Origin of the sequence: Caballeronia concitans, from assembly GCF_001544615.1 — a bacterium.
GTDB classification, from domain to species: Bacteria; Pseudomonadota; Gammaproteobacteria; order Burkholderiales; family Burkholderiaceae; genus Caballeronia; species Caballeronia concitans.
The window spans coordinates 335,346-563,046 of the sequence record NZ_FCNV02000003.1 but is presented as its reverse complement, the minus strand read 5'-3'; the positions used below and the strand labels follow the sequence as shown (position 1 = coordinate 563,046).

The following is a 227,701-nucleotide window of genomic DNA, read 5'->3' as shown; positions in this document are numbered from 1 at the left end:
CTTCGCGAGCGACATCCAGAGCGGCGCGCTGCGGCTCGGGCGTTTTCATGAGCGGCCGGTCGGGCCGCATCCGCAGTGGTCGTTTCAGTTGGCGTTCGAAAGCGAGCGTCTCACGCCGATGCTCGAATGGCTGGCCGTCCATCACCGCGCGCTGGACGTTTTCATGCATCCCAACACGGGCGACGACTTGCGCGATCATCGCGATTCGGCCGTGTGGATCGGCCGTTCGCATGAGCTCGTGCTGACGGTTTTTCAAAAGTAGGGCGGACCGCCGTCCGCCCGGCGATTTACTTCTTGGCGCCCGCAGCCTTCGTCGATACGACGCGCACCGCAGGCGGCGTGGCCGCGCTCGCGGCGCTGGCGGCGTCGCCCTGCGCGGCTTCGACCACCTGACGCGCCGCCGTGCGCGCGGCTTCATACGCGGAGTTCGCGGATTGCGTGGCTGCATCGATGGCGGATTTCCACGCCGATACGACCGCGTCGCTGCCCGGCGCACCGCTCGCGATGCTATCGACGAACGCCTGAACGTTGCGTTGCGACTTCTCGATCTGATCCTGCGCCGCCTCCAGGTACACGCCGCGCACGCCCGTCGCCAATTCGATGACTTGCTGCCAGTAGGCCTGCGTGCGCTGCGCGCTCGCCTGAAGCTGGGCGTTCTGGAGCGCGAAGAATTGCTGCGGATCGCGCACGGAGAAACTCTTGGTCACGTAATCCTGATGCTCGGCGAGCGCTGTCCGGACGGTGCGCACGTTCAAATCGACTAATTTTTCGAAGCCCTCGACCACGCGCGACGCAAGACCAAAGGTGACATCCAGCCCCGCCTTTTGCGATGCAAGTAGATTTTCCGGCGCAAGACTGCTCGTGATCGATTCCATTTGTAGTGCCTCTCAATTAACAAGCGGTGGATTTTTGCAGCGCAGCGAGGAATTGATTCTTAGAGAAAGTCGGGCGTGTGTCAATCCGCGTTTTCTTGTCGCTGCTTTTGTTCCGAAGTTAATCCGCGATGAATCACGCGGCTTTACGGAAAACCGGAAGTCGAAGCTTGAAGACGAATGAAACAAACTGAACGATCATTCATTTTGCCGATACAACAACTCACGTGCCTCAAACGAACGTTCGCTTAAGTGGTTGTCGCAGAAGGATTTTACGTTTGCAGCGGGTAAACGCTTAGGCCGGATAGGGTCCCATACGGCCTTTCCCCAGTTGCGCTCAGGCACGTATCTTGAAAAAATCTCGCACTGCAACAAGCGAAAGAGAATCGACTGGGCCGGAAGGTTGTCACTGCCTCGTCATTACCGACCCGTACGATTCCATCGCGCCAATTCAAGCCGGCGTTGAACGGCAAATATACAAATCGAGAGAGTTGAAGCAGATGGGCCGATATACACAAACCATTGGACACCTTGAACGTAGTCACGATGACAACTCCCTGCGGCGCGCCATGGCCGCACGGCTAGACCGGGCGATGCAGCGCGCGAACGTCAGTTCCGCCAAAGCGGCCAAGTGGGTCGACGTCAGCGAGCACGATGTGCAGTTCTGGCGGCGCGGCATCACGGTGCCGCCGCTTCATGCGTTCAACCGTATCGCGAAGGCGCTCGACGTCGATGTGCACTGGCTCTGCACGGGTCAGGCGCAAGCTCAGGCGGCGCAGGCATCGCGCTAAAACCTTTCTCGGCAGGATCACGCCCCGACCGGCTTGCGGCCGTGCATCAACACGGTGCCGATGCCGCTTGCCGCGATCACGCACATGCCGATGGTCATCCACTGGTCCGGCGCCTGTCCGAACAGCAGCCAGCTGAAGCACGACGCGAACGCGAGCTGCGCGTAAGAGAAGGGCGTCAGCACGGACAGCGGCGCGCGCCGTAATGCCTGAAGCATCATCAACTGGCCGCCTGTGGCCATCGTCGCCATGAACGCGACGAGCATCCAGCTTCCGGCGCTCACGCGCGCAAGCTCGGGCAACAGTTGCGCCTGGTCCGCCCACACGAGCACGCACAGCACGGCCGTCGCGACGAGCGCGGTGAGGAAGTTCGTCGTGATCGCATCGTCGACGCGCGACAGGTGACTCGACACCACCTGAAAGCACGCGAACGTGGTCGCGGAGGCAATCGGAAAGATCACGGTCCATGTGAAGCCGCTGCCGCCGGGCCGCACCACCAGAATCATGCCGATGAAACCCAGCACGACCATCGCCCATTTACTGCGTGGCACGTGATCCTTGAGCACGAGCGCGGCGAGCAGCGTCGAAATGAGCGGCGCGAGCATGGCAAGCGATGTGGTGACGGGTAGCGGCAGATAGCGCAGTGCGGCGAACGTGCAGGCGGAATTCGTCAGCAGGAGCAGCGCGCGGACGATTTGCAGCTTTACGCTGCCGGTCTTGAAGAGCCCGAGCGCGCCGCGCCGTGCCTGCCAGACGCCGAGCACGATCATCTGGAAGAGGTAGCGCACCCACAGCAACGCGACGATCGGCACCGCCGCGCCGATGAGCTTCACGGTGGAATCGCTGGCGGCGAAGGCGGCGGTGGTCACAATCATGATCGCGATTCCGGCGCCGGTGTTATCGGTACCAACGTGAAATCGCGCCTTGCCGTCTAAGGTTGCCATCGAGTGCCCGCCCGTTCGCTTCCATGAATGAATTAACGGCTGTTTTAAGCCGTTGCTTGCATTCTGCGGACATCGGCGGCGACTGGCAAGGCGGCAGTAAGTTCTTTTCAACGCTGTTGCGCGTGGGTCACGATGCAGAAAATGTACTAGACGGTTCGTTCAAAACCGCTCGCACGCGTGAAGACGAACGATCGTGAAGCGCTGGTGATAAGGTGAACGTGCGAGTCGATTATGCGCATGTCGTGCTTTGCCAACGGCCATTTGCCGCCTAGACTTAAAGTAGTTTCTCAACCGCTACCGCCGGGAGGCGATGATGCGAACGAGACCACGTGAAGTCGTTCGGCTACTGGCGGCGTGGCGGCACGCCGCGCAATGCCGTGCCTTGCGCGCGGCGTCGACGCAGGAAGCAATGCAGCGCGCGAAAGAAGAAGCCGACGAAGCGCCGGAATGCGAACAAGCCGATACGGACGAATCCGCCGCGAACGATGCTTCGTGCGTCGAGCGTGCGCATCGGCGGATGCATTGAAGGCGGCGATGCGTCGACCGCCATCTATATTCGCGCGGTGTTCCTGAACGGCGAGAAGCGCCAATGGCCCGCCGGATCTTTCACGGCTATCGCGCCGTGTTCGTGCAGCATGTCGCCGATCGCGCCGGGCTTGATATCGTCGGTGATCCTGATGACGAGCAGCGTCCGCTGTCTGACGGCGTCGTCGTGTTGGACCGGCGTAACCGGGCGCTGCGGCTGCGGATCGCGCGCGACGAAACGGTTATGCGCGCCGATCACGCCCTGATGTTCGCCATGCGCCACATACTCGGCTTCGTCTTCTTCGTGCGAAGGCAGCGGGAAAGCGTCGAAGTCGATATTGCCGGGCGCGGTCCGGTAAAGGTGTGCATCGTCGCGGGAAAGTCCCGCGAGTTGCAATGCGCGCAACGCTTCGTGTCCATCTCGATAGGACGCGAATACGCCCACTATCACCTGATTGGTCGCCTGATTCATGGTCGCCTCCGATCCGCGTTTCATGCGCTATCGTCGCATGCGGGCATCGCGTCGCGTTGAGATCGAACGGCGCGGCACTCGCAGCACGTGCGCGGTGTGGGATTAGTAAGAAGAGAAAGCAACGGCCATTCCCGCACGCGCGGTTTGAAAGGAAACGCGGGAATTTGTCCGGGTTGCGACCCTAGGAGCAATCGCCTAAAGTGGGTGGGCTATTTTCAGACTACGGCGCGTTCCGCTCCGGCGCGCGCTTCGCGAGGCTCGAATGACGGCGAAAGCGTACGCGTGGATGTTGCTGCTCGGACTGGCAGGCGCGAATGCGGCACGGGCTGCGCCGTGCTACAGCGACGGCGATATCGTCATGCTCGAAGGCAAGGTCGTGCGTCAGGCTGCGCGCCAGGCCGACGCGGCTGCGAAGCCTGCCTGGGTGCTGTCGCTGTCGAGTCCCATCTGCATCGCGGGGGCGACGGCGGGAACGCAGTCGAACGTATCGGCGGTGCAGATCGTCGATGCCGAACCTCCGGACGACGCGCGCGTCCAGCTCACCGGCAAACTCGTCACCGGCAACGTGAGCGCTTATTACGCCGTGCCGACGGCCATCTGGGTACTGAAACAGCGCGTGCTGTCAGGTCGCTGACACGAAACGCGGGGCCGCGAATCAGGCGGCTTTGGCGCGTGCACGGCAGTACTGAGCGACGACCCATTGCAGCGGCTGTTCGTCGAGCTTGCGCTCTTCGGCGAATCGCATGATGGCGTCGAGTTGTTGGCCGCTGCAGCGGAACCCCTGGCGGCGCGGCATCGAAAGAGTGGTCTTGTGCTTGGTCATGGCAATCCCTTGTGCTTGGTTCTCAATGGACCGTGGGACCTTCCCCGTAGGGCAGGACGGCCGAACGGTGACCCGCTCGTGCGCCTGCTGCTCCTGCCATTAAGCCGGATCGGTGAAATCTGGACCGGCTGCTAGCGCACATAGTCACCAGAACATCGATCACAGCGCAAAGCGTGGGCCTGATGCCCGCGCGCCCGTTTTATAGTTGCGATGAAAGGCGCGGGGCGCTAGCAGGGCGACCGTTATCCCGTCTGTTCGACCGGCGTCACTTCAATATCCAGCATCTGCGATCCGCGCAGCACCGCGACCTTCACCGCGCGATCGATCCGCGACGCATCGAGCGCGCGCTGCAGGCCATCGACGGTATCGACATCGACGCCGTCCACCGCCACGATCCGGTCGCCCGCGCGCAGTCCACCTGCCGCAGCGGGACTTCCCTTGACGACTTCCATCACGTGCACCGCGCTCGATACCGCGAGTCCGAAGAAACGCTGCACGCGCCGCGAGACCGGCGCGGTCGTGCCCGCCACGCCGATATACGCGCGCCGCACGCGGCCGTAAGCGAAGATCTGCATGATGACCCACTTCGCCGTATCGATCGCGGTGGCGAAGGAAATGGCCTGCGCGCCCGAGATGATCGCCGTGTTGACGCCGATCACCTGTCCCGCCGAATTGATGAGCGGGCCGCCCGAGTTGCCGGGATTGAGCGCGGCATCGGTCTGAATGACGTCGTAGATCATGCGGCCCGAGTTGGATCGCAGCGAGCGGCCGAGCGCCGACACGACGCCCGTCGTGACCGTCTGCGCGAGCCCGAGCGGATTGCCGACCGCGATCGCGATCTGGCCGACGCGCAGGCTGCCCGAATCGCCCAGTTCGACGTGCGGCAGCGGCTCCGGCGATCCGATGCGCAGCACCGCGAGATCGCTGCCGGGATCGTCGCCGACGAGATCGGCGTGAAAGCGCGCGCCATCCGCGAGCGTCACGGTGATGCGCGTCGCGCCGTGAACCACGTGGCTATTGGTCAGCAGATAGCCGTCGGGCGTGAAGATGAAGCCCGAGCCGGTGCCGCCGGACGGGCACCGCGCACCGCGCGCATCGGCGAGTTCGCGTTCCACCGAGATGAACACGACCGCTTGCTGCACGCGTTCCAGCGCGCCGATCACGGTGCGCGAATAGGCATCGAGCAGGGCGGTGTCATCGAGCGGCTGCGGCTGCGGCTCGGATGACGCGGCGTCTTGCGAGCCGCGCGCAAGATCGTCGATGAATCGAGGACGGCTTCCCATGTCGGACTCCGAATGTGTGAGAGCCGACATGCGGGCCGCCGCAGGGCTTTTCAAGATGGCCGCCGGCCCGCCCGCACGACGTCTCAGGCCGGGCGCGATGCGCGTGCGAGCAGCGTCATCGGCCCGAGCGTTTCGGCGATGCGGCGCTGCGCGTCGTCGCGCACGAAGAGCGATCCCGCGAAACCGAGCGCATTGATCGCGACGCCTTCCACGTCGGACGCGGTGCGCGGCACGGCGAGCATCCACCGGCGGGTGACGAGCAGGTTGTACGGCGCGGACTGATGCGCGGCCCCGGCGACATCGAACGGTTCGATACCGATTGCGTCCAGCAGCCGGCGATACGTGCCGAGCGCATCGGCCGCGCCGATCGACGATGTATCGCCGAGCCACGCCGCCGCGTGCGCGAACGTGAACTGCGGCACGCGGAAAGGCGCGGCGTCGCGGGCGGCTTCGATGAGCGGCTCGATCGGCAACGGATGGCCGTCGAGCGGCAGCGGCACCATCTGCAGATGTTTATGCGGCTGGCTCGATCCCGCGACGCTTCCGCCGTTGTAGAAGCCGAGGCCGTCGATCTCGCGCAGGCAGGCGAGGAGCGCGGCGAAATCGCCGGCATCGAGCAGGGCGGCTTGCGGCTCGAAGTCCGTCGTCACGATGAGCAGGTGATGCGCGAGCACGTTGAACTTGTTGAGCAGCAGAAAGTGCCGCTCGCCGATATCGCCGACGCGCAGCGCTTCCTCGCACGGCGAAAACGGATCGCGCCATTCGCTGGCGGCATCGGCGGCGGATTTGGCCGCGAGCTTCGCGGCTTCTTCCTTGCGCGCGAGATTCGCCGCCTGGCGCACGAGAAAACGCACGCCGTGATCGTCGATGAAATGCGGCACGGTATCGAACGAGCGCAGCGCGCCGCACGCGAGGGCGTGTTCCGTCTGCTCGACGATGCGCTGCCACGAAGGAGCGCGCGGGTGCGAAGGAGAGGTCATGGGCGGTGAGCGAAAGTTGCCGAGAGGCCTCATTTTGCTATCTAAACGCGGACGACGCAGCGCCGGGCTTTGCGTTGAAAGCGCACATTGGAGCGCGCCGCCTATAGTTGCGTTTCGTCACTAATAGTTCAGATTTTTCGGCATGTGCTTTCCAGTTGCCCTTCGATAGACTTCTTTCCGTTCCGTCATTCGGCCAAGTGTCATCGATTAGGATGGCTATGTAACGTTGAATCGGCTGAACGTGTCGATGGCATATTCGCGCCATTGCTACTTTGTTCAATGAAGAGGTTTCACATGCAAAAGATCGATCGCGCCGCTCTGGCTCTTTCGAACGTCGCGGGCGGTTCGGCAAAGGCGTCGAGTTCCTCGTCGTCGACCACGAATGTCAGCATCTCGATCACGTCTAGTGGTGGCGGTGGCGGTGCCGTTCCTCCCCCGTCCTGAGATTCGGGCTGGCAGTACATCGTTCTTGATCCTTTCCTTTGGAGGCACTGAAATGCAAAAAATCGATCGCGCCGCACTCGTTCAGGCAAACATCGCTGGTGGCACCGCCAAGGCGTCGAGCACGTCCACGTCGACCACCAACGTGAGCGTCACCATCACGGCTTAAGCCACGCAGACGCTCGCTTCGAGCGTTCGCATTCCCGTTCGTTACTTCAACCAAGAGGTTTTCAAATGCAAAAGATCGATCGCGCCGCTCTCGTGCAGGCAAACATCGCTGGTGGCACCGCCAAGGCGTCGAGTACGTCTTCGTCGAACACTACGGTGGAAATCAACATTTCCGCCGGCGGTTAAGACCGCCGCTCTCTGAATTGAGAGCGCGACTGACCAGTCAAAGGCCTCCGGTTTTCGGAGGCCTTTGGCTTTCCGAAAGCCTCACGTCCAGTCCGTTTCATCGTCCTTCAGATTGGGCAGCGTCAATCCCGAAGCCGGCAGCGGCAACGCGGTCTTATATCGCACCTGCTTGAGCGCAAAGCTCGAACGGATATTCGATACCCCCGGCATCTTCGTGAGCCGTTCCAGAATGAAACGCTCCAGCGCGGCCACGTCGGGCAGCACGACGCGCAACAGATAGTCGGCATCGCCCGTCATCAGATAGCACTCCATGACCTCCGGACGCTCGCTGATTGCCTGCTCGAAGCGGGCCAGCGCGTCCTCGATCTGCTTTTCCAGACTCACCTGAATGAACACGTTGATGCTCAAGCCCAGCGCTTCCGGGCTCAGCAGCGTCACGTGCTGCCGGAAAAGCCCAGCTTTTTCCAGCGCGCGCACGCGATTGAAACACGGCGTCGGCGACAGATTCACGGCGCGCGCCAGCTCCGCATTCGTGATGCGCGCGTTCTGCTGCAACTGGTTGAGGATGCCGATATCGATGCGATCAAGGCGCTGCCTGGCTTGCGAGCTCATAGTGTAAAGATTCCGGTTTTGGACGTTTTCGCAGAATAAACACACTATCGCAAAGTGCGGCGGCCGACAAATCAGACGCATATTTTGTCGAGAACTGGATATGCTTGAAAGCATTTCAGCCCATATGCGGAGTCGTGCCATGACGGATTTGTCGAGCGGGACCAGCCAGCTTCTTTCTCTCGCGCGAGGCCGTGAGGACACGGACCCCGGCGAAACCGCCGAATGGCTGGAGGCGCTCGACGCGGTCGTCGCGCACGTGGGCAAGGAGCGCGCGCAGTATCTGTTCGACCGGCTCGCGGAGCATGCGCTGTCGGTGGGCGTCGAATCGGCGCGGGCGCGGGCGACGCCTTACGCGAACACCATCGCCGTCGGGAATCAGCCGCCGTATCCCGGCAACCTCGATATCGAAGAGAAACTCGCGGCCGTCCTGCGCTGGAACGCGCTCGCGATGGTCGTGCGCGCCAACCGCGCCTATGGCGAGCTGGGCGGCCATATCGCGAGTTACGCGTCGGCGGCGGACCTGTTCGAAGTCGGCTTCAATCACTTCTTTCGCGCCGCCGGCGACGACCACGGCGGCGATCTCGTCTACTTCCAGCCGCACTCGTCGCCGGGCGTGTATGCGCGCGCGTTTCTCGAAAGCTTTCTCGACGAAGACCACTTGCGCCACTATCGGCGCGAAATCGCGGGGCCGGGGCTGTGCTCCTATCCGCATCCGTGGCTGATGCCGGACTTCTGGCAGTTTCCGACCGGATCGATGGGCATCGGTCCGATCAATTCGATCTATCAAGCGCGCTTCATGCGCTATTTGCAGAATCGCGGGCTGAAGCAGACCGAAGGGCGCAAGGTCTGGGGCTTCTTCGGCGATGGCGAAATGGACGAGCCGGAATCGATCGGCGCGCTCTCGCTGGCGTCGCGGGAGCGGCTCGACAATCTCGTGTTCGTCATCAACTGCAACCTGCAGCGGCTGGACGGCCCGGTGCGCAGCAACGGCCGCATCGTCGATGAACTCGAAGCGCAGTTCACCGGCGCGGGATGGAACGTCATCAAGGTGCTGTGGGGATCGGACTGGGATGCGCTTTTCGCCCGCGATCGCACGGGCGCGCTCCTGCGCGCGTTCGCCCATACCGTCGACGGCCAGTTCCAGACCTTTTCCGCCAACGACGGCCGCTACAACCGCGAGCGCTTCTTCGGCCAGAATCCCGAACTGGCGGCGCTCGTCGCGCATATGTCGGACGAAGACATCGACCGCTTGCGGCGCGGTGGCCACGACGTGCGCAAGCTGCACGCGGCCTACGCGAAGGCGCTGGCGCACAAGGGCCATCCGACCGTGATCCTCGCCAAGACGATGAAGGGCTTCGGCATGGGCACCGTGGGCCAGGGCCGCATGACGACGCATCAGCAAAAGAAGCTCGATCTCGACGACCTGAAAGCCTTCCGCGACCGCTTCCGTTTGCCGCTTTCGGACGCCGACGTCGAGCAACTGAAGTTCTACAAGCCCGCCGACGACGCCCCCGAAATGCGCTATCTGCGCGAACGGCGCGCGGCGCTGGGCGGTTATCTGCCGCGGCGGCGGGCGCGTGCGTCGCAATCGCTCGTGCCGCCTGCGCTCGAAACGTGGGCGCAGTTCGCCATCGACACGGCCGGCAAGGAAATGTCCACGACGATGGCGTTCGTGCGCATGCTCGGCAGCCTCATGAAGGACGCGACGCTCGGGCAGCGCATCGTGCCCGTGGTCGCGGACGAGGCGCGCACGTTCGGCATGGCGAATCTCTTCCGGCAGGTCGGCATCTATTCGCCGCTCGGCCAGCTGTACGAGCCGGAGGACATGGGTTCGATGCTCTACTACCGCGAGGACACGCGCGGGCAGATTCTGGAGGAGGGCATTTCGGAGGCGGGCGCGATTTCATCGTGGATCGCGGCGGCGACGTCGTACAGCGTCCACGACCTGCCGATGCTGCCCTTCTACATCTATTACTCGATGTTCGGCTTCCAGCGCATCGGCGATTTGATTTTCGCGGCGGCGGACCAGCGTTCGCGCGGCTTTCTGATCGGCGCGACGGCGGGGCGCACGACGCTCGGCGGCGAAGGTTTGCAGCATCAGGACGGCACGAGCCACCTGACGGCATCGACCATTCCGAACTGCCGCGCGTATGACCCCGCGTTCGCGTACGAAGTGGCGGCTATCGTCGATGAAGGCATGCAGGCGATGATGCAGCGGCAGGAAGACGTCTTCTACTACATCACCGTCGGCAACGAGAATTACGCGCAGCCGTCCGCGCCCGGCAAGACGCTCGACGCGTCCACGCGCGAAGGCATTCTGCGCGGCATCTATCGCATTCAGGACGATGCCGCCGCGCCCGCCGCGCAAGTGCAATTGCTCGGCTCCGGCGCGATCATGAACGAAGCGATCGCCGCGCGCGCGATGCTGAAAGCCGACTGGAACATCGACGCCGCCGTGTGGAGCGTGACGAGCTACACGGAGCTGCATCGCGATGGCGCGGCGTGCGAGCGGCTCTCGCGCTTAGCCGACGATTCCGGCACGCCGTACGTGACGCAGGCCCTGGAAGGATCGCGCGGACCGGTGATCGCCGCGACCGACTATGTGCGCGCCGTGCCCGAGCTGATTCGCGCGTACGTGCCGCGCCGTTACGTGACGCTCGGCACCGATGGCTTCGGCCGCAGCGACACGCGGCAGTCGTTGCGCGCGTTCTTCGAAGTGGATCGCGTGGCGATCGTGCTGGCGGCGCTGAAGGCGCTCGCGGACGACGGCGCGATCCCGCGCGCGTTGCTCGCCGATGCGCGCGCCAAGTACGCTCGCGATCACGCGGAACGCGACGCGCCCTGGACGCGTTAATGCCGCTGGCTCAGCAGGGCGCGCACTTCGTCGTCGCTCGTCTGGTCGAAGTCGAGATAGAACTGGCCGACGCCCAGGTACTGATACGGCCGCAGCACGCACACGAATTCGTCGACGACGCCCGCCACGCGCGCTTCCGAATCCAGCGGCGCAACCGGCACGGCCGCGACGATCGACGCGGGCGGCGCGTGGGCTCTGCGCAGCGAGATGGCGGCCGCTTTCATCGTGGCGCCGGTCGCCATGCCGTCATCGACGATGATCGCCACTTTGCGTGCAACGTCGAGCGGCGGACGTGATCCGCGATACAGCGTCTCGCGCCGTTGCAGCTCGGCGCGCTCGTTCGCGATGACTTCATCGAGCGCGGTCTTCGACACGCCCGCATAGTCGACGATGCGCTCGTCGAGATAGAACGCGTTGCCGGACGCGATGGCGCCCATCGCCAGTTCCGGCTGCCACGGAACGCCGAGCTTGCGGACCACGAGGACGTCGAGCGCGGCATCGAGCGCGCTCGCGACTTCGAACGCGACCGGCACGCCGCCGCGCGGCAGGCCGAGCACGATGACGTCGTCACGCTCGGCGTAAGCCGAAAGCAGCGCGGCGAGTTCGCGGCCCGCGTCGCGCCGGTCGATGAAGGTCGAGGTCATGGGTTGTCCTCGGTATGAGCGATGCCCGCGCGGGCATCGCGCAATCCTCGCCGATCACTTCGTCCATTAATTCGACAACGAAAGATACGGCGAGCTGAACGCTTGCGGCGGGAACAGCGGCTGCACGTTGCCCTGCCGGTTGAAGCTGTATCGCACGTACACCGCCGCCAGCCAATCGCGATACTGATACGCGTTTCCGAACGACGCCGTCGCGCCGAACGTCAACTGCGGCGCGAGCTGATATTCGCCGGTCGCGCTGAGCGAATACGACACGCCGGTCTTGCTCTGGCCCGGATAAGCCAGCGCGCTCGCGTCCGGCACGGCGACGGAGTCGGGCACGCCGGCCGGGAACATCGCCGACGCGTCCTCGCGATAATGCTGCACGCCCACCGATCCCTTTACATCGTAGGTGAAAAGCCCGGCGCGTCCCATGTATTCGACCGGGAAATTGAGGATCACGTACTGCTGCGGGCTGAAGTAGCCGCCTTGCCCGTACGTGAAGTACGACAGGTTCTTGCTGTAGTGCATGAGCGTCGTGTTCGCGCCGACCGTCAGCGTCTGGTCCGCGTCCTTGAGGATGCGCGTGTAGACGCCGCCGCCGCCTTTCTCGGCGGTGTTCGACGCGACATGCCGGCCGTCGAGATACTGGAACGCCGCGTTGACGTAGACGCCGCTCGTGCCGTCGTCCCAGCCGAGGTCCGCGCGGCCGCCGCTCGATGTCACGCCGCCCCATTCGAGGCCCGCGCCGGCATCGCGTGCGCCGGCGTAGGAGAGCAGGCTGTCGGTGACGGCGCGGCGCGCGACGGCGATCGAATACGACACCTTGTCGCTGATCGCGTTCTGATATTGCACGCCGCCGACGACGTTCGTCTCGCGAAAGCCGAGCGGCGTCGTGCCGATATCGCCCTTGAAGTGGCGATTCTCATAGCCGACCGAGAGACCGACGCCCGTCGCGGTCTGCGACCCGTAATTGTTGACGGGCGGCGTCGAGAGCGCGCCGTTGCCCGATCCGAAGCGCAACAAAGTTTGCGGCGTGCTGCTCGCGGTGCCGGCGTCGAGCGTGACGGGCGTCGCGCGCACGATCACGTGTCCGTTGCCCGCCTTGATGCGGCCTTCGATGGGCGCTTCGATATCGGTCAGGTTCGACAGGCCGTCTTCGCCATCGCGACTGCGGAACGTGACGCCGCCCGAGATCGTGCTGGCCTGCTCGCGGTTGATCGCCGCGAGTTCTTCGGCGACGCCCGCAGTCTGCGAGTTCGCGATGCCGCTGGCGGGCGCGGCGGGCGCGGGCATGCCGCCGGCGGTCATCGTGGCGGCGGACGCGGCGCGTTGGGCTTGCGCGGGGTAGTACGGCTGCGCGTATCCGGCGGGCGGCTGCGGGATGTAGGGCTGCTGGGCGTAAGGTCGCTGGGCGTACTGTTGCGGATACGGTTGATAGGGCTGATACGGTTGTTGATACGCCGGCTGCTGGCCGCCGTATGCCGGCGCTGCTGCCGCCTTGCGCGATGCCGCTCGCTTGCCCGTCGAAGGCGTTGCATTGCTTCCCGATTGCGCATCGCGCGCGGCGGGGGACATCGGCCAGGGCGAAGTGGCGTAGGGGTCCGGCTGCGCATACGGCTGATTGCCGTTTGCCGGATAAGCGTCCGCTTCCTGCCCTGGATACGGCTGTAGCGCCGCACCGGATTGCGCGGAGCCGTAGATGTCGGATTCATAACCGCCGCTTGCTGCTGTCGGCATCGCACCCGATTGCGCGGAGCGATAAGCATCCGGTCCAGTAGCACCGCCGCGCATCGCCACCGCACGCGGCCCGCCCGATTGCGCGGACCCATACGAATCCGGCCCGTACCCTCCACTGCCGCCAGCACGAGGCGAAACGGCAGGCGCGGAATAAGGCGCGGAATAGGGCGCGGAAGGCGCAGGCTGTGGAGGCGGCAGATAAGTCGGCACGGGAGTCGAATAAGACGAATTGAAATTGACCTGCGAATTCCCCGACGCCGCCGCCCCGACCGCCGTCTTGCCTTCGAACGGATTGGTCCCGGGAAGCGGCGTCGAGCCGATACGATTCATCGCGGCCTGCCAGTCGCGCGGCACGTTGCCGTTGCGTCCCGCTCCGGCGACCACAGGCGAATTCGCCGCGACGAGCGACCGCTGAAGGAACTGCGCGGCGAGATCGAGCTTGCCTTGTGCGCGATACATCCGTCCGATTGCGGCGAGCAGTCCGGGATCGTTCGGCGATGCGGCCATCGCCTGCTGCGCGAGCGATTCCGCGAGCCGGAAGTCGCGCACGCCCGTCGCCGCCGATATCACCGCGCTTTGCAACGCGGCATCGTCCGGACGACGCGCAAGCGCCGCGCGATAGCACGCGAGCGCGTTGCGGTCATCGCCCGCCGATGCGTACATGCGCCCCAGCGCCGCTTGAAGGTCCGCGCTGTCGGGCATCGCGGCGAGCCACGGCGCGATCACGTCGTAAGCGCCCGCGAGATCGCCGCGCGTGCGCACCGCATCCGCCTGCGCGATCACGATGCCCACGTTCAGATCGTTGAAGTCGGCGCGCTGCTGCGTGGTGAGCGGCATCGACTGAAGGCGGCGCATGACCGCGCCGAGTTCGGCGGTTTGCTGCGTCGACGAGAGAATGCCGGCGTATTGCAGCAGCAGGCCCGTGTCGTTCGGCGCACGGGCGATCGCGCCGCGCACCAGCGCGAGTCCGCGCGACGCATCCCCCGCCTTCACATACGCCGACGCCACCGCGCCCATCAGTTCCGCGTTGCCCGCCGCGACCGGCTCGGCGCGCTGCAGAATTGCTATTGCTTGCGCGCGCTGGCCCGCGCTCGCCGCACGGGTCGCGAGTTCGGCCTGCTGCTGCACCCACAGGCGATGCTGCAACGCCGTCATCGCGGCCGTGCGCTGCGCCGCCGCCACGCGTTCCAGTTGCGCGAGCCCCGCCGACCAGTCCTGCGTTTCGGCGGCGAGCAGCGCGCTCGCGTAGAGCGCATCGGTCATGTCGGGATGCGTCGCGACGAGGCCGTCCATCATGCTGCGCGCGTTGCCGACCGCGCCTTGCCGCACGTAGATGCGCGCGAGATCGAGACGCAGCCACGGATCGTCGGGGATGTTGAGCAGCGCGTCCTCGAAAAGACTGCGCGCCGCGCCGAGATCGCCGCGCGCTTCGGCCGCGCGCGCCTGCGCGGCCTGCGCCTCGCCGCGCAACTTGTCGATGCCGCCCGCTTTCGCCTGCTGCTCCGCGTTCAGTCGGTTCGCGAACGCGAGCGCCTCGTCGCCGCGTCCTTGCGCGGCCAGCGCGCCGACGAGCCCGCGAATCGCATCGGGATTGTCGGCCTGACGGCGCAGCGCCATGCGAAACGCCGCTTCCGCGCCGCGCGCATCGCCATTGCCGAGCAGCATGTCGCCGAGCTGCGTCTGCGCGGTGACATCGGCCGGATTCACGGCGATCGCGCGTTCGAACAGCGCCTTCGCCTTCGCGATTTCGCCGTTGCTGCGCGCGCCGATGGCATCGCTCGTATAGGTCCAGTACGTTGCGCTCGTGAGCGCGTCCTTCCAGCGCGCGGCGTTGCCCGCACGCGATGCGCGTTCCAGATACGTGCGCGCCTCCGCAAACCGCTCCTGCTTCAGCGCGACGACGCCCAGGCCGCCGAGCGCGTCCGCGTCGTTCGGATTCGCCGCGAGCACCGCCGAAAAGCGCGCCTGCGCCGCGACGAGATCGCCGCGATCCAGCGCCGCGAAGCCATCGGCGACGGCGCGGCCGCGCGCATCGACGGCTGCGTCCGCCTGCGCGCGCTCGCGGGCGGTCTTGTCCTGCTGGACCATCGCGTCGAAGCGGGCCTTGACGGCGGCGTCGTCGGGCGCGGTCTGCAAGTACGCCTGAAACAGCGGCGCATCCGATGCCCGCGCGCCCAGCCACAACAGCGCCTGCCGCCAGCTTTTCTTCGCCTGCGCGCCGACGCTGCCGTCGCCCGCGAGCTTCGCGAGACGCGTGATGCCGTCGCGCCGCGTCGTATCGCGATACGTTAAATGCTGCGCGTAGGCGAGCGCGTAGCGCGGATCGTCGGCGTTCTGGCGCGCGAGCTGGTCGGGCCGCGGCGCGCTTCGTCCCAGCCCTGCGGCGTCGCGGCGAGCGCCTGGTAATACTCGAGCTGGAGTTCTGGTGTCGCGGGCTTGCCGTCGATCGCGCGCCGGTATTCCTGCACCGCCGACGCGCTCTGTCCGCTTTGCGCGAGACGGCGCGCGTCGTTGACGGTCTGATCGCGCGGACTCGCTTCGCCGAGCCGCCGCCCGAGTTCGTCGATGCCCGGATAGTTCGGCGCGACCTGCCGCAATTGCGCGAGGTATTGCTGCGCGCCGCTGCCGTCCTTGCGATCCGCGAGCACCATGCCCATGCCGAAGAGCGCATCGGGCTGCTTCGGGTCGATGCGCAGCACTTTCTGCCACGCCTGCTCCGCGAGGTCGCCGCGCTTGTGCGCCTGCCAGTACTTGCCCTGGTCGATGAGCACGTTGAGCGGATCAGCGCTCGCCTGCGCGAGAACGATCGCGGGCGCGGCACAGAGCATCGTCGCGATGATGCGTTGTCGCGTGCGCATCAGCATGCGCTTCTCCAGTTCGGCACGAGGCGGCCGGATTCGTCGAAGCGGTATCGCCCGTCGATGAAGCCGCCGCCGAAAAGTCCGAGCACGCGGTCGTAGTAGACCGGCTCGCGGCGCGCGCCGGGCGGCGCGCCGAGCGCGTCGAGATGCGCGCGTGCGAGGCCGAGCGCGCGCTCGTCGTTCAGCGCCTTGAAGTACGGCGCGAGCGCGCCCCAGTACGACAGCGGGCCTTCGCCGCTTGCCGCGCCGGTCGTCGCGGCGACTTTCTCCGGCGCGAAACCCGTTTGCGCGACGCTCTTCTGCATGCCGGAGAGCGCGTCGATCCACGGCCGCGCGAGCGGATCGGCGCTCGATGCCACGCCGGCCCACAGATAGACGCGGATCGCGTCGTAGCTGCCGGTGTCGCCGGATTTCGGATCGACGACGAACTGGCCGTCGCGGTAAGCGGCCCAGTCGGGCGCATAGCCGCGCGGTGACGTGACCTTGACGAGCCGCGCGGCGTTCTGCGCGAGCTTCGTCCACGGGCCATCGGGCATCTCGTGCGCAAGCGCGCGCAGCACCGGCAACGGCAGATAGCTCGGATTCAGCCGCGTCACGCCGTTCGCGCGAAATCCTTGCGGACCGGGCAGCAGCATCGGCCCCGAGCCCGGCAGATCGACGATCTCCTGCTTCGCGATCTGCGCCGCCAGCGCGCGCCCGAGCCGCGTGTAGGCGGGATCGTTCCATAGCCGCCCGGCTTGCAGCAGGTCGTAGGCGAACCACAAATCGGCGTCGGATGCCGGGTTCGCGTCCATCACGCCGAACGAGCCGTCCGGCTTGCGGCCCCATTGCCAGGCGGGCAGCCGCGCGTCGTTGGCATCGAACTGATTGGCGGCGAGATTCGCGCGCGTCCAGCCGAGCATGCGATCGAAACTCGCGCGGTCGTTCGCGACGAGCGCGAAGAACATGCCGTAGGACTGGCCTTCCGATGTGGTCTGCTGCGCGTCGGTGGAACGGTCGATCACGCGGCCATCGGCCTGAACCGCGCGCTCGATGAACTGGCGATACGCCGGCCAGTCGCAGGACGGCGCGGCCTGTGCGGCGAGCGCGGGAAGCCCGAGGACCGCGACGGCCACGAGTTTGTCGATAAGCTCACGCATGTCAATCCTTCAGACGCCGCGCCGCGAGCGAGCGCAGCGCACGGTAGAACAGGGCGGCGATGATCAGCGCGGCGATCACCGCGGAAAACACGAGCAACAGCGGATGCGCCGACAGCGCCCAGCGCATGTAATGCATCGGCGAAAGATGGCCGACGTAGTACGCCTCGCCGTTCGATGTCACCGTGACCGTGCGGCCGTGGATCACGGCCATTGCGCCCTGGATGGACGGCAACAGGTCGTTGTCGAGCAGCGCGGCGGACAAGTCCGCGTCCGATTGCCCCGCCGCGCTGATGAGCGCCACCGCGCTGCGCCCGCTCTTGAGCGGCGATTCGAAGCCGGTCAGGAGCGCATCGCCGTTCGCGCTCACGAGCGACAAATCCGCGCGCGCGGGCGAGCGCTCCGGCCCTTGCTCGCCGTGCCACCAGTCGACGACCCTGAACGCCACGTCGCTTAGCTGGAAGGTACGCGCGTCGCCGTCGCCGGAAAACGGCATGTGCTTGGCGAAGCGCTGCAAAAGCGGCTGACGGCCCGGCGCGCCGAGAATCAAGAGATCCTTGTCGGCGAAGCGGTCGACATCGTTTGCGCTCGTCACGGTCACGCCCATCACCGGATAACCCGTCGATGCGCCCATGCGGCCCATCTCCAGCAAATACAGGCTGTAGTCGGCGGAATTCGGATCGTTCGGCAGCACGACCGCCGTCTGCGACAGGTCCGCCATGCGCGTGAACGGAAAGCCGCCGTTGGCGAACGCGGCCAGATCGGGCAGCGCCATGTAATGCGGGAAACCGGAGAGGTCGATGGTCGAATTCGGATCGATCGCGCCGACGACGTTATCGAGCACACGGCCCTGACATTCGCCGGTCTTCGGGATGTCGTAATAAAAGTGCAGGCGCAATTGCGCGCGCGGCGTGATCAGAAGCGGCGGCAGATAGATATCGTGGCGCGCGGCGGCGGTTCCGTCCGGCAGCACGCGGCTGAAGTAATGCGCGAGATCGAACGTGGACGCGGATGCCGCCGGAATGCGCAGCGATTGCACGAAGCCGTTGTTCACGCTGATGTTGAGCGACGAGCGATCCGGCGCGGGCCGCACCGTGTAGCGATACGCGAGATCGATCGGCACGCCCATCGTCTGCCACATGAAGAGATCGGGCGGCACGCGCAGGTTCACGCGCACGGCGTCGGCGTCGTAGCCGTTCGCGGTCAAATCGCGCGCTTCGGCCAGCTCGCCGAAGCGCACGGGGCGGTCGGTGCGCAGCCAGTTCGGCGCGTCGTACGGGCGGCGCGGCTGAAGTTCGCTGAACTGCGTGATGGTCGCGCTCGCGCCCGACAGCGTGTTCTGCCCGATGCCGAGCGCCTTCGCAGCGATCTTCAGCTCGTTGTCGTCGCGTCCCAGCACGAGGAGCAGGCGGCCGCGCGCGGCGGCGCCGCGTTCGACGACCGCGATCGTCGGACCGGACACGGGCGGAATCTCGACGCCCGCGAGCTTCGCATCGGAGAGCGCGAACACGACCGCGTTGCCCGCGAGCGGCACGGCGTCCGTCTGCGCCGGAAAGAGCGCGCCGCGATAACCCGCGAGCGAGCCGAAATACGACGCCACCATGCCCGCCGCCTCCAGTTCGCCCGGGCTCGGCTTGCCCGCGAACACGAACGGCAGTTCGAGACGGCGCACGTCGCGGCGATCGAAAAACGGCTGCGGCAGCGCGGCGAGATCGGGCTTGCTCGCAATCGACGCATACGTGAGATCGAGCGAACTCGCGTTGCTGACGGTCGCCCAGAGCGTCGAATTCGACGGGTCTTCGCACTGCTGCGTGTAATGGCCGATCAACTGCACGTTCAGGTGATTGAACTCGGTGATGAAGCGCGGATCGATGGCCACGTCGCGCGCCACGAGCGTGCCCGCCTGCTCGCGCGGCACCGGCAGCGTCGCGGCCACTTCGCCGTTGACGAGCACCTTCAGTTGCGAGATGGACGGCAAGAGCGACGGTGAATAGCTGTAGATCAGATGCAGCACCGCGCCGGTCACGACTTCGTCGCCGCGCACCGAAAACGCGATGCCGTTCTGGCCGTCCGTGCCGCGCAGTTGCAGCGGATCGAGCGCGCCGTAGTCGGCGAACGTCAGCGTCTGCCGCCGTCCGCCGGGCACGAGCGTGCCGGGATCGGCGGTGGTCGGCATGCGCGAGGTGAGCGGCGTCGCAGGCTTGCCGGAGAACGCGGGAACCGGCACGGCGAGCGCGGGCTGCGCAATCGTGCCCGGGTTATAGACGACGGCGGGACTCACTGGCGTATCGGCCTTCGCCGTTGCCATCGACGCGAGCGGCGCGGCCAGCGCGATCGATAACATCAACGCGCCGAAACGCCGCGCGCGCTTTCCCTCGCCGCGAGAGCGCGGCCTCGATGATCCTTTGCCCATCATTGATCTTTGGTTGTCAGCTTGTTTGCATCGACGGGGCTTTTGCTCATCCCGCTCCGAAGGTCGCTGTACAGATGCTCGAAAAGCCCGGCGATGCCGCGCGTGCCGACCAGCAGCACATGCGACAGGCCGCGCAGCGGCGTATCCGCGAGACGGCCCTCGGACCAGCCTGTCCAGGCATCCGCGCGCGCGAACGTCGTCTTGACAAAGTCGTATTCCTGCTCGCGCGTGAGTTGCAGAAAGCGCAAGCCGACGCGCCCCGGCTCGCTGAAACCGACGGTCGCGGGAAACGCGTATTCCTCGTCGCCGCGAAACAGCGACACGGTGACGCGCTCGTGCATCGGCACCTGAATGCCGTTCGGCAGCTTCACGCCGACGCCGCCTTCCGAATAGTCGATGGTCTCGCACGCGAGCGTGCGCCCCGTCGGAAACTTGAGCATGACGGGCATCGTCATGCTCACGCGATGCGTCGTGCGGACCTGCCGGCGCTCGCTCGCCGCCGCCACCGACGCGCCCAGGATCAGCATGTTGTAGACGGTCCAGCACAGGTTGAGCGCGGTCGTCTGCACTTCGCTGCGCACGTGCCAGTTCATGCCGATATGCACCACGCCCGCGATGAACCCGAGCAGATTCAGCAACAGCAGGAAGAGATACGGCCGCGAGATGGACCAGTCGAAGTAGTCCTTCGCAATCTGTCCGCCCTTGGCCGTCACGTTGAACTTGCCGAGCTTCGGGTTGATGACGGCGAGCAGCGTCGGCGCGGTGATGTACGACGCCAGCACCGACTCATACACTTCGGCCCAGAACGAGTGGCGGAAGCTGCGCTGCATTCGCGAATTGGTGATGCTCGCGTGCATCATGTGCGGCAGCGCGAAAATGGCGATGGTGCTCGCCGCCGCTTCGATCACGTGCGCGCCGAAGAACAGATAAGAGAGCGGCGCGGTGAGAAACACGAGACGCGGCACGCCATAGAAGAAGTGCAGCATGCCGTTCAGGTAACACAGCCTTTGCCCGAGCTTCAGGCCCTTGCCGTGAGCGGATTGTCGATGCGAAAGATCTGCGTCATGCCGCGCGCCCATCGAATGCGCTGTCCGATGTGACCGGAGAGGCTTTCCGTCGCGAGTCCGGCGGCTTGCGGTATCGCGAGATACGCGGTCGTATAGCCGAGCCGATGCAGCTTGAGCGCCGTATGCGCGTCCTCCGTGACCGTTTCCACCGCGATTCCGCCGATCTCCTCGACCATCGAACGCCGCAGCACCGCGCACGAGCCGCAGAAGAACGTCGCGTTCCAGAGATCGTTGCCGTCCTGCACGAGTCCGTAGAACAGCTCGCCTTCGTTCGGCACCTTGCGGAACGTGCCGAGATTGCGTTCGAACGGATCGGGCGAGAAGAAATGATGCGGCGTTTGCAGCATCGAAAGCAGCTTGTCGCGCAGAAACCAGCCGAGGCAGATTTGCAGGAAGGAGCGCGTCGGGATGTGATCGCAATCGAAAATGGCGAGGTATTCGCCTTTCGTGATCTTCAGCGCCTCGTTGATGTTGCCCGCCTTCGCGTGGCGATTGTGCGTGCGGATCGTCCAGTTGACGCCGACTTCCTCGCAAAACGTCTTGAAGTCGGGACGGCGGCCGTCGTCGAGGACGTGGATGGCGAGCTTGTCCTTCGGATAATCGAGCGCGAGCGCCGCGTAGATCGTCGGCTTCACGACGGAGAGCGGCTCGTTGTACGTCGGAATGAAGACGTCGACGGTCGGCCACGCGTTGCGGTCGGCAGGCAAGGGCAGCGGCTTGCGCTTGAGCGGCCACGCGGTCTGGAAGTAGCCGAGCATCAGCACGAGCGTCGCATAGACTTCGGCGGCGACGAGCAGCAGGCCCCACGCGGCGTCGAGCGGACGCTCCCAGTACGTCGTTTCCGTGAGCCGCCAGAACATGTAGCGGCCCGAGGCCGTCACCGAAAGCATGATCATCACGAGCGTCACGTACTGGCCTTGCAGGCGACGAAAGCCGAGCGCGCAGACGAAGCAGAGGGTCGCGAACGCGAGCTGCTGACCGAACGCGAGCGGCACCGTGACGACGAAGTACAGCGCGAACGCGGCGAACAGCGTCATGAGCGCCACGACGATCCGGCTGCTCCAAATACGCGCATCGACGATGCGTTCCAGCCGCGACGTCGCGACGCTCACCTCCGTTTCCTGCGATGGAATCTTCGCCGAACTCATGCGACGTTCCTCGAAGCGGCGATCGAATCGATGGCGGCGAGCAGCCAGTCGCCGCACGCGCGCAAATCGGCGGTGGCTTGCGAGAGCGGATCGTAGTGGATGAGCGTCGTGTCGCACGCGAGCGCTTCCGCGATGCCTTCGTCCTGATGGATCACGCCCGGAAAGAGCTTCGCGCCGAGCATGTCGCGCAGCACTTTCAGCACGTCCTTGCTCAACTGGCGCGACTGATCGACCTGATTCACGACATAGCCCTGACCGGCGAAGTCCTTGCGCGGCGCGGCGTAGGCATCGACCATGCGCTCCATGCCGGGAATCGCGGCGTAGGACGCGGCGTCCGCGAGCACGACGTTGAGCGCGAAGTTCGCCGCCGACAGCGCGGTGCGCGTGTAGACGGAGGAGCCGGGCGGCGTATCGACGATGACGATGTCGTTCGCGTCGAGCGCGAGCGAATGCAGCGATTGCGCGAGCCACGCGGGATCGCGATCCACGAGCGTTTCGAAGCGCCGCCGGTCGTCCTCGACGAGCGCGCCGTAGGGCAGCACGGTGACGCCATCGACACCGTCGAACATCACGGTTTGCCACGGATCGTGGCTCAACGTGGCGCGCGAGATGCCGTCGATGCTGTCGAGCGGAATGCCGAAGTGCAGGCGCAGCGCGTTCTGCGGATCGAGATCGAGCACGATCACGCGACGATTGCGCGCGGCGAGCACCGAGGCGAGATTGGCGGCAAGCGTCGTCTTCCCGACGCCGCCTTTCGCGGAAACGACCGTGATGACTTTCATGAGCGTGGGCCGCCGTTGCGCAAGCGGTGGAATAGCGCGGGAAGGGAATCGTCCGATGCGCGCGGTGCGGCGGGCGCCGGCTGGAAGAGCTTGCCGAGGATCGACGGCGCGGGATCGACGCGAGGCGCTTCGGGCTTCGTTTGCTGCGACTGCGGCGCGGGCGCGGGCGCGCGCGGCGCGGCATCCGCCTGCGACGAGAATCGCGCGGCGCTCAGCGAATCGAGCGCGGCAAGCGCATTCACGGGCGCATTGACGGGCGGAACGGTCCGGCGATGCGAGCGCGCAAAGAGCGGCGGCTTGCCGCGATGAATCGGCGTGGGCGTCGCCTGCTGCGTGACGTGCGGCGCGGGCGCGGGCGCATCGGCGCGCGCATCGTGGCGCTTCGCGATCTCCGGAATGGCCGGTTGCGCGAAGTCGAGCGTCGCGAGCAGCGGCCAGCGCGTGCGGGCGCTCCTGGCCTCGTTCTCACGCCCGATTTCCTGATATTCCCCTGCATTGCCGCCGAAATGATCGAACAGCTTTTCGATGTCGCGCGAAGTATTCATGAATGCCGCATCCTCGTGATGCCCTGCTTGAACCGTGGCCGGTGCTGCGTGCTTTTTTCGCCGTCCGATCCTGAACGGTCGATGCCGCTTCTTCCGATGCGGCCCATACCCTGAAACGATGCGCTAGGCCGCGCCGCGCGCGAGCCGGAATTCGATGGCGGCGCCATCGTCGAATTCGCCGGACGCGTTCGCTTGGCCGTGTTGCCGCACGGCAAGCCCGTTCGCGCCCAGCGCGGCGAGCCAGTGCTGATAGGCGCCTTCGAGAAACGCGGGCGTCCACGCGAGCGCGCTTTGGCCGAACGCCCGAAGCGGCGCGCAATAGTGGACGATGCTCAGATGGTCGCGCTCGTCGGACAGTTCGACGAAGCCCCAGTCGGCTTCCTGCCAGCGCGCGTTGAGCGCATCGGCGAGTTCGGCCGTCGATGCGCACGGCGGCAACGGCGATGCATCGGCGAAACGGCTGCCGACGCGGTGCATCAACTGCCGCAGTTCCGCGCCGCCGATCTGCGCCTCGAACTCATCCGCGAGCGCGGACAGCAGGCCACGCCATTGCCTGGAAGTGTGCCGGTCGAGCAGGTAATCGAAAGGTGCAGCCATTATTGTTGTTTCGGAAGCACGCGCCGCGGCGCGCGAGTTAATCGGTTATTTTTACCTTCTTTCGCTAACGCATGACGCGAATTCGAGCGCTCGATTCACATCCATCACCATGCCGCGATTCGTTCCAAGTTAGTTCAGGCCAGTTTATTTCGCCAGAAGAAACCATCTAAAGGAGAATCGATCGCAAATACTGGGAAATTAATTGCCTGGCGGCGGTCGTTCTAACTATTGGACGTCGTGATGCTGGACGAACGGTAGACAACGTGGACGCCATATGTGGCGCGGGTCCGCGCTCACGGACGGCGAAGTGTACCATCGCGTTAATTCGGTGCGGCGAGCAATATTGCGGGTTTTATACCGCTTGACTTTCACGCTCCACAGCGAGTAAGGGCGATTATTCATCAGTCAATTATTTATCCTTATTCATATGATATTTCGCTGCCGCCGGCCATCATGAAGGCGGTATGAATTGCCGATCGGACGCTGAATTAAGCATGGGCAGAATTACGTGCGGCGTTATATCGCGGCGTTTGAAGCGCGAAAAAAAAGCGCCCCGAGTGGGGCGCTGCACGTGTAGGGGATTCGAACGCTCAGGGATTCGCGCGTACCGCGTCTCTGACGGCGTCCATGACGATGCCGTAATTGAGCGGGATGTCCAGCGAATCGACATGGTCGGCTTCATCGGCCGATTCAGCCGGCGCGGCGCCGACCGGAATCGGCTCGAAGGCGGTTTCGCCTGCCGGATTGTCGCGTCCTTCGATGGCACCCTGCAATTGCGGATTCTTCACGATTAACTCCTTCCGGTAATGGAGCGGCGAGGACCTGCAAGATAAACCAGTGTCATGACAAATTGACGACTTCCATTGGAACCCTTTGCGAAACGGGCTGCGTCCGGCGCGCCGGGAATCGCCGTTATGACGCGTTTCGAAAGAGTGCGGGGCCTCTAGTTTAATGTCGGCGGACTCGCATCATGGTGTGGTTTGGATTATGGCCGGGCGCACCCGTTATTGGCGGACGCGCTTAAAACCGGCTCGGAAATTGCGGCAATGCGAATCGGCGGTCGAAATTCGACTATGGAGGCGACGCCGCAATGTTTCTCATCGCTGGCGCCAGATGAAAATGGAAACGGTTTAATCGACGCGGCACGGCTGCATTTTTTCTTCGATCGCGTATGAATGACCGACGCGACGAGCGCCGCGCTTCACGCTGCGAACGAAAGGAGAACGAGCATGAGCAAGATCGCGATTGTCGGCGCGACCGGCAATGTCGGCAGCCGATTGGCGGAAGAAGCGTTGCGCCGTCGACACACCGTGACGGCGCTCGCCCGCGACACGTCCGCGCTCGCCCCGCGCGACGGCGTGACCGCGCGCAACGTCGATGCGCTCGACACCGCCGCGCTCGCCGACGCGATCGCCGGCCACGACGCCGTGTTCAGCGCGACGCGCTTTCAATCGGTGCCGGCCGGCGCGATCGTCGGTGCGGTCAAGCGGGCGGGCGTGCCGCGCCTCATGGTCGTCGGTGGCGCCGGGAGTTTGTATGTCGCGCCAGGGCAGCGCGTGCTCGATTCGCCCGACTTCCCGGAGGCCTATCGCGCGGAAGCGACGGCGGGCGCGGCTTTTCTCGATGCGCTGCGGCGCGAACGGGACGTGAACTGGACCTACGTGTCGCCGTCGGCGGAATTCGTGAGCGGTCCGCGCACGCGCCGATTCCGGCTGGGCGTGGACGAACTGCTCGTCGACGCCAGCGGCCGAAGCTGGATTTCCTTCGACGACTTCGCCATCGCCTTTCTCGACGCGTTCGAGCGCGGCGAGCCGGTCCGCCAGCGCTTCACGGTCGGCTACTGAGCGCGAAGCGAAGGCGGCAGTTAGCCGTGGACGTCGGCTTCGACTTCCTCGTTCTTCGGCATGGCGGCGGCGAGAATCATCGCTGCTGCGTTCTGCGGCTTCGGATCGCGCTGCGACGGGCGATAAACCTGATCGCCGCGATGGATCGGCATCCCCGACAACGAACAGACGCCCTCGGCGTTCGCCGTGGTCGCGCGCCAGCCCTGATAGCCGTAATGGCAGTTACCGGGATCGGACCAGTAGACGAGCGCGGTGGCGCTGCTCGGCCGCTCGATCACGCGTACGATGGCTTGTGGAAACGGCAGCCGGTCGTTGGACGGCTGCGGGTGCGCGCGATGCCAGTCGCGCGTCAGGCGTTCGACGAATGCGCTTTCGGCGCGTGCGGTTTTCTGCGATGGGGCGATGCGGCCGGTGTCGGCGGGAATCGTTTCGAGCTGGTGAACCGTTTGTGACCACGGGTCGGCTCGTTTCGAAAGTGCTGTCATGGCATGGTTCCAGGCTTTGACTCGACCTAGACCGTACGCCATTAAGCATATTCCGATAAATACGACATCGGTGAAAACACTGTCCCGTTGGCACGAATAATCGCGGCGAGCGGGCAGCGATTCACGCTGAGCCTTTGCTGGCAAGGGTTTGCGGCTTGCTGCGTGTGATGTCGATCAAGCCGCGCCGGGACGTTTTTTTGTTCGAGTAAGTAATTCGAAAAGCAGAAGAAGGCTTTTAGCAATGCGCTTAGGCCGTCTGCAGGGCCCGCTTACGCCACCGCCCGCGCCGCCGCGCGCCCGCGCAACCACTCCAGCGCCAGCAGCAGGCTCGTCGAGAACACGATCAGGATGGTCGCCAGCGCGGCGATCGTCGGACTGATGTTCTCGCGGATGCCGGTGAACATCTGCCGCGGCAGCGTCGTCTGGTCCGCGCCGGCAAGAAACAGCGTGACGACCACTTCGTCGAACGATGTCGCGAACGCGAACAGCGCGCCCGAAATGACGCCCGGCGCGATCACCGGAAGCGTCACGCGGAAGAACGTGGTCAGCGGATTCGCGCCGAGTGACTGGCTCGCGCGCACGAGGTTCGTGTTGAAGTTCTGCAGCGTCGCGCCGACGGTCGTCACCACGAACGGCACGCCGAGCGCCGCGTGCGCGAGAATCAGCCCGAAATACGTGTTCGCCATGCCGAGCGGCGCGAAAAACAGATACATGCCGACGCCGACGACGATCACCGGCACGATCATCGGCGAGATCAGCACGGCCATCAGCAGGCTCTTGCCCGCGAAGTTCGCTTTTGTCAGGCCGACCGCCGCGAGCGTGCCGAGGATCGTCGCGACGATCGTGGCCGAGGGCGCCACGATGAAACTGTTCTTCGCCGCCATGCGCCACTCGTCGGACATGACGAGGTTGTGATACCAGCGCATCGACCAGCCCGGAATCGGATAGACGAGGAACGTGCTCGACGAAAACGACAGCGGCACGATAGCCAGCACCGGAAGGATCAGATAGAGCAGCGTCAGCACGCAAATGATGCGCAACGCGAAGTACCAGATGCGCTCGACGACGGACGTATGCGGCGCGAACATCGGTTTGGCGAGTTTCATCTTTCGTTACCCCAGACTCACGTTGGAGCGCGTGAAGCGTCCGTAGACCACGTAGAGCAGCAGTGTCGCGGCGAGCAGCAGCGCGCCGAGCGCGCACGCCATGCCCCAGTTGATCGTCACGTTCGTGAAATAGGCGATGTAATAGCTCACCATCTGATCGTTCGGTCCGCCGAGCAGCGCGGGTGTGATGTAGTAACCGATTGCCAGAATGAAGACGAGCAGCACGCCCGCGCCGATGCCCGGATACGTCTGCGGCACATACACGCGCCAGAACGCGGCGAACGGATGGCTGCCGAGCGAGACCGCCGCGCGCTGATACGTCGGCGGCACGGATTTCATCACGCTGTACAGCGGCAGGATCATGAAGGGCAGCAGGATGTGAGTCATCGAAATGTAGACGCCCACGCGGTTGAAAAGCAGCGCGAGCGGCGAGCCGATCAGCCCGCTGGCCAACAGCGCCTTGTTCACGAGCCCTTCGCTTTGCAGCAGCACGATCCACGCGGCGACGCGCACGAGCACCGACGTCCAGAACGGAATCAGCACCAGCACCATGACGAGATTCGCGCGGCGCGCGGGCAGCGTCGAAATCCAGTACGCGAGCGGATAGCCGAGCAGCAGCGCGAAGAACGTCACCGCGAAGCCGATGACGAACGTGCGCCCGAAGACGTTGAGGTAAATGGACTGGTCCGGGTCCGCATGCACGATGCTGCCGAAGCCGTCCTGCTTGTGATCGAGCGACGCCAGCAGATAGAACGGCGAAAGCCGCCCCGCATTCTTCGCGATGGCTTGCCAGTAGGCCGGATCGTTCCATCGTTCGTCGATTTCGATGATCTTCGCGCGCACCTGCGGCGGCGGGAGCGGCTGGCCGTCGTCCCCGGTGAGCGGCATCGCGCGGGCGGTTTTCGCCACGAGCGAGCGATAGCCGGGAATCTCGGTGTTGAGGCGACGGGCGAGGGCGCCCATCGAATCGCCGTCCTGGATGGCGGTCAGGTCTTGCGCGAGCGCGGCATACGCGGCGTCCGGCGGCGCGGCCTTGCGATCCCAGCCGGAAAGCGCCGCGCCGGTATGCGGCAGCGCGTTGGCGACTTCTGGATTCTGTATGGCGCGCGTGAGCAGCGCACCGATCGGCACGACAAAAATCAGGAACAGAAAGATGGCGAGCGGCGCGATGAGCGCGAGCGCCATCGCGCGCTTCTTCGCGTCGGCGATTTTCAGCTCGTGCTTCAGGCGCGCGGTGGATTCGCGTGAATCGTCTGCGGCGATCGTGATGGTGTTCACGCTGGTGTCTCCATGCTTGTCGGTAGCGAGGCCGCGCTTCGTGAAAAGCGCGGCCTTCGAACCGCCGTCAATCGCTTACTTGGTTGCCCACGCCGTGAAGCGCTGCTCCAGTTCGTCGCCGTGATCGGTCCAGAACGCCATGTCCTGCAACACCGCGTTCTTCGCGTTCGCCGGCGAATTCGGCATGTCGGCCTGGGTCTTCGCGTCGAGCGCGGAGATCGCGGCCTTGTTCACCGGACCATACGCGATGTTCTGCGCATACACCTGCTGCGGCTTCTGCGACACCGAATACGCGATGTACTGCGTCGCCACGTCCTTGTTCGGCGAGCCCTTCGGAATCGCCCAGTAATCCAGGTCGTAGATGCTGCCGTTCCACACGACCTTCAGGTTCTTGCCTTCCTTGCGCGCCGCGTCGATACGGCCGTTATACGCCGTGGACATCACGACATCGCCCGCGACGAGAAACTGCGGCGGCTGCGCGCCCGCTTCCCACCACTGGATATTCGGCTTCAGCTCGTCCAGCTTCTTGAACGCGCGATCCGCGCCCGCCTTCGTGCCGAGCACCTTGTAGACGTCCTTGGGCGCGACGCCGTCGGCCATCAGCGCGAATTCGAGGTTGTAGCGCGCGCCCTTGCGCATGCCGCGCTTGCCGGGGAATTTCTTCGTGTCCCAGAAGTCCGCCCAGCTGGCCGGCGCGCTCTTGAGCTTGTCGGCGTTGTAGGCGAGCGCCGTCGACCAGACGAAGAAGCCGGCGCCGCACGTTTGCGGCGACTCGGGCACGAGTTCCGATTTCTTCGCGATCTTGGACCAGTCGAGCTTCTCGTAGAGACCTTCGTCGCAGCCGCGGCCGAGATCGCCCGATTCGACTTCCACCACGTCCCAGTTGACGTGCTTCGCTTCGACCATCGCCTTGACCTTGGCCTGCTCGCCGTTGTATTCCACGGCCGTGACCTTGTTGTTCGTCGACTTCTCGAACGGCTGATTGAACGCGACCTTCTGCGCGTCGCCATTCGCCCCGCCGAAATTGACGACCGTGATTTCCGCCGCAAACGCGACCGATGCGCCCGACGCGCACACGAGTGCGGCCGCCGCCGCCATGGAACACAGTGCGAACTTCCTCATGATGGTTTCCTCTGTCTGCTTGGTTTTATCGATGGACTGCGGGATGAACGGCCTGCTCGCGCACATGCCGGTAACGCGTTACGCGAACACGCGCAAATGCTCGGGCGCGAATTCGAGGGCGATGGGCGCGCCGGGCGTGAAGCCTTCGAGCGCCTGCGTGCCGAGCGGCACCTTGACGAAACATTCGTCCTGTTCGCGCACGCCACAGCGCATGCGAACGTGATCGCCGAAATAGATGAGGCTCTTCGCTTCGCCCGCGAGCGCGTTGGTGTGGCCGTTGGCGCCGCTGATGCCGTTCAGGCCATCGGCGCGGGCCGCGAGCTTCATGCGCTCCGGACGGATGCACGCCACGGCGGACGCGCCCGCGTTCGCCCGCGCGACGTTCAGGCCGGAGAGCCGCGTGCCGTCCGCGAGGCGGATTTCGCAGTAGTCGCCGTGTGCATGCTCGATGGTGCCGCGCAGCCGGTTGCTATCGCCGATGAAGTTCGCGACGAACTCGTTGCAGGGCGCTTCGTAGAGGTGATCGACGGTATCGAGCTGCTGCACGATGCCTTTGTCGAAGACAGCGACGCGATCGCTCATGGTGAGCGCCTCGCCCTGATCGTGCGTGACGTAGACGAACGTGACGCCGAGCTTCTCGTGCAGCGACTTCAGTTCGTATTGCATGTGCTCGCGCAGTTGCTTGTCGAGCGCGCCGAGCGGTTCGTCCATCAGCACGAGTTTGGGTTCGAACACGAGCGCGCGAGCCAGCGCGATGCGCTGCTGTTGCCCGCCCGACAGCTGCGCCGGATAACGCTTCGCGAAACTCTCCATGCGCACCATCTTCAATGCATTGTTCACGCGATGCGCGCGCTCCTCGGCGGACATCTTGCGCACCGTGAGCGGATATTCCACGTTCTGCTGCACGGACAGATGCGGAAAGAGCGCGTAGTTCTGGAACACCATGCCGATGTCGCGCTTATGCGGCGGCACCTTGTTGAGCAGCTTGCCGTCGAGCCAGATCTCGCCGCCGGTCGGGAATTCGAAGCCCGCGAGCATCATCAGGCAGGTGGTCTTGCCCGACCCCGACGGGCCGAGCAGCGTGAGGAACTCGCCCTGATAGATGTCGAGGTCCAGAGACTTAACGACGAGCGTTTCGCCGTCATAGGTCTTGCGGACGCCGCGAAAGCTGACGATCACCTGATCGGATTTCATCTTCCGTGTCTCCTTCGGAAAGCCGAATGCGTGTGCCCGGGTGCGCGGCGGCCGCAGGGAACCTTTGAAACGGTGCGCGGCCCCGGAAATTTTTTCCACTGCCTCTGCTAACTATAGCTCGCGACGGTTCTACAATGGGGAGCCATTTCAATATTCATCTGGGAGCCACTTCCGGCCATTGCGCGCGCGGCTCCGGCTTCGGGGGAAAGGCCTTGGACACCATCATCCTTGCGGACTGGTTGAGCACGCGGCTCGACCGGACGCTCGCCGAGCCGGTCTACCGGCAATTGCTCGATTTGATGCAGCAGGCCATTTTGACCGGCCAACTCGCCTCCGGCACCAAGCTGCCGAGTTCGCGCACGCTTGCCGGGGATCTCGGCATCGCGCGCAACACGGTGCTCCACGTTTACGACCAGCTGACGGCCGAGGGTTACGTGACATCGACGACCGGCAGCGGCACCTACGTCGCCGATACCGCCCCGAGCGACGGCGCCGCGTCGCGCAAGAAGCAGGAGCCAGTCGACGAACCGCCGCGTAAGCCGTGCATTATCTCGAAGCGCGGCGAACGGCTGATTGCGCAGGCGGGCGTCTCGCCGAAACAGTGGGGCGCGTTCATGCCGGGCGTGCCGGATGTCGCCGAGTTTCCGTCGCGCACATGGAGCCGCCTGCAGTCGCGGCTCTGGAAGCGCGCGAGTCCCGAACTGCTGACGTATGCGCCGGGCGGCGGTTATCGGCCGCTGCGGCGTGCGCTGTCGGACTATTTACGTGTCGCGCGCTCGGTGAAATGCACGCCGGATCAGATCATCATCACGACGGGCATTCATCAGTCGATCGATCTCTCCGTGCGTCTACTGACCGATACCGGCGACCGCGCGTGGGTCGAAGAGCCGTGCTACTGGGGCGTGCGCAGCGTGCTGCAATCGTCGGGGCTCACGCTCGTGCCGGTGCCCGTCGATGACGAGGGCCTCAATCCCACCGCGCGCGACATGACCGCGCCGCCGCGCATCGCGCTCGTCACGCCGTCGCATCAATATCCGCTTGGCATGGTGATGAGTCTCGCGAGGCGTCGTGCGCTGCTCGAATTCGCGCGGCAGCATGGCGTGTGGATCATCGAGGACGATTATGACAGTGAGTTTCGCTACGGCAGCCGGCCGCTGTCATCGCTGCAGGGACTCGACGACTCGGGACAGACCATCTATGTCGGCAGTCTCGGCAAGATGCTTTTTCCCGGCTTGCGCATGGGTTATATGGTCGTGCCGGACAATCTCGTCGATACATTCCGCACCGGCATTGCCGAGCTTTATCGCGAAGGGCAACTCATGCAGCAAGCGGTGCTGACGGAGTTCATTCTCGATGGCCATCTCACTTCGCATGTGAGGCGCATGCGCGGGCTGTATGGCGAACGGCGCGAATTGCTCATCAATGCGATCAACGCGCGTTTCGGCGATACGCTTGCCGTGCGCGGCGACGAAGCGGGGCTGCATTTCGTACTGGAATTGCCGCGTGGCGCGAACGATGTCGCCATCGCCGACGATGCGCTCGCGAATGGCGTCGTCACGCGGCCGCTCGTGAATTACTACGTGAATCGCGACGCCGCGCTCAGAGGCTTGATGCTCGGCTATGCATGCGTGCCGAATCATGAAATCGCGCCCGCCTTCGGAAAACTCGCGGGCGTGATAGAACGCGCTTTGACGGCCGTGGAAGTGACTTCTTAAAGGCTTTCGCGATGCTCGTTGCCGACGTCTTCGTGGGCATCGGTTTGCGCATGCTCCACGAACGGTCGCCACACGGGCGTAAAGGAAGAGAAGTCATCGAGCAGAGAGAATTGCTCGAGTGCGGTGTCGATATCGAACATGCTTTTGGCTCGGTTTGATTGATTAGAACGCCGAACGAATCAGCGCGATGTCAGATTCGTTTGCACCGCCGAGCCGTTCGCATAATCGACGATCGCGCGATTGCGTGCTTCGGATTGCGCGGCGACGGCGTCTCCCCACATGCTGCGCGCGGGATACGTGTTGCGGTTGAGCGCCGGCAAAGAGCCATCCGAATAAGCCGCTGCGAGTTCGGCGCGTACTTGCGCGCGGGTCTTGGGCGCTTCGTTTGTGCTCGCAGTCGTTTGCGTGGGCGTGAGGTACGTCCCCGCTCGGCCGATTCCCTGACCGCCTTCCGCGAAAGCGGTGCTTGAAATCACGGCGGACACTGCGGCGAGCGAGAGGCTCGTAACCAGATAGCGTTTCATGTGCGACTCCTTTCGATCCTGGGATACGGCGCATCCGGTGTTGATCGCGATGCGCCGTGGCAGGACGAAATGTAGTCGCGTCGTCGCGTTGGATAAATGTCCGATCCGCGAATAGATTTATCGATATCGACGAATAATCGTCAAACCACTACGTCCGCCGTGCCCGCGACTTCAGGTGTGCCGTGACGTACGACCATCGGCGATGCGGTGCTCGTCGGCAGGCAGCGCTCTTCCGCTTCCTTCTGGCCTTGCAGGAGCGGGCAGCGCTCGAACAGCTCCGCCACCCAGTCGACGAACACGCGCACTTTCGGCGACAAATGGCGATTGTGCGGATACACCGCGGAAATAGGCATCGGCAGCGGACTCCATTGCGGCAGCAATTCGACGAGTTCGCCCGAACGCAGATAGGGCAGCGCCATGAAGCGCGGCACCTGCACGATGCCCACGCCCTTGAGCCCGCAGCTCAAATACGCTTCGGCATCGTTCACCGCGATCATGCCGCGCATCTTCACTTCGATGGTCTCGCCGTCCACGACAAAATCCATGTCCATGATGCGTCCCGTGCGGCTCGAAAAATAATTCACAGCCGTATGGTTCTGCAAATCGTCGAGTGTGTCGGGCGTACCGTTGCGTTCGAGATATTGCGGGCTCGCCACCGTCACGCCCTGAAATACGCCGATGCGCCGCGCGACGAGACTCGAATCCTGCAGCGTGCCCACGCGAATCACGCAATCGACGCCTTCCTGAATGAGATCCACCGGCTTGTCGCCGAAGCCCATCATCAGTTCGATATCCGGGTAGCGCGTGTGGAAATCGCATAGCTGCGGCATCACGATGAGCCGCCCGATCGCGCCCGGCATATCCACGCGCAACTTGCCATGCGGCCCTTTGCCGTTGTTCGAGAACGTACTCTCGGCTTCCTCGATGTCCGCGAGGATGCGCACGCAGCGCTCGTAATACGCGGCGCCGTCGGGTGTGAGATTGAGCCTGCGCGTGGTGCGCTGAAGCAGCCGCACGTTGAGAAAGGCTTCGAGGTTTTGAATGATCGTCGTCACCGATGCACGCGGCAGGTTCAGCGTATCCGCTGCGCGCGAGAAGCTGTTGGTGTCGACGACGCGGGTAAAGACCTGCATTGCTTGGAGCCGATCCATGTTCGTCCCTTCGGTATTGAAGTGAGGCAGAGAGTTTTAAGCGGGTGGCTAAGAAACTCGCCGCATGGCTTAAGCGATTGATTGTTCGGGGTCACCGAATTGTGTTGCCGGATTATAGGCATTTATTAAAAAAGGCGTGGACTCCAGAATTCGCACCATCGCAACTTACGCGTCACGGCCCGACATTCAAGGCCGTGCACGGAAATAACCATGGCATCACTGCTGGATTTGGAGCAAGGCCCGAGACTGTGCATCGAAGAGGTGCGCATTGCGGGGCATGTGCAGCCTATCGTGCTGCGCAGCTATCGCCCCGCGTCGGACGGCACCGTCTTGCCCATCGTCCTCTATTTTCACGGCGGCGGCTTCACGCACGGCACGCTCGACGACGCCGACATCGCCGCCGCCACTATCGCACGCGATACGCCTGCGTGGGTCGTGTCCGTCGGCTATTCGCTCGCACCGCACTTTCCGTTTCCCGCCGCGCCCGAAGACGGTTATCGCGCGGCGCAATGGGCCGTGGCGCATGCACGCGGACAACGCGCCGACCCGCAGCGCATAGGCGTTGCCGGCCATGACGCGGGCGGCAATCTTGCGACGTGCGTCGCGGCCATCGCACGAGATCGCGGCGATATTCGCATGTCCGCGCAAGTGCTGCTCGCGCCGCTGCTCGATCCGAGCATGACGCGCGTCGCCGATGAACGCAAGGTGTTGTGTCCCGATCTGGAACTAAGCGAATGCGCGCGCTGCTATCGGGCTTATTTGCCGAATCCTTCGCAACGTCTGCATCCGTATGCGGCGCCGCTGGAATCGCGTCGTCTGCATGGCCTGCCTCCTGCATTGATTGCCAGCGCGGAGCATGACCTGCTGCATATCGAAGCCGAGAAATACGCAGCCGAACTCATTTCGGCGGGCGTGCCGACCGAAGTCACTCGGCATTGCAAGGCATCGCATCACGCGCTCGCCGCGCATCCCGATGCCCTCGCCGATGTCGTCGCCTTTTTCAGAAAGCGGCTGGCGCGCACCAAATAAGCGCCAAGGCCACGCACCATAAAAAAACAATCTCAACGCAACCGGAGCTTCCATCATGTTCTTCACTCGCAAACGCATCTACGCCGCGCTAGGCGCTGCGCTGGTCATCGCCGGCGCGGGCGGCTATACCGCCTGGCGCGGCCACGGCGACGCGGCGATCAACGAGGCCAAGGCCGCCGCGCACAGCCCGACCGCCACCGAAGTGGATGTCGCGACCGTCATTTCGAAGACCATCACCGACTGGCAAAGCTACTCCGGCAGGCTCGAAGCGGTCGATCACGTGGACATTCGCCCGCTCGTGCCGGGCACCATCGTCGCGGTGCATTTCAAGGATGGCGCGCTCGTGAAGAAGGGCGATGCGCTCTTCACCATCGATCCGCGTCCGTACGAAGCCGAAGTCGATCGCGCACAGGCTCAACTCGCGGCGGCGCAGGCGCGCAACGGTTACACATCGACGGATGCCGCGCGCGCCGAACGTCTGCTTGCGGATAACGCCATCGCCAAGCGCGATTACGACGAGAAGCAGAACGCCGCGCGCGAGGCCGTCGCCAACCTGAAGGCCGCGCAGGCCGCGCTCGAAGCCGCGAAGATCAATCTCGCCTACACGCATATCACGGCGCCCGTGTCGGGGCGCGTGTCGCGTGCGGAACTCACCGTCGGCAACATCGTGTCGACGGGTGCGAACGCGCCTTTGCTGACCACGCTCGTTTCGGTATCGCCGATCTATGCATCGTTCGATGTCGACGAACAAACTTACTTGCGCTATCTCGGCCGCGATGCGGGCAACACGGTGCCGGTGTCGCTCGGGCTTGCGAACGAAGACGGTTATTCGCGCGATGGCGTCGTCGATTCCGTCGATAACCGCCTCGATACGACGTCCGGCACCATTCGCGTGCGGGCACGCTTCAACAATCCCGATGGCTCGCTCGTGCCGGGTCTCTATGCGCGCATCAAGGTCGGCGGCGGCACGCCGCATCCGGCGGTGCTCATCGACGATGCCGCTATCGGCACCGATCAGGACAAGAAGTACGTGATGGTCGTCGATAAAGACAACCGCGTGCAGTACCGCGAAGTCACGCTCGGGCAAACGCATGACGGCCTGCGTGTGATTGCGAAGGGACTTGCCTCGGGCGAGCGCATCGTCGTGAACGGCCTGCAGCGCGTGCGCCCGAACGATGTCGTGAAGGTCAATGGCGTCGCGATGAACAACAGCGGTGACGCGCCTGTCGTGAAGACGGCGTCGGCGCAGTAACGCGCGTGATCCGCAACGGAAAGAACTCGTCATGAACATATCCAAATTCTTCATCGACCGCCCGATCTTCGCGGGCGTGCTATCGGTGGTCGTGCTGCTGGCGGGCATCATCGCGATGTTCAAGCTGCCTATTTCCGAGTATCCGGAAGTGGTGCCGCCATCGGTCGTCGTGCATGCGCAATATCCCGGCGCGAACCCGAAGGTGATTGCAGAGACCGTGGCTTCGCCGCTCGAAGAGCAGATCAACGGCGTGGAGGACATGCTGTACATGCAGTCGCAGGCGAATAGCGACGGCAACCTCACCACGACGGTCACGTTCAAGCTCGGCACGGACCCGGACAAGAACACGCAGCTCGTGCAGAACCGCGTGAATCAGGCATTGCCGCGCTTGCCGCAGGACGTGCAGCGTCTCGGTGTGACGACGATCAAGTCATCGCCGACGCTCACCATGGTCGTGCACTTGAACTCGCCCAACGGCCGCTATGACATGACGTATCTGCGCAACTACGCGCTCATCAACGTCAAGGATCGGCTGGAACGTATTGCGGGCGTGGGTGAAGTGCAGTTGTGGGGATCGGGCGACTATTCGATGCGCGTATGGCTCGACCCGCAGAAGGTCGCGCAGCGCGGCATGACGGCGACCGATGTGGTCAACGCCATTCGCGAGCAGAACGTGCAGGTCGCGGCGGGTGTGATCGGCGGATCGCCCACGCTGCCCAACGTGCCGCTGCAATTGAACGTGAATGCGCGCGGCCGCTTGCAGAACGAGTCGGAGTTCCGCGATATCGTGCTGAAGACTTCGCCCGATGGCGCCGTCACGCATCTCAGCGATGTCGCGCGTGTCGAACTCGCGGCATCCGAATACGGCCTGCGTTCGTTGCTCGACAACAAGTCGGCTGTCGCGATCGCGATCAATCAGCAGCCGGGCGCGAACTCACTGCAGATTTCCGATGAAGTGCGCAAGACGATGAAGGAATTGCAGGCCGACATGCCCGCGGGCCTCGAATATCAGATCGTCTATGACCCGACGCAATTCGTGCGTTCGAGTATCGAGGCAGTGATTCATACGCTCGCTGAAGCGATTGCGCTCGTCGTGCTCGTGGTGATCGTGTTCCTGCAGACGTGGCGCGCCTCGATCATTCCGCTGCTTGCAGTGCCGGTGTCGATTGTCGGGACGTTCTCGCTCTTGCTGGCATTCGGCTTCTCGATCAACGCGCTCTCGCTATTCGGCATGGTGCTCGCCATCGGTATCGTGGTCGACGATGCGATCGTCGTCGTCGAGAACGTGGAGCGCAACATCGAGGCGGGCTTATCGGCGAGAGATGCCACGTATCAGGCCATGCGCGAAGTGAGCGGACCTATTATCGCGATTGCGCTCACGCTCGTTGCCGTGTTCGTGCCGCTCGCGTTCATGTCCGGTCTGACGGGTCAGTTCTACAAGCAGTTCGCGATGACCATCGCCATCTCGACGGTGATCTCCGCGTTCAACTCACTCACGCTTTCGCCTGCGCTCGCGGCGCTGCTTCTCAAGGGCCACGACGAACCGAAGGACTGGCTCACGCGTGGCATGGACCGCGTGTTCGGGGGTTTCTTCCGCGGCTTCAACAAGGTCTTTCATCGCGGATCGGATGCATACGGCAAGGGCGTGACGAGCGTCATCAACCGCAAGGCGATCATGATGGTCATCTATGCGGTGTTGCTCGGCGGTGCGGTGTTGATGGGCAAGATCGTGCCGGGTGGCTTCGTGCCCGCGCAGGACAAGGAGTATCTGATCAGTTTCGCGCAATTGCCGAATGGCGCATCGCTCGATCGCACGGAAGGCGTGATTCGCCAGATGAGCGATATCGCGCTGAAGCAACCGGGCGTGGAAAGCGCGGTGGAGTTTCCGGGCTTGTCGGTGAACGGCTTCACGAATTCATCGAGCGCGGGCATTGTGTTCGTCACGCTCAAGCCTTTCAAGGATCGCGTGAAGGACAAGGCGCTTTCGGCCAATGCCATCGCAGGCGCGTTGAACCAGAAGTACGCGGGCATCAAGGGCTCGTTCATCGCGGTGTTCCCGCCGCCGCCGGTGCTTGGCCTCGGGACGCTTGGCGGCTTCAAGATGCAGCTCGAAGATCGCGGTGCGCTAGGCTACGCCGCACTCGCCGATGCAACGCAAGCCTTCATCAAGCGCGCATCGCAAACGCCTGAACTGGGACCGACGTTTTCGAGCTATCAGATCAACGTGCCGCAGTTGAATGTGGATCTGGATCGCGTGAAGGCGAAGCAACTGGGCGTCTCCGTGACCGACGTGTTCGACACGATGCAGGTCTATCTCGGCTCGCTCTATGTGAACGACTTCAACCGCTTCGGACGCGTGTATCAGGTGCGCGTGCAGGCGGATGCGCCGTTCCGCGCGAATCCCGAGGACATTGGCCTGTTGAAGACGCGCAACGCGAACGGCGACATGGTGCCGCTTTCCTCGCTCGTGAAGGTGACGCCGACATATGGCCCGGAAATGGTCGTGCGCTACAACGGCTATACGGCAGCCGATATCAACGGCGGTCCTGCGCCCGGTTATTCGTCGGGTCAGGCCCAGGCGGCGGCGGAACGCATCGCGGCTGAAGTGCTGCCGCGCGGGATCAAGTTCGAATGGACCGACCTCACGTATCAGCAGATTCTCGCGGGCAACGCTGCGCTGTGGGTGTTCCCGATCAGCGTGCTGCTCGTGTTCCTCGTGCTCGCTGCGTTGTATGAAAGCCTGACGTTGCCGCTCGCGGTGATCCTCATCGTGCCGATGAGTATTTTGTCGGCGCTGCTCGGCGTATGGCTCACGGATGGCGACAACAACATCTTCACGCAGATCGGCTTGATGGTGCTGGTGGGCTTGTCCGCGAAGAACGCCATTCTGATCGTGGAGTTCGCACGCGAGCTGGAAATGCAGGGCCGGTCCATCGTGCAGGCTGCGATCGAAGCAAGCCGTCTGCGTCTGCGTCCGATTCTGATGACGTCCATCGCATTCATCATGGGCGTGGTGCCGCTCGTGTTGTCGTCGGGTGCGGGCTCGGAAATGCGTCATGCGATGGGCGTCGCGGTGTTCTTCGGCATGTTGGGCGTGACGCTGTTCGGTTTGATGCTGACGCCGGTCTTCTACGTGATCCTGCGCAAGCTGAGCCGCGCGGAGCATGTGACGGACAAGCACGGCACGCATCCGCAGATGCGCGGTATCGGTGCTTCATACGAAGCGCAATGAGGTCGATGATGAAGAAGCTGCTAATGAAACGATGGTTGGGCTTGCCCGCCTTGATGGCGTCGCTGCTGGTGATCGCGGGTTGCTCGCTTGCGCCGACATATGAAAAGCCCGATGTAAATGCACCGGCTGCCTATAAGGAAACGCCTTCGCTGTCTCAATCGGAAGCGGGCACGTGGAAGACCGCGCAGCCTTCGGAAGAGATGCTGCGCGGCGAATGGTGGACGATCTTCGATGACGCCGCGCTCAACGATCTCGAACGCCAGGCGCAAGAAGCCAATCAGAACCTGAAGGCTGCGGCGGCGCGCGTGAAGGAAGCGCGTGCGATCAACCAGACGGCGCGCGCGGGTCTCTTCCCGACACTCGATGCGGGCTTCGGTCCGACGCGCGAGAAGTTGTCGCCGGCCTCGCAATTCCAGCCGCCCGACGCGAACATTCCCGCGCAGACGTTGTGGCGTGCGCAGGCGAGCGTGTCGTATGAAGTGGATTTGTTCGGGCGCGTGTCGAATAGCGTGCAAGCCGCCAACGCGGACACGCAGCAAAGCGAGGCGCTGTTCCGATCGGTGCAGCTCGCATTGCAGGCGGACGTCGCGCAAAACTACTTCAACTTGCGCGAGCTCGATGCAGAAGCCGATGTGTTCACGCGCACCGTGTCGTTGCGCGAGGAAGCACTCAAGCTCGTGCAGCGTCGCTTTGCAGAAGGCGACATCAGCGAGCTCGACGTGGCGCGCGCGAAGTCCGAACTCGCGACGGCACGGTCGGACGCGATGACGGTTCAACGCCTGCGCGCCGCATCCGAGCATAGTCTCGCGGTGCTGCTCGGCAAGACGCCCGCACAATTCAACATGGCTTCGAACCCGCTGAAGCCGGTGACGGTGCGCGTGCCGCCGGGCTTGCCTTCTTCGTTGCTGGAGCGTCGCCCGGATATCGCGGCAGCGGAGCGATCGATGGCGGCGGCCAATGCGCGAATCGGCGTGGCCAAGGCGGCGTTCTTTCCTTCGTTGACGTTGACCGGCTCGGGCGGCTTCGAATCGGCGACGCTCGGCGATCTCTTCAACTGGTCGAGCCGTACGTTCCTGCTCGGTCCGTTCGCGGGCACCATGCTCAATCTGCCGATCTTCGATGGTGGGCGTCGCAAGGGCAACCTCGCGAATGCGCGGGCGGTGTATGAAGAGGACGTGGCGAATTATCGTCAGCAAGTGCTCGTTGCGTTCCGAGAAGTGGAAGACAATCTGTCGGACTTGCGTATTCTCGAAACGCAAACATTAACGCAAGCGGATGCGGTGAATGCATCGGTGCGCGCCGCGCAGCTTTCACGCACGCAATACACGGAAGGCGCAGTGAATTATCTCGATGTCATCGACGCGGAACGTACGGTGCTGCAATCGCAGCGCGCGGCGGTTCAGCTTGCGGGGACGCAGGCGGTATCGACGGTGAATCTGATACGCGCGCTCGGCGGCGGATGGGGCGATGCCATGCCGGCCCCCGTGCCCGAACCGAGCCTCGCGAAGAACTGATGCACTTCATGGCCCCGCTCGATGCGGGGCTTTTTTCTTTCACTACCGATTGTTCGCGTCAAGGAACATATGTCTTCATGTGCGGGCCATTTATCCCGATCCCTTGAATCCATAGAATTTCAATCATGGGAACGGGAGCCGCCAATGAAAGCCTTGATCGCTAGACAGTTCTATCAACCAGCCGTGGTCTTGCCGCTGCTGTTGTTGATGCGCCTGATGGTCACCCTGGACTTCAATCTCGCGCAAGTCATGTTCGTGATGCTGTTCAAAGGGTCGCAGCACGCTTATCAATTCGTCGCACGCCAGGCGGTGTCACGTCAGCGCGAGCAGGCCATCGAACGTATCGCCTGCCATCACTGCTGCCAGGGCGGTTAATAAATCTCCGGCACGTACATTTCCTGCGGCACCGGCTGGCGCAAATAGTCGGGATTGAACACGCGCTCAGGCAGTTCGATGGAGGAATGCTCGATCTCGTGATAAGGCACCTGACTCAACAGGTGATGAATACAGTTAAGACGAGCGCGCTTCTTGTCGACGGCCTGCACCACCCACCACGGCGCTTCGGGAATATGCGAGCGTTGCAGCATGACTTCCTTCGCCGCCGTATAGGCTTCCCATCTGCGACGGCTCTCTAGATCCATCGGACTCAGCTTCCACTGTTTGAGCGGATCTTCGATGCGCGCCTGAAAGCGCACTTCCTGTTCGTCGTCGGTAATCGAAAACCAGTACTTGATGATCTGAATGCCGCTGCGCACGAGCATCTTTTCGAACTCGGGCACTGAGCGAAAGAACTCTTCGTATTCATCGTCAGTGCAGAAATGCATGACGCGCTCGACGCCCGCGCGGTTATACCAGCTTCGATCGAACAGTACGATTTCACCGCCCGCCGGCAAATGCGATACATAGCGCTGGAAATACCATTGCGTGCGTTCGCGATTGTTCGGCGCGGGCAGGGCAGCCACGCGACACACACGCGGATTGAGCCGCTGCGTGATGCGCTTGATCGCGCCGCCTTTGCCGGCAGCATCCCGTCCTTCGAATATCACGACGAGCCTGTGCCCCGTATGCACGACCCAGTCCTGCAATTTGACGAGCTCGCCTTGCAGACGAAACAACTCGCGAAAATAGGTCTTGCGAAGCTCGCGCTCTTCGTCGGAAAACGCCGCTTCGCCGTCCAGCAGACGGTCGTCGATCTCCATCTCGAACTCTTCGTCGTAGCTGTCGATCACGTCGGCGTGAAAGCGGCGCTGCTTGTCCGTCATGTTCATGTCCGGCTCCGGAATGCAGTTGAAATCGCGCGATTTTGGTTGAGCGTTTATTGGCGTTCGTTTGAGCGGCGCGAATGGCCGATTATGACGGTTTCGCATGGCAGCCGCATGACGCCGCGTTCAAGCGTCCATTGTAGAAAGGCTCGCGCTTTATGACACGCGTTTCGCCGCCGTTAGAATAGTCCCGCGCATACATTCAATAAGGGAGCCGATCCGCGATGACCGACACATTCGATGCGGCGCAAACCGCGCGCCTTCTTCCGTATGACCGTCTCGTCGATACGCTCGCCGCGACCATGCTCGATTACGCAGCGGGCCGCATTGCCAGTCCCGAGCGCCTGGTCGTGCCGCTTCCGCACGGCGGCGTGATGTTGTCGATGCCCGCGACCGCCGCCGATATCGCAATCCATAAGCTCGTGAACGTTTGCCCCGGCAACGGCGCACTCGGCTTGCCGACGATACACGGTCAAGTGAGTGCGTTCGATGCATCGACGGGCGCGCTGCAATTCATGCTCGATGGTCCCACGGTAACGGGCAGGCGAACCGCAGCGGTATCGATGCTCGCCATCCGCACGCTCGCTGCGAAGCCGCCGCGCGCAGTGCTCGTCATCGGCACGGGCAAGCAGGCCGCGCATCACGTCGAAGCACTCGCGGCGCTGTATCCCGATGCCCGCATCCATGTGCTCGGCTCGCGTGCCGGCCGTGCAGGTGTGTTCTTCGAGGAAAACGCGGGCTTATCGCCCAACATCGAACCGCTGGACAATGCGGCTATTCCGGATTCGATCGACGTAGTGATCGCCGCCACCACGAGCAAGTCGCCGGTCTATACGATGCCCGCGCAGGCGGATCGGCTTGTGATCGGCGTGGGCGCATTCACGGCGGATGCCGCTGAGATCGCACCATCGACCGTTCATGCAAGCGAGCTGTATGTGGACGATCCCGCAGGCGCGCGGCACGAGGCGGGAGATTTCATTCTCGCGGGCGTCGAGTGGGCCAACGTGATTCCGCTTGCGACGGCGCTTGTGTCCAAAGAGCCGTCGGGACGCCCAATGGTCTTCAAATCGGTTGGCTGTGCAGCCTGGGATCTGGCTGCATGCCGCGTCGCCAAGGCTGTTTTGTCAGATGAAAGCGCAAGCGTCTGACATGAGTTGGAACGGTCCTTGCTGAAGTTTCAATCAGATGACGATGCGCGCGAGAGCGCAGAGCACTTCAGCGATGATCAGACCAATGACCAGTCGAAACGACACAGAATGGACGACGCGTCCTGCGCGCCGCATGGCGTTCGATGGCCACCGCGACGGCGAAACGAACACCGCCGACGGTGGACATTGTAGTCCGGCAGGGCGGGCTACGCCTCCTGCCGCCTACTTTATCTCGGTGCTCGAGCTTGCAACGGGTGAGAAGCTCGGCAATGAGGAGCGTGTGCGCGCGGTCGCCATGCTCGAGTCGCAGTTCGGCGAGGGGCGGCCGCGCACGCTGAACGAAGCCGTGCGCATTTGCGCCGCCGCGATCGATTCCTCGACGCTGCAACGCATGGCACGCGGCGCGAAGGCCTAGCTTCTCAAACAGTCGATTAGCGCGCTTTTTTCATAGGTGTGTAAAACGCGCGTGTTACTTGACCGTCTGAATGACTTCGAAGCCTTCGAATTCCGGATGTCCCAGATAAAGCTGGCGCGTTTCGCCGCCCGCACTGCGATGAGCGTTTCGAAACGCGTCCGAACGCGTCCAGTCATCGAAAGCCGCCCGATTCGCCCAGATCGTATGGCTCGAATAGAGCACGTGGTCGTCTTTCGCCGGGCCTTTGAGCAGATGAAATTCGACGAAGCCGGGGACGCCCTTCAGATAAGTGTCGCGGCTCGTCCATAGACGTTCGAAGTCAGCCTCGGCGCCTGGTACGATCTTGAAGCGATTCATGGCGATAAACATGTCGATGTCGTTCCTTTTATAAAGAGATTCGCTCAGGCGCGTCCGAGTTCGACCAGCGTCCTGAATCCGCCGAAGAACATGCGCTTCGCGTCGAACGGCGGCTCCCCTTTTTCCATCATGGCCTTCAGACGGGGGTCATTCATGACTTTCTCGTTCACCGCGTCGCGTTGCTCGCGCGAATCGTAAAGTATCCACGAGAACGCAACGGTCTCGCCTTCCTTCATTTGCACGCTCTGCGGAAACGAAGTGAGTTCGCCTGGTTTGACGTCATCGGCGATGCACTCGACGAATTGCAGCGCGCCATGTTCCAGCCAGATTTTGCCGGCTTCCTCGGCCATGATCCGGTAGGCGTCGATCTTTTCGATCGGCACGGGTACGACGAAACCGTCAACGTAATGCGCCATGAGAGTCTCCTTGAGGGATGCGGCAGCATCAGGTGCTGTCGATGCGTTTGAGCCTGTCGCGTGAATCGAAGTTTCGTTCCGACCATGCGCCGCGCGATGCATCGTACTCGAGCCATATCGCGGACAAAGGAGCGAGATCGATCTTAGCGAGCGATGCGAGCGGTTCCGCGCGTACATGCGCGAGCGCCGCTTTCACGACGATGGCATGCGTGACCACGAGGCAGCGTTCATGCGATGCATCGGCCGCCATGCGCTGAAGCGCTTCGCCGACGCGTTCGGCCAGCATCGCGATGCTTTCGCCGCCATGCGGACGCGCATGCATATCCGCGAGCCATGCGGCAACGCCTTCGGGGTCCTGTTGTGCGATCGTGCGAATCTCATGGCCGCGCCAACGGCCATAGTCGATGTCGTCGAACGCGGGATCGATGTCGAACTCACTCGTCAGCCAGCCAGCCGTCTCGCGCGCCGCTGCGGCAGCGCTTGAAATGACGGCATAGTTTTGCGCAGCGAAACGATCAGCAAGTGCGGCGCGTTCATCGTGCGCGGCGGGTTCGGTGCCGTTCGGAAAGCGCGCGGCTTTCATTGCATGCGTGGCGGCGTGGCAGAGCAGAATGACGTTCAATTGAATCGGCGGCTATGAATATCGTTGCTTTACTTTGCCGGCAATCGTCATAGAATGGCAAGCTTGCAATGCGAGGAAGCCGGTGAAAACCCGGCACGGTCGCGCCACTGTATGCGAGTTCGTTGTTAAAGCCACTCGCGAGTCAGACCCCGCTGCATGCTCTTCGTCTATCGGGACGCGCTTTTCCCTTGGAGAACTTTCAATGAACGCTTCCAACGCGCCGGCCTATTCCGCCGCTTCCTCTTTGCCTGCAATCGATGCGCCTGTCCCCATTCCGGTGCGCGAAGTGCTGCCTTGGGCCGTGTTTATCGGCCTCATTCTGCTAATCGCCATTTACTTCGTCGGCGCGGAGCAAGGCGCGACTTCCGTTATTTCGGGCACGTACGTCCACGAATTTGTTCACGATGGCCGGCATCTGCTCGGCTTTCCGTGCCACTGAGGACGCGCCATGATTCGCAGTTTGTTGATACGCGGCATGATCGCGGGACTTGTCGCGGGCCTGCTCGGCTTCGCGTTTGCAAAGATCGTCGGTGAGTCGTCGGTCGAGCGCGCCATTGCATTCGAAGAACGGCACGAGCATGCGCATACGCATATGCATCACGAAGGCGCTGCGCAGTCACATGAACATGAAGGCGACGAGGAAATCGTTAGCCGCGATACTCAAGCGGGCCTGGGTCTGCTCACGGGCGTCGCGGTATTCGGCACTGCGCTGGGCGGCATTTTCTCGCTTGTCTTCGCGTTTGCTTATGGACGGCTCGGCGCATTGCGCGCGCGGGGTGCATCGGCATTGCTTGCCATGTTGGGATTCGTGAGCGTGGCGATCGTGCCGTTTCTCAAGTACCCGCCGAATCCGCCCGCTGTCGGCAATCCCGAAACCATTGGACCGCGCACCGCATTGTTCTTCGGCATGATGGCGACGTCGATTGCGGCGGCCGTCTTCGCCGTATGGCTGCAAAGGCGCATGCATGCGCGTCAAGGCAACTGGCGCGCGACGGTCATCGCGGGCATAGCTTATATCGCGCTGATGCTGCTTGCGCAGTTCGTGTTGCCGCGCGTCGATGAAGTGCCCGCGGATTTCTCCGCATCGCTTCTCTGGAATTTCCGCGTGGCCGCTATCGGCATACAAGCGATCATCTGGACCACGCTTGGTCTCTTGTTCGGCGCGCTTGCCGCGCGGGAACTGGAGCGTCCAGCATTACGGACGATGGCGGCGATTTGAGCGCGAGTTATGGCGCGGGTGATGGCGCGGGTGATGGCGCAATGGTCGATCGTCTCGCGAGTAGTTGATCGAGCAGCGTCAGCTTTGCGATATCGTCCATTGATCTAAAGCCCTTTATCTCCTCGCGGCTTCTAAAGCATCCCGCGCACAGTCCGTGCGCGGGATCGAGCTTGCATACGCCCGTACACGGCGAACCGATTGGCTCTTGATTCTTTGCGCGTTCGATGGTGAAAGCCAGGTCTGTCGTCGTCATAGTGTGGTGCCGCGAAAAAGCGCAGCGGCTGCGGCGGGATTCGACGGCCAGTACGCGTGCATATAAGTGGCCGTCACGCGGCCGTGTCGATAAAGGGCTTCGCCCGCAGCGCCCGTCGTTGCATGTGTCGCGTTGAGATGCGGCTGCATCGGCGTGTCGAGCGTGGAGTAATGAAACGTGTGGCCGGTAAGCGCGCCATGTGCGGTGTCGATGCGCTGCATCGCGAGGCGGGCAAGACGCCGCTGCATGAATGCATTGCCGGGCAGCACGCCGAGCATGGCGTGTCTTGTGCCTTCGAGGTCGGTCAGCGTGTCGAGCAAATAGAGCATGCCGCCACACTCCGCCAGAACCGCGCGATCACGCGCAACATGTTCGCGAATGGATGCCCGCGTGCGCGCATTCGATGCAAGCGTCGCCGCATGCAGCTCGGGATAGCCGCCGGGAAGATAGAGCGCATCGGCATCGGCAGGCACGGGTTCGTCGGCGAGCGGAGAGAACGGGGCGATGGTTGCGCCCATCGCTTTCAGCAAGTCGATATTCGCCGGATAGATGAAAGAGAACGCTGCATCGCGCGCTATGGCGATCCGCAGACCAGCGAGCAGACGCGGCGGCGCTTCAGGCATCGCGTCTTCGAAGTCCACATGCGGCGGCAATTCAGCAAGCGCGGTTGCTGCGATGGCATCGGCGGCACGGTCGAGGCGTGCATCGAGGCTCGCGATTTCCTGCGCTTGCGTGAGGCCGAGGTGACGCTCGGACAATGCGATATTGTCCGTATTCGACACATGCCCGCAATAGCGCAGCCCTTCGGGGATGGCTTCGGACAGCATTTGCGCATGACGCGCCGATGCAACGCGGTTCGCGAGCACGCCGTAGAACGGCACATCCGGCCGATAGCGCGCAAGCCCGAACGCGACCGCACCGAAGGTCTGCGCCATGCCATGCGCGCCGATCACCGCGAGCACGGGCACGTTGAAGGCGGCGGCGAGATCGGCGCTGCTCGGCGTGCCATCGAATAAACCCATTACGCCTTCGATCAGAATGAGATCCGCTTCGCGCGCCGCTTGTGCGAGCAAGGCGCGGCATGCATCGAGTCCGACCATCGATAAATGCAGCGAATAGACGGGCGATCCGCACGCGCGTTCGAGAATCATCGGATCGAGGAAATCCGGCCCCGTCTTGAAGACGCGCACGCGCCGGCCGAGCCGCGCATGATGGCGCGCAATCGCGGCGGTCACCGTGGTCTTGCCTTGATGCGATGCGCTCGCGCCGACAAAGAGTGCAGGGCAGCGCAGCATCAGAATTCGACGCCGCGTTGTGCTTTCACGCCTTGCTCGCGATACGGATGCTTCACGAGCCGCATTTCGGTGACGAGATCCGCAATATCGACGAGCGCATCGGGCGCATGACGGCCTGTCACGACCACATGCAGCATCGCGGGCCGCGCCTTGAGTACATCCAGCACTTCATCCAGCGGCAGATACTCGTACTTGAGCACGGTGTTGAGTTCGTCGAGCACGACCATTTGATAATCGCCGCTTTCGATCATGCGCCGCGCCTCATTCCACCCCTTGCGCGCGGTCGCCATGTCGGCTTCGCGGTTCTGCGTGTTCCATGTGTAGCCGTCGCCCATCGTGACGAAATCGCAGTTCGCCACTGCGCTCAGGAAGTCACGCTCCGATGTATGCAAAGCGCCCTTGATGAACTGCACGACACCGAGCTTCATGCCGTGGCCGAGTACACGCACTGCCATGCCGAATGCGGCCGTTGTCTTGCCCTTGCCGTTGCCCGTGTTGACGATCAATAAACCTTTCTCATGATCGGCGGCGGCCTGCTTCTTTTCGTGCCCTTCCTTGCGACGCTGCGTCATGCGCAGATGCGATTCGGTATCGGTTTTCATGAGGTTTTCGTGCTCGACAGAGTCTGATTCCTTGCAATGGCGACGGTCACGCCGCCCACGATAGTCTTGCCCACCAGAAGACGCCCGCCGCCGCTCGCAAGCAGCGCGCAAGGCTCGCACACGCCATCCACATTCATGTGCTCGTCGGCGTGACGCGAATAACTGCTGGGCACGCGAGCAATGTCTTCCGCTGTGAAAAAGCGCAAGGGCAATTCATGGCGCGCGCAAAACGCCAGCAAACCGGCTTCGTTTTCTTTAGCGTCGATGCTGGCCACCAAAGAAATGTCCTCAAAAAGAAGGCTCGATTCGTTCAGCGCGGCACGCACGGCGGTTTCAATAGCGTCGGCGCTTGCGCCTCGCCTGCAACCGATGCCGACTGCAAGACCGCGCTCATTGGCGCAAGTAGACTTCATCGAAAAGAATGGGCGGTGCGAGCGGCGCATGCGTCCCTCGCGGATGCGCGGCGTTTGGCAAAGCGCATCGCCATGCATAAGCGATGCGCTTCGTCCCCTGCGCTGGCCGGTATCCGGGCTTGCGACCTCATCGCGCGGCCTTCCCGCCGCGAGCGGCAGTGGCGTGTTCGCACGATGTGCGGCATTGCACGCATGCAATGCCGCCGGTCGCGTACCGTTGCGGGGACAGCACAGGCTGGCACGCTTCGTTCGATCATAGAACTCACGGCTTCCTGTTTCCCGTTTAACTGCGCGTTGCGTTCGAACGCGCGAGCACCAGTCGCGGGCCAAAGATACCATATGCGCCTGTTAATAGCGCGTGTTTCCTTGACGCTCTCTCGCGCTCAGCCTAGACTTTCACGCAGTTTTGGTGCTCGTGCGCGAGCTTCTTTCGCGCACAGTTAAACGGGAAGCAGGAAGCGCCCGGCTTTTTTCTAAGGAAAGCACGCGCCAACCTGCGCTGCCCCCGCAACGGTAAGCGACTGGCGGCATCGGCAATATCGATTCCGCGCATTGCGCTAAAGGCCACTGTCATAAGCATGGCAGGAAGGCCGCGCAATGAAGCCGCAAGCCCGGATACCGGCCAGACTTTCGCGAGGACCGACGCCGCGGGGATGCGGCTCGACCCATGATCCACGAAGCCGTGCGCTTTCCCGTTTGACACCGCATTCGACGCCGCCATCGGCACGATGCGCGGCGCACGCACACACGAGCCACGGAGCAACGATGCAAACCCGCAAGATTCCCGTCACCGTCGTGACCGGCTTTCTCGGCAGCGGCAAGACCACTTTGATGCGCCACATCATGTCCCATGCGCAGGGCTTGCGCCTGGCCGTGATCGTCAATGAGTTCGGCGAGTTGGGCATCGACGGGGAAATTCTAAAGGGCTGCGGTATCGGCTGCGATGACGAGGCGGCTTCAGCAGACCGCAATCTCTATGAGCTTGCGAACGGCTGCTTGTGCTGCACCGTGCAGGAAGAGTTTTATCCGGTGATGGAGCAATTGCTCGAGCGGCGAGAGCGCATCGATCACGTGCTGATCGAAACGTCGGGCCTCGCATTGCCCAAGCCGCTCGTGCAAGCGTTCAACTGGCCGTCGATCAAGAATGCCTTTACGGTCGATGCGGTCATTACCGTCGTCGATGGTCCTGCTGCCGCAAGCGGACAGTTCGCGGCCAATCCCGATGCAGTCGATGCGCAACGCAAGGCCGACCCGAATCTGGATCATGAATCGCCGCTGCATGAATTGTTCGAGGATCAGTTGTCGTCTGCCGATCTCGTGATCGTCAACAAGACCGACCTCATGGACGCCGATGCGCTTGCAAAAGTCGAAGCACTCGTGCGGCCGGAGATTCCGCCCGAAGTAAAGATCGTGCCCGCGCAGATGGGCAAGCTCGATCTGCATGCGTTGCTCGGCTTGCAGGCGGCATCCGAAGAGACGATTCACTTGCGGCACGATCATCATGGTTCCGTGGACGATGAAGGCCACGCGGATCATCATCACGACGACTTCGATTCGGTCGTCGTCAACGCGCATATCGAATCGCGCGATCAGGCCATCGCGGCCTTGCAGACCCTCGTTGAGCAACACACGATCTATCGCGTGAAGGGCTTCGCCGCGCTGCCCGGCGCTGCGATGCGTCTCGTCGTGCAAGGCGTGGGACGCCGTTTCGACAGCTATTTCGACCGTCGCTGGTCCGAAGGCGAAGCCGCGAGCCGCTTCGTGCTGATTGGTGAAGACCTCGATCAGCCGGCGCTTCAGCGGGCATTCGACGCCGCGCTCGCCAACGCGCTCGTGCAGGCCTAGCACGATGCATTTGCTACGCACGACCCCGGGAGGATTCGTCGATGATGCCGCAGGCGTCATGCGTATCGAGCAGACGCGCGCGCCCATTGTCGTGCTCAGTTCCGCCGACACCACGCTTGCGTTGCTTGCAAGCGTCTTTCCGCGCCTCGAAGCCGGGTTTCCCGAAGTGCGGCTGGCGAATCAATCGTTCTTGCGCCAGCCGGCGTCAGTGGACTTTTATGTCGATGACGTATTGCGTCATGCGAAGGTCGTCGTCGTCGATCATCTCGGCGGTGAATCGTATTGGCCTTATGGCATCGAGCGGCTCGTGTCGCTTGCGAAGAGCGAGAGGCAAGTGCTTGCGATGTTCTCCGGCGATCTCACTGAAGACCCGAACCTGATTGCGAAGAGCACCGCCGATGCCGCGTTTTGCCGCGAGTTATCGCGCTATCTGCGCGAAGGCGGCGCGCGCAATGCCGAGGAATTCTTGCGCGCAATCGCTCATCGCTCGTTCGGTTTCGGTCGCGAGCCGCAGCCGCCGAGTACGTTGCCCGCCGTTGCCATTTATCACCCCGAGCGCGATGTCGCCCTGATCGACGACTGGCGCGCGCGATGGACCGAAGGCGCGCCTGTCGTCGCGATTCTTTTTTATCGCGCGCATTTGCAGTCGGGAAACACGGCGGTATTCGATTCACTCATCGAAGCGCTCGAGAAAGAAGGCCTCAATCCACTGCCCATTGCCATTGCGTCGCTCAAGGAAAGCGTCAGCCGCGAAGTCGTGGAACGCTTGTGCGCGGAGCATCGCGCCTCGCTCGTATTGAATACGACGGCATTTGCAGCGGGCGTTATCGGCGAAAGCGAAGCATTCGAAGTCGCAGGCGATGCGCCCGTGCTGCAAGTCATTCTGAGCGGCGGCAATCGCGAGGATTGGGAGAAGGACAATCACGGCCTGAATTCGCGCGATGTCGCGATGCATATTGCATTGCCCGAAGTCGATGGCCGCATCATCACGCGTGCAGTGAGTTTCAAAGGACTTGCTTATCACTGTCCGCATACGCAAGTGGATGTCGTGCGTTATCAGGCCGATGCCGAACGCGTTCGCTTCGTCGCGGAACTGAGCCGACGCTGGTGCGCGCTGCGGCATACGCCGAATGCGAAGAAACGCATTGCGCTCGTGCTCGCGAACTATCCGGCAAGCGAGGGGCGAATCGGCAATGGCGTGGGTCTGGATACGCCGGCATCGGCGGTCGGCATTCTGTCGATGCTTGCGCGTGAGGGCTATCGCGTGGGCGATATCCCCGAACATGGCGATGCGCTCATCGCTGCTCTGACGCAAGGCGTGACGAACGATCCCGTCGTGCGTGATCTGCGTCCCGCGCTGCAAAGTCTTTCGCTCGAAGAGTATCTCGATGCCTACAATGCGCTGCCCGCCGATGCACGCGCCGCGCTCGAGAAAACGTGGGGCGCGCCCGAGCATGATCCGACGATCAGGCGCGGCCGCTTCATGATCGCGGGCTTTCGCTGCGGTGAAATCTTCGTCGGCATTCAGCCGTCGCGTTCGCGCGAGCGCAATGATTATGCGAGCTATCACGATGCCGAACTCGTGCCGCCGCATTCTTATCTCGCGTTTTATTTCTGGCTGCGCATGCGTTTCGATGCCGATGCGCTCGTGCATGTCGGCAAGCACGGCAATCTCGAATGGCTTCCCGGCAAGAGCGTGGCATTATCGGCATCATGCTGGCCCGATCTGATTCTCGGGCCGATGCCGCATCTTTATCCGTTCATCGTCAACGATCCGGGCGAGGGCAGTCAGGCGAAGCGTCGTGCGCAGGCGGTCATCATCGATCATCTGATGCCGCCGCTCACGCGCGCTGAAAACTACGGACCGTTGCAGGATCTCGAGCGGCAGGTCGACGAATACTACGAAGCATTGATGGTCGATACTCGCCGCGCAAAGCTCTTGCGCAAGTCGATACTCGAGAACATCGTCGAGCATAGGTTGCATGAAGAACTCGGGCTCGATGCGCCGCGTGACATTGCGGGCGAAGATGCGTTGCTCACGCGCGCCGATGCCTATCTCTGCGAACTGAAGGAAGCGCAGATACGTGACGGCTTGCATGTGTTCGGCGTATCGCCGCAAGGCACGCAACGCCGCGATACGCTGCTCGCGCTCGGGCGCTTTCCGATTGGTGACGGTCAAGGCGCGAACGCGAGCCTCATCACCGCGCTCGCACGCGACCTGCAATTGGGCGATGCGTTCAATCCGCTCGATGCCGACTGGTCCGCGTCATGGACCGGCCCGCGCCCCGAAGCATTGCAAGCCGTAAGCGATGCGCCGTGGCGTCATCATGGCGACACGCGCGAGCGGCTCGAATGTCTTGCCATGCAGCTGTTGCAGGACGATGCACACGCACTCACACCCGCACCGGGGCCGCACACCGCGCTCGTGCTGCAACGCTTGAAATGCGATGTGCTCGCGCGTCTCGATGCATGCGGGCCGCAAGAACTCATGCAGCTCAAGCGCGGTCTGGAAGGACGCTTCGTGCCGCCGGGACCGAGTGGATCGCCATCGCGCGGCAGGCCCGATGTCTTGCCCACGGGCCGCAACTTCTATTCGGTCGATACGCGCGCCTTGCCGACGCAAGTGGCTTGGTCGCTCGGGCTCAAGTCCGCGAACATGCTCGTCGAACGGCATGTGCAGGATCACGGCGATTATCCGCGCGCAATCGGTCTTTCAGTGTGGGGCACGGCGACGATGCGAACCGGCGGCGACGATATCGCGCAGGCGTTCGCGCTCATCGGCGTGCGGCCCAAGTGGGCGGCGGGCAGTCATCGCGTGACGGACTTCGAGATTCTGCCGATCTCCATCTTCAATCGTCCGCGCATCGACGTGACCTTGCGCGTATCGGGCTTCTTTCGCGATGCATTCGCGAACCTCATGCATTTGTTCGATGCAGCAGTGCAAGCCGTTGCCGAACTCGATGACGAACCCGAGGACGTGAACCCTATCCGCGCGCGGATTCTTCGTGAGCGCGATGAACTCATCGGCCGTGGCGTCGATGCGAAAGAAGCGCGACGGCGCGCGGGATGGCGCGTGTTCAGCACGAAACCCGGCGCATATGGCGCGGGCTTGCAGGAACTGATCGACGCGCGTCAATGGGAAACGGATGCGGACCTCGCCGCTGCGTATCAAAGCACGGGCGGTTACGCTTACTCGCAGGGCGGCGATGGTGTCGAAGCACGCGCGAGCTTCGGCACGCGGCTTTCGTCGCTCGATGTGGTCCTGCAAAACCAGGACAACCGCGAACACGACATACTCGATTCGAACGACTATCACCAGTTTCAGGGCGGCATGATTGCAGCGGCGCGTTACTTGTCCGGCCTGCAGCCGCAAGCGTATAACGCGGACCACAGCAATCCCGCCGCGCCCCGCGTGCGCACGCTCGACGAAGAAATCGCGCGCGTGGTGCGTGCGCGCGTCGTGAATCCGAAATGGATCGATGGTGTGAAGCGCCACGGCTATAAGGGCGCATCGGAACTGGCCGCGACGGTCGACTATCTCTTCGGCTACGACGCCACTGCGCGCGTCGTGTCGGATCATCAATATGCGCTCGTCACCGATGCTTATGTGAACGATGCCGGCACGCGCGACTTCATCGCGCAGCACAATCCGCATGCGCTGCACGCTATCTGCGAGCGTTTGCTCGAAGCGATGGAGCGCGGCTTGTGGCAAGAGCCGGGCGCGTATCGCGATGCGGTGACGCGGCATCTGCTCGATGTCGAGCAGCAACTCGAAGGCCGACAGATTTGAACGAAACCTCTTTATTTCCAGTGTTTCCTTTCACCGCGCTCGTCGGACAGGCGCCGTTGCAGCAGGCGTTGCTGCTCGCGGCTGTGGATCCGTCGCTTGGCGGTGTGCTCGTCAGCGGACCGCGCGGCACGGCCAAATCGACGGCGGCGCGCGCGCTTGCCGAGCTTCTTCCGGAAGGACGGCTCGTGACGTTGCCGCTCGGCGCAAGCGAGGAGCAATTGATCGGCACGCTCGACATTCAAAGCGCGCTACGCGACGGCGGCGTGAAGTTCTCGCCGGGTTTGCTGGCAAAGGCGCATCGCGGCGTGCTGTATGTCGACGAAGTGAATCTGCTGCCGAATCCGCTCGTCGATCAATTGCTCGACGTTGCGGCAAGCGGCGTGAATATCATCGAGCGTGACGGCATTTCGCATCGGCATGATGCGCGCTTCGTGTTGATCGGCACGATGAATCCGGAGGAAGGCGAGTTGCGTCCGCAACTGCTGGATCGCTTTGGGCTCGCGGTGGAACTGAATAACTGCTTCGATGCGAGCGTGCGGCAGCGGATCGTGAAGTCGCGTCTTGCATTCGATACGGACCCCGAAGCATTTCGTGCGCTTCATGAAGAGAATCAGGCGGCGCTCGGCGAACGCATCGATGCGGCCCGCGCCGCGCTGAACGACTTCGATTTCGACGATGCCGTTCATGCGCGCGTCAGCGAGCTTTGCATCGCCGCACAAGTGGATGGTCTGCGCGCGGACCTCGTGATGTTGCGCGCGGCGCGTGCGCTCGCGGCGCTCGAAGGCGCGGATTACGTGGAAACCAAGCACGTCGAATGCGTGGCCGAAGCTGTCTTGCGTCACCGGCGTCGCGAGACTGAAGCGCCGCCGCGCGAGACGCCGCCTCGTCAGGCAAACGGTGCAAGCGAGCAGGACGGCGAGTGGGGCTATGTGCCGCCCGAGCCGGCAGGCACGGCCAAGGTCAAGCAAGTCAGGCCGCTCGCCGCAAAAAAAGCCTGAGCCATCGAAGGCTCGACGCCGATGCGCAAGCGCATCGTCTTCGATGGCAGAACGCGCGTTCACAAGGCCGCTTCGCTGCACGCGAGGGCGTGAAGAGCGCTCGCATCGACTGGATGGCGACATTGCGAGCCAAGCGCGCCGCGCCGTTCAATGCGCAGCACGTGCGCTTTCGCCGTACCGATGCCGATGCGAGCGCGCTGCATTGTTTCCTGCTCGATTGCTCCGGCTCGATGCTCGGCGGCGCGCGCCTTGCACGCGCCAAGGGCATGCTCATCGCGCTATTCGACCGCGCTTATCGCGAGCGTGCTGAAGTGGCGCTCGTATGCTTCGGCGGCGGACATGCCGAAGTGCGTCGGCAACCGGGCGCGGCGCACTGGTTCAATGAACGATGGATCGCGCCGATCGGTGGCGGAGGCGGCACGCCGCTCACGCTCGGCATATCGAGCGCGGCGACGGTGCTCGTGCGCGTGTCACGTCGCCGGCCTCATCAACGCCGCTGGCTATGGGTACTGACCGATGGCCGCGTGAACGATCGCCCGGTCGCGCCTGCGGGTGCGGATCGCATTATCGTGGTGGACTTCGAGGATGGGCCCTTGCGTGTGGGTGGTGCCGAAGTATTGGCCGCGTCGTGGCAAGCGCACTATGTGCCGGCGGATGCGCTGCTTCAATACCAGCGCGGCGTATAGACCCATTCGCCGATCGTGCGCGTTCGCGATGAACCGACGATCACCATCGTCCGCATATCGACGAGTCCGCCATGCAGTTCGCCGAGCGTGACCGTGCGCATGGTTTCCGCGCGACGTCCCACGTCCCGGCCGAGCACCACGGGCGTTGCTGCATCGCGATGTTCCCGCACGATGTCCATCGCGCGATCGAACTGCCACGGCCGCGCTTTCGACAGCGGGTTATAGAACGCCATCACGAGATCCGCTTCGCAAGCGTGACGGATGCGTTTCTCGATCACGTCCCACGGCTTCAAGTTATCCGATAGCGATAGCACGCAAAAGTCATGGCCCAACGGTGCGCCCGCGCGTGCAGCCGTTGCGAGCGATGCGGACACGCCCGGCAAGATCGAGAGCTTGACCGCGTGCCATTCGGGATGCATCGCGTGGCCTTCGTCCAATGCTTCGAGCACGGCAGCGGCCATCGCGAAGACGCCGGGATCGCCCGATGAGACCACCACGACGTTGCGTCCTTCGCTCGCGAGTTCGAATGCGTGGCGCGCGCGCTGCAATTCCTCGCGGTTGTCCGTCATGTGCACACGCTGGTCCGCGCGATACGGCCCCGCCATGCGCAAATACGTTTCGTAGCCGAGCACGTCCTGTGCAGCGACGAGCGCGGCTTTCGATGCGGGCGTCATGAAGTCGACGTTGCCGGGACCGAGGCCGATGACCGTCAACGTCCCGCGCGCGCGGCCGATGGTTTGCGCATCGACGGGTTCGTTCGCGACGGTGATGACAATGTCGTGCGAAGGCACGTCGTCGCTGAAACGCAGCGGTACGTGCAGCGCTCGCGCGGCATCGGCGAGGGCGTCGCAAGTCATGGCGTGCATCGGCGCGACGAGTGCGGCGAGCGCAAGCGGAGATAGTCGATGCTCACGCAACGCATCGCGCACGCGTTCCGTGACGGACTCGTTTACTTTGCGAACCCACGCAACCGCGCAACGCGGATGAATGACGAGACTGTCGTTGTCGTCATCGATATGCGGTGTGACGCGCACCGCGAGACGCGCGTCATCGTCACGAGGAAGGTCGGCGTGATCGAGCCAGGGCGCATGGCCTTCGATGCGCGTCGCTTCGCCCGCGAGCAGATCGGACACGAAGCGCTTTCCGCGTTCGATATCCGCGAGCGCATAACCTTCAGGCGGCGCAAGCAGACACGTGCCGAAGCGCAATTCCCCGCTCGTGGTGATCGCGGGCGCAACGCCTAGCGTCGCGGCAATCTCACGCGCCAGCACGTTGACGCCGCTCATGCCGCCGACGAGCGGCACCACCGCGCTTCCATCTTGCGCGACGGCTAGCACGGGCGGTTCGGCTTGTTTATCGGCAAGACACGGCGCAAGCGCGCGTATCACGATGCCCGCCGAACACAACGCGACGATCGGCGTGCCAGCCGCATACAGCGCGCGCACGTGCGCACCGAAATCGTCATAAGCGATGTCGGCGTTAACGCGGCTTGCAAGACCATGCACGCGCGATTCGGCGAAACGCGCTTGTATGCGCCGCGCGGTCTGCATCGCGCTGCCGCCGAGCACGACGATTGCAAGCGTCGAAAACGTCTTCATGCCTGCCATTTTTCACCCGGCACGACGAGCAGCGAGAAATAGGGCGATGCCATCGGATCGACTTCATCCAGCGGCACGATGCGTTGATTCGCCATTGTCGCGCGCTCGACGTAAAGCGCGCGCTTGTCGAGGCCGAGTTCGCGCAGCACGCGGCGCACTTTCTCGAAGTTGCGGCCGAGCTTCATCACGACGGCGGCATCCGAAGATTCGAGCTTGTGTTTGAGTTCATCCTCGGACAGCACGCCCGACAGCACGCTAAGGCTCTGATTGCGATACACGAGCGGCGCGCCCAGCACCGACACACCGCCCAGCATCGAGCACACGCCGGGCACGACATGCGCATCGAACCGTCCGGCGAGACGATCGTGGAGATACATGTATGAGCCGTAAAAGAAGGGGTCGCCTTCGCAGATCACGGCGACATCGCGCCCGGCTTCGAGATGATCTGCAATGGCGAGCGCGGCTTCATCGTAGAACGCGCTGATGATCGTCTCGTAGCACAGCGGCGGTTCGAGCGCTTCGGTCGTGACCGGATACACAAGCGGCAGGCGCGTTTGCGCATCGTCGAGATGCGCTTCGATAATGCCGAACGCATTGCCTTTCTTTCCCTTCGCGACGAAATACGCCACCACCGGCGCGGACTTCAATAGCCGCAGCGCTTTCACGGTGATGAGTTCGGGGTCTCCCGGGCCGACGCCCAGGCCGTAGAGCCTTCCGCTCATCATTCGTTCTCCGAAGCAAGTGCGTTCACGGCCGCGGCAGCCATCGCGCTGCCGCCGCGCCGTCCGAGCAGCGCGACGAACGGCACGCCGCGACTATCGGCGGCAAGCAGCGCTTTCGATTCCGCCGCGCCGATGAAGCCGACGGGAAAGCCGAGAATGAGCGCGGGCTTGGGTGCGCCGGCATCGATCATGTCGAGCAGATGAAAGAGCGCAGTCGGCGCATTGCCGATAGCGACGATCGCGCCTTCGAGTTCCGGCCGCCACAATTCGAGCGCGGCGGCCGAGCGCGTGTTGTTCATCGCGCGGGCGCGCTCGGGCACGGACGGGTCGCCCAGCGTGCAGATCACGCGGTTATCGGCGGGAAGGCGCGCGCGCGTGATGCCTTCGGCGACCATGCGCGCATCGCAGAGAATCGGTGCGCCGGCGGCGAGCGCGGCGCGCCCCGCATCGCCCGCGCCTTTAGAAAACCGCAGATCGTCGACGATATCGACCATGCCGCATGCATGAATCAGACGCACGGCGAGCTTTTCGATGTCGCAGGGAAGGGCGCTCAGGTCGGCTTCGGCGCGGATCGTCGCAAACGACTGACGATAGATCTCCGCGCCGTCGCGGATGTAATCAAGCATCGGCATGGCTCCGGGCGAGCCACGCGGCCGCCTCTTCGATGGAAAGGTTCTGTGCGACGCGGCGCGCATGCAGGTGCAGGTCATAGTGTCCGGGTTCGACGGCGAACAGCGTCACGGCGACGGGATGCGCCGCCGCGCACGAACGATCGCAGCCGCTCAAATGCGCTTCGATATGCGCGGGCAGCAACGGCGCGATGCGGTATGCGTCGGCTTTGGTGTCGGCGTGACTCTTCGCGCAACCCGTTGATCCCGTGCACGCGATCACGCGCGCAAGCGGATCACGCGGGTCCGTGACGAGGCCGAGCGCCTGCAATCGATCGATCACGTATTGCGTCGACTGCAACGCAACGCCCGGCAGCAACACGCTTTGCCACGGCGTCATGATGATCCGGCCTTGCGCGTGCGATGTCGCAAGATCAGCAAGCGCATCGAGCGTCGATGCATCGAGACGGCCGAGCGGCGGTTGCGCGCCGACGTACCACGCGTCGCCCTGTGGGTTCGCATGTGCGCCGAGACGCAGCGATGCATCGGACGGCACGCGGCGCCATGCATCGCATGCGGCGTCGAATGTCAGCGAATCGAGAAAGCGCGCGATGCCGATGCGCTTGAGCACATCACGCATGCGATGCTCTTCAGGCGATGCATGCGCAAGAAACGCATGCAGCACCGCGATGACGAACGCCACGACACCATCGCGTGCAATGCTGCCGAGCGCGGGCATGTCGTTTGCGCGATGCGGCATCGAGCCTGCGAGACCGAACGCGAAACGCGCGCCGTCTTCGAGCGCGGACAGCCACACGTCATGCGGATGATCGAGCATGGCAAGCGGTTCCCCGCCATCGAGCTGCAACGCGAACTTCGGCGATAACGCATGCAGCGCGGCATCGCGTTGCATCGCGGCGATGATGTCAGCGGCGAGCGTGCGCGTGCCGTCGTTCGAGAGCGGGCTTAGCATGACGTTGCGGATATCGTCGCCGCCTTCGGCTTGCGGACCGAGGCCGGCTTCAAGCGCGATGCCGATGAGTTCCGCGTGTGCATCGTCGCGAATGCCCCGCAGTTGCAGGTTCGCGCGGTTCGTGATGTCGATGACGCCCGAGCCGCAGCGAATCGCAGCGCGCGCGACGGCGTGCGCCGCATGCGCGTTCAGTTCGCCGCCCGCGAGACGCAGACGCGCCAGACCGCCATCGCGTGCCTGCACGATGCGCATGAGGCCCGGACAGGCCGAGGGCCGCGGTGTGGACAAGAATGCGTTCAAAAGCGTGGCCGGTGCGGTATCGCGTATGAAGAGACCGGTACACCCCGCCCGGTCGGCGTCGCGCGAAATAAGCGTTGATGATTGCGTCGGCAGGTCTCTTGGCTGGCAGGTCGCCATCCGCGCCGGCCTTCCCGGTATAAACCAGTGGCAGTGGAGCGCGGACTCGCTGCGTACAATTGCGGGGGCAGCCACAGTTTCTCTGTGTTCCCTGTTAGGCCTTCAGGGTTTCACCCCATCAGGCACCGACGGACGTTATTATGCCCGCTTTTATCGACCATCAGACCGCTTCGCGCATGCTGTTTTCTCGCATTGCGCGCGGCGAACCGCAACGAGGAGACGGCGCATGTCGACCTGGCTGACCGTGGTAGGCATCGGCGAGGACGGCTGGCATGGCTTGAGCCGCGAGGCGCGTTGCGCGCTCGTCGAAGCCGGTTCGATCCATGGCGGCGAGCGTCATCTCGCGCTCTTGCCCGCACGCATCGCGGCGCGGCGCGTGCCGTGGCCCAAGCCCTTTTCCATCGATGCCGTCCTCGCCGAACGCAAGAGCGGCGCGCGTGTATGCGTGCTCGCGAGCGGCGATCCGATGCACTATGGTGTCGGCGCGACGCTCGCACGCGAGCTTTCTCACGACGAAATGCGCGTGATTCCCGCGCCTTCGTCGCTGTCGCTCGCGGCGTCGCGGCTGCATTGGGCGCTGCAGGATGCGCAGTGCGTATCGCTCGTCGGGCGGCCTGTCGCCGAGCTGCTCGCGCATACGTTTCGCGGCGCGCGCCTCCTCGTATTGAGCGCCGATGGCGCGACGCCCGCTGCGATCGCATCGATGCTGACCGCGCACGGTTTCGGCGCAAGCCGCATGACGGTGTTCGAGCATCTGGGCGGCATGAACGAGCGACGCATCGACGAACGTGCAGACGACTGGCGCGAGCCCGAAGTGGCCGCGCTCAATCTCGTGGCTATCGAATGCAGGACGCACGCGGGGCACGCGGGACCGCCGCTGACACCCGGTTTGCCCGATGACGCTTACCGTCACGATGGCCAGCTCACCAAGCGCGACGTGCGCGCGATCACGCTCGCGCATCTCGCGCCGCAGCCGGGCGAGCTGCTATGGGACGTGGGCGCGGGCTGCGGTTCCATCGGCATCGAATGGATGCGTGCGCATCCCGCTTGCCGCGCGATTGCAATCGAAGCGAATGAAGGCCGGCAGCGTCTCATCGAACATAACCGCGATGCGCTCGGCGTGCCCGCGCTCGAGCTCGTGAAAGGCGAAGCGCCCGCCGCGCTCGCGGGCCTCGCCGCGCCGGATGCGGTGTTCGTCGGCGGAGGCGCCACCGTGCCGGGCGTGCTCGATACGTGCTGGGCGAAGCTGCGTCAGGGCGGGCGGCTCATTGTCAACGCGGTGACGTTGCAGAGCGAAGCGGCGCTCATCGACTGGCGTGCGCGATATGGCGGCGAACTGACGCGCATCGGCATCGCGCAGTCGGAACCGCTCGGCAGTTTCGATACGTGGCGGCAAGCATTGCCGATCACCGTGCTGCACGTTAAAAAGTCGTGAGCGATCCTAATTAATGGATCGAACGAGCCGCATGCGCGACGAAACGCCCGAAACCCCCGCGCCGCTCAGAAGCGGCTATACCACCGGAAGCTGCGCGACCGTGACGAGTCTCGCGGCCGCGCGCCTTCTGTTGACGGGCGATGCAAGCGAGCGCGCCGAGATCGTGTTGCCGAAGGGCCAGCACGTCACGATGAAACTCGAGTTCTGCCGCGTGATAAGCGACACGCGTAATGCAGCCGAAGCGGGCGTCATCAAGGACGCGGGCGACGATCCCGATGTCACGCATGGCGCGCTGGTCTTCGCGCGCGTGCAGTTGTCGGCGGATGCGGGCGTGCGCTTTCACGCGGGACCGGGCGTCGGCACCGTGACGCGTGCGGGACTTGCGCTCGCGATCGGCGAACCGGCCATCAATCCCGTGCCGCGCAAGATGATGACCGAGCACCTCGAACGGCTCGCGGCGCTCTCGAACTATGCAGGCGGTTTCGATGTGACGATCGGCGTCGAGGACGGCGAAGCGCTCGCGCTCAAAACGATGAACCCACGGCTCGGCATCGTCGGCGGGCTGTCGATATTGGGAACGACGGGCATCGTCAGGCCGTTCTCCTGTTCGGCGTATATCGCGTCGATTCATCAGGGCATCGATGTCGCGCGGGCCAACGGCGTGCGGCATATCGCGGCGTGCACGGGCAATCAGAGCGAAGACGCGATGCGCGCGCTTTACGGCATGCCGGATATCGCGCTGATCGAAATGGGCGATTTCGCGGGCGCGGTGCTCAAGCACTTGCGGCGCGCGCCCGTCGACAAGCTGAGTTTGTGCGGCGGCTTCGGCAAGCTGAGCAAGCTCGCGGCGGGGCACATGGATCTGCATAGCCGCAATTCGAGCATCGACCTTCCGCTGCTTGCCGTGTGGGCCGCGGATGCCGGCGCGAGCAATGCCCTTCAATCAGCCATTCGCGCGGCCAACACGAGCCAGGAAGCGTTGAAGCTGGCGCGCGGCGAGGGCATTCAACTAGGCGATGTCGTGTGCGCGCGGGCGCGTGATGTCGCGCGCGATGTCGTGCCGCACGGCGTCGTCGTGGAGACATTCGCCATCGACAGGCAAGGGGTGATCGTGGGAAGGGCAACATGAAGCGCGCGTTGTTACTCGGCGGCACCGGCGATGCGCTGATCATCGCGCGCGGCATGACGAAGCCGCATATCTACAGCATTGCGGGCCTCGCGCGCGTGCCGACCGATCTCGCGTGCGACGTGCGCGTCGGCGGATTCGGCGGCGTGCCGGGGCTTATCGACTATATGAGCGCGAATGAGATCGCGCTCGTCGTCGATGCGACGCATCCGTATGCCGCGCAAATGAGCCGGCACGCGCGCGAAGCATGCACGCGCGCGGACGTTCCGCTGTGGGCGGTGAGGCGTCCCGCATGGCAGCCGCAGCCCGGCGACGACTGGCGCGAGGCGGCGGACTGGAACGGTATCGTGGAACGCATCGCGCGGTTTCATCGGCCGCTCTTCACGCTCGGACGCGAGCCGCTTGCGCATCTCAGCGAGATCCCCGCGTCGCAGCGCTGGACCGTTCGCTGTCTCGATCCGCATGAAGGCAATGCGCGCGCCGATATCGTCGATGCACGCGGACCTTTCGATATCGCCGGCGAACGCGCGCTTTTCGATTCCGCGCGTATCGATGTGGTCGTCAGCAAGAACAGCGGCGGCAAGGCGACGGAAGCCAAACTGACTGTTGCGCGGGAACGCGGCCTGCCTGTTGTAATGCTCGCGCGGCCCGCGCTGCCCCCAGCCGATCGCGAATTCGACGACCCTGCGAGCGCGCGCGATGCGTTGCTCGCCTACGACTTCAACCTGCAATGACCGTCTATTTCATCGGCGCCGGACCCGGCGATCCCGAACTCATCACCGTCAAAGGGCAAAGGCTCATTCGTTCGTGTCCGGTGATTCTCTATGCAGGTTCGCTCGTGCCCGAAGGCGTGCTGGCGGGCCATCGCGCGACGCGTGTGATCAACACGGCCGAGCTCGATCTCGATGCCATCGTCGCACTGCTGCAGCAGGCGCATGCGAACGGCGAGGATGTCGCGCGCGTGCATTCGGGCGATCCATCGCTTTACGGCGCGATCGGCGAGCAGATTCGCCGTATCGAAAAGATATGGATTCCTTATGAAATCGTGCCGGGCGTGACGGCGGCGGCGGCATCGGCGGCGGCGCTCAAATGCGAGCTGACCTTGCCCGGCATTTCGCAGACGGTCATTCTCACGCGCTATGCCGCGAAGACGTCGATGCCGCCGGGCGAATCGCTTGCCGATCTGGCACGCCATCGCGCGACGCTCGCCATTCATCTCGGCGTGCGTCATATCGAGCGTATCGTCGCCGATCTCGTGCCGCATTACGGCGAGGATTGCCCGGTCGCGGTCGTGTTCCGCGCGAGCTGGCCGGACGAAGCGCGCGTGGAAGGCACGCTCGCGGATATCGCGCAGAAAGTGCGCGCGGCGGGCGTGGAGCGCACGGCGATGATCATCGTCGGACGCGTGCTGGACGCCCACGGTTTCGCCGATTCCACGCTCTACGCGAAGGACTGATCCGCATGCGCGACCTCGATGCCGTGTTCGAAGCTCTCGTGAAATCGGCGTTTCGCCGGCGATTTGCGTTGGACGTGCGAGAAGGGCGCTATCTGCGGGAACGTGGAATCGAAACGGTGCTGTTGCAGGCGCATGACTTGATCGCGAAGCGTCTTGCGCCGCAAGCCCCGCTGAACGACGGCAAGCAGACGCCGTTTCGCGGTCATCCTGTTTTCATCGCTCAACACGCGACCGCGACGTGCTGCAGGACGTGTCTTGCGAAGTGGCATGGCATCGCGGCAGGCAAGGCGCTCGACGAAGCGGAGCGCCAGCACGTTGTCGATGCCATCGCGCGATGGCTGCGCGCGCAGCCGTTGCCGTCATCGTCGGAACCGGCCGCGAACGATAACCCGCAGCGCGAATTGCCGTTCTAGGTCACGTCATCCGCGTTCGATGCTGCTTTTCTCACGGCGCTTGTTGTTCGCCCTGCGCGCCAGCATGTTGAGGCCCTCGACCAGCGCGGAGAACGCCATCGCCGCGTAGATGTAGCCCTTCGGCACGTGCGATCCGAAGCCTTCGGCGATCAGCGTCATCCCAATGACCAGCAGGAAGCCGAGCGCGAGCATCACGATGGTCGGATTGCGCTCGATGAAGCGCGACAGCGGCCCGGCCGCGAACAGCATCACCGTGACCGCCGCGATCACCGCGACGAACATGATCGGAATGTGTTCGGTCATGCCGACCGCCGTCACGATGCTGTCGATGGAAAACACGAGATCGAGCACCAGAATCTGGCCGATGGCCGACAACGGCGTGAGGCCGCCGCTCGTCGCGGGGCCGGCGTGGTCGTCGTCGTGCGAAACGTGATGGTGGATTTCGGTCGTCGCCTTCCAGACGAGAAACGCGCCGCCCGCGATCAGAATCAGGTCGCGCCACGAAAAGCCGTGGCCGAACGCCTCGAAGATCGGCGTGGTGAGCCGCACGATGAGCGCGACGGTGCCGAGCAGGCCGAGCCGCATCACGAGCGCGAGCCCGATTCCGATGCGTTGCGTGCGCGTCCGGTGCGCGGCGGGCAGCTTGTTCGTGAGAATCGAGATGAAGATCAGGTTGTCGATGCCGAGCACGACTTCCATCACGACGAGGGTCGCCAGGGCGGCCCAGGCGGCGGGATCGGTGACGAGGGCGGCAAAATAGTCCATGCGAGCGTGCCAGTCGTTTGGGGAGAGGGCGTGATCTTAGCCTGATCGATCCCGAAAATGAAAGCAAAGTGAAAACTTTTCGGGATATCGGGCGGTCAGAACTGCTTCGGGAAGTCCGGAAAGCCACAAATAACGGATTTGAAACGGAAAACTGCGTCTGTTCCGATGATGCACCGCCGCATTTAAGGGTAAACTCCTACGCTTCGATGCCGCGTCCGCGCGGTCGCCGCCTAAACCTCCTGCGCGCCGCAGAAAACCACCATACGCCGCATGTCCGGAAAATCGCAACGCCTCGTCGAGCTGGACTTCTTCCGGGGACTCGTCCTGCTGATCATCGTCGTCGATCATATCGGCGGGAGCATGTTGTCGCGCTTCACGCTGCACGCGTTCGCGCTCAACGACGCCGCCGAAGTCTTCGTGTTTCTCGGCGGCTTCGCAACCGCGACCGCGTACGCGTCGCTCGCCGAACGCCGCTCGGAAAGCGCCGCGCGCATGCGCTTCGTCAAGCGCGCGTTCGAAATCTATCGCGCGTTTCTGGTCACGGCCGTGCTGATGCTGGTCGCGACCTTCCTGCTGCGCCCGTTCTACGGTCACGCGCCGAATCTCGTGCTGCACGATCTGGACAGCGTGACCTCGGCGCCGCTGGCTTCGCTCGCGCAAATCCTGACGTTCGAGCGCCAGCCGTATCTCGCAGCCGTCCTGCCGATGTACGCGCTCTTCGCGCTGTCGGTGCCGCTCGCGCTGCCGCTCGCGCGCAGCAAGCCGTGGCTGCTGCTGGGCTTAAGCCTCGCGCTGTGGGCGTGCGCGCCGCAGATCGGCGAATACATGCCGTCCGCCGACGACACGCTCTGGGACTTCAACCCCGCCGCCTGGCAACTGATGTTCATGCTCGGCGTGCTCGCGCGCTGCCAGCCGGTGTATCAGCGGATCACGTCGCACCGCTCGGGCTGGACGATCAGCGCGGCGGCGCTCGCGCTCATCATCGGCATGGCGTATTACAAGCTGCTCGTGCTGCCGCCCGTGCTCGACAGCGCGTTCAAGCGCGATCTCGCGGGCGCGCGCGTCGTCAATTTCCTGGCGATCGCGTGGATCGCGACGAATCTCGCCCGCTATGGCGTGGTGAAGGAAGTCGCGCGGCGCTTGCCGTGGATCGGCGCGGTGGGGCGTGACGGCATGGTGTGCTTCGTCGCGGGAACGGTGATTTCGCTCGTCGTCGATTCGATTCTTTTCACGCTGACCGACGGCCTCATCAACGTGCCCGCCGGTCTAGCCGCCGATGCCATTGCGATTTCCGCGCTGCTTTCGGTGCCGCAAGTGCATCAGCCGATTGCGAACTGGCTGCGCACGCGGCAAGGCGCGCCCGCTCCGGCGACGGTTGCGGCCACCACGGACAATCGCGCGGGCGGCGTGCGTTGATTTCGAGAAGAGCAGCGGCTTGTGGCGCTGCTCTTTTAAACTGGAAGAGGCAACTAACTGTCCATCCAATCCACGTCCACAGAATAAAGTGGCACATCGCTTGCAAGGAGCACGGCATCCGATAACAACAAAGGACGCTGTCATGCTCAAACTCGCCATTCTCTTCGCGGTCATCTCCGTTATCGCCGGCTTCTTCGGCTTCGGGCGCGTGTCGTCCGGGGCGGCGGGCATCGCGAAAATCTGCTTCTTCATCTTCCTCGTGCTGTTCGTGATCTTCCTAATCGTCGCGATTTCGGCGGGATCGCTCGTGCTCTGACGGCGCCCGTCAAGGGCGGCTGAAGCGGGCAGTCATAGGCGCTTCCTCGCATCGACCCACGCGCCGGGACAATGTTAAATTCCGTGAAGGAGACATTCGACCGGCGGCGCGGGCCCATTGGCCACGCGCGCGATGGATCGACGAGGAGGAGCCCATGCATGCCATCGGCGCGGCTTTGCGGCCGGCGCATCGCGACGTCGTGCAGCAGGACGTCATCCGCCACGCTCACGAGCGCTCGGCCACGTTCGGCCTGATCGCCACGATGCGTCCCGAGTATGCCGTGCTGAGTGCGTCTCAACTGGCCGCGAGCCTCGAGGAGAGCCGCACGCTGTGCGCTCACGCGCTGCCGGTCATGGAGACGCTCTACGCGCAGATCGCGAACACGCACAGCATGATCGCGCTGACGGATGCGAGCGGTCTCATCCTCCATTCGCTCGGCGACGACGATTTCCTCGCCCGCGCGCAGAAAGTCGCGCTGCGGGCGGGCGCGGTCTGGAGCGAGGCGCAGCAGGGCACGAACGCGATCGGCACGACCATCGCGGAGCGCGATGCCGTCACCGTTCACGGCGATCAGCACTATCTGCGCGCGAATCATTTCCTCACCTGTTCGAGCGTGCCGATCCTCGATCCGCTCGGCAACCTGAGCGGTGTGCTCGACGTGACCGGCGACCGGCGCGGCTACCATCAGCACACGATGGCGCTCGTCAAGATGTCCGGGCAGATGATCGAGAACCGGCTGATCGCGAGCGCGTTCCGCGAAGGCTTGCGCATCCATTTTCATAGCCGCCCGGAGTTCATCGGCACGTTGATGGAAGGCATCGCCGTATTCGATCTCGACGGCCGCCTGCTCAGCGCGAACCGGAGCGCGCAGTTTCAGCTCGGCATCGAACTCGGGCGGCTGCGGGCGCAGACGCTTGCGTCGCTGTTCGGCGCGAGCGCAGACGTTTTGATCGCGCGCGCGGGCGAGACGTGCCGGCTCGAATTGCACAACGGCGTCGGCGTGTTCGCGAGCGTGCGATTCGATGCGCGCCGCGCCTTCACGACGCCCAGCCGGAATGCGCAGCCCGCGTCGTCGCCATCGAAGCTGCTCGAACTCTGCACCGGCGATCCGCACATGCGCGATATCGTCGAACGCGTGCGCAAGGTCATCGGCAAGCCGATCCCGATTCTCATCGGCGGGGAAACCGGCGCGGGCAAGGAAATGCTCGCACGCGCGATTCATGCCGATTCGCCGCGTCGCGCGGGACCGTTCGTCGCGGTCAATTGCGCGTCGCTGCCGGAAACGCTGATCGAGTCGGAACTCTTCGGCTACGCGCAAGGCGCGTTCACCGGCGCGGCGAAGCGCGGCGCCACCGGCAAGATCGTGCAGGCGAACGGCGGCACGCTCTTTCTCGATGAAATCGGCGACATGCCGCTCGCGCTGCAAAGCCGCCTGTTGCGCGTGCTTCAGGAACGCGTGGTCGAGCCGCTCGGCGCGGCGCGCGCAACGCCGGTCGATTTCATGCTGATCTGCGCGAGCAATCGCAAGCTCCGCGAACAGGTCGCGGCGGGCACGTTCCGCGAAGACCTGTATTACCGCGTCAACGGGCTGTCCGTGACGCTGCCGCCGCTTCGCGCGCGCAGCGATCTGCGCGCGGTCGTGCATCGGCTGCTCGCCGTCGATGGCTGCGCGGGGCGTGCAATCGGCATCGACGAAAGCGTGCTCGCGCTGTTCGAGCGGCATCGCTGGCCGGGCAACTTGCGGCAGTTGAGCAACGTGCTGCGCACGGCTTCGGCCATGCTCGACGATCACGACACATGCATTCGCATGGAGCATCTTCCGCGCGACTTTCTCGAAGAATTCGACGATGCGCCGCCGGAGCAAGCGCCGTCGCCGTCCGCGAGCGATGCGCGCCTCGCCGATATCGCCGTCAGCGCGGTGGCGGCGGCGCTCGAAAAACATGGCGGCAACGTATCGGCGACGGCGCGGGCGCTCGGCGTATCGCGCACGACGGTGTATCGCAAGTTGCGGAGTTAGGCGCTTCCTTCGATTTTCCCCACGTTCGATGGCGAGGCCAGCGCGCCGCTGTGATCCTTCAGCGCCACGCCGGTGAGCTTCAGCCGCCGCGCTTCGTTCAGCAGCCAGTGCAGCTTGAACGCGGCGGCGTCGTAGCCGAGTCCCTCGGGCCGCACGTTCGATATGCAGTTGCGCTCCGCATCGCTGCGCCCCGCGCACGGCGCGTACGTCACGTAGAGGCCGAGGCTGTCGGGCGAACTCAGGCCCGGCCGCTCGCCGATCATCATCACGACGATCCGCGCCCGTAAAAGCTCACCGATACCGTCGCCCAACGCAACGCGCGCCTGCGTCGCGATCACGACGGGACCGGTCGCCCAGCCGTCGAGCATCGGACGCAGCTTCGCGAGCAGCGGCGCGGCGTGGCGCTGCGTCGCTACGGCCGAGAGGCCATCGGCGGCGACGAACACGATATCGTTCTCCGATGCGTGCGCGGCGAGGCGCGCGGCGCTGGCATCGTCGAGCGTGCGGCCCAGGTCCGGGCGACGCAGATAACAGTCGCGATCCGGCGCGGCGCTCGCGGCTTCGAGCGTGTCGAAACCGGCGGCGCGGATGGCATCGGCGAGCGCGGCCGTATCCAAAGGATGATGTACCGCATCGCGCGCCTGCGCGTGCGCGAGCTGGAACGCGAGCAACGGCGCGGTCGGCAGGCTGCTGCCCGCGCGCCCGAGCGCGATACGCGCGTTCGTGAAGCGCCGCAGCGCCTCCCACGGATTCGGTTCGATCGTCATTCGTCGATCCAGTCGAGCAGCGGTTGAGTTTGCGCTTGCGTGTGCGCGGAAAGCAGCGCGCCGTGCGTATCCGTGACGCGCATTTTCGCGAGCCACGCCTCGAATTCCGGCGCGCGTTTCAGGTCCAGCACACGGCGGATGTACAGCGCGTCGTGGAACGAGGTGCTTTGGTAGTTCAGCATGACGTCGTCGGCGCCGGGCACGCCCATGATGAAGTTCACGCCCGCGACGCCGAGCAGCGTCAGAAGCGTGTCCATGTCGTCCTGGTCCGCCTGCGCGTGATTCGTGTAGCAGATGTCGCAGCCCATCGGCACGCCGAGCAGCTTGCCGCAGAAGTGATCCTCCAGCCCCGCGCGGATGATCTGGCGTCCATCGTAGAGATATTCCGGACCAATGAAGCCGACCACTGTGTTCGTCAAAAGCGGATCGAACCGGCGTGCGACCGCGTAGGCGCGTGCCTCGCACGTCTGCTGATCGACGTTGTGATGCGCGTTCGCCGACAACGCGCTGCCCTGGCCCGTTTCGAAGTACATCACGTTATCGCCGACGGTCCCGCGCGCCAGCGATTGCGCCGCGTCGCGCGCCTCCTGCAACAGCGCGAGCGATACGCCGAAGCCCGCGTTCGCGCGCTCCGTCCCGGCGACCGACTGGAACACGAGATCGACGGGCGCGCCGCGCTCGATGGCGGCGATCGTGTTGGTGACGTGCGTGAGGACGCACGATTGCATCGGCACGTCGTAGCGCTGGCGGAAGTCGTCCATCATCGTGAGCAGCGCGGCGATGGCGGCGGGCGAGTCCGATGCCGGATTGATGCCGATGACGGCATCGCCGCAGCCGTAAAAGAGGCCGTCGAGCATGGACGCGGCGATGCCCTTCGGATCGTCGGTCGGATGATTCGGCTGAATACGCACCGAGAGCCGGCCCGGCAGGCCGATGGTCGTGCGAAAGCGCGTGACGACGGGGCGCTTTTTCGCGGCGACGATCAGATCCTGATTGCGCATCAGTTTCGACACGGCCGCGGCCATTTCCGGCGTCACGCCCATCTTGATGCGCTCGAGCGCGACGGTATCGGCGGCGTCCGACAGCAGCCACTCGCGGAACTCGCCGACGGTCAGATGCGCGATCGGCGCGAAAGCGTCGGCGTCGTGGGTATCGACGATCAGGCGCGTGACTTCGTCGTCTTCATAGGGGATGAGCGGCTCGTCGAGGAACGCGCGCAGCGGCACCTGCGCGAGCGCCATTTTCGCGGCGACGCGCTCTTCCTCCGACGCCGCCGCGACGCCCGCGAGTTCGTCGCCGGAGCGCTGCGGACTCGCGCGGGCGAGCAGCGTCTTCAGGTCGTCGAAGCGGTAGCGGCGCGCGCCGATCGTCTCGTGGTAGCTCATCGCTTTTTCCCGGACCGGTGTTCCTGTCACTTTAACCGTAACGCGTTCCGTCGCAAAAATCGGGCGCTGAAGCGAAAAGCCGAGCCGTGCGATAATTTCAGGCTTCGCCGCCGCCTCGTTCCCGTTGATTTTCAAGTGAAAAACCTGCTCGTTCCTATCGATCGCCTCGGCGATTTCGAAGATATCGTCGATGTCCGCACGCCGCTCGAATTCGCCGAGGACCACATTCCGGGCGCCATCAACGCGCCGGTGCTGGACAATGAGGAGCGCGTGATCGTCGGCACGATGTACAAGCAGGTCTCGCCGTTCGAGGCGACGCGCGTGGGCGCGGCGATGGTCGCGCGCAATATCGCGCGTCATCTGGACACGCTTTTCGCCGACCGGCCGCGCAACTGGCGGCCGCTCGTCTATTGCTGGCGCGGCGGCAAGCGCTCCGGCGCCATGACGACGTGGCTCAACATGATCGGCTGGCAGGCGCGTCAGCTCGACGGCGGCTACAAGAGTTACCGGCGCGACGTGCTCGACCGGCTGACGACGCTGCCCGGCCAATATCGCTATGTCGCGCTGATCGGCCACACGGGCAGTGGCAAGACGCGGCTGCTGCAGGCGCTCGGGCAGGCGGGCGCGCAGGTGCTGGACCTGGAAGGGATGGCGTCGCATCGCGGTTCGCTGCTCGGCGCGCTGCCGGGGCGCGATCAGCCGTCGCAGAAAGCGTTCGATTCGGCGCTCGTCGCGACGCTGCGCGGCTTCGATCCGGCGCGGCCCGTTTTCATCGAGGCGGAAGGGCGGCGCATCGGCGCGATCACGATGCCCGATTCCCTGCTCGACAGCCTGCACGCCGCTGCGTGCGTCGAAGTCGAAGCGCGCCGCGAGGACCGCATCGCGTTTCTTTTGCAGGACTACGCGCATCTCTTCGACGATCCCGCGCATTTCAAGACGCAATTGGCGAAGCTCGTCGCGCTGCATAGCCGCGAGCGCGTGGCGCACTGGCATCGCCTGATCGATGAAGGCGCGCGCGCCGAGCTTTTCGCGGAGCTGATCGACCGGCACTATGATCCGGCCTACGGCCGCAGCAGCCGCGCGCTTTACACGCAGTTGCCTCAGGCGGCGCACATGCTGTTCCGTCCGAACGACGCGGACAGCCTCGATCAGGCGAAGGCGCTGCTTGCACAATTGTCCGAGACGGCTCCCGCGCTCGGCTAAGTTTCTTGTTCCACTCGACGAAATAAAGATGATGACCACGTTCCGACAACCTCGCGTCGCGCTCGGCTGGATGGTGTTCCTGCTGATCGCGGTCGTAGGCCTTTTCCATGTCAAATGGTTTCCGTACTACAACCGCGCGTTCGTCGCGGCGAGCCAGCATTCGATCGGCAAGTCGATCCTGATGGGCACGGCCGCGAGCGCGCCCGAGCCGTCGTGGCAGGCTGCACTCGATTACGCGATGGCGTACGGCAAGGCCATTTGGCAGGCGATGGTGCTTGGCCTTTTGCTCGGATCGGCGGTGCAGGCGTTGATTCCGCCGCGCTGGGTGGCGCGCGCGCTCGGCGAGCATGACTTCGGGAGCGTGGTGAACGGCGGCCTGATGTCCTTGCCGGGGATGATGTGCACGTGCTGCGCGGCGCCGGTCGTCGCGGGCTTGCGGGCGCGGCAGGCGGCGCCGGGCGCGGCCATCGCGTTCTGGCTGGGCAACACGGTGCTGAATCCGGCGGCGCTGGTGTTCATGGGCTTCGTGCTGGGCTGGCAATGGACGGGCTTGCGCCTAGTGCTTGGCGTGCTGATGGTGTTCGGCCTTGGCTATGCGGTGAATCGCATGGTGACGCCGGCGCAGGCGGCGGCATCCCGCGAGGCGTTGTCGAAGTTGATCGACGAGGACGATCCCGGCACGGCATTCACGCGCTGGCTGAAGATTCTTGGCCGGATGACGTTGCGGCTGGTGCCGGAGTACATCGTGCTGGTTTTGCTGCTGGGCGCGGCGCGCGCGTGGCTGTTCCCGCACATTGGGCCGGATATCGGCAATGGCGCGTTGTGGATCGTGGCGTTCGCGGTCGCGGGGATGCTGTTCGTGATTCCGACGGCGGGCGAGGTGCCGATTATCCAGGCGATGCTGTCGCTTGGCATGGCGGCCGGTCCGGCGGGCGCGTTGTTGATGACGTTGCCGCCGGTGAGCGTGCCGTCGCTGGCGATGCTGGGGCGATCGTTCCCGAGGAAGGTGCTGGCGTTTGTTGCGGCGGCGGTGGTGATATTCGGAATCGTCGGCGGCGCGATTGCGGCGTGGTGGTTCTGAGTGCGAAAAAAGCGCTTGGAAAAACGCAAGATCGGTTTTAGCCGAGCCAGGGGGCTCGGCTGACGTTGCGCTCAGTGGGCGTGGAAGGTGATTCAGGGCTGTGTCAAGCTGAGTGCCACCGATTGTCTGCGAAGTGACCAGCGGATTGATGCTTAGGGCGGTTCGAAAAAAAGCTGCTTTCTTTGGTTACTTTCTTTGCAGCAGCAAAGAAAGTGACCCCTCCGCCGGGGAGGCGGCTACTGAAAGAGCCGCCCGTTGCCGCAAAAAGGAACGCAGCCTCAAAACCCCGCCGAAGTGCCCCACCTGATCAACAACTTGAACGGCAGTGCGAGCAGCATGGCTCCGCCGACCCCGGCGACCCACAACGCGACGAACCAAAATACTTTGCGAAACCGCATCGTCCAGAAAGAACGGGACCGCTCAGTGATAGTGATGTTCGCCATGACGCACCTTCCCTCTGAATACCCAATAACCCAAAGTCGTATAAGCGACGATAACCGGCAGAATGACCGCCGCGCCGACGATGGTAAATAGCTGGCTGGACCGCGGCGACGCCGCATCCCAGATCGATACGCCAGGAAAAATATCGTGCGGCGAGATGCTCGCCACGAGCCCCGCATAGCCGAGCAGCACGAAGCCCAGCGCCACGGCGAACGGCCGCTTCTCATGCCGCGATTCGATCGACCGGCGCATCGCCCACGCGCACGCCGCGACGAGCACCGGCGCGGGCAGCATCCGATAGAACAGCGGCGAATCGAACCAGCGGGACGCGATGCCCGCATCGAGCAACGGCGTCCATACGCTGACGACGGCGATCGTCGCGAGTTGCAGAAGCGTCAGCGGCCACACGACGCGATACATCCGCCGCTGCAGATCGCCTTCCGTCTTCGCGATCAGCCAGCATGCGCCCAGCAGCGCATAAGTGACGACGAGCGCGCCGCCCGTGAAGATCGCAAACGGCGTGAACCAGCCGAAGGCATCGCCGGAAAAGCGCCCGTCCGCGACGGGAATGCCTTCGAGAAACGCGCCTAGCGCCACGCCCTGAAAGAACGTCGCACCCGCCGATCCGCCGATGAACGCGAGATCCCACATATGCTTCGTGCGCGTGGCCTTCGCGCGAATCTCGAACGACACGCCGCGAAAAATCAGGCACACGAGCATCAGCACGAGCGGCAGATAAAGCGCCGAAAGCACGGTGGAATAAACCATCGGGAACGCGGCGAAGAGGCCCGCGCCGCCGAGCACGAGCCACGTTTCATTGCCGTCCCAGACGGGCGCGACGGTGTTCATCATCACGTCGCGGTCGTGCTGCTCAGGGAAGAACGGAAAGAGAATGCCGATGCCGAGGTCGAAGCCGTCGAGCACCACGTACATCAAGAGGCCGAGCGCGATGATTGCGGCCCACGCGAGTGTCAGGTCCATGTTCTCATGCTCCTTCGATGGACTGGTTGGGCAAGGAAAGCGGCCGGCGCGCGGTGCCTTCGGGTGACGGTTCGTGCGGCGTCTGTCCCGGCAGCGCGGGGCCCTGACGCAGCAGCTTGAGCAGGTAGTAGATGCCGGTGCCGAACACGATCGTGTAGACGATCACGAACGCCATGAGCGACACGCCGACCTGCTGCGCGGTGACGGGCGAGACGGCATCGGCGGTGCGCATCACGCCATAGACGACCCACGGCTGACGGCCCGCTTCCGTCGTGACCCAGCCCGCGAGCAGCGTGACGAAACCGCTCGGGCCCATCAGCAACACGAAGCGATGAAACCAGCGCGCTTCGAACAGCTTGCGCTTGCGATGCAGCAGCCACGACGCCACCGACATCGCGATCATCAGCACGCCGAGACCCGCCATCACACGGAAGCTCCAGAAGACGATCGTAGAATTGGGACGCTCGTCCTTCGGAAAGGATTTCAGGCCGCGGATTTCGCCGTCCCAGCTATGCGTGAGGATCAGGCTGCCGAGATGCGGAATCTTCACCGCGTACTTGGTCGTTTCCGCCTCCATGTCGGGGATGCCGAACACGTTCAGCGCCGTGCCGCCTTTCTCCGTGTCCCACAAGCCTTCGATCGCCGCGATCTTCGCCGGCTGATGCTCGCGCGTGTTGATGCCGTGCGCATCGCCGACGATCGCCTGAATCGGCGTCAGTGCGAGCAGCAGCCAGAGCGCCATAGAGAAGGTCTTCTTGATCGCGGGGTCGCGCCGTCCTTTCAGCAGATGCCACGCGCCCGTCGCGGCCACGACCAGCGCGGCCACGATGAACGCCGCGATCGCCATGTGCGCGAGCCGGTAGGGAAACGACGGATTGAAGATGATCGCGAACCAGTCGACAGGCACGACGTGATCGCCTTCGATGCGGAATCCTTGCGGCGTCTGCATCCAGCTATTCGACGCGAGAATCCAGAAGGTCGAGATGAGCGTGCCGATGGCGACCATCAGCGTCGCGCCGAAGTGCGCCTTCGGGCCGACCTTGTTCCAGCCGAACAGCATGATGCCGAGGAAGCCCGCTTCGAGGAAGAACGCGGTCATCACTTCGTAGGTCAGCAGCGGGCCGGTGACGGGGCCGGCGAAGCTGGAGAAGCCGCCCCAGTTGGTGCCGAACTCGTATGCCATGACGACGCCCGAGACTACGCCCATGCCGAACGCCACGGCGAATATTTTCGACCAGAAAAGGCACAGCTCCTTGTAGACGGGCTTGCCGGTTTTGAGCCACGCGCCTTCGAGCACGGCGATGAAGCTCGCGAGCCCGATGCTCAGGGCAGGGAAGATGATGTGGAACGATACGGTGAACGCGAACTGGATCCGCGCCAGATCGATTGCTTCGGGAGTCGAGTGCATGATGACGTGTGCTTTGAAATTCACGCGCCCGTGTTGGAAGGCCGGGCCGGTCCTGTGCTTCGACAAATGCGTCAGTTGACGGGCCGGAGCTTAGCGCCGAATTTCGCCGAGTGTTGCGCTGCGTCAGTTATGTCGATTGCGCGGAAATGCCGCAGTTTCAAGGGCTTATCGTCGCTAGCGGCTTGATATTTATCGTTTTTCAAGATGACCGCATGTGATGCGGTGTCAGGCGCGGCGCGTGCTCTTCGCGACAATCGACCGCACTGCATCACGCGTTTTCATCGGCATTCGGCAATGCGTTGCGGACGAAATCGGCCAACGAAGTTTGACTTGCGGACCGCAAGGAAAGCCCACGGCGCGCAGGTACGATATTGGCTTTTAAGAAGCGCGCGACGCGCGAACACAACGGAGAATCAACATGCGCCTCGATGATGAAGCGGAAAGTCAGAACGTCGAAGACCGGCGCGGCTCGGGCGGCATCGGCATCGGCGGGGGAACGATAGGCATCGGCACGATCATCGTGGCGCTGGCTGCGTCGTACTTTTTCGGCATCAATCCGATGACGATCATCAACGGCGCGCAGGTTTTACACGGTAACGCGCCGCAGCAGCAGGCCGCCCCACGCAACGCCGAACCCGCGCACGATGCCGGCGCGGTGTTCGTGCGCCGCGTGCTCGGCAACACCGAGCGCACATGGCAGCACATCTTTCGCACGGAGTTCAACCAGGACTATCCGGCGCCGAAGCTCGTGATGTTCACGGGCGGCACGCAGACCGGTTGCGGCATGGGCCAGTCCGCGATGGGACCGTTCTATTGCCCGGCGGACCGCAACGTTTATATCGACCTGTCCTTTTATCGCGAGCTGCGCGATCGATTCGGCGCGAGCGGCGACTTCGCGCAGGCGTACGTGATCGCGCACGAAGTCGGGCATCACGTGCAGAACGTGCTCGGCATCTCGGACAAGGTGGATCGGGCGCGCGCGCGGATGTCGCGCGAGCAGGCGAACGCGTTGTCGGTGCGGGTCGAGTTGCAGGCGGACTGCTTCGCGGGCGTCTGGGCGGCGGTGGCACAGCAGCAGAACGCGAAGCTGATCGAGCCGGGCGACTTCGAGCAGGGGCTGAACGCGGCGGGCGCCATCGGCGATGACCGGCTGCAGCAGCAGACGCAAGGGCGCGTCGTGCCGGAGGCGTTCACGCACGGGACGAGCGCGCAGCGCCAGCGGTGGTTGCGACGTGGATTGACCAGCGGCGACATACGCCAATGCGACACCTATTCAGCGCAAAGTCTTTAATTTTTATTGTTAGACGCCGATGTTTATGCGCATAAAAACGGTATGAATAACCGATGTTGAGCGATGTTGGCTCTGCGACGTAACGGTTACCGAAAAACGCTTGACGAAAACGCCGTCAATCGGGACGATTCTGAAAAAACCTAAGAATCTTCTTACTATTCCGAACCAATGCTCGCAGAACCCGTCCTTGAGAAACGACCGGCTCTCGTTCGCCTCAACCCAGCCGATATTCCCCTGAACGCGCCGCTCGAATGGCCGATCCTGTCGCCCGAAGGCGCGGTCCTGTTCGAAAGCGGCACCATCGTCCCCGACGAAACCGCGCGCGCGTTCCTCTGCGTTCAGCTTCAGCCGCATCGTTCTTCGCAAGAGGCGGCGCGGCGTACCATCTCTACTGATTCCCCAGGCGATGGCCCGCCGACGCTCGAAGACATGAACCTTGCCATTGGCGGGCGCGTCGGATTGAGGGGAAGCGGCGTATCCGGCTCCCTGATGTACGCAAGCCGGGTCATCGGCTTCTCGAATCCGCGGCGCAATGGCGAGCGCTCGCTTTTCATCACGCAGCCGGTCATGAGCGGCTTTGCGCCGCTCGAACTGACGCGCGGCGAGCAGGTCGATCTGATCGCGCTGACCGGGCGTGGCGTGTTCCGCTTTGCATGCACCGTCGATGCGACGAGTCGCGAGCCGTTCAACTACGTGGTGTTATCGGCGCCGGGCCTGATTCGCCGTCTGCGCGCCCGCAAGTTCGCGCGCATGCCGACCCGGCTCGGCGCGCGATTCACGATGGAAACCGCGACGAGCGCCGTGCCGCAACTCGGCCGCGTGGCGGACATCAGCCCGTACGGCATGTCGTTGTCGGTGCCCGCCGCGACGGCGGCCGCCGGCGATCGGCTGAATCTGTCGTTTCGCTTCAGCACGGATGGCGTCGATGTGCAGATCGATACCATTGCGATCGTGCGGCACGTGGGGCCGGCCGAATCGGGTGCGCCGGGCGCGGCGTACGGGCTCGAATTCGAGGCGCTCGAGCCGTCGCAGCGTATCGCGCTGAAGTCGTTCATGGCGGAGCACAGCTAGCAGGCGCTGCGCTCGTCGAGGTCAGCTACCGGGAAAGCCGTCCGGAAAGAGCCGTTCAATGGCGGCTTCGTAGTGTTGAATTGGCGCGGCGCCGCGCAGCGCGATGGGCGGCGGCGGTTCCTGGCCCGGCGCGGGTTCGCGCGAGAGCACGGCGAACGGCACGCCGCTCACGCCGAGCTTCTTCGCGAACTCTTCGTCCTCGATGACGAGGTCGGTGTACGTGCCGTCGTCGAGCGATTCTTCCAGCAGTTCGGGATCGATGCCGCAGGTCGCGGCAATGTCGAGGAGGGCATCCGTATCGCCGATGTCGATGCCTTCCTCGAAATACGCCTTGAAGATGGCGCGATGCACGACGTCGTAGCGGCCCGACTCGCGCGCGAACAGCGCCGTTTCGAATGCCTTGCGGCTGCGCGGCGCGACCGGCGGCATACGCATGAGCAGACCGCGCTCGTCGGCGAGCGGACGCACCGATTTTTCCCACGCATCGACGATGCGCTCGCTGTTCGGATCGAGCAGCGGCGCCGGTTCGGGGCGCAGTTCGAACGCGTGCCAGCGAATTTCGACGGCGTCCCCGTACGCGTTGCGCAACTGATCGAGCACCGGCGTTTCCAGGTAGCAGAAGGGACAGACGAAATCCGACCAGACGTCGACGTACAGAAGAGGGCTTGTCATATAAGGCTTCGGCGGATGCCGTTCAAAATTCGTTCAAAACATCGTCCGAAATTTTAGCCGACTTTCGTCTTGACCTCAGTCCACTCACGACCCCGCGCAGCCATGTCGGCCGGCGTGCGCCATTGCGATTCCGGCAGCGCTTGCTACTGGTACTCGTCTAGCTCGATCGTGCCGCCGAGCGCTCCCATCATCGCCCGGATGTCGTCCGGCACGTCTGGAGCGCCGTGTCCTGGCTCGTTGAACCAGTAGCACCACAAAGCCACTGTCGCGCCCTGCGCCGCCGCGAGGTCGCGCAGATCGCCGCGCGGTAACGCCAGGTAGCTCTTAAGGTAACGAAGATGGGGAGCGAGTTGGTCGCTATGAATGATCGATTTGCTTCCGATACCCCACAGACCAAGCGTTGCCGGCCGCTGGCTCAGCTTTCCCGAAGGCAAGACGAAGCGCTGCCCCTTGATGCTTTCCCGGCTCGGGCGCACGCCGAAATAGGCCGTCCACACATCGGGAATGACATCGGTTCCGGAGATGATAAAGGTTGCGTGAGCGATAGCCCGGACGTTGTTTGTCGTCATGATCTCAGGGCGCATAGTTATGGATGTTGTCGTCCAGCATACGACCTTTGAAAGCCACACTTCCGTCGTCGTAGAACGTCAGATTGTCGGATGGTCTCAGGCCATTCTGTGGCTTGATTGCATGGATCATGTCGCTGAAAGTGGTGTCGTCGTAGCCAAGCATCTTGGCCGCGTAGCGTGGGTTGTTCGTGCTGGCGGCAACGTCAATGGCACCGTCGCTCAGCTCGTCCGGCACATAATCGAACGGCGCTGCATCGCTCAACGCTGTGGCGATCCTTCCATCCGGCAGCACGTCGCCCGGTTCTGCCGCCACGATTGCGAAGAAATCATTGGCGGGCAGTCTCGGCAGCGTCGGAGGCGTGAACGCACGAACGGCCGCCGCGACACTCGCCCCGCGAGCGAACAATTGTGACGGCGTGAACGTGAACGTGAACGTGAACGTGAACGAGCGCGGCCTCGGCACATCGTCGCCGCGACTGCAGCGCAGGCCACTGCTCGGCCGATCCGGGACCGTCACCAACTCGCCCGATTCGATTGCGCGCCGCACCCTCCATCGAGCGTTCTGTGCGTCGTCCTCGTCGAGTTCGAGTAGCGCGCACACGCGAGAAATGAATGCGTGATCGTGTTCCCATCTGAACGAGTCGGCCAGGAAAGCGCGTGCCGCTTGCGATGCCCTTTCTCGGTCCTTCGGGCGCGCGAACACTGCATCACGTCGCCGATAAAGCGCGAGCGAGCGACTTCCGATCCGTATCGAGTTTTGCAAGTTCGCCTCTGGCAGTACTGTCGAAGGAGCCCAGGTGAGAGGCGAGCCCACGCCTGCGCGATGAGCCAGCGATGCAGGTAGCGCGGCGTGAACGCATCATGATGCGTACCACGGCATCACGAGCGAAAGGCGAATTCTCCGAAATGCCGAGGAACCTGAGGTACGCAAAGAGCCGACACTTTCTCCTGAGCGATGGCGTCCGCCGCGCCGCCGTTGGAAACCCCTGTCGACTCGACTCTAACCATCGGCGCACGGCGGGTGCGCCACGAATCCCGTTCCGCTACGATGAACGCGATGACGTCGTCACGTCGTCACGTCAGCGGCACCGGGCACGGTGCGTGCGCTTGGTCGGCGCTGCGAAAGGCAGTAGTCAGGCCGGTTCTGCCGGTCATCGCAATCCCATTTTTTGGAGAACTCTCGTGCAAAAGACTGCATCGGCAAAATGGAGCGGCGGCATCAAGGATGGCAAGGGGTTCATTTCGACGCAAACCGGCGTGCTCAACGAAGCGCCGTACGGATTCAAGTCGCGTTTCGAGGATGGCCCGGGCACCAATCCCGAAGAACTGATCGGCGCGGCGCACGCGGGCTGCTTCACGATGGCGCTCTCGCTGCAACTCGAACAGGCCGGCATGAAGGCCGAAAGCCTCGAAACGAAATCGACGGTCACGCTCGAAAAGGACGGCGAAGGCTTCTCGATTACCTCGTGCCAGCTCGACCTGAAGGCTAAGATTCCGGGCGCCGACAAGGCCGCATTCGACAAGGCCGCGCAGGCCGCCAAGGAAGGCTGCCCGGTTTCGAAGCTGTTCGCCGGCAACGCGAAGATCACGCTGAACGCGCAACTCGAATCCTGACATTCGTAGCGTTCGCAACGCCGGCCTGCGCGCATCCATGCCGCAGGCCTTTTTTTCTTGCGCAATCTCGTGCGTCTAGGTATTGCTGTCGCTTGGCCGCAGGCGATCGAGTGCGCGGGCCGTTTCCGCTTTTCACATCTGTACCAATCGTCCGGATTGCACCGTCAAGACGTAAGCCGTGCGTGCGTCCGCCGCCTTGCCACGGGGCTATCATGCCGATGGCATGTGGCCCTTTGCCGCGGCGCTTTCATCGCACGCTTGCTGCGCGGGGCGGTCGGACCACTTCGCCGCCTCGCCACGAGCCGGCGCCTATCCACCGACCCACCCGGAACGCCGATGAAATCAAAGCTCGACTGGACCGTCCTTAGCCCGATTGCCGCGATCGTCGTGCTCGCCGCCGCCGCGTTCATCCACGGCGCATGGCTGACCGGCCTTTCGGCGGTCGCGCTGGCGCTCGCGGTGTTCGCGGCGGTGCATCACGCGGAAGTGGTTGCGCATCGCGTCGGGGAGCCGTTCGGCACGCTGGTGCTGGCCGTCGCAGTTACGGTGATCGAAGTCGCGCTGATCGTCTCCGTGATGCTGTCCGGCGGCCCGGAAAAAGCCGGCCTGCCGCGCGACACCGTGTTCGCCGCGATCATGATTTGCAGCAGCGGGATCGTGGGCTTGTGCCTGCTCGTCGGCGGTTTGCGGCATCACGTGCAGGACTTTCAGTTGCAAGGCGCGAGCGCGGCGCTCGCCATTCTCTGCGCGCTGGCCGTCATGACGCTCGTGCTGCCGAACTTCACGAGCACGGTCGAGGGGCCGGCATTGTCCACGTCGCAGCTGGTTTTCGTCGGCATCATCTCGCTCGTGCTGTATGTGACGTTCGTGTTCGTGCAGACGATACGTCATCGCGATTATTTCCTGCCGACTGCCGCGAAGCAGACCGCCGCCGAAGCCGACGCGCCGCACGCGCCGCCGCCGACCAACGGCGAGGCATGGTTCGCACTCGCGCTGCTGATGGTTTCGCTCGTGGCGGTGGTCGGGCTCGCGAAGCTGCTTTCGCCGGCGGTCGAGGCGGGCGTCGCGGCGGCGGGCGCGCCCGAGGCGGTGGTCGGCGTGGTGATCGCCGCGCTCGTGCTGCTGCCCGAAGGACTCGCGGCGCTGCGGGCGGCGCGGCTCGACCGCCTCCAGACGAGCCTCAATCTCGCGCTCGGCTCGGCGCTCGCGAGCATCGGCCTGACGATACCGACGGTCGCCGTCGTGTCGATCGCGATGGGTCAGCCGATCTCGCTCGGCCTCGCGCCCAAGGAAATCACGATGCTCGCGCTCACGCTGCTCGTGTCCGTCATCACGCTCGGCACGGGACGCTCGACGGTGCTGCAGGGCGTCGTGCATCTCGTCATCTTCGCGGCGTTCCTGTTTCTCTCGGTCGTGCCGTGACCGCTGTGCCGTTTTGTTACCATTCAGGGTTTTCCCGCAAGGGATTCATCGCGCGCCGTGCTCGGGCTCCATGACGGCATCGCGCGCCAGCATTTATCGCAAGTCTCGAAGGATTGGAATGTCGCACAAGAAGTTCGCCAGCAAGACCGCATCGTTCGCCCTGCGCGCGATGCTCGCCGCACTCGCGGCCACGTCGTTCGCCGCGCACGCGAAGGAAATCACGCAGATCCGCTTCGCCGTGGATCCGTCGTATCCGCCGTTCGAATCGAAACAGGCCGACGGCAAGCTCGTCGGTTTCGATATCGACTTGGGCAATGCGCTTTGCGCGCAGATGAAGGTCAAATGCGTGTGGGTCGAAAACAATTTCGACGGCATGATTCCCGGCCTCAAGGCCCGCAAGTTCGACGCCGTGCTGTCCGACATGGGCATCACCGAAGAGCGTCTGAAGCAGATCGACTTCACGAACCCGCTTTACGACACGCACGCGCAACTCGTCGCGCGCGCGGGATCGGGCATTCTGCCGACGGCGCAGGCGCTGAAGGGCAAGCGCGTGGGCGTGGAGCAGGGCACCGTGCAGGAACGGTATGCGAAGGCGAAGTGGGAGCCGCAAGGCGTGCAGATCGTGGCTTATGGCGATGAAGAGCAGGTCGAGTCGGATCTTGTCGCGGGCCGTATCGACGCGATGTTCACCGACGCCGCGCAAGCCGCCATCGGCTTTCTGAAGAAGCCGCAGGGCAAGCCGTTCGCGCTCGTGGGGCCGATCGTCGAAGACAAGGCGATCATCGGTCCGGGCACGGCCATCGGCTTGCGCAAGGGCGACGCCGATCTGCAGAAAGGCCTGAACGACGCGTTCGCCGAACTGAAAAAGAACGGCACGTTCAAGCGCATCATGGCGAAGTACTTCGAGACCGACGTCTCGATTCAGTAATCGCCAATCGGCGCTTATGAGCGCAGTCATGGAAAGGCATCGCTTGCGGTGCCTTTCTTTTTTTCGCGTGATTTTTAAAAGGACTTCCGCCGATGCAGGTTTGCAGCCATCCGCTCGCCGGCGCGTCGCTCGGTACGCAGCGGACGATCACGAGCTATCGCTTCGGCCCCGACGATGACGCGGCGCCGAAGCTGTATATCCAGGCATCGCTGCACGCGGACGAATTGCCGGGCGCCGTCGTCGCGTGGATGCTCAAGCGGCGGTTCGCGGAACTGGAGGCGGCGGGCCGGCTTCGCGCGCGCATCGTGCTCGTGCCGCTCGCGAATCCGGCGGGGCTCAACCAGCACTGGTTCGGCGCGCACATGGGCCGCTTCGACATGCGATCAGGGCACGACTACAACCGGCGCTTTTCCGATCCCGGCCCCGCGCTGGCGACGCAACTCGACGGCCATTTGACCGACGACGCCGCGCACAACGCGCGTCTGATCCGCGCGGCGCTGCGCGAGCATTTCGCGGCGCAAACGGGCGCGACGGAACTGGATTCGCAGCGGATCGCGCTGACGCGCCTTGCGTGCGACGCGGACCTCGTGATCGACCTGCATTGCGACTGGGAAGCCGTCCCGCATCTCTACACGACGCCCGACGCGTGGCCGGGCATCGAGCCGCTCGCGCGGTTTCTCGGCAGCGAGGCGCAGTTGGTCGCGGATGTGTCGGGCGGCGAGCCGTTCGACGAAACATGCGGCTCGGCGTGGCGTTATCTGCGCGGCGCGTGCGGCGCGCGCTTCCCGATCCCGATGGGCGTCGCGCCGGTCACGCTGGAACTGCGCGGCGTGCGCGACGTGTCGCAGCAGATGGCCGCGCGCGATGCCCAGGCGATCGTCGATTACCTGACGCACGCAGGCCTGATCGCGGGCGACGCGCCCGAGCCGCCCGCGCTGCGTCATCCCGCGACGCCGCTCGCCGGTTGCGATTACGTGCATTCACCCGTATCCGGCGTGATCCTGCATTCGCGCGATTTAGGCGATCACGTCCGCGCGGGCGATACGGTCGCCGAAATCCTCGATCCGCTCGACGACCGGCTCGTGCCGCTCATTGCGCAGACGGACGGCGTGCTGTACGCGCGGCACTGGACGCGCTTCGCGACGGCGGGAATGCTCGTCGCGCGGATCGCGGGCGAGGGCGCGGCGCGTCACGGCGACTTGCTGGTGCCGTGAGCGCGTTCCCGGAGCGATGAAGCGGCAAAACTGACCGTCGCTTTTCAGCAAACGCTGCAATCTTTTGTGAAATTAGGTTGCAATGCAGCATGATCGGCGTATAGTTAGGGTTATCCCCTAGCTAGTTACCCTGAGAGACGCTCATGAAGACCAATGCTCAACAATCAGTGCTCGTTTCGTTTGGTTCCTGGGCACGCGCAGCGAAGGCTGCGGTGCGTCGCGAATGGAATCGCGCGCTGCAGTTGCATCTGCAGAATTGCGAAATCCTCGTCGAATCGTATCGCCGCAAGTAAGTCGCCTCGCGCCCGGTCAAAAGCAGCAGGCAGTATCGAAAGCAGTATTGGACAAAGCCCCCGGAAGCACATGCTTTCGGGGGCTTTGTCGTTTTCGGGCCGGTAGGTACGACTCGTCGTCAAATCGCCCATCCGCCCAAATAGAACACCGCCAGCACCACCGCGATCGCCACCGTCCCCACATTCAGCTTGCGAAACTCGCCCGCGACCACGCGCCCGATCACGAGCGTGCAGAATCCCAGCATGATCCCCGTCACGATATTCGCCGTCAGCACGATGAACACCGCGCACACGAGGCCGGACATCGTATCGACGGTATCGTCCATATGCAGCTTCGAGACGTTGCCGAGCATCAGCAGGCCGACGTACATCAGCGCGGGCGCCGTCGCGTAAGAGGGCACGAGGCCCGCCAGCGGCGAGAGGAACATCACCGCGAGAAAGAGCGCGCCGACGACGCTCGCAGCCAGCCCCGTCTTCGCGCCCGCCGCCACGCCCACCGACGATTCGATATACGCCGCCGCCGGCGCACCGCCGAAGCACGCCGAGAAAATCGAGCTGAGCGAATCCGCGGTCAGCGCGCGGCCGCCGTTCACGATGCGCCCGTTCGCGTCGATTTGCCCCGCCTGGCCCGCGACTGCCCGAATGGTGCCGGTGGCGTCGAACACGGCGGTCATGACCAGCGCGAGCACGCTCGGCAGCACGGCCATCGAGAGCGCGCCCTTGATGTCCATCGCGCCGATCAGCGAAGCATGGCCCGGCGCGGACAGCGACGGCAACGCGAAGATGCCGTGAAAGCGCACCGAGGGATCGAAGATCAGCCCGATTGCCGACAAGCCGACCACCACAAGCAAAATGCCCCCCGGCACGCGCCGGCGCTCCAGGCCGAAGATCGCGGCAAGCCCGAGCACGGACATCAGCACCGGAAATGCCGTGATGTGCCCGAGCGAAACGGGCATGCCGGGCGCGGGATTTTTCACGATCAGCCCGACATCGTTCGATGCGATCAAGAGCAGGAACAAGCCGATGCCGATGCCCGTTCCGTGCGCAACGCCCGTCGGCAGATTGCGCAGGATCCACGAGCGCACGCCGGTCACGGAGATCGCCGTGAACACGATGCCCATCAGGAACACCGCGCCCAGCGCGACCGCGGGCGACAGCCCCTTGCCGAGCACGAGGCCGAACGCGGTGAACGCGGTCAGCGAGATCGCGCAGCCGATCGCGATGGGCAGCCGCGCCCACACGCCCATCAGGAGCGAGCCGAACGCGGTCGTCAGGCACACGGCGACGAACACCGCGCTCGTGTCGAAGCCCGCCTTGCCGAGCATGCCCGGCACGACGAACACGGAATAGACCATCGCGAGGAACGTCGTCACGCCCGCGATCACTTCGCGTTTCTGCGTGCTGCCGGCTTTGGAAATGCCGAAATAGCGGTCGATGAAGCCGCCGCGCGCCGACTGCACGTCGTCGGCGACGTCAGCGGAAGGGATGTCGCCAAGCTGCTGGGCGGGAGATTCCAACATGATGAGCTGCTCCTTTATCAGCACGCTGAAACGGATGCCCGCGCGCGCACGGCGGCTCCGTCGTCAGGGTCGTCTCGTATGATTTTGTCGATGTCGCCGCGTGCATCGCATAGCAGGCTGCACTCGGTCACGCAAAGACTAGGTCAATGGGATACGAGGTCCAATCCCGTGAAAAACATTCCGCTCATGCGAACATTCTTATATTTCTGAGCGGTCAAGCGGGAAGGGCGTTGCAGCGAGGGGAGAGAAGACCGGACTAGGGCAAACGCCTAGTCCGGTTCGAAGCGTTTATTGAATCACGCGCGATACGCCGCGTCCGCGCGGGTCGGACATCGGCTGGGGCGTGGTGTCGTCGATGCGGATGGCCTGGATATCGCCATTGAAGCCTTGCATCGAGAACTTGTAGCCCTTGTCTTCGAGCTGCTTCACGACATCCGGGTCGAGCTGATGGAACGGCTCCTGGAAGATCGTGTTCGGCGGCAGCAACTGATGATGGAAGCGCGTGGCGCCCACCGCTTCCGCCAGCGGCATCTGGAAGTCGTACACGTTCGACAGCACCTGGAAGATCGACGTGAAGATGCGCGATCCGCCCGGCGTGCCGATGACCATCGCGACCTTGTCGTCCTTCGTGAGGATGGTCGGCGTCATCGACGAAAGCGGACGCTTGCGCGGCGCGATGGCGTTGGCATCGCTGCCGACCACGCCGAACATGTTCGCGACGCCCGGCTTCGCGGAGAAATCGTCCATCTCGTCGTTCAGCACGACGCCCGTGCCTTCCGCGATCACGCCCGAGCCGAAGTAGCCGTTGATCGTGTACGTGTTCGACACCGCGTTGCCCCACTTGTCGACAACCGAGAAGTGCGTCGTCTCGGCCTTCTCGGGCATCGACGTGCCGAGGCCCGGCTGCACGCTCTTCGTGTCCGAAGGCGTTTCCGGATTGACCTCCTGCGCGCGCTTCAGGATGTAGTCATCGTCGATCAGTTGCGCGACCGGCACCTTGTAGAAGTCCGGATCGCCGAGATATTGCGCGCGATCGGCGAACACGCGCTTCTCGATTTCCGCGACGAGATGGATGTATTGCGCCGAATCGAGCGGCACGCCGTCGAACTTGTCCTTCAGGTCGGCCTTCATCTTGAGCAACTGCACGAGGCCGATGCCGCCCGAGCTCGGCGGCGGCGCGGTAATCACTCGATAGCCGTTCCAGCTCGCCACCACCGGCTGCCGCCACACGGCCTTGTACTCCTTCAGATCGCGCGCGGTGATGAGGCCGTGGCCCGTCATCGACGTGGCGATCAGATCGGCTGTCTTGCCCTGATAGAAGCCCTTCGCGCCCTTGTCGGAGATGCGCTGGAGCGTATCGGCGAGATCCGGCTGCTTGAACGTCTGGCCGGCTTTCATGCTGCCGAAGTACAGATCGAAATTCGTCTTGCCGGCGAAGTCTTTCGCGGCGCGGTCACGCCGCTCGATCAGCTGATCGTCGACGACGAAGCCGTTCTCCGCATATTTGATGGCGGGCGCGAGCACCTGTTTCCACTTCAGCTTGCCGAAGCGCTTCTGCGCCTCCCACATGCCGTCGACAGTGCCCGGCACGCCCACCGCGCGATGCCCGTACAGGCTCATGCCCTTGATGACTTCGCCTTTGTCATCGAGATACATGTTGCGCGTGGCGGACATCGGCGCGCGTTCGCGATAGTCGAGGAAGTACGGCCGATGGTCCACGTAAAGCGTCATGAACCCGCCGCCGCCGATGTTGCCCGCTTCCGGGTACGTGACCGCCAGCGTGAATGCAATGGCGACGGCGGCATCGACGGCATTGCCGCCTTGCCTGAAGATCTGCTCGGCGGTGTCAGCGGCGTATTTGTCGGCGACGGCGACCGCCGAGGCGGTCAGCGCTTGCGGCTGCGTGTCCGACGTCTTCGCATAGGCGGGCGTGCTTTCGACGAAGCCAACCACGCTGAACGCGGCGGCGGCAACGGCCGTCAGCGCGAGGGATCGAAAGCGATGTTCCTGTTTCAACGGCATCTCCTGCGTTCTCCTTCCTCGACATGAAGTTACGGCTTATACCACGATCACGGCATCAGTTGGCCGCCGTTGACGTCGATGATCTGCCCCGTCACGTAGCGCGACATCGCCTCCGACGCGAGATACAGGAACGCGCCGCTGCAATCGTCCGGCTCGCCGACGAAGCCCATCGGAATGGCCTTGCGAAACGCGTCGAGTTGCTCGGGCGTCGTGAAGCGTTCGTGGAACGGCGTTTCGATCACGCCCGGCGCGACGGCGTTCACGCGGATGCGGTCGGCCACCAGTTCCTTCGCCATGCCCTTCGTGATCGTGCTGACAAAGCCCTTCGACGCCGCGTACAAGAGCGCGCCCGGGCCGCCGCCGTTGCGCGCCGCGACCGATGTCACATTGATGATCGAGCCGCCGCCGCCTTCGCGCAGCGACGGCAGCGCCGCACGCGTGAACGCGACGACCGAGCGCGCGTTGATGTGCATGATCTCGTCGAAGAGCTCGTCGGTGACGGACGCGATCGGCTCGCGCTTCACGAGGGCGCCCGCATTGTTGATGAGCACGTCGATCTTGCCGAACGCTTCGATGGTCTGCGCGACGGCGGCATCGATCGCTTTCGAATTGCGCACGTCCGCGCCGACCGTGATCGCCGATATGCCGAGCGCGCGCACGTCCTTCGCGACTTCTTCGGCCTTGTCCTTCGAGCTGTTGTAGTGAACCGCGACATTCGCGCCGTAGCGCCCGAACGCGCGGGCCGCCGCTGCGCCGATGCCCGTGCTTGCGCCTGTGATGAGAACCGACTTTCCTTTCAAATCATGCATGTCTGCTCCGATGTGTACGCTCGATGAAGGGATGTAAACGGATGCTGCATTCGGCAGTATGAAGCCAAATTGCCGCTTTGCCACCTCGCGGCGAAAACGGCACCATGACGATTGCGTCGCGGGGCATCGCCGGCGCGCGCTCAACCTAGCCGAACCAGGAGGCACTCATGAATGCTCAGGTCGATCCCATCCCCGAAGGCCGTCAGGGCGTGATTCCTTACATCGCGGTGGCGGGCGGCGTCGCGGCCATCGACTTTTACAAGAAGGCTTTCGGCGCCACGGAAGTGTTCAGCATGCAGGAGCCGGGCGGGCGCATCGGGCATGCGGAACTGCTGATCGGCGGCCATCCGTTTTATCTCAGCGACGAGTTTCCCGAGATGGACGTGAAGGGGCCGCTCGCGGTCGGCGGAACGCCGGTGATGCTGCATCTGTACGTCGAGGACGTCGATGCTGTCGTGCAACGCGCGGTCGACGAGGGCGCGGTGATTCTTCGGGCGGTCGAAGATCAGTTCTATGGCGACCGCGGCGGCAAGCTGCGCGATCCGTTCGGCCATGTGTGGTGGATCGCGACGCACAAGGAGGACGTTGCGCCCGACGAATTGCGCGCACGCGCCGAGCGGCTGTTCGGCGGCGGCGCCTGAAGAACCGCGTCGTGACGATCGAGGCCAGCGCGAATACCCTGCGCTGACCTTCTCGCCCGACCGGACGAAAATTCGAAACATTTGGTCATGTTGGGCCCGGGCGGGTGGCATCTGTCTTATTGATAAGAAATACTCGCGCCCAGCCGCGAGGCGTTTCAGAGCCGTAAGGAAACTTCCAAAAGGCGTTCGGGAACGGCGCGTCGTTAGGCACGCTAATCGTGTTGCGACGCGGGTTTCGCCTGCCTGCGCGTTTCTTTTCGATGAACGCGACGGCGCACCACAAGCTAGAAAACAAGCATTAGAACGAGACAAAGAAGGAGAAATTCGATGAAGTCATTCGCAGCACTCACGCTCTTCAATCGCACGACACTGGCCGCTGCCGGATCGGCGCTCGCGCTCGCCGCGCTGACGCTGCCGGCCGCGGCATCGGCCGCTGTCGTGCCGCCGGGCGTCACGCTCGCCGCGAAGCAGGAACTCGTGCGCAATAACGGCTCGGAAGTCGAGACGCTCGATCCGGCGCTCGTCGAATCCGTCGGCGCGGCCAATCTCGGGCGCGACTTGTTCGAGGGCCTTACCGTCACGAACGGCGACGGCGTGGTAGTGCCGGGCGTCGCGGAAAAATGGGAGCAGAAAGACTCGACCACGTGGATCTTCCATCTGCGCAAGAACGCGCGCTGGTCGAACGGGCAGAACGTGACGGCGAACGACATCGTCTACGGCTGCCAGCGTTTCATCGATCCGAAAACGGCGTCGTCATACGGAAACGTGTACGGCCCGTTCTTGCTGAACGGCGCGGATATCGTCGCGGGCAAGAAGCCCGCGAGCGCGCTCGGCGTGCGCGCTATCGACGCTTACACGCTCGAAGTCCGCACGTCCGGCCCCGTGCCGTTCCTTCCGGAACTGATGTCGAATCCGAACCTCGGGCCGGTGCATCGCGCGACCGTCGAGAAGTTCGGCAAGGACTGGACGAAGCCCGGCAATATTGTGACCAACGGGCCGTTCCAGTTGAAGGACTGGCAGGTCAACAGCAAGCTCGTGCTGACGAAGAACCCGAACTACTGGGACAAGGATCACGTCCAGTTGACGCAGGTGACGTATTTGCCGGTCGAGGACGAAAACACCGACGTCAAGCTGTTCCAGTCCGGCGACAACGACATGACGTATCAACTCCCCACGGGCAGTTACGCGAAGTATCGCCAGCAATTCCCGAACGACACGCGCAATTCGCTCGTGCTCGGCACGCGCTACTACAGCTTCAATAATCGCGATCCGCTCTTGAAGGACGTGCGCGTGCGCAAGGCGCTCTCGATGGTCATCGACCGTGATCTGCTCGCGCAGCGCGTCACCGCCGACGGCCAGGTGCCGATGTACGGCCTCATGCCGAAGGGCGTGAGCGGCGCGGATGTGTCGAATTACGAATGGGCGTCGTGGCCCATGGAAAAGCGCGTCGCGGAAGCGAAGAAGCTGCTGGAGCAGGCGGGCGTGAAGCCGGGCACGAAGCTGCGTTTCGCGATGAACACGAGCGACTACAACAAGAAGATGGCGATCTTCGCGGCGTCCGAATGGAAGACGAAGCTCGGCCTTGCCACCGACATCGAATCGATGGAATTCAAGGTGCTGCTCAAGAAGCGTCATGACAGCGACTATCAGATTGCGCGCAACGGCTGGGTGGCCGACTACAACGACGCCACGACGTTCCTTCAACTCGTGCAATGCAAATCGACGCAGAATGACAACTTCAACTGCAGTCCGAAGGCCGACGCGCTGATCCAGCAGGCCAGCGAAACGGTCGATCAGGCGAAGCGCAAGCAATTGCTGACCGAAGCGGCGAAACTCGTGATGGAAGACTATCCGATGCTGCCGCTCCTGCAATACGGCCTGCCGCGTCTCGTCAAGAGCTATGTGGGCGGGTATTCGCTGAAGAATCCGATGGATCATTACGGCAGCAAGGATCTCTATATCGTCAAGCACTGACGCACAGGAGCCTTTTCGCATGTGGTCCTATACGCTGCGGCGCGTGTTGCTCACGCTGCCGACACTGCTGATCGTCGTCACGGTCTGCTATCTGCTTCTGCACGCAACGCCGGGCGGCCCGTTCGACGGCGAGCGCAAAGTGTCCGCCGAAGTGCTCGCGAACCTGCAAGCCAAGTATCACCTCGGCGAGCCGTTGTGGAAGCAGTATCTGCTCTATCTCGACGGCCTCGTGCACGGCGATCTCGGCGCGTCGTTCCGTTACGCCGATTGGAGCGTGAACGAACTCGTGCTGCGCGCGCTGCCGGTGTCGCTCGCGATCGGCGGCGTTTCGATGGCGCTGGCGATCGTCATCGGCGTGCTGCTCGGCGTGGCGGCGGCGCTGCGGCGTAACAGCATCGCAGATTACGCACTCATGCTCGTGAGCAACGCGGGCAACGCGTTTCCGTCGTTCGTGATCGGGCCGGTGCTGATCCTCGTGTTCGCCATCTGGTTCAAGTGGCTGCCGGCGGGCGGCTGGAACGCGTTCGAAACGCGTTACATGGTGCTGCCCGTCGCGCTTCTCGTGATGATCAACGTCGCGACGGTGGGACGCGTGACGCGCGCGAGTCTCATCGAAGTGATGAACACGCCGTATATCCGCACCGCGCGCGCGAAGGGCCTGCCGATGCGCACCATCGTGCTGCGCCACGCGATGAAGCCGACGCTCATTCCCGTCGTGTCGGTCATCGGGCCGCTCGCGATTTCGTCGATCACGGCGGCGGTCGTCACCGAATCCGTGTTCTCGCTGCCGGGCATCGGCAAGCTGATCGTGAACGGCGCGGCCAATCGCGATTACACGCTGGTGCTCGGTCTCGTCGTGCTCGTCACAGTCGTGGCCGTGCTGCTCAACTTGCTGGTCGATCTCGCGTACGCGTGGCTCGACCCGAAAATCCGTTACTGAAAAGGCGCGCGATGAAATCAGCTTCTTTGAGCGCCACGCTGGAAAAAGCGGTCGCCGGCCGCAGTCCGTGGCAGGACGCCCGCGCGCGCTTTCTGCGCAACAAGGCGGCGGTGGTCAGCCTCGCGCTGCTCGCGGTCATCACGCTGGCGTGCGTCATCGGACCGTGGCTGTCGCCGAATCAGTTCGATTCCGCCGACTGGAACGCGATGAGCGTGCCGCCCACGTTCGTCAACTGGCATCTCTTCGGCACCGACGAAACCGGCCGCGACCTGCTCGTGCGCTGTCTGATAGGCGGCCGCGTGTCGCTGATGATCGGTGCGCTCGCCACGTTCACGTCGGTCACGCTCGGCATCGTGTGGGGCGCGGTGGCGGGGTTCATCGGCGGGCGCGTCGATAACGCGATGATGCGCTTCGTCGACATGATGTACGCCATTCCGTACCTGCTCATCGCCATCCTCATGGTGACGCTGCTCGGCCGCGAGTTCTATCTGGTCGTGCTGACCATCACCGTGTTCTCGTGGATGGACATGGCGCGCGTCGTGCGCGGCCAGACGCTCGCCATCCGCTCGAAGGAATACGTGGAGGCGGCGCGGGCCATTGGCGTGCCGACGCGGCGCATCATCGTGCGGCATGTGGTGCCGAATCTGCTCGGCATCGTCGCGATCTATACGACCGTCACCGTGCCCGGCGTGATTCTCACGGAATCGGTGCTGTCGTTTCTCGGTCTCGGCGTGCAGGAACCGATGACGAGCTGGGGCGTGCTGATTCAGGACGGCGTCGGCGTGATGGAATCGTCGCCGTGGATTCTGCTGTTCCCGGCGGCGCTGCTCTCGATCACGCTCTATTGCATCAACTTTGTCGGCGACGGGCTGCGCGACGCGCTCGATCCGAAGGACAGGTGAGCCATGCCGCTACTCGAAGTCAACGGCCTTCAAGTCGAATTCAAGACGCACGACGCCGCCGTGCGCGCCGTCAACGGGGTGAGCTTCGCGCTGGAAGAGGGCGAGACGCTCGGCATCGTCGGCGAGTCGGGATCGGGCAAGAGCCAGACCGTGCTCGCGATGCTCGGGCTGCTCGCATCGAACGGACGCGCGAGCGGACAGGCGCTGTATCGCGGCGAGAACCTGCTCGGCATGCCGGCGAAGGCGCTGAACCGCATTCGCGGCAATCGTCTCTCGATCATCTTTCAGGACCCGATGAGCTCGCTCAATCCGTACCTGACCATCGAACGGCAGATGACGGAAGTGCTCGAGCTGCACAAGAACCTCACGCGGCGCGAAGCCAAGAAGCGCGCCATTTCGATGCTCGAAGCCGTGCGCATCCCTGAAGCGGCGCATCGGATCGGGCAGTATCCGCACGAGCTGTCGGGCGGCATGCGCCAGCGCGTGATGATCGCGATGGCGCTGCTCTGCGAACCCGACATCCTCTTCGCCGACGAGCCGACCACCGCGCTCGACGTCACCGTGCAGGCGCAAGTGCTGCAACTGCTGCGCGATTTGCAACGCGACTTCGGCACGTCCATCGTGTTGATCACGCACGATCTGGGCGTCGTCGCCGGGCTGTGCGAGAAGGTCATGGTGATGTACGGCGGCCGCGTGATGGAACAGTGCGATGCGTCCACGTTGTTCGCGAAGCCGTCGCATCCGTACACCATCGGCTTGCTGCGCGCGTTGCCGCGCCTCGACCAAGAGGGCGGCGAGCTTGCGGGCATTCCGGGCAATCCGCCGAACATGGCGCATCCGCCGGCGGGGTGTCCGTTTCACGAGCGTTGCGCCGACGCCACCGCCGAGTGCGGCGAGCGAGCGCCTGCGCTCGAAGCCGTCGGCACGCATGGGCTGCGCGCGTGCCATCGTCCCGCCGATGCACTGATCACCCGCTATCAGGAACAAAGCCATGTCTGACGCGACGATTCTTTCCGTGCGCGACATGCGCGTGCATTTTCAGGTGAAGGCGAAGAGCCGCCTGCCGTGGGCGCCGTCGCGCACGCTCAAGGCGGTCGATGGCGTGAGCTTCGACTTGCGCGCGGGCGAGACGCTCGGCGTCGTCGGCGAATCGGGCTGCGGCAAGTCCACGCTGTCGCGCGCGATCCTCAATCTCATTCCCGCGACGCACGGCGAGATTGTGTGGATGGGCGCGACGCTCACGCAGGCATCGGCGCGCGAGTGGCACGCGGTGCGCGCCGACGTGCAGATGATCTTCCAGGACCCGCTTGCATCGCTCGATCCGCGCATGACGATCGGGCAGATCATCGCGGAGCCGTTGATGGAGCATCGGCCGGGCATGAGCCGCAAGGACATCGACGCCCGCGTGCGCGCGATGATGGCGAAAGTCGGCCTGCGCGAGCAGATGATCAACCGCTATCCGCACGAGTTCTCGGGCGGACAGTGCCAGCGCATCGGCATTGCGCGGGCGCTGATCGTGGAGCCGAAACTCGTCATCTGCGACGAGCCGGTTTCCGCGCTCGACGTGTCCATTCAGGCGCAGATCGTCAACTTGCTGAAGGCGTTGCAGGCGGAGATGAAGCTGTCGCTGATCTTCATCGCGCACGATCTGGCCGTGGTGCGGCACATCTCGGATCGCGTGATGGTCATGTATCTCGGCCGCGTGATGGAGCTGGCGGACAAGCACGCGCTCTACGACACGCCGCGTCATCCGTACACGCGCGCGTTGCTGTCGGCGGTGCCGGTGCCCGCTCCGTCGATCGAGCGCGGCAAGGTCGTGCAGATTCTTTCCGGCGATATCCCGAGTCCCATGAATCCGCCCGCCGGATGCGTGTTTCATACGCGTTGCCCAATGGCAGAGGCGCGGTGTTCGCAGGAAGTGCCCGAACTGCGCGCGCTGGATCAAGGTTCGTCCGCCGCGTGTTTCTTCGCCTGATGCGCGCGTTTCTATCCACCCCAAAAGAGGAAGTGAAGCAGCCCTGAAAGAACGCTAGACGCACGCATCGCCCGTCCCCATCAACGCCCGTGACGCCACGCGCCGCCTCGACTTTTCGTCGCGAGGCGCGGCTCGTTGCAGCCGTTCAGTTTTGAGTTGTCGTTTTTTTGTCGTTAGCAGGTTGAGTCAGCAGCAGGAGATCCATTCAATGAAAAAACAAAAACTTTCGGTCGCGCTTTCGATTTTGTTGTTCAGCGGTGCCATGGCCTCGACCGTGGCCGCATATGGTCAGGAAGCCGATACCGATCCGCCTTCGCGTCACACCGAAGCCGTGCCGAGTTCGCCGCCCAATACCGAAGCCGATGCGCCGGTCAGCAATCAGGCGAAAGCGAAGGGTTTTATCGAGGATTCGCATTTGAATGTGTTGGCGCGGTCTTTCACCGAGCACGATGAATTCAAGGGCGCCGGGAAAAAGGATGCCTGGGTGCTCGGCGCGCAGGCCGTGTTCGAGTCGGGCTATACGCGCGGGCTGATCGGGCTGGGGGCGGATGTATCGCTGTTCGGCGCGTTCAAGCTGAATGGCGGCGAAGGCGCGACCAATCGCGTCCACGTCGGCACCGACGGCGGCGGATCGAATCAGCTTGCGTGGGCGTATCCGGGCGTGTGGGACGTGAAGGCGCGCGCGTCGAACACCGTGCTCAAGTATGGCCAGCAACTCTTCGACAACCCGTTCCTCGTGCCGCACGACAACCGCGCGCTGCCGCCGACGTTCCGCGGCTTCTCGCTCGTGAGCGACGAAGTCAAAAACTTGACGCTCAAGGCAGGGACAGTGGATGGCGTGCTCGCTCGCGGCATGACGACCGTGAGCGGCCTGAAGACGGAATATGGCGGCAAGCCCATCTCGCAGTTCACGTACTTCGGCGGGGACTGGACGCGCGGCGACGACACGGCTGTCACGCTGTACGGCAGCGTGGCGAACAATGTGTGGCAGCAGTACTACCTGAGCGCGACGCAAAGCATCGGCGATGCGAAGGCCGTGCGCTGGACCGGCTCGCTGAACTACTACTACACGGGCGCGATCGGCGACAAACGGCAGGGGCCGATCAACAACAACGCGTATAGCCTGGCGTTTGCCGGCACGCATGGCGCGCACACGCTCCAGTTCGCGTTCCAGCAGATTCTCGGCGACCAGATGTTCGATTACGTGCACGAGACGGGCGGCGATTATCTGTCGAACTCGCTCGACGTGGACTACAACCAGCCGCGCGAAAAATCCGTGAGCCTGTCGTACTCGCTGAACATGAAGGACTACGGCGTGCCGGGTCTGAAGATCACGATGTGGACGGCCTACGGCTGGGGCGCGGACGGCAGCGCGATGGCCAACAGCGGCACCGCGAACGCGGGCAGCTACATGGTCAACGGACAGCCTTTGCACGGCTCGCATTACGAGTTCGGCATCATCCCTGGCTATACGGTGCCGGACGGCAAGTTCAAGAACACGTCGATCAAGTTCTACTACATGCATCATCACGGCAGCGAGTTTTATCCGGACGGCACGAGCAACGTGTATCGCCTGATGGTGAACATGCCGTTCAACGTGTTCTAAAACGCGAAGTCAGACGGCGGCGTAAACCCTACAAAACATCCTCTTTACATTACGTTTAACTTTCATCTATAAAGAGAGGGCGTGCTGCGGATTGCCATGTCTCGCCCACGCTCATCGCCCGGCAGGCTTTGTTCCTGCCGGGTTTTTTTTCGTCTTTCGCCGCGCCGCAGCACGCCTTTCAACGCCTTACGAAAAGCACGGCGCTTAGTGAAAACCCCGCCGTTTCTTTCGCTTGACTTACTTGATATATCACATACTGTGTATATGCGATGACGCGTGGGCGGCATCGTAAGAGGCGTCGCTCGACGTCCAATGACACAAAGGCAGCAGTGCCAAGGAGACAGGCATGGGAACTGACCGGATGAACCGCCAGGACGGGGCGTCGCGCCTAGCGTCGCCGTGGGTGCAGTTGGTGTTCGGCGTGATCTGCATGGCGATGATCGCCAACATGCAGTACGGGTGGACGCTCTTCGTCAATCCGATCGACGAGAAATATCACTGGGGCCGCGCCGCGATTCAAGTGGCGTTCACGATCTTCGTCGTCACGGAAACGTGGCTGGTGCCGGTGGAAGGCTATCTCGTCGACAAGTACGGGCCGCGTCCGGTGGTCGTCGGCGGCGGGCTTTTGTGTGCGATCGCGTGGGCGATGAATTCGGTGGCGTCGTCGCTGCCGCTCCTGTATCTCGCGGCAGCGATCGGCGGCGTCGGTGCGGGCGCGGTGTACGGCACGTGCGTCGGCAACGCGCTGAAGTGGTTCCCCACGCGACGCGGCCTCGCGGCGGGCATCACGGCGGCGGGCTTCGGCATGGGATCGGCGGCGACGGTGGTTCCCATCGCCCACATGATCAAATCGAGCGGCTATGAAGCGACCTTCCTGTGGTTCGGGCTCGGGCAGGGTCTCGTCGTGTTCCTGCTCGGCATGGCGCTTTTCGCGCCGCCCGCGCACGTGCTCGCGGCGGTCAAGAGCACCGTGAAGCGCGCGGTGTATAACGCGAGTCCGAAGCAGGTGCTCGCATCGCCGATCTTCTGGGTGATGTACCTGATGTTCGTGATGATGGCCGCCGGCGGCCTGATGGCGACGGCGCAGCTCGGTCCCATCGCGAAGGACTTCGGCTTACAGGATTCGCCCGTGTCGATTCTCGGCCTCACGCTGCCCGCGCTGACGTTCGCGCTGACCATCGACCGCGTGCTGAACGGGCTGACGCGGCCGTTCTTCGGCTGGGTGTCGGACAGGATCGGTCGCGAGAACACGATGTTCGTCGCGTTCGCGATCGAAGCGGTCGGCATCGTCGCGCTGTCGAAGTTCGGGCACAATCCGGTGGCGTTCGTCGTGCTGACGGGCATCGTGTTCTTCGCCTGGGGCGAGATCTACAGCCTCTTCCCGGCGACATGCGGCGACACGTTCGGCCCGAAGTTCGCGGCCACGAACGCCGGTCTGCTCTACACGGCGAAGGGCACGGCGGCGCTGCTCGTGCCGTTTTCGAGCGTGATCACGAAATCGACGGGAAGCTGGCACGCGGTCTTCATGCTGGCCGCGGGAATGGCCGCGGTCGCGGCGCTGCTCGCGCTCTTCGTTTTGAAGCCGATGCGCAGCGCGCACTCGCAACGGCATGCACGCGATGCGAGCCTGGACATGGCGTATTCGCCGGCCGTCAAGGAGTAGCGCGACAAGACGTGTGAGTTCGGCGCGAGCGGGGACGACTGTGAAAATCGATCCACTCGCGCTTTCCGCGATGCGTTGGCAGCTATGATCCAGACCTTTCGCGTGACGCACGTCGCGCGAAAGCTTCCTGCATCGAGTTGCTTCGCATGTCAAAACTTCTCCTTCTCAGCGTCAGCGCGGGCGCGGGCCACGCGCGCGCCGCCGAAGCGCTCCGCGCCTGCGCCGCGCTTCATCCCGCAGGCGTGGAAGCCGTGCATCTGGACGTCATGGACTTCGTCCCGGCGAGCTTCAGGGCGCTCTACGCGGACTTCTACATCAAGCTCGTCACGCATCAGCCGGCGCTGTGGAGCTATCTCTATCAGAAGACCGACAACGCATCGCCGCGATCCCTCGGCGAGCGCGTGCGACGCGCCGTCGAGCGGCTCAACTGCCGCGCGCTGAAAGCGGAGATCGCGCGCCACAAGGCCGACGCCATCGTCTGCACGCATTTTCTGCCGGCCGAATTGCTGTCGCGCGAGCGTCGAAAGGGCAATCTGCAGACGCCGGTATGGGTGCAGGTGACGGACTTCGATCTGCATCGGCTGTGGGTCGTCCCGCATATGCAGGGCTATTTCGCCGCGAACGATGAAATCGCCTGGCGCATGCGCGAACGCGGCCTGCCGCACGATTCGATTCACGTAAGCGGCATTCCCGTGATGCCCGCGTTCGGCGAGCGCTACGACCGCGCGTCGTGCGCGGCGGAGTTCGGCATCGATCCGACGCGCCGCACGTTTCTGATGATGTCGGGCGGCGCCGGACTCGGCGGGCTGGACGCGCTCGCCGCGCGTTTATTGTCGATGGACGCGGATTTTCAGCTCATCGCGCTCGCGGGCCGCAACGAAGCGCTGCTGCATGCGCTGCGCGAAGTCGCGCGGCGTCATCCGGGACGACTGTTGCCGATGGGTTTCACATCGCAGGTCGAACGCCTGATGGCTTGCGCCGATCTCGTCATCACGAAGCCGGGCGGCCTCACGACATCCGAATGCCTCGCGATGGGCGTGCCGATGATCGTCAATTCGCCGATTCCCGGTCAGGAAGAGCGCAACGCCGATTTCCTGCTGGAACGCGGCGTCGCGCTGAAGGCCATCGATGCCGCCGCGCTCGAATATCGCATCCGCATGCTGCTAGACGAACCCGCGCAACTGGACGCGATGCGCCGACGTATCGCGCCGATTGCGCGTCCCGATGCCGCGCGCGTCGTGCTGGACACGGTGCTCGGGAGCGCGGCATGAGGCAATGCGCATGTAAAGCGGGCCGCTTGATCGCGCTGATCGCGTGGGTCGTGCTCCTCGGCTTCTTTTTCGCCAACGTCGAGATTCAGATTGAAGGCAGCGCGGGCTGGGCCGCGAATCTGCCGACGTGGCGCATCGAACATCACTGGCTGCTCGACATCTTCTGGGGCGGCCGGCCCATGACCGGCTATCACGCGTGGGTGTTTCCGTTCGTCGCGCTCTTCTTTCATCTTCCGGCCGTCTTCTTCGCGCGATGGTCGTGGCGCATGGAAGCGCGCATCGTCGCGTGCATCATGACGTTCTGGCTCGTCGAAGACTTTCTGTGGTTCGTCCTCAATCCGGCGTACGGCGTTGCGCGTTTCGACCCGCAGCACGTGGCGTGGCACAAGCACTGGATCGCGTTCGCGCCCACCGACTACTGGACGATGAGCGCCGCCGCGTGCGTGCTGTTTTCCCTGTCGATGCGGGAAGGATCGCGCCGTGCGTAGAGTCGTGATGGTTGCGTTTTATGGCGCGGCTGCGGCGGCGTTCGCGCTTGTGTCGATGCTGAAGGCCGCGCCGGTCGTCCCGCATCCGAGCGATGCGCCGCGTGCCGTGACCGTCGCCGCGCGGCCGCTGAACTGGGCCGAGCCGATGGTCTTCACGCACGTCGACAATCTGCATCGCATCTCGCCGTCGCTTTACCGGAGCGCGCAGATTACCGCCGACGATCTCCCGCATTTGCGCGCGCTCGGCATCCGCAAGATCATCAGCTTTCGCTCGTTTCATTCGGATGAAGCGCTGCTGGCGGGCAGCGGCATCGCGCTGGAACGCATTCCCATGAATACGTGGGACATTCGCGACGAAGACATGATCGCCGCGCTCAAGGCGCTACGCAACGCGGACCGCGATGGCCCGATCCTCATTCATTGCCAGCACGGCGCGGACCGGACGGGGCTGGTGTCCGCGCTGTATCGCGTGGTCTATCAGGGATGGACGAAGCAGCAGGCGGAAGACGAACTGCTGCATGGCGGCTACGGCTTTCATCCGGTGTGGGGAAACATCGTGCGCTATCTGGAGCGCGTGGATGTCGAACAGCTCCGGCGCGAGGCGGGCGTCGTTTTGGCGACGCACGGCTGACACGCTGCGACGACAGTCAGAAGCGCGTGCCGACGCTGCATCCGCCGAAGCCGGCGCCGTTGGTGGCCCAGCCGGCGCATCCGAAGAGACCGCATCCGCCGAGCAGAAGCGTTGCGACGACGAGCACGGCAGCAGTGCGAACGATGTTCATGGCGATGCGAGCGTTGACCGGATGGCGCGCATTGTCGCCGACGCTTCTCGCGTCGCTGTGAAAATGCGTCGCCGTCGCCATCGCCATCGCCATCGCCGGAGCGCGGAGCGCGAAGGCATCGTCAATGCGGAATCGGCAACTTGATCGGATCGCGCTCTCCGGCGATCGCGAACACGAGCAGCTTTGCCGGCTCCGTGGCGCTCGCATTTTTCGCCACGATGTGATGCGCGCCCGGCGGTTCGTACCACGATTCGCCCGGCCCGTACGTCCTCGCCGCCGATCCTTCGAGCTGCGAGACGACGTGCCCCTTGAGCACATACGCGAAGATCGATCCCGGATGCATATGCGCTTCCGATGCCTGTCCCGGCTTGAACGCGACGGTCGCCATCAGCACGTTCTTGCCGGGCGCTTCGGGCACGGATTGTTTCATCACGGGCGTGACCGTTTCCGAATCGGCACCTTGCGCCCACGTGCCGGACGTTTCTGCCATCGCGACCGCCATCATCGCCGTCAGAAGAAGAATTCGACGGATGCTCATGTGCATCTCCTCACTCCGGCATCTTGCGAAACGCAATCGCGAAACGGTTCCAGCTATTGATCGTCGAGACGAGCAAGGTCAGATCGGCGATTTCCTCGTCGCTGAAATGCGGCTTGACGGATTCCCAGACGGCGTCCGGCACGTGATCGTGCGCGATGAGCGTCAGCGCTTCGGTCCATTCGAGCGCGGCGCGTTCGCGGTCGGTGAAGAACGGCGTTTCGCGCCATGCAACGACCGTCGCGAGACGCCGGTCCGTTTCGCCGCCCTTGCGCGCGTCGGTCGTGTGCATGTCGACGCAAAACGCACAGCCGTTGATCTGCGACGCGCGCAGCCGCACCAGTTCGGCAAGCGACTTTTCAATCGACGACTTGCCGATTCGCTCCTCCACGCCCAAAAGTGCTTTGATCGCGGCGGGACTGGCTTTATAGAAGTCGAGACGGGATTTCATGAGTGGCTCCTTGGCGGGATGGTCGGGGTGCGCGAAGTGACGCGACATCGACAGGATAGGCGCGCGGCTGGCGCGATGAAATGACCGCTTTCGCCGAATTCGAGGTGACCACCGGCAAATGGGGCACGGACGCGCTGGGTTTTGTGCACGTAGTTGCATCACAGCGTTTCGGAATTGTTCTCATCGCATTGAGAGAATTCCTAGATACCACCGGAGGGCAACTGCGTAGCATTCGTTCGTACGTTGAGGTTGGCCCGAGCGAGCGAATGAAGGCATCTTTTCATCGGGAAGTGCAACGTAGAAACATTTTTCCGTTTTCCTAAACATTCATTTTTTCTGGAGTAGCAATGAAGAAACGCATCATTTCCGCCGCTGTCGCCGTCACGGGTCTCGCTGGTCTGTTCTGCATGTCGGCGCACGCCGCCGACGGCACCATCACCATCAACGGCGCGGTGTCGGATACGACGTGCTCGATCAACGGCGTGGCAAGCGGCTCGCCGGCCAACGTCACCGTCACGCTGCCGACGGTCCCGGCAGGTTCGCTCGCCTCCGCAGGCGCGATCGCGGGCACGTCGAATCTCGGCGACATCACGCTCGCGTTGAGCGGCTGTTCCGGCGCGGCCACGAAGGCCATCGCGCATTTCGAAAACGGCCCGACCGTCGATCAGGCGACCGGCTATCTGCTGAATCAGGCATCGGCGTCGCCGGCGACGAACGTCGAAGTGCGCCTGCTCAACTCGGCCATGCAGCCGATCAGCGTGCTGACGAACGCCAACAACGCCATCGGCACGAACGGCGCAACGATCAGCGGCGGCGCGGGCACGCTGAACTATTTCGCGCAGTACTACGCAACCGGCAAGGCGCAGTCCGGCGCGGTGAACACGACAGTGCAGTACACGATGCAGTATCAGTAAGTCACTGTCGCGGGGTGACTTCGCGGTTTTTAGGTCAATCAATCGGAGTAGTGAAATGAAGACGATCAGCACATGGCTCACGGCGCTCGGAATGGCCGCGATGTTCTCGACGACGGGCGCGGATGCAAGCGTCGTGATCGGCGCCACGCGGGTCGTCTATCCGATGGATCAGCGCGAAGTCACCGTCAAGCTGACCAACGACAGCGCGAACCCGTCGCTCGTCCAAGTCTGGATGGACGACGGCAACGCCGACGCCACGCCCGCCGACAGCAAGGCGCCGTTCGTCATCACGCCGCCGATCTTCCGCATGGACGCGGGCAAGTCGCAGACGCTGCGCGTGATGTTCGGCGGCGGTGCGCTGCCGCAGGACCGCGAATCGGTGTTCTGGCTCAACGTGCTCGACGTGCCGCCGAAAGCGGATGCGCAACCGGGCGCGAATACGTTGCAGTTTGCGTATCGCACGCGCATCAAGCTGTTCGCGCGGCCGACCAAACTCCCCGGTTCCCCCGACGACGCGCCGGGTCAGCTCGTCTGGAAGGTCGTGCCCGCGGCTCATGGCGAAGGTCAGGCGCTTGCCGTATCCAATCCGACGCCGTACTACGTGTCGTTCAGCGAAATCAGCGTATCGGCGGACGGACGTCGTTACGTCAACGATCAGGGCGGCATGGTTCCGCCGAAAGGGCAAGGCGTGATCGACATTCCGAAGATGGCCGGCGTGCATGCCGGCAAGGTCCACTTCACCGCGATCAACGACTTCGGCGGCGGCATGGAAGGCGACGCGTCGCTCGCTCCGTAGTCCCGACATCCGACGGCGCGCCGGTCACGCGCCACACCCCGTTTTTTCTTCTCGCCACACGCATCGGATGCGGTCGCGCCGATCTTCCTGCGCCTGTTGCATCGCCCTGAATGAACCCGTCTCGTCAACGTTCACTGCAAAGCGGAATCAGCAACGAACTGCCGTTCAAGGCGTTCTCGATGAATCCCGCCGCCTCGCTCGCGATGTTCGCATTCGCGACGCTCGGCGGCATGCACGTGGGCGCGGTTCGGGCGGCGGACGTGGCGAGCGGCAGCGCGAACGTCGAGTTCGACACGACCTTCCTGCGCCTCGACGCGAAGGAACGCCAGGACGTTTCGCGTTTCTCGCGCGGCAACACGATCAAGCCGGGCACGTACGACGTCGACATCTGGATCAACGACGGCCGGGTGGCCCGCGAGCCGGTGCGCTTCGTCACGCCGCCCGAAGGCGGCAACGCGCGCGCGTGCCTCACGCGCGCGGCGCTGCAGGGCTACGTCGATTTCGCGAAAGTCGCGGCGGATCCTCATGACGAAGGCGACGCGTGCCTCGACGTCAGCGCCGCCATTCCGGGCGCGAGCGCCGATTTCGACTTCGGCGAGCAGAAACTGTCGCTGTCGATTCCGCAGATCTACGTTCGCAACACCGCGCGCGGCTACGTCCCGCCGGAGCAATGGGACGAGGGCGTCAACGCGGGCTTTCTGAGCTACAACGCGAACGCGTACCGCTCGAATAACGGCGGCGTGAGTTCGACGCAGGAATATCTCGGCATCAGCGCGGGCGTCAATATCGGCGGATGGCACTTTCGGCATCAATCGTCGGTGACGGCGGCGACGCGCCAGGCCACGCAATTCGACGACATCGCCACCTACGTCCAGCACGATCTGCCGAAGCTGCGCGCGCAAGTCACGCTCGGCGATGCGCGCACGACCGGCGACGTCTTCGATAGCGTCCAGTTTCGCGGCGCGCAAGTCGCAACCGACGATCGCATGCTGCCCGAATCGCTGCGCGGTTATGCGCCAGTCGTGCGCGGCACGGCGGAATCGAATGCGCGCGTGACGGTGCGGCAGAACGGTCAGGTGATCTACGAAACGAGCGTGCCGCCCGGGCCGTTCGAGCTTCGCGATCTCTACGCGACGGGCTACGGCGGCAATCTAGACGTGACCGTCACGGAAGCCGATGGCCGCATGCGGCAATTTTCCGTTCCGTACGCATCGATTGCGCAGTTGCTGCGTCCGGGCACCACGCGTTTCGCGGTCACGGCGGGGCAGTTGCGCGACGAGGCGCTCGACACGCAACCCGGCTTCGTGCAACTCACGATCCAGCGCGGGCTGACCAATCTCGTCACGCTGTACGGCGGCGCGGTGGCATCGACGGGCTATGTGGCCGCCAACCTTGGCGCGGCGCTGAACACGAAGCTGGGCGCGCTCGCCGCCGACATCACGACCGCCCGCACCGACGTTCCCGACGGGCAGACGCTGAGCGGCCACAGCCTGCATATCGGCTACAGCAAGGTGTTTTCGCCGACGGACACGAATATCTCGCTGGGCGCGTATCGCTTTTCGGATGCGAATTACCTCGGTCTCGCCGATGCCGCGCGCCTTCGCGACGACGCAATGCACGGCGGCATCCTCGCGCAGCCCGACCGCCAGCGCGGACGCTTCCAGCTTACGGTGAATCAGTCGCTCGGCACGCACGGATCGTTCTTTGCAACGGTGTCGTCGCAGAGTTACTGGAATCGTCCGGGACACGACACGTTCTATCAGGCTGGCTATTCGAACAGTTTCAAATACGGCACCTATAGCGTCTCGGCGGGCCGCACGCGCAACGGCGACGGCAAGTTTTCCGATCAGTTCATGGTCAGCACGACGATTCCGCTCGGCCATTCGCAGCACGCGCCGATGCTGTCCGCGAACTTCAATTCGAACGATGGCGCGGCGAGCTTGCAGACGAGCATCGGCGGGACGGCGGGCGATCGCGACCAGTACAGCTACAACGTGTACGGCACGGCCGCGAAGAACGACCACGCCGATGCGAACCTCAACGGCGGCGCGAGCGGCATCTATCGCGGCGCGCACGCGCAGGTGAGCGCGTCGGCGAGCGGCGGGGCGCATTCGTCGCAGATGTCGGCGGGCGTGAGCGGATCGATCGTCGCGCATCCGGGCGGCATCACGCTGGCGCAGACGGTCGGCGATACGTTCGGCATCGTCGAGGCGAAGGGCGCGGAAGGCGCGAGCGTGTCCGGCGCGCAGGGCGTCGAGGTGGACAAGCGCGGCTATGCGGTCGTGCCGTATCTGACGCCGTACGGCATGAATACGGTCGATCTCGATCCGAAGGGCACGTCCGCCGATGTCGAGCTCGAATCGACGTCGGAGCATACCGCGCCGCATCTCGGCTCCATCGTGATGCTCAAGTACAAGACCACGACGGGCCGCGCCGCGCTCATCCGCGCGCCGCTCGACGGCGGCGAGCCGTTGCCGTTCGGCGCGGAAGTGGTCGATGCGAACGGACGCAACGTCGGCGTCGTCGCGCAGGACAGCCGCGTGTTTGCGCGCGGTATCGAAGATAGCGGAACGCTCGTCGCGAAGTGGGGCGATGAGCGAAGCCAGCAATGCGCGATCGCCTACACGCTGCCGAAGAAAGACGCGAGCGGCGATGCAAGTCCGATTTACGCATCGGTCGAATCGCATTGCCGGGTGGCTATCACGACGGCGGGCGACCTACACTGATAATCGAAGGAGGCTTCCTTGACGCACGCAAGCACGATCGCTTCATCCTGCCGGACCGGGCGCAGGCTCCCCGGATTGTTTCTTTTGCTCATGTTCGCGATTGCATGGGCGTGCGCGTTGCCGGGCAACGCCTACGCGGGTATGACGTGCGGCACGGGCAACGTGAACAAGTCGCTTGCGACCGGGGCCATTCCCGTATCGGTCAGCGCCGTGCCGGGCATGACCGTGGCGACCGTTCCGCCCGCTGCCTTCCAACTGAACTGCCATTTCATCAGCACCCTCAACCCGACGACCGTCACGTCGGCTGTGCTATATGCGGATTTCAAAACGAACGCGCCGTTGGTGTCGGGTTATAACGATGTGTACCAGACCAGCGTCGCGGGCCTCGGCGTTCGATTCACCTTCGATTCATCGCAGTGCAGTGCAAGCGGTGTCGTGCTGGCCAATGGCGCCGTTCGGCTGTCCTGTCCGTTCAGCGGACCCTTGGACGGCCCGTACATGGCGGCGAACGTCACGGTCACCGCAACATTGCTCATGACGGGGCCACTTGCGTCCGGCGCGTCCTCGCTGACGTCGGCGCCTGCGGTGACGATCACGTTCTCGCAGTCGGACCAGTCCGGTTCCTGGGGGCAGACGCCGCTCTTCACCGGCGCGGCGTCGGGCGTCGTGACGCACGCGACGTGCTCCGTCAATCAGTCGAGCGTCGCCGTCCTGATGCCGACCGCCGATACGCGCGCGTTCGCCGCCGGCATCGGCGCGGTCGCGGCCCCGCAGCCGTTTTCGCTATCGCTTTCATGCTCGACGGGCGCAACGGTGCTCATCACCCTGACAGACGCTGTCGATGCGAGCAATCGAACGACGACGCTCAAGACGACGGCCGATTCCACCGCGCAGGGCATCGGCGTTCAGATTCTGAACAGCGCGGGCACGCCGGTGGCGTTCGGGCCCGACTCCGCCTTGCCGGGCAACACGAATCAATGGACGGTCGGCAGTTCGCCGAACGGGACGCTTCAAGTGCCGCTGACGGCCCGCTACGTGCGCACGGGCGCGGTCAATGCCGGGACGGTCAGGGCGCTCGCGACGTTCACGATGTCGTACCAGTGACGCCTCATTGACAGCAATCGAAAGTGATTATTCCAACGAACCCGCTGGCCGCCGATCAATAGCATTCCAGGCGATACTCGTCGCCCTAATGACGCAGACGCTGCCCGCCCTGGCCGCCACGATCCTGTTTCCGTCCAGCGGCACCGGCAGTCTCGCGAATCTGGCGTTTCCCGCCTCGATGACCATTTCACGCGATGCGGCAATCGGCACGGTTTTGAATACGGAGGCTGCAAACGTTGGGTTGTCCGCGTCAGGGGTGACGTGCAACGTGCAGAAAACTGTGACGGTCAATGGCACGTCCATTCCCGGCGATGCCCAAACGTTCCAGACCAACGTGCCGGGCATAGGCGTGCGCTTTTACATCACCGATGGCTGGAACGGCGGGTTCGTTCAGGTTCCCATCTCGCAGACCCTGGTATCGCCCACGGGATCGACGGCTCACTATACGAGAGCGGATCTCGTCGTCACCGGACCCGTCGGCGCGGGTTCCCTGACGACACTTCCGAGCATGACCGTCACGTTCACCGGAAGCTGCATCACGACGGTGACCACCACGCAGTCCCTCACGACCGGCTCGGCGGTCACGAGCAACACATGCAGCGTCACGACGCCTGCGATCGTCTTCAATCTCCCCAAGGGGCTGTCGAAGAACTTGCCGACAGTCGGCGCGACCACGGGCGACACGACGCTGCCGATCGGCCTGAACTGTGCCGCCGGCGTGAAGGTCGCCGTGACGATCACCGACGCCACGACACCTTCGAACCGGACTACGACGTTGTCGCTGGCGCAGGGATCATCGGCTTCGGGCGTCGGCATCCAGATATTGAACGGCAGCACGCCCGTCGCGTTCGGACCGGATTCGGCCGTGGCGGGGAACACGAATCAGTGGTCGGCGGGCACGGCATCCGGCGGCGTGATGCAGATTCCGATCACGGCGCGGTACGTGCGCACGTCGGCGACACTCGTGCCCGGCAGCGTCGCGGCCCGCGCCACGTTCACCATGTCGTACCAGTAAAGCTGCATCGGACCAAAAAAACCCGCGCATGAAACGCGGGTTCTCGTTTGCTCACTCAAGCGCCGCGGCCGGCCCGAAGAACTCATAGCGGCTCTGCGATTCCGGCACGCCGAGCGCCTTCAGATGCTTCTTGACCGCCTGCATGAACGACTTCGGCCCGAGGAAATACGCATCGACATCGCGATTCTTCGGGAGCCACTTATCGAGCAGCGCCTCGGTCACGAAGCCGAAGCCGTGCGCTTCGCGATCGCCGTCGCGCCGCTGTTCGTAGCAATAGAAGTGCTTCAATTGCGGATGCTTCGCCGCGAGATCCTCGATGACCGTGCGGAACGCATGCACGCCGCCATGCCGCGCGGCGTGGATGAAGTGGATCGGACGCGTGGTCGCGGCGAGCGCGGCGTGCAGCATCGCGAGCGTCGGGGTGATGCCCACGCCGCCGCTGATCAGCACGAGCGGCTTTTCGCTGTGGTCCAGCTTGAAGTCTCCGGCAGGCGGATACAGCTCGAGCACGTCCTGTTCGCGCACCTGATCGTGCAGGAAATTCGAGACCTTGCCTTCCGGCTCCCGCTTCACGCTGATGCGATATTCGCGTCCGTTCGGCGCCGCCGAAAGCGAGTAGTTGCGGCGCAGTTCTTCGCCGCCGATCATCATGCGCAAGCCGATGTATTGCCCCGGATGGAAGTCGAGCAGCGCGCCCCCGTCTTCGGGCACGAGATAGAACGACGTGATCTCGTCGCTCTCGGCCACCTTGCGCGCGACGACGAAGCGCCGCGTGCCGCGCCATCCGCCGGGCGCTTTCTCGCGCTCGCTGTAGATGCCTTCTTCCAGCCCGATCAGCAGATCGGCGAGTTGTTGATACGCGGCGGCCCATGCCTCGATCACGGCATCGGTGGCGATCTCTTCGCCGAGCACTTCGCGGATCGCGCGCAGCAGGCACGCGCCGACGATCGGATAGTGCTCGGCCTGAATGTTCAGCGCGACGTGCTTGTTGATGATTTGCCCGACGAGGCCGCCGAGCTTTTCGAGTTCGTCGATATGACGCGCGTACATCAGCACGCCGTTGGCGAGCGCGCGCTGCTGCGCGCCGCTGGCCTGATGCGCCTGGTTGAACATCGGGCGCACTTCCGGATACTCGTTGAGCATCATCGCGTAGAAGTGGCGGGTGAGCGCCTCGCCGCCGCTTTCGAGCAGGGGAACGGTGGCTTTGACGATGGCGCGGTGTTCGGCTGACAGCATGGTGTAGTCCTCGTGACAAGGCGAAGCGCGTGCTTCGCAATCGGCCGTTCCTTATACAGATTCCGTGCCAGTGTAGAATTCCAAAGGAATCAATTGCTTGGGAAACGTCATGGTCGATTCAACCCTGGTCAAACGGACTGCTGACGTAGTCGCAATGACTTCGCGCGTTTTGCTCGATGCGCTCGTGCCGCTCATCGAAGACCTGTCGCGCGACATGCCGGAAGCCGAGCGCTACCGGCGTTTGCTGAGCACGCTGCGCGCGCTTTTTCCCGGCGATGCCGCCGCGCTCCTGCGTCTCGACGGCGACACGCTCGTGCCGCTCGCCATCGACGGGCTGTCGAGCGACACGCTCGGCCGGCGCTTTCGCTTGAGCGAACATCCGCGTTTCGCGCGCATTCTGGCTCAACCAGAACCGACGCGTTTTCCCGCCAATTCCAAGCTGCCCGATCCCTACGACGGCCTCGTCAAGCACGCCGGCGCGGATCTCGAAGTGCACGATTGCCTCGGCAGCCCGCTTTTCATCGACGGCCGGCCGTGGGGCCTGCTCACGCTCGATGCGCTCGATCCCGCGCGTTTCGACGGCATCGACATGGCGTCGCTGCAGGCGTTTCTCAGTCTCGCGGCGGCGACCGTGAGCGTCGCGGAGCGCATCGACAGGCTCGCGCAAACGAGCGAAACCGAACGGCAGCGCGCCGAAGTGTATCGGCAGGCGAGCGGGCCGCGTCGACGGGAGATGATCGGCAGCAGCGCGTCGCACAAGCATCTGATGGACGAAATCGCGATCGTCGCGTCGAGCGATCTGACCGTGCTCGTCACCGGCGAGACCGGCGTCGGCAAGGAACTCGTCGCGTGCCAGATTCACGCGCTTTCGCCGCGCGCCGACAAGCCGCTCGTGAGCCTCAATTGCGCGGCGCTGCCCGATACGCTCGTCGAAAGCGAGTTGTTCGGGCATGTGCGCGGGGCGTTCTCGGGCGCGTCGTCGGACCGGCGCGGGAAGTTCGAACTCGCGGATGGCGGCACGCTCTTTCTCGATGAAGTCGGCGAACTGCCGCTCGCCGTGCAGGCCAAGTTGCTGCGCGTGCTGCAGAACGGCCAGTTGCAGCGCATCGGGTCGGATAGCGAGCATCGTGTCGATGTGCGGCTGATTGCCGCCACCAATCGCGATCTCGCCGACGAAGTGCGCGCCGGTCGCTTTCGCGCGGATTTGTATCACCGGCTGTCGGTGTACCCGCTCGTCGTGCCGCCGCTGCGCGAGCGGGGCCGCGACGTGCTGCTGCTCGCGGGCTATTTCCTCGAAGAGAACCGCTCGCGGCTCGGGCTGTTGAGCTTGCGGCTGTCGGCGGATGCGCAGGCCGCGCTGCTCGCGTATCGCTGGCCCGGCAACGTGCGCGAACTCGAGCATCTGATCGGGCGAAGCGCGCTGAAGGCACTGGCGGCGAATCGCGAACGGCCGCGCATCCTCACGCTCACCGCCGCCGATTTCGGTATCGCCGACAACGCGACGCCCGCGTCCCCGAGCGCGCCCGCGACGAGCGCGCCGGCCGCGGATTTCCGCGAAGCCGTGACCGCCTACGAGCGCACGCTCATTCTCGATGCGCTCGCGCGCAACGGCCAGAACTGGGCATCGACGGCGCGGGAGCTGGGCATCGACCGGGCGAATCTGAATCGGCTTGCGCGGCGTCTCGGCCTGAAATGATGCTTATCCCGAAAACATGCGTCATACCAAGACACGCCAATAGCGACGCGCTTGTGACGCAATCGATCGTTCAGTTGCCCATCTCAAAATAATGCGTTTCCTTGTCTAAACGCAAAAAAGTGTGGCGTCTTGTCATGCGTATCGATTGAAGGTATTGAGACAATCTCAGGGCTGGAGAAAACGGGGATCACCTCCTAACATCTGAAAAGTCAGGCTGAACCCGTCATCGGCGAAAGACAGTGCAGTGCCTTGAACAACCGCGTCGGGCGCGCATCGATTGAATACTGTCGATTCGCACGCGGCGAACGAAAAACGGCAACTCGACACGGGGGATACGTGCATAACGTGGGATACGTCGGATACGCGGCTCAGCGTAGCGCCAGGATCGCGCTTTCCGCACTCTCCGCGCTCGTCGCGTTTTTCAGCATGGCGGCGTTCGCCGCGGACGCGCCGCAATCCGCTGCGGGCGCGCCACTTGAACGCGCACCGGACACGATGCAGGCGCGCGTCATGGGATGCGCCGCGTGTCACGGCGCGCACGGCGAGGGCACCGACAACGACTACTTCCCGCGTCTGTCCGGCAAGCCCGCGGGCTATCTCTACAACCAGTTGCTCGCATTCCGCGACGGGCGCCGCAAGTACCCGCCGATGAATTACCTGCTCGCGTATCTGCCCGACGCCTATCTCAAGCAGATCGCCGATTACTTCGCCGCCGAGCGTCCGCCGTTCCCGCCGCCCGCGCCCGTCACCGCCGACGCGAAGACGCTCGATCTCGGCAAGACGCTCGTCACCAAGGGCGACGCATCGCGCAAGATACCGGCGTGCGTGACTTGTCACGGCGCGTCGATGACCGGCATGGAGCCGGCCATTCCCGGCTTGCTCGGGCTGCACGCGGACTACCTCAGCGCGCAACTGGGCGCATGGCGATACGGCACGCGCACGACGTTCGCGCCCGACTGCATGCGCCAGATCTCGCAGCTCTTGAGCGAGCGCGACATCACCGCGATCGCGGCCTATCTCGCTTCGCTGCCCGCGCCGGCCAATCCGTCGCCGGTCGCGGCCGGCTCATTGAAGATGCCGCTCGCGTGCGGCAGCGTTCAACACTAGAGAGGACCCGACGTGCTTCGTTTCCGACAACTTGGGGCGCTTGCCGTGACGGTCTTTCTCGCGGCGTTGGCCGGGCCGGTCCACGACGCGGCGGCGCAAGCGAAGACTTTCGATGCCGCCACCGTGAAGCGCGGCGAGTACCTCGCGCGCGCGGGCGACTGCATCGCGTGCCATACGCTGCCCGCGGGCAAGACGTTCGGCGGCGGCCGCCCGATGGAAACGCCCTTCGGCACGCTCTACACGCCGAACATCTCGTCGGACAAGGAGACGGGCCTCGGTCAATGGACCGCCGACGACTTCTACAACATGATGCACACGGGCCGCTCGCGCGACGGCTCGCTGCTTTATCCGGCGATGCCGTTCACGTCCTATACGAAGGTCACGCGCGCCGACTCCGACGCCATCTACGCGTTCCTGATGTCCACGCCGCCCGTGCATCAGCCGAACCGCCAGCATGAATTGCGCTTTCCGTTCAATCGTCGCGAATTGCTGATCGGCTGGCGCTCGCTCTTCTTCAGGCAGGGCGAGTACGAGCCGGACCCGAAACAGTCCGTCGAATGGAATCGTGGCGCGTATCTCGTCGAAGGACTCGGACATTGCTCGATGTGCCACACCGCGATCAACGCGCTCGGCGGCAACGTGTCGTCGAAGGCGTTCGAAGGCGGGCTGATTCCGATTCAGAACTGGTATGCGCCGTCGCTGACGTCGAACAAGGAAGCGGGCCTGGGCGAGTGGAGCATCGACGAGATCGTGGGGCTGCTGCACGCGGGCGTGTCGAACAAGGGCGCGGTGTACGGGCCGATGGCCGAGGTCGTCTACGACAGCCTGCAACATCTGAACGAAGAAGACGTGCGCGCGATGGCCGTGTATCTGAAGGCGCTGCCCGCGCGCGCCGGCGACAAGTCCGAGCCGCCGAGCCAGGCCGTCACCGAACAGCGCACGAGCCTTTCGCCGCTCGGCAAGAAGATCTACGACGCGCAATGCGCCGAATGCCACGCCACGCAAGGCCAGGGCAAGCCGCCCGACTTCCCGCCGCTCGCGAGCAATCAGTCGATCGTGATGAGCTCGGCGGTCAACCCGATCCGCATGGTGCTGAACGGCGGCTATCCGCCCGGCACGTTCAAAAATCCGAAGCCTTACGGGATGCCGCCGTTCGCGCAATCGCTGTCGGACGTGGAGGTCGCGGCGGTGGTCACCTATATCCGCACGGCGTGGGGCAATCGCGGCGCGCCGGTATCGGTGAAGGAAGTGAACGAGCTGCGCTCCGCACCGCTTTACTGAACCTTGACGACACCATGAACGAAGATCCCAACGAAGACGCGAAGCTCGACGAAATCGTCCGAAGCGGTCCCGGCGGCGCGCTCGCGGTCGCGGGCGTGGCGACGGCCATCGTCATCGGCATCTGGTTCGCCTTTTACTTCGCCGTGTTTCTGCCTCGCGGCGTCATCCAGTGATTCACGCATCGATTCATTAGCGCAGAACTTATGGCCATCCATCCCGATTCACACGAAGTCGCCGAACGCGTCGAGAAACGCTGGGCGATGCTCGTCCTCGCGATCGTCGTCGTGCTCGTCGCGATGGTCGTCTACACCGGCCTGCACTGGGCGATGATGCCGCCCTCGCGCGTCGAAACCGTGCGGCCCGAAACGCTGCACGTGTCGGGCGAATTCATCGAAAGCAATCTGGGCAGCGCGCCCGAAAGCGACGGCTCGGTGACCGTGCGCGTGGTCGCGCAGCAGTACTCGTTCACGCCGCAATGCCTGCTCGTGCCGGCCGGCGTGCCCATCACGTTCCGCGCGACGAGCTCGGACGTGGTGCACGGCTTTCTCATCACGAAGACCAATATCAACTCGATGCTGGAGCCGGGTTATGTCTCGACGTTCAAGACTACGTTCGACGAACCCGGCGATCATCTGATGCCGTGCCACGAGTTCTGCGGCGTGGGGCATCACGGCATGTGGGCGCATGTGAAGGTGATTGACCGAGCGGAGTTCATGCAGATGGCCGAGAAGCTGCCGGCCGATTCGCGGAGACTGTCCTGTGTTAAATAGCAAGCGCCTCATCCTCGCGCACTTCTGGCTCGCGTTCATTGCGTTCGGCGTCGCGCTCCTGCTCGGCGCGTGGCAGATGTTCGCGCGCAGTCCGCTCTTTGCCGGGCTGCAGAATCCCGAGATCTACTATCGATCGGTGACGGCTCACGGTTCCGCGATGGGCTACGTGTTCCCGACGCTCATCGCGATGGGCTTCGGCTACGCGGTCACGGAGCTTGCGCTGAAGCGCGCACTCGTGGGCTTGCGCTGGGCGTGGATCGGCTTCTGGCTCGTCGCGGTCGGCTCCGTCATGGCGATGATCCCCGTCGCCCTGGGCCTCGCCTCGGTGCTCTACACGTTCTATCCGCCGATGATCGGCAACGCGTTCTATTACCTCGGCGTGGTGCTGGTGGTGGTCGGCTCGTGGATTTGGGTCGCGCTAATGTCGGTGAATCTGCACGCATGGAAGCGCGACAACCCCGGCAAGGTCGTGCCGCTACCGATGTTCGCCACGGTCGCGGGCGCATATCTGTGGGGCTGGACGGCAGTGGGCGCGGCCATCGAAGTGCTCTTCATGATCCTGCCGGTGGCGCTCGGCTGGAAGTCCACCATCGATGCCGGTCTTGCGCGCGTGTTCTTCTCGTGGACGCTGCACGCCATCGTCTATTTCTGGCTGATGCCCGCGTATATCGCGTATTACACGATCATCCCGCGCGCCATCGGCGGACGCCTCTATAGCGATGCAATGGCGCGCATCTCGTTCATCCTGTTCCTCGTGGTCTCGATGCCCATCGGCATTCACCACTTGTTCGCCGATCCGCAAGTGGGCTCGGGCTTCAAGTTCATGCACTCGGTGTTCACCGCGCTCGTCGCCGTGCCGACGCTTCTGACCGTGTTCACGATCTGCGCATCGGTGGAAATCGCGGCGCGGCTGCGCGGCGGCAAGGGCGCGTTCGGCTGGATCAAGGCGCTGCCGTGGAGCAATCCGATGATGCTGGCCCTCGCGTTTTCGTTCGTCATGCTGGGCTTCGGCGGCGCGGGCGGCATCATCAACATGAGCTATCAGCTCGATTCCACCGTGCACAACACGCAGTGGGTGACGGGCCATTTCCATCTGATCTTCGCGGGCGCGATCGTCATCATGTACTTCGCGATTGCGTATGACTTGTGGCCACATCTCACGGGGCGCGCGCTGCAAAGCGTGAGGCTCATGCGCTGGCAACTGTGGCTGTGGTTCATCGGCATGATCGTGCTGACGTTTCCGTGGCATTACACCGGCATTCTCGGCATGCCGCGTCGCATGGCCTTTTACGACTATGGCGATCCGCAGATCGCGCATCAGGCGGCGTCGGTCATCATGTCGGTGATCGGCGGCTTCATTCTGGTCGTGTCGGCGGTGCTGTTCTTCGTCGTGCTGATACGCGGGCATCGCGCGCCGCGCGTGAGCGTCGAGCAATTCACGTTCAGCCGCGCGATACACGAGCCGCGTTCGATGCCCATCGCGCTCAACAGCTTCGCGCTGTGGCTCGCGCTGATGATCGGTCTCACGCTCGTCAACTACGGCTATCCGATCGCGCAACTGCTCGCGCGGTCCGATACATCGGTGCCCGCCGTTCCCATCGGAGCGCAGCGATGAGCGAAGAACGCCTCTTCACCTTCCGCAATCGCTGGTTCGCGACCAGCGTGCTGGGGACCATCGGCATCGCGGCTATATCGGCGGTGATCGGCTTCGTGTGGCTGCCGTCCGTTCAGCGCGATGCCTCGTTCACCGGCATCTGGAACGCCATCTGCAGCGCGGCGGGCGCGCCGCGCAACTGGTTCGCGGGCGAGTCGACCGTCGAGCCGAAGAAGAAGCTCACGGCCGTGGAAGTCACGCCGCAACTGCTCGTCAATGCGACATCGAACTCCATCGGACGCGGCGCGACGCTCGCCTTGCGATGCACGATGTGCCACGGCGAACGCGGCATGAGCGAAGCGAATTCGCCGAATCTCGCGGGGCAGTATGCGTCGGTGATCTACAAGCAACTCATCGACTTTCAGACGGGCGCGCGCAATAACGCGGTGATGTCGCCGATGTCCGTCAATCTGAGCGATCAGGACATGCGCGATCTCGCCGCCTACTATGCGAACCTGCCGCGTCCGCCCGCGCAGCGCAAGGTGAGCGATGCGCTCGCGCCGACGATCGTGTCCCACGGTGCGCCGATGCGCAATATCGCGCCGTGCGCGGCGTGTCACGGCGGCATCGACAACAAGGCGGGCAGTCCTTGGATCGATGGCCTTCCGGCCGCTTATACGAAGGCGCAACTGATCGCGTTCGCCAACGGCACGCGCACGAACGACATCAACGAAGTCATGCGCAATGTCGCGCGCAACATGACGCCCGAGGAGATCGATGCCGCCGCGAACTACTACGCGCGCGAGCTGAACCGCTAATGCGCGGGTGAGCGGCGACGCGCGAATCGCCGCTTGGCGGACAGGGGCTTCGTTGCCCTGGCCGTGCGCTTTCTGTATCGTGGACCGATGAATGCTGGCGTCGTATGAAAACATGCGGCTGCCCGCACCAACGGAAACGATCACATGGACGCACACAGCAGCACCATCCGCACCGACGTATTGATCATCGGCGCCGGGCCTGTCGGCCTCTTTGCCGCGTTCGAGGCCGGCGTCATCGGGCTTTCGTGTCATATCGTCGATGCGCTCGGCCGTATCGGCGGGCAATGCATCGAGCTTTATCCCGAGAAGCCCATCTACGACATTCCCGCGATTCCGTCATGCACGGCGCGCGAACTCGTCGATCGTCTCATGACGCAGATTCGCCCCTTCGATGTGCCGATCCATCTTTCGCAGCGCGTGCAGACGGTCACGCAGCGTGAGGATCATCGCTGGACAGTGCATACCGAACAAGGCCTCACGTTCGATGTCGCCGCCATCCTGATCGCGGCGGGCAACGGCGCGTTCGTGCCGCAGCGTTTGCAGTTGCCGCACGCCGATGCGCTCGAAGAACGCCACGTGTTCTACAGCGTGCCGCGTATCGACGATTTCCGCGATCGCGATGTCGTGATCGCCGGTGGCGGCGATTCTGCGCTCGACTGGGCGCTCGCGCTGTGCGGCGTCGCGCGCAAGCTGACGCTCGTGCATCGGCGCAACGGCTTTTCGGCGGCGGCGGCTTCCGTTGCCGCGATGAAAAGCAAGGTGGAAGCGGGCGCGATGGACTTCGTCGTCGGCATGATCGATTCGCTCGATGCCCCCGACGACGCGCTGCGCGCCGTGCGCATCAAGCATATCGACGGCACGACCGACATTCCCGCCGACAAGCTGCTCGTGCTGTACGGACTCGTCGCGGATCTCGGGCCGATCGCAGACTGGAATCTCGATGTGCGCGGCGGGCGCATCGAAGTCGATACGTCGAATTACGAATCGTCGCGGCCCGGCATCTTCGCGGTCGGCGATATCGCGCAGTATCCGAACAAGCAGAAGCTCATTTTGTCGGGCTTTCACGAGGCGTCGCTCGCGCTGCGCAAGGCGTATGCGTATGCGTATCCCGACAAAAAGCGCGTGCATGTGCATTCGAGCTACGACGCGAAACTCGCCGAACGCGTGCAGGCCAGTGCCGCCGAATGAGACGCGGGCCGCGTGATGATCGGGCGAATCATCGGCTGGCTGATGCTGCTTGCGTTCGTCGCGGCGCTGATCTTCGCGTATGGCGTGTGGTCGCGCCGCATTGCCGTACCCGAACAATACGATCCCTTCGCGCCGCTCGACGTGCGCGCGCCGCGCGGCCCGCTCACCGCGTACAAGCTCTGGCGCACGACGCATGATGCGAAGCTCTGTGATGCGGCGCTCGCACAGTCCGGCATCGTCTATCGACCGATGGCTGATACATCCGCACCGGTCGGCTGCGAACTGAAAGACGTGGTGCGCGTGAGCCAAGCGGACGACGTGCGCTTCAGCGCGTCGTTTCTCGCGACGTGTCCGCTCGCCGTCGGCATGGCGTTCTTCGAGCAGCAGTATCTTCAGCCCGCGGCCATGGACGTGTTCGGCGAGCGCGTGACGCGCATCGAGCATGTCGGCAGTTATGCATGCCGCAACGTGAATCATCAGAAAGACGCGGCGCTCAGTCAGCACGCGAGCGCGAACGCTATCGACCTGACGGGTTTCGTTCTCGCCGATGGCCGGCGCATCACGCTCGCGCAATGGGACGATGCGGGCACGCCCGGCGCGGACTTTCTGCGCCGCGTGCACGAAGGCGCGTGCCATTCCTTCGATACGACGCTCGGACCCGACTACAACGCGCTTCACAAGACGCACTTTCATGTCGACATGGGCGCGTATCGAATCTGCCGATGATTCGTCATCGCGCATGCAGGATGGTGCATGGCGTCAGGTTCGCTAGAATCGTCATGAACGCGGCGCGGGGCAAGACCGGCGCTCGCCCTTTATTCAACCCTTACCGAACGGAAGAGCGAATGTCGAAAGAGGCCGCCACGCAAGACCCATACGAACGGCGCGCATTGCTGCTGCATCTCGGCGATGTGCTGGAGACGGTGTTTTGCCTGAGTCAATGCGCCGATGAATACGCGAGCATCGGCGATGCGGTGCGCGGCAACGACGCGCTCGCGAACTTCACGCTGCTCGGCTTCGTCGATCAGACGATGACGCCGCGCGATTTCATCCGGCGCGCATCGGGTGCGTTCTTCATCTGGCCGAAGGCGCTGCTCGATGAGACGCTCAATCGTCCGATGCTCGCGAGCACCGTCAAGTCCGATCTCTTCGACGACAACGCGTCCGGCTGGCGCGCGTATGTCGATGAGCGGCGCGCGGAAGTGTCGTGGTTCGGCGATGACGTGCCCGAGGTCGCCGCGAGCGCGGCGCCGGCGCATGCGGCGGGCGAGGGCAAGGACTCGTCGGAGCGCGCGTCCGCATCGGAAACGAAGCGCGAAAGCGTGGCGCGCAAGGGGAAGGGCAGCGCGAAGGCCGAAGCCGATGCCGGTAAGGAATTAGAAGGCGAACCATCGCGATACGCGACGTGGCCCTGGCCCAACAAATCGAGTTGATCTGATCTGCCGCCGGGAAGCAAGCGGCAGTCAGCCGCTTGCTCATCCCAAGCATCGAACTTTCAAGGCTTCTTTCCCATGCTTCCCGAGTCGCTGTCGAAGCCGATGCCATTCGGTCGTTTCGGCGCAGGCGCCTTTCCCGCCGATGTCTTGCCCGGCTCCTTGTTCAACGCGCCGCTCGCGGCGGTCGCGGCTTGTGCCGGCGGCGTGACGTTGCGCTCCTGATAAGCGGGCGTGCTGTCGTTATCGAGCCGGCTCGGCTTCGGTGAATTCGGCTGCACTTCCGTTTGCCCGGACGGCTTCTTGTTCGGCGTGGCCGTCGGCTGCTGCGCGCTCACGGCCACCGCGATCGTCGCGCCGACCAGCATCGCCGCGAGGCGGCCAAGCGTTCCTGTAGCGGGTCTCATCTCGTCCTCCCAATGTTCTGCGTTTATTGGATTCGCAGCAAACACCGGTCCTGACGCGCGTTGCGTTATCTCCGATCAGCCGAATTTGGCGGAAGAAGCCGGTGCTTCTGGCGTGGCACGATCGGACAGCGCGGTATCCTTGACAGCAGGCCCGGCGCAGGCCCGCGCGCATTCGCCCATCGGCGATTGACAGGCGGACTGCAACGACTAAAAACACCGCATCGGGGAAACGCTCGCCAATGAAACCTTCCACTTACGCGGGATTCGCGCTGCTCGCGGCATCCTGCGCCGCACTCGCCCAGCAGCCGATGACGCTGCCCGGACGCAGCCAAAGCACGGGGCAGCAGGCCATCGATACCGCCGCCTGTTATGGCTACGCCAATCAGACGACGAAGGTCAACATGGCGCGCGAATCGCAGACGCCGCCGAAGCAAGGCGCGGGCGAGACGCGCACGCTGATTTCGCCGCGTCCGGTCGAGCCGCCGCTGCCGCCGGGCGCACAGGGCGCATCGGCTGCGGTGGCGGCGTCCGGCGCATCGGCGACGGTGGCCGCGGGTGCATCGGCGCCGCGTGGCGCGTCAGCGGCGATGCCGGCATCGGACCTGGCGGCAATGCCGGCGTCGGGTGCATCGGATGCCATTCTCGGCGGCGACATGAAAATGCCGCCGCTGCCGCCGCCCGAACCGCCGATGGCCCGCTACTGGCGCGCCTACAGCGAGTGCATGCAGAACAAGGGGTATTTCGTGCGCTGAGCGCGCATCGCCTGACAGGTGGACGAGCCGGGTTATGCTGCGCGGAAGGCAACTTCGGAGCGTCGCATGAACCGGATTCCCGTCCACCAGGGACATTGCGCATGCGGCGCGGTTTGCGTGAGCGTGTTCGCCGAGCCGAAGGACGTCAACCTGTGTCACTGCATGACGTGCCGGCGCATTCACGGTGCGCCGTTCGGCGTCTATGCGATCTTCGAGCGCGATGCCGTCGAGGTTTCCGGCGACACCATCGCGTGGGCAAGCTCCGCGACGGGCCGCCGCCATCATTGTCCGACATGCGGATCGCCGGTCTATCTGGCCTTCGACGACGTGCCGGAAATCGAAGTGCCGACCGGCATCTTCGATGAAACCGGCCTCTATCCGCCCGCCTACGAAATCTGGTGCGGCACCGCCGAGCCGTGGCACGACGCGCAGGGCCGGCCGCGCTATCCGCGTAGCCGCCCTGACTGACGCCGCGTCAGGCGGCCATCCTCAGCATTCGACGATCGCCTTCACGACGCCGGCCTTCGGGTCGAGCAGCGTGGAAAACTGCTGCGGCACGTCGTTGAGTGCGAGGCGGTGCGTGTTGAGCGCATCGGTCGGCACCTTGCCCGCGCGCATCGCGGCGAGCACGGTTTCGAAGTCCTCGGGCGTGGCGTTGCGGCTCGCGAGCAGCGTCGCTTCGCGCTTGTGGAACTCGGGATCGGCGAACGACAGGCGATCCGGCACGATCGACACCAGCACGTACTTCCCGCCATGCGCGATGAATTCGAAGCCGCGTTCCATCGCGCGCGGGTTGCCGGTCGCATCGAAGACGACATCGAAGAATTCGCCGTTCGTGAGCTGCGACAGCTCTTCCTTGTCGCGCTCGCCGATCTGCACGGTCGCATCCACGCTCAATTCGCGACGGCAAAACGCCAGACGGTCTTCACGCGTATCGAGCGCCGTGACGTTCGCGCCGCGCAGCCGCGAGAACGTGATCGCCGCCATGCCGATCGGTCCCGTGCCGACCACCAGCACGCGCTGGCCCGGCTGCACGTCCGCGCGGCGCACGGCGTGCGCGCCGATCGCGAGGAATTCGATCATCGCGGCCTGGTCGAGCGTGACGCCTTCCGCCTTGTGCACGAACTGCGCGGGGAGGTTCAGATACTCGGTGAACGCGCCGTCGCGATGCACGCCGAGCACCTGGATATTCACGCAGCAGTTGGTCTTGCCCTGACGGCACGCGATGCACTTCCCGCACGACAGATACGGCATCACGTAGACGGTGTCGCCCGCCTTGAGACCGCTCGATTCGTCCGCTTCCTCGATCACGCCCGACAACTCGTGGCCCATCACGCGCGGATACGACAGATACGGCTGATTGCCCGTGAAAATGTGCAGATCGGTGCCGCACACGCCGACGCGCTTCACGCGCAGCAGCACTTCATCGGCGCCGCGCTGCGGTTTTTCGCGCTGTTCGGCCTTCAGGGTTCCGGGGGTTTCGCAGATGACGGTCAGCATCGTGAGTCTCGTTCTGATTGAGGGCGGGGAAGCGTATCAATCTATCGGCGCCGCGCGGTTTGGTCAAGCCAGTTATACACCTACGGAAACTGGTAAGGCCACATTCCGGCGCAGATGGCCGCCGAGCGCGCCCGCCGGTTTACCCGTATATTTTCACGATACTTCTGCCCCAAGGACGGTAAGTGCTTTCACTTCATGAATTCGTCGAGCGGCATCCACGGCTCTTCGTGCTGTCGGGCGCGGGCATCAGCACCGAGTCCGGCATTCCGTGTTATCGCGACCGGGAAGGCCAGCGCACCGGCCGCGCGCCGATTCTGCTCAAGGACTTTCTCGAATCCGACTATGCGCGCCGGCGTTACTGGGCGCGCAGCATGATCGGCTGGCCGGTGGTCGCGCATGCCGTGCCGAACGCCGCGCATCACGCGGTGCGGGCGCTCGCGGCGCGTTCGCGGGTGCATCGGCTGGTGACGCAGAACGTGGATGGCCTGCATACGCGCGCCGGCAACCCCGACGTGATCGAGTTGCACGGGAACATCGGCCGGGTGCGGTGCATGTCGTGCGGCGCGCGGCATCATCGTGCGGATGTGCAGCGGCTGCTCGAAGCGGCGAATCCTGATTTCGTGGGCCACACCGCGCCCGCGGTTCCGGACGGCGACGCGCTGATCGAGCACCTCGATTTCGCCGCCTTCGATGTTCCCGGCTGCGCGCATTGCGGCGGCATGCTGAAACCGGACGTGGTGTTCTTCGGCGAGAGCGTGCCGCGCGAACTCGTGCACGACGCCGCGAGCGCGCTGGAAGGCGCGGACGCGATGCTCGTGGTCGGTTCGTCGTTGATGGTGTATTCGGGCTTTCGCTTCTGCGAGTGGGCGGCGAAGAGCGGCAAGCCGATCGCGGCGATCAACATCGGCAAGACGCGCGCCGATTCGCTGCTCGCGCTGAAAGTCGAAGCGCCGTGCTCGGAAGCGCTCAACGCGCTGATCGACCGGCTCGACGCCGCTCAGCGCACCGCTGCTAGCCCGCTTCCCGCGCCAGCACCGTAAGCGCCTCGACGAGCCGTTGCGCGTCCGAGATGCGCGAGAACAGCGCGGGCGTCACGCGCACGACATCGCCCGCATCGGGGCCGGGCCGCGTCACCGTGAACACGCCGAAGCGCTCGCGCAGCGCATCGCACGTGGCTTTCGACGATCGGCCTTTCAGCCGGAACGCGGTGATGCCCGCCGTCATCGACGGACCGTCGGGCGTCATGATCCGCACGCCGGGCAACGCACGCGCGGGCGTCACCCAGGCATCGCGCAGCGCGCGCAGACGCGCTTCCTTCGCATGCGCGCCGATCCGCCGATGCAGTTCCAGCGCGGCCGGCAGCGTCAGCCACGCCGCGAAACTCGGCGATCCGGTGTGCACGCGCGCGCGGATGTCGTCGGCGGGCCAGGTGCGATCGCCGAGATACGGATCGATCTTGCCAAGGTGTCCCTTGCGAATGTAGATCGCCCCGCAGCCGAGCGGCGCGCCGATCCACTTGTGCAGATTGAGCGCGGCGAACGGCGCGTTCAGCGCCGGCACGTCGAACTCCAGCATGCCCCAGGAATGCGCGGCATCGACGATGACGTCCGCGCCTGCATCCTCGGCCATCGCGGAAAGCTCGGCGACGGGCATCACGAGTCCGGTCGCGAAGCACACGTGCGACAGCAGCACGAGGCGCGTGCGCGGATGCGCGCTCAATGCGGCCGCGTAGGTCTCGAGCACGGTGCGATGAAACTCGTCCTGCGACGCGCCCGGCTCGGGCATCGTGATGCGAACGGGCGTCACGCCGCGCCGCTCGCGCAGCCATTCCATCGCGTCCTTGCAGCACGGGTAATCGAGATCGCTGTAGAGCACCGTATCGCCGGGCGAGAGGCGGTTGTAGCCGCTGATCAGCGCGAGCAGCGCTTCCGTGGCGTTGCGCGTGAACTCGATTTCCTCGACGGCGCAGCCCATCGCGGCGGCGGCGCGTTCGCGCAGGCCATCGTGAAGCGCGGACCAGTGCGGGCGCACGAGCGTCGTCGTCTCGAAGTTCACGCGGTCGGTCCAGTAGTGGAACATGGCCTTGACCGGCTCGGCCATCGCGCCCCAGAAGCCGTTTTCGAGATTGATCAGCGCATCCGACTGCCGATACAGCCCGCGCACGGCGTCCCAGTAAGGTTCGTCCGTGGCGATGGCCGGCGCCGATTCGGGCGTCGGCGGAAGCGCGGCGAGCGCGGTTTCGAATTCGGGCGTGCGGATGTCGAGCAGATCGGTCATGGGCGAACGTCGATGGTGAGCGGAAGCTGCTCAGTATCGCCGATCATCGGGCCGGACTCTATTGGACGAATGTCGGACATACGCGAACCAGACCTTAAGAGTCGCAAAAGCGCGCCGTAATAAAACAGCAAGAGTGCCGCGTTCCCGCGCAGCCAAACGTTCGCGCGTGCAGCTTATGCGTGACTTGCGGGAGGGATGACGGCGCCGACTGTTCGACCGTATCCGAGAGAGGGCCCTAAGTGAATCTGCAAAACGTCACAATCAAGAACAAGCTGATTGCCGGCTTCGGCGTGCTCGCCGTGCTGGTGGTGCTGGTCGCGGGTATGTCGCTGCGCGCGCTGTCCGCCGCCACCGATGGCTTCGCGCATTATGTCCACGGCATCAACGCGCGCGCCGACGTGGCCGCCGAGATTCGCGCCGCCGTCGACCGGCGTGCGATTGCCGCGCGCAATCTCGTGCTGGTCACGAAACCCGCCGACATCGAACTGGAGAAGAACGAAGCCTTGCGTGCGCACGCCGATGTATCGGCGCGTCTGAAGCAGTTGAACGACATGATCGCCGCCGCGACCGACACGAGCGAGAAGGCGCGCGGCCTCGTGGCCGACATGATGCGCGTCGAGGCGCTATATGGGCCGGTGGCGACGAACATCCTGAATCTAACGCTCGCGGGCCGTCACGACGAGGCGGTCGTGAAGCTGGACGAAGATTGCCGGCCGCTGCTCGCGCAACTGGTGAAGGCGACGGTTGATTATGCGGCCTACACCAACGCCCGCCGCGATGAGATCGTGCGCGAGTACGAGGCGAGCTACGTGCAGCAGCGCAACCTGCTGATCGCGCTATGCACGATCGGCGCGCTCTTCGCGGTGTTCGCGGGCATCGCGATCACGCGTTCGATCACCGCGCCGATCGGCGTGGCGGTGGGCATCGCGCAGACGGTGGCGCGGGGCGACTTGCGCAGCCGCATCGTCGCGGAGAGAAAGGACGAGACCGGTGACCTGTTGCGTGCGCTTGCGCAGATGAATGCGCGCCTGACCGAGACCGTTGGCCGTGTGCGCGAGAGCAGCGGCGCGGTGGGCGGCGCGGCAAAGGAACTGGCGAGCGGCAACACGAACCTGAGCCAGCGCACGGAGGAGCAGGCGGCGTCGCTGGAAGAGACGGCGGCGAGCATGGAGCAGCTGACATCGACGGTGCGCCAGAATGCCGATAATGCGCAGCAGGCGAGTGCGCTGGCGTCGAATGCGTCGGATGTGGCGAGAAAGGGCAGCGATGTGGTGGAGCGGGTGGTATCGACGATGCAGGGCATCAGTGACAGTTCGACGAAGATTGCCGAGATCACGGGGATGATCGAGGGCATTGCGTTCCAGACGAACATTCTTGCGCTGAACGCGGCGGTGGAGGCAGCGCGCGCGGGCGAACATGGACGTGGCTTTGCGGTGGTGGCGAGTGAGGTGCGCGGCTTGGCGCAGCGTTCATCGACGGCGGCGAAGGAGATACGCGAGCTGATTGCGGAGTCGGTGGACAAGGTGCGAGGCGGATCGGCGCTGGCTGGCGAGGCGGGCACGACGATGGTCGAGGTGACGCGGGCGATTGCGCGCGTGACGGACATCATGGAGGAGATTGCGGCGGCGTCGGAGGAGCAGGGACGCGGCATCGAGCAGATCAACCAGGCGATCACGCAGATGGACGAGGTGACGCAGCAGAACGCGGCGTTGGTGGAGGAGGCGGCGGCGGCATCGCAGGCGCTGGAGGAACAGGGGCGCAGACTGAATGATGCGGTGGCGGTCTTCGCGGTGGAAGATCGGCAGTGAATTCGCGATGAGAGTTGAAGCGTTGAGTGGGTGGGCAACCCAAGGGTGTTAACGAGCCGAGGGGCTCGGAGGACGTGGCGCTCAGTGGGCGCGGAAGGTGATTCAGGGTTGTGTCAAGCTGAGTGCCAACGTGGTTCTACGGAGTGCAACGTAAAAAAACAGCGGGCGAAAAAGCTGCTTTCTTTGGTTACTTTCTTTGCAGCAGCAAAGAAAGTGACCCCCGCCCCGGGGAGGGGCGAGCTAATAGACCGACACGAAAAGAAAAGCACGAACGGTTCAGCGATTGACATCGACGATGACCCGCCCGGCGACTTCCCCACGAAGCAACGCAGCAGCAGCTTCGACCGCGTCTGAAAGCGAAACGACAGAAGCAACGCTTTCGATAGTATCGACAGACACATCCTCGGCGATGGAAGCCCAAGCAGCAACGCGTCGCGCACGCGGCACATAAACGCTATCGACCCCAAGCAACGCGACCCCGCGAAGAATAAAAGGTGCGACGGTAGCCGGCAGATCCATCCCCTGTGCGAGTCCACAAGCGGCCACGGCGCCGCCGTATCGCAGACTTGCGCAGACGTTGGCGAGCGTATGACTTCCGACACAGTCGACAGCCGCAGCAAACCGTTCCTTTTGCAACGGCTTCCCGGGCGCGGACAGCGCCGCCCGATCGATCACTTCCGCAGCCCCCAACTCGCGCAGCCGCGCGGCTTCCTCCGGCCGTCCGGTGGATGCCACCACGCGATACCCGCGCTTTGCGAGAATCGCGACAGCGAAACTGCCGACGCCGCCGTTCGCGCCGGTCACGAGCACATCGCCGTCCGATGCCGCGACGCCGTGCCGCTCGAGCGCCTGCACGCAGAGCATCGCGGTGTAGCCTGCGGTGCCGACGGCCATCGCCTGCCGCGTCGTGATGCCGGTGGGCAGCGGAATCAGATGATCGCCCGCCACGCGCGCCTTCTGCGCGAGCCCGCCCCAATGCGTTTCGCCCGCGCCCCAGCCGTTGAGCACCACGGCGTCGCCCGGCCGATACCCCGCATGCGTGCTTTCCTCGACGATGCCCGCGAAGTCGATGCCCGGCACCATCGGAAACGAGCGGACGACCGGCGCCTTGCCCGTGATCGCGAGCGCATCCTTGTAGTTGAGCGTCGAATAGTCGATGCGCACGAGCACGTCGCCATCCACGAGACGCGATTCGTCGATCGCCTGAATGGACGCGACCGTGCGATCGTCCTGTTTGTCGAGCAGAAGTGCGTTGAACATGAGCTGTTCCGTTGACGGTTGAAGGGCCGCAGCGGCACGCGCGCCGCCGCGCCGGCATTCACGCGTTATGCGCGTATCGCGTCAATGATGTTGGAAGTCCGCGCGCGGGGCGGGCGTCGCCTTCATCTTCGTGTACTGGAATTCCGGCAGCGCCTTGATGGCGTCCTTCGTCGCGCCGGCCAGCACGAGCTTGCCGTTCTTGAAATCGAGTTGCTCGACGGGAATCGCGACATCGTGATGCGACACGCCGAGGAACTGATTGGCCGAGATGATCGCGAAAGAGACCGAACGGTCGGGCGCGACGATGATGTCGTGAATCACGCCGACGCGCGCGCCCTGGTCGTTCACGACGGGCTTGTTGAGGATGGACTTCCTGACGCTCCATCCGTCGATGATCGCGGTCGATACCTGGACGGACACGCCGAGCGGCTGCGCACCCGCGACCTGCGCGAACGCGTGAGTGGAAGCCAGGCCGATAGCCGACGATGCGAGAAGCGATGCCACGAGTTTCAAGTTCATGTCGATTCCTCAAAAGATTTGGCAGACGATTCTTGATGCATGCGCCCAAGCCCGTTCGACAGAACCCGCAGCGCGATAGCTGTTTGACCGGTTATCGACGCTTTTGCAGCAACGGTGCCGCATCGCACCATGCGTGACGGGAAAGCTCAGTGCGAAATGCGCTTGAGCGCGTCGCCCTTGTGCACGGCGCGCTTGCCGCTCTTGTCGCTTTCCACTTCGTAATGCGGATCGTCGTGCGATGCGTTGACCGTGTGGCCATCGACCTTCGTTCGCGCCGATATCACGCGCACGATGCGCCCGGTCGTTTCGCCCTGCGGCGTGTTCCAGCTCACGTGGTCGTGCAGCTTGTAGCTGTGGCTCATGGCGTTTTCCTCCGATGAAGTAACGCGCAAAGCCCGCGCAACGGCCATGCCCATGCGCGGCGGTCAGCGCAGCCGAGAGAGCGTCGCGTCGTCGGGGCGGCCGCCGAAATACCGGCGCAGCGCTTCGTCGAAGATGGCGGGATCGGATGCGGTGCGCGCGAAGAGCGTCATCGACGAATGAAATTTCATGTCGTCCGGATAGCCGAAGATTTCCTCGACGCTGCGCTCGCGCACGCCATTGACCATGCCCGTCAGCTCGACGAGCCGTGCGCCCAGCACCGGATGCGCAAGATAAGCCTCGGCTTCGGCGCGCGACTGTATCGCGTAATGCTGCGCCATCTGGCTGTGCCCGAGCCCCGCGATCTGCGGAAACACGAACCACATCCAGTGCGTGCGTTTGCGCCCGGCGAGCAGTTCAGCGCGCACGTCGTCGATGACGCTGTCTTGCGCCGCGACGAAGCGCTGAAGGTTGAATGGATCGCTCATCGTTCATCTCCTGGCACGCGCGGCCGAGCGCTCAGGCCACGGCTTGCGCGATGCGCTCCCGCAGCTTCGCATCCGGATAGACGCCGATGCCCGCGTGCACGTTGTCGATCATGTATTCGCGCCGTCCCGTGCCGGGAATCACGCACGTGACGGCCGGATGGCCCAGCACGAACTTGAGCAGAAGCTGTGCCCAGCTCGTGCAGCCGAGATCGGCCGCGAAGGGCGGCAGGGGACGTCCGCGCAGACTCGCGAGCAGCGATCCGCCGCCGAACGGCTGATTCACGATGACTGCTACACCGCGTTCCGCCGCGAGCGGCAGGAGGCGCGCTTCGGCATCGCGGTCGTTGGCGGCGTAATTGATCTGCACGAAGTCGACGCGTTCCGTGCGCAGCACCGCTTCGACCTGGGGAAACGCGCTCGACGTGTAATGCGTCACGCCGATATACCGCACGCGCCCCGCGGCTTTCCAGTCGCGCAGCGTGGCGAGCTGCGTGCGCCAGTCGAGAAGATTGTGAATCTGCATCAGGTCGATGCGCTCAGCGGCGAGGCGCTGCATCGATTGACGCATCTGCGCGATGCCTTCGTCGCGGCCTTCGGTCCAGACTTTCGTCGCGATGAAGGCTTTCCCGCGCGCGTTCATTTCCGTGAGAAGCGCTCCGGCGACCGCTTCGGAGGTGCCGTACATCGGCGAGGAATCGATGACCGAGCCGCCCGCCGCGAAAAGCACGCGCAACACGGCGGCGAGTTCCCGGCGGCGCGCGGCGTCGTCGCCGACATCGAAGGTGCGCCAGGTGCCGCATCCGACGATGGGCAACGCCTCGCCCGTCGATGGAATCGGGCGTGTGTGCATCGGCGCAAAAGCGTCTTCAACCGGCGATGCGCTTCCGAGATGCGCGCCAAGCGCCGCGCCGGCTGCGGCGCGCAGGAAATCGCGCCGGTGGAAAGGGCCGCGCGTCATGGCGGTATTTGCCTTCGAGACACGGCTCATGGCGTCGGGCTCCTTCGGCCTGGAGCCACAGAATAGCGCGCCAACGCGACGGCTGCGGGCGCCACCGCTACTTCTTCTTCTTCGCTTCTTCCAGGCACGCGGCGAGCTGCTCGAAATACGCGAGCGCCTTCTTCGTCGGCACGACGGATTTGGTGCGCTGGTCCGCGCCGGTTTCGTCGAGCGTGACGAGCCCTTGCGCCTTGAGGCGCGTGAGCTTGCGATGCACCGTGGCCGGCGCGCCCGCCGTGGAGAGCGCCATGGTTTCCGTGACCGTCAGCGTGCGGCCCGCGTGCCAGGCGGCCGTGAGCGCTTCGAGCAGCCGTTCTTCGGCGGCATCGAGTTTGGGTACCGAGGGCAAGGCCTGAACCGCCTGAGCGAGGTTCAGAAAGCGGAAATAGGCGTCGACGAGATGTTTGTTCGCCATGGTCGTGCGCTTCCTTGGACGCTGCGTGTCATTGCTTCGATGTGCGGGTCATCATACTTGTTCCCGCCTTCGCGCCCGAACACAAAGTAACTTATCAAACTGATAAACAACTGCTATTATGCAGCAATCGGGTTGGCGATGATGACCATCATCGACTACGCGAGGACCTGAGAGAAGATAGGAAGGGTGGGACCGGCGCCGCTCGCATCATGCGAGGCGGCGCTTTTAGTTTTTTGCGCGGCGCGGCATCCGTCGCCCGGCTTGACGCGCGCTCAAGGCTTTTTCAGCACTTGCGCGCGCCGAAACGTCCTGAACCGCTCGCGCTGATGCTCGTCGTCGAAGTGCGCGCGCGCCGGCTTCACCAGATCGCTGCGCGACACGATGCCCACGAGCTTCATCGACGCCATGTCCGACACCACCGGCAAGCGCTCCAGTTCGTGCACGGCGAGGCGCGTCGCGGCGAGGCGGCACGGTTCGCCCGGCAGCGCGACGACGGGCGGCGCATCCGTCTGGCGCGCGAACGCGTCGCCGGCGGTCGCGGCACCCGATGCGGCGACCAGCGCCGCGCGATCCAGCATGCCGACGAGCGCGCCATCGCGCACGACCGGATACGCCCGATGCGCCTGCTGCGGCCCGAAATGCTGCGCGAGCACGTCGGAGAGCGGCGTGGCGGCGTCGATGGTGCGGACATCGCGCGTCATCACTTCATCGACATGATGACGTTCGAGCGGATCGACGCCATATTCCCGATAAATGTGATACCCGCGCCGCGCGATCTTCTCCGTCATGATCGAGCGCCGCATCACGACCGCCGAAAAGCCGTGCGCGACGAGCGTCGCCGCGAGCAGCGGCAGGAGCGCGTTGCTGTCGTGCGTGAGGCCGAACGCGAACACGATGGCCGTCAGCGGCGCGCCCAGCGTGGCGCCGAGCGTCGCGGCCATGCAGACGAGCGGCCACAGCGCGGCGTCGTGGCCGGGCAGCACCGCGCCGAGCGCCGTGCCGAGTCCCGCGCCGAGCATGAGCAGCGGCGCGAGCACGCCGCCCGACGTGCCCGACGCGAGCGCGACGACCCAGATCACCGCCTTCACCGCGAGTATCGCGAGCGCGATCTTAATGGCGATGTGCTGATGCAGCAGGTCGCCGATCACGTCGTAACCGACGCCGAGCGCGCGCGGCTCGATGAATCCGCCGATGCCGACAACCAAACCGCCGATGGCCGGCCACCACATCCAGTGCAGCGGCAGCTTGCCGAAGGCATCCTCGAGCTTGTAGAGCGCCGCCGACAGCCCCGACGCGAGCGCGCCCGACAGCAGTCCCGCGACGAGGCAAGACAGCAGCGAGATCATCTCGGGCGGCTGGGTCTGCATCGGAAAAAGCGCGCCGGTGCCGAACACCAGCGCCCGCGCGAAGCCCGCCACCGCGCACGCCAGCGCGACCGGCAGGAAGCTGCGCGGACGCCATTCGAAGAGCAGCAGTTCGACCGCGAGCAGCACCGCCGCGACCGGCGTGCCGAACACCGCCGTCATGCCGGCCGCCGCGCCCGCGACGAGCAGCGTCTTGCGCTCGGCGGCGGTTACGTCGATGCACTGCGCGATCAGCGAGCCGAGCGCGCCGCCCGTCATGATGATCGGGCCTTCCGCGCCGAACGGCCCGCCGCTGCCGATCACGATGCCCGACGACAGCGGCTTCAACACCGCCACTTTCGGCGACATGCGGCTCTTGCCGAAGAGAATCGCTTCGATCGCTTCGGGAATGCCGTGGCCGCGGATTTTCTCGGAGCCGAAGCGTGCCATCAACCCGACGATCAGCCCGCCGATCACCGGAATGACGATGACCCACGCGCCGAGCGTGTTCAGCGCGGGCGAGCGGTCCTCGATCGAAAACGTTCGGAAGAAAAACAGGTTCGTGAAGAGGTGAATGAGCGCGAGCAGCACGACCGCCGCAAGCGTGCTGATGCCGCCGATGACCGCCGCCAGTCCGCAGATGCGCAGAAGCCGGTCGTTGACGGCGAAGTCGCGTTTGTGATGGTTCATGCGAATGCTCCAGGAATGCTCAGAGGTCGATCTGCGGCACGCGGAACGCGCCTTCCAGCGATTTCAGTTCCGCGCGATGCAGCGCCGCGAGCCGCGCCAGCACTTGCTCGCCGCGCGGTTCGAGATGCACCTGCACCTGCCGCCGGTCCTCCGCGCTCGGTTCGCGCCGCACCAGCCCGAGCGCTTCGCAGCGCGTGACGAGCGCCACGACGCCGTGATGCTGCGACTGCAGCCGTTCGGCCAGCTCGCCGACCGTCGCCCATGCGCGGCCGGGATAGCCCTTGATATGAAGCAGCAGCAGATATTGCAACGGCGTGATGCCTTCTTCCTGCGCGGCGCGCTCGGAGAATCGCTCGAAGCGCCGCATTTGATAGCGGAATTCGGAAAGCTGCTCGAAGTCGGGTTTGGCTAAGGTGCGCGAGGTTTTCATCGGATGGTCAGGCGATCAGGCGATCAGGCAGTCTGGCGTTCGCCGGCAAAGCTCTGGCGATACAGTCCCGAAATGAGGTCGGTTTCCGTGATCATGCCGACCAGCCGCTTTTCCGAATCGACGACCGGAATGTGATGGTGGCCGAAGTCGGCGAACATCGGCACGAGATCGGCGATGGCGGTGCGGGCGTCGATCGTGCACACGTCCGTCGTCATCAGCGAGGCGACGCGCGGCGGCGTGGCGAGCGGCCCGCGCATGATCCGTTCGACCGCGCGCGCGAATGCATCGCGCGGACCGGCGACATGCGCCGGCGCAATGTCCGCGCGCGTGACGATGCCGGTCACGCGCCGCGCGGCATCGGTCACGGGCAGCGCCTTCACGCGATGCTTCTCCAGCAGCGCGAGCGCCTCTTCCGCGCTCGTTTCCGCCGATACCGCGACGACCGTGCGCGACATGATGTCCGCGCACGTGAACTCGGTGAAACGGCGCGCGTAAGCCCGCAATTGCGTTTCGCGCAGCAGCGCTTCGAGATCGTCCGGGTCGATGTCGAGCATTTCGCTGCGATGCGCGAGCACGGCTTCGAGATCGGCGCGCAGGAACGACGCGGCGTCGGGCGCGGCATTCGGCACTTTCGGCGCGGCCTGCGCGACGTGCGGATACCGGTGCCCCGTCAGCGCGTGGAACACGATGGCCGAGCACAGAAGCGCGAACGACTGGATTGCGACTGGCGCGAGCACGAAGCCGTAGCCGAGCGCGTGGATCGACGGGCCGCCGAGCACCGCCGTCAGCGCGACCGCGCCCGACGGCGGGTGCACGCAGCGCAGCGCGAACATCGCGCAGATGGCGAGCGCGACGGCGAGTGCGGCCGCATCGACGGGATCGTGGATCAGCGCGGCGCACGTCACGCCGACGATCGCGGACACGAGATTGCCGCCGATGATCGACCACGGCTGCGCGAGCGGGCTCGCGGGCACGGCGAACAGCAGCACGGCGGAGGCGCCCATCGGCGCGATCAGGAACGGAATGGCCGAAGCGTCGCCGACGACCAGATGCGCAATGCCGCCCGTCAGCGCAATGCCGATGAGCGCGCCCACGCCCGCGCGCAGGCGTTCGGTCCACTTGAGCGTGACCGGAGCGGGAAGAAAGCCATGTAACCAGCGAAGCAGGACGGAGCGCGACACGTTTCTTTAAGCCGTGAGGTCGATGAAGCCGATGAGTGGAAAGGGAGACGGCCGACCGGTGGGCGCGCGCCGAAAGCGTTAAATTATATCGCAACGTGATACAAATTGTCGCGGGGCCGTCGGCTCCTGTACGATGGACGTTCGCTCCGTTTCCATCGTCCGCCGACCATGAAGCGATTCCCGCATGCCCTGGCGTTGCTGCTGATCGCGCTTCCGGCGCTCGGCGCGCGGGCGGCCTCGCAGGAGGGCGACGATCCTTCGAGCATCGTGAGCGACGTGCACGAGTTCGTCGTATCGGACGACGGCTCCGTGACCGAGGACGACGCGACCGTGCTGCGCGCGAACACGGCGGCGGGCATCGACGAGATCGCGCAGCGTTACGTGTGGTACGACCGCAGCGTGTCGAAGGTGGAGATCGTCGAGGCTTATTCGGTCGATGCGAGCGGCGCGCGTCACGATGTTTCGCCCGATCAGATCCGCGACATTCAGGAGCCGCGTTCAGCCGGCGCGCCGACGTTTCAGGACGCGAAACTGCGTGCGGTGATCTTTCCGGCGGTGGGCGTCGGCTCGACGGTGCATCTGCATTTCAGGAAGAGCCAGGCGAGCCCGATCATCCCGGGGCAGTTCGATTACTACGTCGAGCCGGGGCAGCGGCCGGTGCTGGAACAGCGCCTCGTGTTCGATCTCCCCGCCGCCAAGCCGCTTTACGCCGATGCGCGCGGCTTCGTCGCCGAACCGCCCGTCACCGCGGACGGACGCACGCGTTATGCGTTCGACTATCGCCGCGAGAAGATCGCGCGCATCGAAAGCGGGTCGGTCGGCTATGCGCAGTACGGCGATCGGCTGATGGTCTCCACGTTTCCCGATTACGCGAGTTTCGCGGCGAGCTATCGCGCGCCCGCCGTCGACCCCACCGCGAACGATCCAGCGATACGCGCGCTCGCGCAATCGCTCACGCGCAATGACGCCGATACCCGCGCGAAGGCGAAAACGCTCTACGACTGGGTGCGCCGCAATATCCGCTACGTCGCGATGTTCATTGGACAAAGCCCGGCGACGCCGCATCGCGTGACGGACGTGCTCGCGAACCGTTACGGCGATTGCAAGGACCACGTGGCGCTGTACGGCGCATTGCTCGATGCCGTCGGTGTGCGCAACGAGCCTGCGCTGATCGGGCTCGGCTCGGTGTACGCGCTGCCCTCGGTGCCGGGCTATGGATCGGGCGCGATCAATCACGTCATCACGTATCTGCCGGAACTGGAGATGTACGCGGACAGCACGGCGTCGAGCGTCGAATTCGGCTTCTTGCCGCTCGCCGACATGGACCGGCCGACGGTGCTCGTGGAATCCGCCGTGCTGGCGCGCACGCCTCCGACGCAGGCCTTGTCGCGCACGGCGCGCTTGCAGATCGACGTCGCGCCGGAGGGCGTCGCGCGCTTCGCGTACTGGGTCGAGGACGCGGGATGGAGCGCCGAAATCGAGCGGATGAATCTTCGGCTCGCGAGTGCGCAAAGGCGGGATCAGATCGCGGCGGATCGCTTGCGTTATACGAATCTGCGCGGCGCGGCCGCGTTGACCACGAGCGATATCGACGCCACCAGCGGCCCGTTCGAAACCACCTTGCGCGGCACGCTCGATGAAATCGTGTGGCCGACCGGCACGACCGCGTTGCCCGCGTTGACGAGTCTTTCGGGCGGCATCGCGACGCAGACGCGCAACTGGCTTGCCGAACGCACGCGCACGCAGCCTTACTTGTGCGTCGGCGGCGCTTACGACGAGGTCTCGCAGATTGCGCTTCCCAAAGCGATGCAAGTGGTCGAAGTCCCCGACGATCTCACTGTGACGAGTGAGTTTTTCAGCTATCGCGCGCGCTATGTGTTCGATCCGTCGAGCAACGTGATTCAGGTATCGCGCACGCTGAATGCGCGCTTCGGCAAGCAGATGTGTTCACCCGATGATTTCAAAATGGCGCTTCCGTCGCTCAAGAAAATCGAGCGCGATACGCAAGCGCAGATCATCGTCAAGGCGTCCGGGCACTGAGTGGATTCATTGGACATCGCGCGCCACGCGAAAGCCGTTTTGCGATTGACGCACGCTCGCGCTGTATTTGAAGCGCGTCGCCGATTGCATGTACGTCGCGCCTTCGCGCCACGATCCGCCGCGAATCACGCGCACGGAGCAACTTGGATCGTCCCACGCGCGGCCATCGGCGGGGGCGTTCTTGTATGAGCTATGCCAGCAATCGGCGACCCATTCCCATACGCTGCCGTTGACGTCGTAGAGGCCGAAAGGATTCGCTGCGAACGAGCCTGCGGGCGTGGGACTATCCGCACGATACGGCTCGCCGCAGTCCTTGCAATCGGCCGTGCCTTTCTTCATTTGCTCGCCCCACCAGTAAGTGCTTTGCGTCCCGCCGCGCGCTGCATATTCCCACTCGGCTTCTGTCGGCAGACGATAAGGCTTGCCGCCTACTTTGCTTAGCCATTTCACATAGACTTGCGCGTCGTCCCAGCTCACATTGCGCATCGGTGAGTTGGCGACCGGAGCGGCGGCGCTGCTGTCCGGCGCGATGCGCGTGCACGCGCCTGCATCCGCGCATGCGTTCCATTGCTCGACGGTCACTTCGTATTTGCCGATGGCGAATGGCCGTGCAATGTTCACGCGATGCGGCGGCTTTTCGGCGGGATCGTCGTTGTTGCTGCCCATCGTGAAGCTGCCGGGCGAGATCGGTATCAGCAGCGGACACGCCGGGCAATCCTTGATCTCACTCGCCGTGGCTTTGGTCGTGGTGTTCGCGTTGGTGGCGGGTTTGGTTGCAACGGCTGCGGGCGCGGCGGTCTCCTGCCGTGGCTTTTCCGTCGTATTTACGGGCGATGCAGGCTTGACAGGCGCAGGCGCGGAAGCGGCGGGCTTCGCGTTTGCCGATGCACGCAATCGCTCGATGCGCGCCTTGGCAAGCGCCGCAAAGCGTCCGTTGGGATAAGCCTTCAAATACGCTTCGTAATCGCTCGGAAAGGTACTGTCCTTGATCGAATCCCAGAAGGTCAACTCATATTGCTCATTGCTATCTTTAGGGAGAATGCCGCGTGTGCTGAGTGGCGTTTCCGCGATGCTCGCCAATCGATCGGTCGTTTGAAGATTCACTGCATGACGTCCAAGCGCGAAGTCTCCTGCGAGCGTCGATGCGATCCACGGTCGTTGTGCGCCATGCGTTCTTCGTTGCACATCGGACGCAGCGATATCGAATGAAGCGGCCGTTACGTTCGAATGCGCGTTCAACGCCCGCAAGATCGCTGCGGTAAAGAACCCATTGCGTGTGCTTTCGATTGCGAGTGAATCCGGCGACGCTGCATACGCCACCAACGTGCGCGGCGGCAAATTCAACGCGCGTGCAGGCGTGTGGCCGAAGGGATCGTTCAGACACATATCGAGCACGACGATGTTCGTTGCACGCGGTCTGTGATGCGCCAATCGAGTGACGATATCCTTCACCGCGACGCCTTTCTTCAGCAAGCCGAGCGGTGCATTCTCGTGAGCGTCGAGCGGAAGGAGCAGCGCGTCGCCTCCGGCCTGAATGCCGTGGCCCGCGAAATAGATGAGCGCGGTATCGCGTGCGCCGAGACGATCGATGAACGCATCGAGCGCATGCTGCATTGCGTCGGCGTTCAGGTCGGTTTGCCGCGTGACGGTAAAGCCGAGCGATGCAAGCGTGTCGCCGATGTCGTTCGCATCGCGTTGCGCGCTTGCTAAAGGACGCTCCTCATATTCCGCATTGCCGATGACCAGCGCCACGCGATGATCCGCCTCTTTAGCCGCGACCACGGCGGGCGGTGAAGGAGGGCGCGCAGACTGCGCGAGCGTCGCGCCGATCGTAACGAACATGCCCGCGATCAAGAGAATTCGCCACATATTCATATCCTGTCCGTTCGGCTTCGATTAAGCGGCAAGCGCTGCTTGCGCGGCTTTCGATAACACCTCACAACGATAGCACGCTGTCATTGCCGATTAATCCCCTAAAAAGAAGGTATGCGAACGAGGCAATGCGCATCTCTCTCGACGCGCGTATCTTTTCAAAACGTTACGTCCTAATCTAAAAGCGAACGACAGGCGGCATATCGAGCACGGACGTGCGCGTCGTCATACCGACGCGATCGAATGCCGGACTCTTCCTCCGAGCTCCTTGAAGAGGCATCCATAAAATGCTGAGAAGAACCGTGCTGGGCGCATTGGCTTCCCTCGCTGCACTGGCCGCCGATTCGTCGTTCTCTGCCGGGCGTACCCGCACGCCTGCGCCGGCGAATGCAGAGGCGTACATCATCTGGCCGTCCGACGGCGCGGTGATCAGCGGCGGCAAGCTATGGGTGCGCATGGGCTTGCGCAACATGGGCGTATGTCCGAAGGGAATCGACATGCCGAATGTCGGTCATCACCATTTGCTGGTCGATACGGACTTGCCGCCGCTCGATCAGGAGATTCCATCGGATCGAAATCATCTGCATTACGGCGCGGGCGAAACCGATGCGCGCCTCGAATTGCCGCCCGGAAAACATACGCTGCAATTGCTGATGGGCGATTACAACCACGTACCGCACGACCCGCCCGTCTATTCGAAGAAGATCACGATCACGGTGACCTGATCCGCGTCTCGATCGGGTCTCATCACGCGCGCACTCGCCGAGGGCAAACGACATGAATCCACAACTCGCTGGCGCGTTCTCGCGCTCACGATCGATCCTGCTCGCCGCCATGCTGGCGCTCCCGTTTCATGCGGGTTTCGCGGAAGGCGGACCAACGCCCGCGCCTGCGAACGCGTATGCGTATATCGGCTATCCGAACAACGGGCAGACGTTGCCCGCAGGAAAGCCGTTTCGCGTGTGGTTCGGCCTGCGCTTCATGGGCGTTGCGCCGCGCGGGGTGAAATTCCCTAACACGGGTCATCATCATTTGCTGATCGATACGCCTCTGCCGCCGCTCGATCAGGAAATTCCTTCGGACCGCAATCACCTGCATTTCGGTGCGGGCGAAACCGAAGCAATGCTCGAACTGGCACCGGGTAAGCACACGCTTCAACTTCTGATGGGCGATGACCGGCATATCCCGCATAACCCGCCGGTCTATTCGAAGGTCATCACCATTTACGTGAAATGAGCGGTGTCTGTTTGAATCAAACGGTTGGATTGCGAAGTGTCGGTGATGGAACGTCAGTGAGTTGCGGAGTCAGTCGATGCAGTGCGTTTAAAAATTGGCTACAGGGCATGTGCAGCAAGGATGTCGGCGAAATGCGCTCAAAGTGGCACACCTCATGCGTTTAACTGGCCCGAGCAAACAGATTGCTCGAACTCACCAAACGCGCGATGCGCACCCAAGGAGAACCACCATGAAGACGCTGACCATCCAGGACCTTCCCGTTACCGAAGAACTCGATCGCCGTGCGATGTCGGCCGTGCGCGGCGGCAGTTCGTTCTATTTCCCCGGCTACGACGTCTCGAAGTACGACCTGACGTTCAACACGCAGCAACTCATCGATCAGTCGCAAAGCACGGAAAACCATAACGGCGTGAACGTGGCGTTCGCCAACGACATTACGTCGAACGTGAAGCCGAAACAGGAAGCGCACAACACCAGCACCATCAACATCGGCTCGGGCTTCATGGTCCGCTGATCGACAGACGTTCTCAAACCAGCCTACGCCTCGCCAGGAGCCTGAATCATGTCCACACTCGTCATCCGCGATCTCGTCCACCACGCCGAAATGGGCCGCAACGAAATGTCCGCCGTGCGCGGCGGCATGGGCCTGTATTTCCCGAGCTACAACGCTTCGTACAGCCTCGACGCCACGACGCAACAACTCGCCAATCAGGCGCAGAAGACGTTCAACGCCAATGGCGTGAACGACGCGTTCGCGCAGGACATCACGTCGAAGGTCGGCCCGAAACAGAAGGCGAATAACGACAGCAGCATTAACGTGTACGGGCCGTATGCGTTGTAACGATGCCCGATACAAGCCGCGCGGCGACGCGGTAAGGCATTCAGGTAGTTAAGCGGTACAGGCGGAGCACGGGGAGCTCCGCTTTTTCGAGCAGCGCGCTGCGTGACAGGCGGCGCGTTTCCCCGCATCAGTGAGCGCTGGAGTGAATCGTGCGAGCCCTGTTGTCATCGTTGCGCCGGACAGTCGTATGCGCGAGTGCATGCACCGCTGTGCTGCTCGCGGGATGTATCGACGTGAAGGTGCCCGTCTATAAGCGTCCCGATACGCCTGAGAAAACGGCCTTCACCACGTTCGACGCATCCAGAGTCGCCGCCGCCGACACCATTCAGCCCGACTGGTGGAAGCAATTCCGCGATCCCCATCTCGACGCACTGGTGGACACGGCAATTCAAGGCAACTTCGATATCAAGGTGCTGGCCGCGCGCATTCAAGTGGCAGGCGCGCAAATTGGCGAAGCACGCGCGGGCGCGTTGCCGTCGATGGATCTCGGTGCGGGCGCGAGCTTTGAAAAGACGACAGGACAGCCGTTCTCCAAACAATACAACCTTGCTACTCAGGTCAATTGGGATATCGACATATGGGGCGCGGTGGAAAAGGGCGTGCAGGCGCAGAAGGCCGAATATCGCGCGACCGAAGCCGATTGGCGCGCGGGTTATCTTCAACTCGTGGCGAGCGTGTCCACGACGTATTTTCAGATTCTTCAGTTCGATGACCAGATCGGGCAGCAACAGCAGACCATCAAGACGAATCAACAGATCCTGACCATCTTCCAGGGCATGGAGAAAAACGGACTCGTGCCGCACACGCAAGTGCTCACGCAGCGTGCGGAATTGAATCGTCTGACGCGTGACTTACTCGAATTGCGTCGCTCGCGCGATCTTGCGGACAATGCGCTTGCCACGCTCATCGGCGTGCCCGCAGGCGAATTCGAGGTGCCGGATGGTCAACTGGAAAAGCGCGTGCACATTCCGCCCGTACCATCAGGCTTGCCCTCGCAATTGCTTTCACGTCGGCCGGATCTCATCGCCGCCGAATATCGTGTGCTCGAATCCTACGACCTTGTCGGCCAGGCGAAGCTCGCGCAATTGCCCACGATCAGTCTGACCGGACGCGGTGGCACAGCGAGCTTCGCGCTGACGGATTTATTGAAGTCCTTCACGTTCAGCTTCATGCCGAGCATCAATATCCCGATTCTCGATCCGGGCGTGCGCGCTCACGTGAAGACGACGCAAGCGCAAAGCACCGTGGCCGAACAGCAATACCGCAGCACGGTGATGGGCGCGTTCGAAGAAGTGGAAAACGCACTCGTCAATCTGGATTCGCACACTAAGCAGCGCGACGAGCTGCAGCAGGAAGTGGCGCACCTGACTATCGTGGCGGCGCAAATCGACGCGCAACTCAAGGAAGGCGTGATTTCTCAACTGGAAGTATTTGAGACCGAACGTACGCTTCTGGCGGCGCAACTTGCATTGCTCGCGAACCATCAGCAAATGCTTTCCGATACGGTAACCCTATATAAAGCGCTCGGCGGCGGATGGCCGGCAATCGACGTGCGAAGCGCCGCTAATTGACTACGACGATGCGTGACTTAAACTCAGAACAGCCGCTGCATGCGTTTCATTTCAATGGCGGCTCGACCAACCCAGTGACGTGGACATGGCCCCAGGCGATCCGATAGCGGAACAGCAGCCGAGCGTGGGCGAAGCGTTCGACGTCGTCCTCAAGCCCGTATCGCGCGGCGATCTGGATGATCCGCTCAGCGATATCCGCATCGACGAAAACCTCTTTGCGATAGGCCGGGCCGAACCCCCGTTCGACGAAAGCCCGCCCGACGCGGTCGCGCAGCTTTCGCGGCGGCACGCGCGAATTTTCATTGAACACGGCCACGTTTATATCGCGGATCTCGGCAGCAAGAACGGCACTGCGGTAAATGGCACGCCCGTGCGCGATGTTCCCGCACGCGTGCGCGACGGCGACGAAATCTCGTTCGGCAACCGGCTCGCGTATCGCGTGCAGTTCGCGCCGCGCAAGCGCCGTACGATTCCGCCAAAGCCGGTTACGGTGACGCTCGTGCCGCAACACGAGGATCGTGGGCTGTTGCCCATCGACGTCGTGCAATTTCCATTTCTCGTCAGCAAGACCGACGAGACATTCGCGCGTTATCGCGCCGAATATCCGCATCAGGTGAATTACGTATCGCGACGTCACGCGCATGTGTTCGTCAAGGGCGGTGCGCCATTCGTCGAAGATCTCGGCAGCACGAATGGCACGTTCGTGAACGGGCATCGAATCACGGAGCATGCTGTCGAGTTAAAGAATGGCGACACGCTTGCGTTCGGCGGCACGCACTTTGCCTATCGCGTTCAAGTGCATGGCGACGAGAGCGAATCCACGCTCACCCAAATGGCCGCTGCATCGAGCGCCAAAGATCAGATTCACGACGAGCACGACAGCGACAAGACGACGTTCGTCGGCTCCGCGCATTCGTTCCTCGATATCTTTTGCATCGATCAAACCGCGCCGGCCGATGAAGTCAACGAGGACGCCCACGCGGCCGAACATGCGCCTCATGCGGGCGATGGCAAAAAGCGCGGCAAGCTGACGCTTTTCATCGCTGAGTTAGGCAAGGCATTCGCGGCCGATGACCGGCGTGGCGCACGGCGAACGCGCGTCATTGCCGCTTGCGTGCTTGCTGCGTTGGTCGCAGTTGGCGTTGCGCTCTTCTATGGCGGTGCGCCCGAACGTCATGCAAAGTCGCTCATGGCAAGCGGCGATTACACGCGCGCCGCGACATTCACGGACGGCTATTTGAAGACGCACCCGGACGACGCGCGCTTCGTCTCGATGAACACCGAAGCGGTACTCAAGTCGAATGTGCCGCGCTGGTTAGGCGCCTTGCGCAATGGCGACTATAGAAACGCGGAGACCATCCTCGCACAAATGGATTCATTGAGCGAACACAACACGGACGTGCGTTCGTTGCTCGATGAACTGCGCTGGATCGGCAAGCTCGAGCGCTTCGTGATGGGACGCGGCGGTCCCGATGCGCCCATTCGCATGTATGCGGACGAAGCACGCATCGACGAAATCCTGAAGCATTGGGATGCGGATGCATCGGGTCATCAACGCGATCTCGACCGTATCGCGGGTTATGTGCCTGAATTCCGCGAACCTTACGCGCTCGCGCTAAGCCATCTGCGCAAGCTGCAAAGCGACGACTCCGTTTATCTCGCGGCTATCGACCGGCTGAATGCGAGCATCGTCAACAGCCTTGCCTCGGATGACCTCGATAGCGTCGATTCGACGCTCAAGGAGTACGCCGAGAAATATCCGCGGCTGGGAGGACTCGATCGCATTCGCGCGGATGCGGACGCTTATGCGAACGTCAAGCATGCGATGAACGAACCGAGCCTTGCGCCGCTGGCTTTAGCGTTGAAGAAAACCAGTTTCTCGACGCCGCCATTTCAACAACGATTTACGCAGATGAGCGCGAGTCAGTTGCCGCCACCGGACGTGCTCGCGCAATACGCCGCAGTGTCCAATGCATGGGGCAATGGGGATAGCGCGCGCGCCATCGATGGGTTGCATAAGTTTCCGCAAGGAACGTGGTCACCGACCGTACAAAAGGAGATCGCGCACAAGCAGTCTGTTGCCGCCCAGTTCGCGGACCTTCAAAGGGCGCGCGGGTCGAAGCAGTATGAGGATGCGCTTCTCTCCTTTTACGAAACGCTCGATCTTCAAGCCGATGGGTATTTCGCTAAAGCCGTTGCGCCTGAAATGTCTGCGTTAAAGACTAAAGCGGCAGCGCGCGTCCAGGCATTGATGAATCAGGCCCAGGCGCTTTGGACGCAGTATCGGACCAACGGCGGAATTGGCGGATCGCAGCGCCTCGAATCCGGCATATCCGATACGTTCCGCACGCAGGCGCGGCTGTTGTCGGATGCGCAGGAAGCGGCCGCGCGCGGCATGCGTATCTCAAGGCAAGTGAACGCTGACGCAGGCAAATGGACCGCGTTGGTAAGCGAGATCGATAACGAAGTGGACCTGCAAAGACGTTCGTTGCAAGACCTTCGCATGGTGCTCGAACCGGCGTTGCTTCAAAGCAAGCTGGCGTTAATCAAAGGAGCAGGCGGTGAAGCGCGACGCGCCCCTTAAATCTTTCGCCGAAGCGCTGGGCGACCACGGTGCGGAAGGCATCGCCATTCTCACGGCCGAGCCGCTCAAACTGACGCGCGCGCTCGTGTACGTGATGGTGTCGCTCGTGGTGGCTGCACTCGTGTGGTCGTTCGTCGGTCATGCGGATGTCATGGTGACGGCGCAAGGCACGCTCGCGCCGGAATCGGAAGTGAGGCGTTTCTATACGCCGATCGATGGCGAACTTGCGGATCTTTATATCGCGGAAGGGCAGCCGGTACGCAAGGACGATGTCGTGGCACGACTCAATGCCCGCGGCGCAATAGAAGCTGCGACGAATGCGCTCGAAGCCCAACTCAAACTCGATGACGCGGAGCGCGAATGGAAGCAGTTTCCAGAGAAGAAGTTGCTCATGGAGCGCAGAATCGTGGCGCTCAAGAATCAAATGGAAGTGGAAGAGCATCAGCATCAGCAACGCGTGACCGAAGGCACCAGCAAGCTCGCAGAAGGCCAGAAGGCGCAATTGCAGGAACAACGCAGCACGCTCGAAAACGCCCGCCGCGCGCGTGATGCCGCCAAGAATGAACTGGATCGATTCACGCGATTGTTCGCGTTGCCCGGCGGCGGTGGCGTGTCGGAATCGCAGGTGGATGCCAAGCGCAATGTTTATCTCGAAGCGGATGGTGCCTATCGCGTGGAGCAGGCGAAACTCTCCGAACTGGATTTTCGTCTGAGCCACGAATTCACTCAGGCTAAAGCGCAACTCGAAACAAGCGGTCAGGAATCCACGAATCTCAGGCTGCAATACGAAGCCGCCATGCGCGAAGTGGCGAGCACGGAAGACAAGCTCCGCCTGCAATTGCAGACTGCGCGCCTCGTTGCGGACGCGGCCGCGCGCATTCGCTTCGAGAATATCGACAAGGATAACTTTCTGCTGATTCTTGCGCCGGTCTCGGGCGTGGTCACGGATGTGACTTCGACGCAGCCCGGCGACAAGATTCAGGCGAATACGCCGCTTGGCGGTATCGCTCCCACGAATGCACGTCCCGTGCTGAAGATAGAGATTGCCGAGCACGATCGTGCTTTCTTGCGCGAGGGCCAACGCGTGAAGCTCAAGTTCAACGCATTCCCTTATCAACGCTATGGCGTGATCGACGGCACGCTCGCTTTCATTTCGCCCGCAACCAAGCCGAGTGCAGCAACGAAGCAGCCGGTGTACGAAGGACGCGTCACGCTCGATCGCGACTATTACCAGATCGGCGGCACGCGCTATCCGCTGCGCTACGGCATGACCGCGGCTGCGGAAGTCGTCGTGCGCGAGCGGCGGCTGATCGATCTGGGCCTTGATCCATTCCGCAACGTGGCCGGATAAACCGAACGGAGAACGATATGACGGCAATTGTGCGTATCGATGACGAAGTGATCGACGTGAGCGAATTCATCCGGCTGCTCAAGCTCAATGGCCAGTTCGACGGTCTCATCGAGCAACTGGTGCGCGACAAGCTCACCGTGCGCGCCGCCAGAAAAGCGGGTGTCGAATTGTCGGCCGACGAGATCCAGACGCGCGCCGATCAATTCCGGCGCATTCGCGGACTGCATCGGGCGGCCGATATGAACAACTATCTCGATGCACTGCACGTGAGCCTCGACGAATTCGAAGTCTTTATCACCGACACGCTCTATCAGGAAAAAATGCTTGAGCGAGTCGGCACGCAGCCCGAGATTGAAGAGTATTTCCAGCTCAATTCGCCACGGTTCGACAGCATGGAAATCAGTCATATCGTGCTCGACACGGAAGGCAGCGCCAAGGAAATGATTTCGTATCTGCACGACGATCCCGACAGCTTCGCCGACATGGCGCGCGAGCATTCCTTGGCCGATACGCGCGACAACGGTGGCGTGATTGGACGCGTGATGCGTGGGCAACTCAAGCCCGACATCGAGGCCAAGGTCTTCAATGCCGAGCCCGGCGATCTGCTTGGACCATTCATTTCAGCGGATGGCGGCTATGAGATTTTCGCGGTCACCGCCAAGTATCCCGCGACGCTCGATGAAGACGTGACCGGTGAAATTCGCCGGTTGCTGCGCGAACAATGGCTCCTTGCGCGCGCGCAAGAGCATGTGATCGAAGCGCGCTAAAGCGCAGTGCAACGCAAAGCCTTTTGACGAAAATGGACGCACCTGCCAACTTCGATTCGACCGCCGAGTTCCTCGCGGGTGTAGAAATACTTGCATCGTTTTCCCGCGAGGAAATCGAGCAATTGGCTGCGCACGTCGAATCGCGCCGCTATGGTTTCGGCGAAACGGTGTGCAATGCAGGCGATCCGGCCGATGGGCTGTTTGTCGTGAGAGCCGGCTCCGTGCGCATCTTTACGGAAGAGCACGGCAAGGAAATCAGCATGGGGGTGAAGAAAGAGCACGAGACCTTCGCCGATATCGCGATGCTGCGCGAGTATCGGCACGAATCGTCTGTGCGCTCTTCGGGCAAGACTGAATTGCTGTTCATTCCGCGCAAGGCGGTGGAGCCTGTCATATCGCGCAATCCTGCGGCGCTCGCATTCGTCACGAGCTATGTGGCGATCAATTCGGCGGGCGGCTTCGTCGCGAAGCTGTTCGATCTACGGGGCAAGCTGAATAAAGCGGAACTCGAAGAATGCGTGCGCAGTGTCGGCGTCAAGCGCATTGGAGAGGGCAAGGAAATATTGAAGCAGGATTCGCGCGACGACAGACGCCTCTATGTCGTCCGTCAGGGCGAAGTGCGTATCGTGCGTGAAGAGGGCGGTCAACAGCACTTACTCGCGACGCTCGGTCCCGGGGAAATATTCGGCGAAAAGGCTTGCGTGATGCGTCAGGAGCAGATGGCGTCGGCTATTGCGAGTGTCGATACGCGCTTGCTCGTCATCCCTGAGAAAACGGTGCATTTCATCATCGAGCGCAACGTCAAGCTGCGTGAAGTGCTCGAGGAACGCATCCGCTTCATCGAACGTGAACTGCAGCGGCAAAGGAAATTGGCCGAGCGCCGCAAGCTGCCCACGATGCTCGATCTTCAGTCGAAGCCCGAACTTGGCGAGCGCGTCATCAAGCGATTTGCGTGCGTGGAGCAGGCCGAAGAGATGGATTGCGGCGCTGCATGCCTCGCGATGATATGCCGGCATTACGGCATCAGCATGACGCTAGGGAAGCTGCGAGAACTTGCGAATGTGACGACGCAAGGCGCCACGCTCGACAGCCTTGCGCGCGCCGGCGAAGCGCTCGGCTTCACGACGCGTGGCGTGCAATGCACGTATGAATCGTTACGCGGCTTCGAGTTGCCTTTTATCGCACATTGGGAGGGCTACCACTACATCATCGTCTATGGAATCTCCAAAGAGAACGTTTGGGTAGCGGACCCGGCCATCGGCTTTAGAAAGATGACAACGGGGGAGTTCGAACGCGGATGGAGCGGCACGTGTCTGCTTTTCACGCCGGCACAGGACCTCGTGCAGAAGGCCGTGTCGAATTCGCCGTGGATACGTTTCGTGGGCTATCTGAAGCCCTATCGCACGATATTGCTGCACCTCTTTCTGGCTACGTTCGTCATTCAGGTCCTGGGCGTAGTGCCGCCGCTGATCATCCAGAACATACTGGATGGCGTGATCGTGCATCAGAACGTCGGACTGTTGCATGTGCTGATTGCAGGGCTGATTGTCTCCAACGTGTTCTCGCAATTGATGTCCACCATACGCGCCTACCTCGCCAATTTCATGGTGCGCAATATGGACTTCTCTATGATGTCGCAGTTCTTCAAGCACACGTTCTCACTTCCGTTCAGTTTCTTCGCAAAGCGCAAGACGGGCGACATATTCGCGCGCTTTCAGGAAAATCATACGATCCGCGCGTTTCTCACGGAGTCGACAGTCACGACCGTCTTGAACCTTCTGATGATCTTCATCTACTTCACGATCATGTTTCTCTACAACGTGAAGCTCACGCTGCTGCTGATCGCGTTCGTGATTCCATTGATGGCACTGACCGTACTCGCGACACCGCGCGTGAAGCATAACGCGCGCGAAACGTTCAGTTCGAGCACGGATGCACGTTCGTACCTGATGGAAGCCCTCGGCGGCGTCGAGACGGTCAAAGGCATGGGCATCGAACGCGCGGTGCGGCTCAAGTGGGAGAAGAAGTACGCGAAGTCGCTCGAAGTGCAGTACAAGTCCCAGCGGTTCAATATCGCCGTAGGCTTGTGCGGCCAGCTATTGAACGCGGCGACGACCATCGCGGTGCTATGGGTCGGCGCGAATCTCGTGCTTGCGCGCGAGCTGACCATCGGACAGTTGATTGCATTCAACGCATTCATGGGAAGCGTGCTGTCTCCGCTCATGGGGCTGATCGGATTGTGGAGCCTGCTCAACGATGCAGGCGTCGCGATGGAGCGTCTGGGCGACGTACTCGACATCGAGCCCGAGCAAAAGCCTTCAGAGATGCAGCAGCGCGTCATGCTGCCGGACCTTCAAGGGAACATCAGCTTCAATGGCGTGTATTTCCGTTATGGCGATGGCGATACGCCTTACGTGCTCGAAAACATCAGCTTCGATATCAAGCCCGGAGAACTGATTGCGGTGGTGGGGCGCAGCGGTTCGGGAAAAACGACACTGGCAAAATTACTCGTTGGTTTCTATGCGGCAAGCGAGGGAAAGATGACGGTCGATGGCTATGACATCAACGTGATCGACAAAGGCTTCTATCGCGCGCAGATCGGCTATGTCATGCAAAGCAATCTACTGTTCTCGGGAACGATTGCGGACAACATCGCAAGCGGCGACGAGGCGCCGGACCGCCGGCGGATCGAGGAAGTCGCCAAAATGGCCGACGCGCACGCGTTCATCACGCGCATGCCGCTCGGTTACGAGCAAGTGGTGGGCGAGCGAGGCGTGGGACTCTCTGGCGGCCAGATTCAGCGGCTATGCATTGCCCGTGCGCTTTATCACGATCCGCGCCTGCTCGTGTTCGACGAGGCGACGTCCGCGCTCGACACGCAGTCGGAAAGCAATATTCTGGGGAACATGCAGGAGATCTTGAAGGGACGCACGGCGGTCATCATCGCGCACCGGCTTTCGACGATCATGCGGGCCGACAAAATACTCGTCCTGTATGAAGGCGGAATCGTCGAACAGGGCAAGCATGACGAACTCGTCGCGAGAAAGGGCATGTATTACCAACTCGTGCAGAAGCAATTGAGCGCAGCATGAAGATACTCGACCAACCGGAAAGCGATAGCAGCGTCCCTGTATCGGCGATTTCGTATGCGGGACTCATCGAAAAGATCGAGATATTGCGCTCGACCTTGCGATGGACTTCTCGCCTCGAACGTCCGGAAATCGAGAAGCTGCTGCGCCAGGCAAGTGCCTTGCGCGACGAAGTGATGCAGCTTTCGCACAAGGAGCGCTTCGTGCAGGCCGCTGCCTCCGAACCGAAGCGAGAACTATCGGCGGGCGCGCGGCGGCAGGCGTTGATCGAACGCAGCTTCGTATTCGAAGGCACATTCGGTGACAACCCGAAGCTGCTGGAAGCGCTGGAAATAGCGGAGAAAGCCGCGCCAACCGATCTTCCCGTGCTGATCGACGGCGAGAGTGGAACCGGCAAGGAACTGATGGCGAAAGTCATTCACGCCAATGGATCGCGTGCGGATAAACCCTATATCTCAGTGAATTGCGGCGCGATCCCGGACAACCTGCTCGAGTCGGAATTGTTTGGGCATCGCAAGGGGGCTTTTACGGGCGCAACGAACGACCGCAAGGGAAAATTCGAAAGCGCGCATACGGGAACCATCTTCCTCGATGAAATCGGTGAGCTTCCACTTTCGGGCCAGGTGAAATTGCTGCGCGTGCTCGAAGCGCATGAAATACAACGAGTAGGTTCCGACGAGCCGATTGCGGTGGACACGCGCATCGTCGCTGCGACGAATCGTAATCTCAGGCGATTCTGCGATGAAGGGCGTTTTCGCGAAGACCTGTTTTATCGTCTTAGCGTCATTCATGTGACTTTGCCGGCGTTGCGCGAACGTCGTGACGAGATACCGCTGTTGCTTGCATATTTCGGCGATGAAGCCGCAGCCACGCTCAAGCGACGGCCCGTGAAGATGTCGCCTCGGCTGCGCGACTTTCTTCGCAATTACGACTTTCCCGGCAATATCCGGGAGCTGCGCAACATCGTGTACCGGCTCGCCTGTCTTGCGGGCGAGATGGCCGATATCGATCATCTGCCGCTGGATATTCGGCCGAAGTCGTCGCTGTCGGTGGCGATGAGCGGGGCTCCGTCGAGCGGTAATGGCATTGCCACGGCGGTCTCGCTGAGCGAAGCGAAACGCGTGGCAAGCGACGAAGCCGAGCGCGCATTCCTCGAACGCGGTTTGCAGGAAGTGGGCGGCACGGTCGCCGAGCTTGCCCGACGCTATGAAATGAACCGCTCGCACTTGCAAATGCTCTTGAAAAAACACGGACTGCATTCCAAGGACTTTCGGCTTGCCGCACAAAAGGCCAGGGACGCGCACGAATAACAACGCTAGAGCGATGGATTGATCTGCGTCCTGTCCATCGCCTGCACATCTTCTGCATGTGCGACGACAAGGGAGATATTGTCCCGACCTCCACGCTCGAGCGCTATTTCCAGCAGCCGTTGCGCCGCCCATTCGCAATTGCCCGGCGCAAGTTCGCTTGCCATTTCAACTTCGCTGACCTCGTTAGACAAGCCATCGCTGCAAAGAAGGAACGTATCGCCGTCCTTTAGGGCGACCGTGCTCTCGTCCAGTTCGAGTGTGTCGAGCGCGCCCACTGCGCGAGTAATCAAATGCTGCGCAGGATGATGCAGCGCTTCTTCAGCCGTCAATTGGCCGCGCGCCTTGAGTTCTTCCACCTGACTGTGATCGCGTGTCAGTTGCACGAGCCGTCCGTTTCTATAGAGATAAATGCGGCTATCGCCGGCCCATAGATAAGCGCATGCGCCGTTGCGCGCTGCGAGCAACACGACCGTACTGCCGATGCGCGACACGAGCCGCCTTGCCGCTTCGGTACGCAATTGTGCGTTCACGTCGATGAGGCGTTCCCGCGCATCCGCAATCACACCGGCGAGTCCGTTGTCTGCGGACATATACGAAAGGCTCTCGATGACCATGCGGCTCGCCAGATCGCCTACCGCGTGTCCGCCCATGCCATCGGCGACGGCCCATATTCCGCGTTCGGGCGAATCGAGCAGGGCATCCTCATTCACTTGCCGTACGCAGCCGACATCGGAACGAGCAGCGGACGTCCATCGAAACTCAGCGGTGAAGGTCACGACAACCTCCCTTGATCGGGTAGCGAGCGCGCATTCCGCCGATTGTGCGCCAACGGGCGCGATCGAACATCAGCCGCGTCAACTCGCGGTATTCGACGACATGGCATTCGGATTGACGGTGAGATTCGCGCCATTGCCGGTGTTGTGAACATCCACGGACTGGAACTGATTGATCATCTGGTCCGCAGTGAAATTGTTCGTGATGTCGTAGATATTCACGACGCCGCCAAAGCCCTGTTGACGATCGGGCATGTACGGCGTGATCCAGCCGTAAACCCACGGCGCGCCGCCTCCACCGCTGATGGCGGACATGGCCGCTCGATCCAGTTCTCGGTCGTAGTCGAGATCGGTCACGGTAAGGGCGCTCATCTCTAATCTCCGCTTGGCTCTTTGCGATGCCCGAAGCCAATGCAAGTGCCATGCCGACGCACGCTTCGACGTCAAGACTCCGTGCGGCGCGGGTCCGCAGAATCGCGCCAAGTCAAAGAGTTGGTGGCTTGCCGACATCGTTGCCCAAGACGCCGGTTCTCAGGCGACACTTTCTTCCCGCTCAAGGAGACGCTAGAGGCCCAACAGAATGCATCGATTTCAGTTGGTTTGATTGAGACAGAAAGTCTTTAGCCGATTCGGCCCAGCTCGTTTAAATACATGAAAATCAATGAGTTAATAAACTGGCAAGAAAGCTGCAAATGACATCGCAACGAGGGCGCCGCACAAACACCTGGCGCCATCCCGAAGAGGCTAAATCGGAGCCAGCCATGTCCAGCAGCCAAACGTCCGGATCGATCGATGAACAAGCCGCCGCAACCGGCTTTTCTCTCGGCGCCGAACTGGTCACGTGCCGCTCCGGCTATGCGCATCACGGCATTTATTCGGGCAACGGCATGGTGATTCACTATGCCGGCTTCGCGAAGTCACTGCATCGCGGTCCGGTCGAGGAGGTCAGTCTCGCTCAATTCGCGGGCGGTCATGACGTCACCGTGCGTCAGAGTCCGGCCGCCCGCTTCTCCGGCCCGGAAGCGGTGCGCCGCGCACGCAGCAGGCTCGGCGAAGACCGGTATCGCCTGTTGACCAATAACTGCGAGCACTTCGTTTCGTGGTGCCTGTTCGGTGAAGCACGCAGCCACCAGGTGCGCGCGTGCTTCGTTCATCCACGGGTTGCCATTCAGGCGGTCAAGGGGCTCGTTCAAGCCTATGTCGCCGCCGAGCGCCGCCGCCGTGCAAGCGCGCTCGCCAATAACGGATCGGGCACGGCTTTGGCCTTTTGAGGAGACCATCATGCAAAACGCCGAAAATTCGCTGCACTGGGCCGTCGATAAATGGCTTGCGCCAACGCCGGCGCATCCGGCACGCATCGTGCAACTCTGCCGCTCGCATTCCACGGGCATGCGCTTTGTTCGCATCGAGGCATGGCACGCGGGCGGGTTCATCGCGATTATTTTCTTCCGCCACGACGACGGTACCTGGAACGTGTTTCCGCCGGAGGTGAGGCGTCCTTCAATGAGTGCATCGCGGCTTGCCGCGTGAGGCGCCGGTCGGACGGGCTTTGACACGAACGACACGCTGCCGCTACTCTAGTTTACGATGCCGTGGCGCAAGATGCACAAGTCATGGTAGTTTTCGCGACAGTGAACCAATTCGTACAATTAGAGGTATTGCCCCGATGACTCAGCCCGACTCCGCCGACTTTACTGCGTCCGCCAGCCCGGTCTCCGAGACGCAGGCTAGCGACAATCCGCTTGGCATTGCCGGTCTGGAGTTCGTGGAGTTTTCGAGTCCCGATCCGGAAGCGCTCGCCGTGCTGTTCGAGCGGCTGGGCTTTACGCCGGTGGCCGAGCACGTGAGCAAGGCGGTCACGCTTTATCGTCAAGGCAGCATGAATTTTCTGCTCAACGCCGAGCCGGATTCGTTTGCGACACGGTTTGCAGAAACGCATGGCGTCGGCATTGCGGCTATCGGCATTCGCGTGATGGATGCGCAAACGGCGCATGAGCGCGCGGTCGACTACGGCGCGTGGGACTTCGAAGGCGAGAAGATCGGCCCTAATGAACTGGCGATACCGGCCATTCAGGGCATCGGCGATTCGCATATGTATTTCGTCGATCACTGGCCCGGCAAGAATAGCGGCGAAGCATCGATCTATGACATCGATTTCCGCGCCATTCCCGATGCAAACGCGGATTTGAAAGGCGCGGGTCTGCTCGAAGTCGATCACTTCACGCAAACGGTCGGCGCGGGCCGGATTCAGGAGTGGCTCGACTTCTACGACGACGTACTGCATTTCCGCGAGATTCATCAAGTGCATCCGGACTGGCATGTCTCGCAGGATTCGGCTGTGACGGTCTCGCCTTGCGGTTCCATTCGAATCACGGTCTATGAGGAAGGTACTTATCGCACGGACCTCATGCAGCAATATCTGCCGGGGCACGAAGGCGAGGGCGTGCAGCACATTGCTTTGGCATCTGCCGATATCTTCGCATCGGTCGATGCGCTAAGCGCGCGCGGCGTGCGTTTCCTCATGCCGCCGCAGCGCTATTACGACGAGATCGATGCGCGTTTGCCCGGTCACGGTCTCGACATCGACAAGCTGCGCACACGCGGCATTCTCGTCGATGGCGAGATATTGCCGGACGGCACGCCTCAACTCTTCCTGCAAACGTTCATCGAGCGCGAGCCGGGCGACATGTTCTTCGAAATCGTCGAACGGCGCGGACATCATGGCTTCGGCGAAGGCAACCTGGCCGCGATCGCCAAGGCGCGAAGCTGAACAGGCACGCCCTGGCATCGCTCGCTCATTTCACAATGATCGTTCCTGTCATGTGCGGATGCAGCGAACAAAAATACGTGTACGTGCCCGGCTTATCAAATACGTGCGAGAAGCTGTCGCCACTATCCAGCGGATCGGATTTGAACGACTTGCCCCCGTCGACGACGGTATGCAGCATGTCGTCATGATTGATCCACGTCACCTTCGTACCGACCGGAACCGTTAGCGCCGCCTTGCTGAACGAGAAATTGTCGATGGATATGGTAGGCACACTCACTGCCGCCATTTGCTGCGCAGGTTCTTCGGCGCATGCGGAAGGTATTCCGCTCACGAGTCCCCTGACAACGAGTGCGATGGCAAGCTGGCGCGCGCACTGGCCGATAAAGTTCGCGTTCATGCGTGTGCCTCCGCAAGCGATGTATCCACAATGGCCAACTGCTCGCGTCCCGCAACATGGGTGACGGCGCGCAAGCCGAGCATCGAACGCAAACGGTCGGCGCCGACTTTCATCGGCCCGGGTCCAGATGCAGCGCCGGGCGCGGGCTGCGGAAACGCAGTGGACATGGCGGAGTAGAAGCGCATGTCGCCTTCGACTTTCTGTGCGACTTGATGCACGTGGCCATTCAAAACCGTTACCGAGCCGAAGCGCTTGAGTAAGGCGAGCGCCTGCTCGCTGTCGTCGGTGCCCCATCCCCATGCGGGATAAAGTGCCCACAACGGTATATGCGCGAATACGACAATCGGCGTGCTATTGCTCCTGGCCTGCAGGTCCTGCTTGAGCCACGCGAGCTGTTCATCGCCGAGAAAGCCGAGTCCGCCGCCCTTGAGGTCAATCACATTGGTCAGGCCGATGAAATGCACGCCGCCTTCGTCGAAGCTATACCAATGGCGCGTGCTGCCGCGTCCGTATTGATTGGAAAAGCGCGAGAAGAATGGATCGCCATTGTCGACGAGCACATCATGCTCGCCCGGCACGTAATGCACCGGCATGCCCGCGTCGCCGATGATCTGCGTGGCCGTATCGAATTGGGCGGGTTTGGACAGATGCGTGATGTCGCCGGTATGGATCATGAACGCAGGCTGCTGAGGCATCTTGCGAACCTGGCCGATGGCTTCCTGAAGCGTGCTCGTCGGCTCGGTGTTCGGGTCTTTATTGAAGCCGATATGGCTATCGCTGATTTGCACGAAGCTGAATGAATGAGTCGCTTCTTCGGCATAAGCTGAAGAAATCAGGCGCGAACGCGGCACGCCGCCGCTTAGTGTCCATAGCACGCCCGCGCCCGCCCACGCCATGCAGGACAGCGCGGTGCGCCGGCGCTTGCCGTGATCGTCGAGCGGCTCTATAACGGGCGGGTCGTTTAACTTGATATTCATGGCAATTCCCTTAAGAGTGGGTTAGGTGAAGTGAATGCCTTAGCGGTATCCGTTCATCGAACCGGCTCGCGCAGCGCGTTATTCCCGGAAAATTTTCTGGGAGCATAGGAATAAATCGCCCGCGACGGCAGTAATGGAGGATGTGCACGCGTGATTCGAGCGTGCGTTCAACCGTCACCAGGAGACCCGCGCGATGTGGCCGAGCAGGTCGAAACAAGGCAAGTCCCCGCATGCGCGCTTCGAGGCGACGGTGATGCCGCATATCGACGCCGCGTACAACCTCGCGCGCTGGCTCTCGGGTAGCGCGAGCGATGCCGACGATGTCGTGCAGGAAGCGTATTTGCGTGCATTCCGTTTCTTCGACGGCTTCGAAGGTGAAGAAGAAGCGAACGCACGTGCGTGGCTGCTGGCCATCGTGCGGAACACGTGGTTCACCGAATGGCGTCGACGCGTGCAACTGGCGGATGCGACGCCTTACGATGAAGAAATCGCCGGGGACGAAGCATTGCCCGGCTGGTCCGATGAAGCGGGCGTGAATCCCGAGACGCTCGCAGTGCGCAAAGACGAAGTGCATCTCGTGCATCGCGCATTGGAAGCTTTGCCGCTCGTCTTTCGCGAAGTGCTGGTGTTACGTGAAATCGAGGATATGAGTTACAAGGAAGTGGCCGCCATCACGGGCGTGCCGATTGGAACGGTCATGTCGAGGCTCGCACGCGGCCGCAAGATGTTGGCGACTGCCGTGCGCGCCGCGCAAAGCGACAGGCCGAGCGTGCGGCTCGTGCGCAGATTGGGGCCGGGTCATTCCGAGGAGTCGGGCAATGGACAAAAATGAAACCGCCTCGCTCGATACGAGGCTGACCGATGGCTCGCTTTATCAGCACGCGCCGGTTCATTTACGCGCGCAAGTGCTGTCGCGCGTGCGAGAGGAGGCAGCGCGTGAAGAGCGTCATCAGCCGCAAAAGAGCCAGCAACCTCGCTCATGGCGGCTTGCCTTCAGCACGCCTTGGCCTTTCTTCGGTGGCGCATTCACTGGCGCGACGCTTTCAGCTGTCGTGCTTGGCGCAATGCTGTGGTTTCAGTCCGCGCCGCGCTTGAATAACGATGCGCCCATCGCGCAGGAGATCGTGTCCAGCCACGTGCGTGCGTTGATGTCGGACCGTCCGATCGACGTACTGTCCAGCGATAAACACACTGTCAAGCCGTGGTTCAATGGCCGCATCGATTACGCGCCGCCGGTGATCGACCCGGCGGGACCGGGCTTCGCGCTAGTGGGTGGAAGACTCGACTACGTCGGGCATCGTCCGGTGGCGGTGGTCGTTTATCGGTATCTTAAGCATCCCATCGATGTCTATGTGTTTCCGGAAAAGCCGTCGCGCGAAGACGGTAAAGCCATCGTCACGCAGTCCGACGACGGCTATGCGCTTGCGCGCTGGAATCGCGACGGCATGACGTTCTGGGCCGTGACCGATGCATCCAGTTCGGTGTTGCGCCAATTCACTCAAGCGCTCGACGCCGGAACGCCGCGCTAACTTGGTGCATCGCCAGAACTCACTCTTTCGCGTCCCATAGCCCTTGCCGCGTGGGACGCTGTCGATTTCATCCGATGTGCGCTAACGCTCGTGCCGTTCGGGTATGTCCGAATATGGTCTGATCCTTACATTTTTCTAAACTCGATCACCAAGCGCCTAATTAAACGAAAGGTAGAAGAAATCGGGCGGGGCAGGCCTTTAAAAAACGGTTCATGCGACGGAGACACACATGGGAATGCAGATGAAGCTCATCGCGGGCATGCTCGCGTTCGGCGTTTTTTCGTCAGCCTACGCGGCTGATCCGATCAAGATCGGCGTCGACGGCCCGTTCACGGGCGGCTCGTCGTCGATGGGCGTCAGCATGCGCGACGGCGTGCGGCTCGCCACGGCGGAGATCAACAAGTCGGGCGGCGTGCTTGGCCGGCAGATCGTACTCGTCGAACGCGACGACGAAGCGAAGAACGAGCGCGGCGTGCAGATCGCTCAAGAACTCATCAACAAGGAAAAAGTGGTCGCGGTAGTGGGTTATATCAATACCGGTGTGGCGCTCGCGTCGCAGCGCTTCTTTCAGGAAGCGAAGATTCCCGTCTTCAACAATGTGGCGACGGGTTCGGTCGTGACGAAGCAATTCGACGATCAGCCCGACAACTACGTTTTCCGCAATGCCGCGGCAGACCGCATTCAGGCGCCGATGATCGTCGAAGAAGCCGTGACCAAGCGTGGCTTCAAGAAGGTCGCCATTCTCGCCGACTCCACTAACTACGGTCAGCTTGGCCGTGAAGACCTCGAAAAGGCTTTGGCGGCGAAAGGCGTCAAGCCCGTAGCGGTCGAGAAATTCAATATCAAGGACGTCGACATGACCGCTCAATTGCTCAAGGCAAAAGAGGCGGGCGCCGAAGCCGTCCTGACGTATGGCATTGGGCCGGAGCTTGCGCAAATTGCCAACGGCATGGCCAAGCTGGGCTGGAAAGTGCCGCTGATCGGCAGCTGGACGCTCTCGATGGCGAACTATATCGACAACGCGGGCGCGAACGGCGAAGGCGCCCGCATGCCGCAGACCTTCATTCAGGACGCGAATACGCCCAAGCGCAAGGCGTTCATCGAAGCGTATCTCAAGGAATTCAAGCCGAAGAACGACCGCATCGATTCACCGGTGTCGGCGGCGCAAGGCTATGACTCGGTTTATCTGCTTGCAGCGGCGATCAAGCAGGCCGGCTCGACGGACGGTCCGAAGGTCAAGCAAGCGCTTGAGAATCTGAACACGAAAGTCGATGGCGTGGTGATGTCCTACGACAAGCCGTTCACGAAGCAAGATCATGAAGCGATCAGCCCGAACGTGCCGGTCATCGGCGAAGTGAAGGGCGGCCGAGTGATTTACGCCTACGACGCGGACAAGAAAGGCGGTAGCACCCTGCGCGCCAAGCAGACGACGACCGCTTCGAACTGACGCACGAGTTTCATTCCGAGGGTAAAAGCCGCGCCCGCCATGCAAGGCGGGCGCGGCTTGCTGTATGCGCTTCGTGTACCGATTCTAAGGCGTCCATACGATGATTCTCCTCCAGCTCATTTATAGCGGCATCGCGCTCGGCATGATCTACGCGGTGATCGCATTCGGCTACCAGCTCACATTCGCGACGTCGGGCACGCTGAACTTCGGCCAGGGCGATGCGCTCATGCTCGGCGCACTCGTGGGCCTGACGCTCGTGTCGGCAGGCGTCAATTACTGGCTGATGATTCCGCTCGTGTGTCTCTTCGGGCTCGTGCAAGGCTCGTTCGTCGAGCGAATCGGCGTGCGGCCGGCCATCAAGATCAAGTCGGAATTCGGCTGGATCATGTCGACGATCGCGCTCGGCATCATCTTCAAGAATGTCGCGGAAAACGTGTGGGGCCGTGACGATCTGCGCTTTCCGTCGCCGTTGCCCGAAGCGCCGTTGAAGGTCTTCGGCGCGAATGTATTGCCGATGGAATTGCTCGTCGTGGGCGGCGCACTCGTCATGATGCTCGCGGTTGAGTTCTTCAATCGCAAGACGATCTTCGGCAAGGCAGTCGTCGCGACGGCCAACGATCGCGATGCGGCCGCGCTCATGGGCATCAACACGGGGCTCGTCATCACGTTCTCTTATGCGCTTTCGTCGCTGACAGCGGCGTTCGCGGGCGTTCTCATTGCACCGCTTACGCTCACGGGCGCGACGATGGGCGCGGTGCTCGGGCTCAAGGCTTTTGCCGTGGCGATCATCGGCGGCTTGTCGAGCGGCATGGGCATTATCGTCGGCGGCATGATTCTGGGCATCGCCGAAACCACGACCGGCTTCTATATTTCCACCGGCTACAAGGACGTGCCAGGGCTCGTATTGCTATTGATCGTGCTGGCCGTGAAGCCTGCGGGTCTCTTCGGCAAGACGGCGATCAAGAAGGTCTGAGGCAGCCATGATGAAAGCAAAGAACTGGATTGCGGCCTTCGTCGGCCTTGCGGCGCTCGCGATTTTCCCGGTCCTGTCGGGTAATCCGTATTACATCCATCTCGTCGAAACCATCATGATTTACGCGATCCTGTTGTTCGGGCTCGATATCGTGGTGGGTTACACGGGACAGGTGTCGCTCGGACACGCGGGCTTGTTCGGCGTCGGCGCATATACAGCGGGCGTGCTGTTCGCCAAGCTCGGCATGCCTTTCTATGTGACTGCGCCGCTCGCCATCGCGGTAACGGCCGCATTCGGCGCGATACTCGCGTTGCCTGCGCTGCGCGTGTCCGGCCCTTATCTCGCGATGGTCACGCTCGCGTTCGGCACCATCATCCAGATCCTGATCAATGAGATGGATTTTCTGACGAACGGCCCAATGGGACTCAAGATTTCCAAGCCGATGTTCGCCGGTCACAGACTCGACGAAGTGCAGTACTACTGGCTCGTGGCGGCGCTGCTGGTTGCGTCGCTCATTGTCGTGCATCGCGTGTTGAAGTCGCATCTCGGGCGCGCATTCGAAGCCTTGCGCGATAGTCCCATTGCGTCGGACTGCATGGGCGTGTCGGTTTATCGCTATAAGGTTTATGCGTTCGTCATCAGCGCGGGCTTTGCCGGACTGGCGGGGTGTCTCTATTCATACTCCGAGCAATACATTTCGCCCAACACGTATAACTTCGAACTCACTATTCTCTTCTTGCTTGCGATCATCATGGGCGGTCGCAAGACGCGCACGGGCGCGATCATCGGTTCGACGGTGATCGTGATGTTGCCCAAGCTGCTCGACGATATCGCCAACTTCAGAGTCGTCGCGACGGCGCTTGCGGTGCTCGTCGTTGCGGGGGCTGCACTCGCGCTGGCGCGCAAGACGACGACACCGCAACGCGTCGCCATACCGGTCATCGGCACTGCGGGTCTCGCTGCTTTCTCGTTCTGGATCGACGCGCTCACCGACTGGCGCCTGACCATTTTCGGCTTGATGATTCTGCTCGTCGTGTATTACCTGCAGGACGGCATAGTCGGTTTCGTGCGCAAGACGTTGCATATGGGCCGCGTGCGTGTGACCAAGGTCGACACCGAAGCCCTTGCAAGCGATACGCGTGAAGGCGATGCCGTCGCTGCCGTGGCGACCGAAGGCGCCGACGCCATTCTCGATGTGCGAGGCGTGCTGATGCAATTCAGCGGCCTCAAGGCGCTCAACGATGTCAGCCTGACGGTCAAGCGCGGCACGATTCATGGCCTGATCGGTCCGAACGGATCGGGCAAGAGCACGATGATGAATGTACTGACGGGCATCTATGTGCCGACCGCGGGCGTGATCGAATATCAGGGGCAGGCGATTGCGGGGCGCACGTCGTCGAGGATTGCGTTGTCGGGCATTGCGCGCACTTTTCAGAACGTGCAGCTCTTCGGTGAAATGACCGCACTGGAAAACGTCCTCGTCGGCTTGCACCATACGTTTCGCTCGAATTTCGCGGATGTCGGCGTCATGACCGGGCGTTATCGGCGCGAAGAACGTGCAGCGCGCGAGCGTGCGTTCAATATGCTGCGCTTCGTGGGACTCGAGCACGTTGCGGGCGAGGAGGCGCGCAATCTTCCTTACGGCAAGCAGCGTCTGCTGGAAATCGCGCGCGCGCTTGCGCTCGATCCGCAATTGCTTTTGCTCGATGAACCCGCTGCCGGACTCACTGCGCCCGATATTCGCGAACTCGTCGCCATCATTCGCAAGGTGCGCCATCACGGCATCACCGTGGTGCTGATCGAGCATCACATGGACGTAGTCATGAGCGTGTGCGATACCGTGTCCGTGCTGGACTTCGGGCAGAAGATCGCCGAAGGCAAGCCTGCGGAAATTCAGGCTAATGACAAAGTCATCGAAGCCTATCTCGGCGGACAAGCTGCGCAAACGGCCTGAAGACATTCCTTTGAGTGATATCGCGGGGCTATGCAAACGAAGGACCATCGATGCTGACGATAAAAAACCTCCACGCGGGCTACGGCAAGGTCAAAGTGCTGCACGGCATATCGCTCAATGTGCCCAAGGCAAAAGTGGTCACGCTGATCGGCTCGAACGGCGCGGGCAAGACGACCACCATGCGCGCCATATCCGGCATGATCAAGCCGACCGACGGCGAAATAACGATGGGCGTCGGCAATGCGGCGAAGCGCATCGACGCGATGGACTCGCACAAGATCGCACGCCTGGGCCTCGCGCATTCGCCGGAAGGAAGACGCGTCTTCGCGACGATGTCGGTCACGGACAACCTGCTGCTCGGGGCGTTTCCACGCCTGACGTGGGCGCGTCCGAAGGGCGACGTCGCGGCCGATCTCGAACGCGCGATCGAAATTTTTCCGCGTCTGAAGGAACGCCGGCATCAGCTTGCCGGCACGCTTTCGGGCGGCGAACAGCAAATGCTTGCGATGGCACGCGCAATCATGCTGAATCCGGACCTCGTGCTGCTCGATGAACCCTCGATGGGTCTCGCACCCATTCTCGTCGAAGAAGTATTTCGCATCATCGAGCGTCTCAAGCAGGACGGCGTGACGATGCTGCTCGTCGAACAATTCGCCGCTGCCGCGTTGAATGTCGCGGATTACGGATATGTGCTGGAGAATGGCCGAGTCGCAACGCACGGCCCAGCGGAACAACTGCGCAACGATCCTTCCGTCAAGGCGGCCTACCTCGGCGCGAGTCATTGAGGGCGATTTGGTGATACCGTGATGCGAAACATCGTGATGATCGTTAGCACGGGCATCGAATAAAGGGAGACGCCATGACCGCCACGCCTCGCCATCCGTTTCCATCGTCAGCGCGCCTCGTGGAGCGCGGCAAGATCGTGTCCGCACGCGAGGCAGTGAGATTGATTCGCCCAGGCGACACCATTGCGACGAGCGGCTTTGTAGGCGTCGGCTTCGCGGAAGAAGTCGCGATCGCGCTCGAAGCGCGGTATCTCGAAGAGAAAGAGCAAGGCGCCGCCGAAGGTCAGGAGCCGATTGCGAATCTCACGATCGTTTATGCGGCGGGCCAGGGCGACGGCCGCACGAAAGGCCTCAACCATTTCGCGCATGAAGGTCTGATCAAGCGAGTGATTGGCGGACATTGGGGCCTCGTGCCGGGATTGCAAAGAATGGCAATCGAGAACCGCATCGAGGCATATAACCTGCCGCAAGGCGTTATCTCGCAACTCTTTCGCGATATCGCCGCGCATCGGCCCGGGCAACTCTCCAGCGTGGGTTTAGGCACGTTCGTCGATCCACGCAACGGCGGCGGCAAACTCAATGCACGCACGACCGAAGACATCGTGCGGCTCATGCAAATAGACGGCACGGACTTTCTGTACTACAAGGCGTTTCCAATCGATGTCGCTATCGTGAGAGGCACGACTGCGGATCTCAACGGCAATGTCACGATGGAAAAGGAAGCGCTCACCCTTGAAGCGCTCTCTATTGCGATGGCCGCCCGCAATTCAGGCGGCATCGTCATCGCGCAAGTGGAGCGGCTGGCGGAATCCAACACGCTCCATTCGCGGCAAGTGAAGATCCCCGGTGTGATGGTGGATTGCGTCGTCGTCGCGCGGCCTGAGAATCATTGGCAGACCTTCGGCGAGCAATACAGTGCCGCCTTTTCCAGCGAATTGCGCGTGGCTGCGAGTTCCGTGCCGCCCATGCCGCTCAACGAACGCAAGATCATCGCGCGCCGCGCCGCATTCGAGTTGATGGCCAATAGCGTCGTGAATCTCGGCATCGGCATGCCGGAAGGCATAGCCAGTGTCGCGAATGAAGAGCAGGTCATCGATCTGTTCACCATGACGACAGAGCCCGGCGTGATCGGCGGCATTCCCGCTGGCGGCCTCAATTTCGGCGCGGCCACGAATACGCAGGCCATCATCGATCAGCCGTATCAATTCGACTTCTACGATGGCGGCGGTCTGGACATCGCGTTTCTGGGGCTTGCGCAAGCGGATCGCGAAGGCAATCTGAATGTGAGCAAGTTCGGTCCGAAACTCGCAGGCGCGGGTGGCTTCATCAACATCAGTCAGGCGGCGAAGAAGGTCGTGTTCGTCGGCACCTTCAACGCGGGCAAGCTGGACATTGCCATCGACGACGGCAAGCTCGACATTCGCCGCGATGGCGATTGCCGCAAGTTCGTCGATGCGGTGGAACACCGCACATTCAGCGGCCGCTATGCCGTCGAGCGCGGGCAAACCGTGCTCTATGTCACGGAGCGCTGTGTGTTCGAACTGACCAATGAGGGGCTGGTGTTGACGGAGGTCGCGCCGGGCATCGATGTCGAGCGGGATATCGTTGCGCAGATGGGTTTTCGGCCCGTGATCAAGTCGCCGCCGCGACTGATGGATGAGCGCATTTTCCGCGACACGCCGATGGGCCTGCGCAACGCACTACTCGGGCTCGACTTGTCCGAACGCTTCAGCTACGACGCAGAGAAGCATCTTTTCTTTATCAATTTCGAGGGGCACGAAGTTGCCACGTTGCACGACGTGGAAGCCATTCGTCGCGAAGTCGAAAATCAGCTAGCGAATGTGGAAGTCAAGCCGCATGCCATTGTGAATTACGACAATTTCTCGATCCGCCCCGAGATGCTCGACGCGTACTCGGAGATGGTCACGAAGCTCGTCGACGACTTCTATGATGGCGTAACGCGCTACACGACGAGCAGCTTCCTGCGTATGAAATTGGGCGACGCGCTCAAACAGCGCGGCGTCGCGCCTTATATCTATGAAAGCGCGCAGGAAGCGCGCGAACATGGCACGCGACGCGCGGGCTAGCTATCAGTTTCTCGCCGTGTGCGCGGGCGGCGTCTCGCGTGCGTTACGCAATCTGCTATTGCGTATGCCATAGCCGAAGTAAATGACGATGCCAATTGCCATCCAGATGACGAGGCGTATCCATGTATCGGCGGGCAGTCCCGTCATCAGGAATACGGATGAAAGCGCACCGAGCGGGGCCACGATGAATACCGCGGGCGTCTTGAACGCGCGCTTCAAATCGGGCTGAGTGATGCGCAGCACGAGCACGCCGATGCACACGACAGCGAACGCGAATAGCGTGCCGATGCTCACCAGTTCGCCGACCAGACCGATCGGCAGCAAGCCGGCAAGAACCATCACGATGAGTCCGGTCACGATCGTGGTGATATAGGGCGTATGAAAGCGTGGGTGAATCTTCGAAGCAAAAGGCGGAAGCAGGCCGTCTTTTGCCATCGAATAGAAAATGCGCGGCTGACTCAGCAGCAGCACGAGAATGACCGAGGTCAAACCGAAGATCGCACCCAGCTTCACGATAGGCGAGAGCCAGCGCATGCCGATTGCATCGACACCCACGGCGATAGGATCGGCCACATTGAGCTTGTCGTACGAAACGATACCGGTGAGTACATACGAGACCAGCACATAGAGAATCGTGCAAATGGTGAGTGAGCCGAGCAGGCCGATCGGCATGTCGCGCCTCGGGTTGCGCGTTTCCTGCGCGACGCACGACACCGAATCGAAACCGATATACGCGAAGAACACGACGGCCGCACCACGCAAGACGCCGCTCATCCCATAGACGCCTGCCTCGCCTGTATTGGGCGGCAGGAATGCGCCTGTCGGATTCGTCGGGGTGACCCAATGGCTCGTATCGACGTAAGTGATGCCTGCCGCGATGAACGCGAGCACGATCAGCACCTTGATCACGACGATGAAGCTATTGACGCGCGCCGATTCGCGAATGCCGACGACAAGCAGAATAGTGATAAGCCCGACGATCACCATCGCCGGTACGTTGAGGATCGCGCCGGCGTGACTCCAGCCTTTGCCTGGCTCGTAAGCGAAGGGCGCTTGAGAGAGTTGCGCGGGTATATCGATATGCAGCGAATGCAGAAAGCTCACGACGTAGCCCGACCAGCCGATGGCGACCGTCGTCGCACCGACCGCATATTCGAGTATCAGATCCCAGCCGATGAGCCACGCGATGAGTTCGCCCATGGTGGCGTACGCATAGGTATAGGCGCTGCCGGACACCGGCACCGTCGATGCCATTTCCGCGTAACACAGTCCGGCCAGTGCGCAAACGATTGCACCGAGCACGAACGAAATGACGATGGCAGGGCCCGCGTTCGCAGCGGCCGCGTGGCCCGTCAGCACGAAAATCCCCGCGCCGATGATGCAGCCGATGCCGAGCAACACGACATCCAACGCAGACAAGGTTCGCTTCAATGCATGGCCGCCGTGCGTTTCCTGAAGCATCTCCTCCGTTTCTCCGGCCTCGGTTTGCAACGCGGCCACGGTCTTCTTTCGCATGACGGTCACGATCGCCTCCTTTGCGACGGCACTTGGGCCGTCCCAGATTATCGCTCATCCGTGATAGCAGATTTTCCCGGGGATTACGAGTGGCGAAGGATCGTCTGCCTGGAACGTGCGCTCGATTTAGCACTTTCCATGCCTTAAACCATACTCGCGACGCGGGGAAAAGGCCAGGCCAGTCCGCCCGGATGTGGGGCGCACTATAATCGGTTTGTCAGTTGCGCTCATACCCGGAAAGCCGTTTCGCATCGGTATACGAAACGCTCACCGACCAATTTCTAACGTGGAGATCAAATATGTCCATCCGTATTGGTGATGAAGCCCCCGATTTCACCGCAGAAACCACCCAAGGCCAGATCCGTTTTCATGAGTGGATTGGCGACCAGTGGGCCATTCTGTTCTCGCATCCCAAGGACTTCACGCCCGTCTGCACCACGGAACTCGGCTATATGGCGAAGCTCAAGCCCGAGTTCGACAAGCGCAATACGAAGATCATCGGGCTGTCCATCGACCCTGTCGATAACCATTCGAAATGGGCGAAGGACATCGAGGAAACTCAGGGCGCGGCCGTGAACTACCCGATGATCGGCGACGCGGACCTGAACGTGGCGAAGCTCTATGACATGATCCATCCCAACGCGAGCGGCGGTGGCCCGCGTACGGCGGTGGACAACGCAACCATTCGCGCAGTGTTCATCATTGGCCCGGACAAGAAGATCAAGGCCACGTTCACTTATCCGATGAGTGCGGGCCGCAACTTCGACGAAGTGCTGCGCTTGCTGGATGCGCTGCAACTGAACGCGAAGCATACGGTTGCGACGCCCGTGAACTGGAAGCCGGGCGAGGACGTGATCATTCCGACGTCCGTCTCCGACGAGGACGCCAAGAAGAAATATCCGGAAGGCTTCAAGACGCTCAAGCCTTATTTGCGCACCGTGGCGCAGCCGAAGTAAGTTCTTTGTATCTGTGAAAACGCGCTGGCCGTTTCGTACGGGCCAGCGCGTTTTTCTTTAGCTATGCCCGGTTCGTCTTTCCGGCGAAGTATCGACTTCTCCGGGGCGGCGCAGCATCTTGTCCACCTCGCCCGCATGCAGTTCTTCGGTTTGAATCATCTGCCGCGCGTATTCCTCCAGCGCGACCGACCGGTCCTCGACAAGATGGAGCAATTGACGATACAAGTCGAGCGCAACATTTTCCGCTTGCAATGATTCACGCAGAATCGTCGCGATATCGAACGTGTGATTGTCGAGCAGCGGACCGATTGCGAGCGACGGATAGGCGCCGAGCGTCGTGATCCATTCGCCCGCCTGATGCGCATGCATCAACGATTCGTCGGCCTGCGCGCGTAGCCACGACACGATCGGAATGCGGCCGAAGCCGAACACCAGAAACGAATAATGCGTATAGCGCACGACGCCGGCGAGTTCCGATTCGAGAATCCGGTTCAGTACGCCGACGACTTCCTCCTTGTCGAGCTCTGCCATCGTTGCCTCCGGTCATTGCGTTGCGAAGCGCTTCACGGCCACTCAAGGCACTCGACCATTGTAGTCACGGATTGCAATCGGCGTACGCGGGCATATCAGACCGGTTCTTCCACCCACATCGAAGCGGTGCGGCCAAGCACTTGCGACATCGCGAGGCGAGCGCCGTTGCCGTCGGCCGTATCGATCGCACGCACGACGCGGCCATAATCGCTCAGCTGCGATTCGGTCACGCGCGCGAGCGCATTCGGTTGCATGCGCAGTGACGCTTTCAACGCCCTTATGCCGACGCGAACGACGCTTCCCATCTGGCGCAAGACTTCATCGCCGCTGGCATCGACAATAGCGGTAAGCAACGCTTCCTCCGTCGACGACTGCAAGTCCTCTGAAGGCGATGCATGCACGAGCCGCTGAAAAGCTGCATTGATGGCGATACGCTGATGCCGGTTGGCGCGCGTCGCGGCAAGCGCGGCGGCGGGTGGATCGACGAGCGAGCGGAAATGAACCAGCCGGCGCATGCAGTCGGTATCGGGCAGGGCGCGCAACCGCCACTCCGCGACTTCAGAATCGATGATGAGCCATTCGCCTGCAGGCCGGATGCGCGTGCCCGTCTTGGGCCGGACATCGAGCATGCGCCGTGAGATAAGAACGCTTAACGCTTCGCGCATGATGGTCCGGGAAACACCATGCTTCTTTGAAAGGATCACTTGTGGCGGCAGGACATTGTCTTTGTATTCTCCGTTGACGATGCTCGCGACAAGCTGATTGACGACTCGCTTGACGAGCGATGCTTCATATCCATGGTTCATTTTTTGTTCTCGTGAAAACGCCCACGCTTCGGCCATGCGGTGCCCGTTGGTGGGCCGCTGCCGCTTTTTTGTTCTTCCTGATGTTGACGCCTCGGTGCGCCGTGAGTTGGTCTCCCTGTGCCGCGATCGTTATTCCAATACTCATTGCCGATACCGGAACGAGCACGCAGCACAATCCCCATAGCGGTCGGCCGTTGTTGGGCACATACCCGTCGATCCGCTGCAGCAAAGCGTAGCGTCCCACGCCACCGTTTAACAATATGGTTCATAACGAATTCGACTGACTATCGTGCGTCGGCACACAAAGCAAGGGGCGCGTCGCCGCGCGCAAGCGTTTGCCGTTGGTGTCGCATGGCAGGCAGTGCATGGCGGCGTTATGTTATTTTCTCGTCCGTGAATTCAACGAGGAAACCGATATGAAGATCGCCGTAATGGGTGCGGGTGCAGTAGGCTGCTATTACGGCGGCATGCTTGCACGCGCGGGTCATGATGTCGTGCTCATCGCGCGGCCACGGCATGTCGAAGCCATTCAACGCGATGGTCTAAGGCTCGATACAAAGAGCTTCGACGAGTACTTGCGCCTCGACGCAAGCAGCGAAGCCGGCGCGGCAAAAAACGCGGACGTCGTGCTGTTTTGCGTGAAGTCGACGGACACGGATAGCGCCGCTCTCGCGCTCAAACCGTATCTGCATGAACGCACGCTTGTCTTGTCGTTGCAAAACGGCGTCGAGAATGCGGAGCGCTTGCGCGAACTGCTGCCGCAGGAAGTGGCGGCCGCCGTGGTCTATGTCGCGGCTGAAATGGCAGGGCCGGGGCACATCAGGCATCACGGCAGAGGCGAACTGGTGATCGAACCTTCGAGCATGAGTGAAGAGGTTGCTCGCACGCTGGCGGCTGCGTCGGTGCCGACCGAGATATCCGATAACGTGCGCGGCGCGCTATGGGCCAAGCTCGTGCTCAATTGCGCCTACAACGCGCTATCGGCGATCACACAGACACCCTACGGACGTCTGGTTCAAGGCGAGGGCGTGACGCGTGCAATGCGCGATGTAGTCGACGAATGCCTGGCCGTTGCGAAAGCAGATGGCGTGACCATTCCCGGCGACGTCGATGCGGCAGTGCGCGGTATCGCCGAGACGATGCCCAATCAATATTCATCGACGGCTCAGGACATGGCGCGCGGCAAGCGCAGCGAGATCGATCATTTGAACGGCCTGATCGTGCGGCGCGGGGAGGCGTCCGGCATCCCGACGCCTGCTAATCGCATGCTTCATGTCCTCGTCAAACTTTTGGAGAACCAGGCCGGGAAGGGCGAAGAGAAGCGCTAAATGCCGGGCACGGACGATGCTGAAATTCCGTGGCAAGCGCATAAATACATCGCGCTGCTCTACAAACCGGAGGTTCGCCATGAAATCGTTCGTCAAAGCTGTGGCCGCCGCTGCCGTCCTGGCAGCGCCGATACTTTCATTCGCTCAAGCCGATTCGTCCATGACCCGCTCGCAAGTTCAGCAGGACTTGCGGCAGGTGGAAGCTGCGGGCTATAACCCGGGCCAGTCGGACCGCACGACTTACCCCAACGACATCCAGGCTGCCGAAAGCCGTGCATCGCGGCAGAACGGCGTGATGCAGAATCAGAACAGTGAGTACGGTGGCGTGAATAGCGGGACGTCGGCGGCAGGCATGCGGGCGATGCGTCCCATGAACGACGGCAGCAAGCCCGTCTATTTCGGTCATTGAACGTCGCTGAGTCGTTAGTGCATGCAGCGTGATGTCCTTGAATGGCGTCACGCTCAACCAAAAAAAGAGCCCGGCTGAGAGCCGGGCTCAAATGGGATGGTCATCGCCTGCGCTTCATGCGCCGTTGCGTGCGCCGAAAGCGTTGCCCGGTACAACCATCCGCGTGGACGCGTCACGGCCCCATCATGCTTGCCGCAACCGCATGGTCCTTTTTAGTCTTCGATGCTTAAACCATCCTTAAAGCGTGCGGCTCTGGGTCCACGCGCAGTTCGGCAACGCGGCGCAATCGAGACGAATCGAGTGCTTAAGAAATAATTGCCGAATCTGGATGGCAGCGGAGAGACCCCGTCACGGGATAGCAAACTTTTCTTGGTTTGACGCTGCACGTTTGCTAGCATGTATTCGTAAGGACGCCGCGCAAACGATTCCGAGCTTAAGACCACCCGAACAGTCGCGACGTACTTGCACGCGCAACTCGCGCGGAATTCTTATCTTTCATTGTGAGTCTTTGGAAGCGTGACGAGAAGAGCGCGCGGCGATACTGCGCGTCCGCCGCTTTCTTCGTCGAGGCTTCTCGCCCGCACAGCGCACGGTGGGTACCGGTATATCACTTTGATTTCGGAAGGTGAAAGTCTTTGAGCACGGGCCGTCGTTCGCGCGTCGAATGACGTCAAGGGAGCTTTGCGCGTGTAACCCGGAAATCTTGCGGGAGGAAACGTGGAAACCGAATTGAGCCAACGGCTTGCAAAGGCATTGCGACGCTGCGCATCTCATCGGCAATTGCTGACGTATCAGCGTTTTCATTCACTATGTGACAAGGGTGTGCCACTGGTTCAGCGATATGCCGCGCTCGAGTCTGCCGTGCAGACATTAGGCGATCTGCACGATATCGATTACGGCGTACTTCTCGCACTCGATAGCGGCTTGCCCGGCACGGAATTCTTTCAGCGTTATCTGCGCTATCGCCATAACGAGTATGTCATGTCGATGGGAGACCCCAAATATCAGCGACAGACGCTCGCCCGCAAGAAAGCGCTCGTGGCGCGCGAACGCGCGCGCGTTTACGCGCACGCACGCGGCACGGAAGAGAGGCGGGCAAAGACGGTCATGGCCGCGTAGTAAGTTTGCTTAACGCCTCGGCCTAATCGTCGAGGCTGTTTCTTCAGTTGTTTTCTCTATCACTTCGGTTTCGCTTCTCTCCACGTTCGTCACCGCACATACGCGCATAGAAGCGTGCGCGCTCTGAATATTCGCCAAACCGCATAGTAAATAAAGGTGCCGCCTGGACCGCCAATTAATAGTCCAACTGAGCGGAAGTGTGGGAATACGACTTTGCGGAGCGCCTCCGATTCCTATAATTGCAGGGACTAGCCTGCTCGCCGCTTTCATTTCATTGCGGATTCGGCATGGCGAATGGTATCCGCCCATTCGCGATCGCACGAGAAGTCAGGCAGACGGGAGCGGGGAACTCCCTTACTTTGTGCGCCGCCAGACAGAGGACATAAAAAATGAAACCGGTGGTATTCGGAAGCCGCTTCGGATGGCTTCATGCAGGCGCGAGCAACCGAGGCGTCGTGCTCTGCAACACGTACGGTCACGAATATGTTTGGACCTATAGCGGCATGCGCGTCCTCTCGGAAGCGCTCGCTGCACGCGGTATCTGGGTACTGCGTTTCGACTATCGCGGGACGGGGGACTCTTACGGCGAAGACGCCACGCCCGGTCAATACGAGTGCTCGATCGAAGATGTCGGAGCGGCTGTCGACTTTCTCAAAGTTCAAACGGGCGTTGAACATGTGACGCTGTGCGGCTTTCGCGTCGGCACGGCGTTCGCGTTGCAAGCGGCGCTGCGTCGTCCCGTCGATGATCTCGTGCTGCTTGCACCTGTCGTCAGCGGACGCACCTATATGCGCGAACTGAGCGTGACACGCAAGACGTGGCTCGATCAGCTTGCCGCACCGTTGCGCGAAATTCAGCCGCAAGACGGCCCGTTCAACATCCTTGGGCAGGTGTACGGCGAGGATATGAAGCGCGATCTCGAATCGATCGATCTCGCGGCAAGCGTCAAGAGCGCGGGCATTGCACCCGCGCGCCGTGCGTTGCTCATGCACGCACGCGTCGGTTCGAAAGATCCGTTGCGTGATGCGCTCGTTGAAGTGGGCGTGGATGCGCAGTCGCAGCCCTTCGAGGACATTACCGGTTTCATTCAGGAAACCGCTTTCACGGTCATGCCGGATGCGGCATTCGCCAAGGTCGTCGACTGGGTTGCAGGCGATCAACCTCGACAAGCCGTCAAGGCATTCTCCCCGTGGCCTGAAGAAGATCTGCGCATCGAGACGCCGGAAGCTATCGAGCGTCCCGTTTGCATCGGCGAAGAAAGCCTTTTCGGCATCATGTGTGAGCCGCGTTTCGCAGCGTCGCGTGGGCCGGTGTTTCTTCTGGCGAATACGGCGTCCAGTTCGCGAGTGGGCGACAGCAGACTTTCAGTGCGCATTGCAAGAGACCTGGCGCGGCGCGGCATCGCTTCGTTGCGCTTCGATGCACGCGGCCGTGGCGATAGTCCCGCCATGCCGGGCGCGACGCAATCGGACACGCCATATAGCCGCATCTATAACCCGATCGCCACACAGGACACGGCCGCCGCTGCGCGATGGCTGTCGCGTCAGGGCTATAAGTCGATCTTCTCGTTCGGCATTTGTTCAGGCGCATATCACGCTTTAAAGGCCGCGGTCATGGAGACAGCCATCACCGGTGTGATTGCGGTGAATATCCCCACGTTCAAGCAGCCGGAAGACAAGACGGCCCAAGCAATGCGCGAATCGACGCGCAATTCAATGGCCGGCTATGCAGCATCGATGTTCGAGCTCGACAAATGGAAAGCCATTTTTCGCGGCGACAAGAACCTGCTGCGGGTGCTCGGCTTCATCGGCAGCTATGTGACGACGCGCGCGCGATCACGCATCGCCGATGCGTTGCGACTGGACGGGTTGAGTCATATGTCGCCGGAGCAGGCCACGACGCCTCAGGCCGTTTCTCGCGCGCTGGATGCAAAGGGCGTCAAAGCCGTGCTGGTGTATGGCAGCTATGACGCGGGTCTCGATGTGCTCGCTGCGCATTGCGGCAAGCTCGGTGCGCGCCTCGCGCGTTACAAGAGCGTGCGCGTGATGACGTTTCCCGATGTCGATCATTCGCTTTTCAATCCAGTGAGTTCAGCGCACGTTATTGCGTTGTGCGAGAGCGTGACTAAAGAAGGCATCACGCCGGTACAGCAGCCGACGATCGCCGTGCATGCGCCGGGCGTGCCTTTGAGCAAGGCTTGAACAACGTCGGTTGGGGCTCGTCATCTTTTGCGCTCAGGCGCATTTGGTGGCGAGTTTCATCCAACCGGTGTTTGAAGCGGCTAACGAAATGTTGCTAATTTATGTTATGTCAAATAATGAACTGGATCGTCTGAAGTACAACTTCGGCCTCGCGCCCGCCACCGCTTAAGCTTCGAATAAGGCACGGAATGCTCCAATTCGACCACTTACAACCGGAGCCTTTCTCGCCCGCCACTATGAACAAGACCGCCGACACCATCGCTCTCACGCAAGCCTTTCGCCTTGGCGAGCTTGCTTACCAGTCGCGCATCGAGCCGTCGCTAGCCGACAAAGCACCGGCGCGCGCGGTGAATTCCTATGCGCCCGGCACCGATCTGCACAGCGCATGGCGCGCGGGCTATGCGTTCGCACAGGAACATGCCGCGCCGTATTGATGCATTGTCGGTTGATCTATTCGGGCAAGTCCCTGCGATCGGTCGAAGCCGTCGCGCGCGCGTTTCGCAGCAGCCGGCACACCTTTGAGCACTACGTTCGATGCCGGAGCATGCGAAAAAGATCGCGCAGGCGATGCTTACGGATACCTTCGACATCACCATGGAAAACGCCCGCGCGCGCGGCGCACTTGGTGCTGTCAAGCAATGTCGCCGAGACAATGAGAAAGTCTCACTCGATCAAGTCCAAGCCACATGCGTCCGATCCAAGTCCCGATCCAGTTGATACGCCGCGCTGATGAGCGCCAGATGCGTGAGCGCCTGAGGAAAGTTGCCCATAGCCTCGCCACTGGTCGAAACCTCTTCGGAGAACAGCCCGACGTGGTTCGCATAGGCCAGCATCTTCTCGAAGACGAGCCGCCCTTCATCGACGCGACCCGCGCGCGCAAGCGCTTCCGCATACCAGAACGAACACGCGCTAAAGCCGCCTTCCATGCCCGGCAAGCCGTCAAGCGTATCGCCGCGCGTATAGCGAAAAATCAGCGGATCCACGCGTAATTCGCGGCCGATCGCGTCGAGCGTGCCGGTCCAGCGCGGATCTTTCGGACCGATGAAGCGAACGAGCGGCATCATCAAGGCCGATGCATCCAGAGTCGATGATCCCGGCGTCTGCACGAACGCCTGCAAGTCCTCGCTCCAGAATTGCTCGTGAATGTCGCGATGAATATCGTCCCGCGTCTCGAACCATGTCGCCAGCGGCGCGGGCAACGAACGCTTCTGCGCAAGCCGCAATGCGCGATCAACCGTGACCCAGCACATCAGCCGCGAATGCAGCAATGGCCGTGTACCGTTGCGAAATTCCCAGATGCCGTGATCGGCTTCATGCCAATGCTCGACGACATAGTCGACAGTGCGCGTCACATGCCGCCAGCCCTGATAAGAAATGGCCGCACCGTATTTGTTGTAGAGATAAACCGAATCGAGCAGCGCGCCGTAGACATCGAGTTGCGTCTGGTCACGCGCGCCATTGCCGATAAACACTTGCCCCGGCACCGATGTCGCAAGACTCGATAGCTCCGCTTCTTCCATTGCCTGTTCGCCGTCCACCGCATACATCACGCTAAGCGACCCATCCGAACTGCAATCGCGATTGCGCTCGGCGATCCATCGCATGAAGCGCTCCGCTTCGCCGGTATAACCGAGCCGCAACAACGCATAGACGGAAAATGCGGCGTCACGTATCCATGTAAAGCGATAATCCCAGCGGCGCGAACCGTCTTGCGCTTCGGGCAAGCCGAACGTCGGCGCGGCGACAATTGCACCGTACTCATCGGAGCTGAGTAGTTTCAATGTCAGCGCCGATCGCAATACGACTTCACGATACCGCCCGCGATAGGTCGAACGCGACGACCACTCTTTCCAGAAGCCGATGGTCTCGCTCAGCATGCCGTCGAATTTCTCTTTGGAATCGAGCTTCGGCATTTCATCGACGGCGCCCAGCGCGAAGCACGCCGAATCGCCTTCGTTCATCTCGAGCACCGCGCGTGCGCCATCGTCTTCGATAGAAAGCGGCACGCTCGCACGCAATTGCATCGGCGGGAAATCATCGGCGGGCTTGAATTCGACGCCCTTCTCCACGGCATGCGCCGTATGTTTCGCGCGTGCGTAGTTGAAGCGCGGATCGCATTTCACGTCGAGCGTCATGCGTCCATACACCAGCCGCACGATACGCATCACGCAGTTCGGCACGTCGTCGACGCGCGCCTCGGACGACGGCACCGGCATCAGGTCGAGCAGTTCGCACACGCCCTCGCCCGTCATGAAGCGCGTGAGCAGGACGTTCGTCTCCGGCAGATACATTTGCTTGACGTTCGCATCGCTTTCGCGTGGCGCGATGGAAAATGCACCGCCGTGCTCCTTATCGAGCAGCGAAGCAAAAAGCGTGGGGGAATCGATGCGCGGATAGCACATGAAGTCGATCGCGCCGCGTATGGATACGAGGGCGGACGTCTTCATGTTGCCGATCACGCCGCGCGCATCGACGGGCAACTCGGCGTGTGCAATGTGCTGGGACGGGTGGCCCATCGTGACGTGCTCCGGCTTGGCTTTGGCAAGCGTTCAAGCAAGTCATATTCCTGTTTTTTCGCGTGTCTCTTGTAAGTTAGCGCGCTGCGGTCTGTGCGCGTGGGCCGGATGCCGAGTCAGTCGTTGCAGCGCTGAATGCGGCATCGCTTGCAGAGAGATCTTGCGTGGCAATCGCATGGCCGGCCGCTGACGAATCTTGCGCATGGTGCGATGACTTGCCGAAGCTCGCGATATAGAGCGTCACAGCAACCGCGACACCGACCAGCACCGCTACCACTGCCGCCCCTGACGATTTGCGTCTCATGCTTGCTCCTTTCTTGCGAATCGGTGGCACAAGCGTGGGAATCTAACAGCAATTCACTCCATCTTCAGTGGGCGGGTGCGCATTCGAACGTGGGCTGAATAATTCTCTGCTGGTTCAAGCGGATAATGTCCCGGTCCCAGGCTTGTCCACAGCCTTGTTCACTGAAACTGTGGATATCTCGCCCTTGGCCATGAGCCCTTCCCGCTTCCTTCGCCCGCTGCGCGACAGCAGATTCAATGCCTCGACAAAACCTGCAAATCCCATCGCGGCATAGATATAGCCCTTGGGCACGTGCGTGCCGAAGCCTTCGGCGATCAACGTCATCGCGATTACAAGCAGGAAGCTGAGCGCAAGCGTGACAACGGTTGGATTACGTTCGATGAATCGCGACAGCGGTTGCGCAGCGAACAGCATCGTAGCCACCGCGAAGATCACCGCGATGAACATGATCGGCAAATGCTCGGTCATGCCGACTGCGGTGATGATGCTGTCGACCGAGAACACGAGATCCAGCAGCAGAATCTGTCCTATGGCCGCCCCCGCTGTAATCGTCCCCACTTTCGACAGGACGCCCTCACCTTGCGAATCTTTTCGCACGTGATGATGCATTTCTATCGTTGCCTTCCACACGAGGAACAGCCCGCCCGCCAGCAGGATGAGATCGCGCCAAGAGAACGCGTGATCGAACACAGAAAACACGGGTTGCGTCAAACGTGCGATCCACGCAACGGTGCCCAGCAACGCAAGCCGCATGACGAGCGCGAGCATGATGCCAAGGCGCTGAACACGCGCGCGCCGGTGCTCCGGCAACTTGTTGGTGAGAATGGAAATGAACACGAGATTGTCGATGCCCAGCACCACTTCCATCGCGATGAGCGTGACGAGTGCGGCCCAGACAGCAGGATCGGCGGCGAGGGAAAGAAGATAGTCCATGAGCAGTTCGACGATGTGCGATGAATCGTCATCATCGTCAAGCCGAGACGCCGAAAAAATCAGCGATAATCGAACGGAAAGTTCGGTTTTTACGAACCGCACAAGAATTGCCATTCGATGGAGATTATCGATGCTCAACTACCGGCACTTGCATTATTTCTGGGTCGTCGTGAAAGAAGGCGGCTTCGCTCGCGCCGCAGAGCGGCTCGACATGGCCGTGCAGACCATCAGCGCACAAGTGCGGGAACTGGAAAAATCGCTCGGCCATCAATTGCTCAAGCCCGCCGGTCGCGGCGTGACGATGACCGAGGCCGGCCAGGCGGCATTCGCGCGCGCCGAAGAGATCTTTCAGATCGGCCAAGTGATTCACGACGAAGTGCGCGAAGCCGCGAGCGGCACGATTGCGCGCTTTGCGGTCGGCCTCTCCGATGGCATTTCGAAGCTCGCCGCCCAGGCGCTGCTATCGCCCGTGCTCGGCGATCCCTCGCTGCGTCTCCTTTGTCACGAAGGCGAAACCGACGAACTCCTCGGCGAACTCGCGCTGCATCGCCTCGATCTCGTGCTCGCAAGCCAGCCCGCACCGCATAACCAGAACATGCGGCTCACGAGCGAACGGCTGATTGCATCGCCGGTGGACTGGTACGGTCCGGCGTCGATCGTGCGCAAGAGCGCCATCGATCACTTCCCCGACAGCCTTGCTTCGCTGCCTATCCTTCTTCCAACCGGTCATTCATCGTTGCGCGCGCGGCTCGATCGTTGGCTCGAATCGCAGCGCATTACGCCGCGTGTCGTCGGCGAATTCGAGGACAGTGCGCTCATGGCGGTGTTCGGTGCGCGCGGCCTCGGCGTGTTTCCGCTCGCGGAATTCGGCGCGGGCGATGTGCCGCTGCTGCGCGGGCTTCGCTGGCTCGGACGTTCGCCCGAAGTGAAGGAGGAAGTACATGCCATCGTGTCGCGGCGCGGGCGGCATCATCCGCTGACGCAACGCGTGCTCGCGAGTGCAGGTGTTTGAGTTCGGTTTTTACGAAGTGCTGCTTCGAATGATGCTGCTTTTTACGATGCCGTCCTGTCCGTACGCTGGACTCATCTTCAACACGGAGGCATCCATGAAACTCTTGTTCAAGTCGCGCGATCCCGAAGGCATTTCCATGCACGAACTTGCAAGGGCACGCACCGAATTCGCGTTTCGCCGGCTCGCGTGGCTCATTTCGAAGGCGACCGTTAGTCTGTCGGACATCAACGGCCCGCGCGGCGGCGTCGACAAACGATGCCAGGTGGAATTGCAAGTAACTCGCGAGCAAAAGGTCGTCGCGACATCGATTGCACGCGACTGGCGAGGCGCGATCGATTTAGCCCTCGCTCGCGCGGTCCGCACACTCGTGCGCAAACGTCAGAACGCGAGACCAGTCAGGCGCGTGCGCGCTCGCAGTCTCGCGTGGAAAAGATCGCCCGATGCGGCATGAGTGCTACATCGCGCGGCACAGTTCGGCGCAGCGGCGGCACGCGTCGCTGCACGCCTGACAGTGATCCGCGGGATGACGGCTGCATTCATCGGCGCATGCATCGCAGATTCGCGCGCACAGGTCGCAGAAGTCGCGCATGAATTGCGTGTCGCGCGCAAGCGACTCGGACGTGAAGCGGCAGAGCGCCGCGCAGTCGAGGTCCAGACGGATGCACTTCTCCATCTCCGGAAGATGGCCCTCCGCTATGCACGCGGACGCGCAGTTGTTGCACGCGGCGGCGCAACGATCCAAGGCGGCGATGCAATCGATGTAATCACTCATCGGAATGGCTCCGTGCATTAGCGGCGGGTCGAGTCGGGCGGGATCGGGTTCTTGTCCTGCGACGAAGGCAGCGCGTTTTCGCTCGCTTCGTGGGTTTGCTTTTCTTTTGCGTCAAGGTTTTGCTGGCGCGTGTCGCTGGATGGGGTCGCACCGCTCAGCGGTTCATCCATATCGTCGGATGTTGTACGCGGTTCCTGCGTCATGGTGACCTCCTTCCTTGTCGCCGTTTATTCGCTTTCGGTGTCCAGCAAGCGGCGGTCCTGTGCTGGTTTTATCGCGTCGGTCTATTGGCGTGCCCCTCCCCGGGGCGGGGGTCACTTTCTTTGCTGCTGCAAAGAAAGTAACCAAAGAAAGCAGCTTTTCGGGCCAACGCATCGGAAGCATGGCCACTTCGCAGAGCCACGTTGGCACTCAGCTTGAATCAGCCTTGAATCACCTTCCACGCCCACTGAGCACTCACCCCATGCGAGCCCCCGGGCTCGACAACACCAGCGCTCGCTGAGCGCGCAGCGCGCGTCGCTAGCGTTGTTGGTGTTCTATCCACTCGAATCCGCCTTCGGGTACTGCGTGCATCGACATGAACAACATCCGCAACTCCGTACTCAAGCCGTGGAAGTGGCACATGAACGTTTCCGGGGTCGCGAAGTACCACGGCGTATTCAACGCGTTGAAGCTGATGAGTGAGGGTGAGTCTGGGTCGGGGCACAAGCCGTGTGAAATCATCTGCTCCATAAAATAAAACTGGTCGCCCTGGCTCGAGAACGTGTACCTCACATCCTCCATTTCCAGCACGCGCGCTAGCACGCTTCGAATCACATTCCTATTTGCCTCCGTGTTGGCGTAACCCATTACGCCAGAGTTGAAGCGCCAGCCGCAAATGTCCGCCGTCAGCACGCGTTCGCGACCTTCCATGAACTGTTCCAGCTTCACCTCGGGATGCATCACGAGAATATCGGCATCCACCCAGAACACCCACTCGTGGTTCGGCAAATGCTTGTCCAACAGAAACGGCTTCGACCAGTTGCCGCACGCCTCTCGCGGGAAATCAGCAGGCACATCGCGATACTGATACAACGTGTAGCCATTACGTTCGCAATAGGCGCGCAAGTTCGCCTCTCCAAAGCGCGCATAGCCCGCGATGTTCGGCGTGTACAGCATGACCAACGCAATCGGCCTGCCCGGTTGATACACCGTCAGCGGCTCCGTGTAGGCAGGCTCGGGCGGCGCAACATCGAAGACAGTCCGGTCCAACGCGTGGCACTCATTCAGATGGCGCGCGAAGACAGCTCGCCAGCGCGGACCGTACTTGCTATACAGGCGTGGCGTGAAAACCAGCGATACCGCAATGATCGGCGTCCCGCGAAGATCAGGATGCTGCCCCGACCACATCGATGCAATCGGAATCACGCCGTTGACCAACTCCACATCCGATACCAACGGAAACGCTTCGAGCAACGCTTCCTCGGTCACGAACTCGCCGTATCGATAGAACTCGCGGCATCGCGCAGCCATGCCTCGCACTATGCGACGGTTCGCATCGTTATTTCGGATAACGAACATATCCGTGTTGATGCCAAAAAAACCGTTCGTCACGAGGCTGTCGCGTCCAGCCATGATTTGCTCGAAATCCGCGAAGCGCACGAAGAGCGCGTTCTCGGTCGCGAATATCAGAAGCTCGCCCTCGGCAGCTTGCGCCAGGCGATCGCTGATCATCTGATACTTGAAGAGCACGCCGAGTTCGAGCGAATCGGCGCTGCTCGATATCGGCTCGCCACGGTGAACCGCCCGCGTATGGCGGCAGAATGCGGCGTGGTTGTCGCGCGAATACGTCGCGTGGCGGTCGGAAAAACAGCTAATGAGTGTGACCATGTCGGATCAGCAAGCGAACGTGCAAGGGCGCCTAGCTTATCCGTGACCGTCAGTCGACTTGCAAATTATTGCGTCAGGCGAAGGAGGAGCGTCCGTCAACGCGTTTTGACGACCCGCACCCACTGCGGATCGTCGCACCGGGAACGGCGGCCGATGCGAGCGAGCACTACCGCACGCTGATCGATTCAGCTGGCGAATTCGCCGCGCCGTTCGGTGCGCGAAGCGGCGCGTGCTCGACTGCGGTGCTGATCGCACGGCTCGATACGTCCCTATGCCGCGCGCACGGCTGACGCCCGACCGGCTGCACTTACCCCGCCACCGTCCGCGGTTCCGTCGCCACATGACGGCCGTCCAGCACATCCTTTGCATACTGGATGGCGAACTGCTCCGCTGCACGCGCCGTCGCGAAGGGACGAAATGGCCCGACCGCGCGACGCACGCCTCCGGGCCGCTCGATCAGCACGGTCGATACGAACTCGCCCGCCGCATGCACGACGACCGCCGACAATTCAGCGCCCTGGTAATCGACTGGAATGCAGTCCATTGCTGACCTCGCTACGTTAAATGGCCGGACCATGCAGTCATTCACGCAGGCAGCGCGTCGGAAGACCGGCGTGTGCGTGGTTGAAACAAGCAGAATCCCGTGCCTCATTTGTAGCGCGGTTCGCGGAATTCGCCCGTGCGTCGACGAACATTCGGCGCGACCGATAGTGCATGATTCGCATTTAGACGATATTCTCGGCGGGCCGTCCAGGACGAAACGCAGAACGCCCGCCTCAAATTCATGCGCGATGACTCACATTCCGAAACAACGACAACGTAAAGCCGCCGCGCTCGCAATTGCCTGCATCTCGCTGGCCGTCATGGCAAGAAGTGCGCAGGCGCAGGAATTCTCGATACTCGCCGGCCCGCTCAAGACCGGCAGCCAGAACACATACTCATGGGAAGCGGATTATCGCGAAGGGCTCGGTCCTTACGCCGCGTGGAGCTTCTCGTGGGTCAACGAAGGCCATATCCGAACCATCATCGCGATGGACAATCCGCGCAGTTGTGGGGCCGCATGCCGCTCATGGACGACCGGCTGGAACTGTCGGCGGGCGCGGGGCCGTATCGTTACTTCGATACGAGCCAGGCGGAAGCCGGCGGTAATTATTCGAACACGCACGGCTGGGGCGCGATGTTCACACTGCGCGCCGCGTATTACTTCGATAACCGCTGGATCGCACAGATGCGGCTCAATCGCGTACAGGCGTTCGGCGGTCCGGACACCACGGCGCTGCTCTTCGGCATCGGCTATCAGCTCGATGCGCCGAATGGACACGGCCCGCGGAATAGCGCGCCGTCCCGCACCGCCAACGTCACCGGCAACGAAGTCACGGTGATGCTCGGCACCACCGTGCTCAATAGCCTCGACTCGGAAACGAATCTGGCGACGGGCGTGGAGTATCGGCGCGGCCTGTGGCGCTATGTGGATTTCACCGCGTCATATCTGCATGAAGGCGGACACGTGCAGTCGCGCCGCGATGGCGTCGCCGCGCAACTCTGGGCCACGCGCGCGTTCTTCGATGACCGTCTCACGCTAGGCGTCGGCGCGGGCCCATATTTGTCCATCACACAGAACGACGACCTGCCGCAAAACCGCACCGGCGACGGACGCTTCTCAGGGCTCGTATCGTTATCGGCGAGCTATCGCTTCACGAACCGCTGGCTTGCGCGCCTCACGTGGAATCGCATGGTGACGCGTTACGACCGTGACGCGGACATCATCGCGGCGGGCGTCGGCATGCGCTTCTAGCGCGGCTCGCTCTTGCGCCACGCGGACGTGGCCCGTTATTTGCGCGTCGACGAGCCGTTCTCCACTCGACGCTCGCTCATGTTCGACGCCACGTCCAGACTTCTGGTGATTTCCCCTCATCTCGACGACGCCGTGTTCGGCTGCGGCGCGGCTATCGTCAGCGCATCGGATGCGCGCGTTTGCACCGTGTTCACGGCGCGCCCCGCTGAAGACGCGGCGACCGAGTGGGACGGCCGATGCGGCTTCTCGAGCGCATTCGACGCGATGAACGCGCGCATCGAAGAAGACAAGCGCGCGCTCGGCGTGCTGGGCGCCAAGCCGTTTCATCTCGGCCTGCTGGACTCGCAGTACATCCCTTACTCGCCCGCGTCCGCGAAACCGACTCGCGAAACGATCGCGCGTGCATTGATCGACGCCATCGACGAGCATCGCCCGGATGCGTTGTTGATGCCCCTCGGTCTCTTTCATTCGGACCACATACTCGTGCATGAAGGCGCGTGCGATGCGTGGCTCGCGCATCCCACGCTGACATGCTTCGGGTACGAGGAAGGGTTATATCGCGCGATACCGGGCGTCGTGCAACAGCGTCTCGCCGATCTGCTCCAACGCGGCATCGAGGCGACGCCGTTCAATCCGCCGCTTCCCGCGCCCGCCGAACAGCAACGCCGCGATGCGAAGAAGCGCGAAGCCGTCGCTGCGTATTCGAGCCAACTGAAGGCCTTCGGCGATAACGGCTATGCGGACGTCTTCCTGCCCGAGCGCTTCTGGACGCTTGCGCCCGCAGAGGATCGGCGATGAGCGCGTTGCCGAAAGCATCGACATCTCACGCGGCGCAATGCGACGCGCGCGTGAGCGTGGTCGTGCTCACCTATAACCGCGCCGAACAAGTGCTCGACACGCTCGCGCGCCTCACGGCATTGCCGGACCGCGTCGAGATCATCGTGGTCGACAATGCATCGACCGACGATACGGCGGAACGTATCACGCAAGCGTTTCCGTTCGTGGAACTGGTCGTCGCGCCGTCGAACATGGGCGCGGCGGGCCGCAATCTTGGCGTGGACAAAGTGCGGACCGAGTACGTCGCCTTCTGCGATGACGATACTTGGTGGGGCGCGGGCTCGCTCACGCGCGCAGCCGAGATTCTCGATGCGTCTCCACGCGTCGCGGTGCTGAGCGCGCGCGTGGTCGTCGGCGAAGATGGCGATGCCGACGAAACCTGCGAACGCATGCGCGCGAGTCCGCTTGGCGCGCGCGGCTTGCCGGGGCCGTCGCTCGTCGGATACATGGCGGGCGCAAGCGTGTTTCGCACGACCGTTTTCAAAGCGATGGGCGGCTATGAGCCACGGCTGTTCATCGGCGGTGAGGAGTCGTTGCTCGCGCTCGACATGCTCGATCATGGCCACGCACTTGTCTATGCCGATGAACTCGTGCTTCATCACCATCCCTCACCCATACGCGACAGCGCGCTGCGCCGGCGTCTGCTCGCGCGTAACGCCGCATGGGTTGCATGGCTGCGTTTGCCCTTGCGCGAAGCCATCGGCTCGACGGTGCGTGCGCTCGGCGTGATGCATCGCGAACGCACGCTGCTGAACGACGCCGCGCAACTGCTGCGCGGCCTGCCGTGGGCGCTCACGCGACGTCGCGTGGTAGGCCGTCATGTCCAGATGATGCGTGCGATCGTTCGCGATGACGACCGCCGTCGCGAAAGCCGTTAAGCACGGTCACGCTTAATTCCACACAACTACAAGCACCATGTAAAAGCGCCTCGTCGAGTGCGAAGCGTTTTAACGAAATTGCTTTCGTCTACCAACGAACAAACGATCCTGCGCATTTTCGCGAGCGTGGCACAACGAATGCTCACCCAGCAAGATGCTCGAAGCCTGCGCGCAACCCGTGGGCCGCGAACGCTTCGGAGCACACCTCGAACAACGCGTATCAAGGGGCCATCACGTGAAGATCGCACTTATTAGTGAGCATGCGTCGCCTCTTGCGGTGGCAGGCGGCGTCGATAGCGGCGGCCAGAACATCTATGTCGCGCATGTGGCGCGGCACCTCGCGCGCAACGGCCACGAAGTGGATGTCTTCACGCGCCGCGACCGTTCCCTGTTGCCGCTCGTGTCGCGCTTCGAAGGCATTCAGAACATCCGTGTGATCAACGTTCCTGCTGGTCCGCCGGTGCAGTTGCCCAAAGAGCAGCTTCTGCCGCACATGGACGAGTTCGCGCGCTTCATGATCGGCTACTTCAGGAAGCAGGCGACGCCTTATCACGTCGTGCATGCGAACTTCTTCATGTCGGGACTCGTGGGCATGCGCATCAAGGAAGCGCTCGGCACGCCGCTCGTCACGACGTTTCATGCGCTCGGCCGCGTGCGCCGCATTCATCAGGGCGCGGGCGACGGCTTTCCCGATGAACGCTTCGATATCGAAGACGCGCTCGTGCGCGAATCGGACTCGGTGATCGCGGAATGCCCGCAAGACGAAGCCGATCTTCTCTCGCTCTATCATGCGGACCCTGCGCGCATCGATCTCGTGCCGTGCGGTTTCGACAGCACCGAATTTCATCCGATGAAGAAGGCAGATGCGCGCGAGCGTCTCGGCTGGCCGCAAGACCGCTTCATCGTGCTCCAGCTCGGGCGCATGGTGCCGCGCAAAGGCATCGATAACGTGGTGCGGGGCATCGGCATCTGCAATCGCGAACTGAACGAAGATGCGCATCTCTATGTGATCGGCGGCAACTCCGACGAAGCAAATGAAATCGCGACGCCGGAAATCGGACGACTGCGCGGAATTGCTACGGAGTCCCAAGTAAGCGACAAGGTCAACTTCCTCGGCCGTCATGGACGCCAGCGCCTCAAGATCTTCTATAACGCCGCCGACGTGTTCGTCACGACGCCGTGGTACGAGCCGTTCGGCATCACGCCGCTCGAAGCGATGGCGTGCGGCCGGCCCGTGATCGGTGCGGACGTAGGCGGCATTCGCTATTCGGTGGCGCACCGCGAAACCGGCCTGCTCGTGCCGCCGAAAGACCCCGCTGCGCTCGCCGATGCACTCGCGATCATCAAACGCGATCCGGCGCTCGCCGAACGCATGGGCGTGGCGGGACTCGAACGCGCACGCGCCATGTTCACGTGGGCGAGCGTCGCGCAGTCGCTCGAACAGGTCTATGCACGCGTGGCCGGCGTGGATACCGCAGCGGCAGTCCGCAGCGGCCGCGCGGCATATGGCGGCGCGAGCGCATGAAGCCTGCTGTTTTTCTCGACAAGGACGGCACGCTGCTCGACGACGTGCCTTATAACGTCGATCCGCACAAGATGCGCCTCGCGCCCGGCGCATTCGATGCACTGGTTGCATTCGCGCGCATGAACGTGCCGATTATCGTGATCAGCAATCAAAGCGGTGTCGCGCTCGGCAAGTTCGATGAATCCGCGCTTGCAGATGTCGAACGCAAGCTGCATGAACTCGCGGCCGAAGCGGGTGCGAAGATCGCGGCCGTGTACTGGTGCCCGCATCATCCGCAAGGAACGGTGCGGCGCTTTGCGCTCACTTGCGATTGCCGCAAGCCTGCACCCGGCATGATCCAGCGCGCGGCGCGTGAGCACGGTCTGGATCTCGAACGAAGCTGGTTCGTCGGCGATATTCTCGACGACATCGAAGCGGGACATCGCGCGGGCTGCCGTGCCGTGCTCATCGATAACGGCAATGAGACGGTGTGGCAGCGCGGTCCGCTGCGTGAACCCGATGCCATCGCGAAGGACATGTTCGACGCCGCGCGCATCATCGAACGATCGTGGCAGGCAACGGAGCTCGCGACATGAAGCGCGAAATTCCGGTCACGATCCAGCCCGCGGATGCGCACGCACGCGCGCCTGCTACCGCTGCACAACGCGTATGGGGCGAGGACGTGCGCCGCATATTGTGCATTCGCCCCGATAACCTTGGCGACGTGTTGATGACCACGCCCGCGATGCATGCGCTCAAGCATGCGTATCCGGGCCGGCACCTGACTTTGCTTGCATCGGGATCGGGCGCACAGGCGGCGCGTTTCATCGACGATATCGATGACGTGATCGAGTATCACGCGCCTTGGGTGAAGCACGAGAAACCGATCGACGCCGCCGCCGATCTCGCCATGCGCGACCGTCTTGCATCGCTCGGTTTCGATGCCGCCGTCATCTTCAGCGTGTATAGCCAGAATCCGTTGCCTGCCGCGATGCTTTGCCATCTCGCGAACATTCCGCGAAGGCTCGCGCATTGCCGCGAAAACCCGTATGGCCTGTTGACCGACTGGGTTGCGGAGCGCGAGCCGCAGCATGGAACGCGGCATGAAGTGGAACGGCAGCTTGCGCTCGTTGCAAACGTGGGCGCCGTTGCGAACGATACACGCATGCGCTTTTCGTTGCGCGCAGCCGATGAAGCATCCCTCGAACACAAGCTCGATGAACGCGGCATCGACCTTCACGCGCCCTACTTCGTCATGCATCCCGGCGCGACCGCCGCATCGCGCCGCTATCCGCCGGCGCGCTTTTCAGAAGCCGCTCGCGTGCTTGCCGCGCGCACCGGATGGCCCGTGCTCGTCACCGGCTCGGCAAGCGAAGCCGGGCTGTGCGATGCGGTCAGCGCGGGCGATGCGCGCATCGTCAATCTTGCGGGCGCGCTGCAGCTCGGCGAACTCGCGGCGCTCATCAACGAAGCGCGCGTGCTCGTGTCGAACAATAGCGGCCCGGTGCATATCGCGTCGGCGGTGGGCACGCCCGTCGTCGACTTGTATGCGCTCACGAATCCGCAGCACATGCCGTGGCAAACGCCGCATCGCGTGCTTTATCACGATGTGCCATGCCGCTGGTGCTATCGCAGCGTGTGTCCCGAAGGACATCACACGTGCCTGCTCGGTGTAAGTGTCGATGAAGTCGTCGACGCTGCCTTGTCCCTCATCGATGCCCGCACGGAACATCATCCCGCTCATCTGACATTACCCTGAGAGACGCGCCTTATGTACACACTCGGAATCAATGCGGTCTATCACGACAGCGCCGCGGCGCTGGTTCACGACGGCGTCGTGATCGCGGCGGCCGAAGACGAGCGCTTCACGCATGTGAAGCACGCAAAGCGTCCCGTGCCTTTCTCGACGTGGCAACTTCCGTTCGATGCCATCGACTATTGCCTGAAAGAAGCGGGCATCGAACTCGCGGACGTCGATCACATTGCCTACTCGTACGATCCGCATCTCTTCTCCGGCATGCCGAAGCAGGCGAAGGCGACCATCACGCTGCCGTTCATGCCGTCGGAGCATGTGAGCAGCAACCCTTCGGAATCGCCGTGGGATCCGCTCTTTCTGAGCTATATCGCCAATGCGCGCGGCCAGTTGATCGACGGCGCGCCGCATCATCTGAAGAAGCGTTTCGTGAGCGGCGGTCGCGCGCCGCGCTTCGAATGGCATAACGTCGATCATCATCTGTCGCATGAAGCAAGCGCGTTTCTCGCGGCGCCGTATGAAAACACCGCCGTGCTGACGATGGATGGACGCGGCGAAGGCGTGACCACGAGTCTCGGTCAATTTGTCGATGGCGAATATCAGCGCGTGAAGCAAGTGGAGTTGCCTCATTCGCTCGGCTTGCTTTATGAAGCCGTAACGGACTATCTCGGCTTCCTGCATTCGTCGGACGAGTACAAGGTCATGGCCCTTGCATCGTTCGGCAAGCCCGCTTATGTCGATCAGTTCCGCGAGATCGTGAAGTATCGCAATGACGGCAGCTATACCGTCGATGCCCCGCGTCTCGTCGAACGCTTCGGTCCGCGTCGCGAACGCGGCGGTCCGCTCACGCAGCATCACTACGACATCGCGCATTCGCTGCAAGTCGTTCTCGAAGAGACTGCGCTGGAACTCGCGCGCTGGCTCCATGAGCGCACGGGCCTCAAGCATCTTGCGATGGCGGGCGGCGTCGCGCTCAACTGCGTGATGAATGCGCGTCTTCGCGATCGCGGTCCTTTCGAGGACATCTGGGTTCAGCCCGCAGCGGGCGATGCAGGCACCGCGCTCGGCGCGGCGCTCTGGACCGACTATCAGCAACGCGTGAAGGAAGGCGACAAGAGCCGTCGCTGGCACATGAATCATGCGTATCTCGGGCCGTGCTATGGGGAGAAGGATATCGAGGACTTCCTCAAGTGGTCGAAGACGCCGTATCGCCGGCTCAACGATATCGCCGCTGAAACAGCCGACATTCTTGCGTCGAACCGCGTGATCGGCTGGTATCAGGGACGCACGGAATTCGGTCCGCGCGCATTGGGCGCACGCTCGATTCTCGCTTCGCCGATCGATCCGTCGATGCAGGCGCGCCTGAACGAGATCAAGGACCGCGAGGACTTTCGTCCCGTCGCGCCCGTCGTGATGGAAGAGCACGCGGCCGACTGGTTCGTCGATGCACGCGTCGCGCCGTTCATGCTCTTCGTGTTCGATGTGCGCGAGGACATGAAGGCGCGCATCCCGGCCGTCACGCATATCGACGGCACCGCGCGCGTGCAGACCGTCAATCGCTCGCAGCATCCGCTCTACTATGACTTGCTTGCTGCTTTCAAGGCGCGTACGGGTGTGCCGGTGCTCGTGAACACGTCGTTCAATACGCGCGGCGAACCGATGGTCAACTCGCCACGCGATGCAGTCGAATCGTTCTGGACGTCGCCGCTCGATGCGCTCGTGATCGGCCCGTTCCTTATCGAGAAACCGGGAGGGCATGCATGAGCACGATTGCGGGCTCGATCCCGTTCGATAACGCAAGAGACGCGGCGGCGTATGAAGCCACCATGAGCAATGCGTCGGACATGGCCTTCGATGTGTCCGTCGTCGTGCCGACGTATCGCCGCCCCGACATGCTCGAACGCTGTCTGCGCGCGATCATCGCGCAGGACTATGACAAGGCGCGTTACGAGATCATCGTATGCGACGACGGTCCCGATGAAGCGACGCGTTCGCGCGTGGCCTCGCTTGCACGCGAGTTCGAGCAAGGCCCGCGCATTCGCTATGTGCCCGTGACCGCGACGCAAGGACCGGCGGGCGCGCGCAACGCGGGATGGCGGGCATCGAACGCTGCGTCGATCGCCTTCACCGACGACGACACGATCCCCGATCCGCATTGGCTCGCGGCAGGCGTCGCAGCGCTGCATGCAGGCACGGGCGCGGATGCAGTATCGGGCCGCATTGTCGTGCCGCTCGGCCCGCGTCCGACCGATTATGAGCAGGATGCCGCGGGTCTTTCGCATACCGAGTTCGCGACGGCCAATACGTTCGTCACGCGTTCGGCGCTCAAGCGTGTCGGCGGCTTCGATGCGCGGTTCACATCGGCATGGCGCGAAGACTCGGACCTTCAATTCAAGCTGATGCGATCGGGCGCGCACATCGTTCGCTCGGACGATGCGATCGTGCTGCATCCCGTGCGTCCCGCGCGCTGGGGCGTGAGTCTTTCGCAGCAGAAGAAGAGTCAATTCGATGCGCTGCTCTACAAGAAGCATCGCGAACTCTTCAAGACGCGCATCAGGAGCACGCCGCCGCTCCTTTACTACGCGATACTCGCCGTAGTCGTGATCGCCCTGCTCGCCTTTGCGAATGGCAATGCAACACTCGGGCTGCTGGGAATCGAGATATGGCTATGCCTTTCCGCATGGTTCTGCTTCAAGCGGCTCAGGTCCACGGCGCTCACGCGCTCGCACATACTCGAAATGGCATGGACGTCCCTGTGGATTCCATTCCTCTCGATCTATTGGCGGCTCTACGGCGCGGTCAAATTCCGCGTGCTGTTCATATGAAAGCCGCGAAAGTCGAGCGCATCGCGATCTTCCGCGCGCTTCAGCTCGGCGACATGCTGTGCGCCGTGCCCGCGTTGCGCGCATTGCGTCGCACGTATCCGAAGGCGCATATCGCGCTGATCGGCTTGCCGTGGGCGCAGAGTTTCGTCGAACGCTATGCGCATCTCATCGATGAACTCATCGTGTTTCCGGGCGCCATCGGCTTTCCGGAGCAAGAGGAAACCGACGCACATCTGCCCGCTTTCCACGATGCGATGCGCGCGCGCCGCTTCGATCTCGCGATTCAATTGCACGGCAGCGGCGGCTTGGCGAACGATATCGTGGAGCAGATGCATGCACGTATCAACGCGGGCTTTCTCAAGCCTGACGAAGCGCTGCGCGAAGGCGTGTTCATTCCGTGGCCCGATGAGCTTCAGGAAGTCGCACGCTATAACGCATTGATGGATGCGCTCGGCATCGATGCACGCGATACGCAACTCGAGATTCCGCTGACGCCGCAAGACACGCGCGAATGCGATGCCTTGATCGAGCGCTATGGCCTCGATACATCGCGCCTCGTGCTCGTTCACGCGGGATCGCAATTGCCCTCGCGACGCTGGCCCGCCGAACGCTTTGCACAAGTGGCAGCTGCACTGACACGCGACGGCTGGCAAGTCGCGTTGACAGGCAGCGCGAGCGAAGCGTCCATCACGGCGAGTATTGCCGGCACGCCTGGCCTCGATGCGATCGATCTCACGGGCAAGACATCGCTGGGCGGACTCGCGGCGCTCGTCGCGCGTGCGCGGCTCATCGTATGCAACGACACGGGCCTTTCTCACGTCGCGGCGGCGATGCGCACGAAGAGCGTGGTCATCGCATCGGGCAGCGACACGCGACGCTGGGCGCCGCTCGATCATGAACGTCACCGCGTGCTCGCGGACTATCCGCCGTGCCGCCCTTGTGCGTTTCGCGAATGCCCGTATGGGCATCCGTGCGCACTGAATATCAGCGTCGCGCAGGTGCTCGACGTTGCGCGACTTCAATTGCCTGCAGAAAAACTGGAAACCGATGCCCACTGCTAATCAACGACGTCTGCGCGTGCTCACGTGGCATGTCCACGGCAACTACATGTATTACCTGAGCCAGGCGAAGCACGACTTTTATCTCGTGACCAAGCCCGGTCATCCGCCGGGCTATGCGGGCAAGGTCGGCGTGCTGCCGTGGGGCGACAACGTGCATGAAGTCCCTGCGGATCGGGTGGCTTCGCAAGAATTCGATGTCGTGCTCTTTCAGCATCGCACGCATTGGGACGACTATCGCATCAACTTGCTGTCCGATGCGCAACGGCGCTTGCCGCGCGTCTATATCGAACATGATCCGCCGCAAGAGAATCCCTTCGAGCAGCGCCATTGGGTAAACGATCGCAGCACGTTGCTCGTACACGTGACGCACTTCAATCGCCTGATGTGGGACAGCGGCGAGACGCCCACGCGCGTGATCGAGCACGGCGTGGTCGTGCCGGAAGGCGTGCGTTATAGCGGCGAGAAGGAACGCGGCATCGTCGTCATCAATCATTTGCGGCAGCGCGGGCGCAGGCTCGGCAACGACGTATTCGCGGAGGCGAAGCAACTCGTGCCGCTCGATCTCGTCGGCATGGACGCGGAATCGGCGGGCGGAATCGGCGAAGTCGGCAATCTGGATCTGGCCGCATTCACCGCGCAATACCGTTTCTTCTTCAATCCGATTCGCTGGACGAGCCTGGGCCTCGCAATCGTCGAAGCAATGACCATCGGCATGCCGATCATCGGCCTTGCCACGACGGAACTGGCGACCGTCATACGCAACGGCGAAAGCGGCTTCGTGCATACCGATACGAGCGCGCTCGTCGATGCCATGCAGCGCCTGATACGCGACCCCGCCGAAGCGCGGCGTCTGGGCGAAGGCGCGCGACGGCTTGCGCTGGAACGCTTTCATATCGACCGCTTCGCCGCCGAATGGGACGCGACGTTGCGGCACGTGTGCAGTTGAGCGCATGCGTTGAACGAATCGGGATGCATCACCATTAAAGGGAATCGTCATGAAAGAAGCATTTCGCAAGCGCATTCTGGTGACCGGCGGCGCGGGCTTTCTCGGCTCGCATCTGTGCGAACGGCTGCTCGCGCAAGGCCATGACGTGCTGTGCGTCGATAACTTCTACACCGGCACGAAGGACAACATCGCGCATCTGCTGGATAGCCCCAACTTCGAACTGATGCGTCACGACGTGACCTTCCCGCTGTATGTGGAAGTCGATGAAATCTATAACCTCGCGTGTCCTGCATCGCCGGTTCATTATCAGCATGATCCGGTGCAAACGACGAAGACGAGCGTGCATGGCGCAATCAACATGCTGGGCCTCGCCAAGCGCGTGAAGGCCAAGATCTTTCAGGCATCGACGAGCGAAGTCTATGGCGATGCGCGCGTGCATCCGCAGCAGGAGGCGTATTGGGGCAACGTGAATCCCATCGGTCCACGTTCGTGCTACGACGAAGGCAAGCGCTGCGCCGAAACGCTCTTCATGGATTATCGGCGGCAGCATGGGCTCAACATCAAGATCGCGCGAATCTTCAACACGTATGGTCCGCGCATGCATCCGAGCGATGGCCGCGTGGTGTCCAACTTCATGATGCAGGCGCTCGCCGGAGAGGCGATCACCGTGTATGGCGAAGGCACGCAAACGCGCTCGTTCTGCTATGTCGACGACATGGTCGATGCGTTCATCCGCCTGATGAACACGCCCGATGAAGTCACCGGCCCCGTGAATCTCGGCAATCCGCATGAGATATCGATGCTCGAGATCGCGCAGCGGATCGTCGCGTTGACGGGATCGAAATCGGAGATCGTCTTCCGGCCGCTGCCGATGGACGATCCGTGGCATCGTCAGCCGGATATCACGCAAGCGCGCAAGCTGCTCGACTGGCAGCCCGTCACCGTGCTCGATGAAGGACTGCGGCGCACCGCGGCCTACTTCCGGCAGATCATCGAAGCCCAGGAAACGCGCTCGGCAATGGCTACGCTTTGAAGCCCGGCAGTTCGCGCGCTTCGTCTTCGCGCGAAGCCGCGACTGCCTGCGCGAGCGCCTTGGCGAAGCCCGCGATCGATGCGAAATCGCCTTCGATGCGCTCGCGAAAATAGTCTGCCCATGCGAACTTGGCGTTGAATTCCGGCGAGTCTTCGAACATGCCCGCCATGCGCACGAACGCGGCCAGGCTGAGATAAGGATCATCGGGCATCGCGGCAATGGAAGGCGGCAATGCATCGACCGATGTTTCGCGGCCTTGTGCATCGAATGGATGAATCCAGCCTTCTTCGCGCATGGCCGCGACGAATGCATCGTGATCGCGGTCGCTGAAGTCGCATGCGATGGATACGGGTACGATGTCCATGCCGAGTTCATCCCACGCGCGCGCCCAGTGATGATGATCGATCACGTGCAGCGTGCCGCCCGGACCGCGCACGACACGCAGCGCATGTTCGTCCATGAAGGCCGCGCGGTTCTGCTCGGGCTGTTCTTGCGTCAAACGCATTTTCTCGCGCACATGCTCCATGCCCAATGCGCCTTGCGTCGGCTTCAATTCGTCGATGCGCGCGGTTGCTTTCGTGTCCATGTCATGCGCTCCTCATGCTTCCGTGGGAACGGCGACCTGACGGATGGCTGCAATGAGCCGCTCCGTGGGAACCGGCTTCGTCATGTGCATTTGAAAGCCCGCCATTTGCGCGCGAAGCCGATCTTCGGTTTGCGTATGGCCGGTCAATGCAATGGCCGGCATGCGCTGATCGAGCGATACACGACGGCTCGCCTCTAGTTCGCGCACGCGGCGCAGCACCTTATAACCGTCTTCTTCGCCGAGCACGATGTCGCATAGCAACGCATCGGGCCATTGTTCAGTCGGGGTTTGCGCGAGCCATTCGAGCGCTTCCTTGCCCGACGCCGCGAGGCGCACGCCGGCGCCGGTCGTCTCCAGCACCGCGCCGAGTGCTTCGCGTGCGGCTTCCTGATCGTCGAGGACCATCACGCACAGGCCGTCGAGATTGCCGGTCGCGTCGGTTTCAACAGGCTCATGTTCGTCCGTATCGACGACGGGCCGCAAGGGCATCATCGCGACGTACGCGAGGTGGCCATCGACATAACCGACCGTGAACGTGCCGCCCGTTTCACTCAACGCTTCTTCCAGCCTGCGTGCCTGTTTCTGCGAAAGCGGCGCGGGCTGCGCACGGCGGCCGAGCACGCATACGCGCACCTGATTCGCTTCGCGTTCCACGCGAAGTTCGACACGCTCGCCGCGATCCGCCGCGCGAATTTCCGTGCGGCACAAGTCGGCTATCACGAGTTGCAGCACGCCGGGATCGCCGGTCACGCGCAGATCGTCGTCGGGCATCATGGTGTAAAGCTGCACACCGTGTTCGACGATCTCTTCATGCAAGCCATCGACCACGCCTGCAATCAACGCGTTGAGACCGACCGGTTGCGCGGATACCTTGCGCTGCACTTGCGCAAGCTCGCCCTGTTGGGATTGCAGCGACCACATGCGCGCATAGACGCCCTCGCGCTCGATCAATTCCGCATGCTGTCCCTGCTCGACGATGCGCCCGTGCTCCATCACGAGAATCCAGTCCGCATTGACCACCGTGGACAACCGATGCGCGATCACGATCGACGTGCGTCCTTGCGCGAGTCTGTCCAGCTCGCTTTGAATCGCGCGTTCGGAACGCGTGTCGAGCGCGGACGTCGCTTCATCGAAGACGATGATGCGCGGATCTTTCAGAATGGCGCGCGCGATGGCGATGCGTTGCCGCTCGCCACCCGAGAGCCGCACGCCGCGTTCGCCGACGCGCGTGTCGTAATGATCGGGCAGGCGTTCGATGAAGCTGTCGAGTTGCGCCGCACGCGCTGCGCGCACGACATCCGCACGCGTGGCACTCGGACGCCCATAGGCGATGTTGTAGGCGATCGTATCGTTAAAGAGCACGGTGTCTTGCGGCACGATGCCGATGGCTTCGCGCAGGCTCTTTTGCGTGACGTGCCGCAGGTCCTGACCGTCGATGGTGATGACGCCCGCCGTCGGCTGGTAGAGCCTGAAGAGCAGCTTCATCAGCGTCGACTTGCCCGAGCCGCTGCCGCCCACCACCGCGAGCTTCTTGCCGGGATGGGCGCGGAAATCGATATCGCGCAGAATCTGGCGCGCGGGATCGTAGCCGAAATTCACATGCTCGAACTCGATCTCCCCTACAGTAACTTGAAGCGGCTTCGCTTCGACTTCATCGACATCTTCACCGCGACGTCCACGCGCAAGCAGAATTTCGAACATGCGTTCGACGTTCACGATCGCGTCGTTCGTCTCGCGAAACACGAAGCCGAGCGTGTTGAGCGGCGCGCACACCTGCACGATATACGCGTTCACCAGCACGAGATCGCCGACGCTCATCGTGCCCGCCACCACGTGCTGCGCGGCGAGCAGCATCACTGCGCCAATGCCGATGGTGATGACCGTGCTTTGCCCGACATGCAGAATGGTCAACGCCCGCTGATTCGCGGTGCGCGCCGTGACCCATTTTTCGAGCACGGTCGAAAGGCGCTTGCGCTCGACGTCTTCGCTCGCGAAGAGCTTCACCGTTTCATAGTTGAGCAGGCTGTCCACGAGCCGGCTGTCCGATTGCGCTTCGAGCCGGTTCACCGCGCGCTGAAAGCGCATGCGATAGCGCGTGAAAATAAGCGTGTAGACCGCATAGCCGACGAACGTCAAGCCGATGGCAATCGTGAAAGTCCGCGCATACTGACTCACCATGATCGCGACGACCGTGCCTATTTCGATCAACGTCGGCACGATGGTGAAGATGGCCACGCCCAGCAGAAAGCCGATGCCATCCGCGCCCTTTTGCACGTCGCGCACCACGGCACCCGTTTCGCGCTGTGCATGAAAGCGCGCACCCATTCCGTGCAGATGCGAGAACGTGCGTTCGGTGAATGATGCAACGGTGTGCTGCGTGACGATGCTGAATATGACATCGCGCGCTTCGTTGAGCACGTCGCCGAGATAACGCATCAACACGTACGTGAGAATCACGAACACCGGAAACACGGCGTTCGCCGTCGGCCGGCTGAATTCGTCGATGACGTGCTTTAGCATGAGCGGCACGGCGACCACCGCGAGCCGCGATGCGATCATCAGCGTGACAGCCGCGAGCGTCTGCAGGCGGAACTTCCATATCGCCTGCGCGAGATCGCTCACAATGCGGTTGCGCAGTTGCGAGCGGCTGATTTCCGTGGACGCAGTCATCATGTGCATGCTTCCATATGTCGTTTTCCCGTTGCAAGCATCGTGAAATGCGGCAGCAAATGCCGCGCCCGCTTCAAGGCGCGTGTCGCGAAACGGTCAAAACAACTCTTGCTGCCCCGACATCAGCGCCGTGAAATCGTCGCGCATGAAAGGCAGAATGCCGTCCGCCACGGGCTCCAGCTGCTTGCTCACGTAATGCTCGTAGTCGATGGGCGCCGAACGCGCTTCGACCGGCTCGGGCCCGCCCTGCGTCATCACATAACTGATCCAGCCGCCGCTTTGATATTGCAGCGGACGTCCTTGCCGCGCGTTGAATTCATCGGCGATGCGCGCAGCACGCACATGAGGCGGCACGTTTCGCTGGTATTCGTCGAGGCTTCGTCGCAGACGCTTGCGATAAACCAGCAGCGCATCCATCTCGCCGCGCCGCGTGCGGTCGACGTAATCGCGCACGAAGTCCTCATAAGGCTCGCCTTTGAAGATGCGCATATAAAGCTCTTGCTGAAAACGTTGCGCGAGCGGCGTCCAGTCCGTGCGTACCGTCTCAAGCCCTTTATAGATGATTTCCTCGCTGCCGTCGGCGCGGCGCGTGAGTCCGGCGTAGCGCTTCTTGCTGCCCTCTTCAGTGCCGCGTATCGTGGGCATCAGAAAGCGCTTGAAATGCGTTTCGAATTGCAGTTCGAGCGCGCTGTCCAGTCCGAACGTTTCATGAAGATGCTTGCGCCAGTGATCGTTCACGTATTCGACGAGCGCACGGCCTATGCGCGCGGCGTCGTCTTCATCGCGTGCGCGACGTAGCCATACGAAGGTCGAATCGGTATCGCCGTAGATGACGCTATAGCCGCGCGCTTCGATCAGCTCGCGCGTGCGATGCATGATTTCGTGCCCGCGCATGGTGATGGACGATGCAAGCCGCGGATCGAAGAAGCGGCATCCGCTCGATCCCAGCACGCCGTAGAACGAATTCATGATGATCTTGAGCGCTTGGGAAAGCGGCTTGTTGCGCTGACGCTTCGCGGCTTCGCGCCCTTGCCAGACTTGCGCGACGATCGAGGGCAGGCAATGTGTGTCGCGTGAAAACAGCGCGCCGCGAAAGCCGGGCACGGTGCGCGTTGCATCGGTCTCGCTCATGCCTTGCGCGAGGCCCACGGGATCGATCAGGAACGTGCGGATAATCGACGGATAAAGGCTCTTGTAGTCGAGCACGAGCACGGAGTCATAGAGGCCGGGCCGCGAGTCCATGACGAAGCCGCCGGGACTGGCTTCCTCGGGCACGTCGCCGAGATTCGGCGCCACATAGCCCAGCCGATGCATGCGCGGCATATACAGATGCGTGAACGCCGCCACGGACCCGCCGCTGCGATCGGCGGCCAGACCCGTGACGGTCGCGCGTTCGAGCAGGAACGGCAGTAACTCCGTTTTCTCGAAGACCTTCGTGACGAGCTCGCAGTCGGTCAGGTTATAGCGTGCAAGTGCAGGCTTGTCTTCCTGAAAGCGCCGCTCGATTTCGTCCATGCGCGCATACGGACTGTCGATCGCCTTGCCTTCGCCCAGCAAAGACTGCGCGACGTATTCGAGACTGAACGACGGAAAGTTCCACGTGGCCGACCGCAACGCTTCGATGCCGTCGATCACGAGCCGTCCCGCAATCGACACAAAGTAGTGATTGCGCTTCATGCCGTGCTCGCGCCACTCGACGACGCCGCCATCGCGGCCCAGCGCAAGCGGCACGCCGTAATCGTCGGCATGCTTTTGCAGCACGCGCAGATCGAACTGCACCACGTTCCAGCCGATGATCGCGTCCGGATCATGCTCCGCGATCCACGCGTTGAAGCGCTGCAACATCTCGGCGCGGCTCGTGCAATAGTCGAGATCGAAGTCGAGCGCGGCATTCGCATCGCCATTCGGCGGCCCGAGCATGTAGACCTGGCGCGCGCCGCATCCTTCGAGCGCGATGGAATACAACTCGCCCTTCACGCTCGTTTCTATATCGAGCGATACGAGCCTGAGCGCCGGCCGATAATCCGCCGATGGCGTCAGTTCACTATGCACGACGCCGCTCGTTCCGTCGTCTTCAAAGCAAACGGGCGCCGTGATGAAGCGCTCCATCAGATAGCGTTCAGTGGGACGAATATCCGCTTCGAACACATTGACGCCCGCATTTTTCAGCGTCTTTTCGAGCGCGAGCAACTGGCGATACTGCGTGCAATACAAGCCGAGCACCGGCTTCTGTCGAAAGTCCTTGAGCGGCAATTCACGAAGCTGCGCATCGCGCACGGTGCGAACGAACGGTGCGGCTTTGTCGCCGTCTTCGGCGCGAATGAATGCAACGGGTGTTTGCGAAGCGATGCGAATCTTGCGCGGGCCGTCATCGGTGGCGAGCCAGAACTCGACCTCCGTGCCGGTTGCCGTGTCGCGCCAATGACGCGTCAGCAAGAAGCCCTGCTTCGTTGTGCGTGGTGCCTGAATCAAGGCGAATCCTTCGAGAGCGCGTGCTATCGAAGCATTTTACTTGGGCGATGGAAGAAAGCCTGCGATGCGCGCGAACGGCGCAATGAGAAAAGAAGTAAAACACGGCAGCGGTGCCGGTCGTCCGCCATCCAGAAGATGGCTCCCGAGGGACGAACCGGCGCCGCTACCGCCTAAGCAGCCTGTGCGACCAGGCTTGCGCGTTGCGGCTGCGACGCCACAACGTGATCGAGTGCGATCCGCTCCGGATGAACCGGTGCTTGCGGCACTTCGTTCTTGCTCGATACCACCTCCAGAGCGGCTTCTTGAACGGCCTGTTTCGCGGCCGCCGCTTTCTTGGTCTTCCCCGCGCGTGACGGCGGCTGGCAGGCCCCGCACACCACGTTGTTCTGCAAATCATGTTTGTGTGCGACAAACTTCCCGGTGCATCGGCAGCAGGGTGTCATCTGCAGCATGCCCGCGTCGAAGAAGCGCACAAGAGTCCAGGCCCGCGTGAGATCGAGTACCGCCTCGGCGCCGCTATGGTTGCAGTGCTCGAGATACAGCCGATACCCCTTGGTCAACGCATCGAGATGCGAGCAACCGGCTTCGTTCTTGAGGAACGTATAGGTGTTGTAGAAAAGCGATGCGTGGATGTTCGCGAGCCACGTCATGTACCAGTCCGCCGAGAACGGCAGCATGCCCTTGGGCGGCGATACGCCCTTCACTTCGCGATAGAGACGAATCATGCGGTCCCGCGAGAGCGTCAGTTCGCTCTCCAGCACTTGCATGCGCGCGCCGAGCTCGATCAGCGCGATTGCGCGGAACACTTCCTGGGCGTCTTCAGTGAGGCTCTTCTTCAGCATGGCTCGCTCCGGGCTCTTAAGCGAACTGTTCGGCCGGCTGGCCAGCCAGCAGGATTGCGGCGTGCGTCGGCGCAATGTCCGCGTTCTTCGCGGGTTGCGTCAGCGCCGACAACATCGTGTGATCGTTGAAGCGGAACGCGCAAAGCAAGTTGTCCGACTGAGCAAGCTTGACGACCTGCGCGAGCGTCAGCCCGGACAGCAAATCAGCCAGTTCCTTCGAAAGACCGAGTCGGAACATTCCGATTGCCCGATCCTCGCGCAGCAGACGCTGAGCGAGCATGATGTACGACAAGTTGATTTCCCGGATCGATTCCAGCGTTTCGCGACCGTTCATGGTTGCTGCTTCCAGTAAATCCCCGAATTTCCCGCAGGCTTGTTGCCGCTATCTTTTTTATTCCCTCGCCGTGCCGGTTTAGACCGGCTACGTACTTTGATACAGCGCGTTACATCTTGTAACAGCTACTGTGAAACGGATTCTAAGTACCGGCTGAAACGAAAGCAAGATCATCTCAATAATATTTCGTTGCAAACAACACTTTGAATCGGTAACTTTTGGATCAGAAAAAATGACCGCGTCATTTCGTAGGATGTGCCGTCGCTTCGGACCGATCTACGCAGGCTAGTTTTTGATAAGAATAATTGCCTGACGCCCGCAACAACGGGGCGTTGCGGGATTCGGTTGACAGTTATCGAAGGTATTTTTGAGACGCGGGAATATGCGGGAAAACCGGTAAAAAAGGCGTAATTCCATGTTTTACCGATTCACGCTTAATAAGGTAGTTTTTGCAAAGCGGTTGTTACAGCGTCTGTAACATCGTACGGGCGGTCTTGTTTCTGTCCGGACAACGGTGGTATGCACCGTTTCGCCACGCGGTCCAAAACATGCCGATTTCCCGAGCGAACGGATACCTTGCCAGGTACAAACGTAGGATCGCACGGCTTGGCGGAGGCCGCGTCGTCCGGGCGGAGGGCGCCTCATCGACAGTCGCCGCGCCGTTACGGTTGAACGGCGCGGTTACGCGTCACGTCCCGCTCTGCGCACCGCGCGGCGGCGGCACGCTGGAGGCGGCATCGTTGCCGGACGCGGCTTCGTTCGTCGGATGCTGCGCCGCCTTCGACGGCTCCGCGCGCTGGTCCGCGCCGGCCTTGTCGCTTTCGTCCTGCATGTCTTGCGTCGTGTCCTGGCCGTTGCCGTTGACAATGACGAAGTTACGCTGCGGATTCGCGATCTCGATACCCCGCGCCGTGAACTCGTTCAGGATGCGGCGATTGAATTCGCGCTGCACCGGCCAGCGCGCGCTGTCGCGGCACTGGATCTGGCCGGCGAGCGTGACAGTCGACCCGTCGACGGCATCGACGCCCCAGAAGCTGAAATCGGACAGGATGCCGTCGCGGAAGGCTTCGTCCTCGCGCAACGCCGAGCCGATCTCCTTGAGCGTGGAGATGGCGAGATCGACGTCCTGACCCAGCGCAATCGACACGCGCACCGCCGCATTGCCGATGCCCCGGTTCGTGTTGTTCACCGTCGTCACGGAGCTGAACGGAACGGTGTAGAGCGATCCGTCGCCGCCGCGCAGACGCACCGTGCGAATCGACAAATACTCCACCGTTCCCGATACGCCCGACACCGTCACCCAGTCGCCGACCTGCATCGCGTTTTCCATCAGCAGGAAAATGCCCGTAATGAAATCCTGCACGAGCTTTTGCGAGCCGAAGCCGAGCGCCACACCGAAGATGCTCGCGCTCGCCAGCAGCGGCGCGGTGTTCACGCCGATCTCCGAGAGTCCCGTCAGCACCACCACCATCGCGATGACGATGAACAACGCGCTGCGCATCATCGGCAAGAGCGTGCGCAGGCGTGCGGCGCGCACGCGATCGCCCGTGTTGTTCCACTGATCGAGGCGTCGTTCGACGAACACGTTCGCCGTCTCCCAGACGAGGACCGCGAACACCGCAGCCACCGCGATCGTCAGCAGCGCCGATGCGAGCCGGTTGCCGACGCCGCCCGACGTGAAGAAGCGCAGGACATGCACGCCCCACACTTCGAGCAGCGCGATGACGGTCGCCACGCCGATCACCGTCTGCACGATGCGTCGCAGAACCGGGTAATAGCGGTAAGCGTGCCGATGCACGATCGACTGGCTGGCGAAATCGACTTCCTCGTCGTTGTCGCGAAAGAGTCGCCCGAGTGCGCCGAACGCGACGATCGCCGCCACGCGCGAGCCGACCAGCACCAGCAGCGATACGCCGCCCAGATGGAAGAGCGTCGCGTAGCCGTTCTGCACGCCGAGCGCCCAGACGAACCACATCGCCATCACGAAGAAGATCGCGACGCCGGCCCAGACGTCCGCCACCCAGCTGCCGACGAGCGCCACCGAGCGATGCGCCGACATGCGCTGTCGAATGCTCTCGCCGACGATCCTGCGCGATTCGAAGATCACCCACGCGATCATCAGATGGACCACGAGCGTGACGATCTTGAGGATCGCGATATGCGCAGCATTGGACAAGCCGAGCGGCTCGCAGCCGTTCGCGAGCGCGATGCCCGCCCCCGCGACGATCACGATGCGCCGCAGCCAGCGATACGTGTAAGCCGCGTACTGATCGCGCATCTGAAGGAGGCGCAGCCCGCGGGCACGCGGCGCGATGAAGAACGCACAGAGAATCATCACCGCGCGGCAGACGAGATACACGTCGATGAGCGCGCCGGCGACATGCGCTTCGGTCGTGTTGTCATCGACGAAAATAGACATCAGGATCGTCACCGCGCCCATGAACACGCCGAGCGGGATCAGGTTGTACACGAGATACAACAACGCGCTCGGCAGACGTTGCAGCAAGGTCCAGTGGTGCGCCGCGTGCCGCTTTCCGCGAGCGGTGTCGGCCTTGCGCTCGGCGACGTGCATCGCGACTTCGTCGCCGGTGCGCTGCGCCGTGTCTTCGGCGCGCTCGGCGGCGCGTTGTTCGTGCACGAGTTCGGGTTCGCGCGCTTCGGCATCGCTAATGCCGCGCGCCGCGATCTTCTCGCGCGGTCGGCGCAAGAGCCGCGACGCGAAATATTCGATCAGCAACGCGGGCACGAGCGACGCCAGCACCATCAGCACGACATGCACGAGCAGTGCGCGCTCCTGCGGGGAATCGATGCGGTCACGCCACCAGTACGCCACCGAGCGCACGTTCAGCAGCGCGGCAGCCGAGTGCCGCAGGCCGGTGCCGAAGTGCACGAGCCAGTGGCCCGCCTGACGCGACAGTTGCGACGCGAGGCCGTTTGCGGTCAACGAATTGGCGAGCACGCCCGAGGCACCCGACGCAGGTGCCGCCGACGACGCCGGCTGTGTGGCGCTGGCGGGCGCGGCCAGTGCGCCTGCTGCCGCGACGGCGCGCAACGTATCGGCGACTTGCGCGCGGCGCTGCGGATCGTTCAGGACCGAGAGCGCATCGCGGGCCTGCTGCGGCGTCAGCGCGACAGCGGGCTGAGACGCGGATTGCGGCGCGGCTGCATCGGCATTCTGGGAAAGAATCGCGATGGCGATCAGATAGAAAGCAAGAATGAATTTGCGCATGGGTCGGATGAAGATTACGTAATTTCGGGGACTCGATGCGAGGTTGCCGGCGTGTCGCCGGCGGTACGGAGGCTGCTACTTCATGCCCCTGAAGCGCTCTCCGCGCCCGGGTTTATTGATGACTCGATATTCGAACGCAATGGTTATGGCTTTGCAATTTCGTAAGGTCTTCGCGGGTTTCGGCTGTCTGGTTTCTATAGCACTAAGTGCTCCTGCTCGTGCGGGTGCTTCGCGGGATCTGGCGCACGATGCGCCGGTGGCTTCTTCTGCTTTCGCTTCCGGTGAGGCTTCTAGTTCTGCGCCTCTGCCTGCCTTGATTTTCTTTTTTTCGTGTCGGTCTATTGGCGCGTCCCTACCCGGGGCGGGGGTCACTTTCTTTGCTGCTGCAAAGAAAGTAACCAAAGAAAGCAGCTTTTTCGCCCGCTGTTTCCTTGTTGACGGTGCACTCCGTAGAGCCGCGTTGGCACTCAGCTTGACACAGCCCTGAATCACCCTCCGCGCCCACTGTGCGCCACGTCCTCCGAGCCCCTCGGCTCGTTAACACCTTCGGGACGCTCGTCGCAATGCGGGTTGAGTTGTTTATGCTGCTGCGCGCTCATTCGCTTCTTTTTGCACGTCCGGTTCGAAGAAGACCCAGCGGATTTCCGGAAACGCATTCTGCAAGTCCTCCTCTATTACGTTGATCGCATCGATCATTGCGCGGCCGCTCGCATACTCAATCATCTCCGCCTGCACCGCCACCACAATGTGCTTGCCCCACTGCAACGTAATAAGGCTAATTATTCGCGTGATCTCCGGTCTCGCGCGCAACCGCGCATCGATCGCGCGACGCACCTCCGGACTCGCCGATTCACCCACGATCATCGACTTCACCTCGCGTGCCACCAGAAACGCAATCACCATCAGCAACACACCCACGCCAATCGATCCCGCCGCGTCATACGCCGCATTGCCCGTGATCATCGTCAGCAACACCGCCGCGAACGCTATCGCAAGGCCCGCCAGCGCCGCTATATCTTCGCCCGCCACCACCAATAATTCCGACTCACGCGTCTCGCGGAACCATCGCCATAAGGTCTTGTTCGGCGCGCCCTTGCGAATCTCACGCAGCGCGCCCGCAAGCGAAAATGCCTCCAGCACCACCGATACACCCAGTATCACCAGCGCCACGATCGGGTTCGATAACGGTTCGTGATGCAGCAGCCGATGCGTCCCCTCATACACCGAGAACGCCCCGCCCACGAAGAACAGCAAGAGCGCCACCACCAGCGCATAAAAGTAGACCTCTCGCCCCGAGCCCAACGGATGCAGCGCATTCGCTGGCGCCCGCGATCGCTTCAGGCCCAGAAGCAACAGCAACTGATTGCCGCAATCGGCTGTCGAGTGGATGGCTTCGGCGAACATCGAACCCGATCCCGTGAACGCGGCCGCGCCGTACTTGAACACGGCAATGCCCAGGTTCGCGGCGAGCGCGTAGAAAATGGCTTTCGGCGATTCTTCGTTCATGTCCACCTTGGTCGTCTTGATGACGGCTTATCTCACTTCCACGCGGCCCGCTCCGTCCGTCATCTCGCCAATCACCGCCGCATGGCCGAAGCCGTCGGCACGGAAAATCGCGAGCACGTCGTCGACGGCTTCGGGCGCGCACGAAACCAGCAGTCCGCCGGATGTTTGCGGATCTGTAAGCAAGGCGCGGGCCGCTTCCATCGATCCATCGATCGACTCGCTGAGTACCACATCCGCGCCATACGCCGCCCAGTTGCGCCCCGACGCGCCCGTGAATATGCCCTCGCCCACGAACTCGCGCACGCCCGGCAGCCACGGCAAGTCCGCATAGCGGATGCGCGCCGTCAGCCGCGCGCCGCGCGCCAGTTCCAGCGTATGACCGAGCAGGCCGAAGCCCGTCACATCGGTCAGCGCATGGACGCCGTCGAGTTGCGCGAGGTCCGCGCCCGGGCGATTCAGCTTCGTCGTCGCGGCGATCATCGCGGCATAGCCGGCGGCGTCGAGCTTGTCCTTCTTCAACGCCGCCGACAGCACGCCGACGCCCAGCGGCTTGCCGAGCACGAGCACATCGCCAGCACGCGCCGCGGCATTGCGCTTCACGCGCGACGGATGCACGATGCCGAGCGCCGCGAGTCCATAGATAGGCTCGACGGAATCGATCGAATGACCGCCCGCCACCGGAATGCCCGCCTCCGCGCAGACCGCCTCGCCGCCCTTCAGCACTTGCGCGATCACCTCGTGCGGCAGCACGTTGATCGGCATGCCGACGAGCGCGAGCGCAAGAATCGGCTTGCCGCCCATCGCGTAGACATCGGACAGCGCATTGGTCGCGGCGATGCGCCCGAAGTCGAAGGGATCGTCGACGATCGGCATGAAGAAGTCCGTCGTCGCCACAATGGCCTGCTCGTCGTTGAGCTTGTAGACGGCAGCGTCGTCCGCGGTGTCGTTGCCGACGAGAAGATCAGGGAACGCGGCCATCGGCGTGCTCCGCTTGAGCAACTCGGCCAGCAGGCCCGGCGCGATCTTGCAGCCGCAGCCGCCGCCGTGCGAAAGGCTCGTGAGGCGCGGGGAATTCGGGGTGTCGTGAGTCGTGGTCATCGTGTGTACCGTGCAAAAAGTTCGTTCGATGACCCACATTATCGCCGGTCACGCCAGAAGGCGCCTTTTACACGATGCGCCTGAAAAGGCCGGGATAGTCGATGACGAAGCCGTCGTCATCCGTCGTGATCTCCGCTTCGAAGCCCGTGTCGAGTCCTTCGAAGCGATAGCGCCGGTCCGGTCCCAGACGCGTATAAGCCTGATCGACGGCGCTCACGGTCATCGACGGCACGCTCGCATACACCACGCGAATCACACGACGCTCGCCGGGCTGCAAGTGCAGGCGGCGGATCGGCAAGGTGTTGGTGAAAGGCGTCGCCATGATGTCCACGTCGATGCAGCCGTTGAGCATCTCTTGCGGCGTACCTTCGGCATCGGTCCAGACGTCGGGCGCGCCATCGATATCGTCGCCGCGCCGCAGATCGAACGCGATGCCGCCCGCCAGCCGCACCGCGAGACGCGTGACCTGCCATTGCATATTGCATTCAATGCGATACATCAGCCCGAAGGCTTCGCCATCGTTCTCGCCGACGATCGCGCTCTCGATCACGATGCCATCGGCTTGCGTGTCGAGCGTCAGATGTTCGAGGCCGGTCCCATCCAGTTGCGCCCATCGCACCGTTTTCATCGCGTACCCTGGCTCGTGTCATCGGCATAAAGAATACAGCGCCACGAGCCTTTCGGTTTGCATTCAAAATGCACGATTCGCTCGACGAATAAAAACATCGCACGGTATACTTCGCGCCATCTCAAAAAGGCGCGTGGCTCCGTGAAGCCGCCATGATCGTCGCGGTTCAATGCGATGCGCGCCTCGCGTTTTTTCGTGCTGTCTGCCGCCATCCTCACCGTCATCGCATGAAAATCTCTATCGCTCCGGCGCTCGCCGCGCTTCTCTTTTCAGCTTCCGTGTTCCAGTTGGCCCAGGCGCAAGAGACGCCCGACGCATCGGAAGACTATTCGTACCTCACCCGTCTGCATGTTCCCGACAGCGTCGTGCAATGCGTCGCGGCGTTCGATCGCTGGGTCGAAGACGCACCGCGCTACGACGCGTTGATCGTCCCCGACCGGCGCGTGCTGTCCGCGAAGATCGACAGCCAGACGCCCATCTTCGACGCGGGCAATCCCATTCCCGTCGATCAGGTCATTGTGATGCGTGCGTTCGCGAAGGCGCGCGGCAAGCCGCAATGGACGCGCGTCGATAGCCGATGCGGCGTGCGCGATGGTCATGTCGTCGGCGTATCGCTGACGCCGAATCTCAAGCCGAAGATCGTTCGCTAATCCAGCGCTTCATCGTTCAAAGAAACACATCATCACCGCCCGCTCGAATGTGGGCGGCGTCCACATTTGCGCCTTCCCGCTCATATCGAAGTTCAAAGCGAGTTCACACGCAGCCTTCGTGAATATTTCACGCAACACGTTTGCTTACAAACGATCACGGCTTGTCATTTTGCCAACGGCTACATTCCTCTTCATGGATTCACACGGAGAAACCCATGAAGAAGTTGGCGATTCTTGCAGCCCTGAGCGTCTTGCTAGGAAGCACGTTGTCGGGCTGCATCATTCTGCCGGGTGATGGCGGCGGTTATCACCATCATCACGACTACTACCGCTGATCAAGCGAACTCGATGACTCGAAGGAGCAAAACCATGTTCGACAAGACAAAGAAAAGCCTGCTGATCGCATCGCTTGCTGCATCGCTGGGACTCGGCCTCGTGAACGTCGCATCGGCCGAGGTGTATCACGATCATCACCACGCGGTCACGGTTGGCTGGCACGGCGATCGTTACTGGGACGGCCACCGCTATTGGGCGCGTACGGAGTGGGAACGTCATCATCCGCATCATTTCGAACCCGCGCATCGTTGATAACGAAGCCGCAGCGTGTACTCTCCGCTGCGGCTTTTTTAATCGATGCATGCGCTACCACTTCGCGGGATCGCCGCCGAGTTCCTTGCATGTGTCATAAGCGATAGCCTGCAGCTTCGCTTCGCCAATCTGGCCGGACAGCGCATAGCCCACGCTATCCGACGCCCAGTAGTACGTTCTTCGCGGGCCGTCGCGCAGCATTCTTATCTTGGCTTGGTTGCGCGCGACCGTCGTCATATAGAGCGTGAGACGCTCGCCCGCCGCATTCTGGTACATGATCTGCGCGGCGGGGCCTTCGTCGCCCGGCAGCAATCGTCCGCCGACGAGCTGGAAGCCGTATTCGGTCAGCGACGGAATCGTGAGCGTGCGGTTCAAACGCTTCGACAGCCACGTGACGAGATGATCCTGCTGCGACGCCGCCACTTCCACCGCATGACGCTGTTCGGGCGCATACACCGCATACGCGATATCGGCGCGTTCGGCGAAGCGTGAACGCGCATCGTCATCGATATTCGGCAACAACATGTGTATCAGCATGCCGCACGCAATGCCCACGACCAGGAAGCACGCCGCCAGCAGATAACGCTCGCGCGCACGCGGCCGCATCACGATGACTTGCGGCTCGGCATGATCGCCCGTGAAGAGTGCGCGCAATGCGTTGTCCTGCGCGCGATACGCGGCCACCGTCGCTTCGGCTGCGGGATCATTCGCAATGCGATGCGCGACGGCGTCGCGTTCGTCGGCGCTGAGTTCGTCGTCGATATAGGATGACAGCGCCTGCAAGTCGCGCTCGTTGCTGTCCGAAGGGCGCTCGGGATTCGTCATGACCGCCTCACCACTTTCAGCGACGACGCCTTGCGTCCCGCTTCCTCGCCGAGCAAAACCCGCATGTGCTCGCGCGCCCGCGAAAGACGCGACATCACGGTGCCTGCGGGCACGTTCAGCACTTGCGATGCCTCCTGATAGCTCATTTCCTCGACACACACGAGCAGCATCACTTCGCGTTGCTCGACGGGCAAACAATACAGCGCGCGCTGGACGTCGCGCAGCACGAGTCCGTCGACTTCGCCACGCGGCGCGGCCATCTGTCGCCAGGGCGCGGTTTCATCGTCGACGGCAATGTCGCGGCGTCCGCGCAATTGATCGATATAAAGATTGCGCATGATCGTGAACAGCCACGCGCGCAGGTTCGTGCCCGCGCGAAACGCACTCGCGCGATTCAAGGCGCGTTCGGTCGCGTCCTGAACGAGATCGTCGGCCCAGGCGCGATCGCCCGTCAGCGCGCGCGCATAGCGCCGCAACTGCGGAAGATGCGCGAGCAGGTCGCTTTCGAAGGTCATCGCCTTGATCCCGAACCGGCTCGCGCGAGCACGCGAGGCTCAGGGCTTGACCACGTGCCAGACGTCGCGGAAGTTGTCGCCGTTCTTGTCGCCGGGCTTCGTGTCCTTCCCGAAGCGGTAGACGCGCTTGCCGTCGTAAGCCCACTGTTTGCCGCCATCGGCCGATTCCATCGTCCATTTGCCGCTCGGCTGGTCCGAGCCGCTCGCCATCGCGGCGGGCCAGGCCGTCGCGCAACCGCCCGTGCACGCGCTCGGGCTGCCTGCCTTGTCCTTGTCGAACGTGTAGAGCGTCATGCCGTTTTCGTCGACGAACATGCCGTTCGATTCCTTCGGCGCTGCAGCATACGCGGTCGATGCGACGCACGCGAATGCCGTCAGAGCCGAGAGAGCCAACCTGGTTTGCCTGTTCATTTCATCTTCCTTTTCGTGGCTGCGGTGAAGTATCCGTGGAACGTTCGGCACGGTCGCCCTATTCCACAAACGATGAAATAAATCGATCCTTACGCACCGGCCGCCGCCGCATCGCGCCAGCGCCGCGTGTCGCGCAGCGGCGGCGCGCCGAACAGCCGGCTGTACTCGCGGCTGAACTGCGACGCGCTTTCATAGCCGACGCGATGCGCCGCCGTCGCGGCATCGGCGATATCGAGCAGCATCAGCCGGCGCGCTTCCTGCAGGCGCAACTGCTTCTGATACTGCAGCGGGCTCATCGCGGTGACGGCCTTGAAGTGATGATGCAGCGAAGACACGCTCATGTGCACGTCTTTCGCGATGTCCTCCACGCGCAGCGGCTGGTCGAAGTGCTGGCGCAGCAGCTTGATGGCCTTCGCGATGCGCTGCGTCTGGCTGTCCTGCAGCGCGATCTGGCGCAGCCGCGCGCCGGAGCCGTTCATCAGCAGCCGATACAGAATCTCGCGCTTCACGAGCGGCGCGACGATCGGCACGTCCTCGGGGGTATCGATGAGTCGCAGCAGGCGCAGCACGGCGTCGAGCATGGAACTGCCGAGGCGGTTCACGTAGAGACCGCGCGAGGCGTCCGCCTGCGTCGCGGGCGGCAGGTTTTGGTCCTGAATCAGCGACGTGATTTCTTCGACATCGAGGTCCAGCCGCATGCCGAGATACGGCTCCGTTTCGCTCGCGGCGGTCACCTGTCCGATCACCGGCAGATCGACGGACGAGACGAGATAGTGCATCGGGTCGTAGACGTAGACGTCGTCGCCGACCATCACGCGCTTGCTGCCCTGCGCAATCAGCGCGAGCGCGGGCGTCTGCATGCCGGGCTTCGGCCCGCCCGGATTCGTGATGCGGTGCAGATAGACGCCCGGCACCGGCGTTTCGAGCGAGCCTTCGCAGCCGGCCGTGAGGCGGTCGAGCAGCGACACGAGATCGACGCGCGCCTGATCGAGCGTCGCGTCGGGCGCGCCGGCGCGACGGCGGGCATCGTGCATATCGCGGCTGTCGCGGGGTTGATCGTGAGCATCTTTGCCGGCGAGGCCGGGCGTGTCGTTCAGCGCCATGGTGTCCGCGGGAAGAGGAGCGTGGGAGAGTGTCGATAGCTTACTCGCGCGAACACGTTCGTGCGCGCGCAACGCCCCCGCGTTTGCAGGAAAAGGCAAGGATCCGACAGGATCAGGCTATGAACGGTCCGCGTTGCCGGACGATACTGCATTGGCTGGCGAACGCCCGTCAACTTCGACGGGCGCTTCACGCCGATCATTCACACGGGAGCAACCATGCGCTACAGGAAATTCGGCAACACGGGTCTTTTCGTTTCTGAGCTGTGCCTCGGCACGATGACCTTCGGCGGCGGCACGGGCGGCATCTGGGACAACATCGGCCAGCTTCAGCAGGCGGATGCCGACAAGCTCGTCGGCCGGTCGCTGGACGCGGGCATCAATTTCATCGATACCGCCGATGTCTACGCCGACGGCCGCTCCGAAATCATCACCGGACAGGCGCTGAAGAACCTCAAGGTGCCGCGCGAAAACGTCGTCGTGGCGACGAAGATTCTCGGCGAAGCGGGCACCAAAAGCGTGAATTCGCGCGGCGCGTCGCGCTTCCACATCATCGACGGCGTGAAGGAAAGCCTGAAGCGTCTGCAACTCGATCACGTCGATCTTTACCAGATTCACGGCTTCGATCCGGCCACGCCGATCGAGGAGACGCTGCGCGCACTCGATACGCTCGTGCAGCACGGCCACGTGCGCTACATCGGCGTGTCGAACTGGGCGGCGTGGCAGATCATGAAGGCGCTCGGCATTTCGGAGCGGCTCGGGCTCGCGCGATTCGAATCGCTGCAGGCGTATTACACCGTCGCCGGGCGCGATCTCGAACGCGAACTGGTGCCGCTGCTGCAGAGCGAAAACGTCGGTTTGATGGTGTGGAGTCCGCTCGCGGGCGGCTTGCTGTCGGGCAAATACACGCGCGATGGCGCCAACGAAGAAGGCAGCCGCCGGTCGAAGTTCGATTTCCCGCCGGTGAACGTCGATCGCGCGTACGACTGCATCGACGTGATGCGACGCATCGGGGAAACGAAGGGCGTGTCCGTCGCGCAAGTCGCGCTCGCGTGGCTGCTACATCAGAAGGTGGTGACGAGCGTGATCGTCGGCGCGAAGCGGATCGAGCAACTCGACGACAACATCGCGGCGACGAACGTGAAGCTGAATGGCGACGAACTCGCCGCGCTCGACGAAGTGAGCCAGTTGCCGTCCGAATATCCCGGCTGGATGCTCACGCGGCAAGGCGAATACCGCCGCAATCAGCTGAAGGATGCGGCGGGCGAGTAAGGCGTCGCGCAGGCGCAGTTCGCGGCGGGCCGGTCAGATGATCGGCTTGCCGCCCGTCACCGCGACCGTCGCGCCGGAAATGTAGCTGGCTTCGTCGGAGGCGAGCATCACGTAGGCCGCGGCGAGTTCGGCGGGCTGGCCGGCGCGCTTCATCGGCACTTGCGAGCCGAAGTTCTTGACCTTTTCCGGGGGCATGGTCGACGGAATCAGCGGCGTCCAGATCGGCCCCGGCGCGACGCAGTTCACGCGGATGCCGCGCTCGGCCAGCAGTTGCGCGAGGCCGCCGGTGAAGTTCTGAATTGCGCCCTTCGTGCTCGCGTAGGCGATTAGGCCGGGGTTCGGATTGTCCGCGTTCACCGACGTCGTATTGACGATCGCCCCGCCCTCTTTCATGTGCGCGAGCGCGGCCTTCGTGATGCGGAACATCGCGCCGATATTCGTCGAATAGGTCTTGTCCCATTCGTCGTCGCTGATTTCCTCGAGGCTGTCGTAGGTCATCTGATACGCCGCGTTGTTCACGAGCACGTCGATGCGCCCGAACGCTTCCGCCGTCTTGGCGACGAGATCCTTGCAATGCTGGCGATCGGTGATGTCGCCCGGCAGGAGCAGCGCCTTGCGACCGGCTTCCTCGACCCAGCGCGCGGTTTCTTTCGCGTCGTCGTGTTCGTTCAAATACGAAATGGCGACGTCCGCGCCTTCACGCGCATACGCAATCGCGACCGCGCGCCCGATGCCGCTGTCCGCGCCCGTGATGAGCGCCGCTTTTCCCACCAGCCTGCCGCTGCCCTTGTAACTCTTTTCGCCATGATCGGGCTTCGGATTCATCGGCTCCGTCAGGCCAGGCGTGCGGTCCTGTTGCTGCTCGGGCAGCGGCGGCTTCGGATAGGCATTGGTGTTCATGTCGTGTCCTCGCTGATGATGAGTCGGGATTTACCCTCATTCAGCAAGCACCGGACCCGATTTTGGCCGCTTTTCGGCCCTTTATCGAGATAGGCGATAGACGCTATCCGCCGTATCGCGTTGCGGCATATGGCCGCGATGCCGACACTGTACGCACAACATCACGACGCAACGGAGACATTCATGCGTACTCAAGTCGGCATCGTCGGCGCGGGCCCGGCCGGGCTTCTGCTCTCCCATCTGCTTCATCTGCGCGGCATCGAATCTGTCGTGCTCGAAGCGCGCAGCCAGCAGGACATCGAGTCCACCATTCGCGCGGGCGTGCTCGAACAAGGCACGATGGACCTGCTGAACGAAGCGGGCCTCGGCGCGCGCATGCAGGCGGAAGGCGCGCTGCATCACGGCTTCGAGCTGGCATTCGAAGGACAGCGCCGGCGCATTGCGCTGACCGAGCTGACCGGCCATTCGATCACGGTCTATGCGCAGCACGAAGTCATCAAGGACCTGGTCGCCGCGCGCACGGCTGCAAACGGTGCGCTGAAGTTCAACGTCTCGAATGTGTCGCTGCACGACTTCGCGGAGAACAGCGACCGCAAGCCGCGCATCAAGTATCGCCACGAAGGACGCGACGAAGAGCTGGAGTGCGACTTCATCATCGGATGCGACGGCTCGCAGGGCGTATCGCGGCAGTCCATTCCCGAAGCGGTGCGCCAGGATTATCAGCGCGTGTATCCGTTCGGCTGGTTCGGCATTCTGGTCGAAGCGCCGCCTTCGTCGGACGAACTGATCTACGCGCGGCACGATCGAGGCTTTGCACTCATCAGCACGCGCTCGCCGGGCGTGCAGCGCATGTACTTCCAGTGCGATCCGAAAGATTCCGTCGATGCCTGGTCCGACGACCGCATCTGGGCCGAACTGCACGCACGTGTCGATACGGAGGACGGCTGGCAGATCACCGAGGGCCGGATTTTTCAGAAGAACATTGTCGGCATGCGCAGCTTCGTTTCGACGCCGATGCAGTCCGGCAAGCTCTTCCTCGCCGGCGATGCCGCGCACATCGTGCCGCCGACGGGCGCGAAAGGGCTGAATCTGGCCGTCTCGGACGTGCGCGTGCTGACGGCCGCGCTCATCGGCTTTTACAAGGAAGGCAGTGCCGACAAGCTCGCGCATTACACGGAAACGGCGCTCAAGCGCGTCTGGCGCGCGGAGCATTTCTCGTGGTGGATGACGCGCATGCTGCATAAGCTCGATGACACGTCGCCGTTCGAACAGCGCTTGCAGGTGGCGGAACTGGAGCATGTGACGACGTCGCGGGCTGCCGCGACCGCGCTCGCGGAGAACTATGTGGGGAGTGTGGCGGTTTGATGCGGTAATCGAGGCGGAAGAAGCACTTGATTCTTCAGCGCTTCTTCCGACCTGCCGCTCACTCGGAACCGCACCTTGGCGTCCTCAGTTCGTTTGTTGCCAACGCTCAAAGCACCGCGACCACCCTCGCATCCCCTTCCACCGACGGCACCACCTGACCGCCAACCCGCCTGAACGTGATGGCAACGTCGCGATCGCCCAGCCGCAGGTCCGCGATCTCCAGCCAGTCGATGCCGTCCGGCAACTGCGGCCGATCGATCCGTATTTCTTCGTTGACGGCATCGACCGTCACGCCGAGACACGCTTCGAGAATCATGAACGGCGCGCCGGCCGCCCAGGCCTGCGGCAGGCACGCGACCGGATACGCTATCGGCCTCTCGCCGCGCTGCCGCGTGAAGCCGCAGAAAAGCTCGGGCAAACGCATATCGAACGTGACGGCGGCTTCGAACAAGGCCTGAAGCAAGCCCACTGCCGCGCGGCGATCCCCGTACCGCGCGAGACCACGCGCGCAGAGCGCCGTGTCGTGCGGCCAGACGGAACCGTTGTGGTAGGACATCGGATTGAAGCGCGGCTGACCCGCCGCGAGCGTCCGCACGCCCCAGCCGGTATGGAAAAGCGCCGATTCGAGTTGCCGCGCGACAGCCTCGCCGCGTTTGCGCTCGACGAGATCGAACGCGAGCAGATGTCCCGCATTCGACGACAGCACCCGGCACAACTCGCTGCGTCCATCGAGCGCGATGCCGTAGAAGTCCATCTCGGGCATCCAGAACAACGCCTCGACGCGCTCGCGAATGTGAGCCGCGCGCCGCTCGGAATCCGCCCCGCGTGCCTCATCGCCGCGTTCGCGAGCGAGGCGCGCCATCGTCGAGAATGCCGTCGATGCGTAAGCCTGCACCTCGACCAGCGCAATCGGGCCAATGGGAAACTTCCCGTCGGCATGAAACACCGAGTCGTGACTGTCCTTCCAGCCCTGATTCGCGAGCCCGTATTCCGTCGCCCGCTGATAGTCGAGCAGGCCGTGCGGATTCTTGTCGCAATGACGCGCGACCCAATCCGCCGCCAGTTGCAAGGCCGGCCACAGTTCGTCGATCAGCGCGCGGTCGCCGGTGCGCTGCGCGTACGCGCCCGCGAGCACGATGAAAAGCGGCGTGCTGTCGACACCGCCGTAATACAGCGCGAAGGGCACTTCGCCCGTGGCGGCCATCTCGCTCTTGCGCGTCTCGTGCATGATCTTGCCGATTTCGGCGTCGCGAAACGCGGAATCTTCACGCGCCTGATGCGCCGCCAGAAAGCGCAGCACGCCTCGCGCGAGCGCCGGATGAAGCCACAGCATCTGCAGCGAAGTGATGATCGCGTCGCGGCCGAATGGGGTCGAGAACCACGGAATGCCCGCGTAGGGATACGGGCCGGTATCGAGGTCGGTGGTCAGCAACCCGAGATCCGCGAGGGAGCGGTCGATCCACTCGCTGAAGAGCGGATTGCTCGAACGCACGCGGGCGCTGGCGCGGCGCTTGTCGCGCATGCGGCGGTGCGCATCGACGAGCGCCTCGCGGATGGCCGGCCGACCCGACTCCGGCACGCACTCCGCGGCTTCGGCGGCGTTGCGCTTGCTTTCGTCGCTGGCGTCGCTCAGGGCGCGCGTGACGGCCGTGACCGACAGATACACCGAGATCGCCGTCTCCGACTGAATGTGCAGCGCGTAGTCGGCGCGCGTCGGCGAGAGCGCATCCGGCGCGGGCGTGAACTGAATGCGCGCGACGCGCTCGACTTCATCGAGTCCCACGTAACGCAGGACGACTTCGCCATTCTCGACGGAGGGCGGCGATAGCTTGCCGCGCTTGGGCCGCTTCGTGCCGCGCACTTCGAACATGTCGAGGAAATCAGCCGCGTAGGAAATCGAAATAGGCACCGTCGACGGCTCCGTGCCGTAATTCGTCAACACGATGCTCTCGTGCAGCACGTGCCCCGACAGCACCCGCTTGCGCTCGACGTGGATCACGCCCTCCGGCGTGCGCGCCCCGCCGATGGGCGGCAGCGGACGGTTCGTCAGATGCGCCGTGAACACGGCGTTGTCGCTCGATACGCTGCCCGACAGCAGCGAAGGCGCGCGCCCGCCGAAGCTCAGCACGAGTTCCGACAGCACGCGCGTATCGTTGACGAACAAGCCGTCGTCGCCACCGCGAATGTCGCCGTTAGCATCGTAGACGGCGAAGGTGTTGCCGGATTTCAGGACGAACTGCCGCTCGTTCGGCATGTTCGCGTGTTCGGTGGGAATGAACGCCTCGTCCGTCGTCGCCAACTGCTGCTGTTGCTGCTGTTGTTGTTGCTGTTGCGTCGGTTCCTGCGTCTGTTGCTTTGTATCCATTGCACCATCCTGAAAGTGACTTGAAAGACATCCGGCGGCAATCGGGGCAGGCAGCGATGTTCCGCCGCCGGGCTCGCACAGCCCGCAGTTCGTGGGCCAGACGCGGCCTTCATGCAGCAATTGGACGGCTTACCGGCTATCATCGACGGTTTTTCGACTCCCTCTCGCCTGACGGGTTCTCTCCGATCGATGTCATTTCCGCATATCGACTTACTCTATTCCGTCTCCGGGCTCGCGGTCGGATTCCTCGTCGGCCTGACGGGCGTGGGCGGCGGCTCCCTGATGACGCCGTTGCTCGTGCTGCTGTTCGGCATCCATCCGGCGACGGCGGTCGGCACTGACCTGCTCTACGCTGCCGCCACCAAGACCGCTGGCACGCTCGTTCACGGCCTGAAAGGGTCGGTCGACTGGCGCATTACCGGGCGGCTCGCCGCAGGCAGCGTGCCGGCCGCGGCGCTCACGCTGTATTTCCTGCACCGGCACGGCATGACCTCGCCCGACACGGCGCGGCTCATCCAGTCGATCCTCGGCACCGCCCTGCTCATCACGGCCGTTTCGCTGATCTTCCGGCCGCAACTCGCGCGCTTCGCTTACAAAAAGGGCCATGACCGCCCGGACAATCCGGCGCGCATGACTGCCTGGACCGTGCTGACCGGCGCGATCCTCGGCGCGCTCGTTTCGATGACCTCCGTGGGGGCCGGCGCGATCGGCGTCACGGTCCTGCTGCTCATCTATCCGCGCCTTGCGACGGCGCGCATTGTCGGTTCGGACGTGGCGCACGCCGTGCCGCTGACGCTCATTGCCGGCGCCGGGCACTGGATGGTCGGCTCCGTCGACTGGGCGCTGCTCCTTTCGCTCCTCGTGGGCTCGATCCCGGGCATTGCCATTGGCAGCGCGCTCTCTTCGAAGGCGCCCGAAGCGCTGCTGCGCCACGTGCTCGCCGCGACGCTGGTTCTCGTCGGAGCAAAGCTCGTGTTCAGTTGAGGATGTTAGTCACGCGGCTCGGGAGTTTCCAGTCGGCCGGATGGCATAAGCACATTCGCAAGCTTTTCCTGGCTTTGCCTATGCCGTTTGACCGACTATCACGCGCCGGGACGATGCGGCATCATGCGCTGTCAATCGGCTGACGCGAGGAGTCAGGCAATGAAAGAGCACGAGCATCCGCATCAAGACCTTCCCACGGAAAACGACGCGCCCGCCGATCCCGCGCGGCGGCGGCTCATTGCAGCCGGCGTCGGTCTTGCCGGGCTGTCGCTCGGCGGATGCAACCTGTTCGATCACAGGCCGGCCACACCCAAGACGGCGGCGGACGTTTCGCTGGACCGCACGCTCGCCGCAAAGGTCCGGCAGATCGTCGTGATCTACGCCGAGAATCGCAGCTTCACCAATCTTTACGGCGACTTTCCGGGCGTCCAGTATCCGCTTTCGGCCGTCGCGGCGTCGCAATACACGCAGCTCGACCGCGACGGCGTCACGCCGCTGCCCACGCTGCCGACGATCTGGGGCGGCCTCGTCCCACAGGCGCAGGAAGTCGACGGCAAGCGGTATGCAATCGCTGAAAATCAGATCAACGGTCTGCGTAACGGCCCGTTCCGGCTCGCGGACGCTGAGGGCGAGCCGCTGCCGAATAGCGTCATCACGCGCGATCTCGTGCATCGCTTCTATCAGAATCAGATGCAGATCAACGCCGGGCGCAACAATCAGTTCGCGGCGTGGGGCGACTCGGGCGGCCTCGTCATGGGCCATTACCGGAATTCGCCGGATACGCTGAAACTTTGGGGACTCGCGCAGCAATACACGCTGTGCGACAACTTCTTCATGTCTGCCTTCGGCGGTTCCTGGCTGAATCACATCTTCCTGATTTCGGCGCAAGCTCCGTTTTATTCCGATGCGCGCAACGGCCCGGCCGCGAAGCTCCTGGCCGTCGTGGAAGGCGACGACCCGACCGGCTCGCTTTTGAAGCTCGCGCCCGATTCGCCGAAGTCGGCGCTGGAAGGACCGCCCAAGTTCGTGCGCGACGGCTCGCTCACCGCCGACGGCTACGCCGTCAACACCATGTTCGCGCCGTATCAGCCGAGCAATGTCAAGCCCGCGCCCGGCGGCGATCCCCGTTTCGCGGACACATCGAACGCGCTCGTATTGCCGCCGCAAACATACGCCACCATCGGCGATCGCCTGTCGGAGAAAGGCATTGACTGGGCGTGGTACAGCGGCGCGTGGCAATACGCGCTCGATCATCGGGATACCGGCGCAGTGCCGGACTTTCAGTACCATCACCAGCCGTTCAACTACTTCCGCAACTTCGCGCCGGGTACGGCTGCGCGCGAGCGGCATCTGCGCGACGCCGGTCTCGGCGACGATCCCTCCACCAACAAGCTGCTTGCCGACATCGACGCGGGCCGCCTGCCGCCCGTCACGTTCTACAAGCCGCAGGGCAATCTCAACATGCACGCGGGGTACGCGGACGTCGCATCGGGCGACCGACATATCACGAACGTTATCGAGCACATCCGGCGCGGGCCGCAGTGGGAGAACACGGTCGTGATCGTGACCGTCGACGAAAACGGCGGCTGGTGGGACCACGTTGCGCCGCCGAAGGGCGATCGCTGGGGACCGGGTTCGCGCATTCCGGCGCTCGTCGTGTCGCCGCTGGCGAAGAAGGCGTATGTGGATCACACCGTCTACGATACGAACTCGATCCTGCGCTTCATTTCGCGCGTGCATGGTCTGGCGCCGCTGGACGGCGTCGCCGCGCGCGATCGTGCCTTCGTGGCGAATGGCGAAGCGCCGCTCGGCGACCTCACGCAAGCGCTCGATCTGGCCTAGGCGGGCTCGACCCACGCACGCGCCGAAATTTCAAGCAGATAGCCGTAGTGCAGCGCGCCGACCGGGACGACGGCGCGCGCGGGCTTCCAGTCGCCGAAGTGCCGCGCGTAGATCTCGTTGAACACCTTCCAGTGCTCGACGCCGACGAGATAGACCGTCACTTCGATGCAGTCCTTGAAACTCGCGCCCGCCGCTTCCAGCACGGTCCGCAGGTTGAGCAAGGTCTGCTCGGCCTGCTCTTCGAACGGCCGGTCGCCGGTGTGCGTGCCGTCGGGGCGCATCGGCAACTGACCCGACACGCAGACGAGATTTCCGGCGCGCGTCGCGTGACTGTAGTGACCGGCCGGAATCGGCAGGCCGGGAGCGTTGATGGCTTCTATCGGTGGCATGGTCGGATTGATGAGTTGAAGGTCGATGGATCAGAGCGTCAGTTTGCTGGAAAGAAAATCCAGGAACGCGCGGGTGCGCGCCGCGAGCGATTCGCTCTGGTAGTACACCGCGCTGATCGGCTGCCGAACGTCCTCGAGCGCGTCGTCGAGAATCGTGCGGAGGCGGCCGGCTGCGACATCGGCGGCGGTCATGAAGTCGGCGAGACACGCAATGCCGCCGCCGTCGATTACGAGTTGACGGATGGTTTCGCCGCTGGAGGCTGAAACCGCCGGTCTGATCGTCGCGAAAGCGGCGCCGCGGCCATCACGCAGCGGCCAGTCGTTGAGGCTTTCCGGCGCGGTGAAGCCGATGAGCCGCGCACGCGCGAGTTCGTCGACGTCGCGCGGCTCGCCATGTTCCGCGAGATAAGCGGGACTCGCGAGCACGCGCAGCCGGCTGCTGCCGAGCGTGCGCGCATGCAGCGTGGAATCCCGCAGCGCGCCGATCCGAATCGCGATATCCACGCGTTGTTCCAGCAAGTCGACGATGCGTTCGTTGCTCGTCAGTTCGAGCGATATCTCCGGGTAGAGCGTGGCGAACGCCTTCACGTGCGGCACGACGCAATGAAGCATGAAAGGCGACGCCGCGTCCACGCGCAGCCGCCCGGCGGGACGCTCGCGCCGTCGAGAGATGGCTTCTTCGGCGTCGTCCATCGCGGCGAGGATCGCGCGGGCGCGGGTTAGGAATAGTTCGCCCTCGTCGGTGAGTTGCAGGCGACGGGTGGTGCGGCGCACGAGCGTCGCGTCGAGCTTCTTTTCGAGGCGCGTAAGCGTGCGGCTCACGCCGGAGACTGTTTGCTGCAAGGCTTCGGCGGCGGCGGTCATCGAACCGCTGTCGATAACGGTGACGAAAACCAGCAGTTCGTCGGTGTTGGTCTTCATTGAAGTATCGTTCAGGCGCGCGAGATTATTGATCCGCAGTCAAGTTTCTTTTGAGACTACCACTCTTTTTGCGAAAGTCGAAGCGAACCATACTGTGCCCACTGATTCATTTACCGGAGCAACTTCATGAACATTTTCGTTACGGGCGCGGGCGGTTTCATCGGCGGATCGATTGCAGCGGGACTTGCGCGGGACGGCCACCGGGTGCGCGGGCTGATTCGCCGGGCGGGACAAAGCGACGCGCTGAAGCGCGCGGGCATCGAGCCAGTCGTCGGCAGCCTGGATGACGCCGCCCTGCTCGCCGCCGAAGCGCGCGCAGCCGACGCCGTCATCAACGCCGCCAGCAGCGATCATCGCGGCGCGGTCGAAGCGTTGACGGGTGCGCTCGAAGGCTCGAACAAGCCGTTCCTGCATACGAGCGGATCGAGCATCGTCGGGGACGCGTCGGGCGGCGAGGCATCGGATTCCATCTATACGGAAGACACGCTGCCCGAACCGACCGCCGACAAGGCGCCGCGCGTCGCCATCGACAATCTCGTGCTGGATGCCGCAAAGCGCGGCGTACGCTCGGCCGTCCTCTGCAATACGCTGATTTACGGTCACGGCGCGATTCCCGACACCGCCAGCGTGCAGTTGCCGCGTCTCGAGCGGCAGGCGAAAAAGAGCGGCGTCGTGCGTCACGTGGGACGCGGGCTGAATATCTGGTCGAACGTGCATATCGACGACGTCGTCGATGCCTACCGCCGCGCGCTCGAAAAGACGCCGGCGGGCACGTTCTATTTCATCGAAAGCGGCGAAGCGCAGTTCCACGACATGACCGCCGCGATGGCGAAGGCGCTTGGGCTGCGCGGACCGGAAGACTGGCCGCTCGAACAGGCGATCGAGGAATGGGGTTACGAGATGGCGTCGTACGGGCTCGGGTCGAATAGCCGCGTGCGCGGCGAACGCGCCCGCACATTGCTCGGCTGGCAGCCGAAGCGAACGTCGGTGATCGAATGGATCGAGCGAGACATGGTGCGCTGATGGTGCGCTGACCGTCACGCGACGCGCGGCAAAATTGGCTTGACCAATTCGCCGCGCGCGCATCGTGCTGACAGACGCGCGTTGCTTAACTTAGCGCACTGGCAAACTTCTCGATTTCCGCTTCCGCCATGCCCGATTTCTGCGCCGATTCACGGATCTGCTTCCACGTGGTCGGATCGATCGGCACGCCGTTCGCGCCGCGTTCCGCACGACGCGCGTCTTCCGGCTCGCCCGGCGCGTAGATCGCGTCGACGCCTTCGCCGCGCGGCGATGCCTTCATCCATTCCAGGAAGGCTTCGGCTTCGGCTTGAGCGGCGGGCGCGTCGAAGGCGTTGGGATCGAGAATCACGGAGGTCATGCAGTTCATGATCGCGCTCGTCTTCTGAAGCGTGTCCTCATGCGTCGTATAGCCGCCAGACAGCGCTCCGCCGAAGATCTCGCACAGCGCGGCAAGCCCCGAGCCCTTGTGCAGGCCGAACGCCGTCAGCGTGCCGAACGGCTCCTCGTGCATGACTTTCGGCTCGACGGTCGGGCGGCCTTCGTGATCGAGCAGCATGCCCGGCGCAACCGTGACGCCCTTGTTGTAGGCCACGCGCGTCTTGCCGTAAGCGATGCCCGCCGTCGCAAAGTCGAGCACCAACGGGTTCTTGCCCTCGCGCGGGTACGCGGCGCAGAACGGATTCGTGCCGAAGCGCCGGTCGATGCCGCCGAACGGCGCCACGAGCGGGTCGCCCGCCACGTTGACGAAGTGGAACGACACGAGTCCCGCCTTCGCGCACTGCTCCGCCCAATGGCCGATGCGCCCGATGTGATGCGCGTTGCGCAGGCCGACCGCGCACACGCCGAACTTCTTCGCGCGCTCGATGCCGTGCTCCATTGCCTCGTAGGCCACCACTTGCCCGAAGCCCTTGCGGCCGTCGACGGTCAGCACCGCGCCGGCGTCGCGGACGATTTCCGCGTGGGTGTTCAGTTGCAACTCGCCGTCCCCGAGCGACGACACATAGCGCGGGATCATCCCGACGCCGTGCGAATCGTGGCCCGACAGGTTGGACATCACGAGGTGATCCGCGACCAGTTCCGCTTCGCGCGGCGCGCTGCCCGCGCTTTCCCAGATGGCGCGGACGTAGGCGTGCAGGGTGTCGGCGGCAATGCGTTGTTCGGATTTGCTGGTTTCGTTCATTGCGACTCTCGTCTCCTTGATCGATGGCTGGGGCGGCGCTTTCTCTGGAAGCGCGCGGCCTCCCACTTTACAGACGATCAACTGGCCTTACCAGTTCCATTTTAAGAATTCGCTAGGAACAGGCGAAAAAAACGCCCGCGAGGAGCGGGCGCTTGTAAGCAGAAAGAAGTCGATACCGCTCAGGGCGCGGCGGCGATCACTTCGGCCACCGCCGCCGTCAGCTTCCTGGCGTACGGTACGTGCAGAAATTCGTTCGGCCCGTGCGCGTTGGACTTCGGCCCGAGCACGCCGCACACCATGAACTGCGAGCGCGGGAAGCCTTCCTTCAGCGTGTTCATCAGCGGGATCGTGCCGCCCTGCCCGATATACGCGACATCCGCGCCAAAGTGATGACGCGACGCATCGTTCAGTGACGACGCCAGCCACGGCGCAAGCTCCGGCGCGCTCCAGCCCGTCGCCGCGCCGGCCTCGGGCTTGAACGTGACTTTCGCGTTGTACGGGGGATCGAATTCGAGCAGCGACTTGAGTTGCGCGACCGCTTCCGTCGCCTCGACGAGCGGCGGCAGCCGCAGCGACAGCTTGAACGCCGTGCGCGGCGCGAGGACATTGCCTGCGTCAGCGAGCGCAGGGAGGCCGGCCGCGCCCGTCACCGTCAGCGACGGACGCCATGTCGAATTGAGGAGCGCTTCCTTCGGATCGGTCGTGGTCGGCAGCACGCTGCCGCCGTCCTGGCCGCAGCTCCACGGCAGCTTCTTCCAGACGTCGTCACCGAGAATGTGCGCTGTCGCTTCGGCTTCGCGCAGCCGTTGCAACGGAATCGGGCAATGAAAATCCTTCGGCAGCAGATTGCCGGTGGCCGCGTCTTCGAGCCGCTCGAAGAGTTGCCGCATGATGCGGAACGTCGACGGCGCGATGCCGCCGTAACCGCCCGAATGCAGGCCCTCTTCGAGCACCTGCACTTCCAGATCGCCGGCGACGAGGCCGCGCAGCGACGTGGTGAGCCACAGTTGATCGTAATTGCCCGCGCCCGAATCGAGGCAGATCACGAGGCCGACGTCGCCGAGCCGGTCGCGCAATGCATCGATGTACGGCAGCAGGTCGTAGCTGCCCGATTCCTCGCACGTCTCGATAATGCCGACGCAGCGCGGCCGTTCGACGCCCTGCGCATCCAGCGCCGCGATCGCGGTGATGCTGGCGTAGGTGGCGTAGCCGTCGTCGGCGCCGCCGCGGCCGTAGAGCTTGTCGTCTTCGAGCTTGGGCGTCCACGGGCCGAGGTCGCTGCGCCAGCCCTCGAATTCCGGCTGCTTGTCGAGGTGACCGTAGAGGACGACCGTTTCGGTGCTGCCCGAGCGCGTGGCGGGTGCTTCGAAGAAGATCACCGGCGTGCGTCCGGCAAGGCGCACGATCTCGACTTTCAGGCCCTTGACGGGCTGGGTCTTGACCCAGTCGACGGCGTCCGTGACCACGCGTTCGATGAATCCGTGCCGCGCCCAGTCCACGTCGAACATGGGGCTTTTCGCGGGCACCGCGATGTAGTCGGTCAGCGCGGGAACGATCTCGTCGTTCCATTTGCGATTGACGAATTCCTGCAACGCGGACGCGTCGAGCCGTACCGCTTCTTCGTGTTGGGTGCTGTCGCCATTAGTCATGACGGGTTTCCGTGCGGGCAAACCTCCATCATAGACGGGATTCCTCTTGATTCGGTGACGCGTGTCGTCTGAAGATTGGCGTCATCGCGCGCCCGATATCACCACGCGCGATCCGGCCGAATCCGCCTCGATCGCTTGCTCGGTGAACGGGAAGCGCTGCCAGCGCTTCGCTGCGAAGAGACGCGTCGCGTCGCCGGAATGCGGCGACGCCGGATCGTCCGATTCGGCGGGCGCGAGCAGCGTGTCGGCTTCGACGCCGCCAGGCCCGTTCTCCGTGAACGTCACCACTTGCAGATAGCTGTCGCCCTCGCCGCTGACGTCCATCGGATAGCCCTTCGCGTCGAGCGGACGTCCCGCGCACACGACCGTGAAGTAGCCCTCCTCGTCGCAGCCGCCGAAGAGCGGCACGCGCTCGCCGTTGCGCGTCGTGTAGAGCAGATCGCCTCGGCGCGAATCGAGCGCGAAACCGTTCAGCCGCAACGACAACGCCGCCCCGCCGAGCGCCTGCCGAATCTGCTGCACGACGGCCGGATCGCGCGTGTTCAGGTCGCCGGGCGTCGCGAGCGGGCGCGACGGATCGAAGCGCGTCGTGAAAAGACGCCCCGGCGGAATGCGCGCGAGCCGCTCCCAGAGCTCGTCCCAGAGATTCGCGCCGCGTGCGTCGATGTCTGCCGTGCCGTTCCAGTTACGCAGCACCTCGCAGGCGTCGTTGAGCGCGCTCGCCGCATCGCCCGGCGTGCAGACGGCATCGAGCAGCGGCTGCCGATACAGCGTCTCCGACATCGACTTCGCCTCCAGCACCGCCGATTCGACCGCCTCGCGCGTCACCCCGCCGCTTTCGCGCTGCAGCCGCGCGGCGAGCAGATGGCCGTAGCGCGTGCGCAAGGACTGCGGTTCACGCGTCGCGCCCATGACGCGCGGATAGCCGTTAAGCGGCGCGTTCGCGTTCGTGAGCCAGTAGCTGTCGTTGAAATTGCCGACGTAATCGCCGCGCGCGGTGAAGGGCATCTGATCGACCGGCAGCGCGCCGGGCCGGACGCTCCCCGCCGAGGTGCGCCACGCGCACGCGCTCTTCGATCCATCGAGGAACGGCACGCCCGGCATGCGCGCCGCGACCGCGCGGCCGGTGGGCGGCGTGCAGGCATCGGCGAGCGCGTCCGGGACGCCGGG

General features: G+C 63.0%; 214 protein-coding genes, 3 pseudogenes and 3 riboswitches (2 of these 220 only partly in view). Of the genes and pseudogenes, 117 read left to right on the top strand and 100 right to left on the bottom strand.

What is annotated here, in order from left to right; genetic code table 11:
* Positions 1–262: the 3' portion of a DOPA 4,5-dioxygenase family protein gene (locus tag AWB72_RS12210; RefSeq protein WP_040051066.1), read on the top strand. It extends 107 nt beyond the left edge of the window; 262 of the gene's 369 nt are visible here — the last part of the coding sequence; the start codon falls outside the window, past its left edge; its stop codon occupies positions 260–262.
* 25 nt (positions 263–287) lie between these two features.
* Here AWB72_RS12210 and AWB72_RS12205 read toward each other — a convergent pair whose 3' ends face one another.
* Complete coding sequence (locus AWB72_RS12205; protein WP_040051038.1) at positions 288–875, bottom strand: phasin family protein; 588 nt, start codon at positions 873–875, stop codon at positions 288–290.
* On the opposite strand from AWB72_RS12205, the gene AWB72_RS28505 reads away from it, so the two are divergent.
* The gene (locus tag AWB72_RS28505; RefSeq protein WP_143754615.1) at positions 862–1,056 is read left to right on the top strand and encodes a hypothetical protein; all 195 of its coding nucleotides are present in this window, start codon (positions 862–864) and stop codon (positions 1,054–1,056) included. The two genes, AWB72_RS12205 and AWB72_RS28505, sit on opposite strands and share 14 nt — an antisense overlap.
* 166 nt (positions 1,057–1,222) lie before the next feature.
* A complete protein-coding gene (locus AWB72_RS12200) occupies positions 1,223–1,663 on the top strand; it encodes a helix-turn-helix domain-containing protein (protein ID WP_244285601.1) in 441 nt (146 codons plus the stop codon).
* Positions 1,664–1,680: 17 nt separating this feature from the next.
* On the opposite strand, the gene AWB72_RS12195 is transcribed toward AWB72_RS12200, so the two are convergent.
* Entirely contained in the window at positions 1,681–2,535 is an 855-nt protein-coding gene (locus AWB72_RS12195) for a DMT family transporter (protein WP_244285600.1), read from the bottom strand.
* Between the two features lie 382 nt (positions 2,536–2,917).
* Between AWB72_RS12195 and AWB72_RS28500 the strand changes: the two genes are divergently transcribed.
* A complete protein-coding gene (locus AWB72_RS28500; RefSeq protein WP_143754614.1) occupies positions 2,918–3,130 on the top strand; it encodes a hypothetical protein in 213 nt (70 codons plus the stop codon).
* Between the two features lie 24 nt (positions 3,131–3,154).
* Here the strand turns inward: AWB72_RS28500 and AWB72_RS12185 are convergent, their stop codons facing one another.
* Positions 3,155–3,625, bottom strand: coding sequence for a hypothetical protein (locus tag AWB72_RS12185; protein WP_244285599.1), 471 nt, complete (start codon positions 3,623–3,625; stop codon positions 3,155–3,157).
* 238 nt (positions 3,626–3,863) lie between these two features.
* On the opposite strand from AWB72_RS12185, the gene AWB72_RS12180 reads away from it, so the two are divergent.
* Positions 3,864–4,235, top strand: coding sequence for a hypothetical protein (locus AWB72_RS12180; protein WP_040051033.1), 372 nt, complete (start codon positions 3,864–3,866; stop codon positions 4,233–4,235).
* 21 nt (positions 4,236–4,256) lie between these two features.
* Here the strand turns inward: AWB72_RS12180 and AWB72_RS28885 are convergent, their stop codons facing one another.
* The 5 genes from AWB72_RS28885 to AWB72_RS12165 form a co-directional block, all read right to left on the bottom strand.
* Positions 4,257–4,424 carry a hypothetical protein gene (locus AWB72_RS28885; protein ID WP_159459360.1) on the bottom strand — a complete coding sequence of 56 codons (168 nt, stop codon included), beginning with the start codon at positions 4,422–4,424 and terminating at the stop codon, positions 4,257–4,259.
* 242 nt (positions 4,425–4,666) lie between these two features.
* Positions 4,667–5,707, bottom strand: coding sequence for a S1C family serine protease (locus AWB72_RS12175; RefSeq protein ID WP_040051032.1), 1,041 nt, complete (start codon positions 5,705–5,707; stop codon positions 4,667–4,669).
* A gap of 83 nt (positions 5,708–5,790) precedes the next feature.
* Positions 5,791–6,687, bottom strand: a complete 897-nt coding sequence (locus tag AWB72_RS12170) for an ATP adenylyltransferase family protein (protein ID WP_040051031.1) — start codon at positions 6,685–6,687, stop codon at positions 5,791–5,793.
* Between the two features lie 290 nt (positions 6,688–6,977).
* The gene (locus AWB72_RS28880) at positions 6,978–7,151 is read right to left on the bottom strand and encodes a hypothetical protein (RefSeq protein ID WP_159459359.1); all 174 of its coding nucleotides are present in this window, start codon (positions 7,149–7,151) and stop codon (positions 6,978–6,980) included.
* Between the two features lie 412 nt (positions 7,152–7,563).
* Entirely contained in the window at positions 7,564–8,094 is a 531-nt protein-coding gene (locus AWB72_RS12165; protein ID WP_040051030.1) for an Lrp/AsnC family transcriptional regulator, read from the bottom strand.
* A 139-nt stretch (positions 8,095–8,233) separates the two neighbouring features.
* Here AWB72_RS12165 and mdeB point away from each other — a divergent pair, with 139 nt between their 5' ends.
* A complete protein-coding gene (gene mdeB / locus AWB72_RS12160; protein WP_040051029.1) occupies positions 8,234–10,948 on the top strand; it encodes an alpha-ketoglutarate dehydrogenase in 2,715 nt (904 codons plus the stop codon).
* Here mdeB and AWB72_RS12155 read toward each other — a convergent pair.
* The 9 genes and pseudogenes from AWB72_RS12155 to AWB72_RS12115 all read right to left on the bottom strand — a co-directional run bounded on the left by AWB72_RS12155 (position 10,945) and on the right by AWB72_RS12115 (position 24,666).
* Positions 10,945–11,592 carry a phosphoribosyltransferase gene (locus AWB72_RS12155; RefSeq protein WP_040051028.1) on the bottom strand — a complete coding sequence of 216 codons (648 nt, stop codon included), beginning with the start codon at positions 11,590–11,592 and terminating at the stop codon, positions 10,945–10,947. The genes mdeB and AWB72_RS12155 overlap by 4 nt on opposite strands.
* Positions 11,593–11,658: 66 nt before the next feature.
* A pseudogene (locus tag AWB72_RS12150) lies at positions 11,659–16,193 on the bottom strand (cellulose synthase subunit BcsC-related outer membrane protein).
* Positions 16,187–17,329, bottom strand: coding sequence for a cellulose synthase complex periplasmic endoglucanase BcsZ (gene bcsZ / locus AWB72_RS12145; protein ID WP_040051027.1), 1,143 nt, complete (start codon positions 17,327–17,329; stop codon positions 16,187–16,189). The pseudogene AWB72_RS12150 and the gene bcsZ overlap by 7 nt, the downstream one beginning before the upstream one ends.
* Before the next feature lies 1 nt (position 17,330).
* Positions 17,331–19,739, bottom strand: coding sequence for a cellulose biosynthesis cyclic di-GMP-binding regulatory protein BcsB (gene bcsB, locus AWB72_RS12140; protein WP_040051026.1), 2,409 nt, complete (start codon positions 19,737–19,739; stop codon positions 17,331–17,333).
* Positions 19,739–21,954 (bottom strand): annotated as a pseudogene (gene bcsA / locus AWB72_RS12135) (UDP-forming cellulose synthase catalytic subunit). The gene bcsB and the pseudogene bcsA overlap by 1 nt, the downstream one beginning before the upstream one ends.
* A complete protein-coding gene (bcsQ, locus tag AWB72_RS12130; protein ID WP_040051025.1) occupies positions 21,951–22,736 on the bottom strand; it encodes a cellulose biosynthesis protein BcsQ in 786 nt (261 codons plus the stop codon). Before bcsQ ends, bcsA begins: the two are co-directional and overlap by 4 nt.
* Positions 22,733–23,281, bottom strand: a complete 549-nt coding sequence (bcsP, locus tag AWB72_RS12125; protein ID WP_052449940.1) for a cellulose biosynthesis protein BcsP — start codon at positions 23,279–23,281, stop codon at positions 22,733–22,735. Before bcsP ends, bcsQ begins: the two co-directional genes overlap by 4 nt.
* A gap of 123 nt (positions 23,282–23,404) precedes the next feature.
* Positions 23,405–23,878, bottom strand: coding sequence for a cellulose biosynthesis protein BcsD (bcsD, locus tag AWB72_RS12120; RefSeq protein ID WP_040051024.1), 474 nt, complete (start codon positions 23,876–23,878; stop codon positions 23,405–23,407).
* Between the two features lie 590 nt (positions 23,879–24,468).
* Positions 24,469–24,666, bottom strand: a complete 198-nt coding sequence (locus tag AWB72_RS12115) for a hypothetical protein (RefSeq protein WP_040051023.1) — start codon at positions 24,664–24,666, stop codon at positions 24,469–24,471.
* 441 nt (positions 24,667–25,107) lie between these two features.
* On the opposite strand from AWB72_RS12115, the gene AWB72_RS12110 reads away from it, so the two are divergent.
* Positions 25,108–25,722: an NAD(P)-dependent oxidoreductase gene (locus AWB72_RS12110; protein ID WP_040051064.1), complete on the top strand. Its 615-nt coding sequence runs from the start codon at positions 25,108–25,110 to the stop codon at positions 25,720–25,722.
* Positions 25,723–25,742: 20 nt separating this feature from the next.
* Here AWB72_RS12110 and AWB72_RS12105 read toward each other — a convergent pair whose 3' ends face one another.
* The 5 genes from AWB72_RS12105 to AWB72_RS12085 all read right to left on the bottom strand — a co-directional run bounded on the left by AWB72_RS12105 (position 25,743) and on the right by AWB72_RS12085 (position 30,907).
* Entirely contained in the window at positions 25,743–26,207 is a 465-nt protein-coding gene (locus AWB72_RS12105) for a DUF3331 domain-containing protein (protein WP_084592930.1), read from the bottom strand.
* Between the two features lie 269 nt (positions 26,208–26,476).
* Positions 26,477–27,313: an ABC transporter permease gene (locus AWB72_RS12100; protein ID WP_040051022.1), complete on the bottom strand. Its 837-nt coding sequence runs from the start codon at positions 27,311–27,313 to the stop codon at positions 26,477–26,479.
* A 6-nt stretch (positions 27,314–27,319) separates the two neighbouring features.
* Positions 27,320–28,591 (bottom strand): ABC transporter permease, encoded by a 1,272-nt coding sequence (locus AWB72_RS12095; protein ID WP_040051021.1) that lies wholly within the window; start codon positions 28,589–28,591, stop codon positions 27,320–27,322.
* Between the two features lie 75 nt (positions 28,592–28,666).
* Entirely contained in the window at positions 28,667–29,689 is a 1,023-nt protein-coding gene (locus tag AWB72_RS12090; RefSeq protein WP_374728894.1) for an ABC transporter substrate-binding protein, read from the bottom strand.
* Positions 29,690–29,791: 102 nt separating this feature from the next.
* Positions 29,792–30,907 (bottom strand): ABC transporter ATP-binding protein, encoded by a 1,116-nt coding sequence (locus AWB72_RS12085; RefSeq protein WP_040051020.1) that lies wholly within the window; start codon positions 30,905–30,907, stop codon positions 29,792–29,794.
* Between the two features lie 212 nt (positions 30,908–31,119).
* Between AWB72_RS12085 and pdxR the strand changes: the two genes are divergently transcribed.
* Positions 31,120–32,622, top strand: coding sequence for a MocR-like pyridoxine biosynthesis transcription factor PdxR (gene pdxR, locus AWB72_RS12080; protein ID WP_040051019.1), 1,503 nt, complete (start codon positions 31,120–31,122; stop codon positions 32,620–32,622).
* Here pdxR and AWB72_RS29145 read toward each other — a convergent pair.
* From AWB72_RS29145 to AWB72_RS12070, 3 genes are all read right to left on the bottom strand, one after another.
* A complete protein-coding gene (locus AWB72_RS29145) occupies positions 32,619–32,762 on the bottom strand; it encodes a hypothetical protein (RefSeq protein WP_167550954.1) in 144 nt (47 codons plus the stop codon). The genes pdxR and AWB72_RS29145 overlap by 4 nt on opposite strands.
* 39 nt (positions 32,763–32,801) lie before the next feature.
* Positions 32,802–33,146, bottom strand: a complete 345-nt coding sequence (locus tag AWB72_RS12075) for a DUF4148 domain-containing protein (RefSeq protein ID WP_040051018.1) — start codon at positions 33,144–33,146, stop codon at positions 32,802–32,804.
* A 140-nt stretch (positions 33,147–33,286) separates the two neighbouring features.
* Positions 33,287–34,297, bottom strand: coding sequence for a LysR family transcriptional regulator (locus tag AWB72_RS12070; protein WP_040051017.1), 1,011 nt, complete (start codon positions 34,295–34,297; stop codon positions 33,287–33,289).
* Positions 34,298–34,507: 210 nt separating this feature from the next.
* On the opposite strand from AWB72_RS12070, the gene AWB72_RS12065 reads away from it, so the two are divergent.
* The 5 genes from AWB72_RS12065 (at position 34,508) to AWB72_RS12045 (ending at position 41,699) form a co-directional block, all read left to right on the top strand.
* Positions 34,508–35,326: an alpha/beta hydrolase gene (locus tag AWB72_RS12065; protein ID WP_040051016.1), complete on the top strand. Its 819-nt coding sequence runs from the start codon at positions 34,508–34,510 to the stop codon at positions 35,324–35,326.
* A 55-nt stretch (positions 35,327–35,381) separates the two neighbouring features.
* Positions 35,382–36,578, top strand: a complete 1,197-nt coding sequence (locus tag AWB72_RS12060; protein ID WP_040051015.1) for an efflux RND transporter periplasmic adaptor subunit — start codon at positions 35,382–35,384, stop codon at positions 36,576–36,578.
* Positions 36,579–36,609: 31 nt separating this feature from the next.
* Positions 36,610–39,810 (top strand): efflux RND transporter permease subunit, encoded by a 3,201-nt coding sequence (locus AWB72_RS12055; RefSeq protein ID WP_087128075.1) that lies wholly within the window; start codon positions 36,610–36,612, stop codon positions 39,808–39,810.
* A 23-nt stretch (positions 39,811–39,833) separates the two neighbouring features.
* Positions 39,834–41,324 (top strand): efflux transporter outer membrane subunit, encoded by a 1,491-nt coding sequence (locus tag AWB72_RS12050; protein WP_280174561.1) that lies wholly within the window; start codon positions 39,834–39,836, stop codon positions 41,322–41,324.
* A 144-nt stretch (positions 41,325–41,468) separates the two neighbouring features.
* On the top strand, positions 41,469–41,699 hold the full coding sequence (locus AWB72_RS12045; RefSeq protein ID WP_040051013.1) for a hypothetical protein: 231 nt from the start codon (positions 41,469–41,471) through the stop codon (positions 41,697–41,699).
* Here AWB72_RS12045 and ppk2 read toward each other — a convergent pair.
* Positions 41,696–42,592 carry a polyphosphate kinase 2 gene (ppk2, locus tag AWB72_RS12040; protein WP_040051012.1) on the bottom strand — a complete coding sequence of 299 codons (897 nt, stop codon included), beginning with the start codon at positions 42,590–42,592 and terminating at the stop codon, positions 41,696–41,698. The two genes, AWB72_RS12045 and ppk2, sit on opposite strands and share 4 nt — an antisense overlap.
* Before the next feature lie 218 nt (positions 42,593–42,810).
* Between ppk2 and lhpI the strand changes: the two genes are divergently transcribed.
* Both lhpI and AWB72_RS12030 read left to right on the top strand, forming a co-directional pair.
* Positions 42,811–43,734 (top strand): bifunctional Delta(1)-pyrroline-2-carboxylate/Delta(1)-piperideine-2-carboxylate reductase, encoded by a 924-nt coding sequence (gene lhpI / locus AWB72_RS12035; protein WP_040051011.1) that lies wholly within the window; start codon positions 42,811–42,813, stop codon positions 43,732–43,734.
* 133 nt (positions 43,735–43,867) lie between these two features.
* On the top strand, positions 43,868–44,149 hold the full coding sequence (locus AWB72_RS12030) for a hypothetical protein (protein ID WP_244285598.1): 282 nt from the start codon (positions 43,868–43,870) through the stop codon (positions 44,147–44,149).
* A gap of 54 nt (positions 44,150–44,203) precedes the next feature.
* Here the strand turns inward: AWB72_RS12030 and hmuQ are convergent, their stop codons facing one another.
* From hmuQ to AWB72_RS12015, 3 genes are read right to left on the bottom strand one after another with little or no spacing between them, the layout of a single operon-like run.
* Entirely contained in the window at positions 44,204–44,518 is a 315-nt protein-coding gene (gene hmuQ, locus AWB72_RS12025) for a heme-degrading protein HmuQ (RefSeq protein ID WP_040051009.1), read from the bottom strand.
* A 32-nt stretch (positions 44,519–44,550) separates the two neighbouring features.
* Entirely contained in the window at positions 44,551–44,922 is a 372-nt protein-coding gene (locus AWB72_RS12020) for a DUF1428 domain-containing protein (protein ID WP_040051008.1), read from the bottom strand.
* Between the two features lie 28 nt (positions 44,923–44,950).
* Entirely contained in the window at positions 44,951–45,544 is a 594-nt protein-coding gene (locus AWB72_RS12015; RefSeq protein WP_084592929.1) for a histidine phosphatase family protein, read from the bottom strand.
* A gap of 202 nt (positions 45,545–45,746) precedes the next feature.
* Between AWB72_RS12015 and AWB72_RS12010 the strand changes: the two genes are divergently transcribed.
* Positions 45,747–45,983 carry a CbtB domain-containing protein gene (locus tag AWB72_RS12010; protein ID WP_040051007.1) on the top strand — a complete coding sequence of 79 codons (237 nt, stop codon included), beginning with the start codon at positions 45,747–45,749 and terminating at the stop codon, positions 45,981–45,983.
* Positions 45,984–45,992: 9 nt separating this feature from the next.
* On the top strand, positions 45,993–46,763 hold the full coding sequence (locus AWB72_RS12005; RefSeq protein WP_040051006.1) for a CbtA family protein: 771 nt from the start codon (positions 45,993–45,995) through the stop codon (positions 46,761–46,763).
* A gap of 7 nt (positions 46,764–46,770) precedes the next feature.
* Here AWB72_RS12005 and AWB72_RS12000 read toward each other — a convergent pair whose 3' ends face one another.
* Genes AWB72_RS12000 through AWB72_RS11985 form a run of 4 tightly spaced genes read right to left on the bottom strand, consistent with a single transcriptional unit; the run spans position 46,771 to position 49,356 of the window.
* Positions 46,771–47,016 carry a DUF1289 domain-containing protein gene (locus AWB72_RS12000; protein WP_084592928.1) on the bottom strand — a complete coding sequence of 82 codons (246 nt, stop codon included), beginning with the start codon at positions 47,014–47,016 and terminating at the stop codon, positions 46,771–46,773.
* Positions 47,013–48,311 (bottom strand): cobyrinic acid a,c-diamide synthase CobB, encoded by a 1,299-nt coding sequence (locus tag AWB72_RS11995; protein WP_040051005.1) that lies wholly within the window; start codon positions 48,309–48,311, stop codon positions 47,013–47,015. The genes AWB72_RS12000 and AWB72_RS11995 overlap by 4 nt, the downstream gene beginning before the upstream one ends.
* On the bottom strand, positions 48,311–48,913 hold the full coding sequence (cobO, locus tag AWB72_RS11990; protein ID WP_040051004.1) for a cob(I)yrinic acid a,c-diamide adenosyltransferase: 603 nt from the start codon (positions 48,911–48,913) through the stop codon (positions 48,311–48,313). The genes AWB72_RS11995 and cobO overlap by 1 nt, the downstream gene beginning before the upstream one ends.
* Positions 48,910–49,356 carry a cobalamin biosynthesis protein gene (locus tag AWB72_RS11985; protein WP_244285597.1) on the bottom strand — a complete coding sequence of 149 codons (447 nt, stop codon included), beginning with the start codon at positions 49,354–49,356 and terminating at the stop codon, positions 48,910–48,912. Before AWB72_RS11985 ends, cobO begins: the two co-directional genes overlap by 4 nt.
* 57 nt (positions 49,357–49,413) lie before the next feature.
* Positions 49,414–49,661, bottom strand: a riboswitch (cobalamin riboswitch).
* 55 nt (positions 49,662–49,716) lie between these two features.
* Positions 49,717–49,967: riboswitch (cobalamin riboswitch) on the top strand.
* Between the two features lie 124 nt (positions 49,968–50,091).
* Between AWB72_RS11985 and cobW the strand changes: the two genes are divergently transcribed.
* The 4 genes from cobW to AWB72_RS11965 all read left to right on the top strand — a co-directional run bounded on the left by cobW (position 50,092) and on the right by AWB72_RS11965 (position 56,645).
* On the top strand, positions 50,092–51,171 hold the full coding sequence (gene cobW / locus AWB72_RS11980) for a cobalamin biosynthesis protein CobW (protein WP_040051002.1): 1,080 nt from the start codon (positions 50,092–50,094) through the stop codon (positions 51,169–51,171).
* Between the two features lie 4 nt (positions 51,172–51,175).
* Complete coding sequence (gene cobN / locus AWB72_RS11975; RefSeq protein ID WP_040051001.1) at positions 51,176–54,961, top strand: cobaltochelatase subunit CobN; 3,786 nt, start codon at positions 51,176–51,178, stop codon at positions 54,959–54,961.
* A gap of 20 nt (positions 54,962–54,981) precedes the next feature.
* The gene (locus AWB72_RS11970; RefSeq protein ID WP_244285596.1) at positions 54,982–55,959 is read left to right on the top strand and encodes a magnesium chelatase ATPase subunit I; all 978 of its coding nucleotides are present in this window, start codon (positions 54,982–54,984) and stop codon (positions 55,957–55,959) included.
* 113 nt (positions 55,960–56,072) lie between these two features.
* On the top strand, positions 56,073–56,645 hold the full coding sequence (locus tag AWB72_RS11965) for a vWA domain-containing protein (RefSeq protein ID WP_052449939.1): 573 nt from the start codon (positions 56,073–56,075) through the stop codon (positions 56,643–56,645).
* On the opposite strand, the gene cobJ is transcribed toward AWB72_RS11965, so the two are convergent.
* Genes cobJ through cobG form a run of 4 tightly spaced genes read right to left on the bottom strand, consistent with a single transcriptional unit; the run spans position 56,624 to position 60,834 of the window.
* Entirely contained in the window at positions 56,624–58,252 is a 1,629-nt protein-coding gene (gene cobJ, locus AWB72_RS11960; RefSeq protein WP_040050998.1) for a precorrin-3B C(17)-methyltransferase, read from the bottom strand. The genes AWB72_RS11965 and cobJ overlap by 22 nt on opposite strands.
* Positions 58,240–58,968 (bottom strand): precorrin-2 C(20)-methyltransferase, encoded by a 729-nt coding sequence (locus AWB72_RS11955; protein ID WP_040050997.1) that lies wholly within the window; start codon positions 58,966–58,968, stop codon positions 58,240–58,242. The genes cobJ and AWB72_RS11955 overlap by 13 nt, the downstream gene beginning before the upstream one ends.
* Positions 58,965–59,591 carry a precorrin-8X methylmutase gene (locus AWB72_RS11950; RefSeq protein ID WP_040051058.1) on the bottom strand — a complete coding sequence of 209 codons (627 nt, stop codon included), beginning with the start codon at positions 59,589–59,591 and terminating at the stop codon, positions 58,965–58,967. Before AWB72_RS11950 ends, AWB72_RS11955 begins: the two co-directional genes overlap by 4 nt.
* Positions 59,584–60,834, bottom strand: a complete 1,251-nt coding sequence (gene cobG / locus AWB72_RS11945; RefSeq protein ID WP_244285595.1) for a precorrin-3B synthase — start codon at positions 60,832–60,834, stop codon at positions 59,584–59,586. Before cobG ends, AWB72_RS11950 begins: the two co-directional genes overlap by 8 nt.
* An 83-nt stretch (positions 60,835–60,917) precedes the next feature.
* Positions 60,918–61,108: riboswitch (cobalamin riboswitch) on the bottom strand.
* Between the two features lie 81 nt (positions 61,109–61,189).
* Here cobG and AWB72_RS11940 point away from each other — a divergent pair.
* Genes AWB72_RS11940 through AWB72_RS11920 form a run of 5 tightly spaced genes read left to right on the top strand, consistent with a single transcriptional unit; the run spans position 61,190 to position 65,393 of the window.
* Positions 61,190–62,398, top strand: coding sequence for a bifunctional cobalt-precorrin-7 (C(5))-methyltransferase/cobalt-precorrin-6B (C(15))-methyltransferase (locus AWB72_RS11940; RefSeq protein ID WP_040050995.1), 1,209 nt, complete (start codon positions 61,190–61,192; stop codon positions 62,396–62,398).
* A 31-nt stretch (positions 62,399–62,429) separates the two neighbouring features.
* Positions 62,430–63,527 carry a cobalt-precorrin-5B (C(1))-methyltransferase gene (locus AWB72_RS11935; RefSeq protein WP_040050994.1) on the top strand — a complete coding sequence of 366 codons (1,098 nt, stop codon included), beginning with the start codon at positions 62,430–62,432 and terminating at the stop codon, positions 63,525–63,527.
* Positions 63,524–64,258, top strand: a complete 735-nt coding sequence (locus AWB72_RS11930) for a cobalt-precorrin-6A reductase (protein ID WP_040050993.1) — start codon at positions 63,524–63,526, stop codon at positions 64,256–64,258. The genes AWB72_RS11935 and AWB72_RS11930 overlap by 4 nt, the downstream gene beginning before the upstream one ends.
* Positions 64,255–64,980: a precorrin-4 C(11)-methyltransferase gene (cobM, locus tag AWB72_RS11925; protein ID WP_040050992.1), complete on the top strand. Its 726-nt coding sequence runs from the start codon at positions 64,255–64,257 to the stop codon at positions 64,978–64,980. Before AWB72_RS11930 ends, cobM begins: the two co-directional genes overlap by 4 nt.
* Before the next feature lie 5 nt (positions 64,981–64,985).
* The gene (locus tag AWB72_RS11920) at positions 64,986–65,393 is read left to right on the top strand and encodes a DUF4186 domain-containing protein (RefSeq protein WP_040050991.1); all 408 of its coding nucleotides are present in this window, start codon (positions 64,986–64,988) and stop codon (positions 65,391–65,393) included.
* Positions 65,394–65,399: 6 nt separating this feature from the next.
* On the opposite strand, the gene AWB72_RS11915 is transcribed toward AWB72_RS11920, so the two are convergent.
* The gene (locus AWB72_RS11915; RefSeq protein ID WP_040050990.1) at positions 65,400–66,158 is read right to left on the bottom strand and encodes a TerC family protein; all 759 of its coding nucleotides are present in this window, start codon (positions 66,156–66,158) and stop codon (positions 65,400–65,402) included.
* Between the two features lie 270 nt (positions 66,159–66,428).
* Between AWB72_RS11915 and AWB72_RS11910 the strand changes: the two genes are divergently transcribed.
* The 3 genes from AWB72_RS11910 (at position 66,429) to AWB72_RS11900 (ending at position 69,907) form a co-directional block, all read left to right on the top strand.
* Positions 66,429–67,574, top strand: coding sequence for an OpgC domain-containing protein (locus AWB72_RS11910; protein WP_040050989.1), 1,146 nt, complete (start codon positions 66,429–66,431; stop codon positions 67,572–67,574).
* Positions 67,575–67,716: 142 nt separating this feature from the next.
* On the top strand, positions 67,717–67,890 hold the full coding sequence (locus tag AWB72_RS11905; protein WP_035964337.1) for a DUF1328 domain-containing protein: 174 nt from the start codon (positions 67,717–67,719) through the stop codon (positions 67,888–67,890).
* A gap of 154 nt (positions 67,891–68,044) precedes the next feature.
* Positions 68,045–69,907, top strand: coding sequence for a sigma-54-dependent Fis family transcriptional regulator (locus AWB72_RS11900; protein WP_040050988.1), 1,863 nt, complete (start codon positions 68,045–68,047; stop codon positions 69,905–69,907).
* Here AWB72_RS11900 and eutC read toward each other — a convergent pair.
* Together eutC and AWB72_RS11890 are read right to left on the bottom strand one after the other, a co-directional pair.
* Positions 69,904–70,674 (bottom strand): ethanolamine ammonia-lyase subunit EutC, encoded by a 771-nt coding sequence (eutC, locus tag AWB72_RS11895; protein WP_040050987.1) that lies wholly within the window; start codon positions 70,672–70,674, stop codon positions 69,904–69,906. The genes AWB72_RS11900 and eutC overlap by 4 nt on opposite strands.
* A complete protein-coding gene (locus AWB72_RS11890; RefSeq protein ID WP_040051057.1) occupies positions 70,671–72,059 on the bottom strand; it encodes an ethanolamine ammonia-lyase subunit EutB in 1,389 nt (462 codons plus the stop codon). The genes eutC and AWB72_RS11890 overlap by 4 nt, the downstream gene beginning before the upstream one ends.
* 135 nt (positions 72,060–72,194) lie before the next feature.
* On the opposite strand from AWB72_RS11890, the gene mnmH reads away from it, so the two are divergent.
* Together mnmH and AWB72_RS11880 are read left to right on the top strand one after the other, a co-directional pair.
* Entirely contained in the window at positions 72,195–73,262 is a 1,068-nt protein-coding gene (gene mnmH / locus AWB72_RS11885; protein ID WP_040050986.1) for a tRNA 2-selenouridine(34) synthase MnmH, read from the top strand.
* 28 nt (positions 73,263–73,290) lie between these two features.
* Positions 73,291–74,343 (top strand): permease, encoded by a 1,053-nt coding sequence (locus tag AWB72_RS11880; protein WP_040050985.1) that lies wholly within the window; start codon positions 73,291–73,293, stop codon positions 74,341–74,343.
* A gap of 420 nt (positions 74,344–74,763) precedes the next feature.
* Here AWB72_RS11880 and cydB read toward each other — a convergent pair whose 3' ends face one another.
* Both cydB and AWB72_RS11870 read right to left on the bottom strand, forming a co-directional pair.
* Complete coding sequence (cydB, locus tag AWB72_RS11875; protein ID WP_040050984.1) at positions 74,764–75,765, bottom strand: cytochrome d ubiquinol oxidase subunit II; 1,002 nt, start codon at positions 75,763–75,765, stop codon at positions 74,764–74,766.
* A gap of 4 nt (positions 75,766–75,769) precedes the next feature.
* Positions 75,770–77,173, bottom strand: coding sequence for a cytochrome ubiquinol oxidase subunit I (locus AWB72_RS11870; RefSeq protein WP_087128094.1), 1,404 nt, complete (start codon positions 77,171–77,173; stop codon positions 75,770–75,772).
* Between the two features lie 418 nt (positions 77,174–77,591).
* Between AWB72_RS11870 and ypfJ the strand changes: the two genes are divergently transcribed.
* Entirely contained in the window at positions 77,592–78,464 is an 873-nt protein-coding gene (gene ypfJ / locus AWB72_RS11865) for a KPN_02809 family neutral zinc metallopeptidase (RefSeq protein WP_040050982.1), read from the top strand.
* Positions 78,465–78,632: 168 nt separating this feature from the next.
* On the top strand, positions 78,633–79,535 hold the full coding sequence (locus AWB72_RS11860) for a flagellar brake protein (protein ID WP_040050981.1): 903 nt from the start codon (positions 78,633–78,635) through the stop codon (positions 79,533–79,535).
* Positions 79,536–79,556: 21 nt separating this feature from the next.
* Here AWB72_RS11860 and AWB72_RS11855 read toward each other — a convergent pair whose 3' ends face one another.
* The 3 genes from AWB72_RS11855 to AWB72_RS11845 all read right to left on the bottom strand — a co-directional run bounded on the left by AWB72_RS11855 (position 79,557) and on the right by AWB72_RS11845 (position 81,539).
* Positions 79,557–80,207 (bottom strand): DsbA family oxidoreductase, encoded by a 651-nt coding sequence (locus AWB72_RS11855; protein ID WP_040050980.1) that lies wholly within the window; start codon positions 80,205–80,207, stop codon positions 79,557–79,559.
* A gap of 143 nt (positions 80,208–80,350) precedes the next feature.
* Positions 80,351–80,776: a DUF4279 domain-containing protein gene (locus AWB72_RS11850; RefSeq protein WP_244285594.1), complete on the bottom strand. Its 426-nt coding sequence runs from the start codon at positions 80,774–80,776 to the stop codon at positions 80,351–80,353.
* Positions 80,777–80,780: 4 nt separating this feature from the next.
* Positions 80,781–81,539 (bottom strand): hypothetical protein, encoded by a 759-nt coding sequence (locus AWB72_RS11845; RefSeq protein WP_052449938.1) that lies wholly within the window; start codon positions 81,537–81,539, stop codon positions 80,781–80,783.
* A gap of 419 nt (positions 81,540–81,958) precedes the next feature.
* On the opposite strand from AWB72_RS11845, the gene AWB72_RS11840 reads away from it, so the two are divergent.
* From AWB72_RS11840 to AWB72_RS28875, 5 genes are all read left to right on the top strand, one after another.
* Entirely contained in the window at positions 81,959–82,390 is a 432-nt protein-coding gene (locus AWB72_RS11840; RefSeq protein WP_040050978.1) for an OsmC family protein, read from the top strand.
* Between the two features lie 336 nt (positions 82,391–82,726).
* Entirely contained in the window at positions 82,727–83,812 is a 1,086-nt protein-coding gene (locus tag AWB72_RS11835; protein ID WP_040050977.1) for a calcium:cation antiporter, read from the top strand.
* Between the two features lie 118 nt (positions 83,813–83,930).
* Complete coding sequence (locus AWB72_RS11830) at positions 83,931–84,740, top strand: ABC transporter substrate-binding protein (protein WP_040050976.1); 810 nt, start codon at positions 83,931–83,933, stop codon at positions 84,738–84,740.
* Positions 84,741–84,832: 92 nt separating this feature from the next.
* Entirely contained in the window at positions 84,833–85,954 is a 1,122-nt protein-coding gene (locus AWB72_RS11825) for a succinylglutamate desuccinylase/aspartoacylase family protein (RefSeq protein ID WP_040050975.1), read from the top strand.
* A gap of 143 nt (positions 85,955–86,097) precedes the next feature.
* Entirely contained in the window at positions 86,098–86,247 is a 150-nt protein-coding gene (locus tag AWB72_RS28875) for a hypothetical protein (RefSeq protein WP_159459358.1), read from the top strand.
* A 119-nt stretch (positions 86,248–86,366) separates the two neighbouring features.
* Here AWB72_RS28875 and AWB72_RS11820 read toward each other — a convergent pair whose 3' ends face one another.
* From AWB72_RS11820 to AWB72_RS11810, 3 genes are all read right to left on the bottom strand, one after another.
* Complete coding sequence (locus AWB72_RS11820; protein ID WP_040051055.1) at positions 86,367–87,767, bottom strand: NCS2 family permease; 1,401 nt, start codon at positions 87,765–87,767, stop codon at positions 86,367–86,369.
* A gap of 288 nt (positions 87,768–88,055) precedes the next feature.
* Positions 88,056–89,789: a gamma-glutamyltransferase gene (gene ggt / locus AWB72_RS11815; protein WP_040050974.1), complete on the bottom strand. Its 1,734-nt coding sequence runs from the start codon at positions 89,787–89,789 to the stop codon at positions 88,056–88,058.
* A 47-nt stretch (positions 89,790–89,836) separates the two neighbouring features.
* Positions 89,837–90,598, bottom strand: coding sequence for an SDR family NAD(P)-dependent oxidoreductase (locus AWB72_RS11810; protein WP_040050973.1), 762 nt, complete (start codon positions 90,596–90,598; stop codon positions 89,837–89,839).
* Between the two features lie 167 nt (positions 90,599–90,765).
* Here AWB72_RS11810 and AWB72_RS11805 point away from each other — a divergent pair, with 167 nt between their 5' ends.
* The 11 genes from AWB72_RS11805 (at position 90,766) to AWB72_RS11755 (ending at position 102,689) form a co-directional block, all read left to right on the top strand.
* Positions 90,766–91,239 carry a VOC family protein gene (locus AWB72_RS11805; RefSeq protein ID WP_040050972.1) on the top strand — a complete coding sequence of 158 codons (474 nt, stop codon included), beginning with the start codon at positions 90,766–90,768 and terminating at the stop codon, positions 91,237–91,239.
* A 327-nt stretch (positions 91,240–91,566) separates the two neighbouring features.
* Complete coding sequence (locus tag AWB72_RS11800) at positions 91,567–93,213, top strand: peptide ABC transporter substrate-binding protein (RefSeq protein ID WP_052449937.1); 1,647 nt, start codon at positions 91,567–91,569, stop codon at positions 93,211–93,213.
* Positions 93,214–93,232: 19 nt separating this feature from the next.
* Positions 93,233–94,153 carry an ABC transporter permease subunit gene (locus tag AWB72_RS11795; RefSeq protein WP_040050971.1) on the top strand — a complete coding sequence of 307 codons (921 nt, stop codon included), beginning with the start codon at positions 93,233–93,235 and terminating at the stop codon, positions 94,151–94,153.
* An 11-nt stretch (positions 94,154–94,164) separates the two neighbouring features.
* Positions 94,165–95,055: an ABC transporter permease subunit gene (locus tag AWB72_RS11790; protein WP_052449936.1), complete on the top strand. Its 891-nt coding sequence runs from the start codon at positions 94,165–94,167 to the stop codon at positions 95,053–95,055.
* A gap of 3 nt (positions 95,056–95,058) precedes the next feature.
* Positions 95,059–96,054 (top strand): ABC transporter ATP-binding protein, encoded by a 996-nt coding sequence (locus tag AWB72_RS11785; protein ID WP_040050969.1) that lies wholly within the window; start codon positions 95,059–95,061, stop codon positions 96,052–96,054.
* On the top strand, positions 96,047–97,030 hold the full coding sequence (gene oppF, locus AWB72_RS11780) for a murein tripeptide/oligopeptide ABC transporter ATP binding protein OppF (RefSeq protein ID WP_040050968.1): 984 nt from the start codon (positions 96,047–96,049) through the stop codon (positions 97,028–97,030). The genes AWB72_RS11785 and oppF overlap by 8 nt, the downstream gene beginning before the upstream one ends.
* Before the next feature lie 208 nt (positions 97,031–97,238).
* On the top strand, positions 97,239–98,636 hold the full coding sequence (locus AWB72_RS11775) for an OprD family outer membrane porin (RefSeq protein ID WP_040050967.1): 1,398 nt from the start codon (positions 97,239–97,241) through the stop codon (positions 98,634–98,636).
* Positions 98,637–98,982: 346 nt separating this feature from the next.
* On the top strand, positions 98,983–100,299 hold the full coding sequence (gene oxlT / locus AWB72_RS11770; protein ID WP_052449935.1) for an oxalate/formate MFS antiporter: 1,317 nt from the start codon (positions 98,983–98,985) through the stop codon (positions 100,297–100,299).
* Positions 100,300–100,445: 146 nt separating this feature from the next.
* Positions 100,446–101,570, top strand: a complete 1,125-nt coding sequence (locus AWB72_RS11765) for an MGDG synthase family glycosyltransferase (RefSeq protein WP_040050965.1) — start codon at positions 100,446–100,448, stop codon at positions 101,568–101,570.
* Positions 101,567–102,058 (top strand): hypothetical protein, encoded by a 492-nt coding sequence (locus tag AWB72_RS11760; RefSeq protein ID WP_040050964.1) that lies wholly within the window; start codon positions 101,567–101,569, stop codon positions 102,056–102,058. The genes AWB72_RS11765 and AWB72_RS11760 overlap by 4 nt, the downstream gene beginning before the upstream one ends.
* Positions 102,051–102,689 carry a dual specificity protein phosphatase family protein gene (locus tag AWB72_RS11755; protein ID WP_342065425.1) on the top strand — a complete coding sequence of 213 codons (639 nt, stop codon included), beginning with the start codon at positions 102,051–102,053 and terminating at the stop codon, positions 102,687–102,689. The genes AWB72_RS11760 and AWB72_RS11755 overlap by 8 nt, the downstream gene beginning before the upstream one ends.
* 16 nt (positions 102,690–102,705) lie before the next feature.
* Here AWB72_RS11755 and AWB72_RS28870 read toward each other — a convergent pair whose 3' ends face one another.
* Genes AWB72_RS28870 through AWB72_RS11740 form a run of 3 tightly spaced genes read right to left on the bottom strand, consistent with a single transcriptional unit; the run spans position 102,706 to position 103,826 of the window.
* Positions 102,706–102,927 (bottom strand): hypothetical protein, encoded by a 222-nt coding sequence (locus AWB72_RS28870; protein ID WP_159459357.1) that lies wholly within the window; start codon positions 102,925–102,927, stop codon positions 102,706–102,708.
* A 34-nt stretch (positions 102,928–102,961) separates the two neighbouring features.
* Positions 102,962–103,378, bottom strand: coding sequence for a cupin domain-containing protein (locus tag AWB72_RS11745; protein ID WP_084592934.1), 417 nt, complete (start codon positions 103,376–103,378; stop codon positions 102,962–102,964).
* A gap of 10 nt (positions 103,379–103,388) precedes the next feature.
* Positions 103,389–103,826 carry a carboxymuconolactone decarboxylase family protein gene (locus tag AWB72_RS11740; RefSeq protein WP_040051053.1) on the bottom strand — a complete coding sequence of 146 codons (438 nt, stop codon included), beginning with the start codon at positions 103,824–103,826 and terminating at the stop codon, positions 103,389–103,391.
* 80 nt (positions 103,827–103,906) lie between these two features.
* Between AWB72_RS11740 and AWB72_RS11735 the strand changes: the two genes are divergently transcribed.
* The 6 genes from AWB72_RS11735 to AWB72_RS28495 all read left to right on the top strand — a co-directional run bounded on the left by AWB72_RS11735 (position 103,907) and on the right by AWB72_RS28495 (position 110,381).
* Positions 103,907–104,149, top strand: coding sequence for a hypothetical protein (locus AWB72_RS11735; RefSeq protein ID WP_087128072.1), 243 nt, complete (start codon positions 103,907–103,909; stop codon positions 104,147–104,149).
* A gap of 24 nt (positions 104,150–104,173) precedes the next feature.
* Entirely contained in the window at positions 104,174–104,740 is a 567-nt protein-coding gene (locus tag AWB72_RS11730; protein WP_040050959.1) for a fimbrial protein, read from the top strand.
* A 55-nt stretch (positions 104,741–104,795) separates the two neighbouring features.
* Positions 104,796–105,536: a fimbrial biogenesis chaperone gene (locus AWB72_RS11725; RefSeq protein ID WP_040050958.1), complete on the top strand. Its 741-nt coding sequence runs from the start codon at positions 104,796–104,798 to the stop codon at positions 105,534–105,536.
* A gap of 110 nt (positions 105,537–105,646) precedes the next feature.
* A complete protein-coding gene (locus AWB72_RS11720; protein ID WP_052449934.1) occupies positions 105,647–108,262 on the top strand; it encodes a fimbria/pilus outer membrane usher protein in 2,616 nt (871 codons plus the stop codon).
* A gap of 90 nt (positions 108,263–108,352) precedes the next feature.
* On the top strand, positions 108,353–109,366 hold the full coding sequence (locus AWB72_RS11715) for a fimbrial protein (RefSeq protein WP_143754613.1): 1,014 nt from the start codon (positions 108,353–108,355) through the stop codon (positions 109,364–109,366).
* An 88-nt stretch (positions 109,367–109,454) separates the two neighbouring features.
* Positions 109,455–110,381: a fimbrial protein gene (locus AWB72_RS28495; protein WP_052449932.1), complete on the top strand. Its 927-nt coding sequence runs from the start codon at positions 109,455–109,457 to the stop codon at positions 110,379–110,381.
* Positions 110,382–110,432: 51 nt separating this feature from the next.
* Here the strand turns inward: AWB72_RS28495 and hmpA are convergent, their stop codons facing one another.
* On the bottom strand, positions 110,433–111,617 hold the full coding sequence (gene hmpA / locus AWB72_RS11705) for an NO-inducible flavohemoprotein (protein WP_040050957.1): 1,185 nt from the start codon (positions 111,615–111,617) through the stop codon (positions 110,433–110,435).
* A gap of 109 nt (positions 111,618–111,726) precedes the next feature.
* Between hmpA and norR the strand changes: the two genes are divergently transcribed.
* The 10 genes from norR (at position 111,727) to AWB72_RS11655 (ending at position 121,504) form a co-directional block, all read left to right on the top strand.
* The gene (gene norR / locus AWB72_RS11700) at positions 111,727–113,313 is read left to right on the top strand and encodes a nitric oxide reductase transcriptional regulator NorR (RefSeq protein WP_040050956.1); all 1,587 of its coding nucleotides are present in this window, start codon (positions 111,727–111,729) and stop codon (positions 113,311–113,313) included.
* Positions 113,314–113,739: 426 nt separating this feature from the next.
* A complete protein-coding gene (locus AWB72_RS11695) occupies positions 113,740–114,420 on the top strand; it encodes a c-type cytochrome (protein ID WP_040051049.1) in 681 nt (226 codons plus the stop codon).
* A gap of 12 nt (positions 114,421–114,432) precedes the next feature.
* Positions 114,433–115,701, top strand: coding sequence for a c-type cytochrome (locus tag AWB72_RS11690; protein ID WP_040050955.1), 1,269 nt, complete (start codon positions 114,433–114,435; stop codon positions 115,699–115,701).
* 14 nt (positions 115,702–115,715) lie between these two features.
* On the top strand, positions 115,716–115,874 hold the full coding sequence (locus AWB72_RS11685; RefSeq protein ID WP_040050954.1) for a hypothetical protein: 159 nt from the start codon (positions 115,716–115,718) through the stop codon (positions 115,872–115,874).
* 30 nt (positions 115,875–115,904) lie between these two features.
* A complete protein-coding gene (locus tag AWB72_RS11680; RefSeq protein ID WP_040050953.1) occupies positions 115,905–116,471 on the top strand; it encodes a cupredoxin domain-containing protein in 567 nt (188 codons plus the stop codon).
* Entirely contained in the window at positions 116,461–118,086 is a 1,626-nt protein-coding gene (locus tag AWB72_RS11675) for a b(o/a)3-type cytochrome-c oxidase subunit 1 (protein WP_040050952.1), read from the top strand. The genes AWB72_RS11680 and AWB72_RS11675 overlap by 11 nt, the downstream gene beginning before the upstream one ends.
* Positions 118,083–118,883, top strand: coding sequence for a c-type cytochrome (locus tag AWB72_RS11670; RefSeq protein ID WP_040050951.1), 801 nt, complete (start codon positions 118,083–118,085; stop codon positions 118,881–118,883). The genes AWB72_RS11675 and AWB72_RS11670 overlap by 4 nt, the downstream gene beginning before the upstream one ends.
* A gap of 144 nt (positions 118,884–119,027) precedes the next feature.
* Positions 119,028–120,071 (top strand): NAD(P)/FAD-dependent oxidoreductase, encoded by a 1,044-nt coding sequence (locus AWB72_RS11665; protein WP_040050950.1) that lies wholly within the window; start codon positions 119,028–119,030, stop codon positions 120,069–120,071.
* Between the two features lie 15 nt (positions 120,072–120,086).
* The gene (locus AWB72_RS11660) at positions 120,087–120,797 is read left to right on the top strand and encodes an extensin-like domain-containing protein (RefSeq protein ID WP_040050949.1); all 711 of its coding nucleotides are present in this window, start codon (positions 120,087–120,089) and stop codon (positions 120,795–120,797) included.
* A 119-nt stretch (positions 120,798–120,916) separates the two neighbouring features.
* Positions 120,917–121,504 (top strand): hypothetical protein, encoded by a 588-nt coding sequence (locus AWB72_RS11655; RefSeq protein WP_052449931.1) that lies wholly within the window; start codon positions 120,917–120,919, stop codon positions 121,502–121,504.
* 62 nt (positions 121,505–121,566) lie between these two features.
* Here the strand turns inward: AWB72_RS11655 and AWB72_RS11650 are convergent, their stop codons facing one another.
* Positions 121,567–121,911, bottom strand: coding sequence for a hypothetical protein (locus tag AWB72_RS11650; protein WP_143754611.1), 345 nt, complete (start codon positions 121,909–121,911; stop codon positions 121,567–121,569).
* A gap of 239 nt (positions 121,912–122,150) precedes the next feature.
* Here AWB72_RS11650 and AWB72_RS11645 point away from each other — a divergent pair, with 239 nt between their 5' ends.
* Complete coding sequence (locus AWB72_RS11645; RefSeq protein WP_040050947.1) at positions 122,151–122,663, top strand: hypothetical protein; 513 nt, start codon at positions 122,151–122,153, stop codon at positions 122,661–122,663.
* Positions 122,664–122,729: 66 nt separating this feature from the next.
* Positions 122,730–123,131, top strand: a complete 402-nt coding sequence (locus AWB72_RS11640; RefSeq protein ID WP_040051047.1) for a GFA family protein — start codon at positions 122,730–122,732, stop codon at positions 123,129–123,131.
* A gap of 21 nt (positions 123,132–123,152) precedes the next feature.
* Here AWB72_RS11640 and AWB72_RS11635 read toward each other — a convergent pair whose 3' ends face one another.
* Positions 123,153–124,163, bottom strand: a complete 1,011-nt coding sequence (locus AWB72_RS11635; RefSeq protein ID WP_040050946.1) for a zinc-binding alcohol dehydrogenase family protein — start codon at positions 124,161–124,163, stop codon at positions 123,153–123,155.
* 182 nt (positions 124,164–124,345) lie between these two features.
* Here AWB72_RS11635 and AWB72_RS11630 point away from each other — a divergent pair, with 182 nt between their 5' ends.
* A complete protein-coding gene (locus tag AWB72_RS11630) occupies positions 124,346–125,203 on the top strand; it encodes an NAD-dependent protein deacetylase (RefSeq protein WP_052449930.1) in 858 nt (285 codons plus the stop codon).
* Here the strand turns inward: AWB72_RS11630 and AWB72_RS11625 are convergent.
* Positions 125,175–126,440, bottom strand: coding sequence for an aminotransferase class V-fold PLP-dependent enzyme (locus AWB72_RS11625; protein ID WP_040050945.1), 1,266 nt, complete (start codon positions 126,438–126,440; stop codon positions 125,175–125,177). The two genes, AWB72_RS11630 and AWB72_RS11625, sit on opposite strands and share 29 nt — an antisense overlap.
* 239 nt (positions 126,441–126,679) lie before the next feature.
* Between AWB72_RS11625 and AWB72_RS11620 the strand changes: the two genes are divergently transcribed.
* Entirely contained in the window at positions 126,680–128,248 is a 1,569-nt protein-coding gene (locus AWB72_RS11620; RefSeq protein WP_040050944.1) for a methyl-accepting chemotaxis protein, read from the top strand.
* Between the two features lie 276 nt (positions 128,249–128,524).
* On the opposite strand, the gene acuI is transcribed toward AWB72_RS11620, so the two are convergent.
* The 9 genes from acuI to AWB72_RS11575 form a co-directional block, all read right to left on the bottom strand.
* A complete protein-coding gene (gene acuI, locus AWB72_RS11615) occupies positions 128,525–129,508 on the bottom strand; it encodes an acrylyl-CoA reductase (NADPH) (RefSeq protein ID WP_040050943.1) in 984 nt (327 codons plus the stop codon).
* A gap of 81 nt (positions 129,509–129,589) precedes the next feature.
* A complete protein-coding gene (locus AWB72_RS11610; protein ID WP_040050942.1) occupies positions 129,590–130,027 on the bottom strand; it encodes a PRC-barrel domain-containing protein in 438 nt (145 codons plus the stop codon).
* A 146-nt stretch (positions 130,028–130,173) separates the two neighbouring features.
* Positions 130,174–130,389, bottom strand: a complete 216-nt coding sequence (locus tag AWB72_RS11605) for a hypervirulence associated TUDOR domain-containing protein (protein ID WP_040050941.1) — start codon at positions 130,387–130,389, stop codon at positions 130,174–130,176.
* Positions 130,390–130,452: 63 nt separating this feature from the next.
* Positions 130,453–130,875, bottom strand: a complete 423-nt coding sequence (locus tag AWB72_RS11600) for a DUF1810 domain-containing protein (RefSeq protein ID WP_040050940.1) — start codon at positions 130,873–130,875, stop codon at positions 130,453–130,455.
* A 31-nt stretch (positions 130,876–130,906) separates the two neighbouring features.
* Complete coding sequence (locus tag AWB72_RS11595; RefSeq protein WP_244285593.1) at positions 130,907–131,863, bottom strand: aldo/keto reductase; 957 nt, start codon at positions 131,861–131,863, stop codon at positions 130,907–130,909.
* 67 nt (positions 131,864–131,930) lie between these two features.
* On the bottom strand, positions 131,931–132,287 hold the full coding sequence (locus tag AWB72_RS11590) for a MarR family transcriptional regulator (protein WP_040050938.1): 357 nt from the start codon (positions 132,285–132,287) through the stop codon (positions 131,931–131,933).
* A gap of 272 nt (positions 132,288–132,559) precedes the next feature.
* Positions 132,560–134,320 (bottom strand): chloride channel protein, encoded by a 1,761-nt coding sequence (locus AWB72_RS11585; protein WP_244285592.1) that lies wholly within the window; start codon positions 134,318–134,320, stop codon positions 132,560–132,562.
* A gap of 19 nt (positions 134,321–134,339) precedes the next feature.
* A complete protein-coding gene (locus tag AWB72_RS11580) occupies positions 134,340–134,750 on the bottom strand; it encodes a MarR family winged helix-turn-helix transcriptional regulator (protein ID WP_040052308.1) in 411 nt (136 codons plus the stop codon).
* 23 nt (positions 134,751–134,773) lie between these two features.
* Positions 134,774–135,931 carry an HPP family protein gene (locus AWB72_RS11575; RefSeq protein WP_040052307.1) on the bottom strand — a complete coding sequence of 386 codons (1,158 nt, stop codon included), beginning with the start codon at positions 135,929–135,931 and terminating at the stop codon, positions 134,774–134,776.
* Positions 135,932–136,099: 168 nt separating this feature from the next.
* Between AWB72_RS11575 and AWB72_RS11570 the strand changes: the two genes are divergently transcribed.
* Positions 136,100–137,971, top strand: coding sequence for a DUF3857 domain-containing transglutaminase family protein (locus AWB72_RS11570; protein ID WP_040052306.1), 1,872 nt, complete (start codon positions 136,100–136,102; stop codon positions 137,969–137,971).
* Positions 137,972–137,977: 6 nt separating this feature from the next.
* Here the strand turns inward: AWB72_RS11570 and AWB72_RS11565 are convergent, their stop codons facing one another.
* The gene (locus tag AWB72_RS11565) at positions 137,978–139,840 is read right to left on the bottom strand and encodes an SUMF1/EgtB/PvdO family nonheme iron enzyme (RefSeq protein WP_040052380.1); all 1,863 of its coding nucleotides are present in this window, start codon (positions 139,838–139,840) and stop codon (positions 137,978–137,980) included.
* 290 nt (positions 139,841–140,130) lie between these two features.
* Between AWB72_RS11565 and AWB72_RS11560 the strand changes: the two genes are divergently transcribed.
* The 10 genes from AWB72_RS11560 (at position 140,131) to AWB72_RS11515 (ending at position 152,592) form a co-directional block, all read left to right on the top strand.
* Positions 140,131–140,568, top strand: a complete 438-nt coding sequence (locus AWB72_RS11560; RefSeq protein WP_040052305.1) for a DUF4399 domain-containing protein — start codon at positions 140,131–140,133, stop codon at positions 140,566–140,568.
* A gap of 109 nt (positions 140,569–140,677) precedes the next feature.
* Entirely contained in the window at positions 140,678–141,079 is a 402-nt protein-coding gene (locus AWB72_RS11555; RefSeq protein WP_052450057.1) for a DUF4399 domain-containing protein, read from the top strand.
* Between the two features lie 229 nt (positions 141,080–141,308).
* On the top strand, positions 141,309–141,593 hold the full coding sequence (locus tag AWB72_RS11550) for a hypothetical protein (RefSeq protein WP_040052303.1): 285 nt from the start codon (positions 141,309–141,311) through the stop codon (positions 141,591–141,593).
* Between the two features lie 48 nt (positions 141,594–141,641).
* Complete coding sequence (locus AWB72_RS11545; protein WP_052450051.1) at positions 141,642–141,920, top strand: hypothetical protein; 279 nt, start codon at positions 141,642–141,644, stop codon at positions 141,918–141,920.
* 149 nt (positions 141,921–142,069) lie between these two features.
* Complete coding sequence (locus AWB72_RS11540) at positions 142,070–143,491, top strand: efflux transporter outer membrane subunit (RefSeq protein ID WP_244285591.1); 1,422 nt, start codon at positions 142,070–142,072, stop codon at positions 143,489–143,491.
* Between the two features lie 85 nt (positions 143,492–143,576).
* Positions 143,577–146,075: an FHA domain-containing protein gene (locus tag AWB72_RS11535; protein ID WP_040052301.1), complete on the top strand. Its 2,499-nt coding sequence runs from the start codon at positions 143,577–143,579 to the stop codon at positions 146,073–146,075.
* A complete protein-coding gene (locus AWB72_RS11530; protein WP_040052300.1) occupies positions 146,053–147,426 on the top strand; it encodes a beta-barrel domain-containing protein in 1,374 nt (457 codons plus the stop codon). The genes AWB72_RS11535 and AWB72_RS11530 overlap by 23 nt, the downstream gene beginning before the upstream one ends.
* Before the next feature lie 17 nt (positions 147,427–147,443).
* Entirely contained in the window at positions 147,444–148,193 is a 750-nt protein-coding gene (locus tag AWB72_RS11525) for a peptidylprolyl isomerase (RefSeq protein WP_040052299.1), read from the top strand.
* A gap of 32 nt (positions 148,194–148,225) precedes the next feature.
* Positions 148,226–151,285 carry a peptidase domain-containing ABC transporter gene (locus AWB72_RS11520; protein ID WP_040052298.1) on the top strand — a complete coding sequence of 1,020 codons (3,060 nt, stop codon included), beginning with the start codon at positions 148,226–148,228 and terminating at the stop codon, positions 151,283–151,285.
* A complete protein-coding gene (locus AWB72_RS11515; RefSeq protein ID WP_040052297.1) occupies positions 151,282–152,592 on the top strand; it encodes a sigma-54 interaction domain-containing protein in 1,311 nt (436 codons plus the stop codon). The genes AWB72_RS11520 and AWB72_RS11515 overlap by 4 nt, the downstream gene beginning before the upstream one ends.
* Positions 152,593–152,597: 5 nt before the next feature.
* Here AWB72_RS11515 and AWB72_RS11510 read toward each other — a convergent pair whose 3' ends face one another.
* Together AWB72_RS11510 and AWB72_RS11505 are read right to left on the bottom strand one after the other, a co-directional pair.
* Positions 152,598–153,368, bottom strand: a complete 771-nt coding sequence (locus AWB72_RS11510; RefSeq protein WP_040052296.1) for a PP2C family protein-serine/threonine phosphatase — start codon at positions 153,366–153,368, stop codon at positions 152,598–152,600.
* Positions 153,369–153,446: 78 nt separating this feature from the next.
* Positions 153,447–153,737, bottom strand: a complete 291-nt coding sequence (locus tag AWB72_RS11505) for a hypothetical protein (RefSeq protein WP_040052295.1) — start codon at positions 153,735–153,737, stop codon at positions 153,447–153,449.
* Between the two features lie 389 nt (positions 153,738–154,126).
* Between AWB72_RS11505 and AWB72_RS11500 the strand changes: the two genes are divergently transcribed.
* From AWB72_RS11500 to AWB72_RS11490, 3 genes are all read left to right on the top strand, one after another.
* Entirely contained in the window at positions 154,127–154,636 is a 510-nt protein-coding gene (locus AWB72_RS11500) for a lecithin retinol acyltransferase family protein (RefSeq protein WP_040052294.1), read from the top strand.
* A gap of 10 nt (positions 154,637–154,646) precedes the next feature.
* Positions 154,647–154,895, top strand: a complete 249-nt coding sequence (locus AWB72_RS11495; RefSeq protein ID WP_040052293.1) for a hypothetical protein — start codon at positions 154,647–154,649, stop codon at positions 154,893–154,895.
* Positions 154,896–155,031: 136 nt separating this feature from the next.
* Positions 155,032–156,135 (top strand): 4-hydroxyphenylpyruvate dioxygenase family protein, encoded by a 1,104-nt coding sequence (locus AWB72_RS11490; RefSeq protein WP_040052292.1) that lies wholly within the window; start codon positions 155,032–155,034, stop codon positions 156,133–156,135.
* A 25-nt stretch (positions 156,136–156,160) separates the two neighbouring features.
* On the opposite strand, the gene AWB72_RS11485 is transcribed toward AWB72_RS11490, so the two are convergent.
* On the bottom strand, positions 156,161–156,532 hold the full coding sequence (locus AWB72_RS11485; protein ID WP_040052291.1) for a cupredoxin domain-containing protein: 372 nt from the start codon (positions 156,530–156,532) through the stop codon (positions 156,161–156,163).
* On the bottom strand, positions 156,529–157,509 hold the full coding sequence (locus AWB72_RS11480) for a metallophosphoesterase family protein (protein WP_052450050.1): 981 nt from the start codon (positions 157,507–157,509) through the stop codon (positions 156,529–156,531). Before AWB72_RS11480 ends, AWB72_RS11485 begins: the two co-directional genes overlap by 4 nt.
* A gap of 193 nt (positions 157,510–157,702) precedes the next feature.
* Here AWB72_RS11480 and AWB72_RS11475 point away from each other — a divergent pair, with 193 nt between their 5' ends.
* The 7 genes from AWB72_RS11475 (at position 157,703) to AWB72_RS11445 (ending at position 166,284) form a co-directional block, all read left to right on the top strand.
* On the top strand, positions 157,703–158,341 hold the full coding sequence (locus AWB72_RS11475) for an RNA polymerase sigma factor (RefSeq protein ID WP_040052290.1): 639 nt from the start codon (positions 157,703–157,705) through the stop codon (positions 158,339–158,341).
* A complete protein-coding gene (locus tag AWB72_RS11470; RefSeq protein WP_040052289.1) occupies positions 158,328–159,038 on the top strand; it encodes an anti-sigma factor family protein in 711 nt (236 codons plus the stop codon). The genes AWB72_RS11475 and AWB72_RS11470 overlap by 14 nt, the downstream gene beginning before the upstream one ends.
* Positions 159,039–159,273: 235 nt before the next feature.
* On the top strand, positions 159,274–160,485 hold the full coding sequence (locus tag AWB72_RS11465; RefSeq protein ID WP_374728893.1) for an ABC transporter substrate-binding protein: 1,212 nt from the start codon (positions 159,274–159,276) through the stop codon (positions 160,483–160,485).
* A gap of 100 nt (positions 160,486–160,585) precedes the next feature.
* Complete coding sequence (locus tag AWB72_RS11460) at positions 160,586–161,458, top strand: branched-chain amino acid ABC transporter permease (protein ID WP_040052287.1); 873 nt, start codon at positions 160,586–160,588, stop codon at positions 161,456–161,458.
* A gap of 10 nt (positions 161,459–161,468) precedes the next feature.
* Entirely contained in the window at positions 161,469–163,412 is a 1,944-nt protein-coding gene (locus AWB72_RS11455; protein WP_040052377.1) for a branched-chain amino acid ABC transporter ATP-binding protein/permease, read from the top strand.
* Positions 163,413–163,462: 50 nt separating this feature from the next.
* Positions 163,463–164,197, top strand: a complete 735-nt coding sequence (locus AWB72_RS11450) for an ABC transporter ATP-binding protein (protein ID WP_040052286.1) — start codon at positions 163,463–163,465, stop codon at positions 164,195–164,197.
* Between the two features lie 74 nt (positions 164,198–164,271).
* Complete coding sequence (locus AWB72_RS11445) at positions 164,272–166,284, top strand: acyl CoA:acetate/3-ketoacid CoA transferase (RefSeq protein WP_040052285.1); 2,013 nt, start codon at positions 164,272–164,274, stop codon at positions 166,282–166,284.
* 3 nt (positions 166,285–166,287) lie between these two features.
* On the opposite strand, the gene AWB72_RS11440 is transcribed toward AWB72_RS11445, so the two are convergent.
* Positions 166,288–167,799: an amino acid permease gene (locus tag AWB72_RS11440; protein WP_040052284.1), complete on the bottom strand. Its 1,512-nt coding sequence runs from the start codon at positions 167,797–167,799 to the stop codon at positions 166,288–166,290.
* Between the two features lie 299 nt (positions 167,800–168,098).
* Between AWB72_RS11440 and AWB72_RS11435 the strand changes: the two genes are divergently transcribed.
* Entirely contained in the window at positions 168,099–168,755 is a 657-nt protein-coding gene (locus AWB72_RS11435) for a peroxiredoxin (RefSeq protein WP_040052283.1), read from the top strand.
* Positions 168,756–168,812: 57 nt separating this feature from the next.
* On the opposite strand, the gene AWB72_RS11430 is transcribed toward AWB72_RS11435, so the two are convergent.
* Both AWB72_RS11430 and AWB72_RS11425 read right to left on the bottom strand, forming a co-directional pair.
* Positions 168,813–169,286 carry a ferritin-like domain-containing protein gene (locus tag AWB72_RS11430; protein WP_040052282.1) on the bottom strand — a complete coding sequence of 158 codons (474 nt, stop codon included), beginning with the start codon at positions 169,284–169,286 and terminating at the stop codon, positions 168,813–168,815.
* Positions 169,287–169,381: 95 nt separating this feature from the next.
* Positions 169,382–170,092 carry a FadR/GntR family transcriptional regulator gene (locus tag AWB72_RS11425; RefSeq protein ID WP_040052281.1) on the bottom strand — a complete coding sequence of 237 codons (711 nt, stop codon included), beginning with the start codon at positions 170,090–170,092 and terminating at the stop codon, positions 169,382–169,384.
* Between the two features lie 416 nt (positions 170,093–170,508).
* Here AWB72_RS11425 and AWB72_RS11420 point away from each other — a divergent pair, with 416 nt between their 5' ends.
* The 5 genes from AWB72_RS11420 (at position 170,509) to AWB72_RS11400 (ending at position 175,583) form a co-directional block, all read left to right on the top strand.
* Positions 170,509–171,420, top strand: coding sequence for a ketopantoate reductase family protein (locus AWB72_RS11420; protein WP_087128092.1), 912 nt, complete (start codon positions 170,509–170,511; stop codon positions 171,418–171,420).
* Between the two features lie 79 nt (positions 171,421–171,499).
* Positions 171,500–171,829: a DUF4148 domain-containing protein gene (locus tag AWB72_RS11415; RefSeq protein WP_040052280.1), complete on the top strand. Its 330-nt coding sequence runs from the start codon at positions 171,500–171,502 to the stop codon at positions 171,827–171,829.
* An 861-nt stretch (positions 171,830–172,690) separates the two neighbouring features.
* Entirely contained in the window at positions 172,691–172,948 is a 258-nt protein-coding gene (locus AWB72_RS11410) for a hypothetical protein (protein ID WP_244285590.1), read from the top strand.
* 389 nt (positions 172,949–173,337) lie between these two features.
* Positions 173,338–175,149 (top strand): alpha/beta fold hydrolase, encoded by a 1,812-nt coding sequence (locus AWB72_RS11405; protein ID WP_040052278.1) that lies wholly within the window; start codon positions 173,338–173,340, stop codon positions 175,147–175,149.
* 236 nt (positions 175,150–175,385) lie between these two features.
* Positions 175,386–175,583 carry a hypothetical protein gene (locus AWB72_RS11400; RefSeq protein WP_040052277.1) on the top strand — a complete coding sequence of 66 codons (198 nt, stop codon included), beginning with the start codon at positions 175,386–175,388 and terminating at the stop codon, positions 175,581–175,583.
* A 237-nt stretch (positions 175,584–175,820) separates the two neighbouring features.
* Here AWB72_RS11400 and AWB72_RS11395 read toward each other — a convergent pair whose 3' ends face one another.
* The 3 genes from AWB72_RS11395 to AWB72_RS11385 form a co-directional block, all read right to left on the bottom strand.
* Entirely contained in the window at positions 175,821–177,665 is a 1,845-nt protein-coding gene (locus tag AWB72_RS11395; RefSeq protein WP_040052276.1) for a glycoside hydrolase family 15 protein, read from the bottom strand.
* Positions 177,666–177,741: 76 nt separating this feature from the next.
* Complete coding sequence (locus AWB72_RS11390) at positions 177,742–177,969, bottom strand: hypothetical protein (RefSeq protein WP_040052275.1); 228 nt, start codon at positions 177,967–177,969, stop codon at positions 177,742–177,744.
* Positions 177,970–178,083: 114 nt separating this feature from the next.
* A complete protein-coding gene (locus AWB72_RS11385; protein WP_040052375.1) occupies positions 178,084–178,902 on the bottom strand; it encodes a TerC family protein in 819 nt (272 codons plus the stop codon).
* Between the two features lie 130 nt (positions 178,903–179,032).
* Between AWB72_RS11385 and AWB72_RS11380 the strand changes: the two genes are divergently transcribed.
* Positions 179,033–179,914, top strand: a complete 882-nt coding sequence (locus AWB72_RS11380) for a LysR family transcriptional regulator (protein ID WP_040052274.1) — start codon at positions 179,033–179,035, stop codon at positions 179,912–179,914.
* Positions 179,915–180,008: 94 nt separating this feature from the next.
* Positions 180,009–180,365, top strand: coding sequence for an HPF/RaiA family ribosome-associated protein (locus tag AWB72_RS11375; protein WP_040052374.1), 357 nt, complete (start codon positions 180,009–180,011; stop codon positions 180,363–180,365).
* A gap of 3 nt (positions 180,366–180,368) precedes the next feature.
* Here the strand turns inward: AWB72_RS11375 and AWB72_RS11370 are convergent, their stop codons facing one another.
* The 3 genes from AWB72_RS11370 to AWB72_RS11360 form a co-directional block, all read right to left on the bottom strand.
* Positions 180,369–180,686: a four-helix bundle copper-binding protein gene (locus AWB72_RS11370; RefSeq protein ID WP_040052373.1), complete on the bottom strand. Its 318-nt coding sequence runs from the start codon at positions 180,684–180,686 to the stop codon at positions 180,369–180,371.
* Between the two features lie 17 nt (positions 180,687–180,703).
* Positions 180,704–180,889: a hypothetical protein gene (locus AWB72_RS11365; RefSeq protein WP_040052273.1), complete on the bottom strand. Its 186-nt coding sequence runs from the start codon at positions 180,887–180,889 to the stop codon at positions 180,704–180,706.
* A 316-nt stretch (positions 180,890–181,205) separates the two neighbouring features.
* Entirely contained in the window at positions 181,206–182,417 is a 1,212-nt protein-coding gene (locus tag AWB72_RS11360; RefSeq protein ID WP_244285589.1) for a glycosyltransferase family protein, read from the bottom strand.
* A 206-nt stretch (positions 182,418–182,623) separates the two neighbouring features.
* Between AWB72_RS11360 and AWB72_RS11355 the strand changes: the two genes are divergently transcribed.
* On the top strand, positions 182,624–182,845 hold the full coding sequence (locus tag AWB72_RS11355) for a hypothetical protein (protein ID WP_040052271.1): 222 nt from the start codon (positions 182,624–182,626) through the stop codon (positions 182,843–182,845).
* A gap of 17 nt (positions 182,846–182,862) precedes the next feature.
* Here the strand turns inward: AWB72_RS11355 and AWB72_RS11350 are convergent, their stop codons facing one another.
* The gene (locus AWB72_RS11350; protein WP_052450049.1) at positions 182,863–183,099 is read right to left on the bottom strand and encodes a hypothetical protein; all 237 of its coding nucleotides are present in this window, start codon (positions 183,097–183,099) and stop codon (positions 182,863–182,865) included.
* Between the two features lie 247 nt (positions 183,100–183,346).
* Here AWB72_RS11350 and AWB72_RS11345 point away from each other — a divergent pair.
* The 11 genes and pseudogenes from AWB72_RS11345 (at position 183,347) to AWB72_RS11295 (ending at position 195,187) form a co-directional block, all read left to right on the top strand.
* A pseudogene (locus AWB72_RS11345) lies at positions 183,347–184,350 on the top strand (hypothetical protein).
* 27 nt (positions 184,351–184,377) lie between these two features.
* Complete coding sequence (locus AWB72_RS11340; protein WP_244285588.1) at positions 184,378–185,148, top strand: PIG-L deacetylase family protein; 771 nt, start codon at positions 184,378–184,380, stop codon at positions 185,146–185,148.
* Positions 185,145–186,065: a glycosyltransferase family 2 protein gene (locus tag AWB72_RS11335; RefSeq protein ID WP_052450048.1), complete on the top strand. Its 921-nt coding sequence runs from the start codon at positions 185,145–185,147 to the stop codon at positions 186,063–186,065. Before AWB72_RS11340 ends, AWB72_RS11335 begins: the two co-directional genes overlap by 4 nt.
* Before the next feature lie 235 nt (positions 186,066–186,300).
* Positions 186,301–187,590 (top strand): glycosyltransferase family 4 protein, encoded by a 1,290-nt coding sequence (locus AWB72_RS11330; RefSeq protein ID WP_040052369.1) that lies wholly within the window; start codon positions 186,301–186,303, stop codon positions 187,588–187,590.
* Complete coding sequence (locus tag AWB72_RS11325; RefSeq protein ID WP_040052270.1) at positions 187,587–188,165, top strand: D-glycero-alpha-D-manno-heptose-1,7-bisphosphate 7-phosphatase; 579 nt, start codon at positions 187,587–187,589, stop codon at positions 188,163–188,165. Before AWB72_RS11330 ends, AWB72_RS11325 begins: the two co-directional genes overlap by 4 nt.
* Positions 188,162–189,328, top strand: a complete 1,167-nt coding sequence (gene waaF / locus AWB72_RS11320) for a lipopolysaccharide heptosyltransferase II (RefSeq protein ID WP_040052269.1) — start codon at positions 188,162–188,164, stop codon at positions 189,326–189,328. Before AWB72_RS11325 ends, waaF begins: the two co-directional genes overlap by 4 nt.
* A 12-nt stretch (positions 189,329–189,340) precedes the next feature.
* Positions 189,341–191,086 (top strand): carbamoyltransferase family protein, encoded by a 1,746-nt coding sequence (locus tag AWB72_RS11315; protein ID WP_040052268.1) that lies wholly within the window; start codon positions 189,341–189,343, stop codon positions 191,084–191,086.
* 62 nt (positions 191,087–191,148) lie between these two features.
* Positions 191,149–192,147 carry a glycosyltransferase family 2 protein gene (locus AWB72_RS11310; protein ID WP_040052368.1) on the top strand — a complete coding sequence of 333 codons (999 nt, stop codon included), beginning with the start codon at positions 191,149–191,151 and terminating at the stop codon, positions 192,145–192,147.
* Positions 192,144–193,208 (top strand): glycosyltransferase family 9 protein, encoded by a 1,065-nt coding sequence (locus AWB72_RS11305; RefSeq protein ID WP_040052267.1) that lies wholly within the window; start codon positions 192,144–192,146, stop codon positions 193,206–193,208. Before AWB72_RS11310 ends, AWB72_RS11305 begins: the two co-directional genes overlap by 4 nt.
* Positions 193,195–194,154, top strand: coding sequence for a glycosyltransferase family 4 protein (locus AWB72_RS11300; protein ID WP_040052266.1), 960 nt, complete (start codon positions 193,195–193,197; stop codon positions 194,152–194,154). The genes AWB72_RS11305 and AWB72_RS11300 overlap by 14 nt, the downstream gene beginning before the upstream one ends.
* Before the next feature lie 49 nt (positions 194,155–194,203).
* The gene (locus tag AWB72_RS11295; RefSeq protein WP_040052265.1) at positions 194,204–195,187 is read left to right on the top strand and encodes a UDP-glucuronic acid decarboxylase family protein; all 984 of its coding nucleotides are present in this window, start codon (positions 194,204–194,206) and stop codon (positions 195,185–195,187) included.
* On the opposite strand, the gene AWB72_RS11290 is transcribed toward AWB72_RS11295, so the two are convergent.
* From AWB72_RS11290 to AWB72_RS11245, 10 genes are all read right to left on the bottom strand, one after another.
* Positions 195,177–195,773: a ParB/Srx family N-terminal domain-containing protein gene (locus tag AWB72_RS11290; protein WP_040052264.1), complete on the bottom strand. Its 597-nt coding sequence runs from the start codon at positions 195,771–195,773 to the stop codon at positions 195,177–195,179. The two genes, AWB72_RS11295 and AWB72_RS11290, sit on opposite strands and share 11 nt — an antisense overlap.
* Positions 195,774–195,785: 12 nt before the next feature.
* Positions 195,786–198,443 carry an ATP-binding cassette domain-containing protein gene (locus AWB72_RS11285; protein ID WP_040052367.1) on the bottom strand — a complete coding sequence of 886 codons (2,658 nt, stop codon included), beginning with the start codon at positions 198,441–198,443 and terminating at the stop codon, positions 195,786–195,788.
* 96 nt (positions 198,444–198,539) lie between these two features.
* Positions 198,540–200,942, bottom strand: coding sequence for a DNA polymerase II (locus tag AWB72_RS11280; protein WP_374728892.1), 2,403 nt, complete (start codon positions 200,940–200,942; stop codon positions 198,540–198,542).
* A 143-nt stretch (positions 200,943–201,085) separates the two neighbouring features.
* On the bottom strand, positions 201,086–201,757 hold the full coding sequence (gene flhC / locus AWB72_RS11275; protein WP_040052263.1) for a flagellar transcriptional regulator FlhC: 672 nt from the start codon (positions 201,755–201,757) through the stop codon (positions 201,086–201,088).
* Positions 201,758–201,773: 16 nt separating this feature from the next.
* On the bottom strand, positions 201,774–202,091 hold the full coding sequence (gene flhD / locus AWB72_RS11270) for a flagellar transcriptional regulator FlhD (protein WP_035963774.1): 318 nt from the start codon (positions 202,089–202,091) through the stop codon (positions 201,774–201,776).
* A gap of 688 nt (positions 202,092–202,779) precedes the next feature.
* Positions 202,780–205,320, bottom strand: coding sequence for a mechanosensitive ion channel domain-containing protein (locus AWB72_RS11265; RefSeq protein ID WP_040052262.1), 2,541 nt, complete (start codon positions 205,318–205,320; stop codon positions 202,780–202,782).
* A 579-nt stretch (positions 205,321–205,899) separates the two neighbouring features.
* Complete coding sequence (locus AWB72_RS11260) at positions 205,900–206,826, bottom strand: cation diffusion facilitator family transporter (RefSeq protein ID WP_040052261.1); 927 nt, start codon at positions 206,824–206,826, stop codon at positions 205,900–205,902.
* Positions 206,827–206,853: 27 nt separating this feature from the next.
* On the bottom strand, positions 206,854–207,924 hold the full coding sequence (gene selD, locus AWB72_RS11255) for a selenide, water dikinase SelD (protein WP_040052260.1): 1,071 nt from the start codon (positions 207,922–207,924) through the stop codon (positions 206,854–206,856).
* 67 nt (positions 207,925–207,991) lie between these two features.
* The gene (locus tag AWB72_RS11250) at positions 207,992–208,552 is read right to left on the bottom strand and encodes a putative glycolipid-binding domain-containing protein (protein ID WP_040052259.1); all 561 of its coding nucleotides are present in this window, start codon (positions 208,550–208,552) and stop codon (positions 207,992–207,994) included.
* Positions 208,549–208,764 (bottom strand): hypothetical protein, encoded by a 216-nt coding sequence (locus tag AWB72_RS11245; protein ID WP_040052258.1) that lies wholly within the window; start codon positions 208,762–208,764, stop codon positions 208,549–208,551. The genes AWB72_RS11250 and AWB72_RS11245 overlap by 4 nt, the downstream gene beginning before the upstream one ends.
* A 15-nt stretch (positions 208,765–208,779) precedes the next feature.
* Here AWB72_RS11245 and AWB72_RS11240 point away from each other — a divergent pair, with 15 nt between their 5' ends.
* Both AWB72_RS11240 and AWB72_RS11230 read left to right on the top strand, forming a co-directional pair.
* Positions 208,780–209,202 (top strand): BspC domain-containing protein, encoded by a 423-nt coding sequence (locus AWB72_RS11240; RefSeq protein WP_040052257.1) that lies wholly within the window; start codon positions 208,780–208,782, stop codon positions 209,200–209,202.
* Between the two features lie 369 nt (positions 209,203–209,571).
* On the top strand, positions 209,572–209,790 hold the full coding sequence (locus AWB72_RS11230; protein WP_040052255.1) for a hypothetical protein: 219 nt from the start codon (positions 209,572–209,574) through the stop codon (positions 209,788–209,790).
* A 54-nt stretch (positions 209,791–209,844) separates the two neighbouring features.
* On the opposite strand, the gene AWB72_RS11225 is transcribed toward AWB72_RS11230, so the two are convergent.
* From AWB72_RS11225 to AWB72_RS11210, 4 genes are all read right to left on the bottom strand, one after another.
* Positions 209,845–210,615 carry an anti-sigma factor family protein gene (locus AWB72_RS11225; protein ID WP_040052254.1) on the bottom strand — a complete coding sequence of 257 codons (771 nt, stop codon included), beginning with the start codon at positions 210,613–210,615 and terminating at the stop codon, positions 209,845–209,847.
* The gene (locus tag AWB72_RS11220) at positions 210,612–211,130 is read right to left on the bottom strand and encodes an RNA polymerase sigma factor (RefSeq protein ID WP_040052253.1); all 519 of its coding nucleotides are present in this window, start codon (positions 211,128–211,130) and stop codon (positions 210,612–210,614) included. The genes AWB72_RS11225 and AWB72_RS11220 overlap by 4 nt, the downstream gene beginning before the upstream one ends.
* A 39-nt stretch (positions 211,131–211,169) precedes the next feature.
* Positions 211,170–211,541: a COG4315 family predicted lipoprotein gene (locus AWB72_RS11215; protein WP_040052252.1), complete on the bottom strand. Its 372-nt coding sequence runs from the start codon at positions 211,539–211,541 to the stop codon at positions 211,170–211,172.
* Positions 211,542–211,630: 89 nt separating this feature from the next.
* A complete protein-coding gene (locus AWB72_RS11210) occupies positions 211,631–212,644 on the bottom strand; it encodes an AraC family transcriptional regulator (protein ID WP_087128066.1) in 1,014 nt (337 codons plus the stop codon).
* A gap of 216 nt (positions 212,645–212,860) precedes the next feature.
* Between AWB72_RS11210 and AWB72_RS11205 the strand changes: the two genes are divergently transcribed.
* Positions 212,861–213,913 (top strand): aldo/keto reductase, encoded by a 1,053-nt coding sequence (locus AWB72_RS11205; RefSeq protein ID WP_040052251.1) that lies wholly within the window; start codon positions 212,861–212,863, stop codon positions 213,911–213,913.
* A 33-nt stretch (positions 213,914–213,946) separates the two neighbouring features.
* On the opposite strand, the gene AWB72_RS11200 is transcribed toward AWB72_RS11205, so the two are convergent.
* Entirely contained in the window at positions 213,947–214,813 is an 867-nt protein-coding gene (locus AWB72_RS11200; RefSeq protein WP_040052250.1) for an SDR family oxidoreductase, read from the bottom strand.
* Between the two features lie 183 nt (positions 214,814–214,996).
* On the opposite strand from AWB72_RS11200, the gene AWB72_RS11195 reads away from it, so the two are divergent.
* Positions 214,997–216,178, top strand: coding sequence for a 4-hydroxybenzoate 3-monooxygenase (locus AWB72_RS11195; RefSeq protein WP_040052364.1), 1,182 nt, complete (start codon positions 214,997–214,999; stop codon positions 216,176–216,178).
* A gap of 106 nt (positions 216,179–216,284) precedes the next feature.
* On the opposite strand, the gene AWB72_RS11190 is transcribed toward AWB72_RS11195, so the two are convergent.
* Positions 216,285–218,543, bottom strand: coding sequence for an amylo-alpha-1,6-glucosidase (locus AWB72_RS11190; RefSeq protein ID WP_040052249.1), 2,259 nt, complete (start codon positions 218,541–218,543; stop codon positions 216,285–216,287).
* Positions 218,544–218,732: 189 nt separating this feature from the next.
* On the opposite strand from AWB72_RS11190, the gene AWB72_RS11185 reads away from it, so the two are divergent.
* Together AWB72_RS11185 and AWB72_RS11180 are read left to right on the top strand one after the other, a co-directional pair.
* Positions 218,733–219,527, top strand: coding sequence for a sulfite exporter TauE/SafE family protein (locus AWB72_RS11185; protein WP_040052248.1), 795 nt, complete (start codon positions 218,733–218,735; stop codon positions 219,525–219,527).
* Between the two features lie 159 nt (positions 219,528–219,686).
* On the top strand, positions 219,687–221,369 hold the full coding sequence (locus AWB72_RS11180; protein WP_040052247.1) for an acid phosphatase: 1,683 nt from the start codon (positions 219,687–219,689) through the stop codon (positions 221,367–221,369).
* Here the strand turns inward: AWB72_RS11180 and AWB72_RS11175 are convergent.
* Positions 221,366–221,758 (bottom strand): RidA family protein, encoded by a 393-nt coding sequence (locus AWB72_RS11175; RefSeq protein WP_040052246.1) that lies wholly within the window; start codon positions 221,756–221,758, stop codon positions 221,366–221,368. The genes AWB72_RS11180 and AWB72_RS11175 overlap by 4 nt on opposite strands.
* 30 nt (positions 221,759–221,788) lie before the next feature.
* On the bottom strand, positions 221,789–222,679 hold the full coding sequence (locus tag AWB72_RS11170; RefSeq protein ID WP_040052245.1) for a LysR family transcriptional regulator: 891 nt from the start codon (positions 222,677–222,679) through the stop codon (positions 221,789–221,791).
* A 126-nt stretch (positions 222,680–222,805) separates the two neighbouring features.
* Here AWB72_RS11170 and AWB72_RS11165 point away from each other — a divergent pair, with 126 nt between their 5' ends.
* Positions 222,806–223,702, top strand: a complete 897-nt coding sequence (locus AWB72_RS11165; protein WP_040052244.1) for an NAD-dependent epimerase/dehydratase family protein — start codon at positions 222,806–222,808, stop codon at positions 223,700–223,702.
* A gap of 85 nt (positions 223,703–223,787) precedes the next feature.
* Here AWB72_RS11165 and AWB72_RS11160 read toward each other — a convergent pair whose 3' ends face one another.
* The 3 genes from AWB72_RS11160 to AWB72_RS11150 form a co-directional block, all read right to left on the bottom strand.
* Positions 223,788–224,882: a malate/lactate/ureidoglycolate dehydrogenase gene (locus tag AWB72_RS11160; protein WP_040052243.1), complete on the bottom strand. Its 1,095-nt coding sequence runs from the start codon at positions 224,880–224,882 to the stop codon at positions 223,788–223,790.
* Between the two features lie 179 nt (positions 224,883–225,061).
* The gene (locus AWB72_RS11155) at positions 225,062–226,531 is read right to left on the bottom strand and encodes a M20 family metallopeptidase (RefSeq protein ID WP_040052242.1); all 1,470 of its coding nucleotides are present in this window, start codon (positions 226,529–226,531) and stop codon (positions 225,062–225,064) included.
* Positions 226,532–226,612: 81 nt separating this feature from the next.
* Positions 226,613–227,701 carry the 3' portion of a penicillin acylase family protein gene (locus tag AWB72_RS11150; protein WP_087128064.1) on the bottom strand. It continues 1,335 nt past the right edge of the window, so only the last 1,089 of its 2,424 coding nucleotides appear in the window; the start codon falls outside the window, past its right edge — the gene reads right to left on this strand; the stop codon is at positions 226,613–226,615.

What these genes read in the sequence shown, in the direction of transcription:
- AWB72_RS12205 (WP_040051038.1), bottom strand. Translation starts at nt 875, where the DNA reads ATGGAATCGATCACGAGCAGTCTTGCGCCGGAAAATCTACTTGCATCG.
- AWB72_RS12195 (WP_244285600.1), bottom strand. Translation starts at nt 2,535, where the DNA reads ATGATTGTGACCACCGCCGCCTTCGCCGCCAGCGATTCCACCGTGAAG.
- AWB72_RS28500 (WP_143754614.1), top strand. Translation starts at nt 2,918, where the DNA reads ATGCGAACGAGACCACGTGAAGTCGTTCGGCTACTGGCGGCGTGGCGG.
- AWB72_RS12185 (WP_244285599.1), bottom strand. Translation starts at nt 3,625, where the DNA reads ATGAAACGCGGATCGGAGGCGACCATGAATCAGGCGACCAATCAGGTG.
- AWB72_RS12180 (WP_040051033.1), top strand. Translation starts at nt 3,864, where the DNA reads ATGACGGCGAAAGCGTACGCGTGGATGTTGCTGCTCGGACTGGCAGGC.
- AWB72_RS28885 (WP_159459360.1), bottom strand. Translation starts at nt 4,424, where the DNA reads ATGACCAAGCACAAGACCACTCTTTCGATGCCGCGCCGCCAGGGGTTC.
- AWB72_RS12175 (WP_040051032.1), bottom strand. Translation starts at nt 5,707, where the DNA reads ATGGGAAGCCGTCCTCGATTCATCGACGATCTTGCGCGCGGCTCGCAA.
- AWB72_RS12170 (WP_040051031.1), bottom strand. Translation starts at nt 6,687, where the DNA reads ATGACCTCTCCTTCGCACCCGCGCGCTCCTTCGTGGCAGCGCATCGTC.
- AWB72_RS28880 (WP_159459359.1), bottom strand. Translation starts at nt 7,151, where the DNA reads ATGTACTGCCAGCCCGAATCTCAGGACGGGGGAGGAACGGCACCGCCA.
- AWB72_RS12165 (WP_040051030.1), bottom strand. Translation starts at nt 8,094, where the DNA reads ATGAGCTCGCAAGCCAGGCAGCGCCTTGATCGCATCGATATCGGCATC.
- mdeB (WP_040051029.1), top strand. Translation starts at nt 8,234, where the DNA reads ATGACGGATTTGTCGAGCGGGACCAGCCAGCTTCTTTCTCTCGCGCGA.
- AWB72_RS12155 (WP_040051028.1), bottom strand. Translation starts at nt 11,592, where the DNA reads ATGACCTCGACCTTCATCGACCGGCGCGACGCGGGCCGCGAACTCGCC.
- bcsZ (WP_040051027.1), bottom strand. Translation starts at nt 17,329, where the DNA reads ATGCGTGAGCTTATCGACAAACTCGTGGCCGTCGCGGTCCTCGGGCTT.
- bcsB (WP_040051026.1), bottom strand. Translation starts at nt 19,739, where the DNA reads ATGGGCAAAGGATCATCGAGGCCGCGCTCTCGCGGCGAGGGAAAGCGC.
- bcsQ (WP_040051025.1), bottom strand. Translation starts at nt 22,736, where the DNA reads ATGAAAGTCATCACGGTCGTTTCCGCGAAAGGCGGCGTCGGGAAGACG.
- bcsP (WP_052449940.1), bottom strand. Translation starts at nt 23,281, where the DNA reads ATGAATACTTCGCGCGACATCGAAAAGCTGTTCGATCATTTCGGCGGC.
- bcsD (WP_040051024.1), bottom strand. Translation starts at nt 23,878, where the DNA reads ATGGCTGCACCTTTCGATTACCTGCTCGACCGGCACACTTCCAGGCAA.
- AWB72_RS12110 (WP_040051064.1), top strand. Translation starts at nt 25,108, where the DNA reads ATGAGCAAGATCGCGATTGTCGGCGCGACCGGCAATGTCGGCAGCCGA.
- AWB72_RS12105 (WP_084592930.1), bottom strand. Translation starts at nt 26,207, where the DNA reads ATGACAGCACTTTCGAAACGAGCCGACCCGTGGTCACAAACGGTTCAC.
- AWB72_RS12100 (WP_040051022.1), bottom strand. Translation starts at nt 27,313, where the DNA reads ATGAAACTCGCCAAACCGATGTTCGCGCCGCATACGTCCGTCGTCGAG.
- AWB72_RS12090 (WP_374728894.1), bottom strand. Translation starts at nt 29,689, where the DNA reads ATGGCGGCGGCGGCCGCACTCGTGTGCGCGTCGGGCGCATCGGTCGCG.
- AWB72_RS12085 (WP_040051020.1), bottom strand. Translation starts at nt 30,907, where the DNA reads ATGAAATCCGATCAGGTGATCGTCAGCTTTCGCGGCGTCCGCAAGACC.
- AWB72_RS29145 (WP_167550954.1), bottom strand. Translation starts at nt 32,762, where the DNA reads ATGTTCGATATCGACACCGCACTCGAGCAATTCTCTCTGCTCGATGAC.
- AWB72_RS12075 (WP_040051018.1), bottom strand. Translation starts at nt 33,146, where the DNA reads ATGAAACGCTATCTGGTTACGAGCCTCTCGCTCGCCGCAGTGTCCGCC.
- AWB72_RS12070 (WP_040051017.1), bottom strand. Translation starts at nt 34,297, where the DNA reads ATGGATCGGCTCCAAGCAATGCAGGTCTTTACCCGCGTCGTCGACACC.
- AWB72_RS12065 (WP_040051016.1), top strand. Translation starts at nt 34,508, where the DNA reads ATGGCATCACTGCTGGATTTGGAGCAAGGCCCGAGACTGTGCATCGAA.
- AWB72_RS12060 (WP_040051015.1), top strand. Translation starts at nt 35,382, where the DNA reads ATGTTCTTCACTCGCAAACGCATCTACGCCGCGCTAGGCGCTGCGCTG.
- AWB72_RS12055 (WP_087128075.1), top strand. Translation starts at nt 36,610, where the DNA reads ATGAACATATCCAAATTCTTCATCGACCGCCCGATCTTCGCGGGCGTG.
- AWB72_RS12050 (WP_280174561.1), top strand. Translation starts at nt 39,834, where the DNA reads ATGAAACGATGGTTGGGCTTGCCCGCCTTGATGGCGTCGCTGCTGGTG.
- AWB72_RS12045 (WP_040051013.1), top strand. Translation starts at nt 41,469, where the DNA reads ATGAAAGCCTTGATCGCTAGACAGTTCTATCAACCAGCCGTGGTCTTG.
- ppk2 (WP_040051012.1), bottom strand. Translation starts at nt 42,592, where the DNA reads ATGAACATGACGGACAAGCAGCGCCGCTTTCACGCCGACGTGATCGAC.
- lhpI (WP_040051011.1), top strand. Translation starts at nt 42,811, where the DNA reads ATGACCGACACATTCGATGCGGCGCAAACCGCGCGCCTTCTTCCGTAT.
- AWB72_RS12030 (WP_244285598.1), top strand. Translation starts at nt 43,868, where the DNA reads ATGGCGTTCGATGGCCACCGCGACGGCGAAACGAACACCGCCGACGGT.
- hmuQ (WP_040051009.1), bottom strand. Translation starts at nt 44,518, where the DNA reads ATGTTTATCGCCATGAATCGCTTCAAGATCGTACCAGGCGCCGAGGCT.
- AWB72_RS12020 (WP_040051008.1), bottom strand. Translation starts at nt 44,922, where the DNA reads ATGGCGCATTACGTTGACGGTTTCGTCGTACCCGTGCCGATCGAAAAG.
- AWB72_RS12010 (WP_040051007.1), top strand. Translation starts at nt 45,747, where the DNA reads ATGAACGCTTCCAACGCGCCGGCCTATTCCGCCGCTTCCTCTTTGCCT.
- AWB72_RS12005 (WP_040051006.1), top strand. Translation starts at nt 45,993, where the DNA reads ATGATTCGCAGTTTGTTGATACGCGGCATGATCGCGGGACTTGTCGCG.
- AWB72_RS12000 (WP_084592928.1), bottom strand. Translation starts at nt 47,016, where the DNA reads ATGACGACGACAGACCTGGCTTTCACCATCGAACGCGCAAAGAATCAA.
- AWB72_RS11995 (WP_040051005.1), bottom strand. Translation starts at nt 48,311, where the DNA reads ATGCTGCGCTGCCCTGCACTCTTTGTCGGCGCGAGCGCATCGCATCAA.
- cobO (WP_040051004.1), bottom strand. Translation starts at nt 48,913, where the DNA reads ATGAAAACCGATACCGAATCGCATCTGCGCATGACGCAGCGTCGCAAG.
- AWB72_RS11985 (WP_244285597.1), bottom strand. Translation starts at nt 49,356, where the DNA reads ATGCGCCGCTCGCACCGCCCATTCTTTTCGATGAAGTCTACTTGCGCC.
- cobW (WP_040051002.1), top strand. Translation starts at nt 50,092, where the DNA reads ATGCAAACCCGCAAGATTCCCGTCACCGTCGTGACCGGCTTTCTCGGC.
- cobN (WP_040051001.1), top strand. Translation starts at nt 51,176, where the DNA reads ATGCATTTGCTACGCACGACCCCGGGAGGATTCGTCGATGATGCCGCA.
- AWB72_RS11965 (WP_052449939.1), top strand. Translation starts at nt 56,073, where the DNA reads ATGGCGACATTGCGAGCCAAGCGCGCCGCGCCGTTCAATGCGCAGCAC.
- cobJ (WP_040050998.1), bottom strand. Translation starts at nt 58,252, where the DNA reads ATGGCAGGCATGAAGACGTTTTCGACGCTTGCAATCGTCGTGCTCGGC.
- AWB72_RS11955 (WP_040050997.1), bottom strand. Translation starts at nt 58,968, where the DNA reads ATGATGAGCGGAAGGCTCTACGGCCTGGGCGTCGGCCCGGGAGACCCC.
- AWB72_RS11950 (WP_040051058.1), bottom strand. Translation starts at nt 59,591, where the DNA reads ATGCTTGATTACATCCGCGACGGCGCGGAGATCTATCGTCAGTCGTTT.
- AWB72_RS11940 (WP_040050995.1), top strand. Translation starts at nt 61,190, where the DNA reads ATGTCGACCTGGCTGACCGTGGTAGGCATCGGCGAGGACGGCTGGCAT.
- AWB72_RS11935 (WP_040050994.1), top strand. Translation starts at nt 62,430, where the DNA reads ATGCGCGACGAAACGCCCGAAACCCCCGCGCCGCTCAGAAGCGGCTAT.
- AWB72_RS11930 (WP_040050993.1), top strand. Translation starts at nt 63,524, where the DNA reads ATGAAGCGCGCGTTGTTACTCGGCGGCACCGGCGATGCGCTGATCATC.
- cobM (WP_040050992.1), top strand. Translation starts at nt 64,255, where the DNA reads ATGACCGTCTATTTCATCGGCGCCGGACCCGGCGATCCCGAACTCATC.
- AWB72_RS11920 (WP_040050991.1), top strand. Translation starts at nt 64,986, where the DNA reads ATGCGCGACCTCGATGCCGTGTTCGAAGCTCTCGTGAAATCGGCGTTT.
- AWB72_RS11915 (WP_040050990.1), bottom strand. Translation starts at nt 66,158, where the DNA reads ATGGACTATTTTGCCGCCCTCGTCACCGATCCCGCCGCCTGGGCCGCC.
- AWB72_RS11910 (WP_040050989.1), top strand. Translation starts at nt 66,429, where the DNA reads ATGTCCGGAAAATCGCAACGCCTCGTCGAGCTGGACTTCTTCCGGGGA.
- AWB72_RS11905 (WP_035964337.1), top strand. Translation starts at nt 67,717, where the DNA reads ATGCTCAAACTCGCCATTCTCTTCGCGGTCATCTCCGTTATCGCCGGC.
- AWB72_RS11900 (WP_040050988.1), top strand. Translation starts at nt 68,045, where the DNA reads ATGCATGCCATCGGCGCGGCTTTGCGGCCGGCGCATCGCGACGTCGTG.
- eutC (WP_040050987.1), bottom strand. Translation starts at nt 70,674, where the DNA reads ATGACGATCGAACCGAATCCGTGGGAGGCGCTGCGGCGCTTCACGAAC.
- AWB72_RS11890 (WP_040051057.1), bottom strand. Translation starts at nt 72,059, where the DNA reads ATGAGCTACCACGAGACGATCGGCGCGCGCCGCTACCGCTTCGACGAC.
- AWB72_RS11880 (WP_040050985.1), top strand. Translation starts at nt 73,291, where the DNA reads ATGATGACCACGTTCCGACAACCTCGCGTCGCGCTCGGCTGGATGGTG.
- cydB (WP_040050984.1), bottom strand. Translation starts at nt 75,765, where the DNA reads ATGGACCTGACACTCGCGTGGGCCGCAATCATCGCGCTCGGCCTCTTG.
- AWB72_RS11870 (WP_087128094.1), bottom strand. Translation starts at nt 77,173, where the DNA reads ATGCACTCGACTCCCGAAGCAATCGATCTGGCGCGGATCCAGTTCGCG.
- ypfJ (WP_040050982.1), top strand. Translation starts at nt 77,592, where the DNA reads ATGCGCCTCGATGATGAAGCGGAAAGTCAGAACGTCGAAGACCGGCGC.
- AWB72_RS11860 (WP_040050981.1), top strand. Translation starts at nt 78,633, where the DNA reads ATGCTCGCAGAACCCGTCCTTGAGAAACGACCGGCTCTCGTTCGCCTC.
- AWB72_RS11855 (WP_040050980.1), bottom strand. Translation starts at nt 80,207, where the DNA reads ATGACAAGCCCTCTTCTGTACGTCGACGTCTGGTCGGATTTCGTCTGT.
- AWB72_RS11850 (WP_244285594.1), bottom strand. Translation starts at nt 80,776, where the DNA reads ATGACGACAAACAACGTCCGGGCTATCGCTCACGCAACCTTTATCATC.
- AWB72_RS11835 (WP_040050977.1), top strand. Translation starts at nt 82,727, where the DNA reads ATGAAATCAAAGCTCGACTGGACCGTCCTTAGCCCGATTGCCGCGATC.
- AWB72_RS11830 (WP_040050976.1), top strand. Translation starts at nt 83,931, where the DNA reads ATGTCGCACAAGAAGTTCGCCAGCAAGACCGCATCGTTCGCCCTGCGC.
- AWB72_RS11825 (WP_040050975.1), top strand. Translation starts at nt 84,833, where the DNA reads ATGCAGGTTTGCAGCCATCCGCTCGCCGGCGCGTCGCTCGGTACGCAG.
- AWB72_RS28875 (WP_159459358.1), top strand. Translation starts at nt 86,098, where the DNA reads ATGAAGACCAATGCTCAACAATCAGTGCTCGTTTCGTTTGGTTCCTGG.
- AWB72_RS11820 (WP_040051055.1), bottom strand. Translation starts at nt 87,767, where the DNA reads ATGTTGGAATCTCCCGCCCAGCAGCTTGGCGACATCCCTTCCGCTGAC.
- ggt (WP_040050974.1), bottom strand. Translation starts at nt 89,789, where the DNA reads ATGCCGTTGAAACAGGAACATCGCTTTCGATCCCTCGCGCTGACGGCC.
- AWB72_RS11810 (WP_040050973.1), bottom strand. Translation starts at nt 90,598, where the DNA reads ATGCATGATTTGAAAGGAAAGTCGGTTCTCATCACAGGCGCAAGCACG.
- AWB72_RS11805 (WP_040050972.1), top strand. Translation starts at nt 90,766, where the DNA reads ATGAATGCTCAGGTCGATCCCATCCCCGAAGGCCGTCAGGGCGTGATT.
- AWB72_RS11800 (WP_052449937.1), top strand. Translation starts at nt 91,567, where the DNA reads ATGAAGTCATTCGCAGCACTCACGCTCTTCAATCGCACGACACTGGCC.
- AWB72_RS11795 (WP_040050971.1), top strand. Translation starts at nt 93,233, where the DNA reads ATGTGGTCCTATACGCTGCGGCGCGTGTTGCTCACGCTGCCGACACTG.
- AWB72_RS11790 (WP_052449936.1), top strand. Translation starts at nt 94,165, where the DNA reads ATGAAATCAGCTTCTTTGAGCGCCACGCTGGAAAAAGCGGTCGCCGGC.
- AWB72_RS11785 (WP_040050969.1), top strand. Translation starts at nt 95,059, where the DNA reads ATGCCGCTACTCGAAGTCAACGGCCTTCAAGTCGAATTCAAGACGCAC.
- oppF (WP_040050968.1), top strand. Translation starts at nt 96,047, where the DNA reads ATGTCTGACGCGACGATTCTTTCCGTGCGCGACATGCGCGTGCATTTT.
- AWB72_RS11775 (WP_040050967.1), top strand. Translation starts at nt 97,239, where the DNA reads ATGAAAAAACAAAAACTTTCGGTCGCGCTTTCGATTTTGTTGTTCAGC.
- oxlT (WP_052449935.1), top strand. Translation starts at nt 98,983, where the DNA reads ATGGGAACTGACCGGATGAACCGCCAGGACGGGGCGTCGCGCCTAGCG.
- AWB72_RS11765 (WP_040050965.1), top strand. Translation starts at nt 100,446, where the DNA reads ATGTCAAAACTTCTCCTTCTCAGCGTCAGCGCGGGCGCGGGCCACGCG.
- AWB72_RS11760 (WP_040050964.1), top strand. Translation starts at nt 101,567, where the DNA reads ATGAGGCAATGCGCATGTAAAGCGGGCCGCTTGATCGCGCTGATCGCG.
- AWB72_RS28870 (WP_159459357.1), bottom strand. Translation starts at nt 102,927, where the DNA reads ATGGCGATGGCGACGGCGACGCATTTTCACAGCGACGCGAGAAGCGTC.
- AWB72_RS11745 (WP_084592934.1), bottom strand. Translation starts at nt 103,378, where the DNA reads ATGAGCATCCGTCGAATTCTTCTTCTGACGGCGATGATGGCGGTCGCG.
- AWB72_RS11740 (WP_040051053.1), bottom strand. Translation starts at nt 103,826, where the DNA reads ATGAAATCCCGTCTCGACTTCTATAAAGCCAGTCCCGCCGCGATCAAA.
- AWB72_RS11735 (WP_087128072.1), top strand. Translation starts at nt 103,907, where the DNA reads ATGACCGCTTTCGCCGAATTCGAGGTGACCACCGGCAAATGGGGCACG.
- AWB72_RS11730 (WP_040050959.1), top strand. Translation starts at nt 104,174, where the DNA reads ATGAAGAAACGCATCATTTCCGCCGCTGTCGCCGTCACGGGTCTCGCT.
- AWB72_RS11725 (WP_040050958.1), top strand. Translation starts at nt 104,796, where the DNA reads ATGAAGACGATCAGCACATGGCTCACGGCGCTCGGAATGGCCGCGATG.
- AWB72_RS11720 (WP_052449934.1), top strand. Translation starts at nt 105,647, where the DNA reads ATGAACCCGTCTCGTCAACGTTCACTGCAAAGCGGAATCAGCAACGAA.
- AWB72_RS11715 (WP_143754613.1), top strand. Translation starts at nt 108,353, where the DNA reads ATGTTCGCGATTGCATGGGCGTGCGCGTTGCCGGGCAACGCCTACGCG.
- AWB72_RS28495 (WP_052449932.1), top strand. Translation starts at nt 109,455, where the DNA reads ATGACGCAGACGCTGCCCGCCCTGGCCGCCACGATCCTGTTTCCGTCC.
- hmpA (WP_040050957.1), bottom strand. Translation starts at nt 111,617, where the DNA reads ATGCTGTCAGCCGAACACCGCGCCATCGTCAAAGCCACCGTTCCCCTG.
- norR (WP_040050956.1), top strand. Translation starts at nt 111,727, where the DNA reads ATGGTCGATTCAACCCTGGTCAAACGGACTGCTGACGTAGTCGCAATG.
- AWB72_RS11695 (WP_040051049.1), top strand. Translation starts at nt 113,740, where the DNA reads ATGGCGGCGTTCGCCGCGGACGCGCCGCAATCCGCTGCGGGCGCGCCA.
- AWB72_RS11685 (WP_040050954.1), top strand. Translation starts at nt 115,716, where the DNA reads ATGAACGAAGATCCCAACGAAGACGCGAAGCTCGACGAAATCGTCCGA.
- AWB72_RS11680 (WP_040050953.1), top strand. Translation starts at nt 115,905, where the DNA reads ATGGCCATCCATCCCGATTCACACGAAGTCGCCGAACGCGTCGAGAAA.
- AWB72_RS11670 (WP_040050951.1), top strand. Translation starts at nt 118,083, where the DNA reads ATGAGCGAAGAACGCCTCTTCACCTTCCGCAATCGCTGGTTCGCGACC.
- AWB72_RS11665 (WP_040050950.1), top strand. Translation starts at nt 119,028, where the DNA reads ATGGACGCACACAGCAGCACCATCCGCACCGACGTATTGATCATCGGC.
- AWB72_RS11660 (WP_040050949.1), top strand. Translation starts at nt 120,087, where the DNA reads ATGATCGGGCGAATCATCGGCTGGCTGATGCTGCTTGCGTTCGTCGCG.
- AWB72_RS11655 (WP_052449931.1), top strand. Translation starts at nt 120,917, where the DNA reads ATGTCGAAAGAGGCCGCCACGCAAGACCCATACGAACGGCGCGCATTG.
- AWB72_RS11650 (WP_143754611.1), bottom strand. Translation starts at nt 121,911, where the DNA reads ATGAGACCCGCTACAGGAACGCTTGGCCGCCTCGCGGCGATGCTGGTC.
- AWB72_RS11645 (WP_040050947.1), top strand. Translation starts at nt 122,151, where the DNA reads ATGAAACCTTCCACTTACGCGGGATTCGCGCTGCTCGCGGCATCCTGC.
- AWB72_RS11640 (WP_040051047.1), top strand. Translation starts at nt 122,730, where the DNA reads ATGAACCGGATTCCCGTCCACCAGGGACATTGCGCATGCGGCGCGGTT.
- AWB72_RS11635 (WP_040050946.1), bottom strand. Translation starts at nt 124,163, where the DNA reads ATGCTGACCGTCATCTGCGAAACCCCCGGAACCCTGAAGGCCGAACAG.
- AWB72_RS11625 (WP_040050945.1), bottom strand. Translation starts at nt 126,440, where the DNA reads ATGACCGATCTGCTCGACATCCGCACGCCCGAATTCGAAACCGCGCTC.
- acuI (WP_040050943.1), bottom strand. Translation starts at nt 129,508, where the DNA reads ATGTTCAACGCACTTCTGCTCGACAAACAGGACGATCGCACGGTCGCG.
- AWB72_RS11610 (WP_040050942.1), bottom strand. Translation starts at nt 130,027, where the DNA reads ATGAACTTGAAACTCGTGGCATCGCTTCTCGCATCGTCGGCTATCGGC.
- AWB72_RS11605 (WP_040050941.1), bottom strand. Translation starts at nt 130,389, where the DNA reads ATGAGCCACAGCTACAAGCTGCACGACCACGTGAGCTGGAACACGCCG.
- AWB72_RS11600 (WP_040050940.1), bottom strand. Translation starts at nt 130,875, where the DNA reads ATGAGCGATCCATTCAACCTTCAGCGCTTCGTCGCGGCGCAAGACAGC.
- AWB72_RS11595 (WP_244285593.1), bottom strand. Translation starts at nt 131,863, where the DNA reads ATGAGCCGTGTCTCGAAGGCAAATACCGCCATGACGCGCGGCCCTTTC.
- AWB72_RS11590 (WP_040050938.1), bottom strand. Translation starts at nt 132,287, where the DNA reads ATGGCGAACAAACATCTCGTCGACGCCTATTTCCGCTTTCTGAACCTC.
- AWB72_RS11585 (WP_244285592.1), bottom strand. Translation starts at nt 134,320, where the DNA reads ATGAACCATCACAAACGCGACTTCGCCGTCAACGACCGGCTTCTGCGC.
- AWB72_RS11580 (WP_040052308.1), bottom strand. Translation starts at nt 134,750, where the DNA reads ATGAAAACCTCGCGCACCTTAGCCAAACCCGACTTCGAGCAGCTTTCC.
- AWB72_RS11570 (WP_040052306.1), top strand. Translation starts at nt 136,100, where the DNA reads ATGAAGCGATTCCCGCATGCCCTGGCGTTGCTGCTGATCGCGCTTCCG.
- AWB72_RS11565 (WP_040052380.1), bottom strand. Translation starts at nt 139,840, where the DNA reads ATGTGGCGAATTCTCTTGATCGCGGGCATGTTCGTTACGATCGGCGCG.
- AWB72_RS11560 (WP_040052305.1), top strand. Translation starts at nt 140,131, where the DNA reads ATGCTGAGAAGAACCGTGCTGGGCGCATTGGCTTCCCTCGCTGCACTG.
- AWB72_RS11555 (WP_052450057.1), top strand. Translation starts at nt 140,678, where the DNA reads ATGCTGGCGCTCCCGTTTCATGCGGGTTTCGCGGAAGGCGGACCAACG.
- AWB72_RS11550 (WP_040052303.1), top strand. Translation starts at nt 141,309, where the DNA reads ATGAAGACGCTGACCATCCAGGACCTTCCCGTTACCGAAGAACTCGAT.
- AWB72_RS11545 (WP_052450051.1), top strand. Translation starts at nt 141,642, where the DNA reads ATGTCCACACTCGTCATCCGCGATCTCGTCCACCACGCCGAAATGGGC.
- AWB72_RS11535 (WP_040052301.1), top strand. Translation starts at nt 143,577, where the DNA reads ATGGCCCCAGGCGATCCGATAGCGGAACAGCAGCCGAGCGTGGGCGAA.
- AWB72_RS11525 (WP_040052299.1), top strand. Translation starts at nt 147,444, where the DNA reads ATGACGGCAATTGTGCGTATCGATGACGAAGTGATCGACGTGAGCGAA.
- AWB72_RS11520 (WP_040052298.1), top strand. Translation starts at nt 148,226, where the DNA reads ATGGACGCACCTGCCAACTTCGATTCGACCGCCGAGTTCCTCGCGGGT.
- AWB72_RS11515 (WP_040052297.1), top strand. Translation starts at nt 151,282, where the DNA reads ATGAAGATACTCGACCAACCGGAAAGCGATAGCAGCGTCCCTGTATCG.
- AWB72_RS11505 (WP_040052295.1), bottom strand. Translation starts at nt 153,737, where the DNA reads ATGAGCGCCCTTACCGTGACCGATCTCGACTACGACCGAGAACTGGAT.
- AWB72_RS11500 (WP_040052294.1), top strand. Translation starts at nt 154,127, where the DNA reads ATGTCCAGCAGCCAAACGTCCGGATCGATCGATGAACAAGCCGCCGCA.
- AWB72_RS11495 (WP_040052293.1), top strand. Translation starts at nt 154,647, where the DNA reads ATGCAAAACGCCGAAAATTCGCTGCACTGGGCCGTCGATAAATGGCTT.
- AWB72_RS11490 (WP_040052292.1), top strand. Translation starts at nt 155,032, where the DNA reads ATGACTCAGCCCGACTCCGCCGACTTTACTGCGTCCGCCAGCCCGGTC.
- AWB72_RS11485 (WP_040052291.1), bottom strand. Translation starts at nt 156,532, where the DNA reads ATGAACGCGAACTTTATCGGCCAGTGCGCGCGCCAGCTTGCCATCGCA.
- AWB72_RS11480 (WP_052450050.1), bottom strand. Translation starts at nt 157,509, where the DNA reads ATGAATATCAAGTTAAACGACCCGCCCGTTATAGAGCCGCTCGACGAT.
- AWB72_RS11475 (WP_040052290.1), top strand. Translation starts at nt 157,703, where the DNA reads ATGTGGCCGAGCAGGTCGAAACAAGGCAAGTCCCCGCATGCGCGCTTC.
- AWB72_RS11470 (WP_040052289.1), top strand. Translation starts at nt 158,328, where the DNA reads ATGGACAAAAATGAAACCGCCTCGCTCGATACGAGGCTGACCGATGGC.
- AWB72_RS11465 (WP_374728893.1), top strand. Translation starts at nt 159,274, where the DNA reads ATGCAGATGAAGCTCATCGCGGGCATGCTCGCGTTCGGCGTTTTTTCG.
- AWB72_RS11460 (WP_040052287.1), top strand. Translation starts at nt 160,586, where the DNA reads ATGATTCTCCTCCAGCTCATTTATAGCGGCATCGCGCTCGGCATGATC.
- AWB72_RS11455 (WP_040052377.1), top strand. Translation starts at nt 161,469, where the DNA reads ATGAAAGCAAAGAACTGGATTGCGGCCTTCGTCGGCCTTGCGGCGCTC.
- AWB72_RS11450 (WP_040052286.1), top strand. Translation starts at nt 163,463, where the DNA reads ATGCTGACGATAAAAAACCTCCACGCGGGCTACGGCAAGGTCAAAGTG.
- AWB72_RS11445 (WP_040052285.1), top strand. Translation starts at nt 164,272, where the DNA reads ATGACCGCCACGCCTCGCCATCCGTTTCCATCGTCAGCGCGCCTCGTG.
- AWB72_RS11440 (WP_040052284.1), bottom strand. Translation starts at nt 167,799, where the DNA reads ATGCGAAAGAAGACCGTGGCCGCGTTGCAAACCGAGGCCGGAGAAACG.
- AWB72_RS11435 (WP_040052283.1), top strand. Translation starts at nt 168,099, where the DNA reads ATGTCCATCCGTATTGGTGATGAAGCCCCCGATTTCACCGCAGAAACC.
- AWB72_RS11430 (WP_040052282.1), bottom strand. Translation starts at nt 169,286, where the DNA reads ATGGCAGAGCTCGACAAGGAGGAAGTCGTCGGCGTACTGAACCGGATT.
- AWB72_RS11425 (WP_040052281.1), bottom strand. Translation starts at nt 170,092, where the DNA reads ATGAACCATGGATATGAAGCATCGCTCGTCAAGCGAGTCGTCAATCAG.
- AWB72_RS11420 (WP_087128092.1), top strand. Translation starts at nt 170,509, where the DNA reads ATGAAGATCGCCGTAATGGGTGCGGGTGCAGTAGGCTGCTATTACGGC.
- AWB72_RS11415 (WP_040052280.1), top strand. Translation starts at nt 171,500, where the DNA reads ATGAAATCGTTCGTCAAAGCTGTGGCCGCCGCTGCCGTCCTGGCAGCG.
- AWB72_RS11405 (WP_040052278.1), top strand. Translation starts at nt 173,338, where the DNA reads ATGAAACCGGTGGTATTCGGAAGCCGCTTCGGATGGCTTCATGCAGGC.
- AWB72_RS11400 (WP_040052277.1), top strand. Translation starts at nt 175,386, where the DNA reads ATGAACAAGACCGCCGACACCATCGCTCTCACGCAAGCCTTTCGCCTT.
- AWB72_RS11395 (WP_040052276.1), bottom strand. Translation starts at nt 177,665, where the DNA reads ATGGGCCACCCGTCCCAGCACATTGCACACGCCGAGTTGCCCGTCGAT.
- AWB72_RS11390 (WP_040052275.1), bottom strand. Translation starts at nt 177,969, where the DNA reads ATGAGACGCAAATCGTCAGGGGCGGCAGTGGTAGCGGTGCTGGTCGGT.
- AWB72_RS11385 (WP_040052375.1), bottom strand. Translation starts at nt 178,902, where the DNA reads ATGGACTATCTTCTTTCCCTCGCCGCCGATCCTGCTGTCTGGGCCGCA.
- AWB72_RS11380 (WP_040052274.1), top strand. Translation starts at nt 179,033, where the DNA reads ATGCTCAACTACCGGCACTTGCATTATTTCTGGGTCGTCGTGAAAGAA.
- AWB72_RS11375 (WP_040052374.1), top strand. Translation starts at nt 180,009, where the DNA reads ATGAAACTCTTGTTCAAGTCGCGCGATCCCGAAGGCATTTCCATGCAC.
- AWB72_RS11370 (WP_040052373.1), bottom strand. Translation starts at nt 180,686, where the DNA reads ATGAGTGATTACATCGATTGCATCGCCGCCTTGGATCGTTGCGCCGCC.
- AWB72_RS11365 (WP_040052273.1), bottom strand. Translation starts at nt 180,889, where the DNA reads ATGACGCAGGAACCGCGTACAACATCCGACGATATGGATGAACCGCTG.
- AWB72_RS11350 (WP_052450049.1), bottom strand. Translation starts at nt 183,099, where the DNA reads ATGGACTGCATTCCAGTCGATTACCAGGGCGCTGAATTGTCGGCGGTC.
- AWB72_RS11335 (WP_052450048.1), top strand. Translation starts at nt 185,145, where the DNA reads ATGAGCGCGTTGCCGAAAGCATCGACATCTCACGCGGCGCAATGCGAC.
- AWB72_RS11325 (WP_040052270.1), top strand. Translation starts at nt 187,587, where the DNA reads ATGAAGCCTGCTGTTTTTCTCGACAAGGACGGCACGCTGCTCGACGAC.
- waaF (WP_040052269.1), top strand. Translation starts at nt 188,162, where the DNA reads ATGAAGCGCGAAATTCCGGTCACGATCCAGCCCGCGGATGCGCACGCA.
- AWB72_RS11315 (WP_040052268.1), top strand. Translation starts at nt 189,341, where the DNA reads ATGTACACACTCGGAATCAATGCGGTCTATCACGACAGCGCCGCGGCG.
- AWB72_RS11310 (WP_040052368.1), top strand. Translation starts at nt 191,149, where the DNA reads ATGAGCAATGCGTCGGACATGGCCTTCGATGTGTCCGTCGTCGTGCCG.
- AWB72_RS11305 (WP_040052267.1), top strand. Translation starts at nt 192,144, where the DNA reads ATGAAAGCCGCGAAAGTCGAGCGCATCGCGATCTTCCGCGCGCTTCAG.
- AWB72_RS11300 (WP_040052266.1), top strand. Translation starts at nt 193,195, where the DNA reads ATGCCCACTGCTAATCAACGACGTCTGCGCGTGCTCACGTGGCATGTC.
- AWB72_RS11295 (WP_040052265.1), top strand. Translation starts at nt 194,204, where the DNA reads ATGAAAGAAGCATTTCGCAAGCGCATTCTGGTGACCGGCGGCGCGGGC.
- AWB72_RS11290 (WP_040052264.1), bottom strand. Translation starts at nt 195,773, where the DNA reads ATGGACACGAAAGCAACCGCGCGCATCGACGAATTGAAGCCGACGCAA.
- AWB72_RS11285 (WP_040052367.1), bottom strand. Translation starts at nt 198,443, where the DNA reads ATGACTGCGTCCACGGAAATCAGCCGCTCGCAACTGCGCAACCGCATT.
- flhC (WP_040052263.1), bottom strand. Translation starts at nt 201,757, where the DNA reads ATGCTGAAGAAGAGCCTCACTGAAGACGCCCAGGAAGTGTTCCGCGCA.
- flhD (WP_035963774.1), bottom strand. Translation starts at nt 202,091, where the DNA reads ATGAACGGTCGCGAAACGCTGGAATCGATCCGGGAAATCAACTTGTCG.
- AWB72_RS11265 (WP_040052262.1), bottom strand. Translation starts at nt 205,320, where the DNA reads ATGCGCAAATTCATTCTTGCTTTCTATCTGATCGCCATCGCGATTCTT.
- AWB72_RS11260 (WP_040052261.1), bottom strand. Translation starts at nt 206,826, where the DNA reads ATGAACGAAGAATCGCCGAAAGCCATTTTCTACGCGCTCGCCGCGAAC.
- selD (WP_040052260.1), bottom strand. Translation starts at nt 207,924, where the DNA reads ATGACCACGACTCACGACACCCCGAATTCCCCGCGCCTCACGAGCCTT.
- AWB72_RS11250 (WP_040052259.1), bottom strand. Translation starts at nt 208,552, where the DNA reads ATGAAAACGGTGCGATGGGCGCAACTGGATGGGACCGGCCTCGAACAT.
- AWB72_RS11245 (WP_040052258.1), bottom strand. Translation starts at nt 208,764, where the DNA reads ATGGCGGCAGACAGCACGAAAAAACGCGAGGCGCGCATCGCATTGAAC.
- AWB72_RS11240 (WP_040052257.1), top strand. Translation starts at nt 208,780, where the DNA reads ATGAAAATCTCTATCGCTCCGGCGCTCGCCGCGCTTCTCTTTTCAGCT.
- AWB72_RS11230 (WP_040052255.1), top strand. Translation starts at nt 209,572, where the DNA reads ATGTTCGACAAGACAAAGAAAAGCCTGCTGATCGCATCGCTTGCTGCA.
- AWB72_RS11225 (WP_040052254.1), bottom strand. Translation starts at nt 210,615, where the DNA reads ATGACGAATCCCGAGCGCCCTTCGGACAGCAACGAGCGCGACTTGCAG.
- AWB72_RS11220 (WP_040052253.1), bottom strand. Translation starts at nt 211,130, where the DNA reads ATGACCTTCGAAAGCGACCTGCTCGCGCATCTTCCGCAGTTGCGGCGC.
- AWB72_RS11215 (WP_040052252.1), bottom strand. Translation starts at nt 211,541, where the DNA reads ATGAACAGGCAAACCAGGTTGGCTCTCTCGGCTCTGACGGCATTCGCG.
- AWB72_RS11210 (WP_087128066.1), bottom strand. Translation starts at nt 212,644, where the DNA reads ATGGCGCTGAACGACACGCCCGGCCTCGCCGGCAAAGATGCTCACGAT.
- AWB72_RS11205 (WP_040052251.1), top strand. Translation starts at nt 212,861, where the DNA reads ATGCGCTACAGGAAATTCGGCAACACGGGTCTTTTCGTTTCTGAGCTG.
- AWB72_RS11200 (WP_040052250.1), bottom strand. Translation starts at nt 214,813, where the DNA reads ATGAACACCAATGCCTATCCGAAGCCGCCGCTGCCCGAGCAGCAACAG.
- AWB72_RS11195 (WP_040052364.1), top strand. Translation starts at nt 214,997, where the DNA reads ATGCGTACTCAAGTCGGCATCGTCGGCGCGGGCCCGGCCGGGCTTCTG.
- AWB72_RS11190 (WP_040052249.1), bottom strand. Translation starts at nt 218,543, where the DNA reads ATGGATACAAAGCAACAGACGCAGGAACCGACGCAACAGCAACAACAA.
- AWB72_RS11185 (WP_040052248.1), top strand. Translation starts at nt 218,733, where the DNA reads ATGTCATTTCCGCATATCGACTTACTCTATTCCGTCTCCGGGCTCGCG.
- AWB72_RS11180 (WP_040052247.1), top strand. Translation starts at nt 219,687, where the DNA reads ATGAAAGAGCACGAGCATCCGCATCAAGACCTTCCCACGGAAAACGAC.
- AWB72_RS11175 (WP_040052246.1), bottom strand. Translation starts at nt 221,758, where the DNA reads ATGCCACCGATAGAAGCCATCAACGCTCCCGGCCTGCCGATTCCGGCC.
- AWB72_RS11170 (WP_040052245.1), bottom strand. Translation starts at nt 222,679, where the DNA reads ATGAAGACCAACACCGACGAACTGCTGGTTTTCGTCACCGTTATCGAC.
- AWB72_RS11165 (WP_040052244.1), top strand. Translation starts at nt 222,806, where the DNA reads ATGAACATTTTCGTTACGGGCGCGGGCGGTTTCATCGGCGGATCGATT.
- AWB72_RS11160 (WP_040052243.1), bottom strand. Translation starts at nt 224,882, where the DNA reads ATGAACGAAACCAGCAAATCCGAACAACGCATTGCCGCCGACACCCTG.
- AWB72_RS11155 (WP_040052242.1), bottom strand. Translation starts at nt 226,531, where the DNA reads ATGACTAATGGCGACAGCACCCAACACGAAGAAGCGGTACGGCTCGAC.